This window comes from Chryseobacterium gambrini, from assembly GCF_027920505.1.
In the GTDB taxonomy this organism is placed as follows: domain Bacteria; phylum Bacteroidota; class Bacteroidia; order Flavobacteriales; family Weeksellaceae; genus Chryseobacterium; species Chryseobacterium gambrini.
In genome coordinates, this window is the sequence record NZ_CP115857.1 from 922,742 (window position 1) to 1,153,427 (window position 230,686).

A 230,686-nucleotide genomic window follows, 5' to 3' on the forward strand; every position below is an offset into this window, starting at 1 on the left:
CTTTATCTTTATCAATTTCTTTTCTTGCTAAAATTTCGGCATCTTCAATTATTTTTTTCGCTTGTTCATCATCAATTCTAACAATATTGGAAAGCACACCCGAAATATATTTACTGATATGACGTGTGTCATTGATTTGACGTTCAATCATTTTTTCAGGAATATCTTCTAATAAAAGCTTATTCCTTTTACTTCGATTATTAGCATAATGTTTTTTAACGAAATCTTCGTATTCTTCCATTTCAAAAACTTTTACGCTTTTACCAAAACCAAGTTCAATAATCGTCCCTCCGAACTGTTTAATAAATCCAAGCCCGATATAATTATCCTTTAATTTATTAACAGCCGATTCACAAATAATTTTATTACTAAAACTATCATCAAAATATCGGCTTTGCGGAATAATGTGTTCAATTTCATATTCCGGTGTAAACAGTTTATTTAATGGAATAATTTGCCCCGTATAAGGCGACTTATATTTCTGCTCCAGCCAAAGCTTGTATCTTTTCAAATCGGATGGAGAAGGCTGTGCGGTTTTGCTTATTTTTAAATATTCATCTTCGATCTCAATACCTGAATTTAAAACGCCGTCTTCATATATTTTCAGAATTTCCTGTTGCATCGGCGAAAACGGACGGACATTTTCTACCGAACTATCATTCATCATTTCAGCCAATAAAGCTTTAATACGAAGATTTGTATTTTCGTTTTCAGTAATTTGATTCGTGAGTTTTTTTCGATCATCAGCGGGAAGTTTCATTTCTCTTCCCAACTCAATATGAATTTCATTAAAGAAATCTTTTGCTCCGTTTCCATATTTCAGCCAAATATCTTTTACTACACGAAGCGTTTCTGTAATAACCTGTTCCACGATTGGGTTGCGAAGCGAATGTTGCTTAAATTCTTTTAAAAACTCTTCCAGATCATCAGCAGAATTCCATTTTCCAACCATAGATGCTTCTGAATGCCTTCCATACACAATATATTGAGCCAACCATAATTGTAAACCCTGAAAATCATTTTCAGTGGTAAGATGAACCGATTTTTCTCTTACCCTATCTTTTATATTTTCATCATACTCGCCGCTGATAATTTTCTGAATCCTTTCTTTTGAAGATTTATCAATATCGGCATAATTCCAATATTTTCCCAATCGCATTAAAGGCAACAGCTTCTTAACTGCTTTTTCCGAAAAAGAACCATATTCACTTTTAAATGGAGGAAATTTTCTGAAAGCTTCGAAAAAAGAACTCTCATCCAGATGATGCTTTCTCGCAAAAGATTTTAAGGCTTTTTCATACTCTATTTTATCATTGACAGAATAAATGATATGCCAAATTTTCTGCTCAATTTCCCTTGTTAGGAAATCATCAAAAATATTTTCGACTTTCTCCAAACGAGAAGAAATCATCGTTTTGGTTTCGTTGCAGGGATATTTTTTATCCTCTACAAAATTCCAGCGATGCGTTTTATCATTGAGCTTAAAATGTTTTAGTAATGCTTTTTGGTCAACTTCTTTTCTGGCATTTAAAAATTCAAACAGATTTTCAAAATCTTTAGTTATGTTTAAAAAATCTTTAGTAACATTTACTTCATCATCTTTTTTATAGATGTTTAAATTGTAGATCCATTGCCAAAGGCGGAATTCCTGATAATACGGATTGGATTTTGGAATGGCTTTTAAATATTGTGTATGCTCTGCCCCATTTTCATCTTTGTACTTTCTAAACTCCAAAGTACAGTTGGAAACAGATGATTTCTGGCTTCTCAAAGGTCTTTGATAAAAAATAAGATCATCCATCAAAAGATGAACAAAATCTTTTTTACTCAAAGTCAATTGATGCGCTTCGTTGTTTCGGTACAATTCACGAACGCAGTCATTGTATAAATCATCACTTTGTAATTCCTGATGAAACTCCTTTTGCCTTTCAAGGATTTGTTGAAGTTCTGTCTTATAAAACTTTCTTTCGATTGTACGAACCAACTTTCCCTTTATTTTTTGTTTGGGGTTATCAAGAAGTGCTTGGTAAATGTAGGTTCCAACGGTTTTGTGAGATTGCTCGATTTCCTGCTCGGTTTTAGTTTTTATTGCGATCCAATCTTTCTCAGAATCAACAGCCTTGAAAGTTCGTTTAGTTTCTCCACTTTTTAAAATGGATTCAGTTACAATAAATTCTTTTGTACGATCAACCCAATCTTCAGTTTTAACGACTTGCTTGTCATATTTCCAACCATTTTCAAAATAAACATCATATAAAATTTTTCCTTTAATATTTTCACCTGAATCAACAATCCTCTCAACTTTTAATCGAACAAATATTTTATCTTTTTCCTCTTCAAAATCCTCTCCACGTAATTGATAGTATCCACGTTTCTGATTAAAGTTTAAAAGAATCCAAGCCAATTCTTCCTTCTCAATTTTTTGGGAAAGTGCTTTCTTTCTGAGATAATAAATTGTCCAGTCGTAAGGAATTTTTACATCCTGTCCGTTTACCCTAAAATCTTCAAGCATTTCATTGAAAGAGGTCTGAAACAGAAATGAAAACTGTCCGTCAATTTTTTTCCAAGCCAATTTGGGTTCAGTTTCCACTTTAAACTTTCCAAACCTTTTTTCAAAATCAATTTGCGAAGCATAATGTTGTGGGAGAAAATTTAAAAGATTTAAAACCCTGTGTAGTCGTTCTCTTCTCAATAAGAAACGTTCACGTAATCTTCTTACGCTTCTGTATTTTGTACGTTCTGCAGTTTGCGAGACAGAATTTCCTTTTCCAAAATCGCCCAGAATATCCTGTGACATCGGAATAATCCTGCTTCCCATTCCAAGAATTTCACCTTGCTTGTTCTCAAAGTCTTGCTTGATTAAAGCCCATCCAATAGAATTGGTTCCTAAATCTAATCCTAAAATATTTTTCATTCTGATTATCAGCTGTTTAATTTGTATTTTAAAAAAATATTTCTTAACTCCGCACAAATATAAATATTTATTATTAGTTTTGTATCAATATTGAGAATAATTTAACTGACGAGTTAAATTTGATAAGGCTCCAATCTTATCTTGTAGATCTCCCGAGGATTTTCAATTATCAATATTACAATACTAACTAAACATGATCTAAAGACCTCAATTAGGTTTTATATTGTGCGGAGTTAGTTGTGAATTGCTTTTCACTGAGGCTACTTAATAAAAGTAGCCTTTTTTTATTTTGTAACTACTTATTCTTCTATAGCTATGTTAGTTTTTCATAATAGATAAAAATAGGAAGAAAAAATTTATTAAAAATGAGGTTTTCCGTAAACCATTCAAAGAATTTTTCTTTTATATTTGTATCAATAATTTTGAAAAGCAATTCACAATAAGGATTATTCCGTTGTGAAAACATTTAAGGCGGGGCAACTCGCCTTCTTCTGTTTCAGGAGGGAAATGCAAAATCCCAAACACAAAAAAAGCCGCCTCAAAAAAGGCAGCTTTACAAGTCTGAAATATCTAACAATATTATTTTTTAGCTTTTACGTCTACAGCGATTTCGATGTCTTTGCTGATCATCCATTCTGCAGGATCGGCTTCGGAAGTTCCGAATTTAATTCCCCAGTCTGCTCTGTTCACAGTGAATTTAGCCTGGATTGCCGCTGAATTTTCCGTTACATCCACTTTTGCAGGAAACGTTACATTCATTGTTTTTCCGGATAAAGTAAGGTTTCCGCTTACCGTTTTGTTAGCTCCTGCTACCGCATCTTTTGGAGCTTCTTTAAGATCTGCTACGCTTGTAATTTTGAAATCAGCCGTCGGATTTTTTGCTGTGTCGAAGAAATCAGGGTTTTTAAGGTGCGCTTCAAGATCTGCCGGTTTTTTATCTTTTTCCGTTACAGAAGCCGGATCTACTTTAATAGAGTTCATATCGATTACAAAGTTTCCTGCCGTTACGCCTCCGTTTTCAATGCTCAAATCTCCTGATTTTACCATTAAAGTTCCCCAACGCGGAGCCATTCCCCCTTTGTGGAATGCTTTCCAGTTTACCACAGAACCTACCGTATCTACAGGCAAAACTTCTCCTTTGCTTTCTGCTACTTTCTGCTCAGTAGAAGTCGCTGCATTTTCAGCCGATTTTTCTTTGTTACAAGACGCTGCAAGCAATCCTACTGCAACCAATGCAATAACACTTAGTTTTTTCATATTATTTAAATTGTTTAAAGTTTATTCTGAATTTCTAAATTCCGAAACCAAAAATAGAAAACATCCCACACTTTTATCTTATCATACATCAAGAAATCAAATTTCAGGGTTTCCATTATTGACCTTTCCGCTAAAATAAGAATTATTAAATACACATAGTACAATTAAAATCTTTGTATCAAATTTGTTTAAATTCATTTTAAATTTAACCGCAAAAGAGACAAAGACTTTATAGGATTTATGTAAAATATTTCAAAAGTCTGCAAAGAGAAAAAATCTTTGATTTTTTTTTAACTTACGTGCTCTTTTTTTCATTTAGGTATTAAACTTAAACAACTAAAGTGTTTAAATCTTTTGCATCTTTTGTGGTAAAAAAGTTTAAAGTTTATCTCCAAACAAAGCATATTTATCTTATTTTATATTATTACAATCAATTTTTCCTTTATTTGAATTTTAATCATCACAAACTTAAAATCTTAAACAGACAATGTCTTTCTTTGTCTTTATTAAATTTAAATAAGACAGTAAACCTTTTGTAAACAGTATGGTTAAATTTAAAATGTGTTTACAAAATACATTTTGATTATTTTAGCCGTTTAAAATTTACAATGAACACAACACAATACATACAGCAATCCCTCAACATATCCGAAAAAAGCATCAATGCCACTTTAGAACTATTGGCGGAAGACTGCACCATACCTTTCATTTCCCGTTACCGAAAAGATAAAACCGGAAATCTTGACGAAACACAGATTGAGCAGATTTCGAAACTCAGTAAACAGTTTGAAGAAATTGTAAAAAGAAAAGAATCGATCTTAAAATCGATCGAAGAACAAAATGCTTTAACGCCGGAGCTGAAACAGAGAATTGAAGAAAGTTTTGATATTCAGGAAATTGAAGATCTTTATCTGCCGTTTAAAAAAAGAAAGAAAACCAAAGCCGATGCCGCGAAAGAAAAAGGACTGGAACCTTTGGCAAAAATCATCATGAGCCAGAAAGTTCAGGATTTACAGTTTTTGGCTTCAAAATACCTAAACGATCAGGTTGCCTCCGAAGAAGAAGCTTTGCAGGGCGCAAGAGACATCATGGCAGAATGGATCAACGAAAATATGTATGTGAGAAAAAATCTGCGCCGATTATTTCAGCGAAAAGCGGTGGTTACTTCAAAAGTGATGAAAGCCAAAAAAGACGAAGAAGAAGCCCAGAAATTCTCGCAGTATTTCGAATGGGAAGAAAGCCTTAACAGAATACCTTCTCACCGTCTTTTAGCCATGTTAAGAGCCGAATCTGAAGGTTTTGTAAAAACCAATGTCGGGATCGATAAAGAGGAAGCCATCGAATTTATTGAAAAAGCCATCATCAAATCCAACAACGAAGCATCGGAACAGATTTCACTGGCGATTAAGGACAGCTACAAAAGATTACTGGAACCCGCAATTTCCAATGAAACCTTACAGGAAGCGAAAGAAAAAGCCGATAAAAAAGCCATCGAAATTTTCTCTGAAAACCTTACGCAGCTTCTTCTCGCACCGCCTTTGGGAGAAAAACGAATTCTGGCAATCGATCCGGGTTACAGAAGCGGCTGTAAAGTAGTCTGTCTGGACGAAAAAGGCGATCTGCTCCACAACGAGACCATTTATCCGCACGCTCCGCAAAATGAAAGCGGAATGGCAATGAAAAAAATCCGTTCTATGGTGAATGCCTATAACATTGAAGCCATTTCCATCGGAAACGGAACCGCAAGCCGCGAAACCGAGTTTTTCATCAAAAAAATTGCATTCGACAAACCTTTACAGGTTTTCGTTGTTTCGGAAGCCGGAGCTTCGGTGTATTCTGCGAGTAAAATTGCGCGTGAAGAATTTCCAAGCTATGATGTGACGGTTCGCGGATCGGTTTCTATCGGAAGAAGACTGGCGGATCCGTTGGCGGAACTGGTAAAAATAGATCCGAAATCCATCGGAGTCGGGCAATATCAGCATGACGTAGATCAGACCCAATTAAAAAACGAACTCGATTCTACAGTGATGAAATGTGTAAATTCTGTAGGAATCAATCTGAATACAGCGAGTAAATCTTTATTAAGCTATGTTTCGGGAATCGGAGAAAAAATGGCAGAAAACATTGTGAACTACCGTACTGAAAACGGAGCTTTTGAGGATAGGAAACAACTTAAAAAAGTTCCGAGACTGGGAGAAAAAGCGTTTCAGCAGGCAGCCGCATTTGTGAGAATTCATAATGCCAAAAATCCGCTGGATAATTCTGCCGTACATCCCGAAGCCTACGGAATTGTTGAAAAAATGGCAAAAGATTTAGGCATAAAAACAAATGAGCTGATCGCCAATAAAGAAAAGATCGCACTGGTAAAACCCGAAAACTACATCACCGGAGACATCGGAATTTTAGGAATCAAAGACATTTTAAAAGAGCTTGAAAAACCGGGACTGGATCCAAGAAAAGCGGCTAAAATTTTTGAATTTGATCCGAATGTAAAAAACATCAAAGATTTAAAAACAGGAATGATTCTGCCCGGAATCGTCAATAACATCACCGCTTTTGGCTGTTTTGTAGATCTGGGAATCAAGGAAAGCGGATTGGTTCATATTTCCCAGTTAAAAGACGGCTTCGTTTCTGATGTGAACGAAGTGGTAAAACTGCATCAGCACGTTCAGGTAAGAGTAACGGAGATTGATGAAGCGAGAAAAAGAATTCAGCTGAGTATGGTTTTGTAAATGTTTTTATCGGAAATTAAAGAAAGCCATTCCCATACATCCTAAAAATCGAAAGATAAAAAAGTAATGACAGACTCGAAGCAAAACAATTTAAAACGAAGCAAAGAAATTACTGCCGAATATTTCGCTTTTCTGGACCAGCATATTGAAGAAGTGATAAGCGGAAAGATTAGCGATTTCTTGGAGCTCAACCAAATTGCAAAATTACTGCATGTTTCTCACTCACATCTTTCTGACACTCTGCAACGGGAAACCGGACATCATCCCTGTCATTTTTACGATCTTAAAATTGTAGATAAAGCAAAATTTCTTTTGACAGATACCGAGTTATCGATTGCTGAAATTGCAAAGAAGCTAACCTACGATCCATCGAACTTCGGCAAGTTCTTTAAAAAATGGACAGGCGAAACACCCGGAAATTTCAGAAAAGAGAATAAACTTCCGAAAAGTTCACCATATTTTTAAAATTTATCTTCTCGAAATTTGTAAAAAATTAAAAATTTACAAATTATGTCAAGAAACGATTTAAAAGGAAAAGTAGCAATAGTAGGAGGCGGTGCCAAAAATTTAGGAAGATTAATTTCTTTGGATTTTGCAGATAAAGGAGCTAAAGTGGTGGTTCATTTCAATAGTGACAGTACCAGAGCAGATGCAGAGAAAACGGTAGCAGATATTATTGCAGCAGGCGGTGAAGCTTTTATGTTTCAGGGAGATTTAACAGTTGTGGAGAACAACACCAGACTGTTTGATGCAGCCATTGAAAAATACGGAAAAGCAGATATTGCAGTAAACACGACAGGAATGGTTATTAAAAAACCTATTGTACAGGTTACCGAGGAAGATTATGATAAAATTTTTGCTGTAAATGCTAAAGCGGCATTCTTTTTTATGCAGGAAGCCGGAAAAAAACTATCCGATAACGGTAAAATCTGTACCATTGTAAGTTCTCTTCTGGCAGCTTATACAAGCGATTACGCCATCTATCCGGGAAGCAAAGCGCCCATAGAACATTATACCCGTGCTGCTTCAAAAGAATTTGGTTCAAGAGGGATTTCTGTTACTGCCGTAGGTCCGGGTCCGATGGAAACACCGTTTTTTTATGGTCAGGAAACTGCAGATTCCGCGGCTTACAATAAATCTGCAGCGGCGTTAAGCAGTTTTAGCAAAACAGGATTAACCGATCCCGAAGATATTGTTCCTTTAGTTACTTTTCTGGTAACAGACGGATGGTGGATTACGGGACAAACTATTTTTGCCAACGGAGGATACACCACAAGATAAAATTAAGTAAATTCGTAAAATTAAAATGGATGATTGATTTCGATGATCCATTTTTTTAATTAAAAAAACACATTATGATTTTAAAACTAATAAACTCAGTCCTTATTCTCATTGCTGTATGTATGGGGGTGAAGCAAGGGTACGCCATGTTTTCCGGTAAGCCGGAAATGCTGGAAATGTTCGGCAAATGGAATTTCTCTAAAACTGCGGTGATGATAAACGGTGGTACTACAATACTGGCAGCCGTTCTTATTCTTTTTCCGAAAACCTTTGTCTGGGGAAATTTTCTAATGGCAGCCGGAATTTTAATGATTATCTGTCTGCAATTAGTAAGCAAAGATTTGAAAGGGGCATCCATAGAAATCCCTTTTCTGTTGCTGAATTTAGTGATTCTTTATTTCCAGCATCCCCTCAACAAAGCGTAAATGACCATCTTTAAACTCTTATGCATTACCCTTTCAGTAACCGGTCTTACTGCTTGTGGACAATCTGCTACACAAAAAACAGCCATTCAGACAACTCAAAAAAATACAATAATGGATACCCAAAAACTTACCAACGAAACGGTAAAAAATGCTTTTGAAGCATGGCAAAATGGTGACAGTAAAACATTTTTATCATTTTTTGCAACAGATGCACAACTTTTTGACGATGGCAATCCGAGAGACTTTCAAAAGTTTGTAAAAGATGCCTGCGGACACGAAAAATTTACAAGTATTGAAAAAGTGGAAAACGAAGGAAAAGACATTACGGGAAATTTCCACACCGAAAGCTGGGGCAATTTTAAAACCTATTTTAAATTTCACATCAATGCCGAAGGAAAAATAAATCGTCTGGATATCGGACAAGCCAATTAATTGAAAATGATTAAAAACATAAAGCCCTTTTTACAAAAGAAAAAATATGAATTATTGCTTTTTGCATTAATTCAACATCTTTTCATAGCCATTTTTTTAAGCGATCTGGCTTTTTACACAAAAGTAATCTGGCCTGTAAACATGCTGATTCTGGGCATGGCAAGTGTTGGCGTTTTTATAGAAAAAGGACGCTGGAAAAATATTTTACAAAAAGTACTTTTCCTTCTTGTTGTAGCATTGCCGATAGGTTTAACCTTTTTGGGAAACAATCATTACTATTTTATTTTTTTAAATATCGGTTATGTTGTTTTCTTTCTTTTTATTTTTTTGGAGGTGCTTAAATATTTAGTCAAACCCAGTTATATCAATACAGATATTATTTCAGCTTCGGGCTGCGGTTACTTTTTACTGATAGAAATCAGCACTTTTTTGTTCCAATTCTTCATTTATCAAGATCCTTCATGCTTTAAAGGAATTGATTTTTCAAGTCCGGCAAAAACGTATATTGATCTGGTTTATTTCAGTTCCATTATCCTTACCAGTATTGGCTTTGGCGATATAACTCCAAACGCCTACAACACAAAACTGATTACTTCTTTTTTTGGTATTGCAGGACAGTTTTACTCAGTGGTTTTGGTCGGTATTCTTATCAGTAAATTCAGCAGTAAAAATTGAAATCTTTTATGTATATCAATGCCGTGAAAAACAGATTGGCGACCTGCCTTACAACTAAAAAATAATATGATACTTTAAAATAACTAAAATGAAGAAAAGAGAAAAATTAGACATTATTCACAAATGGTATCCAAAAGCCATGACTACCATCGACAACGTCAACAAAATCATCGATTTTGTTGAAGGTGATTTGGATTTAGAACCCAGACAGGTAATGCTTGCCGACAGCATTTGCAGTGATGATGTAAACAGCATCCAATATCCTTCAAGAACACATGAATTTTTAGGACCTTTTAAAATGGGTGGTTTAGACGGATTTCCGTTTACAGGACTTACGGGTATGGGCGCGTTTGCAAGCCATGTTCCGGATGACGGGGCTGTTTTTATTTATTATGGTCCTCACATTGGCATCACCAAAGACGGAACAATTGGCGAAATCCACCGTTTGGGGCAAAGCAAAAACAGTGGCTGCTGCGGGGCTGCAAAGGGAGCATTAGGAAAACTTATTAATGACCAGATTATCGCAGGCAACATCACCGAGCTGGATTATCAGATGAATACAATTGAACAAATTCTTTTCAATAAAAAAGAAAGGGTTCTCCATGCTGAAACGCCTTTGTTTGAAGCAACGGAAGTAATTTACGAAGCCATTGACCAACGCATCAATGAATTGGTAGACAAAACAAATTATAACTGTAAATACGTGATTCTTGTTGGAGCAATCCTAATTAACAGCGACAGTGATATGGGTTCTTTTACAGAGGTCAGACGTTTTGATGTGATAGACCTGAGTACAAACACAAGACAAAACAAAATTGACTATCTGACGCCATAAAAACAGAAAGTTGCGATCAAAATCGAACGTCTTTTTCAATTGAAATGCAATAAAAATCGGTCTTTTTGATCTGAAAAGAAAACGGTATTCAACAAGATATGATGACCAAAAGCGGGGCTGAAGTTTTTACTTCAGCCCCGCTTCTATTGCTAATTTAAAATCCTCAAAATTATTTGTAATCCTTAAAATCCCTTACCGCTTTTCTCACTTCCGGCCATTTAGTAATCTGTCCTTTATCGTCCAGAGGCATTGCTCTTTTTTCCCGGTTCGAAAATTCGGGGTCTTCTGAAGCCATATACGCTAAAGTTGCCGTTAGAATCACATTGCTTTTCACCTCATCAAAAATGATTTTGTCGTACGTATCTTTTGTCGTATGCCATGTGTAGCCAAAATATCCCCAGTTTAAAGAACCCAATCCGAATGACGGAACTCCCGCTGCCACGAAAGAAGCATGATCGGAACCTCCTCCACCCGGAGTTCCCGGAAAATCTGTTTTAATCTGGCTTTTAATATTTTTAGGAACCGCATTCAGCCATTTCCCAAGATAATCGTAAGCATGTACAAAACCCTGTCCGCCGATGTTCACTACTCTACCCGTCCCGTTGTCCTGATTGAAAACCGCCTGAACTCCCTTTACAATCTCCGGATGATCTGCTACAAAACTTCTCGATCCGTTCAGTCCCTGCTCTTCACTTCCCCAAAGCCCGACAATAATCGTCCTTTTGTTATCAGGATAATATTTCTTAAGAATTCTCATCGCTTCAAGCATGGTTAAAACTCCCGTTCCGTTGTCTGTAGCGCCTTGCGCGCCGTCCCACGAATCCAGATGCGCAGAAAGAATAACGTATTCATCAGGTTTTTCTTTTCCTTTAATCATTCCGATGGTGTTGAACGATTTTGCTTCGGGAAGGATTTTTGATTTTACCTCGATCCTGATCTTAGGTTTTGCGCCGTTTTCCGCCATTCTGTACAACATTCCATAATCTTCAAGCTCAATATCGAACATGGGAATATTCTTCGTTTTTGCCTCAAAAATTCTGTTGGCTCCCATAATTCCTGTCCAGTTGGAAATCGCAATTCCTGCCGCTCCTGCTTTTTCAAGAGCTTCGGGAAGCGTTTCGTTATTATAGCCAATGCTTTTTATATAATTCTGATACTCTTTTGAAGCTTGTTCTTTCTCTTTTTTAAGCTTTTCATACAGTTCAGGCGTGGCAAATTCTTTAATCTGATCGTCGGAGCGTCCGATTTTCTGGTATTGTGCCATCAAAACAACTTTTCCCTTCACGGAAGACATCCATTGATCAAATTCAGTTTTGGAAGAGACTTTCGGGAGAATAACAACTTCTGCTTCCACCGCTTTTTTCGTTGCCGGACTCCATGCTAACTGGGTTGCCGATAAACTTTTCATACGAGGAAACGTCATATCCACATGGGTAATTCCTCTTTGCCATCCTTTCCATGTTCCAAACTGTTGCAGACTGGCTTCAATATCCCATGATTTCAATTTATTTGCCGTCCATTCATTGGCTGCAAGCATTTCCGGAGTTCCGATCAGTCGAGGACCGATTCCGTCCAAAAGTTCATACGCCATCGTTTCAAGCTGGGAATTATTGTTTACTTCATTCACGAAATTCTGAATTACGGGATTAAGTTTTTCCTGAGAAACGGCATTCTGAGCCAGAGAAAATTGTGTCATCACCATCATAACAGGCAATGCAAGAAATCTGTTTATCTTCATATTAATCATTGTAGCCCTAAAGATAAAGAGATTCGCGGAAATGGGAAAACGCGGAAAGGGTTTGGTGATGGTGAATTGTTGCTGGTGAATGGTGAAAAAGTCAAGGGTGAATGAGATTCGCTTTTGATTTACAGTTTACAATCCACAAGTCAAGACTACATAAGAGTGATGATTTAAAAAAGTAAATTTCTTTGTAAAAATTCAAATAAAAAAACCGACTGAAAAGCCGGTTTTGGGAACAACTATTTTTTTGATTCTTCAACAGAAACTTTTCTGAATTCCTTGAAAAGCTTGCTTAGTTCCAAAGCTGCTTTACGAGCTCTTGTTCCAGCTGCTTTGTTTCCTTTTTCTGCTTGTTGGTTTGCTTCAGTTGTGAAAGCTTCAAATTCTGCGTTGATTTTTTCAATTAGTTCTTTCATTATTTTTAAAATTTAGGCTGCAAATATAGCTTTTATGGTGATTCCAGCCTAATAGTGAAGAAAAAATTTCCAAGAATTCACAAATAATTTCAATTTTCCGGCAAAATGCTTCAGATTGCCGTAAAACAAGCCGATCCGGAGGAATCGAAAAACAATTCTGCTGCATTTAAAAATTCTTACTGAATGGCGCCTGAATATTCTTCATCTGTCACCGCTTTCAGCCACGTAACCTGCTCATCACCTTCATAATTGGTGATCGCAATATGCGTCATGGAAGTTTTGAAACCTGCTCCATGCCAGTGTTCTGTATTTTCAGGAATATTAATTACGTCTCCTTTCTTAATAACCTGAGCGGTTTTTCCTTTTTCCTGATAAAGACCTTCTCCGTCAATAACCAGTAAAACCTGTCCTTTGGGATGCGTATGCCAGTTTGTTCTGGCTTCAGGTTCGAAAGTAACACTTCCTGCGGAAAAATTATTGTTTTTATCTTTTGAAACCAAGGAAGTAAGAAAAGCTTTTCCGGTAAACCATTCTGCCGGAAGCGGCTCTCCTTTTTTAAATAGATCTGCTGTATTCATTGTTTCTTTTTTATGATATTGACATCCTGACAATATAAGAGCCAGAATGATAAATGATGCTTTTTTCATGGTAATAAAAACTTAAACGGAATCAATCGTTTTAATAATTTTTGCAGGAATTCCTCCAACAATTGTATTTTCCGGAACATCTTTGGAAACTACCGCTCCTGCAGCAACGACTGCATTTTCTCCAACGGTAACGCCGGGCAGAATTGTTACATTGGCTCCTATCCATGCATTCTTTTTAATGACGATAGATTTCCCCGTAAGACCTTTTCTGTGTTGAGGTTCCAGAGGATGATTTTCTGTGATCAGGCTGACTTTCGGACCGATCAGGACATCATCTTCTATTGTGATTCCTCCCAAAGAAAGAAATGTACAGTCGAAATTGATGAACACATTTTTGCCGATGGTAATCCCTTTTCCGTAATTGAGGTAAAGAGGCGTGAAAACCGTTACATTTTCAAGTTTCTTTTCTGTAATTTCACTTAACAGTTCTGATATCTCATGCGGATCGGAAGAATTGTTCAACTGATTGAGCTTATTTTTGATTTCGTAAAATGCTTCTATCAGATGAGGCATTTCAGGATCATCCGGCAAAACCGTTTCGCCATTCTGTAATCTGCTGAAAATATTTTCTTTATAATTCAAGTCTGATTGTTTTAAAGTTAAACATAAGATCCGCTTTTTCATCGGCGGATCACTCGATTATTTTAAATTTGTTCTGAAAAAACTTTCCAGTTTATCAAAAGGAATTACTTCCGTTCTGTCATACAAATCCACATGAACCGCATTAGGAATAATCATTAATTCTTTAGGCTCTGCAGCCATTTTATAAGTGTCTTCAGAAAAATATCTGGAGTGGGCATTTTCTCCGGCAATCAAAAGAACCGGTCTTGGAGAAATTTCTCTGATATAAGCTAAAATCGGAATATTCATCAGAGAAAAACCGTTTGTTTTCGTCCATGCCTGATTTGAATTAACAGAACGTTCGTGAAATCCTCTTGGTGTTCTATAATAATCAAAATAATCTTTTACAAACTGAGGTTCATCCCCTTTTAAGACGTTTGCATTAGGACCGTTTCCATAATCCGGAGTTCCTTTTTCAGCGTCTTTCCATCTTTGCAGGCTCATTGCTTTAAGAATCTGATCCCGCTCTTCCTGAGTCATTTTATCAAAATATCCTTTTGAAGAAACACGGGGCATATCATACATACTTGTCGTGGCAACTGCTTTTACCCTTTTGTCTATGGCGGTTGCATTCAATGCAAAGCCTGCGAAACCGCAGATTCCGATGATCCCGATTTTATCCCGGTCAACATTCTTCTGCAAACCCAGAAAATCTACTGCCGCACTGAAATCTTCCGTATTGATGTCCGAAGAAGCAATATTTCTCGGCTCTCCTCCGCTTTCGCCGGTATAGGAAGGATCGAAGGCAATCACTGCAAAGCCTTTTTCTGCCATCTGATTCGCGTATAAACCCGAAGACTGTTCTTTCACGGCTCCGAAAGGTCCGCTGATCGCCAAAGCAGGAAGTTTTTCGTTTTCTTTATTTTTAGGAAGATAATAATCTCCTGAAAGTACAATTCCGTAACGGTTTTTAAAGCTTACTTTCTTTCTTACCACTTTATCACTCAGGGTAAAAGTGTAATGTTCTTTCTGTTCTGTTGTATTCATTTTTTTCTGATTGGTCTGATTTTTTTGCGCAAATGCCTGTCCGATCAACATGGAGGACAAAACCACCGCAGCGGTAATTATTTTCATATCCGGATTTTTAATTAAAAATTGATGATACAAAATTAGAAACCGCAAGAGCGCAGCAGGTAATGATAATCAAACCAAAAATTAAGAAAATCAAACTTCAGCAGATCTGAAAGCTTTCGGATTGGTTCCTGTCTGTTTTTTAAAGAAATTGTTGAAATAAGTAGGATAATCAAACCCAAGTGCAAAGGCAATTTCAGAAATATTCCAGTCCGTATGCTGCAACAGAGCTTTTGCTTCGGTAAGAATTCTTTCGGTGATATGCGATGTGGTGGATTTCCCTGTGATTTCCTTTACAGAACGGTTAAGATAGTTCACATGAACATTAAGATTTTTCGCAAACTCCTGAGCGGATTTGAGTTGCAGCGGATGATCTGTTGTTTCAATCGGGAATTGTCTTTCCAGCAATTCAAGAAAGACGGAAGTTAATCTGGATGCCGCATTTTGATTCTGATCTATATTTTCCGCAGGTTCAAGCTTTAAAGACTCATGAATGATGAGACTGATGTAATTTCGGATGAGTTCATCTTTATAAAGGTAATCGCTTTCCTGCTCGGCAATCATTTTTTTAAACAGGGTATTGAGAAAGTCTCTCTGTTCTTCAGTGATTTTCAAAACAGGAGTTCCGCCGATCTTAAAAAATGACGATTGCTGAAGACTTTCTGAACGTTCGGAATTTTTAAAGAATTCTTCAGAAAAAAGGATGGTGTATCCTGCATAAGCTGAAGAAATCGTTTCCCAGGAGTACGGAATATGGGGATTTCCGAAAAACAGAATGGTTCCTTCCTGCTCAAAGGTTTTATCTGAATAATGAATTCTGCTTTTACCGGTAGTAAGACAAATCTTGTAGAATTCTTTGCGGCTGTAAGTGCGGGTTTCATTAGTATCCTGCTCTATCTGAAAAGCACGGAATCCTTTTAATTTCAATTCGCTGTTAAAATCCGAAACCGTTCTTTTTACTTTGTCTTTCATAGAACAAAGTTAAGAAATTCAAACAAATGAAAAATATGTATTTATCTTTCATTATTGATTTTTAAATTACGAAAAATTCTCTTTACACTGCACAATTAAGTAAAACTACTGACTTTTTTCTTTCCCAGACTGATTAATTTTGAAGAGTAAAACTGATGATTTCGGAAATCTTTAAACCTCTATTTTGAAGTTTAAAATAATTTTCAGAATCAAAAAAAAACTAATCATTATAAAAACGAAATTACCATGCTGAAAAGACAAAAAGAAAGTATTGAGCAGGAAAGCCTGTTTCTGAGAACATCCGCAGACAGTTCTCAGGGTTTTCTGGAAAACCTTATGAAAGGGTATTCCAAACTCACGATCGATGATCCGCTGATTCCTTTCAGAGAAAAAAATCTGAACCAGATTGTAGATAATGTAGACTATGGAATTTTAAAGGCTCTGGACGGAACCTGGGTGAGCTACAACGCCGATTACAATAAAAATATCGACAGAACAATGAACGGAAGCGGCGTTCATACCACGATTATGCCTTCACCGGGAACGAATTCGGGAACAATTCCGGGAAAGTTCAGCTTCGAATGTGAAGAATACATTGAAAAACTGGTTTTTTCTCTTGTTCCGGGAGGTGTGCGCAATCGTGGCGGGGCAAATGAGCTTTTCTGCGGGGCTATAAAGTATGAGCAAAGCATTAAAAGTGTAAATACCCAAAAAGATAATCCGGATTTGCTGTACACGCCTATTCATGAAGAAAACGGAATGTATCTCTGGCTGAGTGATGTCTACAATCACGCAGCCACAAAGGAATCTATAGAAAGAGACCGCGGAATTCATGCTTTTGATGAGGAGGATTACAAAAACTACGGGTACAAAGGCGAATACAGAAACGAACCTTTGGTACAGGTGAAAGATGAAAACGGCAATCCTCTGTATATTCTGATGAGTGAACTGAAGGAAGGACAGGAATATTATGAGATCATTCCGGCAAAAGAACTGAAACCGGGAGCGGGTAATCGCGGACCGTATTTTATTCCGGATTATTCTATTTCGCGAAGCGGAGTGATTCCTCACGGAAGCACGATCACTTTACTGGGCGACATTGTTCCTTCCCAATCCAATTATCTTGTTCAGGGAGCTCCGCAGTTTCCGGAAGGCGATAAAGCATGGAATTACGATTTCCTTTCTGTTTCGCCAACGATGGGAGGAGCAGGAGCGAGTGAAACGCATCCTATCAATCTGGATGAGCCCGCTCCGGCTTGGGTTCACGAAACGCTGAATGACCAAAATGATCCGGGAGAAAATAAAATTTATACGCAGAGAATTCTTGCACACGATCTTTATCCTTATTCGGTAAGACCGGATCTGAGATTAAGAGATACGCTCAGCGGACAGGAAGTTAAGAATTATGTTTTTCTTCAGATGTCTTCAAAAAACAAGACCGGCGCACAAGGCGGGATTTTAAATGTTCCTTTCGTAAACCGTTTTGTTCCGACGGTGGAGGTAAATTTCAGAATGTGGATCGAAACGGTTGTGGAAAACGGAAGAGAGATTCTTCAGCTTCAGTATGAGCAGATTATTCTTTTTGAATTCCATTTCGGAGATGACGGCGGAACGACAAGCTGGCCTCATATTCAGGTGAACACGCTTCGAAAACTGGAGGATATTCCTGAAGATCAGAGAAAAATTATAGAAGAGCAGTTTTTTGAAGGAACAAAAACTCCGGAAAATATATCCTCAAATGCTCCGGCTGCGACATCAGGCTGTCCGTATCACAAAGGGTAAGTAAATATTTATACTATGGTTTTAAAGAAAGCAGCGACGGCACAAGTGCCGTCGCTGCTTAATATATGCAATACCTATTTAAACAATTATTAATTTAACCAGAAAAGATTTTATCTACGATAAAATTAAACATCAATTCTTTATTGAAAATCTTTGATTTTCTTGCGCCTTAAAGATTTGAGACTAATAGAAATCTTGCCTCTTTGCATTTTCCAACAAGAATATTTTTGTTTTAAAAAACTTTAAAATCTTTATTAACTTTAGCTACAGCAGCTCAATCTGTGGTTCAAATAAAGAGTTTAAAAAAGTTTAAATTTAATGATTATCCTTTTGCTTTTTCGTCTGTGAACAATTCTACGCTTTCTCTTTTTTCAATAAGCTGCATCGGATACAGTTCCGGATTGTAAACCCCGTTCAAAACTTCATTCAGAGCGTGTTTTTTGCTTTCTCCAAAGGTGACGATCAAAATATTTTCTGCGTTATTGATGATGGGAGCTGTAAGGGTAATTCTGAACATTTCCTGAGGTTTCAGGTAATACGCATCGACCCACTTTTCCTTTTCCAAAAGCACTTTTTCTCCCGGAAAAAGTGATGCTGTATGTCCGTCGTCTCCCATTCCCAACAGAATAAAATCAAAACTTCCATCATTTCCCAGTACATTTCTGATCTGATTTTCATATTCCGCAGCAAATTCTTCCGCAGAAACTCCGTCTTTATACATTGGGAAAATGTGATCTTTAGTTACGGAAACATGATCGAGAAGTGTATCGAATGTCATTTTAGCATTGCTTTTCTCGTCATTCAACGGAACCCATCTTTCGTCTACCCAGAAAAAAAAGACTTTGCTCCACTCTATTTTATCTGCATATTCCCCGGAAGCCAACAGCTTAAAGATAGCTTTCGGAGAGGAACCTCCACTTAGCGCCACCACAAAACGGTCGTGATCCTGAATCGACTTTTCGGCCAAATCTACAAAACGGTCTGCAGCTTTTTTATATAATGTATCTAAATCGTTAAATACGGTAATCTTCATTTTTACTTTTTTCTTTATTATATTAAATCTGTTTAAACTTTTATTTAACCGCGAAAGTCACCAAAGATGAACTAAACTTTTATTTAAAGCTGACAATTATAAATGAAAAAGCTCACAGTTTTTAAAAATCTTTGATTTTTATTCTTTGAACGCTTTAATTATTATAGAAATTCACTTTAAAATTGTCTATCGTTTCTTTTGTGGTTAATTCTGAAATAGTTTAACACAAGTTTATTTTTAAACCCAGTGATGTCCCTGTCTTTCTACCAGAGCAGTACTTTCTTCAGGACCCCAACTTCCGGCTTCATAGTTCGGGAAAGAGGCATCTTTTTCATTTGCCCACGCTTCCTGAATGGTTTTTACCACATCCCATGCTTCTTCCACCTGATCGGAACGCATAAACAGGGTTAAATCTCCTAAAAGTGCATCCAGCAATAAGGTTTCGTAAGCTTCCGGCGTATCTTCCTGACAGGCAAAATTATCAAAAATCATTTCTACAGGTTTTAAAACCAAAGAAAGTCCCGGTTTTTTTGCCATAAACTGCAATCGGATGTCCATTAGCGGCTGAATATTGATAATCAATCGATTGGCAGACAATTGTTGCGAGCTTTCTGAAAACGTAGAATGCGGAAGCGGCTTAAACTGAATGGTGATGTAAGAATGTTTTTCTTTCATCTTTTTCCCTGTCCTTACATAAAACGGAACATCCTGCCATCTTTCATTATCGAGATAGAACTTTACGGCTGCAAAAGTTTCGGTGTTGGAATCCGGCGCAATCCCTTCTTCCTGTCTGTATCCTTTTGCTTTTTCGCCATTTACCGATCCTTTTCCGTACTGTCCTCTTACTGCGTAATGGTCTACTTTTTCCGCAGGAATTCTTCGGATAGACTTTAATACGTCCACTTTACGATCTCTGATCTCTCCGGATTCGAGCGAAGCAGGCGGTTCCATTGCCACCATGCAAAGGATCTGCAAGAGGTGATTCTGGATCATATCTCTCAATGCACCAGTCTGTTCATAGAAGCTGCCTCTGGTTTCCACTCCTACTTCCTCCGCTACCGTAATCTGTACAGATTCAATATGTTTACGATCCCACAAAGGTTCAAAAATAGCATTTCCGAATCTGAAGGCAAGAATATTCTGTACGGTTTCTTTTCCAAGATAATGATCGATTCTGTAGATCTGCTCTTCTTCAAAAGCATCAGCCAAAAGGCTGTTCAGTTCAATCGCAGACTGTTTATCGTGTCCGAAAGGTTTTTCGATGATAATACGGTCTTTTTTAGGATCTGAAGCCAGCAATGCATTTTTAATATGATTGGAAATGGTTGCCACAAAATTGGGTCCTATTGAAAGATAGAAAAGTCTGTTTCCTCTTGTTCCGTAGACTTTGTCAAAACTTTCCAGCTTCTGATTAAGATTTTTATAGGAACTCTCTTCATCAAGCTGATGCTGAACATACGTTATGTGCGCCTGAAAACCCGCCCAGTCTTCTGAAGTTACTTTTTTTCTTGAAAAACTGTTCAGGTTTTCTCTGATGTAATTTTTAAAATATTCGTCGGAATTATCTGCTCTTCCCAAAGCGATGATGTTAAAGCCTTTCGGCATTCTTCCATCTATATACAGGTTGTAAAATGCAGGAAAAAGTTTTCTTTTTGCTAAATCTCCTGTTGCGCCAAAAATGATAATTGTGGTGGGCTGCAAAACTTTATTTTCGCTCATTTCTGAATTTTAATGATTAAAACTTTCCCAGTTGGTGTGAAAAACGCCCTCTCTGTCGGTTCTCTGGTAGGTATGTGCTCCGAAATAGTCTCTCTGTGCCTGAATCAGATTCACCGGAAGAGATTCTGTGGTATAGGCATCAAAATATCCTAAAGCCGTCTGAAGTCCTAAGCTTGAAATACCGTTTGAAACTGCAAAAGCTGCTGTTTTTCTCAATGAAGAAACCTTTTCTTTAACGATAGCTGCGATATTTTCATCAAGCAGAATATTGGAAAGCTGAGGATTTTTTGTGTAGGCAGTATAGAATTTCTCCAATAAAACAGAACGGATAATGCATCCTCCTCTCCAGATCTTTACTACATCTTTCAGAGGAATTTCAAACTGATATTCTTCGGAAGCTTTTACCAGTAAAGCCAGACCTTGTGCATAGCTGATTAGTGTAGACAAATACAGAGCCTCTCCCACTTCTTTAATGAAAATTTCTTTGTTCTCTGGAGTTACAACTTCACTGTGAGAATACAGTTGAGAAGCTTTTATTCTTTCGTCTTTATAAGCTGATAAAATTCTGGAAGTTACCGCAATATCAATCGTCGGAATTGAAACGCCGATTTCCATTGCCTGTTCGGAAGTCCATTTTCCGGTTCCTTTAGCACCTGCTTTATCTAAAATCTGATCAACAAGATAACCATCGGTTAAAGAATCTTTCTGCTGGAAAATGTCTCTTGTGATTTCGATTAGGAAAGAATTCATATCTCCGTTATTCCATTCTTTAAACACTTCATAAAGCTCATCATTTGTAAGCTTTGCTCCTTTTCTCAGCAAATCATACGCTTCGCTGATGAGCTGCATAATGGCATATTCAATCCCGTTGTGAACCATTTTCACATAATTTCCTGCAGAACCTTTTCCCATGTAGGCTGTACACGCATCACCATCTACTTTGGCTGCAATGGCTTCCAGCATCGGCTGTAAAAGTCCGAATGCTTCCTGATCTCCGCCCGGCATAATGCTTGGTCCCGTTCTCGCTCCTTTTTCACCTCCGGAAACTCCCATTCCCATAAAATGAAGCTTTTGGGAAGCCAGATCTGCCACACGTCGGTCGGTATCTTTGAAATAAGAATTTCCGGCATCTATTACGATATCCCCTTCGCTCAAAATCGGTTTAAGATTTTCTAATACCGCATCTACCGGTTTTCCGGCAGGAACCATCAGAATAATTTTTCGCGGTGTTTCCAGCTGCGATACAAAATCTTCCAGAGAAGGTATTCCTTTGATATTCATATCAGAAGTTTTCTGTTCTTCCAAATCTTTTATTTTTTCATGATCAAGATCAAATCCTGCAATAGAAAATCCGTGATCGGCGATGTTGTACAGGAGATTTCTCCCCATAACTCCCAGTCCGATCATACCATAACTGTATTTTTCCATTATGATGATGTATTAGTAAATGTTTAAACGTTTAAAGCTTTAAAATTAAGCATTATGAAAGTGATATAGAAATAAGATTAATAAAAATTTTCTATCTGATGTTTAAGGCAATATTTAAAATTTAGTTAAAAATATAATCCTCAAATGTTTACCGCTGAGATATCACACAAAAAACTGGCAACACTTTTATGTGCTGCCAATTCTTAAAAAATAATCGGATATATTTGAAATCAAGAAATTTTTCCTGCCAGTCTTCTTACCATCCCTTTAAAAATAATTCCGTGAAACGGCAAAACAGAGTACCAATATAATCTTCCGGTTAATCCGTGAGGTCGAAAAACCGCTTTTTGCCAAAGTTTACCCTTGTAAACTTTAAACATTAACCATGCTTCTCCAGGAAGCTTCATTTCTGCGAAAAGAATAAGTTTCCCTTCTTCTTTGCTGGCATACAGAACACGCCAGAAATCCAGTGCATCGCCTTCATGAAGTTTATCGGGATGCGTTCTGCCGCGTCTCAGTCCCGGTCCGCCCACCAATAAATCCATAAAACCACGAACCTTCCAGAGACTTTGACCGTACCATCCGTTTGCGCCGCCCAAAGAAAAAACTCTGTGGAGACATTTTTCACGGTCATCATATTCTTCAGTTCTTAAATCTACAAAACAGCCGTACTTCGGAACATCGAGATAATCTTTCAGACTGGAATCGCTTCTGCTGCTGATAAAACTGTCTTTCCAGCTTGAGGCAATTTCGTTGTCCTGAATTTTAGCCAGCGTTCTTCTTAAAGCCGTATCATAAGAAAAAGGCTGAACTCCGGTAATCTGTTTAATCTCCGCAAGGCTTTCCGGTCTGCAGATGACTTCAATCTTCATGCTTCCGACCAATGCAGAAGCTAAATTATAGGATGTTGAAGTAATAAAATACAGCCAGTACGAAGACAATTTCGGAGTCATTACAGGAACGGTAAAAATCTTTCTTTTCAATCCTCTGATTTTGGCAAACTCCAAAAGCATTTCTTTGTAGGACAAAACATTATCACAGCCAATGTCAAAATTTCTGTGATACGCCTGTTCTTTAAATAAAGTAAAAATCAGAAAATCCAGAACATTGGCAATTCCAATCGGCTGACATTTTGTGTGAAGCCATTTCGGAGCCACCATCAATGGTAATTTTTCTACCAGATCTCTGATGATTTCGAACGATGCACTTCCTGAACCAATGATAATTCCAGCCCGTAAAACGGTTGCCGGAACTTTACATTTCATCAGGATTTTTTCAACTTCAAATCTTGAACTCAGATGTTGAGAAAGCTCTTTTTCATTCGCCAAACCCGAAAGATAAACGATGTGTTTACAGTCGGTAGTTTCAATATAATTTGAAAAATTAACGGCGCATTGTCTTTCAATTTCTGCATAATCGTTGCTGTTGCTCATCGAATGCATCAGATAATACGCTCCGGAAATATCTTTCGGAATATTTTCCAGTGTTTCGGGTTTCAGAAAATCCACTTCCACCACTTCAATCTGAGCATCATCAATATCCACACTTTTAGAAAAACGGTTTTTATCTCTGCAGCAGCAGATTACCTGATAACCTTGTGCAGCGATTACGTTAATCATTCGTTTCCCGATATATCCGGTAGCGCCGGTAAGCAGAATTTTTTTCATAAGATTGGTTTTGGTGACTGGAATTTGTTTCTCAGCGTAATGAGAAAATTATACCTTTTCTAAGAGATGTCCAAAATAATCTTTCTTTTTTGAAAGATAACTTTCATTCACCTCATTCGATTCTATTTCCAAAGAAACTCTGTGATTGAGAATGATTCCGCTGTTTTCCAGAGATTTAAGTTTATCCGGATTATTGGTCAGCAAATTAATTTCTTTCACATTCAGAATCTTAAGCATTTCCACCGCTACATCAAAATTTCTTCCGTCTGCAGGCAAACCCAACTTTAAATTGGCTTCCACCGTATCAAAACCTTTTTCCTGAAGCGCATATGCTCTTAACTTATTGATGATTCCTATATTACGCCCTTCCTGTCGAAGATAGATAATCATTCCGCCGTTTTCCGACATATATTTCATTGCCGCGTCTAATTGCTGTCCGCATTCACATTTTTTAGAATGAAAAATCTCGCCTGTGATACACTCCGAGTGAAAACGTACATTTACCGTTTTGCTGAAATCTGTGTTTTCTGCTACCCAAACCAAGTGCGGATTCCAGTCTTCTTCGTGTTCTGAGAATGCATAAACAGTAAACATTCCAAAATCTGTAGGTATATTCGATTGTGCCTGTATTGTCAACATAATTCAAAAATTAAATGGTTTATATAGTACAAATTTATACTTTATTTTAATTAAATGTAAATTTATTTACTAAATTTGTCAATAAATAAATTCTATTATGCAAGAACAAGCCAATATCACGCAGGAAAAAATATTTGAATTATACGGAGATTATCTTTTGAATCACGGAGAAAAACCGAAAAATGTTTACCTTTTTGCGAAAGAAAACAATTTTGAGGAGAAAGAATTTTACCACTATTTCTCAGGATTCGAGCAGATCGAAAGAGAAATATTGAATCATCTTTTCACGAAATCTCTGGAACTCGCTTCGGAAGTGAATTCTTCGAACGAAGTGACAACCAAAGAAAAACTCCTGAATGTGTATTACATTTTCTTTGAAAATCTTACGATGAACCGTTCATTAGTGTTATCTATTTTGGGAAGCAATAAAATCCAGAGCATCAAAACCCTTCAGAATCTTAGGGAAACGCACAAACAATTTGTTAATACTCTCGATTTCAACGAATGGGAAATGATTGAAAAAGCGAAGGAAGACATCCGAAAATTCAACGAAAAATCAAGACAGGAAGCACTTTGGCTCCATTTGGTTTCTGCCATTGATTTCTGGAAAAAAGACACTTCTCCGGATTTCGAAAAAACCGATATTTTTATCGAAAAAACCATTGACACAGGTTTTGAATTGATGGATAATGAACCGTTAAGAAAAGTTTTTGATCTTGGAAAGTTTCTGTGGAAAGAAAAGTTTAAAATGAGTTGATGAATAGCAATTGGCAACTGGCTTTTGGTTTCGAATAAGCTAATATTTATTTGGGCAGCTATTTCCGCCCTCCACTCCCGCTTTTTTGCAAACCAATGACTTCAATTCCTCAGCCATTGGTCTACAAAAAGAGCTCCGTTCAGGTCGGGCTGCGAGATTCGCAGATTCAAGAATTAAAGGTAAAAAAATGAGTATTCGGCTGCGAAAATGAATGAAAATAATCTAGAGAATAGTGCGCTCCGTAGGTGCGGAATCTGTGTAGAAATTACGAATAATTGCGTTGAAGAGAACTCCGTAGAAGCTCAATCTAAAATTCAGAGATAAATTAAAAATAGCACTCCTACGGAGTGCTCCAAAATGGGAAATATATCCTTTTTCTACACAGATAAAGCTCCTAAAGGAGCTTAAAACAACACCTGGCGAACTTAAAAACAGTTAGCAATTAAAAAAAATCATTGCGAACATTTCGTTAAAAACATTTGACAAACAAAATTTAAAAATGAAAACATTAAATAAAATTCCTACAGGAAAATTGGAACGGACAAGCAGCCTGCTCAAAGCAGGAGCAAAAGTCGGCGTCAATTACCTAAAATATTACGGAAATAAAATAACAAAAGATGAAGATGAAGCGCGCAAAATTCTGAATGAGGACAATGCAACAGATATTTACGATTCCTTAAAAGAATTGAAAGGTTCTGCGCTAAAAGTTGCTCAAATGCTGAGTATGGAAAAAAACATTCTTCCGGTGGAGTATGTGGAGAAGTTCTCTCTTTCGCAGTTTTCGGTTCCGCCTTTGTCGGGTGCTTTGGTGAAGAAAACATTCCGAAAATATTTCGGGAAAAATCCGGAAGATATTTTTGATGAATTTTCCGCCGAATCGGTTAATGCAGCGAGCATCGGACAGGTTCATACGGCAAAAAAAGACGGCAAAAAACTAGCTGTGAAAATTCAGTATCCCGGCGTAAGAGAAAGTATTTCGAGCGACCTGAAAATGGTTAAGCCGATTGCAATGAAGATGTTCAACATTAAAAAAGAAGGCTCGGAATCTTATTTTCAGGAAGTAGAAGACAAACTGTTTGAGGAGACTGATTACAATCTGGAGCTCAAACGCAGTCAGCATTTTGCAGAAGAATGCAGTCATCTTCCGAATGTGAAATTCCCCCATTATTATCAGGAATATTCGTGTGAGAAAATCATTACGATGGACTGGATGTCCGGAATTCATTTCTCTGAGTTTACCAAAAAGCAGAATTCGCAGGAGGATTTGAATAAAATCGGACAGACACTTTGGGATTTTTATATGTATCAGATGCATATTCTGAAAAAAGTTCACGCCGATCCGCATCCGGGAAATTTCCTGATTTCGGAAAACAATGAATTATTGGTTATCGATTTCGGCTGTATCAAAGAAATTCCGGAAGATTTTTACATTCCGTATTTCGAACTGGCGAAAGAAGAAAATTTAAAAAATCCTGAGATTTTCCGTGAGAAATTATTCACCTTGGAAATTCTTCGAGCAGAAGATTCAGAAAAAGAAAAAGAGTTTTTTGCCAAATTATTCTATGAATTGCTGGAACTGTTTACAAGGCCTTTTAATCAGGAAAAATTTGACTTTTCAGACGAATCATTCTTTCAGGAGATTGCCGATTTGGGTCAAAAATACGCGAAAGCAAGTGATATGAAAGGAATGAATACCAACCGCGGTTCCCGACATTTTATTTACCTGAACCGAACATTTTTCGGATTGTATAATATGATGCACGATCTGAAAGCGAAAGACGTGGCGATTAATAATTTCAAAAATTATTGTAAGTGATATTTAACCGTAAATCGAAGATTCGACGGAGTCAAAAGTCATAAAAGATTTTGATGAATTACAGGTTATTAAAAGAGCCGAAAGGTTTGAAAACGATTTTGTTGGAATAAATGAATCATTAACAGGTCGCTCCTATCGGAGCAATATAAAATTCCGTAGGAATGTACTGTTAAAAGAAAATAGAAAGCCGTAAAAAGGAAGCTCCGTAGGAGCGACCTGTTAACATTACAATTGTATCTGAATTAAAGTTTAATATAAAAAATATGCCTTCAGGATTACCCTCCAAAATCTGTGAAGTCTGCGGACTGCCTTTCAACTGGCGGAAAAAGTGGAAAAAAAACTGGGACGAAGTAAAATATTGCAGCGAAAGATGCCGAAAAAACAAAAAATCAACATCCTCTGGTTCACCAAAGATTTGAGAACGAGAGATTCAGAATCCTTATACAATGTGATGCAGGAAGACTTACCTTTTCTTGCGGTGTATGTTTTTGACGCTGAATTTTTTGCTCAAAAACAGTTCGGTTCAAGAAAAATCGGAAAATACCGTGCAAAATTTTTGTTGGAAAGTGTAGAAAATTTAAAGCAGAATTTAGCGAAACAGAAGATTCCTTTTTTAGTTAAATACGGCAAAACGGAAGATGTTTTCAAAGAAATTTCCGAGGAATTTGAAATCGTGAAGATTTTCTGTCAGGAAGAATGGACGAAAGAGGAAACGGAACTTCAGACGAAAATCCGAAGTCTGGTTCCGGCTGCCGTTTGGGAAAAATCGTATTCTCAGTTTCTGGTTCATCCGCTTTTTGTTTTTAAGACTTTGGATAAAATTCCGATGCTTTTTACCGCGTTCCGGCAGAAAATTGAAAAAAATATGCTGATCCGCCCTGAATTTGAATCGGAAGATTTGATGTCCGATAAATCGGAAATTCATTTTAAAAGTGATACCATTTCGTTAAAATCGCTCGGTTTTGAAGATTTTGAAACGGACGAAAGAACTGCTTTTCCTTTTTCGGGCGGAGAAAATGAAGCATTGAAAAGATTGCATCATTATTTCTCGGAAACACAGAATCTGAGTCAGTACAAGCAAACCCGAAACGGTTTGGTGGGAACAGATTACAGTTCGAAATTTTCGGCTTGGCTGTCGGATGGAAGCCTTTCTGCGGTAACTATTTACCACGAAATAAAAAAATATGAGGAAGAATTCGGAGCCAATGATTCAACGTATTGGTTGATTTTTGAGCTGCTTTGGAGGGATTTTTTCAGATATGTTTCTTTACAGTATAAAGATTTGATTTTCTGGAAAAGCGGAATTAATCATCAAAAATATTTCGCGGAAAACAATAAAACATTGATTCAAAAATGGAAGGATGGAGAAACGGATTCCGATTTCGTGAATGCGAATATGCTTGAACTGAAAAATACAGGATGGATGAGCAATCGCGGTCGTCAAAATGTAGCTTCCTATTTCTGCAAAATTCTGAAACATGATTGGAGAATCGGAGCGGCGTATTTTGAGGAAATGCTGATTGATTATGATGTTCACAGCAATTACGGCAACTGGATGTATCTTGCCGGAGTCGGAAATGACAATCGTGACCGGACTTTTAACCCTGAAAAACAGGCAGAAATGTATGATTCCAATCAAAAATTCAGACGTTTATGGCTAAAGCAGTAAAACATACCGCCCAATTGATTTTTCCGCATCAGCTTTTCGAGGATACGGATTATCTGGATAAAAGTCAGCCTGTATTTTTGATAGAGGAATTTCTGTTTTTTAAACAGTATTCATTTCATCAACAGAAGATTGCGTTTCACCGTTCGACAATGAAATTTTATGAAACTGAATTAAAAAAGGCAGGTTTTGAAGTTGAATATGTTGAAAGTTCATCGAAATTCAGCGACATCCGAAATTTAATTCCGAAACTTGAAAAAGAAAATTTTACAACGATAAAAACAACGGATGTTTGCGACAATTGGCTGGAAAAAAGATTAAAAAAAACAAAACTGGAACTCGAAATTTTGGATAGTCCGCTTTTCATCAATACCAAAGAAGACCTGAAAAATTATTTTGAGGGTAAAAAATCTTATCATCAGACTGATTTTTATAAGCAGCAAAGAATTACCCGAAATATCCTGATGAAAGCCGGAAAACCTTTGGGCGGAAAATGGACGTACGACACCGAAAACCGGAAAAAATATCCGAAAAATAAAAAAGCGCCCGCAATTCATTTTCCGAAAAACAATGAATTTTACGAGGAAGCAAAACAATATACCGAAAAGCATTTTGCAAAGAATTACGGAACGCTTACGGATGAACAGCTCTACCCGACTACTTTTAAGGAAGCTGAACATTGGCTGGAACAGTTTCTTGAAAACCGCTTTCTGGAATTTGGCGTTTACGAGGACAGCATCGTGGAAAAGGAATATTTTCTGCATCACAGTGTGATTTCTCCATTAATGAACGTCGGACTTTTAACACCTGAAAATGTGCTGGAAAAAGCGATTTCATTTGCAAAAGATCACGATATTCCGGTGAATTCTTTGGAAGGTTTTGTCCGCCAGATTCTGGGTTGGAGAGAATTTGTTCGCGGGGTTTATGTTTATCAGGGAACGTATCAGCGGAATAAAAATTACTGGAAACACAAGCAAAAACTTCCGGAGTCTTTTTACACCGCCAAAACAGGAATCCGCCCGATTGACAGTTCGCTCCAGAAAATCCTGAAAACAGGTTATGCCCATCACATCGAACGACTGATGATTTTTGCCAATTTTATGAATCTTGCTCAGTTCAATCCGGATGAAGTCTATCAATGGTTTATGGAAATGTTCATCGATTCTTTCGATTGGGTGATGGTTCCGAATGTGTATGGGATGAGCAGTTTTTCAGACGGCGGAAAGATGAGCACGAAACCGTACATCAGCGGAAGCAATTATATAAAAAAAATGAGTGATTATCCTGACGGAGAATGGGCGGAACAATGGGATGGGCTGTTTTGGAATTTTATCAACGACAATAAAGATTTTTTTGCCAAAAACCCAAGATTGGGAATGATGCTGAGAACACTGGAGAAAATGCCTGAAGAAAAACGAAAACAGCATTTTAAGACGGCGAAGGAATTTATTGGAAATCTGAAATGATTTTTTAAAAATAAAAGAATTTAATATCAATAGGAACGGGTTTTAACCCGTTTGCAAAAAGAAATAAAATGGTTGGCTTTAGCCAAAACTTAAAATATATTTCGGCTAAAGCCTTTTGTAAATTAAACTTCAACATCGGGCTAAAGCCCGATGCAATTGATAGAATATTTATCAAAATCCAAAAAATGAATACAAACCTCAACATAAAAGAAATCGACAGAATCATAGAAATGGCGTGGGAAGACCGAACGCCGTTTGAAGCGATACAATTCCAGTTCGGAATCAGCGAATCGGAAGTAATTGAACTGATGCGTTCGGAACTGAAGGAATCGAGTTTTAAACTTTGGAGAAAAAGAGTGAATTCGGGAGTGAGCCAAAAACACCTGAAGAAAAGAAGTGAAGAAATCGATCGCTTTAAATGCAGCAGACAGCGAATTATCAGCAATAATAAAATATCGAAAAGGTAGTTGATTTAACCGCAAAAGGCACAAAAGAATTGTTTGGAAATAAAGTTTTGCAAAAGAGCAAAAAAGCATTGTAAATAAAAACCTTAACAAGATTAGTCTCACAATGCAGATTATTAAATGAGCTGTATTAGAGATGTCACACTGAGCCTGTCGAAGTGTCTCGAAATAAAACCTTCATGTTCAAAAAATTAAAAATAAATCATTATGAAAAATATAATCATCATCGGTTGCGGAAAGGGAATCGGATTAGCAACGGCAAAAATTCTTGCAGAACAACACAAAATCATTGGAATTTCCAGAACGGAAAATCCTGAACTGAGTCATCCGAATATTGAATTTCACGCAATGGATATTCTTTCGGGAAATTTAGATGAAATTACTTTCCCTGAAGTGGTGGATGGATTGGTTTATGCACCGGGAAGCATTAATTTAAAACCTTTTAACCGACTTTCTGTGGATGATTTTAAGAATGATTTTGAAATCAATGTTTTGGGAGCGGTTAAAATTATTCAGAAACTGTTGCCGAATCTTAAAAAGTCGGAAAGTGCCTCTGTTGTGCTTTTCAGCTCAGTGGCAGCAAAATTGGGAATGCCTTTTCACGCTTCGATTGCGGCGAGTAAAAACGCTGTAGAAGGTCTTACGAAAAGTCTGGCGGCAGAATTTTCGGCTCAGAAAATCAGGGTCAATGCGATTGCACCATCTTTAACGGACACGAATTTAGCATCACAGCTTTTAGCAACACCCGAGAAAAGAGAAGCGTCTGCGAAAAGACATCCGTTGCAAAGAGTGGGAACGGCGGAAGAAATCGCGGAAATGACGGCTTTCCTTGTTTCGGATAAATCGTCGTGGATCACAGGACAGGTTTTCGGAATTGATGGCGGAATGGGAAGTGTGAAACTTTAACTTTATTGAGAGAGAGTTGGAGGGGTTTGAGCGTTGGAGAGTTGGAGCGTTGGAGGATTTAGATTCTTAAACCTCTTTATAAGATTATAAAAAAATATTTAAAATACTTAGATTAAATTTGCACTATGAATACTGATTTTTTCATTGATTTGCTGCATCAGGTTAAAGAATTTGAAAATTCCGAAGCTTATAAACCTCACTCTACGGTCGAGGATTTCCGTCTTTGGCTGAATGATAAAAAATACAGAAAAGAGAGTCCGACCAAGCTTTTTAAAAATGAACAGCATCAGGTTTCGTTCACAGAAAATGAAATCTGCAAACAGGTTCTGCTTTTGGGACGTTATTCTAAACAACTGATCCGAAAGGGACTGAATGATTTTCCTGAACTCGCCAATGAAGAATTTACCTATCTCTACCGACTGAAAGATGAACCGAATCTTACTAAAATTCAACTGATTGAAAGAAACGGGCACGAAAAACAGACGGGAACCCAAATCATCAAACGTCTTCTGGAATATGGCTTAATCGAAGAAAAGAACGACAGCGAAGATAAAAGAAGCAAGCGTCTCAACATCACCGAAAAAGGTGAAGATTATTTCCACCGTTCTGTTGAAAAGGTAAATATGACGTCGAGAATTCTTGCCGGAAAACTGGAAAATAAAGAAAAAACCGAACTTCTGGAATTGCTCAGAAAACTGAATGATTTTCATTCGCACGTATACTCGGAATACAGAAATGAAGATATTGGAAAAGTAATGGATTTGGTTGCCCACAAAAGGCATTCATAAATATATTTACCAACAAATTTTAAAATTCGTAAAAACTTTCAGACATTTTTGTTTTGTTTGAAAGTTTTATGCGTAATTATACATTCACATAGAAAAAATAAATGTCTGAATCTTAGCATAATTTCCCCAATCAGACAACAGAATATTGTGATATTCTTTATAATGGTATGATTTTTTTATTTTTAAATTTAATTAATCCGCTTCCGCCAATACCATCATTATCATCACAAAATCTTATATATGCTAATATCAGAAGAACTTTTACTCCACTATGGCGCAGAAGAAGAAACTTTCGATCGCCATCAAACCATTTTTAATGAAGGGGAAAAACCAAAATATTATTATCAGGTTGTAGAAGGCAGAATAAAACTGAACCATTACAATGATGAAGGCAGGGAACTTATTCTTGCCATTCTGGACAGAGGACTGAGTGTATGCGAACTTTTGCTGTTCATTGATCAGACCTATCCAGTAAATGCCGTTACTTTTGAAAAATGTACTGTATTAAGACTTTCGAAACAAAATTTCGTAAAGCTTCTAGACGAAAATCCTGAAATTTCAAGAGACATCAACAAATTCTTGTCCGAAAGACTTTATTACAAATATATTATGCTGGAAAACAATTCGTCTCTTCGTCCGGAAACAAGAATCGTAGGCGTTTTAGATTATCATAAAAGTTTTTATGAAGACCAGTCGAAATATTCATACGAAGTTCCGCTGACCCGACAGCAAATTGCCGCTATTACTGCTTTAAGAGTGGAAACAGTGGTGAGAGCAGTGAAAAGACTTGAAAAGGAAAATTATCTGAAAATTATCAACAGAAAAATCTTCGTCTGATCTTTTCATACCACAGTTGTGTGTTTTGAGCCAAAGTGGTCTTATAGTTGCAGATTCACCAGCAACCAAACACTAAAATAGTATATTATGGAAACGAAGACCGCAACAAAAAAAACACCTGCGAAAAAACCGACGTCAGCGAAAACAAATGTAAAATCAAACGCTAAAACCTCAACAAAGGCAGCCGCAAAAACGCCTGCAAAGAAAAATGCAGCAAAAGAGCTGAAAGACCTTTTTGAGGATTCTTTAAAAGATATTTACTGGGCAGAAAAAGCTTTACTAAAAGCTTTGCCTACCATGATGAAAAATGCAACGCATGAAAAGCTGAAAACTGCTATAGAAAACCACATCACAGAAACCGAAGGTCATGTGGAAAGACTGGAAGAATGTTTCAAAGCTCTGGGCAAGAAAGCGCAGGCTAAAAAATGTGATGCGATGCAGGGTTTACTGGATGAAGGAAAAAGCATTATCGAAGAAACAGAACCCGGAGCTGTAAGAGATGCCGGAATTATTGCCGCAGCACAGAAGGTTGAGCATTATGAAATTGCCACCTACGGAACTTTAGCGGCTTTCGCAAAAGTACTGGAAGAAAAAGACTGTCTTCAACATCTTTTAAGCACTTTGGAGGAAGAAAAAAAGTGTGATGAGCTGCTTACAAAGGTTGCAGACACCAATCTTAACAGCAAAGCATTGTAAAATATTTTACGGAAGGTAAAAGAACTTTTAAATCAAATAAATAGAGCTTGATCATTCAGGCTCTATTTTTTATTTGCTATGAAAACGATGTGGTTAATAAAAAAGCAGCCCTGAATGACTGCTTTCTGATAATCTATTGAATTTCATTAATTTTTACGAGATACTTTCCAGACGATTCCTCCTACATCATCTGCGACCAGTAAAGATCCATCTGCCATCTGCAAAACACCAACCGGTCTTCCGTAAACATCTCCTTTTGCTTCATTTGCTATAAAACCTGTAAGAAAAGGCTGATATGAACCGAAAGGTTTTCCGTTTTTAAAAGGGACAAAAGCAACCTGATACCCTACCAAAGATGAGCGGTTCCATGATCCATGCTGTCCTATGAAAGCTCCGTTTTTATATTTTTCCGGAAACTGAGAACCTGTATAAAATGTTAAACCTAAAGATGCGGTATGGCTTCCTAAAGGTACATCCGGAACTATTGTTTTCTGTACAAGATCGGGTCTTTCTCCTTTTCTTCGCGGATCTTCGTTTTTACCGAAGTAAGAATACGGCCAACCGTAAAAAGCATTCTGTTTTACACTGGTAAGATAATCCGGAACTAAATCGTCTCCTAATTCATCTCTTTCATTTACAACAGTCCAGAGTTCTCCGGTTAAAGGATTCCAGCTCATTCCGACAGGATTTCTGAGACCTGCTGCATAAATTTTCTCCCCGCTTCCATCGGGATTTACTTCTAAAATATTGGCTCTTCTCACCTCTTTATCCATTCCGTTTTCCCCTACATTGCTTCCCGATCCTACAGAAATATAAATTTTAGACTGATCTTTATTGGCAATGAGATTTCTTGTCCAGTGATTGTTGTATCCACCCGCAGGAAGACTTACGATTTTTTTCCCTGGCTTAGTGATCTTTACATCTCCCAGTTTGTAAGGATAAACCCATAATCCGTCTGTATTGGCAACATAAAACTGATCATTGATGATGAGCATTCCGTATGGCTGATTTAAATTGGCTAAAAATACGCTGGAAGATTCCGGAATACCATCTTTGTTGGTATCACGGTAAAGGATTATTCGGTTGGCAGATTTTCCGTCTACTTCAGCATCACTCTTACCACTGATGTCATTTTTAATTTTCTCCGAAACAGTACGTTCAGAATTAGACAACACCACAAATACGTCTCCATTCTCAGCCTGAATAATATTTCTGGGGCTTTTAATATTTTCCGCAAATCTTGTTACGGTAAATCCTTCAGGAGCAACAGGCGCTTTTCCTTTAGACCATCCCAATACGTTGCTGAATTTTGTCTTGCTGTTTTTTTCATCCGGTGCAGGAAGCTTCAGCGTATCGGTTTTGGTAACGGCGGTATTGCCCTCTGTTTTTTCTGTTTTATTTTCTTTGCAGCTCAACGTCAGCAAAGTTAACATGGGTAGAAAATAATGTTTCATATATTTTAAGTTGTGATTTTGTTTCTCAGAGATTACAAAAAGTATTCCTTTAAGAAAATAACTTATATGGATGAATATTATTAATCGATTTCTTCCGAATCAGATAAAATTGATCTTCAATTTTTCATTAATTTAAGATTTCGTTTAAGATTGGCTTTGTTTTTGCGATGCAACGAATATGAAAACAATTTTTATCGTTGAAGATGAGACAGGCATCAGAGATGCATTGCAGCTACTCCTGTCATTTGAGAATTATGACGTTCGTTCTTTCGCCAATGCTGAAGTATTTAACAACAGAGATCAATCCGTAGTTCCCGATATTTTTATCATGGATGTGAAATTACCGGATGGTTTGGGAACAGATTTATGCAACCAGATCAAAGAAAATCCCGCAACCTCTCATATTCCCGTAATGATTATCAGCGCTCATGCAAAAGCGGCAAACGTTGTAAACTCATGCAAAGCGGATGTTTTTATCCCAAAACCTTTTGATATTGATGATGTTATTTTGAAGATTGAAGATTTGATAAAACAGCCTAACCTTCAATAAATTAACATTGCCCTACTATAAATAGATCCTCCAAATTTAAATTTTGGAGGATTTTTTAATTGATATTGTTAAAGTTTCAAACAAATTTAGAACAACTTATATATGAAATTAATCTTTAAAAAATTTTCTAAATGACTCAAGTACATTGAAAAAACTGTCGTACTAATCGTGTTTTTGGTGAAAAATATAAATAGTAAGTTCCGAATACATTACCGGCATAGAGTTTCGATATAAATTTCATTGTTTCTCCATTTTCATCCTTCAGTTCAGGTGCATCAAGATCTGTAACATAATCGTTATCCTGAAAAGAATCTCTCATGTTCATATGATAAGCATCATTATCTGCCTGAACTTCTTCTTCCGTTTTCTCTCTCATATAGTCCTGTTGATCCCAAGAACATTCTGTACCAAAAGTTAGTATTAAATCACCTGAACTTTTTTCAGAATCACCTGTAAAGTAAACTGACTGTTCGGGAATTTCATTAAAATAATCATCAATCTCATTATTGCACCATTCTATAAATTCTGGCGTAAAATTTTCAGGTGATTTATCATCAAAACGCAGTAACTCGTATTTATTATCTTCTGTCAGTCTAAAATCCAAGACTGAATTAAAAACAGGCGCCATAACAAAATGAAATCTCAGACCTGAAAATTTCTTATCTACAACAGAACCCGGAAAACTGTACTTTGGTAACAAAATCTGCTGATCAAAATAAAAAGGATCTGCAAGAACTTTTGAAGGGTCTGACATTTCTTCTAAAACCCCCATAATTTTATCTTTAGTCTTTTTAAAATAAATCTTACGATTTCTTCTTTTTGGAAACTGCGAAAACTGGCGTACTAACTTTGTTTCTTCCGAATAAAATATATAATGCGTTCCCGGAAAATGCGGCGCGTAAATGCGGCAGACGAATTCCAGAGTATTCCCATTTTCATCTTTGAAGACAGGAAGACTATAATCTGTGGCATAGTTAAAATTTTCTTCAAAATTTTCGTATTCAAGCTCATCTTCCTCTTCGAGCTCATAAAGTATTTCATTTTCTTCCTCAGTTGTCTTCCTCAGATAATTACTGAAATGCCATTTTACTTTACCTGTAAGAAGTGTAATATTTTCTTTAGCATATTGATCCTCTTCATTTTCTACATAGGTTGCTGGTTCATTACTTTCCTCAAAATGAATTTCCATTGCTTCAGTATATTTCTCCAAAAGTTCAGGAGTGAATTCAGGAACCGATTCACCATTAAAACCCAGTAGTTCGTATTTATTTTTATCAATTAATCTGAAATCTGCATATTCAAAAATTGTAGGAAAAGCCATGAAATGAAAGGTTAATCCTTCTAGTTCAGGTTTTGCAAGAATTCCGGGTACAGAGAATTCGGGAATCAGAACTTTTTGTTCTGTATATATTTTGTCTTTTTCAATTAAAGCTTCTGAAGGATAACTTATTAATGTATTTCCGCATGAGCCTGTTATTGCTTTTTTGTAAGTTTTTATTACTCTTGATTTCATTATTTTGAGTTTAGTAAAAGATATTAAAATATCCTTTTGTATTATTAGTTTTATAAATATTGTAATTTTAAAATTCGCTGCAATATATGAAGTTTCAAATAATAAGCTAAAACCAGCGATGATTATCTTCAAAACACTCAATGTTAAAAGTTATTAATATTTATTTAAAAACATAATTTTTAACAGATTTTACATCTAAAAAGACAACAAAAAGGCTTTAATTTTAAATAAGTTAAAATACTTTATATTATTTATTTATGATTTTAATTTAGTTGTACAATTTTCTAAAAAATCGTAATTTTACGAATCTTTTTTACAAACAAAATCTAATAAATAAAAATGAATACAGAACAGTTTGTGAGCCGTCACATTTCCTTAAATGAAGCCGATAAACAGGCAATGCTGGAAAAAGTTGGCGTTTCAAGTATCGAGGAGCTTCTCTCTCAAACCATCCCTTCTTCTATCCGTTTAGAAAAAGATCTTGAAATCTCAGAACCGCTTTCAGAATATGAAATGCTGATCCATTCTAAGGAATTAGCATCGAAAAACACTGATTATACAAGCTACATCGGGTTCGGATATCACAACACGTTGTTGCCATCGGCTATTCAGAGAAACATCTTTGAAAATCCGAGTTGGTACACAGCATATACTCCTTATCAGGCGGAAATTGCACAGGGAAGACTGGAAGCGCTTCTTAATTTTCAGACTGTTGTATGTGATCTTACAGGTTTTGCCTTGGCAAATGCTTCATTATTAGACGAATCTACGGCTGCTGCAGAAGCAATGCATATGTTCTTCAACAACAGAACGAAAGATCAGAAAAAAGCAGGAGCCAATAAATTCTTTGTTTCCGATCTTGTGCTTCCTCAGACAGTATCTGTATTAAAAACAAAAGCGGAAGGTCTTGAAATCGAAATTGTAGAAGGAAATCATAAAACACATGAACTGGATGGTTCCTATTTCGGGGTTTTATTGCAGTATCCGGGTAAAAACGGAATTGTTTTAGATTATACAGATGACATCGCTGAATATAAAAAATTAGATCTTCAGGTGGTTGTAGCGTGTGATCCGATGGCTTTGGTGAAGTTAAAATCTCCGGCTTCAATGGGCGCTGACTGCGCAGTTGGAACAACGCAGAGATTCGGTATTCCATTGGGTTACGGTGGTCCTCACGCAGCATTCTTCTCTTGTAAGGAAGATTATAAGAGAGATATTCCGGGAAGAATTATCGGAGTTTCCCAGGATGTGTACGGAAGACGTGCTTTAAGAATGGCTTTACAGACGAGAGAACAGCACATCAAGAGAGAAAGAGCAACGTCAAACATCTGTACAGCTCAGGTTCTTTTAGCCGTTATGGCTGGAATGTACGCTGTTTATCACGGTCCGAAAGGATTAAATTATATCGCAGATCAGATTCATTTCAAAGCCAACGCTTTGAAGGGAGGTCTGAAAGCTTTAGGATATGAAATCGTGGAAGAACCGATCTTTGATACGGTAAAAATCACGATGAATGAAGATGAGAAAGGAAGACTGATGAGAATGATGCTTGATCACAAATTAAACTTAAACTACTTCACAGAAGGCGTTGTAAGTATTGCGATCAACGAAAGTACAACATTGGATAAGTTAAATTATCTGATGGCTTCTTTTGCCCAGTTCAAAGACAAGCAGACTTTCAAATTAGAAATTAAAGAAGGATACAGTATTCCGGAAGAGAATTTAAGAAAAGATGAAATTCTTACGGAAGAGGTATTCAACAAATACCATACAGAGACAGAATTGATGCGTTACATCAAGCGTCTGGAAAGAAAAGATCTATCGTTGACCCACTCAATGATTTCTTTAGGTTCCTGTACGATGAAACTGAACGCCGCAACGCAAATGTTACCGCTTTCATGGGACAATTGGGGTTCTGTTCATCCGTTTGTACCGGTTGACCAAGCAGGAGGTTATCAGGAAATGATCCGTGAACTGGAGAAAGATTTAGCTGAAATTACAGGTTTCGCAGGAACTTCTCTTCAGCCGAATTCCGGAGCTCAGGGAGAATACGCAGGATTAATGGTGATTAGAGAATATCACATTTCAAGAGGTGAAGGCCACAGAAACGTAGTATTGATTCCTCAGTCTGCACACGGAACCAACCCTGCTTCTGCGGCAATGGCAGGAATGAAAATTGTTGTGGTTAAAAACCTTGAGAACGGAGAAATCGATTTCGAAGATTTAAAAGCAAAAACAGAACAGCATTCTGAAAATCTTTCATGTGTAATGATCACCTATCCGTCTACTTACGGATTCTTCGATGCCAACATTAAAGAAATTACAGCTTTGATCCACGAACACGGAGGACAGGTTTATATGGACGGAGCCAACATGAACGCTCAGGTTGGATACACAAGTCCCGGAAACATCGGAGCAGATGTTTGCCACTTAAACTTACACAAAACGTTCGCAATTCCTCACGGAGGAGGTGGTCCCGGAGTTGGTCCGATTTGTGTGGCTAAACACTTAGTTCCTTTCTTACCTTCCAATGCAAATATCAGAATCGGATCGAAAGAAGCGATTGAAGGTATTTCTGCAGCACCTTACGGTTCTGGATTAATTCTGAATATTTCTTACGCCTACATCAAAATGCTAGGAAATTCAGGTCTGAAAAAATCAACGGAACACGCGATCCTGAATGCTAATTATTTAAAAGAAATTTTAGCAGAGCATTTCCCGATTTTATATTCAAACGAAAACGGAAGAGTTGCCCACGAATGTATCGTAGATTTCAGACAGTTCAAATCGTTAGGAATTGAAGTTGCCGATGTGGCGAAAAGATTAATGGACTATGGATTCCACGCTCCTACCGTTTCTTTCCCGGTTGCAGGAACTTTAATGATTGAGCCGACTGAGTCTGAAAGCAAAGCAGAAATCGACCGTTTTGCAGAAGCTTTAATCGCCATTAAACATGAAATTGATGAGATTGCAAATGGTGAAGCAGACGCAGCCAACAACGTATTGAAAAATGCGCCTCACACAGAGCAACTGGTAATCTCCGATTCTTGGGATAAACCATATAGCCGAGAAAAAGCAGCTTATCCTTTAGATTGGGTAAGAGACCACAAATTCTTCGCTACAGTTTCCAGAGTGGACGAAGCTTACGGAGACAGAAACTTAGTTTGTACCTGTGAGCCGATTGAAGCTTATATGTAATTAAAAGTTTTTAGCTATAGAAAAATCCCTTTCAGTGATGAGAGGGATTTTTTATGTCATTGCGAGGAGCGAAGCGACGAAGCAATCTCGTTTGGAAGGCTAAGACTTTCGATTTCTAATTAAAAAATTGATGTTCAAAATTAAAAAGTGAAGAAAAACACCTATTCCGATACAATAAATTATAAAATAATGAAAGGAATAAAATATATTGGCTATTGGTGTTATTGGAGACATGTTTCCTGTAAATATTGAAGATATACTATAAGGAAGTACTGTTGCAAATGTCCAAAAATTATTTCTATCAAGTTCTGCCTTTTTTACTTTATAATATTGAAGTTCATTTTTAAGATAGTTAATATTATTGTTTAAGACACTTTCAAATTTAGTTGAATCTATTTCTTCTCGACTTCCAAATGTATCCAATTTGTTTTTTAAAACACCTTCTTTATTAAATATATAAATAGTTCCCACGAAATCTCGTCGGATATTGAAATTAACGTCGCTGTGAATTACATAATCTCTTGTAAAAGTTAATCGCTTTAATTCCTTTATTTGCATTTTTAAAATACTATAATTCGAAAGTTCAATCTCCTCAAGATCTTTAATCTCATGTGGAAGAGACCGCGAATCATTAATCCACTCATTAAGAACTATCTTTTTTTGATTGGTGTGAATAGTAGTTTTAAACTCAAAACTGGCTGGGTTATTTTTGAGCATTAAGGTATATATAAAAGGAAAAATAATCAAATGTAAGGTTAATAGTAAAGAAAGAGAAACAAGTGTAAATTTATATTTTTCATTCTGCTTATTTTTCGAAACTCGATATATAAAAACACAAATAGATAGAAGAAATAATATTAGAAATATTGTTGAAAAAGATTCACCAATTCCGAATGATATTCTGTTTGTTAAAATTGTTTTCATACATATAAGGTTTAAAAATTATTTTTTGATAAATATTAAACTCCCTTTCAGGAATGAAAGGGAGTTTATCGTTTATATTGCAAATAGAGCAATCCGTAATTAATATAGAATTATAAATTCCTATCCATAATTTCACACAAAGCCGTCACCACTTCGCGGTGTTTTCCATCCGGATAGTTTTCCGAATAGTTTTGCTGCAATGCCGAAGAAGTATAATTATTCTTTTCCTGCAATTCCTTTGTCAAATTAAAAATGTAATTGAGTTCTTTAGATTCATCAGCATATTTTCCATTCGGGAAAAGATTTTCGTATTTTTTAATTAAATCATTGGCGGCAATAAATTCGTGCGTGTCTTTAATCATCAGTGAGCAGAAACCTTCTTCACTATCGATAAGAAATTTATAAGAATCTACCGCAGATTCCCAGATATTATCTTCACATACATCCGCATCAAAACCATATTCTAAAGCTTTGGTATAGTGCGATGTTGCGCCCCAGTAATCATTCTTGGAAAGATAGATCATTGCGCCGATCTGGTTATGGTAGATGGCTTTATTGTCGGGAAATTTTTCGAGTAAATTTTTAGAAAGGTTTAAAGCTTCTTCATAGTTTCCTGCCTGAATGGTATTGGAAAGTTCCCAGAAACCGTTTTTCTCTTCTTCTGATGCAAAATTGATTGCCATAGTGTATTAGTTTTAAATTAGAGCCCTAAAGTATTAAAAATGTTTAATTTCAGCGAATGTTTTTTTATAATCTTAAGATTTTCAATTTATCTTGAAGGTATTTCAGATGGTTTTTTAATCACATCCTCAAGCTTTACTTTGGGAAAGTTATCACTGGCAAAATAAACAAAATAGCCTCCTCTTTCTCTCAAACCGTGAAGATTTAACGCTAAATAAACATAATCGGTAAAGCTCATCGTAGAATGATCTGTAAAAGTATTACCATAATTATTTCCTTTGTACACAGTAGGGTTTTCACCTGAATCAAGATCTAAAGCGATCATATTGTATTCTGAATAAAAATCAAATATCTTTAGATCATTATCCACGTCGAAATGCGCATCCCATTTTTCAAATAAAACGGTTTTTAAAGGCAGTATCTGAAGGGAGCCGATGTGATTGTCATTGGCATCTAAATTCCATGCTTTACCTGCTCTTACTCTTCTGCTCACATAAGGTTCCCGATAATCCCATAAAATTTGAATATGACCGAATGCGCTGTACAATTCCTTAACAGCCGTGGGAATTTTTCTTTTTAATTTTTTCTCATATTTGTCGAAATCCTCATTGCTTAAAGGTTTTCCGATCGAAAAATAATGAATGTACAGATCTTCGCGCTGAAGCAGACCACGGATCATATTGTAGAAATCTCTTTTAAGATTTGGGAAAAAGCTGAGGTGTAAGTGATTTTCCAGCAGTTCATCTTCAAAAAGATATTTGCGGTTGATGTAACTGTAATTACCGGAAACAAAGAAATCGCGACCGATCAGCAAATAAACATCCTGTTCTTTATTAAATTTTTTCACTATGGCTCCAGAATTCTCAAGCCTATTTTTAACATCCCCTTTTTTACCGGCAAGGATAAATTTTTTCGATTCTGTATATACTTCAATCTGCCTTCCTTCGATTTCTTTTCTGATCAATTTTAATTCCATTTCGCTATTTTTTTTCAGTTATTGAGTTTAGAGTGAATTTTGCAAGCTCAATATTGGCTGTGGTAGCATCAGATGAAAAAATAAGATGTCCTAGAAGGTTTTTGGCTTCTTCCTTCTTTCCATTTTGGTCTAGTAAAATTGCTTTGTTTATTTCCAGAATTCCTTTGGTATCTGCATCAGGATTTTTTAACAGACCTTGTTCAATAGCGTTAAATTTTTCTGCTTTGTTATCCACAAGATTCGCAAGCTCTTTCCATGCAGGAGCAAAATCAGGAACTTTTTCGGTCAGCGTTTTGGTAATTTCTAATTTCTGTTCCTTATCATCCGTCCATTCTATTTGCAGATAAGCTAAATAGAGACCTTTAGGAAATTTTCCCGACTGTTCACCTTGAAGAGTGTATAAAGCTGTTTTTGTAGTGAAAAATCCTTTGGGTGAAAGATCATCAGTTTTTTTATAAAATTTTAAAGCATTATCGAAATCTCCTTTTAAAAGATATGTAAAAGCAAGATCATAGATAGGATATGACCAGTCGGGTTGAATTTTTATGGCTTCTTCAAGTTTCGCAATGGCAAGATCATACTTTCCTGACTGCCCGAGTTCTCTAGCTTCTGTATGCAGTTTTCTTGCTGTTGGATCAATATTTTTATTATCCATAATTTCATAATTTATTTTTCCTGTTGTATTTTTTAATTCGCTTTTCGTAATCATGTGACCTGCTTTATCTTTAAAAACAATATCATTTGTCGCAGATTTTGCTTCCTCTGATTTATTTTGGCAGGAATTGAAAATTAAAAGGATATACCCAAAAGTAAGGAGTGATTTTCTCAACATTTATATTATTTTTTACTGTAGAAGCTTTACAATTTCTGTGTTATTTTTCTCTTTTGCCATATCCAAAGCTGTTTTGCCGTCTTTATTTCTAATCGTTAAATCAGGTTTATATTGAAACAGAAATTTTACCGTTTCCAAATTTTCACCCTGAGCACAGTACATAATCGGGGTTTCATGATCAGCATCGATATTATTAATATCAGCGCCGTTTTTTATAAGATATTCCGCGATATTTAAATAGCCTTTACTGATTGCGCTTGCGAAAGGTGTTGCAAGATCTTTTGCTCTGGAGTCTACCATAGCTTTATTTTCGACTAGAAGTTTTACCACCTCAAATCTGTTATTTCTTGTGGCAAAACGTAATGCAGTCCACCCGTTAACATCCTGGAAATTTGGATTTGCTTTATTGCTGAGAAGTAATTCTACAATCTTTACAAATCCTTCCTGAGAAGCAAAATTCAGCGGAGTTGCGGTGCTTTCTAAAGGCGTATTAACATCGGCGCCTTTTTTTATTAAAAGTTCAACCAGTTTTATGTTTCCTGTTCCTACTGCAGAATATAAAGGCGTTAAACCATCTTCTTTTGATTTTTGGTTTATATTTTCTCCTTTCTCCAATAATTTCGTTACCTTTTCGATGTCCTGACCTTCAATAGCATTAAAGATTTTTTGAGAAAATACAGAGCTGAACGTAAATAGAGATAAAGCGACAAACAGTCTTTTGGTTTTCATAAGGTTAAAGTTTTTATTTGAAATTTAAATTTATAATTTCCAAATATAAAACAATATCTTATTAATCAATGATCATTGCCGGATCAAAAATTCTTTTCCTATTCATTAAAATAGAATCAAAATTTATTTTCTCAAAAGAATCATTTCTGTTATAATATTCGAATTTATACTTGTAGATTTCAATAATCTTATCTTTGATTTCCTTAGTAGGTTTCCGATCGTATTCATCACACAAACAAAGTGCTAATTCGCGCAAAGCAGACTCATACTCCCATTGATTTGTAACAGCTTCATCATTAATTTTTCTTTCTTTTTCCTCATCATGTAAAGGATAGTTGACTTTACAGTTTTTAAAAGTAATTTCTCCACTATATTTTTCAGAGCACGAAAGCAAAAACATCAGAAAAACTAAAAAAAATCCTGATTTCATTTAGCAAACTATACCTTTTCCGCTTTAGCTTCCAATGATTTAATCAAATTCCCTTTCACCACCGTAAAAGCATGATCTTTCGCCTCAGCAAAAGAAACATCATATTTCCTGTCTATACTTCTTAAATCTGCCGGAAACTTCATGAGTAAATCGTCATAAAAATCATCTAAAAATTGTTTTGAAGGGAGTGCATAATCTATTCTAAGCTGAAAACGTCTTAATAAAGCCGTGTCGATAATTTCAGGATGGTTTGTCGCACACAAAAGCAGGGCATTTTCCGGAAAATAATCAATCAACTGAATAAGAGTATTTACGAGACGTCTCATTTCGCCCACATCCTTATCGTCGCTCCCTCTTGCTTTCCCGATCTGGTCGAGCTCATCAAGAAAAAGAACGGATCTTTCTCTTGCCGCTTTATCAAAGATCATTTTAATATTCTGGGAAGTTTCCCCGATTCTGGAGGAAACAATATTGCTTAAATTGAGGATGATGATGCTTTTTCCCAAAGCATTGGCAATGGCTTTTGCGGTCATTGTTTTTCCGCAGCCGGAACTTCCCTGAAAAAGAATTTTGTTGTTTACCGGAAGTCCGTATTCCAGAAGTTCTTTGGAAAATGTATTTTCTTTAATAAGCTGTACAAGCTGTTCTTTATTTTGGGGATCAAGGAAAACATCATTAAGGCTAACTTCTTCTTTGTCTTGAATAATAAGATTGTACAGATTCATTTTGCTGAAATTATATACAAAGATAAAGGTTATCCAACAAAAAAGCCGAACAAATGAATGTTCGACTTTCTATCGGCTATTATAAAAATTAAAATTTGTCTTCCTTAGTGTAAAATCTTGCGCTATGTTTTTTGTGCCCTTTTACTCACGCTGAGTAAAAGAGCAGTCAATCTTTGCAGATTGAAAACATATAACAATATAATTTCGTCTTTTTGTTCAGGAACTGAATTTCTCCAGATCAGAACTTTCTAAATTAGTTTCTTTCTCTTCTTGCTGCTGCAAAATAAGAGGCGAATACTACTAAACATGTTGCAATTCCGATGTAAGTGATCATTTTGTTTAATTTTTAATTATTTGACTATTTATTATCAATTTTACATTTGCAATATTACGACTTTCAAACAAGGTTCCAAAATAAATAATCATGATGTATATCAGTGTTTTAAGCGGTTTTTGTTTAAGATTATGACAAAAATAGTTTACAAATAATTAATATAAAAATGAAAAAATAATACGGCTTTTTTTAATTTATGTGTAAAAATTTATTGATCTGTTAATTATTTCACAGCTTGTATTTAAAAGTTGATAATCCAAAAAAGAAAAAATGCAATACATAATAACATTTTCGGGGACAATAATATCTCACTTATTTTTGACATTTAACCTCCGCAATATTAAGAAATGTTAGCATAGAAACTCTAAAAGGCACATTTTCGAGTATTTTTTTTGAATAAAATTTTTTAGAATAAACAGAATAGCAGTTTTTTTCAGGACGAAAAATGATAGTGTTTTTCCTGATTTTCTATCAACATATTAGAAATTTTTGAAGAAGAATAATTATTTCCCAAAATTTTTTCCGGATGATATAGGAAAATGATAAAAGTGGAATATATAAACTCACTCAATTATAAAGAAGAATCAGATCCAGATCAAACTAAGATCGATAAATCAAATTACGATCGTCTGTGTCTTTTTTAATGTCCATTTACCGCTTTTGAAAACAGCTTCTATAAATCCGCGGTTCAATCCACTTCTGTAATTGATCAGAAACCGACACAAGAGGAATTAGAATATACGCGAATTTCATGGCTGATGAATTTTTCTAATACAATTTCTGATCTTTTTCACAGAAAAAACTCGTTCTCTTCCCTTTTCCTGTATCTTTTTTCACAATTTCCAGACCGCATTTCGGGCATTTTTCCTGATGATACACTTCAAAATGTTTTCTCAGGACATTCGCTTTTTTCCATTTCTTAAAATCGAAACTGTAATTTCTGGCTTCTGCAATCAGTTCCTTTAATTTTTTTGAAGGTAAATTTTTAATAAAAGTTTCAGGATGAACTCCAATTCTGAACAAAGCTTCATTTTTAATAATATTCCCCACTCCCGCAAAAATATCCTGATCCATCAAAGCATCACAAACCATCATTTCAGGATTTGCTTTTAACCTTTCTTCTGCCTTTTCGGGATTCCACAGATCGCTCATCACATCGGCTTCCCAATCGATATCTTTTAAGAATTTGTCTTTTACCGTTTTTACATTGCAGGTATAGAAATACATTCCACCGTTCTTAAACGTTAAGCCCAGACGAAGATTCTGCGCCTGATCTTTTCTTTCAAATAAGCTGTAAGAACCAAACATCAGCAAATGAATTCGGATATTCGCTTTATCAAAAATTAAAAACGTCTGCTTTCCGAAGGTTTTGATTTCGCGTAAAATATGATCTTTAATTCCTGTAGTTTCAGTAATCGAACTTCCTTTTACCTCCATTACTTTTTCGCCTGCAAATTTCTGCAGATCTTCTTTCATCAGAACAATCGGTGGACCTTCGGGCATAGCATATGAATTTGAAAATGTACACAACAATTATTTTGCCATGAATTTTTATTTATTCATAAACGTTTTGGATTTCGGGACAGATTCTTGTGAGGATTGCCGGCAATAATAAATTTAAAACTGGATAAGCCTAAACAAATGACCGGAATGAATCTTTTTATGATCATTCTGCTTCTCAATTAAATGAGGCCCTGAATTCTTTTGGGGTTAAATTGGTCTTGCTTTTAAATAATTTATTGAAAGATTGAGAATGCTCAAAACCAAGCTGATAAGCTATTTCACCAACGGATAAATTGGTAGAGGTTAATATCACTTTAGCCTGTTCAATAATTTTATGATGAATATGTTGCTGCGTACTCTGTCCCGTTAGCGACTTCAGCATATCACTCAGATAATTGGGCGAAACATGAAGCTGCTCTGAAAGATACTGAACAGACGGAAGTCCTGACTCGATGATCTTATTACTGTTGAAATATTCATCAAGCAAAGTTTCCATTTTAACGAGCAAATCATTGCTTGCTTTTTTGCGGGTAAGAAATTGCCTGTTGTAAAATCTGTTGCAATAGTTAAGCAATAATTCCAGTTGGGAAACCATGACATCCTGACTGAACTGGTCTATTGAAGTCTGATATTCCTGCTCTATACTTTTGAAAATTCCTTCTAACATTTTTTCTTCTTTATCCGATAAATGCAGGGCTTCATTTATAGAATACGAAAAAAAACCATAATCTTTAATGGTTTTGCCCAGCGGATAATTCAAAATAAAATCCTGATGAAAAACCAGCCACCAACCCGAAACTTCATAGTTATCTTCACTGTCAGCCGATAAGACTTGTTGAGGGGCGGTCATTCCCAATACACCTTCATCGAAATCGTAATAATTTTGACCATACTTTAGTTTTCCCTTCAGATTTTTCTTCAGAGATATTCCGTAAAAATTAAGACTAAAATTTACTTTTCCTTTGGTATCAGAACGTCCAATATCATCCATTTTTATTAGACTTATCAGAGGATGCAATGGCTTTGAAAGTCCCAACAGACTGTGCAGTTCAGAAACGGAATTTATTTTTATATTCGGTATTTTATTTCCCATCTTTCAAACTTATAAAAAATCATTAAAGCAAAACAAAATCCTGTCCCGCTTTAATGATTTCGATTCTTATTATTTGTCTTTTATAAACAGCCAAGCCCAGGCAATCAGCAAAAACTGAAAAGGCAGCCTTATTATGCTTGCTGTAAAATTCTCGTTACCGGTTCTGTAATAATCAACACTTTGAGGAATGTGGATGACAAAGAAAAAAACAAGTAACATTACAATAATTAATTGAGCCGACATTGCTCTTGTTTTTAACGGAATAAGCAAAACTGCCAATGCAATTTCGGCAACGCCGCTTAATAAAATCAGCAGTGAATGCGATGGAAGCCACGAAGGCATCATCGCATCATACTGTTCCGGTTTAATGAGATGCATCAAACCCATAAGAAAGTAAAAAGCGGCTAAAAGATAAAGCAATATAATTTTTACTTTTTTCATTTTTTACCTATTGAGCATTTTCTGAAACTTCTTTCCATTCTTTCCATGTTTCTAGCCTTTTGCTGTAAGCAGGTTCAATCATCATCAAAGGAAGCGATCCTAAAAACAGTCTCAATGGCGGATTTTCGGCATCTGTCAATTTTAAAATCGCATCGGCAGTTGCTTCCGGATTACCAAAAGACATATTTTTGCTGTTTTCAAGCATTGCGTTCCTTAGTGCGCTGTACGCCTCGATGGGTTTGCTGTGGCTTGCTGAAGTCGTAGCCCAGTCTGTTGCATAAGCAGCAGGTTCTATTAAGGTTGTTTTGATGCCGAACTGAGCAACTTCCTGATTTAGAGACTCACATATTCCTTCCACAGCCCATTTTGAAGCATGATAAATACTCAGACTTGGAAACGCCATTACTCCGCCAATACTTGATACCTGTAAAATATGTCCCGCTTTTTGGTCTCTCATAATAGGTAAAACCGCCTGAATCATCCACAGAGAACCAAATACATTGGTTTCAATTTGCTGCCTTGCCTCAGCTTCAGAAATTTCTTCTACATATCCGAAATGTCCATACCCTGCATTATTAATAAGGATATCTAATTTTCCAAAATGACTGACTACCTTTTCAACGGCTGAAAAACAATCTTCTCTATTATCTACATCTAATGTTACCGGTAATACGGCATCCCCATATTCAGATACCAGTTCTTTCAGCGTTTCAGTATTACGTGCCGTTGCTGCTACTTTATCTCCACGCTTCAATGCAGCTTCTGCCCATACTTTTCCAAAACCTTTTGATGCTCCTGTGATCAGCCAGATTTTTGATTCCATCTTTTTTTTATTTAAATTGTTAATGATGATACAAATTTCAGCCGATCTGTCCGGATATTTGTAGCCAAATCTCAGAATATTGTATCCAAAAACTAGCGATGAAGCTCTTTAAACATTTCAATATATTTCTCTTTGAACAGTTTTTCGGCGTTTTCAGGGAAACGGAAACCATCGGGTCCCACGTAAATTTGTCTGGTTGTGTGATCTTGATCTGAAATCCTGATCTGGTTGTATTTCGTTAACCACACATCGAAATGTTCGATCAGTTTTGTGGCTTCGTCCAATAATTCAGGAGGTAAAGCATGACCGTTATTGATGAGCAGATCTCTGATGTGCTGATTGGATTTTAAAATAATTTCATCTTCATAAAATCCGTCATATTTCTGTATTTTAGAATATTTGTTCTGAAAAGCAAGCTTTAAACGGTTCAGATGAATGTAAACCTGTCCTAACAATTCTACGGTATTTTTTCGCCATTCAAAATAAGCCGTATCTTTTTTTGATAACGCTTCAAATTCCCTTTTCAAAACGGAATTGTATTTTTCTGTTCTTTTGTGAAAGAAATAAGCAATTATTGCGGTGAAAAATCCTGTAACAATCGTGCTTCCAAGGATTTGTTTAAAAAATTCGGACATGATTTCAGTTTTTTGGAGTTAATGATCCTAAAATTACGATGAAAATCTGCAAAATGTCACAGGTATTTTACGGAAAAACAAAAGCGGGAAACACGATATTTTTCAGAAAAATTCTTCCGATTAGTTCGTAAAAAATAAAATTTGAAGTAATTTTGAAAAATGATGAACTTAAACCAGATTTTCACGAATCAGCGTACCGGAAACAATCCACAGACAAAGGCTTCAAGAACGGATTTTCAGAGGGATTTTGACAGAATTATTTTCTCTTCGGCTTTCCGCAGACTGCAGAATAAAACGCAGGTTTTTCCGCTTCCGGGAAGTGTTTTTGTACACAACCGTTTAACGCATTCGCTGGAAGTTTCGTCCGTTGGAAGAAGTCTGGGAAGCGTGATGGGGGAGTTTATTCATGACGAATTTAAAAATGATCTTACTGAAGATTCCAAAAACTTTTACCTTCACAATTTAGGCAACGTTATTGCGGCGGCTTGTCTCTGTCACGATGTCGGAAACCCCGCTTTTGGACATTCCGGAGAAGATGCAATTGCGAGTTATTTTGAAAGAAATGAATCTGATTTAAAGCCTAAATTCAATGAAAAAGAATGGGCGGATCTGGTGAATTTTGAAGGAAATGCCAATGCAATAAGAGTTCTGGCGCAGCAACAGCAGGGAAAAGATGCGGGAGGAATTCAGCTTACGTTTTCTACTTTGGCAAGTATCGCCAAATATCCGTGTGAAGCCATTGCTAAAAAGAAAGGGATCATTCACCGTAAAAAGTTCGGATTCTTTCAGAACGAAAAAGATATTTTCCTTGAAATTGCAAAAGGCACGAATTTAATTTCAGAAAGCGAAGAACCTTGTATTTTTAAGCGACATCCTTTTGTCTGGCTGGTTGAAGCTGCAGATGATATCTGTTACAATATTATCGACATGGAAGATGCTCACCGATTGGGAATCGTTTCCACAGCGGACTGCAAAAACCTATTCTTTGAACTGGTAAAATCTGAAACCGACGATATAAATCGAGTAAAAGTCAAGCTGGATTCCATTGGAAATGAAAACGAACAGATTTCTTATTTAAGAGCAAAAGTAATCAATGCATTAATCAACAAATCGATTGAGCTTTATAAAAATAACTTTAATACCATTCTGGAAGGAAATTTAGAAAAAGGTCTTCTGGATATTTATAAGTCTGAAAATAATGCTTTACAGGATATAGAATCTTTCTCGATAGAAAAAATCTACAATCATAAAGCGGTGGTGGAAATTGAAAATGCAGGTTATAATGTAATGTACGAATTGCTGGATCATTTTATTCCGTCTATTCTCAAATCACATGATGAAAGGAAATCTTACGACAAAAAAGCGTTAAAACTGCTTCCTAAACAGTTTGTATACGATGAAGGAACCGATTACCAGAAAGTTTTGGGCGTAATTGATTTTGTCTCCGGAATGACGGATAATTATGCAACCGATCTTTACCGTAAAATTAAAGGAATCGACATCGGAATGACGGTGTAATTGCTTTTTAGTTATACAAAAACGACTATTAGTATTTAAAAATAAGAAACTTCTTCAATTTAAAATTGTTGAAGTTTTTTTATGCCCTAAACTCACCGTAAATTTCTTTTTTCTCCGTGCATATCAACTGTTGATTGTCATAGCTGTAACGTTTAAATTATTTTTTATATATTTAAACAAACACAGACAAATGTTTTTCAGTTAATTAAAAATTTACACCCCATAAAAAAATCAAATTATGACATATTTAGGAATTATTGTTTTTATCGGATTGGTAACCTTATTTGCTTCTTTTTTCACAGTGAAACAGGAAACCGCAGCCATTGTAGAGCGACTCGGAAAATTTCACTCCGTCCGTCATGCAGGTTTGCAGCTTAAAATCCCTTATCTGGACAGAATCTCAAAAAGAATGAACCTCAGAATCCAGCAACTGGATGTAATGATTGATACGAAGACTCTGGATAATGTTTTTGTGAAAATGAAGATTTCCGTTCAGTTTCAGGTGATCAGAACTCAGGTTGCCGATGCTTTTTACAGGCTGGAAAGTCCGCACGACCAGATTACATCATATGTTTTTGATGTCGTAAGAGCCGAAGTTCCGAAATTAAAACTGGATGATGTTTTCTTAAAAAAAGATGATATTGCCATCGCTGTAAAAGCAGAACTTCAGGAAGCGATGCAGAGTTACGGATATGATATCATCAAAGCTCTGGTTACAGATATTGATCCGGATGAGCAAGTAAAACACGCCATGAACAGAATCAACGCTGCCGAAAGAGAAAAAACAGCCGCAGAATACGAATCTGAAGCCCAGAGAATAAGAATTGTAGCCGTGGCAAAAGCCGAAGCAGAATCTAAAAAACTGCAGGGACAAGGTATTGCAGACCAGAGAAGAGAAATTGCAAAAGGTCTGGAAGAGTCTGTAAGAATGCTGAACAACGTTAATATCAATTCTCACGAAGCATCTGCTCTTATTGTTGTAACGCAGCATTATGACACGCTTCATTCTGTGGGAGCAAGCAACAGAAGCAACCTTGTTTTACTGCCCAATTCGCCCACCGCAGCAAGCGGAATGCTGAATGATCTTGTGGCCGCCATGACCACTGCCAATACAGTAGGAGAAATGACCAAAGGAAATTATCCTAAACCGCCGAATGATCACGATCACAATACAAACAACAGCAGATAAAGCAAAACCTCCGGAAATTCCGGAGGTTTTATTGTTTATTTTTTAGTTTTAGATATTTGCTTTACCAAAGTGTATCTTATGGAAGATCCGTCTGCCGGAGGATTTTCTATTTTTTCTGTTTTTACTTTTAAAACATATTCATAACCCGGTTCATAAGTGAAGCCTTCGATATTGGTATAAAAATTCGTCCACGAATCTGAAGCATTTTCTTTTACCTGAAGACATTTCATGGGTGCAACTCCGGTGCAGTCTGCGGTTTCAGGACCTACAATAAATGTTTTTTCGTTCGCAGCAGCAACGTTGGAAGAAGTTGTACACTGCGTAAGAATCATAACAAAAATTGCCGAAAACGTTACTTTTAAAAATGTTGTGAAATTTTTCATAAATAAAATTTTAGGACAGGGTTGCAATTACTGTGCCGTGAAATGATCTTACAATTTACTTTTCAGCAGGTTTTTTATCTGAAACTCCCCAAAATTTCTGTCTCCCGATCAACAGTTCAAAAAAAAGTCTGAAATCTGAGATCAGCGACCAAAGCGGATATTTAAAGGTTGCAGGTTTATTTTTTTCAATTACAGCATGGCTGAACCACGCGAATCCGTACCCAAAGATCGGGACATACCAGAGAAACCGTTCTTTTCCGGAGCTGATAACATATCCAATGACGAAAAAGACAAGCAGGGTTCCCAGAAAATGAAAGACTCTTGTCCCTGTTTTACTGTGTTCCGTAAGATAAAACCGGTAAAATTCTTTGAAGGTTTTAATTCTTTCAGACATAATTATTAGTAATTTAAAGTTCCAATCATAAACGTCTTAGAAGCATTCAATGCCCGTGAATTTTTAGTCAGTTCCTTTATTACACCTTCATTCTTAATGTAATTGGAATGAATAAAATAAGTGTCTTTGTTTTCGCGGGTAATGTAACCCGTGTGAAAATCCAGTCCTACAATATATACCTGATTCTTATTTTTTCCTAAAATATAATGCTCCAGATCCTGTCTTTTGCTGAAATATTTTACCTCTGTACAAAGTTTTTTAATCATTACAGAAGAAGCCTGCTGTGCAAGATACGTTCTGTTGATATCAAAACCGTAATCCGATAAAGTATTCGTTACAAAATATCCGCAGGCAATACTGCCTTTTTGCGGTTCTCTGGAGGTTCCTGCAAAAGACCATGGCGTTTTTGCCCAGTATTGAGGAACATCATTATTGATAAATTTAAAAAAATACTGCTTTTTCTCTGCTTTTGTTTTTTGATGAATTGCTGTTAAATATTCTTTATAACTCTGTTTTATTTCTGCACGCTTATTAGCCGAATTGCTTTCCTGCTCAGATGTCTTTTTACATCCCGCTAATAACAGAAGCGAAAAAACAAGCAGGTATTTCATCATACAATTAAGCTTTACCCAATTTACTGTTTCGGTATCCGTAGCAGAAATAAATTACCAAACCTATAGCAAACCACAGTCCAAACCAGAACCAGTTGTCATGGCTCATTCCGGTAAGAAGATATAAACAAGAGCTTAAACCGATTAACGGGATCAGAGATAGATTTTTAACAAACGTCAATACACAAAGCAGTAAATTAACCAGAATAAAGAAGAAAATAGAAGCTCTGAATTCACCTTCTTTAGGATCTTTCCAGTCCATTAAATTATGGAAAAAATCAGGCTGCCAGAAATAGAAAACCACTAATCCACCAATAAAAATAAGAGAAAAGATAAGCTTCCCGTTGATGTAAGGCAAATGAAATCTTCCTTTGATCTTTTCTTTTGCCGGAAGCATTAAAACTCCTGCACAAACCAAAACAAACGCAAAAATGGTTCCGATACTTGTAAAATCGAGGATGAAAGATTTATCGGTAAATAAAATCGGAATTCCGACAACAATTCCTGTAACCAAGGTTGCAAACGAAGGGGTTTTATATTTCGGATGTACCGTCTGAAATTTTTGAGGCATCAGTCCGTCACGGCTCATGGCGTACCAGATTCTCGGCTGTCCCATTTGGAACACCAAAAGAACGGTTGTAATGGCTACAATCGCTACAAACGACACAACAAGTTCCATCCATGCAACATTGGCGTTTCCTTTTTCAAAAATAAAGGAAAGCGGATCTCCAACACCGTCAAATTTTCTGTAATCCACCATTCCGGTAAGAACCAGCGTTAAAGCAATATAAATAAATGTACACAATACCAGAGAAATGATCATTCCCTTCGGAAGTGTTTTCTGAGGATCTTTTGTTTCTTCCGAAAGCACACTTAAGGCATCAAACCCGATATAAGCGAAGAAAACCCCCGAAACCGCACTCATTACCCCCGCAAAACCATTCGGCATGAAAGAAGTAACCTGAGTTTCCGGATTTATAGGCGTCCAGTTATCAGTGTTGATGTAAGCAAATCCTACTAAAATCACTAAAACAATCACTGCTAATTTCAGGATTACCAAAGCGTTATTAAAGTTTTTACTTTCCTTAACTCCTACATAACACAGCCATGTAATCAATCCGTTGATGACCAAAGCCGGAATATCAACGATGAATTTTAAACTTCCGATTAACGGAGCATTCGTCCATGCATTAATCAGTTCTTTGTTTTCGGAACCGCTCATAAAAGCTTTCTTAGCTTCGGTATAACTGCACGTAAGATAGTCGGGAATATGCATTCCTAAACGGTGCAGGAAACTTGTAAAATAATCCGACCACGAAAAGGCAACGTAGATATTCCCGAAAGAATATTCCATAATCAGCGCCCAGCCGATGATCCAGGCAATTAATTCCCCGAAACTTGCGTAGGCATAAGTATACGCGGAACCCGCAGTCGGGATCCTGCTCGCAAATTCTGCGTAGCAAAGTGCTGTAAAACCGCACGCAAAACCACAAATCAAATATAATAAGATCACACCGGGGCCTCCTCTGAAGACGGCTTCGCCGAGACTGCTGAAACTTCCGGCTCCGATAATGGCGGCAATACCAAAAAATACGATGTCCCAAACACCCAAAACCCTCAATAAACTCGTAGATGTGTCTGTCTCTGAATAGATTTTTCTTCTAAAAAGTTGATTCATTCAATTTTATATTTGATTCGAAAAAAGCAAATGTAATTATTTCTCTGAAATAATTTTTATTTTCTTAAGGTTTCTTATTAAAAAGTTAAGAAGTCTTAAAAAAATATTCAGTTACTAACAATGTGTTAAAACGCTTGTTTATACAATATCTTTTCAATATTTTCGTTGATAAATTGTGGATAAAAATTCCCGTAATTTTAAATATCTGAACCTGATCTTCAGGCTTCTTCATGTTAAAATTTAAAATTAATGAAATCGAAAAAAATACTTTTAGCGGCTGCTGTAATGTATTTCGGGATCTCCGATGCGCAACAGTCTCAGTACTTTACCCAAAAAGAAAACTACAGATTCAATCTCGCTGAAAATCTTTATCAGACCAAAATATACAACGCTTCACAATACGAATACGCCAGACAATACTTCTACAATCAGCATTTGTCGCGTTCGAGAAAAGAAGCTGCGCAGTTTTTTGATAACGTGATCGGCGTCATTCTTCAGAAAAATCATGCGGAAGAAGGATTAACCGCTTTTATGAAAGAATATCCGAACTCTGCATATTTTGCACAGGCCAATTTACCGTTGGCTGATTATTATTTGGCTAAAAAAGACTTCGCCAAAGCTCTGGAAACGCTGAAAAAAGTAAACCAGTATCAGCTTTCCAAAGAAGAAAATACACAATACATTCTGAAATTAGGATATGCTAAATTCATGATGGGCGATTCCAAAGGCGCAACAGATGCACTGGAAGAAGCTTATAAAACAGCAGACCAGTCCCAAAAAGGTGATATTGCTTATATGTTGGGACATTTATATTATTCCAACAGACAGAATGACAAGGCGTTCCGTTATTTTGATTATATTAAAGAAGAGCCGAAATATTCTAGACTGATGCGTCCTTACTATGTTCAGATGTACTACAATGACAAAGATTACGATAAAGCGATTTCTGAAGGAACTGCTTTACTGAATGAAGACATTTCAGATTCCTATAAAGCGGAAGTTCATAAGATCATCGGTGAAAGTTATTTCATGAAAGACGATTACACTTCGGCGTACCCGCATTTGAAAGATTATCTGAGCGTTCAGCAAAATCCGTCTGAAAATGATCTTTACGAGATGGGATTTGTAGCGGCTCAGCTTAAAAAATATGACGAAGCAGTTTCTTATTACAATCAATTACTGAACAGCAATTCTGCATTGGCTCAGAATGCTTATTATCAGCTTGGAAATGCTTATCTGGCGGTTGGTAAAAAACAGGAAGCACTTTCTGCTTTCCGTTCTGCGTATCAGATGAATTATGATAAGAATGTGAAAAAGCTTGCGCATGAACAGTACGCTAAATTAAGCTACGACATCGGAAATCCGTTTGAAAGTGCTTCGACGGTAATCCAGAATTATATTAATGAAAACCAAAACGGTGCGAATGCTTCGGAAATGAGATCGCTTTTGGTGAAATCCTATTTATATTCCGGAAATTATAAGGAAACGCTGAACGCGATTGACCGTTTACAGAGCTCAACGCCGGAAATCAATAAAATCGATCAGGAAGTTTCTTATCTTTTGGGAACGGAAGAATTCAACAAAGGAAATTATGATGAAGCGGAAAATTATTTCTTAAGAAGTTTAGGATTTAACATCAATAAAGAATTCAACAACAGAGCTTTATATTGGTTAGGACAGGTGTATTATCAGAAAGGAAATTATCCTTCCGCAATCGCCCGTTATGAAAAATTATTAGGCAAAAATTTCCCTGAAAAACAGCAGCTTCCTTATGATTTAGGCTATGTTTATTTCAAATCTAAAAAATTCGATCAGGCGGAAACGTATTTCAAACAGTATTTAACGAATCCGAAACCTGAGTTTAAAAATGACGCAGAACTTCGTTTGGCAGATATTAACTACGCGAATAATAACCTGAACGAAGCGATTGCCATTTATGATAAAAATGAAGACGCCACAGATTATACGCTGTACCAGAAAGCAATGGCTTTAGGATTTAAAGGTGATACACAGGCGAAAATTACCAACCTGAAAAACCTTTTATCCAAATATCTGGGTTCTGATTATTATGATGATGCACAATACGAAATAGGTACAGCTTATGCAGCGCAGGACGATTTCAGTAACTCGAATGATTACTTTAATAAAGTGATTAAAACTTCGTCTGATAAAGATTTGGTTGCCAATGCATCGATTTACAGAGCCCAGAATTACATTGATCAGAATCAAAGCGATAAAGCTTTATCCGAACTGAGATCGCTTGGCGAACAGTACAAAAATACGGCGTATGCAGAAAAAATTGTACAAGCGGCAAAACCGATCTTCACGAAAAACGGGGATGTTTCCGGCTACGAAACTTTCGCAAGAAATTTAGGCGTTAATATTGATGCTTCAGAAATTGATGAAATTAACTTATCGACTGCAAAACAGTATTTCACGAAGAAAGATTATAAAAACGCGATTTCATATTACGAGAAATATTTAACGCAGAATCCTACCGGAGAAGGGCTTTATCAGGCAAAATATGAGCTTGGTGAAAGTTATTATCAGACCAAAGACACTACAAAAGCACTGTTGGTTTTACAGGAAGTTGCCAATGTTCAGAACGATTATCAGGATGATGCGCAAACCCGTTTAGCGCAAATCTTTGTCAATCAAGGAAATACGGCTGAAGCTAAAAAATATCTTGAAAATATTAAAAACTCATCAGACGTCAACATTAAAAATTACGCCAATGTTGAACTGATGAAAGTTTATGCCGATGAAAAGAACTTCTCTCAGGCTGAAAAATTAGCCGATGCGGTGATTTCCAACAATAAAAACTCTGTGGCGGTTATTGAGACGGCAAAAGTAATTAAGGCAAGAAGTCTGATGAATTCAGGAAAAGACAAAGACGCACAGTCGGCTTACGCTTCTCTTGAAAAATCATCAAACACCTCAGTTGCCGCAGAATCTCTCTACGCGAAAGCTTATTATCAAAACAAAGGAAAAGCGTTTAAATCCTCTAATGAAACGATCTTTAAATTAGCCAATAATTATGCTTCCGAAGAATATTGGGGAGCAAAAGCACTTGTTCTGATGGCGAAAAACTATGTTGGTCTGAAAGACAATTATCAGGCAAGTTATACCTGTGATCAGATCATTGAGAATTATAAAGATTTCCCTGAAATTGTAGCGGAAGCGAAGGAAGTTAAAAAGCAGATTAAAAAGTAAAAATATATTTAATGTATCAGTTTATCAATGTAACAGTTTACCAATCAAACTATACATTGCCAGATTGTTACATTGGTAAATTGGCACATTATTAATACAAAAAGTAATGAATAAAAGAATTCAATTATTATCCATCATATTTTTAGGGGTTTCGTCGATAGCGTTTTCCCAGATCAAAGAAGAAAAACTGATTCTCAATAAAAAAAGGGAACCGGAAGTAAAAAAGATCGAAAAAAAGAAAACTTCGATAGAAACCATTAAAAATTATCCACCGGAAGAAAAATCTCAGAATCCTGTACAGTACAACATTACGGATGTTCCTGCGGTTTCGGATTTTAAAACATCAACCATTCAGGGAGCAGACGTGACCCCGAAATTTGAAGGTTCGGCTCAGAATAACTATATCCAGTTCGGAATGGGAAATTTCGGTAAAATTCTAGGCGATGCAAACATTTCGAAAACGCTGGAAAATAAAATTGAGGTTGGAGTGGATGCTCATTTTCTTTCAACACAGGGTTTAAAAAAGGAATACGACTGGGATTCTAAGCAGAGTTCAACCACTTTAGGAGCTTTTCTGAATTCTTACGGAGATAAAGGAAAATTCAATCTGAATGCAGAATATGGTTTAAACAGCTATAATTACTACGGGATTTATGCCCTGACTCCGAGCAATGATGTTGATCTGGATCAGAGAGTCAATCAGTTTAAAGTAAACGGTTATTATGATTTTTATTCGAACGAAATTCTGAATGATGTAAGGGTGAAATCTTCATTTTTAAAAGACCATTTTGATGCTCAGGAAAATCAGGCTTCCGTTTTGGCGAATTTCTCGAAACATGGGGTTGAAATCGGCAAATCAGGCATCAGTCTGAATGCAGATTTAGGCGTTGGTCTGGAAACGGTAAAAACTGAATTTTCGATCAGAGATAAAAATTCGTCCAACTTTTTTAATACAAGTCTGAGCCCGAAAGTTACTTTCAGAAAAGGGGATTCTTACCTGAAATTAGGATCGCAGTTTGCGTTTCTGAATGGTAAAAACCAGAATGATCTGATGGCTGAGCAAATGAAAAACAACAAGACCTATTGGTTTCCGGAAGCTGAATTTCAGGTTGCTGCCGCACAGGAGTTTAAATTTTACGGAGGAGTTGACGGAGGTTTGAAGTTGAATACCTATTCAGATTTACTGCAGCAGAATCCTTTCATCGTTTCTGACCAGTATTTAAGACCAACTGAAACAAAATATCATTTTTATGTAGGTTTAAGAGGAGATATTGATGAAACTTTTAAATATGATGTTTCCGCAGGGTACGGAAAAATGAGAGATATTATGTTCTTTAAGGCGAATGATCTTTTTGACACGAATTTCACCCTGAACCGTTCTGCCTATAACTTCGCAAATACTTTTTCTGCAGTGTATGATGACGGAAATGTAGGAGATATCAAAGGTAGTTTACAGTATTTTCCTCTGGCAAATTTAGTGTTGGACGGAGAAGTGAAATTTACCAAGTTTGATCTTAAAAACTACGAAAATATCTACAATGTACCTTTGGTTACAGCAACAATCGGAGCAAAATATACGATGTTGGATCAAAAATTATTATTAGGTTTTAAAGGGATTTTTGCCAGCGACAGAACTACTAATTCATTTATGATTCAGGGAGTTGGAAGTCCTCTATTCTATCAGTCTACAGAGAATACCAACGATAAAGTGGGAGGTTATGCAGATTTAAATTTGTCTGCAGAGTATAAAATTCACAAAAATTTCAGTATTTTCGCGCTTGGAAACAATCTTCTGAGCTCAAAATATCAGACGTACCAAGGCTATAAAGTTCTGGGTGCACAGATTTTGGGAGGCGTGAAGATTACGTTTTAGAGTGAGAGAGTTTGAGAATTTAAGCGTCTTAGCGTTTAGTTTAACTCTAAAACTCTCAAACTTTGCGACTCAATACGGCTGCATAGTTTAATGGATAGAACTTCGGATTTCGGCTCCGACAGTGAGGGTTCGAATCCTTCTGCGGTCACTTTTAAGGACAGACATTTGATGTTTGTCCTTTTTTATTGATCATAATTGAAGTTGATTTTATTTCTTTGATATAAGTCATTAATTTTTTTTAAAATTTATTATCTGGATTTATTCTAAATTAATATATTTGCATCATGAATATGATCGTTCCTTTCAAAGTAGCTCCATTAGCTCCTGCTTTTTCAATGAATACCGAAGAAATGTATTGCGGCGACAAGAAATCATGCTGCAAAAAATTTAAAAAGGGAAAAAGATGTAAAAAGTGCCCGGGAAGAAAGAAAATGGCTTAATTAAAGCTTTTTAACAGGAAATAAACCGCCAGAATTAGTAAGACAATCCCGATAATAATTCTCGCGATTTTTGGCTGTCCATGAGGATTTGCAACAGTTCTTGGCTGTGACTTAAATAATTCCTCTGCCTTATCTTTAAATTTTTCCGAATTGTTTTCGAAAACTTCGGTAATCGTAATTCCCTGAACGGCTGTTTTGTGCAGTAGTGAATTCGTAGCGTGAAGCAAAATCTGGAATTTACCGTCTTTAAATTCCGTTATTTTAAAAACTCTTTCTCCATAAGATTTTTCCAGTCCGAAAGGTAAAACTTTCACCACATCGGCATTTTGAGTCTGCCAATTAATGATGATCTCCTCCCCTTTTTTCGCATGAATTTTGTTTGCCGTAAAAGTTTTAATAGAAGGCGGAATATTGTACCTGAAGCTTTTCTGATGACTTTCTAAATTCTGATCGTAAGAATGTCTTCTGCTTTTGTCGCTCAATGTTTCGTAAGCTTCCTGAATTTCACGGAACCGGTCTGCAAAAAAGTCATCGTTATCATTTTTATCAGGATGATATTTTAAAGATAATTTTCTATACGCTTTTTTGATGTCTTCTTCCGAAGCATCGTGAGAAATCCCGAGAAAATAGTAGTAATCTTTCATTAAACTATGCAAAAATAAGGATTTTATTTTCTTTTTTAAACGCAAATGGCACGAATAATTTCACAAAGATCTCGAATAATTTTGTGTTATGCTTTTCAATTCTTTTCTTTTAAAACAAAGTTTACAAAGATCTTTTTTAGAAACTATTGAGAATATTTTTCGTTCACAAAGGCATTTCACTAAGCAAAGGGTGAAGGTATTAATGCTTTTTAATGCTGAAAACATCTCAAGATTGTTTGTTTAAATCTTTTTAATGTTTCGGTTCAGGCGGCTTTGCCGCCTGAACCGAAACCCTATTTTCTGAGATCGCTTCTTTGCTCATCGCAATGACTGTAAAAAATTCCGGCTCGGGAAGCGAAGCTTCCCGAGCCGGAATTAAACAATTTCAATTTAGTTACGTTTTATTATGCTTCTGCGACGTTTTCTTTTCTTTCGAAACCTCTGTGGCGGCATCTTGAAGCGAATTCTTTTTTAAACTTTCCTTTCAGCTCCTGATATTGCTCGTCGTTCATTTCTCTGATTTTATCTGCCAATCCGAAAGGAGATTTTTCTTTGATTCCGTATTCCTCAAAAATACCCTTTACAAATCTTTTTCTCTGCGCTGCTTTTTTAACAACTGCTGCAACTCCTACTACGGCTAAAGCAGCTAAAGCGCCTTTTAATACTGAATTTTTCATTTTCTCAAAATTTTAAATTTTACTACTTCTTGTTTTTTATATAGACGAATAAATTCTCAATTTACTTTACTACTTCTAAATTTTTATTTATTCGTTTGTTCTGTTGTGCCTGTTGAAAAACCCTGTTGAACATCGGTCTCTCCAGACTTCTTTGAATTTTTCTCTTTCTTCGGGTGTAAGATGCATCATTTTTTCTCTCATTTTCTTTTCTTTAAAATCCCTCATCCCTTTTCCGAAATGGAAACCTCCGAAAAGAATTTTACTTAAAGTCAGAATTCCCATAGCCTGCCAGAACGTGATTGATTTTACCCCTAAAATTTCAGGAAGAAGGCAGTTCCAGAGCGCCATTACGATCCATGTAACGCCTAAAAAAATCAATGGTGGACAAAGAATCAGGAAAATCCAGCCTTTTTTATGTTTATGATTCATATCTTTTTATTTACTAACTGTTTAAATCTTCGTATAATTTTTTCAATCGGTTTCTTAAATGTTTTACGGCGTAATTTTTACGGCTGATAATCGTTTTAATGTTTTCGCCATGCTCATCCGCAATTTCCTGAAGGGTTTTGTCATTGAGTTCGTTTTCCACGTAGACGAGTCTTTGTTTTTCCGGCAGTTCATCCAGAGCTTCGAAAAGTTTTTTCCAGATCTCATCCTGAAACATTTTGATTTCAGGACCTGCGCTTTCATCCATGAGCAGAATATCTTTGATGGAAAAATCGCCGTCTTCATCTTCGTACACGAAATCTTCAAGATTCTCGGTTTTCTTCTTGCGGTATTTGTCCGTGATTTTATTTGCCGTTACTCTGTACAACCAACCGCCAACATTCACAATCTCAGAAAGATTGGTAAGACTACTGAACTGATACCACACTTCCTGCAGAATATCTTCCGCATCCTCCGTATTTTTCACTTTCGGACGAATGTACGACATCAGCTTTCCTCCGTACTTTGAAACGGTCTGTGAGATGATATTTTCCTTCTCCTTCTGTGGCATTGTTATTTTTTCGACAATCTCCATATTGCTATGACGATTGAAAATTTTGTTTTACTTTAATAAATTTAAAATAATTTTTAAGAAATTAAGATTTTCTTTTATTCATCAGAATTTTAAAACACGAATAACGCCAATATTTTTTTCGTTTGTAACACAAATTCTTTTATTATGTTCAATTTTTAATGATGAAATTTTTGAAAGATCTATATCCCATTTATATTTAAACAAAAAAACGGAAAGCTAAACCTTCCGTTTCTATTTTAAATGATATGTTTTAATTCAGATAAATTCCGAAGTACCAAGTCCAGAGAATTAAAATAATCTGCATCGGAATTCTTTCTTTATACAGATAAGTCATTCCGGGACCTGTGAAATCTGCTTTAAAAATATTGATCTTTTTTCGGGATGAATTGATATTGGCAATGAATACCAAAATGTAAAAAACAATCAATAAAATGGCAGTCAGTTCACGAATGGAAGGAATCATCAATCCGATTCCGGCTGCAACTTCAATAATACCTGTAAAATAAACCCAAAATAGTTTTGCAGGGATAAAATCCGGAATCATCATTGCCATTCCTTTCTGGAACTTAAAATGAGAAAATCCTGTAAATATGATGAAAACAGCCATTCCCAAATTTCCTGAAAACAAAAAATTCCAGTCGCCCTGAAAAATTTTGGTTGCTACTAAAGCCAAAATGAATGTTGTAAAAAGAATGGTAAGTAATTTCATAAGATTTCTTTTTGTTTTCCGCAGATACTAAGATTTGCACTATGACTAGATGTATTTTATCAACTATAAATATAGCTTAAAATAAGTGCAAAATCGTGGAAAATAATTATTTTTCAGCAAGTTCTTTTACAATTTGCAGACCTTTTGTAAAGCCTGTATTCATATGCTCTTCCCAATCTTTTTCAGTCTGAACTTCGGCATGAAGTTTTGTTTTGCCATCAAAATCGATTAAAAAATATTTTTCAAAGCAGCCGCTCCACTGTTTCACCTCCATGCTTTCTGTATCTTCGTTACCTGCTTCATCTCGCATTCCCAAATGTTTAAAAACAATCTGATCCGGCTTTTCCAGACTGTCTATTGTAGAAACCATTCCTGCTCCTTCTGCATTTGTAAAATAGGTTTTCCCGTTTACTTTCCAGTCAGATTTCATAAAAGAAGCAGAGTTGGGATTAAAAAATTTTGTCCATTCACTGTATGTATTTTCATTCCACAAAACGTTCCAGACTTTTTCTTTGGGAGCGTTGATGATGATTTCGTAAGATAAAGTTTCCATATTGTTTTTATTAAATGTTTAGAGTTGGTTTTCGGATAAATGCTTCACATTGGAAAGGGCATCCGGAAATTTTTCTTCGAAAAAACTTTTAAACTGTTCTAAAGTCTGAATTTCCACTTTCAGATGGGTTGTATTTTCATCTTCAGTCAAAATGTATCTTTCCGTGGTTTCACCCCAGTTTTGCGGTGCTTCTACTCCATTGTAAATTTCACCGAGATGGAGAAATTTAATTTCCTGATTGGGAATTAATTCAACAATTTTACTGAACATCCCGTGGTTTTGGGGATCCAGAAATTTAATGATCTCATTTTCTTTTAAGTTTCCCTGATAAAAAGAGCCTTCCGTAAATGCAGAAGTCCATTGCCTGAAAGAAAAATCGTCCCAGAGTACACTCCACACTTTTTCCGCTTCCGCATTGATCTGAATATCAAAATGTAATTTTTCCATAAAAAACTGTATAAACTAGCTGTTATTTTAATTAAGATTTTATCCTCCTACAAAGTCTCCGCCATTAATATGAATGATTTCTCCCGTTATAAAACTGGAATCTTCCGAAGCCAGAAAAACATAAGCGGGAGCAACTTCCGATGGCTGTCCTGCTCTTTTTAACGGATTGTCTTTTCCAAAAGTTGACAGATCGTCGAAAGTTTCCTTTACAAGAGGAGTCCAGATTGGACCCGGAGCAACACCGTTTACCAAAATTCCTTTTTCAGCAATATTTACCGCCAGAGAACGGATGAAAGTAGCAATCGCTCCTTTCGTAGCTGAATAATCAATTAAATGATCACTTCCCCGATATGCTGTAACAGATGTGGTACAGATAATTCTCCCCCCTTTTTTCATTAATGATAAAAAATCTCTGGTGAAAGCAATCATAGAAACAATATTGGTATCAAAGGTTTTCCGGATCTGATCGTCTGAAATCTTTTCAATATTATTTTTAGGGAACTGAATTCCCGCATTGTTTACAAGAATATCCAGTGTTTTCCAGTCTTTTTTGATCTTCTCCAGACATTTTGTTCTGAAAGCTTTTTTTGAAACATCCCCTTTCAGCAAAATACATTTTCGCTCTTCTTTTTCTACGAGTTTTTGCGTTTCTTTCGCATCCTTGTCACTTTCTTTATAAATAACTGCAACATCGGCTCCTTCTCTCGCAAAATGAACCGCAATTGCCTGTCCTATTCCACTGTCTCCTCCGGAAATTAACGCTTTTTTATTTTGAAGTTTTTTGCTTCCCAAATAGTTTTTACGTATAATTTCGGGATAAAGTCCGTCTTTAGGGACTTTAGATTTTGAACCTGACTTGTTCTGTGTCTTCATAAGCAAATCTTTTATGAATAACCATCAAACAGCAAGCCGAAAAGAAAAAGCAGGAAGTTCTGAAAGGTTAAAATTATTTCAGTCCTTATTTTCCTTCTTTTGGTCAAATTAAGAATGATAAGCGTCTTCGAGATCCTGAATGACAATTTTCTGCATTCCCATCATTGCCTGAAACACTTTCTGCCCTTTTAATGGATCTGATCCGTTCATCAGCTCAAGTAACTTTTTGGGAACAATCTGCCAACTGAAACCAAATTTATCTTTCAGCCAGCCGCACATACTTTCCCTTCCTCCGTCACTCGTTAAGGCATTCCAGTAATGATCGGTTTGTTCCTGATCATCAGTCATTACAACCATTGAAATCCCTTCATTGAAATCGAACTGATGATCGTAAGAATTGTCCATACAGAAGAAACTATAGCCATCAATTTCAAAATGGGCATGCTGAATATTTTCAGCAGGTTCGGGAGCAGGATGACCTTCGCTTCCATCACCGTATCTTAAAATATTTCCGATTTTAGAATTCGGGAAAACTTTAGTGTACAATTCCATCGCTTCTATTGCTTTACCATTATTTTCATTGATAAACATCAAAGTAGGAATAATCTTTTGGTCGCTTTGCTTTTCGCCTAAAAATATTTGCCAGGTTACGTCATATTTATCTTTCAGCCAGCCATATTTTTTGCTCCAGGAATAAGAATCCAAAGGCATTAAAGCGATTCCGCCTTCCAATAACTGATCCCAGTATCGTTGTACCTCATCTTCCGTTTCGCAAATGACCATAAAAGAAACCGAAGCATTTTTCCTGAAATGCGGACCGCCGTTCAGAAGCATCATTTTCTGACCAAAAAGTTCGATGTTCATCACCATCGGAGTATCTGTGGTAATTTTTCCGTCAAATATTTTGCAGTAAAAGTCTGCAGATTCTTTCGCGTCTCCGTCGTACCAAAGACACGGGAAAATATTTTTGTTCATAATTTTAAATTTATTTTTTTTGTCTTAAACACGAGTAGCTGCAGATATTTTTCACGAATAATCACGAATGCTTCGACAGGATCTGCATTGCCGATGAAGCATTTAACCAAATTTATAGTGAAAATTTATGCTGATATTGGTGCAGTTTGTGTCCAATATCAATTTTTAAAGGAAACATGGTTTTCTTTCATATAAGCTTTGAGTTTCTGCATCGCATTTTTTCCGAAACCATGAAGCTGCATAATTTCTTTTTCAGAATAATCTGAAAGTTTTTCCAGAGAATCGATTTTTTCTTTCGCCAAAGCTCTTCTCGCAGGTGCAGAAAGAATTCCCTGTAAAAAAGTTCCGCTCACAACATGACTCACCGCGCAAATGGAACTTAAACATTTTGCCATTATTACTAAATTGATCATGATTCTGAAAATTAATAATCTTTCTTAATTGTTTTCTACGTACTTATGAAAATTGTTCAGAATAGCGTACCACCCTTCTCTTTGCATTTCTACAGGATTTTGCGTTTCCGGATCGAAAGTGATGGTAACGCTGGTTGTATTTTCGTCGATCTTATCAAAAATGATCTCTGCTTTTCTTCCGTCTTCCATATGATATTTTATTCTTTCATTCGGAATAACTTCATCATACGTTCCCACAAAATCGAATCCGAAACTTTTATCTTTGGCTTCCATTCTGTTTTTAAATTGTCCGCCAACCCTTAAGTCGTTTTCAGAGCTCGGGCATTCCCAGGATTCGTGGGCAAAATTCCATTTTGTAATATGTTCCGGTCCGTTGTAATAATCCCAGACTTTCTGAACGGGAGCCAGAATGGTAATATCAATGTGAATAGGTTCCATCATAATATTTTTAAGTGTATAAAAGGCAACTGATTCTAAGTTGCCCTTTCAATATAATTTAGTTTAAAGATAAGTCTATTTTACGTATTCTTCATTATAATTGATCATCCAGTGAACACCATATTTGTCCTGAAAGCTTCCGAAATAGTCTCCCCAGAATTGGTCTTCAATCGGCATTTCTATATTTCCGCCTTCAGAAAGCCCTTTAAAAAGTCTGTCGGCTTCTTCTCTGGAATCCGGAAAAACAGAAACATAATTGTTATTTCCTACATTCAGTTGTTGTCCAAAACTTGGGACGATGTCTGAAGCCATTAGCAAATCTCCGCCTACAGGAAGTGCAATGTGCATTACTCTGTTTTTTTCTTCTTCCGATAAATGTTCAGTTCCGGGAGCATTGCCCATTCTGTAAATTTCACCAACGAATTCTCCGCCGAAAACGGATTTGTAAAAATTGAAAGCTTCTTCCGCTTTCCCATCAAAATTTAAGTAAGGATTTAATTTAGCCATGATTTTTTTTTAGATTTAAACACAAATAACTCTAATATTTTTCACGAATAACACTAATATTATTTTTTGGAATTTGTGTGATTAGTATTTTAATCAGTAAAGATTGAACAGATCGTTTGTCATTCTGACGAGGAAGAATCTATTTTATTATTTTTTTAATATCAGATAATTCAAAAAAAATTTCTTTAAAAAATGACAAAGAAATATCCGCACAAATTTTATTTCACAAAAATTTATGTAAGAGTTAAATGATATGGGTTAAGGTTTTACTCTTTAGGCATTTGGGAAGGATCTGCAAACATTACATTCCAGCCATGTCCGTTGATGTCCCAAAAAGAATTATGGTACATCCATCCGTAATCCTGCGGTTCTTCATGTTGAGTAGCTCCATTTGCTACGGCTGCATTTACCACCTGATCTACTTCTTCACGGGTGTCTAAACTGATTGCCACCAAAACCTGTGTGGTATCGCCATTGGGTAACGGTCTCTCGGAAAAAGTCTGGAACGATTCTTCCGTTAAGAACATCACATAGATATTCTCGTTCATTACTACACAAACGGACTTGTCATTTGACATTTCTTCGTTGGTGGCGAAGCCTAAATTTGTCCAGAATTCTTTGGTTTTCTGTACATCTTTCACCGGAAGATTCACATAAATTTGATTGATTTTCATTTTGCTATTTTTTTATTGTTGAACTTGTAATCAAAAGTACCAAGTTAAAATAAAAATCAACTTGCCATAAGACAAGATTTAAATTTTCTTCGGATGGGAAACCAGTTCTTTACGAATTCTGCTCAAAGAAGTGTCTGTAACGCCTAAAAATGAGGCTATCTGCTTCAGGGGAGCAAACTGCACAACGTGAGGTTTCTGTTCTAAAAGATTGAGATAACGTTTGGTTGCGGAAAGGGTAAACATCTCTACGGAACGCTGTTTCCCGATGAAAAGCTGCTGCGACATCCAGGCTCTTCCCCATTCTCTGAGATTCGGAATTTTATGAAACAATTCCTGAAAAGTCTCAAAATCAAATTTCCAGCACTCGCAGTCTGTAATGCAGACAATATTTTCCTGAGTGGGAATTCTCTGAAACAGTGAAGAAACTTCGATGATGATTTCATTTTCAACAAAAAAGTTGATCGTTACTTCATTTCCGTTAAAATCGTTGACAAATGAGCGAGCCAGACCTTTCTCCAGAATATAATATTCGTTGGCAGTTTTTCCTTCTTCCAGAATGAAATCTCCTTTGTGAAAAAGGACTTTTTCATGCGCCTGAAATATCTCCTGAAGCTCATCATCAAGGAAAAAAGGGAAATCGTAGCAGATTTCTAAGGCTTTATTGCTCATCATGTAAATGTTTTTGAAGTTTTAAAAATAGAATTTTTATTGGAACTGATGAAGTAATTCTTACATAAAGTGATGATTTGCGGGATCATAAACTAATCACGCTCTTACTTTGAGATGCTTCAATACACTTTGTTCTGTTAGGATAACAAATATATTTGATTATTAACAGATTTTAAAACAGAGAAAGCTGAATAGGTTTTGGATTCGAAGGTTTCGGAGCATCTCCGAAAACGGTTTTACCTCCAAAACGCCAGGAATTCTGTCTTTCTTCTTCAATTACTTCCTGAATATCAAAATCGGGAGTAAAATCCTTTTCAGTTGATTCAATAATCTGGTGAAGCTTGTTTAAGGTTTTTAACTTGTCTGAATTGCCAAGTTTAGATTTTTCAATTCCTGATTTTAAAATTTGTAAGCTTTCATCATAGACTTTGGTAGGAACCGGAAACGGATGACCGTCTTTTCCGCCATGCGCAAATGAAAATCTCGCCGGATCTTTAAATCTCGACGGCGCACCGTGAATGACTTCGCTTACCAAAGCCAAAGACTGCATGGTTCTCGGACCGACACCTTCCAACATCAGCAACTCTTCAAAATTTTGCGGTTGCTGCTCTCGGGTTACATATAAAAGCGCTCCGAGACGTTTCAAATCAACATCAGAAGCCTGAACATCGTGATGATTGGGAAGAATTAGCCTTGAAAAATCGCTCATAATTTCGGCAGAATCGGTATGGGAAATTTCTAAAATTCCTTTTCTGTTTCCGGAAGCTTCCGCATCTGTAAGATTTAAAATGGTTCCTCTTGAAATTCCGTTGATTCCGGTGTGAGGTTCTTCCACAAAGGATTTTATATTTTCTGAATGCCAATGATAGCGTCTTGCGGTTCCGTCCGATTCGTGCATTCCCTGCTGAACAACACTCCAGTTTCCGTTATCCGACAAAATAAAATTATGCAGATAGAGTTGATATCCATCCTGAATTGCGGTGTTATCTACTTTCGCCGAAAGTTTGCTGGCTTTTACAAGATCATTTCCGTTTAAACCCGTTTTATCGGCAATCTGAAGGAGTTCTGAAGGTGTTTCGCGGGAAAATTTTCCTTTTCCGCCACAAATATACAATCCCAACGACTGGAAATTCGGATTGATGGAACGCTTCAAAGCGCCCATTACGGAAGTTGTAATTCCTGAAGAATGCCAGTCCATTCCCATCACTGCGCCAAAACTCTGAAACCAGAAAGGATCTGCCAGTCGGCGGAGAACTTCGTCTTTACCATACTCCATTAGAATAACCTCAACGATAGAAAGACCGAGGATCGACATCCGTTCGTAAAGCCAAGGCGGTACTTTGCCATAGTGAAGGGGTAAATCTGCGGTTCCGGAACGTTTCATGATGTAAAGGTAAGCGGAAAGTTTTTAATTTTTAATGATTGTGATCAGGAATTTTATGGAAAACAGGAAAGAAAAAAGTCCTGCAGACTGTGCAGGACTCCGATTTTTTATGGATCGGTTTTTACTTCAATGCAGCTAATGCAGCCTCATAATCCGGTTCATCTGCAATTTCTGAAACCTGCTCTGTATAAACCACTTTATTGTTTTCATCTGCTACAATAACCGCACGGCTTAAAAGACCTTTCATCGGAGAGTCTGTAATCGTTACTTCATAATCGTCTCCAAAACTGCTTCTGAAATCCGAAAGGGTTTCTACATTGTTCAGACCTTCCGCAGCGCAGAATCTTCCCAAAGCAAAAGGCAAATCTTTAGATACATTAATAACGACTGTATTTTCTAAAGCTGAAGCTTCTTCATTAAACTTTCTTGCGGATGATGCGCAAGTCGGAGTATCAATACTTGGAAAAATATTAAATACTTTCTTTTTTCCTTCGAAAGTCTCCAGAGTTTTTACATTCAGTCCTGAATCTACCAAAGCAAAGTCTTTAATTGTGCTTCCTACTGATGGTAAACTTCCTATTGTATTTACTGCGTTTCCTTTTAATGTAATACTTGACATAATTTATTTTTTTATTGTTTTTCAAATTTAACTAAAAAAGAAAAGATGTCGATAAATAATTTGATTAAACTTAAAGGTAAAACCTACTTCCCTTACTCCACTCTTTACAATAAAAAATCCGACGTTAAAAATTAATTTTCAGTGAATTATTTAAGTATGATCATTACAATATTTTTTACAGGAATTGGAAATTTAACTATATTTGCTAATGCCAAAATCCGAATATTAAAAGTGAAGTAATGATTTTTAATCATTCATATTATACTTTTAAACTATAATGATGTATAAAATATTTTCGGAATTAAAAAAAGCTGAAAAAATATGTCTGGATTCGCAAAAACCTATTAAAGTAGCTTTGCTGGGTGATACTGCTACACAATTTTTAAATATTGCTTTAAAAGGAACCGCAAAAACAGAAGGTCTTAATCTTGAAATTTTTGAAGCTGATTTCGGACAGATATCTCGCCAAATTATGGATATCTCTTCGGAATATTATGAATTCAATGCAGATTACACGATCATTTTCGAATCGACTCATAAACTGCTTAATCAATACTATAAATCTTCTGACTCTGCTAAAGATTTTGCAGACAATAAAATTAAATACATAGAGGATCTTTATGATACGATACAAAGCAGGACAAAAAGCAGAATTATCTATTTTAATTTTCCAGTAATCGACCATAAGATTTTTGGAAGTTTTTCAAATAAAGTAGAATCGTCATTTAATTTTCAGATCAACAAGCTTAATTACCTGCTTTCCTTTGAGGTTGCAATGAATAAAAATAATTTCTTCATTGCAGATCTGATTTCTATTCAGAATAAGTGGGGAAGGAATTTTATGTTTGCGCCGAGTATTTATACAAATACAGAAATGGTACTTTCAATTGACGCCTTGCCTATTGTAGCGCATAGTGTTTTCAGTATTATATCCTCATTAGAAGGAAAGTTTAAAAAATGTCTCATTCTGGATCTGGATAATACAGTTTGGGGAGGAATTATAGGTGATGATGGTCTGGAAAAAATCCAGATCGGAAATTTGGGAATCGGAAAAGCTTTTACAGAGTTTCAATATTGGGTAAAAGCATTGCAAAAAAGGGGAATTATTTTAGCAGTCTGTAGTAAAAATGACGAAGAGAAAGCAAAAGAACCATTCGAAAAACATCCTGATATGGTTCTCAAACTGGATGATATTGCAGTTTTTATGGCTAATTGGGAAAACAAAGCCGATAACATCCGAAAAATCCAGAGCATCTTAAATATAGGATTTGACTCGATGGTTTTTCTTGATGATAATCCCTTCGAAAGAAACCTCGTCAGAGAAAATCTCCCTGAAGTATGTGTACCGGAATTACCGAAAGATCCGGCTGAATATCTCGAATATTTATATGGTTTAAATCTTTTTGAAACGGCAAATTTCTCCGAGAATGATACCGAAAGAACAAAACAATATCAGGTAGAAGCACAAAGAGTAGCTGATCTGGAAAGTTTTACCAATGTAGAAGCTTTTCTTAAAAGTATGAATATGATTTCTGATGTTCAAAGCTTCAATAATTTTTCAAAACCAAGGATTTCTCAGCTGACGCAACGGTCTAATCAGTTTAATCTGAGAACCGTAAGATATACAGAACAGGAAATTGACCTTCTTATAGCTTCCGATAAACACCATACAATTTCATTTACTTTGGAAGATAAATATGGAGATAATGGATTAATATGCGTGATAGTACTTGAAGAACAAGATAAAGAAACTCTCTTTATAGATACCTGGCTTATGAGCTGCAGAGTTCTGAAAAGGGGAATGGAATATTTCACCCTCAATACCATTTCAGATCTTGCTAAAAAACTAGGCTACACTTATTTGATAGGAGAATATATTCCTACTGCCAAAAATCAAATGGTAAAAAATCATTATGAAAATCTGGGATTCATGGGTAAAAATGATAAGTGGATCCTTAATGTAAATGATTATCAGCCAAAAGATGTATATATAAAAAATAAACTATGAACAGAAATGACATTTTAACAAGGCTTACACCTATTTTTCGTGAACAACTGGATAATGAAAAAATTGAACTAAATGATGAAACAACGGCAAGCGATATTGAAGAGTGGGATTCTCTTTCACATATTCAGCTTATTGTAGCTATAGAGAAATCTTTCGGAATACGATTTACCTCATCAGAAATTCAGAGCTGGAATAATGTTGGTGAAATGATAGATTCCATTATCAGCAAATAAAATCCCATGTTGCTCAACTCATATTATTTTATTTTTTTCTTTACTGTACTTTTTTTTGTTTATTACATTTTTGGAAAAACATCAAAAATTCAGAATATGCTTCTTTTAGTGGGAAGCTATATTTTCTACAGCAGCTGGAGCTGGAATTTTTTGCTTTTACTGATAATTTCTACATTAGTTACTTTTTTTATAGGAAACAAAATAAAGGTATCTGAAGGAAAAGCAAAAACGCACTGGCTTAGAACAGGCATCTTTTTAATTTTGATTCAGCTTTTATATTTTAAATATTTCAATTTTTTTATTGAAAATTTTAATGAAATATTAAAAATGTTTGGTCGTGCAGACAAGTTGGGTTTACTGAAAATTATATTTCCGATCGGAATTAGCTTTTATTCTTTCAGAATGATCGGCTACTTGCTGGATATTAAGAACAATAAACTTAAAGAACTACCTTCTATTTTGGATTACTCGGTTTTTATTGCTTTTTTTCCATGCATTATTGCAGGACCTATCGACAAAGCTTTACCCTTTCTGAATAATCTGAAAATCAAAAGAGAGTTTTCCGCTTCACAATTTACCGACGGATTGAGACAGATTTTATGGGGAGTTTTTAAAAAATTGGTTGTAGCAGACAATATTGCAACAATGACTTCTCCATTATTCGAATCTTATGATAAACTGAATGGTAGCACTTTATTTATAGGAGCGGTTTTGTATTTTATACAATTATATTCAGATTTTTCGGGTTATACAGATATGGCGATAGGACTTTCTAAACTGCTGGGAATCAAAATTCAGCCTAATTTTAATTATCCCCTGTTTGCACAAAATGTTGCCGACTACTGGCGAAGATGGCATATTTCTTTAACATCCTGGCTTACAGAATATGTTTTCACTCCATTATCTATTCAGTTCAGAGATTATGATAAGTACGGATTAATTATGGCAATTATCATTAATTTTCTGGTTGTTGGATTCTGGCATGGTGCAGAATGGCATTATATTTTTCATGGATTAGTAAGCGGCATCATGTTCATCCCTATTATCTGGAAGGGCAAAATGAACAAAAAAGTAAAAAGCCAGAACAATATTATTCCAACAAAAGAAGAATTAAAAAATATTCCTGTAACATTTATCATGTTTGCCTTACTGATGGTACTTTTCTTTTCTACAGATATGAAAATGGCAATAAGTTACTACAAAGAAATATTCTCTTTCTCTTTTTTCCAACTGCCCAATTATCAGTTTAAGAAAGAAATTGCTTTTCTTATTTTGTTTACATTAAGTATTGAGTGGATTGGAAGAAATAAAGAATATGGTATAAAAGAATTGTTTCTCCATAATAATGTCGTGATAAGATGGGGATTTTACTACATCCTGGTATTTTTGGTATTTTTATTTTATATTGCTCCGAAAGGGTTTATTTATGCACAGTTTTAAATTATGAAAAAATCAATATATAGATTAATTAAATTTTCTATACCTCCCCTGCTTTTCATCTGCTATGCAATATATCTAACCGGAAAAAACACAGATGATTTTTATAAAAGATTTTCTTCGCCCCAACAAAACTCCTTAATATTAGGAAGTTCCAGAGCAGCTTCTATGAATCCTGAAATTATTGATAAAATTATACATTCCAAGTATCCAGATGCAAAATTATACAATTATGCTTTTACCTGGGCACATTCTCCTTATGGTCCGAAATATCTGGAATCCATAAAAAAGAAACTGAAATCCGATACAAAAAATGGAGTATTTATTATAACTGTAGAGCCCACTGCATTAATGGTTAATAAAAATGAACCAGACGATCCGCAATATTATATCGAAAATGATAAATCGGTTGCAAAAACATCTCTGGTTGCTACAAATCCTAATCTGGAATATCTTTTGGAAAGCTATAACTTTTCTATTACTAATGAGGTAAATAAAAAAATAAGATCAGAAAAAAATCCTATGATTGAGGTTTCTGTGCGGGATAACGGACAGGTACATGGAAAAGTAATCAAGAGATTTTCTGCAGAAAAAAGAAAAGAAGTAAATGCAGAAAAAATGAAAGAATTAAAAAACAGATTTAACGATCTTAAAATTTCCAATATCCGATTAAATTATCTCTCAAAAACCATTGATTTTTTGAAGCAACATGGAAAAGTCATGGTTATTAGAATGCCGGTAAGTAAAATTCCATATGATATTGAAAATTCAGCAGTTCCTGATTTTGACAAAATCATATTACATATTACAACGTCTGAAAAAGTACCTTATATTAATTATAACAATTATCCGAATCATTACCAATGGATAGATGAGGTTCATCTCGAACCTTCATCAATGGATAAATTTTCCGGGGTAATTGCAAAAAATATTATCCGGTAGAAATATCAGCTCACTTTAAATAAAGGATTTATATTTGAATAATAACATCTGAAAAAGCTGTTTTTTCAGATGTCATTATTTTTAATTCTTCTGCAAATTTTTATCATGTCAGATTTCTACTAAAAGTTCCTGATAATATTAACGTAGAAATAAAACTACTTCAATATAAAAACCATCTTTATAATCAAAAATTTATTTATATTCGCAGTCCTTAAAATTATTGACCATGAGAAAAAAAATTACTCTATTCTTATTCGGAGTTCCTTTTTTTGGTTTTGCCCAGTCTGTGATCGGGAATATGAACTCGGGAGCGGTTTCTGCGGATAACTTTACGCATTCGGTGGGAGAAATTTATGTGATTCCTACGGATCCCGACAAAGCAAATTCCGGAACAATGGGAATGTTTTATCAGTCTGTTTTACAGGTTTTGGGTGTTTCAGAACTTGAAAAAGACCATGTGAAAATTTATCCGAACCCTACTGCTGATTTCATTTACGTTAAACTGAATTCAAAATCAAAAATCGAAGGTGCGGAAATTTATGATCTTTCCGGAAAGCTTGTTTTCAAAACTAAATTAGATTCTGAGCAACTGGATCTCAGACCGCTTCAACAGGGAGTTTATATGATCGTTTTCAAAAACTCCGACATCAAACCTATTAAAATTATCAAAAAACCTTAAAAAAACTATTTGAACATGAAAAAGCTTTACGCAACTATAGGATTATTTTTAGCAAGTTTAGTAAGCGCGCAGGTTCCGCAGGCTTTCAGCTATCAGACGATTGCTTTCAATGCGGCAGGAGCTCCGATTGCTAACGGAAACGTTTCTTTGAGAATCAGCATTCTGGATAATGCAGCCAACGGAACGGTTTTATATACAGAAACTCAAAACAAAACTACCAACGCCAAAGGTCTGGTAAACCTGAACATCGGACAGGGAACAGCTACTACAGGAAACTTCGGGGCGATCAACTGGGGAACCAACGCCAAATTTGTAAAGGTAGAAATGGATCCTGCAGGAGGTTCTAATTATACGAATGTCGGGGTAAATCAGTTGATGAGTGTGCCTTATGCACAAGTGAGCAAGACAGTTGTAACAGGAGCAGGACAGGGAATTACGCTAACTTCTCCTAATGGAACAAGTTATACTTTAGGAGTGAATGATTCCGGGACTTTAAGCTTACCTACAAATTCCAGCTCTGCAGGAAATACAGTACCTTCCAATTTGTATATGTATGGATCATATAATTCATTTAATCCATCAACTGCAGAACTTTTAAGAGGGAATGGACTTCCAAAAGTAGGATACAAATATCTGCAAGCTAACACCCAGATAAAATTTTTAGCTTCACCAGGAAACGGTGCTCAAACTTACGGTTCAAGTGCTATCGGTGCTATTGAAGCTAACGGAAGTAATTTTAATGTTACTTCTAATGGATTTTATGAGATTTATTTAGACCACGATACTGGTCCTGAAGTTATGGTTGGCTTTATCAACACAGTTCCTAAACTTAAGTTTACTTCAACAAACGGAAATCCGCCTACAACCAATGTAGCCTATAATACCTCAACGGGAAAGTTTACTATTAATGTATATGGTGTTACTACAGGCAATGGTTCATCTTTTTATGTACGTCTTGATGACGGACCAGAACCTGACGATTTGGGAGACAACCTAAATGATGGATCTTTTGATTTAAGTGGGGCTTCAATTAATTTTCCAAATGTTACTTCTACGCCGAAAAATTATAAGATTGAGTTTAATATTAATTTTAACGCAACAGGAACATACACAATCACACAAATATAAGCAAGAGATTATTAGCAATATACTTAACAGAAGCTCCTTTTCTAAAGGGGCTTTTTCTATTAAAAATATGAAATGTAAAAAACAAATCCTCCCGAAAATGAGAGGATTTATTATTGAAACTATGTCGTAGAAAATTTAATAAATATAAACTTCTAAGCATGAGCTTTTCTGAATTTAATCATGCTTAAAATAAACAGTCCTAAAAGTCCCAGAATAAAATAGCCTTCCGCAACCTGAAGCTGAATCTGAGGTTTTATGAATGCGGCAATTCCATAGCTTAATGCTGAAGTAATAATGAAGGCTACTCCACCCGTTAAACCTCCTGCAATTCCGGCAGAATTGGGAAACCTTCCGATACAGTAGGAAAAATAATTGTTGAAAATAAATCCTGCTGTTACGTGAATTAAAAAAGCAAAAGCAACCAGACTGTAAATATTATTGGAGAAAGAGGAAGCGGCAAACATAACAGCAATCAGAAGCAGTTGAATAAAGTTAGCGTTTCTTATTTTGGGTAAAAAAGCTTTGTTAATTAATGCCTTTCCTAAAAATCCTCCCGTCATCCACGCAAAACCGAGAATAAGAGAAACATATCCTGCCACAACTTCGGAATAGCCCATTTTATGCTCAATAATAAAGGAACCACAAAGATTAAAAAACATAATCATTGAGTAACTCAAGCCGCACATAATCATTCCGTAGAAAAAATCTTTAGCTTTGAACATGGAATTATATTCTTTAATCAGAAATTCCAAATGAAATGGATTTCTCTTTTTTAATGTTTCACCAGAGAATATAAATTCCAGAATCAGCAATAACAAACTGTACCCTGCCAAAACGTAGAAATTTGACTGCCATCCAAAGTTTTTCTGCAGATATCCTCCGATAAACGGTGCAACAATAGGTCCTACAGACCAAACAATTGTCATAATGCTGAGATAATGTTTCCGCTCTTCTCCTTCATAAACATCCACAAAAAAAGCTCTTTTGGCAACGACTGCAAAGCCAGACAAAACACCCTGCAAAACACGCATTGCATAGATCACAAAAATATTCTGCGTTGTAGCGGTAATTAAAAAAGAGGCGACAAAAAGTGCCAGAGAAATCATGGAAACTTTATATCTTCCGAAAGAATCTACAATACTTCCGGCAAAAAACTGGGTAAGACCGTAACTGATTAAAAATATGGATAAAGTAAGCTGGATATTGCTTTCCGTCTGGTGCAGTTCCGTTGCCATACTCGGCATAGAAGGCAGATAAATATCCGTTGCCAGTCCGGACATCGGAATAACGGCAAATGCTAAAACCGTAGCAATAAATTTGTTTTTTTCTTTAAGGGTAACCATTGCTGATGTTAAAAATTATCAATTGAAAATTCAGATTTCCGGAAAAAGATCCTGAAAATCTGAATTCATGCAATTTTAATTATTGACTAATTTCATTGATCCTTCGCTGTATCTTTCACCAACGTCGGGATATTTTTTTAATATAGAATCTATAGTTTTCAGGTCGGATTCTGAAAACTCAATTTTGGCTGCTTCAATATTTTCTTCGAGATATTGGATGCGTTTTGTTCCCGGAATCGGAATGATGTCATCTCCCTGATTCAGAACCCATGCTAAAGCAAGCTGAGTTCCTTTTACGCCTTTTGAAGCCGCAAAATCATTGATCTCCTGAGCTAAATTTCTGTTATTTTCAAGATATTTTTCCTGATAACGCGGTAAAGATTTTCTGAAATCTCCATCCGTAAAGCTCTGAGCTTCATTAATATTTGAAAAAAGTCCTCTTGCTAAAGGTGAATAAGGAACTAAAGTGATTCCCAGTTCACGGATTACAGGCAGAACTTCACGCTCCACATCTTTCGTAAGCAGGGAATATTCTGACTGCAGCGCGGTAATCGGATGAATTTTATGTGCTTTTCTGATCGATTCCGCAGAAGCTTCGGATAAACCTAAATATTTTACTTTTCCAGCCTTTACCAAATCTGCCATTGCTCCTACCGTTTCTTCCACAGGAATATTCGGATCCACTCTGTGCGCATAATACAAATCGATTTCATCAATTTTCAGGCGCTGAAGGCTTAAATCCACTGCCTTTTTAATCCATTCCGGTGAACCGTCGAAATACGTTCCCGGAGCACCGCTGTGACCGGCTTGTCCGTCTTTAAAACGGAATCCGAATTTGGTTGCGATAAAAATTTTGTCACGATTCGGAACCAAAACTTTTGAAATTAATTTTTCATTTTCTCCGTTGGCATACATATCGGCTGTATCCCAAAAGTTGATCCCCAGATCCAACGATTTATGAAGGGTTTTAATACTTTCCTGCTCATCTGTGGGTCCGTAAGCAAAGCTCATTCCCATACATCCCAAACCGATAGCAGATAATTCTTTTCCGGTGTTTCCTAATTTTCTAAATTTCATGATAGCTTGTGATTTAAAAGTTACAGTACAAAATTATAACAGCCTCTGAATGATTTCAATATAGAATTCAAACGAAGAATTATAAAATTCAAACAAGCGCAGTCCTTACTGCATTGGGCGTCATTCCGGTTTGTTTTTTAAAATAATTGGTAAAATAGGCAGGTTCTTCAAAGCCTAATCCATAGGCAATTTCAGAAACATTCCAGTCAGTATGTTTTAATAAGGCATGAGCTTCCTGAATAATTCTAGCTGCAATCTGCTGACTTGTCGTTTTTCCCGTAATTTCCTTTACGGAACGGTTTAAAGAATTAACGTGAATGGAAAGACTTTCTGCATAATCCACCGGACTTTTGAGTTTTAGAAATCTCTCGGGACTGTCAATCGGAAATTGTCTTTCCAGCAGTTCCATGAATAAGGAAGCGACTCTCTGCGAAGCATTTTGATAAGGTTCAAAATTTTCCGCAGGATGCATTTTCATCGTTTCGTGGATCAGAAGATGAAGGTAAGCACGCAGCATATCATATTTATGAAGATAATCAGACTGAATTTCGTTCATCATTTTAATAAAGATATCGGCAACGGTTTTCTGCTGTTCTTCATTGATAAAGAAGACGGGAGTTCCGCCAATTTTGAAGAGCTGGGAATCCTGAAGATTTCCCAGACGGTTTCCGTCATGCACAAAATGATCTGTAAAGAGGCAGAAAAAACCTTTCTGATCATTATCTTCTGCTTCCCAAGAATAAGGAATTACCGGATTCGAAAAGAGCAAAGCAGGCCGATCCACATAGATCCATTTGTCGGCATAATGCAGTTTTCCTTTCCCGATGATTAATGAAATTTTATAATAATCTCTTCTGCTGTACGGCGTAATGAGTGAGCAGTTTTCGCGTGAAAAAACATTAAAATGTCCTACTCCGGGAGTTTTGATGCACTCCAGACCGACGCGTTGATAAAATCCTTTTACAGTTTCATTAGATTCCATGCTTCAAAATTATAAAATTCAAACATAAATATGATCATGAAATAATCATCATAGATAAAATAAAAACGACTGATCTTTCGACCAGCCATTTAAGATTGAATATAATTGATTAATTGGTTTTAATGATGACCTTTTCCGTTTTTATGCCTGTAAACTTTGGCTTTTTTATCCATGTGTTTATAGCGTTTGTCATTATTTTTATTTCTATTGTAAACTGCTACAGGGTTTTGTCCTTTGTAATATCTGTTTTTAAATTTAGCATATTTATCTCTTCCTAAAATTCTTTCCAACTCTACATAACGGTCATTTCTCCATCGATCAGGATTATTATCATATACTCTGTTCCAGGAATCATAATCTCTGTAACGGTCGTTCAGTGCATAAATCTGGTTTGCCTGTGTTGTTGAAAGCACCAGATCTGAAATTACGCTCTGCCAGTTCACATCTGAGATGCTTCTTCTGTAATCGTTGTAATAATCTGTCTGTGCGTAGGATAAACCAAAAGTTCCTACCAACATCATTGTTATGATTAACTTTTTCATCTTTCATTCAATTTAAATTCTACTGTATAGAAATTTTCAATTTGAATGCCAAAATATTTTTAATCATTTTTAAAGATCATCAAACCAAGTATAAATCATTGATTTCCTAATATTTATAATCTATTCATAAATTTTTCTTAACGGTTTTAAAAATTCTTAAAATTTTCGCTGATTTCAGTTTTAATTTGTAATTTTAAAAGGAGAAAAGTTCTCCAATCTTTTTCAATCACCGAAAAATCTCAATCGTATGGAAAATATAAAATTTGAAGTATCTCCGTATCAGGATGAATTGCAGATACTTATTGACGGAAAAAAGTCGGGCTATATGTCCATTGAGATCGACGGCAGACTTTTAATTGTCTACTACACCAAACTTGAAGAGGAGCATGAAGGAAAAGGTTACGCCAAAATGCTTCTTGACGAACTTGTTTGCTATGCCGAAGAAAAAGATCTTCTGGTAGATCCTGAATGTGATTTTGTAAGACAGCAGTTTGAAAATCATCCTGCCCGTTACAAAGACATTTGGCACGCGTAAATTAGTCTTTCCACCAGACTCTGAACTTATTATCTGAAGCATTCAGATCAACAGGTTCGCCGATCATGGGTGTTAAAATATTAAGATTTTTATCTTTTCCGAGCTTCGTTACTTTTTCCAGCGGTTCGTTCCAAGCGTGGAGTGCCAATGCGAATTTGGACGAATGCACCGGAATGATATTTTTTGCCTTTACATCAATACTTGCATGAATAACATCTTCCGGCAACGCATGAATGTATTTCCATGCTTCATTATACTGCCCGTTTTCCATAAACGCATAATCGAAAGGTCCGTATTTTTCACCGATCATTTTGAAGTGGGTATCGTAGCCGCTGTCTCCGCCTAAAAACAGTTTCTTTGTTGGAGTTTCCAGAACATAGGAAGTCCAGAGTGTGACATTTCTTTTTACTTTTCTTCCTGAAAAATGTCTTGCAGGAGTATAAATTATTTTAAGATCATTCTTCAAAACAACTTCACTTCCCCACTCTTCTTCGATGAGCTGTTCCGGTTCATAACCCCATCTTTCCAGATGTGAACCGACTCCCAATGGCAAAATTACTTTTTTTACTTTATTTTTAATAGCTTTTACCGTAGGATAATCCAGATGGTCGTAATGATCGTGGGTAATCACCAGATAATCAAGCTCCGGAATATCTTCGGGCTTAAAAATATCAGCTCCGGAAAAGGCTTTGTTGAAAAACTTAAACGGCGAACCGTAAGAACTTAACACCGGATCTATAAGAAATGAAACGCCATCGGTCTGAATGTAATACGAAGAATGTCCCAACCACACAAAAATATCTTCATTTTTAGGAAGGTTTTTTAAATCTGTATGAATGGATGGAATATTTTTCAGTGGCTTTAAAAGTGGATTTTTTTTAGCAAAAAAGAAATCGAACATTACTTTAGGCATGGAATATCCTTCTGCAAGAGAGGGTGTTTCGCTGAGGTTCTGAAACTGACCATCTCTGTAATGAGCGGACTGCTGCATTCTTTTTAACCTCTCTCCTTTTGCTTCTGCGCCAAAGACTTCCTGTCTTGTAATTACAAAATATAATAAAACCACTAAAACTGCGACTGCAATAATTGTATAAACCATTTCTTAAAATAATTGTCAAATGTATGACTTTATAAGCTATGACGATTTAAAATTGAAATTCCTTTATTTTTTATCTGAATAATTTTTAGTAATTGTTGTAACGTCTGGTTTGCAGAGGATTTATTGATATTTTTGTGATATATTTCGTTCGCAATTGCGTTTGATTTATTAAACTTATCTAAACTTTTTTACCGCAAAAGATGCAAAAAATTGTAACACTTTAGTTGTTCAAGTTGAATACTTAAATGGAAAAAAAGAGGAAGAATTCAATATCAATTATGAAGAAAATAAAAATACAGACAGGGTTTCGCCTGTCTGAACGGGATAAACAATAGTTTTCCCAAAAAATAGTTTAAACAAATTTAAAAAATAATTTGCATACTAACATACCTTTTGAGGTTAAATTTAAACAACTTCATTTTAATAATACAAAGTGGCGAAATCCAAAATGCTTTATTTAATTTGAAATATGTTAAAATTTTAAGTATTTTGGTTGTTTATGGTAAACATCAACAATTCATTGGGGTAAAGTAATTATTTTAGCATTGGTAAAATTGAAAATGCGCCTCAGAAATTATTTCATATTAGTATTAATTGTCTCGCTATGCTCTTGTGTGTCTGTAAAAAAGCACAATGAGCAGCAGAAAGTATGTATTTCCCCCGAAAAACTGAAAGAAGATGTAGATTTTGCGTATTCCAAACTGAAAGAAACGCACCCAAATTTGTATTGGTACATCACCAAGGAAACGCTGGATTTTAAGTTTGACAGTCTTAAACAAACGATTCAGGAGCCGCTTACGCCGCTTCAGTTTTATTTTAAATTGCAGCCTGTGATTGCGGAAATCCGGGAAGGTCATCTTTCGCTGAGAATTCCGTCCAAGAGAATTAGCAAAAAGGAAATTAAAACGCTGGAAGGGAAAAAAGGAATGTTCAGCCGTTTTGAATATTATGTGAAAAACGACAGGCTTTACATTATCGAAAATAAAGATTCGATCCAAAATATAAAGCCGGGAACAGAAATTCTCTCGATCGATAAGGTTCCTGTTTCTGAATATATTAAACGGTATAAAAAACTGATCAGCAGTGATGGTTTCAACACGACTTTTCAGCCTTATTTCCTGAAGGATGTTTTCTTCAATTATTATGTTGCAGAAAAAGGCTACGAAGACCGTGCAACTCTGGAAACGGTTTATCATGGAGAAAAGAGGACTTATGAACTTAAGAGGGAATTAAAATCTGACGAGGATCTTAAAAAAGACAAGGAAAACAAAAAACGGACGCAGGAGAAAAAAGTGAATGATTATGTTGCTTTGAGCAATTCTTATAACCGGAATTTTAAATTTTTAGATCAAGACAGTACGGTTGCGTACATTCAGGTGAAAAGTTTTTCGGGTGTTTTTTCTTCGAAGTTTTATAAAGAAACGTTCAGAAAGATTAAAAAAGCGGATGCAAAATATTTAATTATTGATATTCGGAACAATTACGGCGGTTCGCTTGAAGAAATTAATAATCTGTATTCTTATCTGAGTTCTGAGCCGTACACGCTGATAAAACCGTCACAGGTAATCTCGAAATCGTCGCCTCTGAAAACCAATTATTTCAGAAAATCCGGTTTTTTGCAGTATGCTTTCAAAACATTGATGTATCCTGCATTTTTCTTCGGACAGACTTTCAGCACGTATAAAAAAGACGGCAAATTTTATTACAAAACGAGAGCCGACAAAGTATCTAAACCCAAAAATGATGTTTTTAAAGGGAAAGTTTTTGTGCTGATTAATGGCTCGAGTTTTTCAGCTTCTTCAATTTTAACCTCAAAGCTTAAAAATGATAAGAAAGCAGTTCTTGTAGGTGAGGAAACCGGAGGAGCCAATGACGGTACGGTTGCGGGATTTTATTCTTTTCAAACGCTGCCTAATTCCAAGATCGATCTGCCCATCGGTGTTCTTCTGGTACAGCCCAATATTACGTTTACTGATACTAAAAAGGGGGTTGTTCCGGATGTGAAAGTTTCTGAAACCATGGAGGATATTCTTGAGAAAAAAGATCCGCAACTGGATTGGATCATGACAGAAATTGAAAAAGAAAAACGTCCATAACTGATGTCAAAAAGTATTTTTAAAATTTCAAAAATCATCATTGCGGCTCTGTTTTTATGGTTCGTCATTCACTCCATTTATATTGTTACCGATGGTCTTTCTGATCAGGGAAAACGTGCCGATCTTGCCGTTATTCTGGGAAATAAAGTGAATGAAGACGGGACTTTATCAACAAGGCTTGAAAAACGTCTGGAAACCGGAATTGCGTTGTATCAGCAACACAGAATCCAAAAGATTCTGGTGAGTGGCGGATTGGGAAAGGAAGGATTTTACGAAGGGGATAAAATGAAAGAGTTTCTCCTTAGCAAAGGAATTCCTGATTCTGTAATTATTGTTGATAATAAAGGAGATAACACAAGATTAACCGTTGAAAATACGCTTAAACTTGAACCCAAATTACATTTTAAAAGCATTATCGTTGTTTCCCAATATTTCCATGTTACCCGAACCAAAAAACTATTTGAAGATCAAGGTTTTGAAAATGTAAGTTCAGCAAGTCCTGCTTATTTTGAATGGCGGGATCTGTATTCGATTTTGCGTGAATTTCCGGCTTATTATACGCAGTAAAGATTTCTTGGTTTTCGGCGGCTTCGCCGCCGAAAACCAAGAAAACCCAGAAACCTATTTTTTCAGTTCAGAGAAAAGCGTTTCAATCTGCTTGATATATTTTCCGTAGAACACATTAAACCAAAGTTTTCCCAGTAAAAGCAGCAAAGGCATCGTGATAATCATGGTAGAAATCAGCGTAATGGCAATCTGTGTATCCGATAAAGGAACCGGTCTCGGTATAAACTCCAGAACGATAATAAGTTCGCAGACTAAAAACGGGACAAAAGCAAGATAAAAAGACAGGTAGTATTGCTTATTCAGGTTAAACTGATGCAAAAGATCCTGCAGACTGTCATAGGTCTTCATCATCGTCTCGCTCATATTTTTATACAGCTTAAAAAACTGACTGTAAAAGAAAAACGTTACAAAAACCATAGATCCTATAAGAATTGTGATGTAAAATTTAAACTTAAAAGATCCTGCACATACTGCAATTAAGGCAAAAGCAAAAACGAAAATTGCCACGGTAGACCAAAATTCCATCCGCATATTTTTACGGATTTTTTCCAGCGGAAGATGGATTCTGTTTTTCTGCTCAATGCTTATTTCAGGAGTCCCGTCGAAAGAATGATCTTCATTCCATGTATTTTTAAGGTCGTCTATATTCATGATGTTTGATTTAAATGTTATTGTGTATTTGCGTTTAAGATATCTTTCAGCTTGTTTTTGGCGCGGTTCATTTTTACCCTTACATTTCCTTCGGAAATCCCCATCTGTTCGGCAATCTGCTTTCCGGAAAAATCTTCGAGATAATAGAAAATAAAAGCTTTGTCAATAGGATTCAACTGATGAATGGCTTTATACATAGCATTCAGTTTTTCTTCTTTTTCATGATCAAATTCTTCCTGAATAATTTTATATTCCGAAAAATCTTCATTTCCTATAAAACTCCTTCTTTTTTCGTTTTTAAGGAAAATAATGGCTGTATTCAGGGCAATTCTGTACAGCCAGGTCGAAAATTCGCTTTCTCCTTTAAATTTGGGATACGCTTTCCATACCTGAAAGGTGATCTCCTGAAAAAGATCATCGCGGTCTTCTTTTTCGTCCATGTACATTTTAGAAATCTTAAAAATGATTCCTTTATGTTTTTCTATTTCTCTTAAAAATTCGTGTTCTAATGAGGTCATAATTTTACGCTCTATAGAATTAGTTTGCCCTTCAGAAAAATGTTACAGTTTTTTTATTTAAATCTGTTTAAACATTTCGTAGAATTCTAGTTGCAGGGTAACACAGAACATTTAAAGATTTTTTTTAACAAAAAACCCGGCAGAAATATTCCGCCGGGCATTCATTGTGTTTTTTTTGATGCTGAAAACTTATTCTACTACTATCTTTTTAGAAACAGCAGTACCATTTACACTAATTTTAATGATGTAAATTCCTTTTTGGAACCCAGAAATATTAATTTTATTGGTTCCTTTATATAATTTTTCATCCTGTTTTACCAGTTTTCCTGAAACATCATAAATTTCGAAGGTTGCATCATTCTTAGTATTTTCAATGGTGAACACTCCGTTTTTAACAGGATTTGGATAAACATTAAATTGACTCTCTAAATTATTTTTAACTTCATTGGTCGAAAGAAGCCCATTGCCAATGCCTACTGCATACCATGCTTTCACGTTTTGCTGCTGCTCGTTACCTGTTGCTCCATAAAGATCTGTAACCGCCTGTTTACTGGCTGTATAAGCATCTATAAACTGGCTGTTTGCAGTAAGATAGTTCGCAAGTGTTCGGTACGCTATTTTTTCGGCTTTTTGGATCGTAATTCCTGTTACGTTAAATGCATTTCCAATATCATTTGTTCCGGAACCTCCTGCTGATAAAAGATAAAACCAATAGTTTCCTACCCCGCTGTTTGTATGAACTCCCCCATTATCCGTAGCACTTGTGGGATCTACCCAATAAGTTCCCTGATAAGTATCCGGTTGCTGCGACCCCAATGCTGCAGGACCCGAGTTCGGATTCGACATGCTTCTTAAAAATGTAAAGCCCAGAGCCGGGTTCGGAATCCCCTCACCAATCGTCCAGTTCGGACTGATATTAGAATAAAATTCTATTGATGCTCCAAATATATCTGCAAAAGATTCGTTTAAAGCTCCTGATTCGCCCTGATAAGCAAGATTTGCTGTTCGGCTCACCATTAAATGAGAGTATTCATGACCTGCAACATCTATTCCCACAAACGGGCTAAAATATCCTGATAAACCCTGATAAACGCCGTTTCCATAAACCATCGCTACAATCCCCTGTGTATCGATTGCGGCAGCATTTACTCCGTTCGCAGGTTGTCCTGCACTTGCAAAATTGATATTGTAATAATTTCTTACAATGGATCCGTTGCCATCATAAGAATTCCTGTTATGTCTGCTCACATAGTAATCATGAGCCTTTGCCATTGCCCAGTGAACTTCAACAGGAGGTTTTGTATCTGCTGTCGTGAAGTTAGGTGTTGTACTCGTATATTCAGTAATCGCACCTGTAAGCTCACCGGTTGCAGTATTTCCGTTTCCGTCCCAGTTGGTACCGTTCAAAGTATGGATATTTCTCGCATTATCTTTCAATCGGTAAGATCCGCTGTAAGAATCCACAGTTATCTGCTGATTTCCCTTATAGAAAGTGGCACTTGTAGAAGAAGTATCTGCAAAAGGTTTTGCGATGTTTATGATTTCATTATTGTGCTGATGAATCTTTTCTAACTTTTTAACAACCTGCTTGGTTGCATTATCTACATAGTACAAATAACTCTTCAGAGCCTTCAGGGAAAGTGCATTAATCTGAGATGCAAAATATAGCTTTACCCCTTTAGCAGAATTTACTTTTGTGATAACCTGCTCAAAATCGGTAAAGGAGAGATTCGGAGCCTTCATATCATTACTTACGATATTTTCTGTCTCGGATTTCGTAAGCGGCTGTGAGATCTGTAAATCTATATTATCTGTAAATTCTCCGTTTACAAAAGTAAGAATCCCGTTTTTCTCGTGAACCAGAATTAATTCATCTGCAACCTTTACATTTTTATAATAATGCTGAAAAGATGAATGTTTAATTCCCAATTCATCCGTAGCAGTTTTTACCAGTGAAAAAGAATGATCTCCATTACTTCCCAGCCACTCTCCTAAATGATTAATAAGATAATCCGAAGGAATATTCTGCCCGCTGAAATCAGCACTGAAATTTCCCATTGATGAAGTAGTAATACGCTTAGGAAAATTTTTCACAGAAAGCTCTGTACGTTCTTTTTTCTGAGCCTTTACCAAAGAAGGCGGTGCAATACCGATAGCAAATGAAAAAATCAATGCTTTAACAATTGTAACTGTCTTTTTCATATTATTCTTTTTTGATTAAATCTGACAGTTAGTAGGAAAAGATAAAGTTTGTTACAAAAAAGACAGCAATTCTATTAAATTAAGAATATTTATTTTTTAATTCCCTTTGTTTAAGGCTTTTTGAAGGATATGCAAGTCGATGAAATCAAGCTTTGCGCCGATTAGAATAACCGCCAATAAGACAATCGTTAAAAATAAAATAATGAAAACATAAGCGGAAGCAAACCACAATACTGTGTTCAGGATATTTCCTTTAATTCCGAATTTTTTGATGAAATATTTCTGGGAACGTTCAAACCACGTTTTATCTCTGTTCTTTCTTTGTTTGATTTCTACTTCAACGCCATTAAGTTCATCCACAAGACATACAACATCTTCAATGTATTTTCCGTACATATAATAGATCCAGTACTTTATTAAAATAAACAAAACAAAAATGGCGATCAAAAAACTGACGACAAAAACAGCAAAATGGTAATCTATATTAAACTGAAAATCAATCTGCTCAAGAGAAGAAACAAACGCTAAAGGAATATAAGAGATGTAGTATGAAATATAAATTTCCTTAGAAACCAAAAGTTGTGTTTTGAGGTTGAAAAGATCATAATTGGTATTAATACTTGTCTTTTTCAGCATTTTATACAGCTTAATGAATCTTGAATAAAAATAGATGATAATCCCTAACGTAAGAACAGCGACTAATATCGAAATTGTCTTTACATTAAAATCTTCCGTTGCAAAAGGAAATCCTATTAAAAGCATAGGAAGCGTGAGAATCATCAGCCAGAATTCAGTTTTCATGTTGATTCTGATCATTTCCAGTGGCGAATGTATTTCGTTCTGCTTTTCCAAAGAAATTTCCGGAAGCTCCTGATGATCTTTTTCCCAGAGTTCTTTAAAATTTTCTAATTTCATACCTTATAGTTTAGAGATCCGTTTGTTTTTCGATAATTTCTTTCAGTTTTGTTTTCGCCCGGTTCAGCTTTACTCTTGCATTTACCTCCGTTATTCCCAGTTGCTTTGCAATCTCCTTACCCGGAAAATCTTCCAGATAGAAAAAAATCAACGCTTTGTCAATAGGACTGAGCTGATGGATCGCTTCATACATCATTTTCATATTCCTATCCTCTGCATCATTATAAGAATCCTGCTGAACACGAAGATTTTCTATACTCTGATTCTGTATAAAACTACGTTTTTTTTCGCTTCGGAGAAAGACAATGGCGGTATTAAGGGCGGTTCTGTACAGCCATGTGGAAAATTCACTTTTTTTCTGAAAATCGCTGTAGGATTTCCACGCCTGATAGATGATCTCCTGATAGAGATCATTCTGATCGTCGGGATTATCCATGTACATCTTCGAGATCTTGAAAATCACGCCTTTATGCTTTTCAATTTTCTCTAAGAATTCCTTTTCCAGTAAAGACATTTTTTAGGCTATGCTTCAGTTAGTAGGAAATACTGCATTTTGTTACAATAATTATTTTAAATTTTTACATACCACATTATTATTTATGGCTTAATATTTGGAATTCCTGAATCACACCAAAAATATAAATATGCCTTACATTACAAAACAGGACGATCAGAACGTCCAGCTTTACTATGAAGATTTCGGATCCGGACAACCCATTATTTTAATCCACGGATGGCCGTTAAGCGGGAAATCGTGGGAAATGCAGATTCCGGTGCTTTTAAATTTAGGATATCGCGTGATCGCATACGACAGAAAAGGTTTCGGAAAATCTTCACCAACTTATGACGGATACGATTATGACGGACTGGCAAAAGATCTTCATGAAATCATCTCACAGTTAGACCTTAAAAATGTTATCCTCTTCGGATTCTCTATGGGAGGTGGAGAAGTCGTGCGTTATTTAACGAATTACGGTTCAGAAAATGTAGACAAAGTCGCTCTAATCTCATCCATCATTCCGATTGTAAAACAGAAAGAAGACAATCCTGACGGAGTTCCTCAGGAAAAACTGGACGAGATCATGAATGCGCTGAAAACAGACCGAATCACTTTCCTTGAATCTTTCCACAAAGATTTTTATAATTTCGGAATGCTTTCAAAGCCTGTGAGCCAGAAACAACTAGATTTCGACTGGGCAATTGCTTCTTTTGCCAATCCTATTGCCACCATAAAATGTGCTGAAAGCTGGGCAAACACAGATTTCCGTCCCGAGTTAGCCAACGTCAATGTAAGAACACTGATTGTTCATGGAGACTCGGATAATATTGTTCCAATCGATACTGCGGGAAAACAGGCTGCACAGGGAATTGCCGATAATGAATTTGTTATCATTGAAGGTGCGCCTCACGGCTTAAATGTAACCCACTCAGATGATTTAAACAGCATTATCAGCAGATTTTTAACGGAAAAATAACTTTTCTTCCAAATATATGTTTTTGATTTTTACTAATCAAATAATCCGCAGTCCTTTCAGATTGCGGATTTTATTTTATGGTCGTTATTTAACTAATTTCAAATTAAACCCCAAAAGGCACAAAAGATAATGACAAAGCTCAATTTTAGAGTAATGAAGACGCTCAAAAGAATAAAAATCAGAGATTTTTTAAAAACTATTGTGCTTTTTTCTTATTACTCTTGTTAACTTTAATAAAGCATCAAAATCATTTGTAACTGTTTGGTTAATTAAACTCTTATTAATCTGTAAAAGTTGTCGTCTTTGAGCACAACAAAATAAAGTCGAAAAAATCTAAAATCACTTCAAGTTAAAAGATTTCATTTCCACTATACACTTTAAAACTCTATTCAGAATGACAGATTTTTTTGATATTTTAAAGTTTAACACATTAGTCACATAAGATTATTTTAAATAAATGCCTAAAAGATCACATGAGAAGAAAATCAAAGATTTTCATAGACTAATGTGTTCTGATCTAAAGTTTAGAAATTATTATAAAATCTTATGTGGCTTATGTGTTTAAACAAAAACTTTTACGCTTGTTAACTTGTGACTTTGCAGTCAAAAAAAGTTTAATAAGTTTCAAAATCAGGTTAAAAGATCAGTGATTAAAAAATATAATCCGTACTCAGGAAATTAGAATCATGATCTCTTACAATCGTGTTCAGTAGATTTTTATTGGAATCTGTAACTTTTGCAGCAACCAGAGAGCGGATTGAAAACGAACGAAGCGCATCAAAAACAGAAAGCGTTCCTTCTGCACTGTCTTTTCTTCCGGTGAACGGGAAAACATCCGGTCCGCGCTGGGCCTGACAATTGATATTCACTCGGCTTACCAGATTCACAAAAGGATCGATTAATCTGGAAACTTCCATCGCATCTTCACTGAAAATACTCACCTGCATTCCGTGATCTGCATGAACCTGATAATCGATGGGTTCCTCGATATCATCAAAAGGAACCACCGGAATTACAGGACCGAACTGCTCTTCATGATACAGCTTCATTTCATGATTTACCGGAAAAACCACTGCCGGAAAAACAAAAGATTCTTCTGTAAAACCACCGTTTTCATTTAAAACTTTAGCACCTTTCGACAGCGCATCATCGATACACTCTTTCAGGTAAGAAGGCTTGTTCACTTCCGGAAGCGGAGTAATTTTCACATCCTTTTCCCATGGAAGTCCCGGTTTCATTGCCGAAACAGCTTCCGTTAATTTGCGGGTAAACTCTTCTGCCACCTCTTTCTGAACGAAAATTAATTTTAAAGCGGTGCATCTCTGTCCGTTGAAAGAAAGAGATCCCAAAATACATTCACTCACCGCAACATCCAGATTGGCGTGTTTTGTAACAATAGCCGCATTCTTAGCATCTAAACTTAAAATTGCTCTTAAACGATTAACTTTCGGATGCAGTTTTTTCAGTCCGTTCGCTACTTTACTCGATCCGATGAATGCAAGAACATTCACCTTTCCGCTTTCCATAATCGGCGTAATAATTTCAGAACCTTTTCCGTACAACGTATTTACCGTTCCTTTCGGGAAAGCTTCTTTAAAAGCATTTAATAAAGGGTAATGTGCTAAAACACCATGTTTTGGAAGTTTAAACAGAATGGTATTTCCCATAATCAACGCCGGAATAAGCGTCGTGAAGATTTCATTTAAAGGATAATTGAAAGGTCCCATGCTTAACACCACACCAAGCGGAGCTCTTCTGATTTGGGCAATTGTTCCTTCCGCCTGCTGAAAACGGGAAGATTCTCTGTCCAGATCTTTCAGTGCATCAATCGTCTGGTTGATGTAATCCACCGTTCTGTCGAATTCTTTCGTAGAATCTGCCAATGTTTTCCCAATCTCCCACATCAGCAATCTGATCACAAGATCTCTCTGCTGAATCATTAAGTATACAAATCTCTGCATACATTTTATTCTTCCTTCCACAGACATTGTTGGCCACTCTCCAAGTCCGTTGTCGTATGCTTTTACGCAGGCATCCAAAACTTTCATGGCTTCATCGGGACCGATATTCGGGATGCTTCCCAACAGTTTTCTCTCCAGACCATTTTCTGTAGGAATGCAGACCGGAGAATAAATATTCTGCACATCGCCATTCCATTTCACCAGTTCTCCGTTGAGAAGATATTCACGCTGATGAATTTCGGGAACTTTATATGCTTCGGGAATTTCGTTTTCGGATTTGAATATTTCATGAAATAACGGGCTGTTTGCTGAACTCATAAATCTTTTATTTTTTTAATAATGATAAGGTTAAAATTTGTCTATACTAAAGGTAGACCTAAAAATCGATTTTAAAAAGACCTTCGTAATAGATTTCCTCTATTTAAAACAAAAATTAACATTCCGCTTCTAGATTACGAAAATCTATCATTTTCTTCTTCTGTGATCTTCAAGTATTGAAAATAAAAACTCATGTGACTAATGTGTTATATTTAAAATAATAAAATTGCTCTGTCATTCAGAATGAAATTTCGCAAAGCATTATGCAATGAAGAATCTATTAAGATGCAGTTATTTTTAGATTTTTCGGCTCCACTTCGTTTCGCTCAAAATGACAGCCTTGCAGGTTGAAGAGTTTTTAACACTTAAGTCACATAAGATTTTAAATAAATTAAGCATTATATTAGAACACATTAGTTTATGAAAATCTTCGATTTTCTTCTTATGTGAACTTCTAATTATTTTATTAAACTAAACTTATGTGACTTAAGTGTTATATTTAAAAATCCTGTCATGCAGAATGAAATTTTGCGTAGCAATATGCAATGAAGAATCTCTTATAAATAGGATAATTTTAGATTTTTCGGCTCCACTTCGTTGCGCTTAAAATGACAGTGTCACACATTAAAAGTAAGAGTTTTTAAACACTTAAGTCACATAAGATTTTAAATAATATAAGCTTTATATTAGAGCACATTAGTTTATGAAAATCTTTGATTTTCTACTTATGTGATCTTTTAAATACTTCATTAAACTAAACTTATGTGACTAATGTGTTATATTTTAAAAAAGTAAAACTGTCATTCTGAAAGGAATTTTGCGAAGCATTATGCTATGTAGAATCTCTTAAAATGGAGTTATTTGAGATTTTTCGGCTCCACTTCGTTGCGCTCAAAATGACAGTGTTGCAGATTGAAATATAAAAGTTTTTAAACACATTAGTCACATAAGATTTTAAATAATTTAAGCTTTAGATCAGAGCACATTAGCTTGTGAAAATCTTAGATTTTCTTCTCATGTGATCTACTAAATATTTCATTAAACTAAACTTATGTGACTAATGTGTTATAATTTTAAAAAAGTAAAACTGTCATTCTGAATGGAATTTTGCGAAGCATTATGCAATGAAGAATCTATTAAAATGCAGTTGCTTTAGATTTTTCGGCTTCACTTCGTTGGGCTCAAAATGACAGCCATATCAATTAAAAATTTTTGATTAGTATAGTCCTTTTTGCTATTACATTAAAAAATTATTTACATTGAAAAAATCATTTCGTCTTTACCAGAATAACTCCGTTTTTTCCTTTCTCACCATAAATTGCAGTTGCTGAAGCTCCCTTTAAAACATTCATCGATTTTATGGATTTTGGGTTCAATTTATTGAACTTTTTTTCGCTGATAATTTTTCCGTTCAGAACGTACAAAGGTCTGTAATCATCAATTTTAACGGAATGAATTCCTCCGAGAATCAGCCTGTCCGAATGAATTGTATCACTTATCTTTACACCAGAAGTCATTCCTCTTAATTGAGCTGCAGATTTTTCAGCCGGATGTTCTTCAGAAGTTACTGTTGTAATACCTGTAACCATTTGTTTACATTCTTTCTTAGTAGTAAATCCTGTGAGAATAACCTCATCTATCATTTCCGCTTTTACAGAATCATTAACCATTTTCTTCTGCGCATTCAGTGCGACAAAGCCCGCTGTTGTAAAAACAAAGCCTACTGCGAATTTGGTAAGCAGTGAATTGAGGTAAGAATACTGCAGATCTCTGTCGAGTTGAGATTCGTTGAAATTTCCACAGATATTTTCTGATGTGTTAGAAAAAGCATTGATGATTTCTTCATCCGAAGCGTTCGTAAAATCTCTCACCGTCTTTGAACAGACAGCGCAAAATCGTCCTTTGTCTTCGGGTGTCATCATTTCCCAGTTTTCGTGACATGGTTTTGGTATCGTGATTTTCATACTGATCTTTTCTTATAAAGATGCATGGTTTGATGAAAAGGTTGGAAAAGGGAATGATTTTTTTTAAACCGGATCAAAATTTTCATTAATAGCAAACCGAAGGTTTAACGAAGTTATGAGTAACAAAAAGATGGGGATAATAATTTAAGTTTGAATGTAACATATCAATCTACTCAAAAAATTTTACGATATTTCGGAACTTAAAAACAGGACAATTATTTATTGATTTTTAATTACCATGAAGGAAGAAAATATAGAACGGCTCAATTCTCTGTTTTCCAATTTAAAAACGGAAGAACAAAAACTGCAGGAAAGTCTTGCCAAGAAGAAAAGTGAGGAAGATATGTTTATTGAAGAGTTCAGAACGCTGAGTAAAAACCTCATCGAACCCAAAATGCAGGAATTCAGAAGGATGCTGAGAGAAAACGGATTTGGCTGTAAAGTAACTTTTAATGAAGAAAATAAAAACGGTTTGGGCGTTAATTCACAAACCCATATGAAACTTCAGATTTCCAGAAATGTAGAATCTAATTTTTATGCGAATGATAAATTTCCGCACATCATGTTCGTTGCCGATAAAAATCTAAAACGCATCGGAATTCATCAGGACACCATCTTCCAGAACGGAACCGGAACCGCCGCTTTCAAAGAGCAGAAATATACTCTGGAAACAATTACCGAAGAAAATATTGAAAAAGAAATTTTAGAATCGATTGAAAACATATTGATGAACAGATAGAATAAATTGCCTGTCAATTATTTTATCATAAACCTTCTACAGGCTCAGTGTTACACCGTTGAAAATAACAGTCTGTACCGGAGAAGTCATACTGAGCTTGTAGAAGTATATTTTTACTTTAAAATTTAAAGCTCTAAAAATTCTTGGTATACCAGAAAACAAGTGCCGTAAACATAAAGGTGAGAATAAACCAGACAAAAGCCGTCACTACAATTCCTGCTGCACCATACAGAATAATACTGAAGGTTTTGTTCGCGGTTCCTGAATTTTTCAACAGGGTATAAGTTTCGCCTTTAAAGAAACGAACCGCTAAAAATATCAGAATTCCAATACAGCTAACCGTAGAAAACAGCGCCCCCATTAAAGGCTCAAAAATAGGTCCGCAAGATAAAACAGTCATCATTTTCATTAATTATTTACATTCAGGTGAAAATATCTCGGATCGGGATATTGAAATTCAAAATTCAGCTCTTCTATTAATTTTGCAGGGGAAATTATTCTTCCCATTGTTCTCCTCTCCCCTTCATAAGCCAGATTTTTCTGCGAGTTGATGACTTCTTCTTTGTTGGGATGAATCGGCGCAACAATATTATAAACTTTAGCCTGAGATTTCTGGTCTAACATTTTTTCAACAACCGAACAGATATCTGCGTAATGAATATGATTCACCAACTGATCCAGATGAGAGATATTATAGTTTTTCAGCAGTCTTTCACCACCCATTAAACCGCCCAGTCTCAGAATATTGGTCTGAGGGAATTTCTCCAGCATAAAGCTTTCGCTTTCCACTTCCGCTGCCGGAAGATCATCCTCTGTAAATTCTTTTTCAATATCCGGATAAACGCCTGTGGAACTTGTATAAAAAATCTGACGGTTAAAATCTCCTATAAAACGAAGCAGGTTTTCTCTTTTTCCCGTCATCGGAATTCTGGAGCCTCTAAGTCCCGAAAAAGGAACGGCAACAATAATGGCGCCCAGTTCAGAAGCTGTTTTCCACGGTTTCATGTAAGCATCAATTTCATCTGGAAATTTTACCAGATCCGCATGATATCCTTTAGATTTCAGAATATCCAGTTTTGATTCTGTTGTAGTGGTCGCAAAAATTTCATAGTTTTTAGACAGATGCTCCGCCAAATGATTTCCCAACCAGCCACAGCCAATGATCCCGAGTTTCTTCATATTTTTTATTTGCCGAAAATTACAATTTTATTATGGTTTTTCAGCGCTGAAAATTGTAAAAAGTAAGCTAAGTATAATCATCAAAATTTCAACTTTTTTATAGATAAAATATTCTTTTTGGAAAACGCAAGGATGCAATATTTTTATTCGTCTCAGATCTTATCTTAGGCGCAAGAAAATCAAAGATTTTCATAAACTAATGTGTTCTGATCTAAAGCTTAAATTATTTTAAAATCTTATGTGACTTAAGTGTTTAAAAACTTTTCAACCTGCAAAGCTGTCATTTTGAGCGGAACGAAGTGGAGTCGAAAAATCTCAAATTACTTCATAATAAGAGATTCTTCATTGCATATTGCTTCGCAAAATTCCTTTCTGAATGACAGTTTTACTGTTTTAAAATATAACACTTAAGTCACATAAGTTTAGTTTAATAAAATAATTAGAAGTTCACATAAGAAGAAAATCAAAGATTTTCATAGACTAATGTGTTCTGATCTAAAGCTTAATTTATTTAAAATCTTATGTGCCTTAAGTGTTTAAAAACTCTTACTTTTAATGTGTGACACTGTCATTTTGAGCGAAACAAAGTGAAGTCGAAAAATCTAAAATCACAGCGTTTTAAGAGATTCTTCATTTCATAATGCTTCGCAAAATTCCATTCTGAATGACAGAATGATTTAACCGCAAAAGGCACAAAAGACAATGACAAAGCCAAGTTTCAGAATAATTGAAGTCCTCAAAAGCATAAAAATCAGAGATTTTTAAAAACTGTTGTGTTCTTTTATTCTTACGCTTGTTAACTTTAATAAAACATCAAAATCTTTTGCGCCTTTTGTGGTTAAAAAATTACGTGTATTTAGTCTTTAAAGCTGTTATTTTCTAAGAGATTCTTCATTGCATATTGCTTCGCAAAATTTCATTCTGAATGACAGATTTCCTTTATGGCTTTCGTGGTTAAATTTAAAACGATTGTTATCTAAAAATTCATTTCAAAAAAAATTGCCATCAAATTAATCTTCAGATTCTCTGAGATTGTGATGAAAAAATACGGTTAAAAGCAATGGATTGTTGAAATCATCTGCTGTTTCGATCTTCGGCTTTTGTTTAAAAAAAGAATTTCTGAAGCTGAATATCATCATTAAAGCATCATCCTGAAAACGGTATAAAGAAACAGTTATGTTGATAAAACCCTTTGATCTGTAGAAATATATTTCGGTATATTGATCCTGATAATGAAATATTCTTTGGTTTACGCGATCAATCATTACGACAACGTTTCCCTTTTCATCAAAGTATTCAGTTTTCTCCCAAAAAAAACCTGAATATTTAATCCTGTATATTTGATCTTTGATTTTCAGCCTTTCATTAGTTGAGAAAACAAAATTAGCCAGCCTTTCCGCAACGATATTCCCTGCTTCATCTAAAATCTGACAAGAAGATAAAATTTGCTTTATCGTGAATAATTTCATCCTTCAAAAATATCATTTTCCTGATGAAAAACAATTTTTACTTTACAAATAAATCTTTGCAGGTATACCGAAGCTTTTTGTTATTGATGCTTACTCTTCCGTTATATTCGTAGAGAGAAACCGAGTCGAAATGCAATGCAATTTTATGAATATCAATTTCAAGATCTACATCATGGTTGTTCGAAAATCTTAAGATCTGTTTTTTCTGGTTGCCCAATGAATCTGTAATCTTTTTATTCTCGCTTAATTTTACGGTATCTTCATAGACTCTGTAATCTTTTTTCCATCCCTGAAATTCATCAAGCCTGATGTAGAACAATGAATCATTGATCCTTTTTACAGAAAACAGATCATACATACAGTGCATCGTAAGATCGCTCAGGTTTTCTTTGTTATTAAAACTGCTGTTTAGATAATCCCATTCGTCCTTTTTCACCTCATGATCTTTTTTACAGGAAACCAGAGCCAGAAATAGAAAAATGTAAAATATTTTATTCATAAAAAACAAGTTGAGATTAAAAAATTTTCTTTCTGAATACAAAAACAATCACTCCCGAAAAGAGCAGATACGCGATTGCTATACAGGAACTGATCAGTTCGGTTCTTCGTATGGGTTTGGTCTGAAATGTAATTTCCTTAATCGCTTTCTTTTGTACATGATCGATTACCGGCGGCGTATACAAAGCCAGTCTTTCTTCCAGAACAGGCTTATTAAAACCGTACTCTTTTGCCATTTTATAAGTTTCTGCGGCTTCTTCTTTTTCCTGCATCAGGTAAGAAATATTCCCGAGATCAAATAAAAGCTGTGCTACGATTTTATCCTTCGGTTTTACAAAAGAAACCCTCTCATTAAGTTGGTAATACAATTGCTTTCTTAAAACAAAAAGTTCCCCATTACCTCTTTCCGATTCAGGAAATTTTCCATTTCCAAAATCATTTCCGATTAAAAATCTGGAATTGATCAACTTTCCGCCTTTCATTTTGGCTTTCAGAATATTGATGTGAATCCATTCGGAACCGTAGTGAGAATTGGGGTTTATTTTTACTGCTTTTTCAATCCAGCGCAGCGCTTCGGCATTATTCCCGATCAGTTCATAAGCGGTACCGATATTGGAAGCGGTAGAATATCGGTTGGGTTCCGCTTTTTCAATCTTTTTGTAAAGTTCAATGGCTTCCTTATATTTTCCCTGAATAATCAGGATCAGTCCTTTATCTGAAAGGTAATTCAGTTTTCCTGTTTCCATGTAGCCCTTTTCCAACGATAACAGTATTTTATTAAGCTCTTCGGTATTGGTAAAAGAATGACCATAAGGAACATATCCTTCATAGTCTTCATAGAGAATGGTTCCGTCTTCGAGATGCAGTGTTTCTCCGTTCAGGCATCCGAATGCGGGAACAGAAAATAAAACCCCGAACAATACACTAAAAAAATATTTCCTCATATACGATTTCTATGGTTATTGGTTTAAAAAAGTTTTTATTCGCAAAAGATACAAAACCTGCAGCATAAAATTAATTTTAATAATCAAATAAGTCCAATTATTCCACCCAAATATTAAAAGATCACATAAGAAGAAAATCAAAGATTTTCATAGACTAATGTGTTCTGATATAAAGCTTAGAAATTATTTAAAATCTTATGTGACTGATGTGTTTAAAAACTTTTTCATTTAATCTGCAACACTGTCATTTTGAGCGCAACGAAGTGGAGTCGAAAAATCTCAAATTACTTCATACTAAGAGATTCTTCATTGCATATTGCTTCGCAAAATTTCATTCTGAATGACAGTTTTACTGCTTTAAAATATAACACATTAGTCACATAAGTTTAGTTTAATGAAGTATTTAAAAGATCACATAAGTAGAAAATCAAAGATTTTCATAAACTAATGTGCTCTAATATAAAGCTTATATTATTTAAAATCTTATGTGACTTAAGTGTTTAAAAACTCTTACTTTTAATGTGTGACACTGTCATTTTAAGCGCAACGAAGTGGAGCCGAAAAATCTAAAACAATTGCATTTTAAGAGATTCTTCATTCTATAATGCTGCGCAAAATTTCATTCTGAATGACAGTTTTACTGCTTTAAAATATAACACATTAGTCACATAAGTTTAGTTAAATATTTAGAAGATCACATAAGAAGAAAATCAAAGATTTTCATAGACTAATGTGATCTGATATAAAAGCATAGAAGTTATTTAAAATCTTATGTGACTGATGTGTTTAAAAACTCTTTCATTTAATCTGCAACACTGTCATTTTGAGCGCAACGAAGTGGAGCCGAAAAATCTAAAACAATTGCATTTTAAGAGATTCTTCATTGCATAATGCTTCGCAAAATTTTATTCTGAATGACAGGCGTTGGTCTTAAAGACTTTACGCTTTGGCTTAAGTTCATATTTCATAAATCCTAGTACAGAAATCAGTTTATTTTAGAAATAAATGATTATAATACACGTTATTTTACACATTATTCGTAAATTTAGGAAGGATAAATTCTAAACACTGCATTCATAATTTAATATTAAAAAAGCATTGTAAGTACTTATTTTTTAAATTTAAAAAACGAAAGCCTATGAAAACATCATGCAAAATTAAGATTGTACTGCTTCCTGTTTTATTTATACTGTTAGCAGGAATTTTTGAGCCGCTGTGTGCTCAGAAAAATATTGAATTCAATAAAAATGACATTGTCCCCATAGACTCTAATTATTTCTCCAAAGGCAGACTGAACGGACGTGTTTTGCTTGTAACCGGTGGTGCAAGAGGAATTGGACGTGCTGCCGCCATACGTGCAGCGCGTGAAGGAGCTGCGGTGGTAATTGGAGACTGGCTGGCACAACAGGGAGAAGCAACTGCCCAATACATCCGGAAAGAGGGAGGTAAGGCATTATTTATAAAAACAGATATAAGAAGTACAGACGATTGCAATAAGCTAGTTGCAGAAGGAGTAAAAAAATTCGGGAAGATTGATATTGCCCTGTTAAATGCGGGAGTAATGGATGGTACTTTTTCAGGAGATCCTTTCGACTATGACAAACAAAAAGAGCTGCTTCCCAATTCGGTAGATGCAGCCTCAGATAAATACTGGGACAATGTAATGGAAGTTAATGCTACAGGAACATTCAAATCGATGCGGGCTGTAGTCAGACAGCTCCTTTTACAGGGTAAAGGAGGTGCAATAGTAACAGTAGGATCTATTGCAGGATTAACCGGATTAGCGGGAAATCCTGCATATGTAGCGAGTAAACACGCAGTAAACGGGCTTACACGAAGTGCAGCTATTGATTATGCTCCTTACGGCATTCGTGTTAACTCTGTAAATATGGCAGCAACAGCAACACCCATGACCAACAAGGCATTTGACTTTGTAAAAGAAGTTAAAAAACGTGGAATAAAAGGTATGGGTGGCGCAAAGACAGAAAGCTTACTCATGATGAATGATTCTAAACACCGCATGGCTACAGTCTGGGAGCAGGCATCGGTTATCCTGTTTCTGCTTTCCGACGAAGCATCCAATCTTACAGGTGCTCTTTATCCTACTGACGGCGGCTGGACAGCTTACTAAGAGTTATTACCATGAAAACTATTAAAATTATTTTTCTGCTTCTGTTTTTTTTTTCTGCAAAAAGCACATATGCTCAGGTGGGCAGTGCTTTTTATGAAGAAGAGCCTATAACGAATGTAATCTTTGTTTTTCAAAATAAACTCGCAGATTCTCTGTTGGAAAAAAATCTGGAGCAGACTGTGAAACGGGCATTCCCTGTATTTCCCCAAACCACCGTACGTAACTTGCTTCTTGATGCTTATCTGAATAAAGTGAGAAAACTGGAACAAGTAGCAGATGCTCACTATGAAATTATTCCGTCACCAATCGGAGGTATCGATATTACACTCACCGTTGTGATTAGTGATAAAGTACAACAGCACAACGAAAAAAGCGGATTGCTGACCGGAGGAAAGGATTTTCCTGTAATGTATCAGGATAATAAATCTTTACTCACTTCTAAATTTGCACTGGCTGAAATGCTCTATACTAATAACAACGCATGGTACGGAAGAGATGATACGATGCTTAATGGAAATCCTCTGGCAAAAAATCCTTCGGGTAAAGGATTCAGCGGCTGGCTCGAAGGCTGGGCTTCCGCAGGATTATACGGTATTACAGCCTTATCCACGAAACATAACCTGTATCTTTATGGTGGTGCAAGCTATTTGATCAGCGGTTCGGCAGGAAGAGAGCTTTTTACTGATAAAACACGTGGATATGGCGCTTTTGATGATGCTTTTATTGGTCTTTTAGGAACCAAGGAATATTCCGGCGGAAACAGATTTGCTTACAATCTTTCTGTAGGGCGGCAAAAATTTTCTGTGGGAAATGGCTTCATCATTAAAAATACGGCATCTAATGGTGACAATCGTGCTGCTCTGCAGCTCAATCCAAGATGGGCAGCAGATTATCTGGGATTAGCCTCCGTAAAATATAACAACTGGCTCTTACAATTTTTTCGACTTAATCCTGATGAATTGCCTGCTGTTGATTCCAGAACGAAGATTCAGGGACTAAATCTTGAGTGGGGAGACGCATATGCGCACCAGATCGGATTCATGGCATTGGGAGTTCCTCAATCTTCTTTCAGTTACTATACACCTACGGGTAATGTTTTTGGAAGAAAAGGACTCCAGCTGTTCAACCTGAGATATTATTCTAACTCGCTTCCCAACATAGGAGGATTGTTTTACAAAGCAGAAGTTGCTTATGAAAGAAATACTAATTTCAAGATGTCTGCCTTTGCGGGGTATTCAGAAATTGGCTGGAATTTTAAAAACAGTAAAAAAGCATCAGCTTTAAAATACAGGTATGCATACTTTTCAGGAGACAATCCGAATACTGAGACTTATGAGCGTTGGGATCCTCTTCTTTCCGGAGGTACCGGAGAGGAATGGGTGATTGGTGCCAATCATTTCAAAATCGTTCAAAACAGCAATCTAATTGTTCATCAGCTGCAGGGAAATATTCGCCCCTTCCCTAAAATGGAACTTGTACCTCAGTTTTTATATATGTATGCCGCAAAAAACAATAATATAGGAGGAAATCCGGCGTTGAGTTATATGCCGCAAAAAGAATATGCTACTGAAATAAATATTACGGTGAAGTATTTTTCTTCCAGACATTGGTACTGGCACGGACATTTAGCCTATACAATACCGGGAGCGGGTACTAAGAATACCTTGGGAAATAATACCCGTCCATGGTTCAGCGCAATGCTTTTCTTCAGATATTCTCTTTAGATTGCAGTATGCAAAATCATATTATATAATAAAACCTGCTGTAACGCAGGTTTTATTATATTCTGTCAGTAACGTAAAAGCGAAACAATCTATAAGGGATCAATCCGTTGTTTCTTACCCCATTGTTATGATTCTTTAAAAAAGATTTTCATCCACAAAATTAGGAAGCGTTACTTTCAGATTCGGTTCCATTTCCATGGCTCTTTTGATGGCGAAAACAGCACCTTCATTTCTTGCCCAGCTTCTTCTTGAGATTCCGTTGTTCACGTCCCAGAACAACATGGATTTTAGTCTTCTGTCGGCGTCATCGCTTCCGTCCAGCAACATTCCGAAGCCGCCGTTGATGACCTCTCCCCATCCTACTCCGCCTCCGTTATGAATCGAAACCCAGGTTGCCCCACGGAAACTGTCACCAATCACGTTGTGGATTGCCATATCTGCGGTAAATCTGGAACCGTCATAAATATTGGACGTTTCTCTGTACGGCGAATCTGTTCCGGAAACATCGTGGTGATCTCTTCCCAAAACTACCGGTCCGATTTCTCCATTTTTAATGGCTTTGTTGAAGGCTTCTGCGATTTTCATTCTTCCTTCTGCATCAGCATATAAAATTCTCGCCTGCGAACCGACCACCAGATTATTTTCCTGTGCTCCTTTGATCCACTGGATATTGTCTTTCATCTGCTGCTGGATTTCTTCAGGGGAATTCTGCTGAATTTCTTCTAAAACCGCACACGCAATATCATCTGTTTTCTGTAAATCTTCCGGTTTTCCGCTCGTACAAACCCAACGGAATGGCCCGAAACCGTAATCAAAACACATCGGTCCCATAATATCCTGCACATAAGAAGGGAATTTAAATTCTCTTCCCAATGTAGGATTTTCCGCCATTACATCGGCTCCGGCTCTGGAAGATTCCAGTAAGAAGGCATTTCCGTAATCGAAGAAATAGGTTCCTTTTGCCGTATGTTTGTTGATGGCTTCTGCATGTCTCCTTAAGCTTTCCTGAACTTTATCTTTAAACAGTTCCGGATCTTCCGCCATCATTTTATTGGATTCTTCAAAGCTCTGTCCCGCAGGATAATATCCTCCCGCCCAAGGATTGTGAAGCGAAGTCTGGTCTGAACCGATGTCGATTCTTAAATCTTCATGATCGAATTTTTCCCAAACCTCAACAATATTTCCCAGATATGCCAGAGAAACAGATTCTTTATTTTCCTGCGCCTGTCGAACTCTTGCAACTAATTCGTCAAGATTTTCATGAATTTCGTTCACCCACTTCTGCTCGTGACGGATTTTGGTAATCTTTGGATTGACTTCGGCACAAACGGTAACACAGCCTGCAATATTTCCTGCTTTTGGCTGCGCGCCGGACATTCCGCCTAATCCTGAAGTCACGAACAGTCCGCCTTTCGGATCTTTATTGATTTTTCTGAACGCGTTCAGTACCGTAATGGTTGTTCCGTGAACAATTCCCTGCGGACCGATGTACATATAGCTTCCCGCAGTCATTTGTCCGTACTGTGTAACGCCCAATGCATTGAATTTTTCCCAGTCGTCTGGTTTTGAGTAATTCGGGATCATCATTCCGTTGGTTACCACTACTCTCGGCGCATCTTTATGGGAAGGAAACAATCCCATCGGATGTCCGGAATACATGACCAAAGTCTGTTCATCCGTCATTTCAGAAAGGTATTTCATCGTTAAAAGATACTGCGCCCAGTTGGAGAACACTCCCCCGTTTCCACCATACGTAATCAGTTCATGAGGATGCTGCGCTACGGCATAATCCAGATTGTTCTGAATCATCAGCATGATGGCTTTTGCCTGCTCGGATTTTCCTGGATATTCAGAGATTGGTCTCGCTTTCATCTCATAATCCGGACGGAAACGGTACATATAAATTCTTCCATATTTTTCCAGTTCTTCCCTGAATTCAGGTAATAACTCAGCATGAAACTGAGGCTCGAAATAACGCAAAGCATTCTTCAGTGCCAATTTTTTCTCTTCTTCTCCTAAAATTTCTTTACGCTTCGGCGCATGATTGATGTTGGCTTCGTAAGGTTTCGGCTGTGGCAAACGGTTGGGTATGCCCTGCTGTATCTGTTGTTGGAATGTCATGTATTTGTTGATCGTTGTTAGTTTAGTAGATTTATTTTTGTGGTTTTAAAGATATTCAAATTAGAAAATCCCTGCAACTAATGTGAGGAAATTTGAAACAGCATGAAAGATTCCCCTCCTCTGGAGGGGTGGCAAAAATTTATGAAAATTTTTGACGGGGTGGTTTTAATAATCACGAGTGATGTTTTTGTCTATGATTTTACCACCCCGTCTTCTCCCTTTGGTCGAATCCACCCCTCCGGAGGAGGGGAATTTTGTGATGGATATTTTACTTGTATTTATAATGTTCAACAATGAAATATTCTAAATCTTTCATCACAACAGACAAATTATGTCGTACATCAAAATCTGTTATCCTGAATATTTTCAGACCTAAAGACTCCAGATATTTCTGCCTTACCTCATCATAAATTTCTTTGGTTTCGTGGCTCCAGCCATCAATTTCTATAACTAATCCGAGAGTTTTCACATAAAAATCAACGATGTAATTGCCGATGATTCTCTGTCTGTCAAAATCAATGTTATGAAATATTCTTGCGCGAACCTGTTTCCAGAAAATGACTTCACTCAAAATTCCTGCTTTACGTTTTCTGTGCAACAGAGGTTTTAATTTTGGATTGTAGGGAAGATTTTCCACAAAATTCCTCCGAACAGGAACTCCATTGATTATGGTAAGAATTTCTTTCATTATTTGTTGTTTTTATTGTTTTGTGTTTTTCAATTAAACCACCCCGTCAAAAATTTTCATAAATTTTTGCCACTCCTCCAAAGGAGGGGAATTTCCATTATGGATAATTCTAAGGTTTAAGATTTTCAAAAATAAAAAACCTCACTGAAAATTTCAATGAGGTTTAGTATGAAAGGATTTTTTAGATTTAATTATGATTTTTCACCACAACCCATCCGGTAAATGTTCTGCCGTCCGGTATGGTAATTACGTACCAGTAACTTGCGGTTGGAAGCACTCTTCCTTTTATCATTCCGTCCCAATAGAACTGGGTATTTGAATTCTGTTCAAAAATGAGCATCTGATAACGGTCGAAGATTTTAAGGTTAGACATTTTTGTTCCGAATACCTGAAGATCTTTAATTACCCAATGGTCATTAAGTCCGTCACCGTTTGGTGTAATTGCATTGGTGATATCCAGTACCAGACCGTCTTTTTTCACAATACAGTCGCTGTCGGCAAATCTCACGTAGAATGTGGTAATTCCTGTGGGTAAATTATTGAAACTGTTGCTTGCCTGCCAGTTGATACCGTCTATAGAATACAATATTGTTTTTGAGCCTGTAGCATAAATCATCACATTATTACCGCTAAACTGAATGCTTGTAATAACAGGAACTTCATAATGTTTGATTTCGAAAGTCTTGGTGTAAGAACATCCGTTATCTGCTGTCACGGTTAATGAATAAGTTCCTACTGTGTTAATTCCTGTAATCGTATTCGTTGTAGAGATGGTCTGCCCTGCAGGATTTGTCCATACATAACTTACAATGGTGTAATTGGTAATGTTTACAGTATAATTGCTCAGTGAGCCTTCCGGACAGAAATACAATGTCGGAATATCAAAAATAGGCGTTTTCTTCAGTGAAAGCTGAATCTGTACAAGATTCGAGCAAAATCCCGGAACGCTTACTTTTACATAAATGGTACTGGAACCAGAAACCTGATTATAAAGATACGCTGACGGATTGGCAATGGCATTGGTTCCCGCATTAAGATCTGCTAATGAAGCATAATATATAAAGGTAACGTTTGCGCCATTGTAAATCTGTGTCTGGAATTGTGTTAAATTGACCGTCTCAGATCCGTCATTTCCGATATCACAGGTTGCTAAAGGGAAAGGTCCGTTGTTCAGCAGGGTTACTTTATTTCCGTAAGTAAAGGTTATGGTTGCAATATCGTTACAGCCCGGAATATTCTGCACATTCACCCACATCTGTGCAGGGAAAGGATTGGCTGTAAAGTTGGAAGGATTGGCAATAGGATTGGTTCCGTTCTGCGCATCCAGAAGTGTAAGATAGAAGGTAAATGTATTCGCAGGATTCGGTGCATCAACCATTAAATTGGTAAAATTCAAAAGGTTCACTTCATAACTTCCGTCGAGATTTTCATCACAAACTGAAATGGTAGAATTGATGGCTTTCGGAGGGAAATACGTATTCAGCTCAATTGACGCTACGGAGTAACATCCTGTTGTGTTCACCTGAAATCTTGCCCAGACCTGAACAGTCGAAATATTGGTTGTAACGGTATTTCCGATCTGGTTGGCAGGGTTTCCTGCATTGGCTTCAGCCTGTGTATTATAATAAGTAACGGTGATATTCGATAAAGGATAGGTGTTCTGAGCAGGAATAAACATCTGAGAAGTAGCATCACTCAACTGAAAGGTTTCACTTAAATTAAAATCTTCATCACATTTGTTTAATACCGCATTGTTCAGAACTACAGGAGGTAAGAATGACATCTGAATGGTTAATTTAACGGCTGAAAAACAATCGTTGTTATTAAATTTAACCTTTACATAAACTGTTGCAGTTCCTCCGGTAACCACAAACTGGGTAGGGTTTGTAATTTCATTGGTGAAAATGTGTGTCACCGGATCATAGTTCAGATAATACGTAAAATTCACATTGGAACTTGTTGTAATCTGACTTTGTGCCTGTGTAAGATCATAGATTTCCGTATTGTCATTATTGTTGTCACAAATATTGGTCAGGTTAACCGTTACCTGAGGATTTACAGCAGGTGTAGAAGTTAATCCTACGGTGAAAGGATAAATCTGCTCACAGTTATACGAGTTGATTTTCACAAAAAACTGCTGTGTTCCGGTGAAGGTAACGTTATTCACAGGATTGTTTCCGCTTGCAGCGTCCGCAGCAGTAAGGTAGAAAGTTACCGCAGCATTCTGGCTTCCGATCATCGCAGATGAAAATTGAGACAACTGTACATTTTCTGTATTATCATTATTAAAATCACAAACCGTAAAACTGGACTGTTCGATCACCGGATGAACCAAATTGATCGTGATAGGTCTTATGGTATAGCACGAATCTGAAATTTCGAAACGTACATAATACGTCTGCGTAACAAAGTTTCCGTTGGTCGTGATGATCTGATTCGGGCTTATAGGATTTATTCCGAAACTTGCATCGGGATAATTTGAATAAAACTCTACCACAGGAACTGTTGCCGGAGAAACCAGCATTCCGTTTGAAAGTGTATTTAAATTGATACTGACATCATCCGTTCCGTTAAAGCAGATGTATTCTGTCTTAGAATTCACCACAATTTTATTAAACGTAACATTCAGATTTACGGTAGCAACCGCAATACATCCGTTCGGAATCTGAACCCTAATAAAAATAGTGTAAGTTCCTTCATGCACAGTACTTAAAACTCCTCCTGAACCTGTAAGTGCCTCATTGTAGGTGGCGTATGCGGTAAAAACAGCTCCCGGTTGTGATGAAATCAGCGGTCCGAAAGTTAAAGGAAAATCAAAAGGCTCTGCATCATCATTGTTGATATCACACGTTGAGTAGTTATAGTTAATCGGAGAATTAAGATTAACTCCCGGTTTGAACTGGAAAGTGACCGGACCTAAAACATAGGTACAGTTTCCTTCCTGCAATCTTACCCAAACCGTTGTTCCTGCCGTTACATTGATGGTACTGAGTGCATTGGTGTTGTTCTGAGCATTTGCCTGTGTTGCAAAATAAGAAATACCTGTAGTTCCGGGTGGGAAAAGTTCAGGATCCAGAAACGATAAATTATAGTTCGCTTCTACTCCATCGTTATTGGTATCACAAATCTCAACTGTATTTTTGAGTAAGCTTTTCGTCTGTAAATTTAACGTTAAAACAGCAACTCTGTAACAGCCAGAAACATTGGGATTCTGAATTCTTACATATAAAACCGTACTGGCTGTTAAAGTATAATTATTCGGCAGCGGACTGACGTTATTTTGGGCATTCTGCAAGCTTGTATGAAAACTGAATACAAAATTCGCCGGATTCTGTGTAGTCACATTTCCCTGAAAGCTGCTTAAAGTAAGGTTTACGGGAGTATTTCCGCAATAATCCTGAGTGAAATTTTTAGCCGCCGGATACGTAGGATCAAATGTTAAAGGAAAATCATCTGTTAAAGTTAGGGTACTGGTTCCACAGGTATTAAATACCGCAGTTGCCGTATACACTTCATTTTGGGTAGGGCAAATTGTTGCCTGAATTCCTGTAGCAACCGTCTGTCCTGCGGAATTTGTCCACGTTACATCCGGTTGAATGGCATTTCCAAGCGGATTAAATCTATATCCTTCCTGCAAAGCCTGCCAAACGCCCGTATTTCTGTTGGGAGGAGAAACCCCGAGTGTTCCGTCTGCATTAATTACCCCGATTAAAGCATTTTCAAATTTTCTTGTCGGACACGGCGTTGGTTTTTTATCCACGAAAACCTCAATCACATTCGTGGTTTCATGCAGAACAATCTGTGAGGAAGCTCTTTCTGTACATCCTGCAATTCTTCCTTCATAAAAACTGATTACGAATTTTCTGTAAGGAGCCGTTCCGATGGTGGAATAATATATTTCGGAGGGATCATTTGCCGAAAAAACCATGTCGTTGTACACTCCGAAAATAGAGTTTTTGGGAAGACTGACATTGGGATTCTGCCACTGAACATTGGGATAGTTGATGTTTCCCAACTGGCTCAGATCAAAAGTAACCATTCCGTTCGAGCCGACAACCAAGGCATTGAAATTCTGATTGTAAAAACAGAACTGAAAAGGCAGATCCAGTTTGGTAGGAAAAGTATCATCGTAATTGGCATTAAGCGGAGTTCCCTGATTCAGAGCTATCGGAGGAGCAAAAGCCTGTGAAACGACTTCATAACTTGTGGTCTGCTTAATGACAGGATACTCCACATGAAGATCAATACAGCCGTTTGCATTAAGACCATTGGTACAGGTAACATTAAAGCTCTCGTTGCCGACTGCGTCTTTGATGATGATATTTCCGGGAGTTTGGGAAAGCCCGAAAACACTCATCCATACGAGGATAAATTGTAAAGGTTTTATCATAATCAAGTTTTCTTTTAATCACTATTTATTGATAAATTTACTACTTTTAGCAATACAATTATCAATAGTAAACAATTATTTACATGGTATTCATAACAAAATTATTCATAAGGTTAGAATACAATAATTTATAGTATAAATGTAAACAAAAAAAACCTTGCCTGAACAGCAAGGTTTACAATTATTTGATACTGAGTTGATATTACGTTAAAACATCGTCATTTTCCTCTTCATGATCGTCGTCATTATCACTTAGACTCCAGTAGTTATTTTCTTCGTCTTCACTCCCGATATCAAGTTTGTCATCATCATTTTTTTCATTAAAAATCGGTTTTCCGTTTCCGTCTAAGGAAATATGCTCTTCCTGATTAAAAATATCTTCACTGGATTTATACTCTCGCTGTTCCAGTCTTCTTTCCTGTTCCTGTTCGCTGTTTTCGGGTATCATAATACTATTTTTTTGGTGTTATATACAATTAAACAAAAATAGTTCCATAATCTTAACCGTAAATTTCCGGATTTACACAGGCAGGCATTTTTTCTCCTTTCGAAAATGCAATAAGATTTTCAGCGGCCAGTTTCGCCATACCGTTTCTTGCTTCTTCCGTTGCAGAGCCAATGTGAGGAAGCACACAAACGTTAGAAAGCTCTAAAATAGGATCATCTTTAAAAATAGGTTCAGGATTTGTGACATCAAGCCCTGCTCCCCAGATTTTGTGCCCTGAAAGTGCATCGTAAAGATCTTTCTGCTGATGAAAGCCTCCTCTTGCGGTATTGATGAAGATTGCATTTTTCTTCATTTTATCGAAAACAGAAGCATTAAAAAGATCTTTCTGCTCTGTTTTGAAATTGGCATGAATGCTCAGAACATCGGACTGCTCAATAAGCTCATCAAAAGAAACATATTGGGCTCCCAAATTCTTTTCCGCCTCTTCATTGCGGTGACGATTATGATAAATAATATCCATCTCAAAAGCGGCTTTGGATTTTTTTGCCATTTCGTACCCAATTCTTCCGAGACCAAAAATACCGAGCGTTTTTCCGTATAATTCCTGACCTAAAGCGTGCAGCGGATCAAAATCTCCCCAGTTCCCGGATTTTACTTTTTCAAAATTATAGCTCGCTCTTCGTGCAACCGACTGCATCAGTAAAAATGCAACATCTGAAGTAGCTCTGCTTAAAACATCGGGTGTATTTCCGACCGGAATTTTTCTTGCACCTGCCTCCTGAATATCCACATGATCAAAACCTACGGAATACAAAGCGATCGCCTTAATATTTGGGCATTCGTTGAAAAAGTCTTTATCGAATTTAAACTCTCCTCCCACGCTTAAAATAGCATCATTGCTTTTGCAGTAATTCAGCCATTCTTCATATGAGAGATTTTCATGTTCAGGAATGAATATTTCAAGATTGGCGTCTTTAAGAAGTTTGATACCAGCTTCAGGAATTCTTTTGTTGATGAATATTTTCATAAATCTTATTAGTTGAAAACTTTTATTAGTTAACAAAAAGCAAACCACTCAAGAAGAACAACTAATAAGAAGGATGAAATTTTATTCTTTAACTACAGCTTTTTGCATTAAATATCTTCCTTTTTGAATTAAGTAAATTGGAGTTCTTAAGTTTTCCTTAAAAAAATTAAATGTCTGTTGTGCTCTGTCGTTATAAAACAATGTAAGTTTACCGTTTTTAAGAGTGTAAGTTCCGTGAAGTTCTTCATATTGTTCTGTAGAGCTATTGAGATCAGTGAAAGAAAAACTACCATTCCTGTCAAAATACATAAAAATATTTTCATTTTCACTGTCTACCCAATATCCAAGTAAATTATTAATGTTAGAAACGGACGGATCAGAAATTTGCAGAGATTGTTGTTCTGCTGATACGGCGTCATTTTTAAGTCTTTTAACATCTGTAACAGAGACTGAATCTATTTTTTTTAGTTTTAAAATTTCAAGATTTAATTCTTTTTCTTTCAACTCAAGCTCTTTTTCTTTAAGTTCAAGTTCCTTTCTTTTAGAGTCGTTACAGGATAAAGTTGACAGAGCAAGTAAAGCTCCTAAAAATAATTTGTTCATAATTATCAGTTTTTAATTTTTAAATTTAAAAAATTTAATGGTTAAATTCGGGTATTGAACAAAATTATTTAAAACATTAGCAACTAAATAATTATTAAATACAAAACTCATTGCATAAATAAAAAACCTCACTTTTCACAAGCAAGGTTTTTCAACTTTAATATTAAAATGATTATACTTTAATTTATTCTTCTAAGATTCAGATATCAACTCTTCCATTTCTTCCCAGATTTCCAAGGCAGATCTTCTTACTTTTCTTTTCGGTTCCGACTTTTTAGCTTTGAAATCTTTTAGAGGAAGAGTATTCCCGGATTCTTTTTTATCCGGATTATCTTCTGCTCTGTTTCGGAAATTCATTTTAAAACTGTTTTGAATATTACTGAAATCTTGTAATATTTTAAATCTTTTGGTATTCATCATATTAAGATTTTAGTTAATTATACACTTATGACTATTCAATTTTCGTTCCGAATTTTGAAGAAATGTTATTTTTGAATTAAAATTAATTCACCTTTTCTCTTCACTATATTTTTATAATCCCACTGAATGGTTTCCGATTTTTTTAAAGCTCTTTTCAGATCTTCTTCATTAATTTCTGAGACACTATTATAAAAAACAGACGCATCCTGAAATTTTCCTCCATGGACGTTCAGAAATTCTTCATTGAAAGATTTGCCGCTCCAAAACATCAGTCTTATTCCTTTTTTTTGTTTACTGTATCCTGTAATCGGATTTCCGTCTAAAAACCAGACAGGATGAGAATGCCAGATTTTAGATTCAGCATCAATAAGATTCTCACAGATAATTTCAGAAAGTCTTTCGCAGATTTCCCGATCGGATTCCGCTTGAGAACTGTTATATTTTGAGATTTCAGAATTCATTTTTATTTTTTAACTCTTTAAAATTAAAAAATTTATTCTGTTTTATTTTATGTGTTGAAGCAAGTTTGGGCTAAAGCAAAATTGAATGAATTCTTACTGCCCGAAAAGATATTCTTCAATTTATTTTTGAAAACGGTCTTACCCTTCATCCATCCCAATTAAACAACCATCACTGATTGGTATTTCCCAACATCGGAACAAATTTGTAAGCCCCGAATTCCTCCTTTTCAAATTCGGTCTGCGAGATTTTTGTAAACCTGTATAAAACCTGCTCATCGGTCGGACCGAGAGGAATAACCATTTTTCCGCCGACTTTAAGCTGTTTCAGAAGTTCGGTTGGTAAAACGGAAGCGCCGCAGGTCACGATAATTTTATCAAACGGAGCAAAAGTAGGAAGTCCGGCAAAACCATCCCCAAAACTCTGAAATTTTGGATATAAATTCATTTCACGAAGTTTCTTTTTCGAAAAATCGAAAAGATCTTTTTGTCGTTCAACCGTATAAACATGAGCTTTCATTGCCAGTAAAACGGCGGTCTGATAACCACAACCGGTTCCTATTTCCAGTACTTTTTCCCCTTCTTTTACCTGAAGAAGTTCAGACTGTTCTGCAACAGTTGAAGGATGCGAAATCGTCTGATGCGCAAGAATAGGAAAAGCACGGTCTTCATAAGCAAAATCTTCGAAAATACTTTCAATAAAAAGATGTCTCGGAACTTCATTCATCGCTGAAAGTACGTTTTCATCCGAAATCCCGATTCTGTTTCGGAGATATTCCACTAAAATCTTTCTTTTTCCTTTATGTACAAATGAATCTTGCGCCATTACAGATAGTAGTTATTAGGTTGCAGGTATGAGTTCGCACAAAAATATGAAATTTTGTCGGGGGTTAAAAACTGTTGCATGCAGTTTTTAATTTTCTGATAGGGGTCTACGTACAACCAACAACAAATTGTTATATTTACAGAAATTTAATACAGCTATGTTGAAAGCAGGTTTGGTAGGAGCCGGACATTTAGGAAAAATACATTTACGACTTTTAAATCAGTCAGATAAATACGAGTTCATCGGTTTCCACGATAAAGACGCAGAAAACGGCAAGAAACTGGAAGCGGAATTCGGGTACAGATATTTTGAGAATTTTGAGGAATTGCTGGAGCAGATCGATATGCTGGATATTGTAACGCCCACCATTTATCATTACGATTATGCGCTAAAAGCAATTGAAAAAGGTCTGCACTTTTTCATTGAAAAACCTGTAACCCAAACTCTTGAACAGGCGGAAGAAATTCTTCAGAAATGTCAGGAAAAAGGTATCAAAGCTCAGGTAGGACATGTTGAAAGGTACAATCCTGCGTTTATTGCAACGAAAGAATATATCAAGAATCCAATGTTTATTGAGATTCACCGGTTAGCAGAATTCAATCCGCGCGGAACAGATGTTTCTGTGGTTCTGGATCTGATGATTCATGATCTGGATATTTTATTAAGCATTGCTAAATCTAAGGTTAAAAATATTCACGCAAGCGGCGTTTGTGTGGTTAGCAAAACACCGGATATTGCGAATGCGAGGATTGAATTTGAAAATGGCTGTGTTGCGAATTTAACGACTTCCAGAATTTCGATGAAAGCGATGAGAAAGAGCCGTTTCTTCCAGAAAGATGCTTATATTTCCGTTGATTTTCTTGAGAAAAAAGCGGAAGTGATCCGCATGAAAGATGCTCCTGAACACCCTACTCCATTCGACATGATTATTGAAAATGCAGATGGTGAGAAAAATCAGATTTTATTTGAATATCCGAATATTCAGCCGAATAATGCCATTCTGGATGAGCTTAATTCTTTTGCAGACTCCATTACGGAAGACAAACACGTAGAAGTTTCTATTGAGGACGGAACGGAAGCGCTGAAAGTTGCGTTGGAGATTATGAAGTTGATTTCTTAATTTTTTAACACAAACCGCACAAATATTTTCACGAATAACACGATAATTTATTGATAGAAACGGGCTAAAAACCCGTTTTTTTTTTATGCCCAATTGGCTTTAGCCAAACTTAAACAGCCTATTTCCATTTCATCGAAACAGTACTAATTTTCTCATTCATCCCGATCCGGATTTACACCATACAATATTCGTAATCATCATTATTTTTTTCAATTCAATTTCTGTTTTTAATATTATTCAACATATTTTAAATATATTTGCCATTATTCAACAATAATTTCTTTATAACAATCCCTTAACAATTCAATAATTAAAATCACTATGAAAAGAGCCATCCTATTATCCGCTTTTTTATTGTCTCAATTTGGGACATCACAATTTTTAAAAACACAAGGTGAAAAAATTATTAATGATAAAGGTGAAAACATTCAGTTGCGAGGTCTTGGCTTGGGAGGATGGATGCTTCAGGAAGGATATATGCTGAAAACGGCTGACTTTGCAGGTCCGCAATACAAAATCAAGGAGAAAATTGCTGAACTGATTGGTGAAGACGGAATGAATGAGTTTTACAAGGCTTATCTGAAAAACGGAATTACCAGACAGGACATTGATTTTCTGAAAAAAGCAGGATTTAATTCAATCAGACTTCCAATGCATTATAATCTGTACACTCTACCGATTGAAAAAGAATCTAAAAAAGGAGAAAATACATGGCTGGAAGATGGTTTTAAAATGACTGATGATCTTCTGAATTGGTGTGCTGATAATAAAATGTACCTGATTCTCGATCTTCACGCAGCACCGGGCGGACAGGGAAATGATGTAAATATTTCGGATCGTGATACATCCAAACCATCTCTTTGGGAGAGCGAAGAAAATCAGAAAAAAACCATCGCATTATGGAAGAAATTAGCCGAAAGATATAAAGATTCTCCATGGATTGGCGGTTATGATCTTATTAACGAACCGAATATCAATTTTACAGGAAAAAATATAAACGGAACGGATGAAATGTCGAATGCTCCGCTTTGGAAGCTTCAGAAAGAAATCACGGAAGCGATTCGTACTGTTGATAAAAAGCACATGATCATCATTGAAGGAAACGGATGGGGAAATAATTATAACGGTTTAACGCCGCTTTGGGACGATAATATGGTCTTCAGTTTTCATAAATACTGGAATAATAATGATGACGCTACGCTGAAATTTGCGCTGGATTTAAGAGAGAAACACAAAATCCCGATCTGGCTGGGCGAAACAGGCGAAAATTCAAATGTATGGTTTACAGAGCTTATTCAGCTTTTAGATAAAAATAACATCGGTTACGCATTCTGGCCGATGAAAAAGATAGACAATATCGCAGGAATTACCAACGTAAAAATTACTCCGGAATATCAGAAATTATTGGATTACTGGAAGAACGGAGGTGAAAAACCATCTAAAGAATTTGCCAAGAAAGCTTTGATGCAGATCGCCGAGAACTATAAATTCAGCAGTGTGGAAGTTAAAAACGATGTGATTGATGCGATGTTCAGGCAGACAAAAGACGGTTCCACAAAACCTTTCAAGAATCTTCAGGCTCCCGGAAAAATATTCGCAACAGATTATGATCTGGGAAGAATGGGTTCTGCTTATTCAGATAAAGATTTCATTAATCTTTGGGTAAGTGATCCTGCAAAAAGATCGGATTGGAATTCAGGAAATCAACTGAGAAATGACGGCGTTGATATTTACAGAACAAAAGACAATGAATATTACGTCGGAAAAACGGAAAGCGGAGAATGGCTTCAGTATACCATCAACTCAAAAGCAGATAAAACGTATACTTTCGTCATAAAATATGCAAGTGAAAACGATGCGAAAATCAGGATTGAAGATGCTTCAGGAAAACTATTAGCTTCAGTTTCCTTAGCTTTAACAGACGGAAATGAAATTTGGAAAACGGCTTCTGCAAAAGGAATTCATCTTAAAAAAGGTGAAAATAAAATCAGAATTAATTTCGAAAATGACGGGGTAAATATGAATTATTTTGAAGTGAGATAAAGAAAAAATCATAAATTGCAAATCCCTTTTAGTTTCTAAGAGGGATTTATTTTTAAAACTATTTTAACTTTTATTTTAACCGCAAAAGAAGGAAATGATTAACACTTTAGTTATTTTAAGTTCAATACTTAAATAAAAAAAGAACACATAAGTTTAAAAATCAAAGATTTTTATCCTTTACAAACTTTTGATCAACTAAAAAGTATTTAAACATTACAGAATTTCTTTTGCTTCTTTTGCGGTTAATAAAAATATGATTAAACAAATATTATGAAAAAAATCACCTTATTATTTCTTTTGATTTCGGCATTTGTTTTTGCCCAGAAATCCTCTTTAGAAACGCAAATCAACTCCATTATTAAAAATAAGAAAGCAACGGTCGGAATTTCCGTTCTGGGATTCGAAAACGGCTTTACGTACAATAAAAATGCTGATAAAAAACTTCCGATGCAGAGTGTTTTCAAGTTTCACATTGCCATTGCGGTTTTAGATTATGCAGATAAAGGAAAACTTTCTTTAGATCAAAAAGTTACCCTTAACCAATCGAATTTACATGAAAACACATGGTCGCCTCTTCGCGAAAAATATCCAAATGGTGGTATTGTTCCTTTAAGCGAAATTATTGAATACACCGTTGCCAAAAGTGACAATAACGGCTGCGATATTCTTTTAAAATTATTAGGCGGAACGCAGGTTGTTCAGAAATTTATGAATGCTAAAGGGGTGAAAAACTTTCAGATCAAATACAATGAAGAAGCGATGCATAAAGACTGGAATGCGCAGTATGAAAATTATAGTACAACGAATTCTGCGGTTGATGTTCTGAAAAAGTTTTATGACGGAAAATTATTATCAAAAAAATCAACAGATTATCTGATGAAAGTAATGCTTTCCACTTCCACAGGAACAAATAAATTAATTGAGCAGCTTCCGAAAGATACGCCTATCGCAAGAAAAACGGGATCTTCCGGCAAGAATGATGCAGGTTTAACGGGTGCTGAAAATGAAATTGCGATCATCACTTTACCGAATGGCAAGCATTATGCAATAGCTGTATTTGTCAGTAACTCAACGGAAACAGCCGAAGTGAACTGTAGAATGATTTCAGACATTTCAAAAACAGTCTGGGATTATTTTAATAAGTAAAAATTTAAGCTTAATTTTAAAACCATTAAAAATGAAAAAAATAGTATTAATAATCGGGTTATTCACTTCTGCAGTATTCTTTGCACAGAAAAGCGAAAATTATCTGCAGGTAGGGTATCACAGCATTTGCTGCGGTACACCTTCGGCTAAACCTGTGATGGATTTTATTAATCAGTTTCAGAAAAAAAACAAAATAAAAAATTTCGAAGTGTACAAACAAAGCGGTTTGGGAAGAGAAGGTGAATTTAACATTTATATCGGAACAGATACATTCTCCAGAACCCAGAAAACCAGATTTGTGGAAGGGCTGAAAGCTGCCATCAATACTCAGAATCAGATGAAAAAACCGAACAGAGACGGGAATGTGAGTTTTGATGAAACAACGATGGTAAAAAAAGCAGATCTTTCCAACGCACGAAATTTAACTTTAATCAACAGCAAATAATTAAAACTTAAATAAGGAAAAATGATCAAAAACATTGTAGTTATCGGAGCCGGAACCATGGGAAATGGTATTGCGCACACATTTGCACAAAGCGGTTTTAAAGTAAATCTTGTAGATGTATCTCAGGAAGCTTTAGACAAAGGTCTTAAAACCATTACCACCAATCTCGACAGAATAATTGCAAAGGGAAACCTTACCGAAGAACAAAAAGCAGAAACTTTAGGGAACATCACCACATTTACAGCACTTCAGGATGCGGTAGGTTCTGCCGACCTTATTGTGGAAGCGGCAACGGAAAATCAGGAATTAAAGCTGAAAATTTTCGGACAGATGGATGAGTTTGCTCCTGAAAACTGCATTTTGGCAACGAATACTTCTTCTATCTCAATCACTAAAATTGCGGCGGCTACAAAAAGAGCAGATAAAGTAATCGGAATGCACTTTATGAATCCGGTTCCCATTATGAAACTGGTTGAAATCATTAAAGGCTACTCCACTTCCAAAGAAACGTTCGACGCGATCTATGAAATGAGTAAAACGCTTGGAAAAGTTCCTGTAGAAGTAAATGATTATCCGGGATTTGTTGCCAACAGAATTTTAATGCCGATGATCAACGAATCTATCGAGACGTTGTACAACGGCGTTGCAGGTGTTGAGGAAATCGATACGGTAATGAAACTGGGAATGGCGCATCCGATGGGACCGCTTCAGCTTGCCGATTTTATTGGTCTTGATGTTTGTCTTGCGATCTTAAATGTAATGTACGACGGCTTCAAAAATCCTAAATATGCTCCGAATCCATTGTTGGTAAACATGGTAATGGCAGGAAAATTAGGCGTAAAATCAGGCGAAGGTTTCTATGATTACTCCGAAAGCAAAAAAGCGGAAAAAGTAGCGAAAATGTTTTCAAAATAAAAAAAGTGAATTGTGAACGGTAAATTGTGAGTTTTTTGAAATTCAATTTTAAATCTGATTAAGATTGACTGGCTTTGCAAAATTTACTAATTTCACAATCCATGAAATTTAAAGAAAAAAATATTCAGATATCAATGGTCATCATTACTTTAGTGATGACCATTTTGCGTTTTCTGCTTAATGAAAAAGGGCGTGTAAATCCGGATTCGATCCGTTATATGAGATTTGCGCACGCTTTCCCGACGATCGACAATACCACGACTCCTTTAGGATATCCTTTAGCAATAAAATTTTTTACGTTTTTCGGGTTTGATGAATTCTGGGGAAGTAAAATCGTAGGAATTTCCGCGTTTCTGTTCATCATTTATTTCACTTGGAAAAAGAAGTTTTTCTTCAGAGAATCCGTTGTTTTATGTGCTTTATTCAGCTTCCTCTCCATTTTCTCCTATACCATGAGCGAACCGCTGATTTTGCCGTTTGTTATGGTATCTTTATATGTTTCCACATTAATTATTGAAGGAAAACTAGAAAAAGGAAAAGCTGTTTTTTATCTTTCGTTAAGCCTTATTGCATTGTATAACATAAGATACAGCGCTCTTTTCATCATGGGCGGAACCGGACTTTTCGGATTGATTTTTTGGAAAAGAAAATATTCGGGAATATTTATTATTTCAGGAATTATCGGAGGAATTTTTGTGGTTTTGTACAAATTTCTTTTTATTGATTACTTTAACGAAAACTATGTCAGTCAATTTCTGGAAATCGGTCTGCATCCTACCTCTAAACTTCTTGCTGAATTGTTTCAGGGATTATGTACCACTTTCAACCCTTTTATTCACATTGCAGATCCGGGAGGCGGAATGATCAATTATGCGATCTACGGAATCGGCTTTTTAAATATTCTTCTGATTGTATTTTTGTTTATTAAATACAAACTCTCAGAAACGGAGGCATTTTATATTTTTGTAAGTGTTTTCGGGATGATCTGCTCGTATTTTATTCAGTATTTTTATTCTGTGAATGCGATTGATTACAGATTAATGGCTCCTTTCAGTCTTCCGGTCTGGCTGGTTTATTTCAGGAAATTATTCATGGTTTTTGAGGTTAAAACGTACGCTTTAGGCTTTTTAAGTCTGCTTTCCGGAATGTTATTTACATGGCTTTCCAAAGGCAATTATCTTGAAAACAGAAAGGAAATGAAGCAGTTTCTGCAATCTGAAAAAATGGAGAAGATTCCGCTGAAGTTTTATCTTGAAACAGCAGAAGATCTTGACAAAATACAGGTTGCCGAACTGATGAGTACCATCAATCCGAATATTACGTTAACTTTTAAACCGAAAGATACGCTTCAGAAAACAACGTTAACAAGGTATAAAGTTTTACAAAAAATAAAGATTGACAAGAACAAATACCAATAATTTTATTATCTTTGATTTAAAGTTAAAACATTAAAAAAATGAAATTACCAAAGTTTTTATTAGCAGATAATTCGGAATTTCCAGAAGATTTATTCGTGGTTCATACAGAATATCCAAGATTTATCTTAAACGTTGAGGAAGAAGAAGTTGAGTGGCTGGATGATCTGGAAGGTGACGACGAAGAAACAATGGCAGACGAGGCTACAAAAGTGGTAGAAGCTGCGTTTAAATGGTGTGATGAAGAGTTGGCTAAGTACGACGAAGAAGAGGAAGATTAATAACAATTTAAACATAGGTTTAATAGTCAAAAATAGTTGGTAAAATTCTTTGCATTGTCGACTGTTACTGATGATACATAAAGTTTATTGAACTTTGTTTCAATAAACTTTTTTATGGCTGGAAATTCAAAAAAATCGTTGTTGGAGTTGCAAAAGTCTGGATGTGATTTCTTGGGGAAAGCAAAACGGAAAGCGTCGTTTTAAATGTAAAAACTGTGGCATTCATTTTACTTCGGAGAATAAATCTGTGGGCCTAAAAAACAAAGAAATTTGGTTCAAAAAATGGATTGTTGGGAAACAGACTTATGAGCAGATTTCAGCAGAATCTGGATATTCGGTAAGTACTCTTCAACGGTATTTTAACGTGATGCTTAGTAAAGCTCCAAAACTCAGTTACAACCAGAACAAGGAGGTTTATTTACTGATTGACGGCACTTATTTCTCCAATGAAATCTGTTTGGTGGTTTACAGAGATAATGTTTTTAAGCAAACCCAGCTTTACAGAATTACTGACGGTGAGCATTATGAAGAACTCAAAGAGGATTTGGAAAACATCTTGAATTTAGGAATAAAAATTGGCGGGATAACCTGTGATGGCGATAAATCTCTACTGAAAGCCATCCGAAAAGTTTGTCCTAAAGTTCCTGTTCAGAGATGTCTGGTTCATATTCAAAGGATGTGCAAAATATGGCTTTCCGCCTATCCGAAATCTGTAGCAGGTTTTGAGTTGCGTGAAATTGTCTGTAAAATTCATTTTATTGACAACGAAGTTAAAAAGCAGTATTGGATCAAAGAGTTTTTGGATTGGTCTGAAAAGCATAAAGAATTTTTGAATGAAAAATCATACAGCCAGGAAACCGGAAGATATTGGTACACGCACAAAATGGTGAGAAGATGTTTTTCGGTTATCAAAAAAGCTTTGCCAAATATGTTTTCGTTCCTGCAGGATCCTAAAATCCCGAAAACAACCAATGGAATAGAATCTTTTTTTTGGTCATTTAAAAGGTCATCTAAATATTCATCGGGGGCTTACAAAAAGTCGGAGGAAAAAGTTTATCCAGTGGTATCTTTTTTATAGAAATCTAAAACCATAAAGGTTTTTTTAGCCATAGAGCTGTTCCAATAATTTACAAAAAAAGGATGGTAAAAACCATCCTCTAAACTATTGTTTACAGCGTTGATTGTATTGCTGGTAAGTTGCTCCTCAGCATTGCTCACTTCCTCTTCCAATCAACCGCAAAATATTACGAATTATTTCTGACAAAAACACCAACTATTTTTGACCACATTACCTAAACATAAAAAAGGAACTCGATTGAGTTCCTTTTTATTTTATTCAGCTTTATTGAATTTTAAAAGTAATAGATTGTCCTGATACAATTCCAGAACATTTCCGGTTACTACATATTTATTGGCTTTTCCTACCATATCCATAAAGTTTTTTTCTACGCTCATGTTATCGCACGCCATTCTTGTAGAACCTAAAGCTCCCGCAGAAAAATTTCCCATAGAAGGATCTACTTTTGCCGTTCCGAAGTAATTGTTGCATCCCGCATTACCACTGATTTTTTCTCCTTCAATATTCAGGGTAGGAATTTTCCCTTTCACATTATCAGCCAAAGCCCATTTTGTACCCGCAAGAGAAGGCTGTGCTTTTCCTACTTTGGAAGCAGAAGAGCTCGACATTGTTCCACATGAAACCAAAACTGCAGCAGTACATATACTTAAAAAAAGATTCTTCATTGTTTACTTTTTGATTTAAACCAAATTTACGGAATTATTATTATTTAAACGGGTTTCGGAAGATTTTATTATTCTTTAACACTTCAGATAAAATAGTAATTGAATATGATTTATCTGAATTTAATAAAACATTCAATCTTTAAATCGTTGTCAATTTTAATTTTATCCATAAAAAAAACGGACAAATGTCCGTTTATATTGTATTCGAAAGGTAATTTTTTTAACCTCTTAATTCTGCATTGAATTCTTTCTGGAAAGATTTGATTAATGAATCCATTACCGCAGTAATTTCTTTTTCTTCCAATGTTTTCTCTTCGTTTAAAAGTTCGAAGCTCATTGCATAAGATTTCTTGCCTTCCGGAAGATTTTTGCCCTCGTAAACGTCAAATAAATTAATATTTTTCAGGTACGGAGATTTATTTTTCTTTGCTGTCTGATAAAGATCTTCGTAATTCACGTTCTTATCGATCAGTAAAGCAAGGTCTCTTCTGATTTTATTGAATTTAGGAATATCTTTGAATTTCAATTGATTTTCAGAACGTAATTTCTGCGCAAATTCAAGTTCGATTTCAGCGTAGAAACATTCCTGCTCAATATCGAAATCTTTCAGCATCTGAGGAGCCACTTTCCCGATTTTTACCAAAGCTTTTCCGTCCGCTTCATACGCCAAAGCATCAGAAAATCTTTCATCAGACAAAGCCACTTCTTTATAATCAATGGATAATCTTTCCAGTAAAACTTTTACATAAGCTTTCAGGTTATAGAAACTTGTCGCAGATTTCGGCTGTAACCAGTTTTCTGCAACATCTCTTCCGGAAACAAGGATAGCCAGTTGCTTTCTTTCCTCGTATTGATCTCTCTTATGATAAATTTTCCCGAATTCGAAGAATTTAATATCCTGATTTTTTCTGTTGATGTTGTAGATTGCATTCTGTAAAAGACCTTCCAGCAAAGACTTTCTCATAAATGCCAAATCGTTGCTTAAAGGATTTAATAATTTTACAGCATCCGTTTCATCTTTTAAAGAAGTCAATGAGTTGTTCATTACTTCATTGAAACCTAATCCCTGTAACGTTCTTGCCCAGTTATTTTCAAGTTCATCCTGATCCTGTGCAGCCAGTTTTACCGGCGTAAACGAAATTTTCTGAGGAGCATCGATCTTATTGTATCCGTAGATTCTTAAAATCTCCTCGATTACGTCAATTTCTCTTGTAACATCTGCTCTGTACGCAGGAACAGAAATTTCATACCCATTCTGAATTTCATTTAGAACCTGAATTTCAAGGGCTTTTAAAATTTCTTTTACTTTTTCTCTGTGAATTTTGGTTCCTAAAATCTGCTCGATTTTTGAAAATCTGATGATGACATACTGATCTTCAATTTTCTTAGGATACTGTTCCAGCAATTCTCCCACCAGTTTTCCTTCAGTAAGTTCCTGAATTAATTTTATGGCGTGCGTAATAGCTGTTCTTGTAATATTAGGATCCACTCCTCTCTCGAATCTGAAAGAAGCATCGGTATTCAATCCGTGGAATTTTGCTCCTTTTCTCACCGCAACCGGATTGAAATAAGCACTTTCCAAAAAGATGGTAGTTGTTTCAGCAGAAACCCCTGAATTGGCACCTCCGAAAACTCCGGCAATACACATCGGTGTATCTTTTCCGTCTTTGATGATGATTTCAGAACCGTTCAAAGTTCTTTCAACACCGTCTAAAGTCGTGAATTTTGTTCCTTCTTTTACTGTCCCTACTTTTACTTTTTTATCTGCAATTTTATCTGCATCAAAGGCGTGAAGCGGCTGTCCGTAACCGTGAAGGATATAATTGGTAATATCTACAACGTTATTGATGGGGCTTAATCCGATGGCTTTCAGTCTGTCTTTCAGCCAAGCCGGAGAGTCTGCCACTTTTACGTTTTCAATCACCGCTCCGATGTATCTCGGGCATAATTCTGCATCTTCCACTTCTAATGTAAAATCGTGAGAGCCTTCGTTGTTCAGCGCAACGGAAGATACTTTTTCGAACTCAGATTTCTGTTTGTTTGTGGAAAGATAAGCGTGAAGATCTCTTGCAACACCGTAATGAGACATCGCATCGGTTCTGTTCGGCGTTAAACCGATTTCCAGAACTTCATCGTTTGTTATTTCAAAGTAATCTGCGAAATTTTTTCCGACTTCAAACTTTTCTTCATCCAAAACCATAATTCCGCCGTGATCGTCGCTAAGACCCAATTCGTCTTCTGCACAGATCATTCCCTGAGAAACCTCTCCCCGGATTTTTGCTTCTTTGATCTCGAAAAAGTTTCCGGTTTTATCATAGATTTTAGTTCCGACAACTGCTACGGGAACGGTTTGTCCGGCTTCCACATTGGGAGCTCCGCAAACGATGTTTAAAATCTTTCCGTTTCCTACTTCTACGGTTGTCTTTTTTAATTTGTCTGCATTCGGATGTTTCTCGCAGGTTAAAACTTTACCTACAACAATTCCTTCCAGGCTTCCTTTTATGCTTTCAAATTTTTCTATCCCTTCAACTTCAAGTCCTATATCTGTAAGGAACTCACCGATTCTTTCAGTTTTCAGGTCCGTTTTGATATAATCTTTAAGCCAGTTGTTTGATATTTTCATCTGATAATTTATTATTTTTCAAGGTTAAAAGAAACCTTGCTTATTTTGAAAATTTTACTTGAATTTTTCGCGTTACAAATATCGTGTTTTTTTAAGAAACAGAGAAATGTGAGAGAAACTTTAAGAGTTATTTAGCAGCTTTCTTTTTCTTGCCGGATTAACAAGGCATTGTCATTACGAAAAACGAAACACCGCTGCAATCTGAAAAACCTTATTTTTAACGCAAAAGATCGCTAAGAAAAGAATTGTTAAATTTCGAATGTTTTTGTTCGCTATGGCGTTCTACTCAACAAGTGACAGCAGAATTTAAATCTGTCATTACTATTTCTGAAACTAAGCCTAGATTCCTATGGAATGACCAACTTTGAAGATATATTCTTACTTCTTCTCTTTGTTCTTTACAAAACGGCGGACTGCAATTCTAGCCCCGATTGCAGCTTTGTTTGAGCTCATTTACTTAGGATTCGGCTGCGGCAGCTTCGCTGCCGCAGCCGAATCCTAAGTAAATAGCGAGTGCGGAAAGCGGGAAATAGCTCCTAAAAAATAAGAGGTTCTGAAAAAATCAAAACCTCTTATCCTATTTTATTTACGTTAAAATTACAATCCGATTACCGGCATTGATAACATTAAAATACTTTCGTTTTCTTCAAGACCATCAAGAGGTTCGATAATTCCCGGTCTGTTTGGCTGAGACATTTTCATCGTGATATCGTCTGAACCAAGAATCGTTAACATTTCCGTTAAGAATTTAGAGCTGAAACCGATGTTGATATCTTCTCCGTTGTAATCGCAAGGAATCTGCATATCTGCTTTGTTTGCATACTCCGTATCTTCTGCGTGAAGGTGAAGAATGTTTGCAGACAATTTAAATCTTACCTGATTGGTGGATTTATTAGACATGATGGAAGCTCTTTTAATCGCTCCTAACAAAAGATTTCTGTTGATGGTTAATACATTAGGGTTCTCTTTTGGAATTACCGCTGTATAATTAGGATATTTTCCGTCGATCAGTCTACAGATCCAAACGTGCTTTCCAAAAGTGAATTTTGCCATGTTCTCATTGAATTCGATCGTTACGTCTTCATTGGAACTTGCTAAAATATTTTTGAAAATGTTTAAAGGCTTTTTAGGCATGATGAATTCCATAGGTTCGGCATTCATCAGATCTTTTCTTTTGTATACTACCAGTCTGTGAGAATCTGTAGAAACGAAGTTGGTTTCATTTTCTCCAAACTGGAACAGTACTCCCGTCATTACCGGACGAAGAGAATCGTTACTTGTTGCGAAAAGTGTATTGGTAAGGGCTTCAGATAAAACTCCTGCAGGCATGGTAACACTTTGTGCGGCATCAAATTCCGGCAGTTCCGGATAATCGTCTGCATTATCCAATGCTACGGCGAAGTTATCTTTTTCATCTAAAATCTCAAGCTGACTTCCTGTTCCTTCCGCATTGTCCTTCACAACCAACGTAAGAGGCTGTTCTCCATAAGTCTTGATGAAGTCCTGAAAAATCTTTGCAGGAACGGCAAATTTACCCGTATCATCAGACTTTGCCTCAAGAGAAGTTACAAGAGTCGTTTCGCCGTCAGATGCGGTAATGGTAACCTGAGTTCCGTCTAATTCAAAAAGATAGTTTTCTAAAATCGGTCTCGACTGAGAGCTTGATATTACGCCACTTACAGTTTGCAAAGCCTTCTGTAGTTCACCACTTGAAATAATAAATTTCATAGATTTAAAAATAAATTTTTACAAATATAATAAATAGAAAACAGAATGAAAAGAATAATTCTGAGAGTTATTAACATCCATCAAAATAATTTTACAACTTCCCTACTCTGCTTTTTGATGCCCGAAAACATCCTAAAGCACTAAAGATAAGGATTTTCTTTTAGCAATTGACTATATTTGCAAATAAAGTTTCAATATGCGAAAACCTCCTGTACATAAGAGTTTAAGAAATGCTTTCCGGGGTGTTTTTCTCATGATGAAGTATGAAAGAAATTTCCAGCTTGAATTTGCTGCTTTCCTTGTTAATGTGTTTCTGATTTTTTACCTGAATCTTTCTTTTACAGATACTATTTTAATTTTAATGGTTTCCTTAGGGGTTTTAACGACTGAAATTCTGAATACTGCCATTGAGAAAATCTGCGATTTTGTTCAGCCTGATTTTGATAAAAGAATTGGTTTCATCAAAGATATTTCCGCCGGAGCCGTAGTTTTGATGGCTATTTTATCAGTTATTGTCGGAGTTATGGTCTACTGGAAATATGTTTCAGGATTTCTTCAGCAGTTCTGAAGGTTGTTTATAAATATTTTTCTATAATCGGAATGGCAATTTCAGCCATGATTCCATAACCTTTTTCGTTGGGATGAATGCCGTCTTCTGAAAGCAGGATTTCTTTATCCTGCAGAAAAGCAGAATGAAAATCTATATAATTCAGAGAATTTTCTTTGGCAATTTGTTTTAGAATCTGATTGTATACCAAAACCTCATCATTTGTTCTTAATTTTCCGGAGGCAGTGATAATTCCGTCTAATTTTTCAGCAATCGGAAGAATGCTTATTAAGTAAATTATTGGTGAATATTTTTCCGCTTCCTGAACCGCCTTTAATATATTTTCCCTGAACTTTTCCGGATTTACAAGGTGAGTATCTTCTTTTACAGCCAGATCATTTGCTCCGTATCCCAGAAAAATAATATTTCCTTCATCTGAATTTCTTGCTGCCATTTCGGAAGAAATTCTTTTAACTAAACCTTCGGTTGTTTCGCCGCCGATTCCAAGGTTGAAAATAATCAGTTCTTTGCTTCCTTCATTGTATTTTTGCAGAACATATCTTTTCAGAATATCGACCCAGCCGCCAAAAACGCCATCGTATTCTCCATAAGTGATGCTGTCGCCAAAAAATAATCCGTACATAGTTTAGGCAAATGTTAATTGTTCAATTAAAAATCAATCCAAAATTAGGGTAATATTTTTATGCGATTCTATAATTTCTATTAAAATTTCAAATAGCGTTTGTCCGTTTCCATTGATTAAATCATCCAGTTTTTGCTGAATCAATGTAACGTTGAAAGGTTTTCCCTGTCGGATTTTATTTTCGTAAAATTGTTTCGTCAGATCAAAGCCTAAATCTTGTTTTGATTTTCGGGCATTTTTCCAGATAATTTCACCTTCGTATCCATACAAAATATCATCAAAACCATCTAAAGTTCCGACTTTCCAATCCTCATCTTTCAAAAAAAGTAACGAAGCTTCTTCATAGAACGCTTCCAGATTTGAAAAATGACTGCCATTGATGACAGTCATTTTGTTTTTATGATGTTGCTTGTTCATATACTCAATATCAAAATTTTGCTTCCTTTTAAAAGCTATCCTTTTTAAAATTACAAAAAATTAATTATTTAAAGATGGGTATGAATTTTAAATCACCTATATATATTGTATCGGTCTCTGAAATTTTAAAACTTTCCTTATTGTTTTCGAAAAGCTGTTTGGAATAGTCTTTCTTTTGATATTTATAATATTTTTCTACGCTCTGCGGATTCGCCTTAAATACAAAACCTGTAACGGAATCAATTTTTAAGTCTGTCGTCAGCTTTCTGTTCATTTCATTTAGGATCAGAGGTTCTACTTCTGCATTAGGTTTTGGATTCAATGCAGAGACTGTAAACTCAGAAACCGGCTCTGTTTTTACTTCTGGCTCCTGTTCATTGTAAAAAATTTGTTTTTCAGGCTCTTTAAAAAACTGAAACCATGCTAAACCTGAAACTGCAGCGAGTAAAAAAACAGAAAGAATGATTGTTGCTGTTTTAAAAATATTGGACTGCTCTGTTTCCGCTTCTTTTCTACCGAAGTTGCTGTAATAAGAAGATGAATATACAGGAATTTCATGTTCCCGAACTGATCTTGGCTGCGAAACAGAATCCAATTCCGGTATTCCTAAGTTTCTGACGTTTTCTAAAAAAGTATTTTTATCTGCCTTGTAAGACTGCGTTATATTATTTAACATAAGACTGTCGGCGGTTTTCAACTGGTTAAGAAATTCATCAATTTTATGAGAGAATGCATAATAAACTTCGTTTAATTTCTCTAAATTTTTCTCAGATTCTTCTATCTTCCTGCCGTTAGAAAGTTGCAGTTCTTTGTTTCTTTCAATTTTAGATTTAAAATCTTCACCATTTTGTTTTCTGGAATTTTCCCATTTTATTTTTTCATTTTCAAATTCCGTAACGGTTTCCTGTATTTTACGTTTTCTTTCGTCGTTCAGTTTTTTGATTTCATTTTCAAACCCATCTTTCTGAACAAACTGAAAAATATTTTTCTGATGAACAAATTTTGCAATGTCCGAGCTTTCTGTGAAGTAAATTGTTTCATATACATTCAGCAGATCAACAGCTTTTTTCAGAATTATCTGTAATGCGGAAGGATTGGTTTCACAATATACCATCAGTTGACGGTTTGTACTCTGTACCGAATCGAAAATATCTATTTTTCTCAGATTAAAATTTATCTTATCAAAATCTGTAGGTTTACCAATTGAGAAATTTTCTGAGTGATTTACCGTAAGTGTATCGTTCTGAACGTTTCTGCTGATAAGATTGGAGTGGAATTCATTAAGACAACTAACGGTAATATTTTCTTCTGCAATTTCGTCTGTAAACATAATACTGGAGCCGATAAAAGATCCTTCCCGCGATGAAGTAGGTTCTTTGGCATAAGTATAAATGGTGTAGGTTATTATATAAGAACCATCTTTATATTCTTTCCGTAGAGAATACAGTTTACTGTTCGGATAAATAAGCACAGCTCCTCTTATGTCTAAAGTCTTTATTTCTACGGGTGTTCCTGCAAAAAAAGTCTGGGTAAAGCCATTGGGATTTCCAAAAGTTCCGAATGCAATTAAATTAACACTGCTCATTAATTTGTAAGACTAAATTTTATACGTTCCCAAAAAGTTCCTTCATAAGACAGCGGATAACCCACGATGCTTTCGTACAGCCATTCTGATAACTTCTGCGCTCTGTCTAAATTCAGAATGGTTATCTGATTGGTTTCTTCATTAAGCTCTCCCACGGTGTAGAATGTTTTTGCCAGACCATAGGTATCCATTGCAGTAGAAGTCATCGGAAGCCTTTCCTGAATAAAATCATCTAGCTCCACCGAGGCTTCCACATTGGCTCTTCCGGATTTATCCCATTTTGAGATGACCAGAATAATATTGACGGATTTTAATTTTTTCTCATACTTTTCAAGCTTATTTAAAAAAGTGTTGATTAAAATATCATCTTTATGTGCGCTTTCATAGCTTGTAACAATTATAAATGTAAGAGGAAGATTGGCAGAAAGATAGGTTTCTATGCTGCTGTGATAGCTCCCTCCCCTTTTTATTTCGTTGTGATTTTCTCCTGAAGTTTCTAAAAAAGTAAGGTTAATGGGATTTATTTTCTTAGATTTATTGTTAGGTTCGAAAACAAGATCCAGTCTTGTCACCTGATCTTTTACTGTTCCTGCAGGTAAAATTCCTTTACTGATATTTTCAAAAAAATCATACAGAAGGCTTTCTGCTTCAGCGGTATTTGGTGTCCCTATTTTGGGTCTTATAACCCCTGCTTTCGATCTGAGATAATAAAGCATTGTTGCCAAAATAACAGATTTTCCGGAAGAAGCAGTTCCGAAAAAAAACACGAAATTGCTATCTTTATTTTTAATTTCCGAGACATTGCCTTTTGCAATAGGAACAAAACGATCGTTCACAGCTTCTTTGTTATGGTCTAAAGACAAAGGCTTCAGTACATCTTCTTCATCAAAAGTCAAAGGTTTAAGAACTTCCTGATCTTTATCAAAAGACAATGGTTTCAAAGGTTCATTTTCCCATTCCATATTTTATACTTTGTATTAGATTATTGTTTTTCCGCTGCGTTTGCTGGTAAATATACTTTCGCTGCTGTTTCCTGTATTTCTGTTAGTTTCTGTTGGCATTAAAAGAATGATAAACATAATACCGAAATCCAGTAATATGCATCCTGCTAAAACAACCAACTGAAACATTCCGAAATTCTTGATGGCATGGCTGAAAGCATATCCTATTTTTCCTACTTCTTGCGTTTCAGAATGGGTAGGCTCAAATTTCAGTTTATCTTTTCCCAAAATAGATTCTGCTTTTGATCCGAGTCTGTTATACTCTGTTAAAGATTTATCAATCTGTCCCTGAGCCATTAGGTTTATTACATCAGGATTCATCTGTAAAAGATTCTGAATTTCTTTATTCCATCGTAATGAAGCATTATTAATATCACTCATCAGATTTTTTTCTTCCGGAGTAAGGTTATAAACCATCTGTACGATCTGTTCTTCCATTCTGTCGGCAAGATCTGCATATCCGTCAGGAGTTTCACTTACAGGTGTAAGAGGTGTTACTTTTTTGCCGATCATTTTTTCAATTCTTGCAATAATCTGCCTTGCTTCCGGTCCGATCCCGACATTTTTAGGGTCACTGATCTGAATTTTCAAAAGATTTAATTCACTTCGGATCGCCTGTCTTGTCTTAGCATCGGGGACGGAATAATTCAGCTTAGATTCTACATCCGTTTCTAGCGCACTGAATTTTTCGTTAACATTACGCAGTTCTGTTGTATAAATATCGGTTCTCATAAACCTTGTATACAATGCATTAAAATTGGCAACGAAACAAAATGAAGCAAAGAAAAAATAGATCCAGCTTAGTGAAGACGGAGACTGTCCGCTGGTTTTTGCCCTTCTTATCTGCCAAAGTAAAAAAAGCAGGATAAGAGAAAGCACCAAAGCAATAACAAAGGAGCTCCCTCCAAAAATCTGCTGTAAACCGAGCCAGGTCTGGTAAAAACTAACACCGATAAGCATTACAGCTAAAATACCTAGAAATAAATCGGTTGCAGTAATTTTTGTTTTCATAGTTAAAATTTTTGTTTAAATCTTTATTTACAGCGGCAATTTATTACGGTTTTCAGCATTTTCTTTACGGTTTTCCGTAAATCAGGAAAAATTACGGTAAAAAGAAAAATGCCTTCGTTACGTAACGAAGGCATTTTGTTATTTATTAATGGCCTTTTACTTGAAGTACTCCACTCCATTTTTAAAGATGTTGTGATAATTTGCAGTTGGAATATTTTTAAACAGACCCTCTGCAAAACGTTCCGGATGTCCCATTCTTCCGAAAATTTTTCCGCAAGGACTGGTGACACCCTCAATTCCGAATAATGAATTATTGGGATTAAAAGGCATTCCGTGGGCAATATTTCCGTCTAGATCCAAATATTGCGTGGCGATTTGTCCGTTTTCATATAGCTTCTGAATTTCTGCTTCCGAAGCCATGAAACGACCTTCGCCGTGAGAAATTGGAATAGTGAAAACCTGATCTTTCATTCCTTTTAACCAAGGCGATTCGTCATTGACGACTTTTACATTGACCATCTGGGAAATATGTCTTCTGATCGCGTTGTGAGCCAACGTCGGTGAATTTTTATCCAAATCTTTGATTCTTCCGTAAGGCAATAATCCGGATTTAACCAACGCCTGAAAACCGTTACAGATCCCGATAATCATTCCGTCTCTGTCGAGCAATTCGTGAACGGCATTTCTCATCTTCTCGTTTTTCAAAACGTTAACGATGAATTTTGCAGAACCATCCGGTTCGTCGCCCGCTGAGAACCCTCCTGAGAAAGCCAGAATCTGAGAAGTTTTGATTTCTTCAACCCAAGCATCAATACTTTCATCCAGCAATTGGTGATTGATGTTGATTAAAGGTAAACTGCTGATTACAGCGCCTTCTTTTGCGAAAGCATTCAGTGTATCGTATTCGCAGTTTGTTCCCGGGAAAACAGGCGCAAACACTTTTGGCTGAGCGATTCCGTGTTTTTTAATGATAATATTTCTTGGGCTGACTGAGTTTAATTTTTCATCCAATGCAACCGTTATTTTTTCTTTTTCAACTGTTGGGAAAAGGTTTTCGAAGGTGTTCGTGTTTGCGGCTAATAATTTGTCTATGGTTGTTGGTTGATTGTTGATCGTTAAAACTTCGTCTGAAACAACTTGACCTATCAATTGAAGATTTACAGAACTTAATTCTTCTTTAGATTCTATAATTAAGCTACCAATTCGCTTGCCGAGCAATGCCGAAGCATCATCTACTGTAATGTCTGCGCCTAATCTGTTTCCAAAGCTCATTTTTGCCAAAGCAACCGCTACTCCGCCTTCTTTTACGGTTTTTACAGAAACGATTTTTCCTGCTTTGATATTTTCGAAAATAAATTCATAAATATCTTTTAAAGCATCGTAATTCGGAAGTCCATTTTCCTGTGCAATATGATTGAAGAAATATACTTTATTTCCTTCGCTTTTAAATTCAGGAGAGATGATATTTTTCTTTTCTCCGTTTGCACAGGCGAAAGAAATTAATGTTGGCGGCACATTCAGATCCTGATACGTTCCGCTCATTGAATCTTTCCCACCGATGGCTGCCAAACCGAAATTAATTTGCGCATCATAAGCTCCCAACAAAGAAGCCAATGGTTTTCCCCACTTTTCAGGATTCTGACCTAATTTTTCAAAATATTCCTGAAAACTGAATCTGATATTTTTATAATCGCCCCCCATTGCAACGATTTTCGCCACACTTTCTACAACAGCGTAAGAGGCTCCCAGTAAGGAGTTCTGTTTAGAAATTTCTGCATCGAATCCCCAACTCGCCAGAGAAACGGTTTCAATATCTTTTGCTCCAATGATCGGCAATGTCTGAACACTTCCTTCCATTAAAGTCTGCTGATATTTTCCACCCAAAGGCATTGCAACCGTAGTCGCACCAATCGATGAATCGAACATTTCCAGCAATCCTTTTTGAGAAGCAACATTTTTATCGCTTAAAATCTTTAGGAAATTCTCTTCATTAAATGCAGGTGTTTCTTCTTTTACTTCATTCAGGTGGGTAATTTTAACTTCCTGACTTTTAGAACAGCCGTTCGTATCCAGAAACGCTCTTGAAAGGTCAACAATTTTATCGCCTTTCCAGAACATCTGCATTCTTCCTGAGTTTGTTACTTTTGCCACCTCAACAGCAACAATGTTTTCAGCTTCACAGAATTTGATGAACTGTTCTTTATCTTTTGGTTCAACCACAACCGCCATTCTTTCCTGAGATTCGGAAATAGCAAGCTCGGTTCCGTTTAACCCTTCATATTTTAGAGGTAAAACATCTAAATTAACTTCTAAAGAATCTGCGATTTCACCGATGGCTACGGAAACACCTCCCGCTCCGAAGTCATTTGATTTTTTAATCAGTCTCGTTATTTCAGGATTTCTAAACAATCTCTGAATTTTACGTTCTTCAACGGCATTTCCTTTCTGAACTTCAGAACTCATGGTGTGGATTGAAGTTTCGTCCTGTTCTTTCGAACTTCCGCTTGCACCCCCAACTCCGTCACGACCTGTTGCTCCTCCTAAAATAATGATTGAATCACCAGCTTCAGGTTTTTCACGTCTTACCCAATCTACAGGAACTGCTCCGGCAACGAAACCAACTTCCATTCTTTTGGCTTTGTAGCCTTCGTCATAAATTTCAGAAACCATTGTTGTCGCCAAACCGATTTGGTTACCGTAAGATGAATATCCGTTTGCCGCCTGTTTCGTGATTGTTTTTTGAGGCAATTTTCCCGGTAATGTTTTATCAACCGGTTCCAAAACATCCGCTGCACCCGTTAATCTCATCGCTTGGAAAACAAAAGAACGCCCAGACAAAGGATCTCTGATCGCACCACCTAAGCAAGTTGAAGCACCGCCAAAAGGTTCAATTTCTGTCGGGTGATTGTGGGTTTCGTTTTTGAATAATAAATACCACGGTTCTTTTTTACCATCGTATTCCGCTTCAATCTGGATTGTACATGCGTTGATCTCGTCAGAAACCACAAGATTTTCCAAATTGCCTGTTTTATGGAAATATCTTCCGCAAACAGTTGCCAAATCCATTAAGGAAATTGGCTTCAATTCGCGTCCTAAGAATTTTCTTTTCTCGATGTAATCATTGAAAATGGTCTCTAATGTATGTTTAAACTGTCCTTCGAATTCGATATTTGACAATTCTGTTTCAAATGTTGTGTGACGACAGTGGTCGCTCCAATAGGTGTCTAAAACTTTAAGTTCCGTTTCCGTAGGATTTCTCTGTTCCGATTTAAAATATTCCTGAATGAATTTTAAATCGTCTAAACCTAAAGCAAAACCGTGATTATTAAAGAATTCCTCAAGCTGAACATCATCAAAATTGATAAAACCTTCATGAACAATCACTTTTGAAGGGGATTCTTCCGCAGGAATATTTAAAGTCGATAAATCTTTTTCCTGAGATTCCACTTTATTAATCAAAAGGTCTTTGATTTTCACCAAATCAGATTCGGAAATACCTTCGAATTCGATCAGCTTTCCGCTTCTTACTTTAGATTTTTCATTTCCGGTCAGCAAAGCAATACATTGTTGCGCAGAATCTGCACGCTGATCGTACTGTCCCGGTAAAAATTCCAATGCGAAATAAATTCCCTGTGCAGGATTTTCTTCGATTAAAACATCAGTAACCGGATCTACGAAAGTGCTGTTGACTACCTTTTCGAATTCGCCGTCATTTAATCCGAAAATATCGTACACGTTGTATACTTTTACTTTTTGGATGGACGGAATAACCGCTTTTACTTCATCAAAAATTTTTGGACTTTCTACATCGAAAATTCCTCTTTTTTCTACGAAAATTCTTTTGTTTTGAGACATTAGATGTCAGTTTTATTTAGATTTATTTATTTTTTTAATTAATCAACGGAATGATTTTAAATCAGCATACATTGATTAGATAGCAATCCTACGGACTGCGGATTTCATATTTATTTGCATTCTTACTACACAGATAACATTCCTACGGAATGATATTCATTATAATTTTAAAGAGGATTCCGTTAGGAATCATATCTGTGTAGAAAATTATATTGTCAGAGATAGCGCAGTCCGTAGGACTGCTATTTTTCTTTATTAAAAAATCATTTTACAATAAAAAATTAACTCAATTCATCATAAAATTCAAATAAATATTCATTCTTAAATTCAATTTCAAATGCGTTCAGCATCTCCATATATTCTTCTCTGAAACTCTTCTTCGAATGATGTTTTTCCTGATTCAGAATATAATTTACAACTTTATCCTTTTGGCTTTTTGCATAGGAAAATGCACCATAACCTTCCTGCCAGAAAAACTTTCCTAAACACAATTTCCTGTCATTAATAAAATTTGAGGATTCAATTTTAACCGTTTTAATCAGTTCCGGAATTGTAACCTGCAAATTCTTATAACTGAAGAAGATATGAATATGGTCTGGATTTGCATAAATAGCTAATACTTTTTGATTTTTATTGCTAAATATGCCACAAATATATTTTTCAATTTCTTCTCGTACTTCTGATTTAATTTTAATATCACGTCCTTTTGTAGCAAAGACAACCTGAATATAAATTTGTGTATAGGTGTTGGGCATAAAATTTTATTTTCATCACTTCTTCAAAGGTAAATTATCTTTGTCAAATTCCCAATGAATACAGATTTAGTTTCTAAAGAAAACAAATTCATATACCAATCTTTTTGCTACACAGATAACAGTCCTATGGACTGCAAACGCCTCTTTATTTATTATCTACACAGATGACATTCCTCTGGAATGTTTATTAATATTACAATTCTTCAAGTTGATTCCGTTAGGAATCTTATCTGTGTAGAAAATTTATTGTAATAACGTGCAGTCCGTAGGACTGCTATCTCATCAAACCAAATCTTAAAAAATATGCAGCCCAAAAGGACTGCATACCATATTATACTTTAAGATCAGCTTCTAACCCAATCAAATCTTTATTTGCATCGATAATCGGCTGAACTTCATTGGCAATGAATTCTTCCGTTTGAATTGGTGCAAAACCGATGAAGTTTTTAGGATCAAGAACTTCTTTTAATTTTGATTTATCTAATTTTAATGAATCGTCGTTCAGGATTCTTTCGATAAGATCATTTTCCTTACCTTCTTCTTTCACCTTTTTAGACGCTTCCATGGAATGAACTCTGATCACTTCGTGGATTTCCTGACGGTCTCCTCCTGCTTTAACTTCTTCCATGATGATGTATTCTGTCGCCATGAAAGGAAGTTCTTCCATAATATGTTTGTTGATTCTGTTCGGATATACAACAATTCCGTTCATGATGTTGTTCCAAATTAACAGAATCGCATCAACTGCTAAAAAAGCCTGAGGAATAGTTAATCTTTTGTTTGCAGAATCATCCAAAGTTCTTTCAAACCATTGGGTCGAAGCTACCATTGCAGAACTTGTGGTTAAAGACATAACGTATTTTGCCAATGCCCCGATTCTTTCGCTTCTCATTGGATTACGTTTGTAAGCCATTGCAGATGAACCGATCTGGTTTTTCTCGAATGGTTCTTCAATTTCTTTCAGATTTTGAAGCAGACGTAAATCGTTGGTGAATTTGTGTGCAGATTGAGCGATATTTCCTAATAAAGCAACTACTTTAGCATCAATTTTTCTGTCATAAGTCTGTCCGGAAACGCCAAAAACTTTCTCAAAACCGAATCTTTTTGACAATTCTTTATCTAAATGTTTTACTTTGGAATAATCACCGTTGAAAAGTTCAAGGAAACTTGCAGCCGTTCCTGTTGTTCCTTTTACCCCTCTGAAACGTAATGTTTCTAAGAAGAAATCAAGTTCTTCGATGTCAAGGACTAAACTCTGAAGCCAAAGGGTTGCTCTTTTTCCTACCGTTGTTAACTGAGCTGGTTGGAAATGTGTAAATCCTAAGGTTGGTAAATCTTTATATTGAATTGCAAAGTCCGCTAAGTTTTTAATAACGTTAACCAACTTTTTCTTTAAGATTAAAAGTCCGTCACGGATCTGAATTAAATCTGTATTATCTCCTACAAATGCTGAAGTTGCTCCTAAATGAATAATTCCTTTTGCTGAAGGTGCTACATCACCATATGTATGAACGTGAGCCATTACATCGTGTCTGAACTTTTTCTCGTATTCAGCAGCCTTTTCGTAATCGATATTTTCAGCATTGGCTTTCAATTCGGCGATTTGCTCGTCTGTAATGTCAAGACCAAGATCTTTTTCGATTTCAGCAAGGGCAATCCAAAGCTTTCTCCAGTTCTGGAATTTATTGTTATGAGAAAAGTTAAACAACATTTCTTCGCTTGAATAGCGTTCTTCCAATGGATTTTTGTAGGAATTCATTCTTTTCTTTTACTTTTTTTAGATATGCAAAAATAAGGTTTTTCAGCGAGAGAGAAAAATGGTTTTTTCTTAGAAATGCTTATCTGTGTTTGAATGAAACCAGACAGCAATAATGAAGGAAAACTTTCATAAAAAAGCTGTAGAAAATATTTTTCAACATTAAATGAATTATTATCAGATTTATTTTTTTATTTTAGCTTCTACAAAAGAAATATTAAATCAAATTAATTATGAAAAATCTAAAAAAATTATCAAAGTCAGCTCTGAAAAATATTGCAGGAGGATGGGTACCTCCGCCTGGTGAAAGTTGTCCTGCAGGCAGTTGTCAATATAAAGAAAATGGACCTTGCAGACCGTATAATGCTAATCTTTGTATTTAGGTAATGTGGTCAAAAATAGTTGGTGTTTTTGTCAGAAATAATTCGTAATATTTTGCGGTTGATTGGAAGAGGAAGTGAGCAATGCTGAGGAGCAACTTACCAGCAATACAATCAACGCTGTAAACAATAGTTTAGAGGATGGTTTTTACCATCCTTTTTTTGTAAATTATTGGAACAGCTCTATGGCTAAAAAAACCTTTATGGTTTTAGATTTCTATAAAAAAGATACCACTGGATAAACTTTTTCCTCCGACTTTTTGTAAGCCCCCGATGAATATTTAGATGACCTTTTAAATGACCAAAAAAAAGATTCTATTCCATTGGTTGTTTTCGGGATTTTAGGATCCTGCAGGAACGAAAACATATTTGGCAAAGCTTTTTTGATAACCGAAAAACATCTTCTCACCATTTTGTGCGTGTACCAATATCTTCCGGTTTCCTGGCTGTATGATTTTTCATTCAAAAATTCTTTATGCTTTTCAGACCAATCCAAAAACTCTTTGATCCAATACTGCTTTTTAACTTCGTTGTCAATAAAATGAATTTTACAGACAATTTCACGCAACTCAAAACCTGCTACAGATTTCGGATAGGCGGAAAGCCATATTTTGCACATCCTTTGAATATGAACCAGACATCTCTGAACAGGAACTTTAGGACAAACTTTTCGGATGGCTTTCAGTAGAGATTTATCGCCATCACAGGTTATCCCGCCAATTTTTATTCCTAAATTCAAGATGTTTTCCAAATCCTCTTTGAGTTCTTCATAATGCTCACCGTCAGTAATTCTGTAAAGCTGGGTTTGCTTAAAAACATTATCTCTGTAAACCACCAAACAGATTTCATTGGAGAAATAAGTGCCGTCAATCAGTAAATAAACCTCCTTGTTCTGGTTGTAACTGAGTTTTGGAGCTTTACTAAGCATCACGTTAAAATACCGTTGAAGAGTACTTACCGAATATCCAGATTCTGCTGAAATCTGCTCATAAGTCTGTTTCCCAACAATCCATTTTTTGAACCAAATTTCTTTGTTTTTTAGGCCCACAGATTTATTCTCCGAAGTAAAATGAATGCCACAGTTTTTACATTTAAAACGACGCTTTCCGTTTTGCTTTCCCCAAGAAATCACATCCAGACTTTTGCAACTCCAACAACGATTTTTTTTGAATTTCCAGCCATAAAAAAGTTTATTGAAACAAAGTTCAATAAACTTTATGTATCATCAGTAACAGTCGACAATGCAAAGAATTTTACCAACTATTTTTGACTATTAAACCTGTATTTAAAAACTAAAAAACAGGAAACTAAAATTTCCTGTTTTTATTTATTGATAAATCACCACATCATTTTTTTTAATCTGATAACCTGTTTTTTTATAAGGAACTAAAACGTAGCTGTCTTTGATATGTTTTCCGCTTTTCCATATCTTACTTTTTCCCTGTCTGTCGAGAATAATGCTGTTTGCGCTTCCGTCCGGAATAAAAATTTCGGCTTTTTTCATGTTTTTACTGAAGATAACTGCCGTTGATGTAGTGTAGCTTTTATCTGAACTTACTTCCTTTAATTTGATTTTCTGTTCAAAAACTCTTACGCAATCATTTTTGATCTGAGAATAGGTATAACCTGCGGAAGCTTTGCAGCCATGAACATCTTTGTCTCCGCCTACAACATGCGTCTGCTGTGCAAAGACTAATGAACCAAGGAACATTGTACTGAATAAAATTGTTTTTCTCATGTTTTAAAATTTAAGTTTTCAATTGTCTAAAAATTATGCCAAAGCACTTTATAGTGAGTGTTTATTCAAAAATACAAAAAAAGCCACTCTAATTGAGTGGCTTATATGATTTATTTTGTCCAGTTGATTTTGGAATGTTTCACATCGGATGAGTTGGTTCCGATCATGATATCAAATTCACCCGGTTCCCAGTCGTATTTCAGATCTCCGTTGTAGAATTTCAGGTTTTCCGGAGTAATATTGAAGGTAACTTTTTTAGATTCCCCTTTTTTCAGCATTACTTTCTGGAAGCCTTTCAGTTCTTTTACGGGTCTTGTAATGCTTCCTACCATATCTCTGATGTAAAGCTGAACTACTTCTGCTCCATCATAACTTCCTGTATTCGTTACGGTAACGGATGCCTGAATGGTCTGATTTCCTTTTGGATTTGCATTGGAAACTGTAACATCAGAATAATTGAATTTTGTGTAGCTTAATCCATAACCGAAAGGATACAACGGCGTGTTACACTCATCCATATAATTGGAACGGAATCTCTGGTATTCACATTTATCAACCAGCTTCTGATCTAACGGGCGACCTGTATTTTTAGCATTGTAATAAATCGGAACCTGCCCTAAACTTCTTGGGAAAGTCATCGGCAGTTTTCCTGAAGGATTTACTTTTCCGAACAGCACATCAGAGATTGCATTTCCTGCTTCAGAACCTGCAAACCAGACATTAAGAATTGCATCCGGAGTATCTTTTATGTTTGTTAAAGCTAAAGGACGACCTGTGAAAAGAACGACTGCAATTGGTTTTCCAGTCTTTTTTAATTCATTTAAAAGATCTACCTGAGACTGTGGAATGGTAATCTCTGTTCTTGAAGATGATTCTCCGCTCATTTCAGCAGATTCTCCGATAGCCAGAACAATAACATCTGCTTTGTTCGCTACATCTACCGCTTCTTTTAATAAAGCTTCTTTTGAACGGTTATCTCTGTCGGTTTTCTTACCGTGCGCTGCATAGATGTCTTCCAGTTTTGCATCATAATCGATGTTGGCTCCTTTTGCAGAAATAAATTTCACTTCTTTGCCAAAATTTTCCTGTAATCCCTGCATCAGATTAACGGCTTTCTCATGTTTTGCTGCAACGCTCCATGTTCCTGCCATGTTCAGAGAGTTATTAACCAATGGTCCGATTACGGCAACGGTTCCTGATTTTTTCAAAGGCAAAACCTGATTGTCGTTTTTCATCAAAACCATGGATTGTGCAGCGACGTTTCTGGCAATGTTTCGGTTTTCCATATTGTACACCTCTTTTGCTGCCAGTTTTGCATCTCCGAATTTATACGGATCTGAAAATAGTCCTAAATCGTATTTCGCCTCAAGAATTCTTTTTGCTGCCATATCGATTTCACCCTGAGTTATTTTTCCTTCTGCTAAAGATTTTTTCAGGGTCGTTAAGAATCCTTCGCCTACCATATCCATATCAATACCTGCTTTTAAAGCCAATGCAGAAACTTCCTGAAGATTTCCCATCCCGTGATCTACCATTTCATTGATTCCGGTATAATCGGTGACTACAAAACCTTTGAAGTTCCATTTGTTTCTTAAAACTTCGGTTTGCAGCCATCTGTTTCCTGTTGCCGGAACTCCGTCTACTTCGTTGAAAGAAGCCATTACAGAAGCTACTCCTGCATCTACCGCCGCTTTGTAAGGCGGAAAATATTCGTTGAACATTCTTACGTGGCTCATATCCACTGTGTTGTAGTCTCTTCCTGCTTCACCTGCGCCGTACAGCGCGAAATGTTTAACGCAAGCCAGAATATTGGTTCCATTGGCAAGGTCTTTTCCCTGATAACCATAGACCATATTTTTTGCAATTTCGCTTCCTAAATATGGGTCTTCACCGGAACCTTCGGAAACTCTTCCCCATCTTGGTTCGCGGGAAATATCCACCATTGGCGAGAATGTCCAGTTGATTCCGTCGGAAGCTGCTTCTTTAGCGGCAACTCTTGCCGACTGCTGAACTAAATTCATGTCCCATGAAGCGGCTAATCCTAATGGAATCGGGAAAGTTGTTTCGTAACCGTGGATGACGTCCATTCCGAAAATCAATGGAATTTTAAGCCTGCTGTTTTCCACTGCCACTTTCTGAACGGCTCTGATTTTATCTGCTCCTTTTATATTGAAAAGCCCTCCGACTAAACCCTGTTCGATTTTTTTTCCGATGTCTGAGCTTTTAGCCAAACCAGTTGTAAAATCGCCTGAACTTGGTAAATTAAGCTGTCCGATTTTTTCATCTAAAGTCATTTTCGACAAAAGATTATCCACAAAAGCTTTCTTTTTAGCCTGATATTGAGCCGTCTGATAAGACTGAACGGGCTTCGTTACCATTTCCTGTGCCGAAAATACAGGAGCCAATGCTAAAGTGGCGATTACAATTAACTTTTTCATAACTCTATCTTCTTTTAATTATAGTTCTATTTTTAATTTTTTTATCTAAACGAAAAGTTGAAAAGTTTTTTTTAATTATCCTGTCCATTTTCTGTTCGCGTAGGTAATTTTATAAGCTAAGTATGAACTATTCATTTAGCAAACACTTTTCGTTTAACGATTTATACTAGATTATTTCTCTTTTCTTTTTGACAGCATCCATTCATATAATTTAGGATTGGAATAGGTTGAATCCCAAGAATTGTGATTGTCATTTGGGAAAATCGTCAATTCGGCAGAGGGATTTACAGGATGCAGTGCCTGATAAAAATTAAATGCATTTTCCGGTAAAACAACATCATCCATTCCGCCATGAAAGATTTTCATATTCAGATTTTTGTACTGATGGATGTTGGCGTACATTACTCTGTCTGTAGGCGCGCAAACCGGAACGACCGCCGCAAACATTTCGGGATGTTCCATTGCGAGTTTAAGTGTTCCCCAACCTCCCATTGAAAGTCCGGTAAGGTAAATTCTTGAGGCATCTATTTTGTATTTTGACTGAATTTCTTTGATCAAATTATATACGGTAACGGTATCCCACCACATATTTTCCGGACATTGAGGTGCTAAAATTGCCATCGGTTCTTTTATTAAATTTTTGTAGGTAAACGGACTGTGCGCTTTTACGATTTCCAAATTATTGCCTCTTTCTCCGGAACCGTGAAGAAAAACAATAAGCGGAACGTTTCCTTTTGCATTCTGAGGAAAATCCAGTATGTAAGAAATTTTTTCCTGTCTTTTTATTTCTTTATTGAGTTCTGCTTTTATTTCCTGCGCATTTGCTTTTAAAGAAAATAAAAACGGCAGCAATAAAGCGTATTTTAGTTTATATTTCATATCAGAATTTGTATGTTTTGGATATTCTAATTTAACATTCTTTTTTTAATAGCCCCGATTGCAGCATTTGTCTGAGCTCATTTTAGAGTTTCGGCGGCGGCGGCTTCGCCGCCGCCGAAACTCTAAAATAGCGAGTGCGGAAAGCGGGAAAAAGCTCCTGAAAAAATTATTTAATATGATATTTTTCGGATTTGAAGCTTAGTTTCTTTAATCCCTGCTGAATTTCAGGTGCATTCATGAATAGTTTCCACAAAAATCCGGTTCTGTAATTTTCTATCATTGGAGCGATCGTTCCCTGATCAATCGCGAGATACCTTGGCGTTGTCCAGTTATTGTAATGAATAGACGTTGCATCGTAAGGTCCGGCTGAGCCAATAAATTCAGGTTTTCGGGTATAAATAAATCTTAAAAAATCCATTGATTCTTTTGGAGAATACGGAAAACTGCTCAACGCTGCAGTAGGAGTAACTACCCCACGGTCATTTTGCGGAAAATGCGCATCATATCCTGCGCTTCCGTCCTCATTTCTTGAATAACTGGCTGTTAATCCCCAATAATTGGGTCCATATCCTTTCCAGTTTTTGGGATTTTCAACGCAATATTTGTAATCAATAAGAACATGATTTTTATTTAAATCAAAATAGTTTTTGATTAATTTATCTGATAAATTCGTCGGATCCAGACCGATATAGGAATAATGTGCCCAAAATAAAGGTCCTCCGTATTCTGCTGCGCCATTGTGCTTTACGTACATCGGCAAACCATATTTTTCTTTATCTGAAAGGTAGGTTCCGTTTCTTGTCCAGCCTTTGTAATAGGTTTCGGCATCGATCGGATAAGTAGGTGACGAAGCGGCTAAAATATAGGTAATTAAACATTCGTTGTAGCCTTCCAACGGGAAGTTCATTTCCCACTGATAATCGGGCGACCAATGCCAGTAAAGAACTTTCTGCCCTCCTTTTGTGTACCAGTTCCATTGGATGCCTTTCCAAAGTTCGTCACATTTTTTGGCTAAAGCTTTTTCTTCAGTGTTTCCGTTTTTAAAATATTCGCGAACCATTAAAATTCCTGAAGTTAAGAAAGCGGTTTCTACCAGATCTCCTCCATTATCTTTTTTGCCGAACGGCACTGTTTTTCCAGTTTCACCATTGATCCAGTGCGACCATGCTCCTTTATGACGATCTGCCTTTGCAAGAAAATCCATCATGGTAGTCAATCTTTTCACCGCATCTTTTCTTGGGATAAATCCTCTTTCTACGCCGACTAGAATGGTTGCCAATCCAAATCCTGATCCTCCTGTTGTCACAACATGTTTATCATTATCCGGATAGATATTATCTTCGTGATAGCGTTCTCTTCCCAACATTGAATTGGGTTCTGCATAATCCCAAAAATACTTTAAAGCATCTTTCTGAACTTGATCCATTAACTGCTCGTCTGTGATATTGCTTTTTACAATCTGAACTTTTGATGCTTCCTGCATGGAAGTTTGTGAGTTCTTACACGAAACCGAGAGTGATGATATAGCGATGACTGAAAGTATTATCCTTTTCATAATTTAATTTTGTTTAAAATCCATACTGTGTAGAATGGAATCCTAATTTTATTAATCCCTGCTTAACATCGGGCGCATTCATAAATAACTGCCATAAAAACTGGCTTTTATAATTTTCTACCATTGGTGCAATCGTTCCCTGATCTATTGCTAAATATCTTGGCGTAACCCAATTATAATGAACAGAATAAGCATCATAAGGTCCAGCTACACCTACATATTTATTATAATTTTCATTATACAGAAATCTTAGCATATTCATACTTTCTGCAGGTGTGTAAGGCATACTCGATAATGCTGCTGTAGGAGAAATAATTCCTAAATCGTTATTTGGCTGATGTGCAGCGTAATCATCTCCTCCCGTATTTGGATTTCTGGAATAACTTGCAGTAAGTCCCCAACTTTTTGAATTATAACCCTGCCATCCTTTCGGATTGGCAACGCAATACTGATACATTATTTTAGCATGATTGGTTGTGGCATCGCCATAATTTACATATTCATCGGACAAGCCTCTCGGATCCAGTCCTAAAAATGAATAATGTGACCAAAACATCGAACCTACCGTGCCATTTGCGCCGTTATGATTGACTACAAGAGGCAATCCGAACTGAGATCCTGTATTTTTTATACTTCCGCTTCTGGCCCATCCCTGCTGATAAACAGGTTTATCGATTGAGTAATTTGGAGATGCCGCAGCCATCACATAGGTAATTAATGTTTCATCAAAACCTCTTAACGGCATATTCATCTGCCAATCATAATTGGGAGACCAATGCCATGTAAGCATATTGGGAGCTGCGGGATTTTGTGTATACCAATTCCATTCAATTCCTTTCCATAGCGCATCAGCTTTCTGAGAAATCGCTAGTTCTGTAGTATCTGAAGAGTTTTTAAAATATTCTCTCACACAGATCAGTCCCTGCGCAAGAAATGAAGTTTCTACCAAATCTCCTCCGTTATCTTTCTGACTGAAAGGTACAACCTGACCGTTGGTTCCATTGATCCAATGCGGCCATGCTCCGTGAAAACGATTGGCATTCTGAAGGAAATTAAGTGATGTCGTCAATCTTGAAACCGCTTCTGCTCTGGAAATATATCCGTTTTTAATACCCACTAAAATAGTCATGAGTCCAAAACCTGAACCACCGGTGGTCACAATATTTGCATCCTGAGAAGGATTATCGGTATGATATCGTTCTCTTGCCAATTTTGATCCTGATTCGGCGTAATCCCAAAAATACTTTAAAGCATCTTTTTGTACCATTTCGATGAGTTGTGCATCGGTATAGTTGTTGTTGGGAGTTTCTGTATTGCCTCCAATAGGTGTTCCTGAACTCGGTGATGAATCTTCTGAAGAACATGAATTGATTAACAATCCTGTAAATAAAACTATTGTTAGAACTTTAGTCATAGTATAAATATAATAAAAGGAAGATTTCTCTTCCTCTTATTATAGTCTATTTATTTTTTATTAATATAAAGATCATTAACCTCCGCAGGTGTTAGAGCACTTACATACATTCTAAACTGGTCTAAGCTTCCGGACCAGGATTTCATCCAGCCCTCACTAGGGTTTCCAGAACCACCAATTCTAAATCCGTTAATTTTAGAAGTATTAAATTTAACTGCGCCGTGTCCTGCCCAAGTCTTGGTAGATTTTGCAACTCCATCTATATATAGTGTCATTCCTGAAGTCGTAGCATCATAAACAAAAGCTAAATGATGCCATTGATTATCATAAATACCTGTCAAACTACTGTCAGAAGGCCATTCAAACCATTTGTCACCCGGCTGCTCATCAACAAAAAATTTAATTGTTGGTATTGCTGCTGTTCCTTCAAATAGAGCAAACATACTTGCTTTTGCCCAATTATCACTTGTCATACTAAAAGCAAATTCCGTATTACTAGAATCACCATTCTTTTCCCAAAATGCTACTGTAAAACTTCCTGCTTTATTTGCAAAATCATTAGAATTAAGGTATTTCAAGAAGACTTGAGAGCCTCCACCTTTAAAAGCTTTACCAGCAATTCCATCCACTTGAGTAATTGTATTATCAGGAGCAAAACATGGATATCCTGATAACTCCTCAGCAAATTTGTTTTTTAAATCTGTACCGCTCTTATCAAATGGAACAAAAAACCTAAGATTTCCAGCAGGTAAATTAGCCTGATCTTTAGGATATTCTCCTAATTCCGGTCTTTCCATATCTTGGCAGTTTGTCAAAATTAAAGACAAACATGAAATACTTAAAATTTTTAAAATACTTTTCATGATTAAAAAATTAATAATTAGGATTTTGGATTAATACACCTTGAGCTTTATCTATAGCCGTTTGTGGAATAGGAAAATATTTATTTCTGTCTTGATATCCTAAAATACCTAATACATTAACAGCATCTCCCCAACGAACTAAATCGTAGAAACGTTCACCTTCCATTGCAAATTCAACTCTTCTCTCTTGTTTAATTGCATCTCTTATTTGAGCCTGAGTAGTAGCAGTAGTATTTGCCAGACCAGCTCTTGTTCTTATTAAATTCAAATAAGTTATTGCCTTTACCGTATTCCCCATTTCATTAGCACTTTCAGCAGCTATCAGAATAACATCCGCATATCTCATCAATTTTATATTAGTCCAATGATTTTTATTCTCCCCTTCCTGAGCTCTTCTCGCAGGATCGGTATATGCTTTCTTATTCCAATATGGTTGAATTGACGCTAACGTTGAAGGAACACCTTCAGCACCACCTGAAGCTAATATGGTTGCTCCCTTACGAATATCTCCTGGTTCGTAGGCGTTTATTAAATTCATTGTAGGCACATTAAATCCCCATCCTAAATCCCAAGTCCCAGATCCTCTTACACCTTGTGATTCCCAGTAGTTATTAGAATAGTTTACTTTATTAATTCTTGCAAACTGTACCTCCCAAATAGACTCAGACTTATTGTCTCCCTGATCAGTAAATAGTGTTGAATATGATGGGTATAGTGAGTAGATACCTGAATTAATAACAGTTTCGGCAAATCCTAATGCTTCACCCCAGCTTTTTTGGTAAAGAGCTAACTTTGCCAAATAAGAGTAAGCCATTCCTCTTGTAGCTCTACCTTTCTGACTTGGCCAATCCGCCGGTAAAACAGAAGCTGCAAATTGAAGATCATTTTTTATTTGTACATCAACTTCTGCTACACTTGATTTTGCTTTAATTTCATCTTGAGGATTGACAACCTTTTTTGTAATGATAGGAATTTCACCATAATCTCTCCTAAGATCAAAATATGCGAAAGCCCGCATTGCTTTTGCTTCTCCTAAATTTATTAATGTAGCAGCATCCGGATTTTGGATTGCTTCAATATCTGCAATTACACTATTACAAGCGAAAATTAATTTATAATGACCATTCCAGTTTGCTACAGCAGTACCTTCTGTTTTGGAATACTGAAAATTATCCATTATATTACCCATTGCAGAAGCATCGGCAGGAATACTCCCTTTCATTGCATCATCTGAGCGAATGCTTTGAAACCAGTGACGGGTCCAATCTGTTACTCCTCCTTCTGTTCTTAATTGGCTGTATAATCCAAAAATCTTAGCTTCCGCACCACCAATACCAGCTTCACCTTCTGTTGCGATTCCTAAAGGCTTTCTATCTAAAAAATCGTCACCACAAGAAGTTAAACTTAAAAAACTTATTGCCGTAAAAAAAGAATATTTAATTATTGTATTTATTTTCATAATTTAAATGTTAAAAAGTTACATTTACACCCATAGTCGTTATAATTGGTAAAGGATATCCTCCATTATCAACTCCAAATTGTGTTGGTGTGCCACCAGCTTCAGGAGTAAATCCTGAGTTATTTCTCCACGTAACAAGATTTTGAGCATTTAAGTATAGCTTAAGACTGCTTAAACCTATTGATTTTGCAACACTTGGATTAAAATTATAACCGAGTTGAATATTTCTTAGTCTAACATAACTTCCATCTTCAATCATATAATTTGAAACATTATTTGTATTATAATTGTTTCCATCATTAATAATTGGCTCCCAGTTAGATGTTCCCGGACCATTCCAAGCTGCTAACCTATCCTTTCTATAATTAAACTGAGCAAACGTACTTCCGTTACCCCAATTTCTTAATACTTCGTTTCCATATACTCCTTGTACATCAATACCTAATGACCAGTTTTTATAATTTAAATTTAGATTTAGTGCATAAGTAAAATCTGGAGTTGGATTACCAATAATAGTTCTGTCTTTATCATCAATCTTTCCATCTCCATTCAAATCTTTAAATTTCAAGTCTCCTGGACCATAAGTACCCAGTGTACTTGTTGGAGATAGCAAAACATCTGCATTTGTTTGATAAACTCCTTCCACTACATATCCATAAAAATATCCTATAGGATAGCCAGCTTCAGTTACTGAGTTTCCATCAAAAATTCTATATCCCGGCTCAAATACTGAAATTACTTTATTATTGTATGTTGTAATATTTCCACCAATTGAATAACTAAAATCTGAACCAATTTTATCTCTCCAAGATACAGACCCCTCAATACCTTTATTTTCTATTTCTCCTGAATTTCTAAAATAATTTTGCACTCCTGTAACATAGTTAAGAAGATCTTTTGTTCTCTTGTTATAATAAACTCCTTCAACACTTAATCTATTATTAAATGCTGATGCTTCAAATCCTGCCTCATAACTTGTGATAACTTCCCATTTTAAATCAGGAGAATTTTGCCAAGCCAATACATATCCCGGATAAAGATCTTTTTGAAATCCTACATTTGCAAATACAGCATTTGCTCCTGAAACATATCCAGGGTAATTAGGATATCTGTAAGGAGAGAATCTATTTCCTAATTGTCCATAAGATCCTTTTAACTTTAATGAACTGAAGAAACTATTATTCATAAATTCTTCTTTGCCTAAATCCCAAGCAGCACCTAAAGCCCAGAAATTCTGATATTGGTTAGGGTTATCTGCAGCAAAAGTAGCAGAACCATCACGTCTGAATGATGCGTTGAAAATATATTTCCCTTTGTAGTTATACAAAACTCTTGCAAGATATGAAATACTCGCGCCGTCGTCATATTCAGATGAATTTGCTGTTCTTGTGGCAGGATCTCCAAAAGGATAAGTATCTAAATACCAGAATCTTTTATTCCAAGGAATTGCATTTTGATCACCAGCTTTCTGTGTAACATTCCCAGTCATCTGTTCAAATTTTTCATCATAAACAGTATAACCTGCAGTTGCTGTGATACTATGCCCTCCAAAGTTTTTATTCCAAGTTAATAAATACTCCTGCTGAGTGATGATATTATCGGTAGAATTTTGATAAACAGATGTTAGCTGTCTTCCTCCAAATGCATTTGTTGTTCCGCCAGTTTCTCCAACATATAATTTTGTAACAGGATTATATCCTCTTGCACGTGTCATCCCAAAATCCACCATATAGTTTGTACGGAAAGTAAAATCGTTCCAAAATTTCACCTCTGCGAATGCATTGGCAAGTATTCTATAGGTTTTTGATAATTGAGTTCCATTAAGATAATCAACTGAAAGTAATGGATTGCCAACCTGAGCATCACCTAATCCTATTGGCAATTGATTATATAAACCTACCTGATTGTTAAAAGGTTGTACAATCGGAACAGCTACTAAGGAAGATGCATAGCTTTGAAGCCTGGGATTATTTGTATACGATCCATTGACTGAGAATCCGACTTTAAAGTTTTTACTAAAGCTAAATTCATTATTGAAATTAACATTAAATCTCTTTAAAAGCTCATTATTAATTATTCCTTGTTCTTCTAAATGCCCTATCCCAAAGTATGTCTTATTTTTTTCAGTTGAACTTGAAAAGCTAAGGTCATTTTTGATGATAGTAGCTCCATTATTAGTAATCGCATCTATCCAATCGGTATCTGCATTAAAAACATTATAATAACTGTACGGTGCAAGTCCTTGATTGGCTCTGTTACGATCGTACAATGACCTAAATTCTGCAGCGTTTGTTAATTCTGGCTTACCTGTCAAAAATTTTGTCCCTAATGAAGAACTGAAATTTATTGTCGGTTTACCTGTTTTTGCTCTTTTTGTAGTTACTATAATAACACCATTAGCTCCTCGAACACCAAAAATGGCAAGTGACGAAGCATCTTTTAAGACTTCAATGGATTCAATATCATTTGAATTTACAAAATCCATATTATCAGACCATATTCCATCTACTACGTAAAGAGGTCTAGAATTGTATCTGCTAACAGTTCCTCTAATCCTAATATCGGGAGTTGAACCTGGTTGACCGGAATTTACAACTGCCAAACCTGCAACTTTACCTTGTAATGACGCAGCTGCATTTGCATTAGGCTTATCAGCAACATCAGATCCACTTATTTTAGCTATAGATCCCGTTAGATCTCTTTTTTTAGCAGAACCATATCCAATCATCACTACCTCCTCAATCTTCTGCTCCTTCGGAACAGAATCTTTTGGAGTAGTTTGCGCATTGACATTCATACCGAAGTATAAAACCGCAATGAGACATGAATACTTTAAATCACTTTGTTTCATATAGTTTAATTTTATTCGTACAATCAATTCTTAGATCAAAAGCAGTAGCTTTTGAGTGCCTTTTCTGCTGAGAAATAACATATTCTCAATAAAAGACATTAGTCAAAATTATAAAAATATATTCAACAATGTTAATTATACTTAATATTTTTATTATTCTGTTAATTTTTAACATTTAAAGAAAAACAATTAATTATTATTTATATTTGCTAAATCATTTAAAATAACGGTTATTATTAAATATTTTTCAATTTCTTATTCATAGCATTAAATTAAAAAAAATTTAAATAAATTCTTATTACCCGTTTATAATAAGTACTTTAAGAATGATAACTCCACAAAATCTATTTCTTACATAAAGTAATAGTATGACAATAAATATGAATATAAAATTTGTTAAACTAATTCTACTGTTATAAATTTGGTTCAGTATTTGACAATCATTAACGTTTAATCAATATCAATGAAAAAATATATCATCGCAGCGGCTCTTATGACAGGAATCGGAGCAGTTATCAATACAACAGTGCAGTCTTGTACGACTCTCGCTACGTCTGATCTTGGATTATCGATTATTAAAAGACTTCTTTTAAACGGAATCGATAAAGGAGTTAATGTATACAGCAACAGAGATGCTTTTCTGCAGAACAATATGGTGGATAAAGCTCTTCCGAAGCAGCTTAGAGACATCAACTCAATGCTGGAAAAAATTGCTCCTTCTCTGGTTGCAAAAGAAAGAGCTTATATTGCAGATGCGGCAGTTTACACCGTAAACATTTCAAAACCCATCCTTGTGAATGCCGTTAACAGCCTTAATGCAAATGATGTTACAAGAATTATTCAGGGAGAAAAGGGAACGGCAACTTTAATTCTGAAAGAAAAAACCTCTCAGCAGCTTATTGCCGCAATTACTCCGAAAGTGGAAGAACAGCTTAATCAATACGGCATTGTGAAAAGCATCAACACCGCTTTATCAGGCAGCAATTTATTGGGCAGCCTTTTAGGAGGCAATAAAACTTCTGTAAATTCAGGAGGATTGAGCCAACTGGCTTCCGAGCAGCTTGTGAACGGAATCTTCAACATCATCGAAGATTATGAGATCCAAAACTCCAAGTCGCTTCTGGGACCGCTTGGAAAATAGAAAAATTTTAATTATATTTATGTAGATTTTTAAAAAGCAGATGGATATATTACAAGGAAATCAACACGCAAGTCCCGAAGATTTTTACAATTCTTTGAGGGAGAAACTGGAAGGTCACCACGATTTTCCGGAAGATTATTTATTTAAATTTATTATTCCGACAGATCAGGCAAAACTTACGGAGATTTATAAAGTTTTCGACGGGATCAAATTTACACTGGGAAACCGCGAAAGTAAAAACGGAAAATATACGGCCTGCAATATCAACGCATTCGTTTTGGATGCAGATCAGGTTGTCAATATTTATCAGGAGGTCGCAAAGATAGAAGGTGTCATCCTATTATAAAAACGAAAAAGTCAGCTTTACGGCTGACTTTTTTAGTTTAAATTATCAATGAATTTATTTATTTCTCAATAAAATACTTTACGTTTTCAATCGGTCTTCCGAGCATTGCTACCGAGCCTTTAATGATGATCGGTCTTTGGATCAGGGACGGATTTTCAGCCAGAACTTTGATCCATTCTTCTTCAGATAAATTTTTGTCTGCGAAATTTTCCAGATACAATTTATCGGTTTTTCTGATGATGTGAAAAACACTCTGATTCAGCTTTTTTAAAACAGTTTTAATTTCCATCTCACTCAACGGATCTTCAACGATGTTGATGATCTCAAACGGAACTCCGTTTTCGTCGAGGTATTCTAAAACCGCATTCGATTTTGAACAATTTCCATTATGTAAAACCTTCACCAACATGATTATTTATATTTAAAAATTAACTGTTTCTTTAGCAAATTTAGAAAGAAATAAAATGATTACTGCTTTAATGTATGATAAAACTTTGTTAAAACAAACCGTTTAGTTCCGCTTCGATCTTTTCTAAAATAAATCCGAAATCTTCAGGCTTTTCTACAAAATCAAGATCATCCACTTCAATAATCAAAAGTTTGCCTTCCGTATAATTGGAGATCCATTTTTCGTATTTCTGATTCAGTTTTGAAAGATATTCGATGCTGATGGATGCTTCATATTCTCTTCCTCTTTTGTAAATTTTCTTTACCAGATTCGGAACGTCAGATTTAAGGTAAATTAATAAATCCGGCGCAGAAACGAAAGATTTCATCAGATTGAAAACAGATTCGTAGTTTTTAAAATCACGGTCTGAAAGAAGATTCATATCGTTCAGGTTTTCTGCAAAAATGTGTGCATCTTCATATATCGTACGATCCTGAATAATATTTTTGCCACTTTCTCTGATCTCTTTCACCTGCCTGAATCTGCTTCCTAAAAAATAGATCTGAAGCGCGAAACTCCACTTGCTCATATCTGCGTAAAAATCCTCCAGATAAGGATTATGATCTACATCTTCAAACTGGGCATCCCAACCGTAATGCTTAGAAAGCATTGTGGTTAACGTGGTTTTTCCTGCTCCAATATTTCCTGTAACTGCAATGTGCATATTTTCCTTAGTATATTTTTTAAATTTTATAAAGATCTAAATTCCGGCAGCCTGAATTTCAGAAGTATCCTCAATAAGTCTCTGGAGAGAGCTTTCCGCGGGATTTTTACTTTCAATTTCCTGAGTTTTCTTTTCAAGTTTTCCTTCAGCACTGTTTGGTTCTGCTGTTTTCTCAGCCGATTTTTCTACATCCTGCTCTGTTGCTTTCTGCTTGGGATCAGGCTCCGTTTGTGGTTTGGCTTCTTTGTTATTTTCCAGGTTGTAAAGATAAAGTTTGTTGGCTTTTATTTCAAAATAAGACAGCGTATTTTTATCCACAATCTGCGCATCCGGATCTTCAAAGATCTTCACCATTTCTTTTTCCGGAATGTACTTTAAAATAGAATTATTGGTGATTACCAGTATAAATTCATTCTCCCGTCTGAAACGTTTTCCGTTTTCCAAAGGGGCTTCAAACAGCTTTTCAAACTTTAAAGAATAAACGCGGATGTATTTTCTTGTTAAAACATACACTTTATTTTCGTACACCAGAAGATCCATTAAATCGTCAATACTCGCATCGAAAGGATAAGAATTGATGGTCGTTTCATTTCTGAAATTGTACTGGATCAGACGTTTTGTACTGTCGTCCAAAAGCCAGAGCTGCTGCAGATCTTCCGCATATGCCATTTTGATAAAACCGAATTTCTGTTTAAAATCGACCTTTTGGATTTCGTTTAAATTTTGGTCTACAAATTTCATTTCCTGAGCATTCTCAGAAAACAAAGGCACACTTAGCGGGTTTTGTACCGTCTGTACTTTATAAGGAACCGTAAGCATCATTTTCCCGATCTGCCTACCTAAAGAATCGTACTTTGTAAAGCTGAAATCTTTGTTTTTATAGATGTACAGGTTTCCGTAATCGTCGGCAAGCATATCTTTTGCTTCCTTCAGTTTCAGCGTGTCTAAAGGAAGGGCTTTCTGCGCGGATAACGAACAGAAAACCAATGCAAATATGAAGGATAATAATTTCAAATTCTTTTACTAAGATAGCGCTCCGGAAAGGAACGCTACCAATTTACTGCTTTTATTTATTTCAACAGAAATTGCGGTTCATTTTAACTTATTTAATCGCAATTTCATAGATTTTCGACCAGTTTTTACCGGTTACCAACATATGATCTCCTTTGAAGGCGATTCCGTTAAGAACGTGTTCGCTGTTGTTCTGAGTATATTCTTCCGTGATCTTTGTAAAATCAAATTTCCCTACGGTTTCTCCGGTTTCAGGATTAATCTTTAAAATATAAGGCTGATGCCAGATATTGGCATAAATAAATCCGTTGTGATATTCCAGCTCGTTGATCTGATTGTAAATTTCTTTATTTCCACCCACAGAAACAGTTTTCACCACTTTGGAAGGATTATTTACATCCAGAAAATACAGTTTATTTGAACCGGTGTCTGCAATAAGATTTTTTCCGTCATACGTTAATCCCCAACCTTCTCCGAATTCATTTGGCAAAGGAAATTCTGAGATTTTCTTTAACGTATTTTTATCGTAAACAAATCCGATTTTATTTTGATAGGTCAACTGATAAATTTTATCTCCGGCAATGGCAATTCCTTCGGAGAAAATATCGGCGGGCTGTTTTTCAGTCTGCGCCGGAGTTGTACTTCCCAAAGTATATTTTATTAATTGTGAAGCTTTTTCCAGCCCGTCACTTTCATAAACCGTATTTCCTTCCATGAGAAAACCTTCCACAAAATTGTTCGGATCATGAGGATATTCTGCTACAATTTCAAAAGGAATATTGGCTTCAGGATTTTTGGTAAAAACGTTGATGGTGGCATCCTGATTTAAAATCTCTCCGCCCTTCGTTTTAATATTGAAGGTCACCTCATTATCGCCATACGCAAAAAACTTCGGATCAATGGTTAAATCTGAGGTTTCCTTATCTCCGAAACTTATGGAAATACTTTCTGCATTTTCCGTAACTTCCTGCGGAAGATTCAGCTTATCACCAAAATGATATCCCTTCTCCTCCATCGCATTGTTATAATCCGCTAAAGAATCAAGGATTTTTTTATCGTTTTTACAGGACAGCAGCAGCAAAGCTGCTGCAAAACCTGCGATCAGGCTTTTCTTCACTTTAAGTTTTTTATTTTCATTACCAAGACAGAAGACATCAAAATTTATTTGATCGCTACTTCATAAATTTTAGACCAGTTACCAACATATTATCTCCTTTAAAAGCAATTCCGTTCAGTACATCGTCGCTTCCTTTGGTATTTTGCTTGGCAATTTCTGTAAAATCAAAAGTTCCTACCACTTCTCCGTTCGCAGGATTAATTTTCAGAATGATCGGTTTCTGCCAAACATTGGCGTAAATAAATCCGTTATGGAATTCCAGCTCATTCAACTGATCGTAAGCCTGAGAACTTCCCGCAACGGCAATGTATTTTACCATTTTTGAAGGATTGTTCGGATCTAGGAAATATAATAATTTACTTCCATCTGAAGCAATTAGATTTTTTCCGTCGTACGTTAATCCCCAACCTTCACCCAAAACATTAGGATAAGCAAATTCCTTCAATAATTTTAAAGAGCTTTTATCGTAAATATATCCTTTTTTGCTCTGCCATGTTAACTGATAGACTTTATCGCCAACAATGGTGCTTCCTTCAGAAAAGTCTTCCTGTGGCTGTTTGGTTGAAGCCAAAGGCGTTGTAGTTCCTAACGTATATTTTAAAATCTGCGAAGAACCGTTCTGTCCGTCGCTTTCATAAATCGTGTTGCCTTCAATCTGGAAACCCTGCACGAAATTTTTCGGATCGTGAGGATATTCGGCGATGATTTCGTAATTGATTTTCTGCTCAGGATTTTTGGCAAAAACATTAATGGTTGCGTCCTGCGTTAATGTTTCGCCGTCTTTTGTTTTGATATTAAAAGTAACAGCATTGTCGCCTAATGTAAAGAATTTAGGATCTATCGTAAGACCGGATGTTTCTTTATCTCCGAAACTGATCGAAATGGTTTCTGCATCTTCGGTTACCTCTTTCGGCAAATCTAGTTTATCTCCGAAATGATATCCTTTTTCCATCATCGAGTTGTTGTAATCTGCCAAAGAATCCAATACTTTTTTGTCATCTTTACATGAAGCCAACAACAAAATCGCTGCAAAACCTGCTATTATATTTTTTTTCATTGATTTCTAAAATAATTTCCCCAAAATTAGCAAAATTTATTCCTCTGAACTAATTTCATGAAGATCTTGACCAAATTGTAATATGTAACCGTTGTTATCATAGATCGCAAATTCCCTCATTTCCCAATCGAACGTTTCTATTTCGTAGCAGATTTTTGTTTTGTCTTTCAGTTCGTCCCATAATTCATCTGCATTTTCTACGTTAAAATAAAACGAACCTGTAAACCCTATTCCGTTAAATTTCTCATGCTGATTCGGTTTAGTAAGCATGATCTCTACTTCATCTTTCTGCAAAGAAGCCCATTGCCAATCATCATTTCTTTCCTGTAAGGTAAAACCAAGAATCTGCGTATAAAAGGCGATTGTTTCATCGAATTGTTCTGTCCATAAAACAGGACGAAGGGAATTGAATTTTGCCATCATTTATATTTTGAATCTCCTATTTTATCAATTTTCGAGATAGGGTTTTAAACTTTCCTTCAAAATTCCGTTCCAGCCCTCAGTAAAAGATTCTCTTGAAAAATGTTCGCCCAGATCGTTAAAATGATCAATATCTTCATGAATAAGCTTTACTAAAGTTCCGTTTTCATCGGGTTTCAATTCCCAGGTTACGGTTGTTTTTTTATCGGAAAATTCGGGATAAGCCCAGGAATATTTCAGTTTTTCATTGGGAACAATTTCTAAAATTTCTCCCTGATGATGATACTTTTTCTCTTCCCCCGGTTCATAAAAGTTGAATATTTTGCCGGTTTGCAGTTCAAAATCAAAAATATCGAAATACCACGACTGCATTTCAGTTTTATCGGTTAATGCTCTCCAGACTTTATAAACCGGAGCATTTATTTTCTGCTCTACAATAATTGGATGACTCATATTTCTGTTTTTTTATTGATTGAATGCAAAAATGATGAAAGAAAGTAAGACTATTTTTTATTTATAAAACCTCAGAGGTTTATAGTATTTAAACTTTCTGAAATTATTTTTTTAACAAGCTTTCGATAAGCTTACTTTGATTTTCTATTATTTTTGCCATTTGCTCCTGATTTTCTAAAATCTTTTCAATAAGATCTTGAGATTGAAAGTTAAATATATTTGATTCTGTAGGATTTATAACAATTGGACTTACAATGTAAGAATTTCCTTCAAATTGTGAATTCGATAAATCTACATTTGGAATTTGTTCCTGAATCAAATCAAAGAAATCCACTTCAAAAATTTCTGCAATTTTCTGAAGGTTTTGCAAAGTGGGTTTAGCTTGTCCTGTTTCCCATTTATTATAAGCAGGCTGGGAAATATCAAGCTGATGTGCGATATCCATTTGCGACCAGCCTTTCTGTTCTCTTAGCTTTCGAAGCTTTGTTTCTAAACTCATACATTCAAGATTTAAATGCTAAAGTAATGTTTTTTAAAATTATAACCAACGGTTATCGATTTTATAACTGTCGGTTGTTGTACAGAAAGGGAAAAGATTATATCTTGGCAACGTGATTTAAAAACAATCACTTTTTTAAAAATATTTATTAACTTTAAAAAAAACATTTATGAAAAAGATGTTATTCGTTGCAGCTTTAGGAGTTGCGGGTTTATTATGTGCTAAAGGCACTGTTAAAAGTAAAAAATCAGTTATCAAGCCAATTGTAAAGAAAAGTCTTGTAATGAAGACTCCACAAATGCCGAGTCAATGGGTTGAATGCCATTCACCTTGTGGGAAAGTTTATTGGCTGCAAGCTTCAAACTATAATACTCCGGCTGAACTACTTGATGCTCAGCAAGAGTTTAACGACATTAAATGTGGTTAATGATCTTTAATTTTAATAATATCCGTACAGTTTTGGCTGTACGGATTTAATGTTTAAATATGAAATATTATATTAGTGCATTTGCCTGCATATTCTCAATCTTAATTAAATCTCAATTCTCAGGAAATTTTACGTTACCTGCTGAAAAATATAGTGCAGAAAATTACGATAAAAGTATTCAGAATGTATACTATCAATTATCTTTTGTATCAGACCCAAGAACCAATAATAAAAAGGAAGTTATTTGTGTTTTACAATTAGGTGAAAAGTTTTCTAAATTTGGAGAATTGAATGCTATAAAATTAGATTCACTAACCGAAAAATTTAGTAATCAGCAAAATATTGGTGCAAAAGAAATGAATCTGATGTCGCCTGTTAACACGAGATGGAAACCTATTTTACTGAGAGATATTAGTAAAAACATTGTAACAATACAGGATAAAGCAAAGGAGTCATTTCAATATTCTGAGAATCAGCCTACAATTAATTGGAAATTAGAAAAAGAAACAAAACAAATTCTTGGATACACTTGTAATAAAGCTACAACAGAGTTCCGAGGAAGAAAATTTACGGCGTGGTATACTAAAGATATCCCAATCAATAACGGTCCCTATATTTACAATGGTCTACCGGGTTTAATAATGGAACTTGAAGATAAAAAAGAGCACTATCATTTTACCGCAATAGCCTTGGATAAAAAGCCTATTAATATTTATTTAAGAAATGAAGACAAAATTTTTAAAATAAGCAGAGAAAAATATAGAGAGGTACAAAAGGCATATCATGATAATCCAAATTTTTATTTAGGTGATTCTTATGATTCAGGGGGAAATGTAATTAAAGAAAAAGCTAAAGCTAAACCTTATAATCCTATTGAATTAGAATAAAAAATAGGCTGACCTTTATTGGTTAGCCTATTTTATTTTTATCTATCCCAGTGTTTTGGCTGGCGGGGGTACCCTTTTAAAAAATCTCTGCTTCAAGAGCTAAATTTTTAATAAAAAAAGCTGAAATTTTTGCCAAAACATCTAAAAATTTCACTGAAATACTTAAAACTTTAGTAAAAAGAACTAAACAGAATGTAATAAGACTTAAACGGAGCGTAAAAAGACTTAATGAGATATTCAATTCACCTTAACGTTTAAGATTTTAGTAAATTAAGCTTTAAAAATGCTCTTACAACACAATATTATTCTTAGGAACAATGGCAGGAGGAAGATTGGTTTCGTCCAGCATATCTCTCATGTCAATTTCAATGGTTCGGCTGATCTGCGTGATCGGAACGTCATTTGCGCTTCCCTCAAAAGGATTTACGGAAGCCTCTCCCACATTATCCAGCGTATGAAAACACCACGTTACCAAAAGCGAGAAAGGAATATTAAACCATATTGTAAAACCTTCAAAAGAAGTTCCTTCTCCTAATTTATCAAATTCTTTCAGAAGTCCGAAAGGTACAAAGATGATAAAAAGTAACAAAAGATAGGTTGTAATCGACGAAAAATTTCTCGGATAGGGAAAGTTTTTAATTCTCTCTGCTTTTCCCTGACTGTCTGTAAATTTCACCATCTGCTGATTGATCTGCGTCCACTGAAAATCATTAATTTCGCCATTTGCATACGCTTCAGACAGTTCTTTACTTTGAAATGCCATTAGTTGTGTCGCTCTGTTCTTTTTGCTTAAAATATACTTCAGTTCATCATCCGAAAGATAGTTCTTCAGTTCATCATCCAGCTTTGAAATTCTTTCTGAAATCTCATAATTTTTGGCATATTCGTCAAACTGAGGGGTATTGACATTTTCCCAGACTCTCGGCTCACGAAGCTGAAAACGTAGAGCGGTAAGCCATGCATAATGACGCTCGAACATCATTTTTACTTTCTCAGGATTTTTCTCGCGTAAGGAATCTCTTAAAATATATCCGAAACTGCGGCTGTCGTTAATAATGGCTCCATAAATTTGTCTTGCTTCCCAAAGACGGCTGTAACTTGCATTGTTTTTGAATCCTACGATGAATGCCACTGCTGTTCCCATGATGGCAATCGGCTGCCAAGGAAAGGAAATAAACTTCCATCCTAAAAAATACATCGTGGTAGGAATTGCCGACAAAACGGCTAAAATAATGATGCTTCTTTTTGTCCAGAGTATAAATTCTATGGCTCCAAATCTTTTTCCTGCGTGCATAAGTGTTTTATTTTTAGTTTAAATGTTTAAAATGAATTTCTGAATTTAAATATACAATTCATTTTTAGTTTTTTGTAAACGGAATGTTGTTATAAAATCCGATCTGGATTTGTCCGCGGTTTCTGTTTTCCTGAATCTGGTTCATATATCCCGCTTCAATTCTCATATTTTTATTAATGACATATCCTAAAGCGCCGTAGACTCTGTTTCTGTCGAAAACAGGACTGTCGAAATGAAGAAAAATTTCATTGTAAGCCGATGCATAAATTGTTTTGGGCAGCATTTCCTTGTTATTGATCGGAATATTAAATCCTAAAAAATAACGAAACCTCATCCTGAAATCATCTTCCAGAAAACGCTCTTCCAGACGATAGCGATGCTGAATATTAAAACGTCCGAATTTCTGCTTTGTAATATACTGCTGAAAAATCCGGTGCTCTATATTTTCTGTTTTTTCTCCTTTCACGTAAGGCTGACTCAGAATGAAACCGTATCCCAACAAAACATTGTTATTGTTCTCGGTAAGATCGTAGCCGATTCCGGTACGGATTAACAGTTGTTCCAAGTCTCCTATTCCGTCGAAATTTCTGTACTGGATTTCGTTGTGGAAGTTCAGTTTTTTACTGATTTTATTGTTTCCGAAATACATATACCACGCTCCCAAATCACTTTTCTGAGCCTGTGAAAAAGTTGCTCCCAACGTAAAAATTCCCAAAACAGCCTTTTTTAAAATATTCCTCATACAGTTATATTACTATTATCTATCGTTTTCAACAAATTTAATATTTTAAATCAATAATAACAAACTGCATATTTTATGCTGCCTTAACTTTTTATTTAACCGCAAAAGTCACAAAAGATGACTAAACTTTTATTTAAAGTTGATCATTATGAATGATTATGTTGGTTTATGAATAGAAGATAAAAAAACTGACAAAAATTCGTCAGTTTTAAGGTTCTACTATCATTCTAAGAATGCTGCTGCATTTTTGCAGGATCGTCATAATTTACCATCCAGTTGATCCCGAATTGATCGGCAAACATTCCGAAGTAAGCTCCCCAGAAAGTATCAGACATGGGCATCGTTACATTTCCGCCTTCGGAAAGTCCCGCGAATAATTTGTCCGCTTCTTCTCTGGATTCTGCATTAATGGAAATTGAAAAGTTATTTCCCATCACCAGATGAGCAGCGTGATCGCAGCCTGCATCACTTCCCATTAAAATCGTTTCTTTAGAAATCGGAAGCGAAATGTGCATAATCTTGTCTCTGTCTTCTTCTTTTGTTTCCTGACCTTCCATTGGAGGCATCTCCCCGAATGTTCCGATGTAAGGATATTCTCCGCCGAAAACAGATTTGTAAAAATCGAATGCTTGTCTGCAATTTCCGTTAAATGTTAGATAAACGTTTACTGTTGCCATAGATGTGTCTTTTTTTATAGTTTAGTTTTAATTTTTAACTTGTCTAAGCTTTTTTACCACAAAAGATTTTGACACTTTAGTTTTTTAAGTTTAATGGAAAAAAGAGCACGTAAGTTAAAAAATCAAAGATTTTTTCTCTTTACAGACTTTTGAAATACTTTAAATCCAATAAAGTCTTTTGTCTCTTTTGCGGTTAAATTTAAAATGAGTTTAAACAAACTTTTTAAATAATAATTCCGTTTGAACTTTTTATCACATAAGAGTTTAAAATGATTTTTAAACCTGATAAAAAGAACAATTTAGTTATTAAAAAACCTTTGATTCTGCTCTTTCGTGATGGTATTAAAAAGAATAAACATTATCTGTGCTGATCGATCAGGATCATATTTCCGTCTGGATCTTTCAGGTAAATATGTTCAGGACCGGAAGTGTTTTCATCGGCTTCCTTCTGTAATTCCAGACCCTGTTCTTTTAATCTTTTCTGGATTTCCCGAACATCGTCGAAAGAATCAAGATTCTGTGCATTCTGATCCCATCCCGGATTGAAAGTAAGCATATTCCCGTCGAACATTGCCTGAAAAAGACCAATGATATGGTCGCCGTTTTTCATGATAAGATAGTTATGATCGATATTTCCCGCCATCTGGCTGAAACCTAATTTTTCGTAAAAATCTTTAGACTTCTGAAGATCTTTTACACTGAGACTGATTGAAAAAGCGCCTAAATTCATACTTGTTTATTGTTTAATGCCAATTTGTATCCTGCCAAAACCAATCCCCATACAGCAATTCCCAAAACCCAGAACCAGAAAGGAGTCGGAAGCATCACCATATTGTAAATGGTAAAAAAAGTGAAAATAACTCCACAGATGATTGCAGAAGTCGGTTTTCCGTTGTTGGCAACTTTAGTGGAAATAAATCCTGCAAGCAAAGCTCCCAAAGCGTAACCGAGAATCACGATAAATTTTCCCATGAACGGTAAATTTTCCACATACGCTCTGAAACCTTCCAGATCATCCGGTCTCAAACCCGCCGGAAAAGGATACAGCGCATGACCAAGTCTTTCCATCAGCCAGACTCCGATGGATCCGGCGATCATTCCTGCGATTACCGCTAAAATTCTTCTTAACATGATGATTACTGATTATTAATTCTTGTTTTAAAATCAAGCGTTCCGTCGTAGCTCTTCCAGTCGCCGATCAGTTCGATGTACTGGGATTCAACTTTTTCAGCATCTTTATTCCATTTAAAAGTATAGATGAATTTACCTTTCAGAATTCCGGAATGTTTTCCTTTGTTTTCTTCCGCCAGTTCGTATTCCCCGAAAACGGTTCCTCTTTTTTTGGCATCCTTATATTTGGTAATGATGAATTTGCCTTCGAATTTAGCATAGGTTTTATCAACCAAAGTGTAGCCTGAAACGAAATATTCCTGATCGTTTTTTTTATTCTGCTCGGAAATGTTGATTTTCAGCTTAATCTGCTGATTTTTGTTTCCGATGGTTCCTGTGTACGCTTTGCTGTTATTCAGCCAGACATTGGATATATCGGGCATCTGTGCAAAGATGAAATTGGAAAGAAGTACAAAAAGTAATAAAAGTTTTTTCATATTGTTTATGTTTTTTTAAACGCCGAATTGTGCAAGATGATGATTCAAATGTTTTGCAAACATATTGTTCCATTCCTGAGCTTTCAGCTTTCCGAAAGAAAAGGATTCTTTCCCGTCAAATGCAGAAGCTCCCAATTGCTGTGTTTTCTGGATAAAGCCAATCAGTCTTTTTTTCTCTTCTTCGAAATTTTTGTGATCTGCGATGATGAACTGAGGCGCAGTAGGTCCGTTTTGTGTATAGGCTTTTTCACCCACAACTTTAGGTTTTACAAAAGATTTTAGGATAAATTTTGCAATTGCACCCGGCTTTTTATGCTTTTCCGGTTCGTAAACCATTTCGTAAGACACGTTACAATGCGCCAACATCTGGTCTACAGACATTTTCCCCCACAGACCTTTGGTTTCCGGCGTAAGATTATTAATCCTATCAATGTAATTCTGAGCATCTTTTGCATCAAAAACGTTTTCCATAGCTTTTTTAATTGTTAAAAAACAAATATATCAGTTTTTTCCGATCCTTTTTTCATCATTTAACAAAAAGAATACAACCCATTATAAATCAAATTATTAATCGAATAAATTTAAGCTTAGGATAATGGGTTTTGATCAGATTTTTTTTATAATTTAAAAATTCAAAAACTGATATTCAGAATTTGTGATAATAAATGTTTAGAGAAACCGTTAACCAAAATAAAACTATAATCTTGAAAAATTCTGTTACCTTTTTATTACTTTTCATTTGTTCTTTTTACCATGCACAGGAAATGGAAATATGCAAATGTGATCTTTTAAAAAAATCCGAAGACAGTATTAACGCTTTTTACGCAAAACATAAGTTTAAGACGATTTCCAAAAAAGAAGCTTTGAAGCCCAAGTATGATTACATTTCAGTTAAATATTTAAAAAATTATTCAAAATCGCAGGATATTGTCGATTCTTTGGAGCTTAAAATCAGTAATGAGATAAGCAAAATCGTTCCTGATACGGCTTATGTTTCTTATAAAATTCGGGACTCTATTGAAAGACTTGAATATTCAAAAAAATTTGGAGATATTCCGAAACCCGTAATTATCAAGACAGGTAAACTCCATGGTGCTATAGCTGTCTTATATCAGACCCGTAATGTTTATCATCCAAAATATTATCTTAGAATTTCTTATGATGAAGGGAAAAGCTGGAAAAACTATTATACTGGCTTGGAGAAAAGTGCTAATTATTTATTCAAAACAAATTCTAAGTATCCTTTATGGAAAAATAAAAACAGTATACAGATTGAAGCAGATATTGTGAGAATGATTAAAGAACCTTTGTTTCCATCAAGTCCCCTTCCGACATATGAAGCAATTAAAAACAACGCTTTAATAACTTTAAATTTAAAGGAAATTATTAAAGATTCTGATGATGATGGCATTAACGATCTTGAAGAAAAATTTGTCTATTTTACGAATCCTTTATCAGCAGACACAGATAAAGACGGCATTATGGATTTTGACGACGAAAATCCCCGATATAAAAGCCTTAACAACGATTTTACAAAACTCGTAGAAATATTAAGATTCGGAGATTATCCATTACTGACAAATAATTCTACAGTACGAATGGATGAATTTATCACCGATTTAAAAACAGTTCACGATGATATACAAACTCAGATAGAAAAGCAGAAATCTGAATTTAAACCACGAGAAAAAAGTTTATTGGATTTATTAGAATTTAAAGTTATTGTTACAAATGATGAAAACATCAGGCGGATGGATACCTATGGAGAGAAAACCATATTTCTGACTTCTAAGGAGTATTCTAATTATTTAAAATATAATTATGGTATTAATTATTGCAATTACAGCAAAATTTTCAAATGTGATGATAAAAAAGATACATACATTTTAACTTTTGACAGCTTAATAATTGGAGAAACCTATATTTTTATCAAAATTCCTGAAGGTTGGATTGTGAGAATCGGAAATAGATGGCAAGCCTAAATAAAAATTCCCCGCCAACAGCAGAGAATTCATATTTAAATTAACTTAAATTATCTCTGAACAGCTTTCTTCATCGCATCAGGACGAAGAACTCTGTAGCGTACTTCCATATCTTTAGGAACGTAGAAAACCAATGGCAGTTTGCTGTTGTATCTTACGGTTTCCGGCTGTATGTAAACAAATTTTTTCGTCAGTTTCTGATCCGGGCAAGCCATTAAAGTTCCTCCGGTTTCTCCTTTGGATTCTACTTCGTAATAATTGTAGCCCCATCCTTGAAGATCCTGCGTATTGATCTTTCCGATTAAAAAGTGCTTGTTGCAGTCGAGCATTTTTTCTGTTCCTACAAAAAATTCCACTTTAAGGTCATTTTCATTTTTAGCAACCGGAAGCTGAATATAAACCTGCTTAAAACCTTCTTTCGCTTTTGGGAACATTTCGATCTGTAACTTTTCGAATTTTTCTGTTTTCTTTTGTGCAAATGCATTCACTGCTGCAAAGAGCATTAATCCTGAAATAATTGTCTTTGAAAATTTCATAAGTCTTGTATTTATTTTGTAAGTTCATTCAGGACAAAAACCGTTCCAAATTAAACAATTGTTTAACTTTAAATATTATGTTAAGTTTAAAACAATAGATTCATTTAGTCTAACGAAAACATTTACACTAAATTTACATTTTTTATTAAAATAATACATTTATCTTATTTTTATCACAAAATATTGAATAAACATTATTTAATTTTCATATCTTCATCGCAAATAAAAATTAATAACTGTAAAAACACGTTTCAGCATCATATTCTGATTGATGGTTGCGGCTTAAGCAAAAGAAAATTATTTTCATTATCCGTTTTCTTACGGGAAACAATGCTTAAGCGAAATCAGTTCTTCTATCAGAGGATGTATCTGCTTTATAAGAAAACGCCGTTTTGGCTAATAACAAAAAATATGAAAATCTACACTTTTTTACTTTTTACATTGTTTTCAGGTCATCTTTTTTCTCAGAATAATTTTGAGTATGAAAGAACATGGGGAACTTACTTCGGAGCAAACGGCGGTACGCCTGAAGGTATCTTTGCAAATAAAGGAATTCTTTTTGATTCTCAAAGAAATATGCATATGAGAGGACATGTATCAAATACGTTCAGTTACGGAGCTGCCTATTTTAATCAGTTTTTAATAGGTGGTGGCAACCCATATAATAGTCAGCAACAGGGATACAATTTATTTGAGGCTAAAATTTCGTCTATGGGAGTACTTTCGTATTATGGATATCACAATTCTCTCAACAATTTTCTTCTGGAAAATATCGACAGCCAGGATAACAAATATTATATTCTCCATTCTACAGCACCTGCTATTCTGCCAACAGCGGGAGTTTACCTTACTAATGATCCTCAACCATCTTCCACGATGAAAACTATTCTGGTAAAATATTCTCCTTCAGGAACACTTCTATGGGCAAGTTATTTACCAACCTCTAATCGCGCCATAAATATCGAATTTGATGAAGCCGATAACCTGTATATTTCCGGCAGGACAACCATAAACAACAATGTATCTACAGCTGGTGTACTGCAGGAAAACTTTGATCTGGTATTAAGCTCTTCCGGAGATCCGACTCCAAATGATTACTTGCTGAAACTCTCTCCCAGCGGACAAAGAATCTGGGGAACCTACACGCCTTTCGGTATAGGACCTGCCATGAAATATTACAATGGTTCTCTGTATATCATTTCCGGTAAAAACATCAACCCTGCACTGAATACGACCGCTACTCCCGGAGCATATCAAACTTCTGTTACAGCAAGCTCTATTACCAAAATGAATGCTACGAATGGAACAAGAGAATGGGGTACTTATTACGGTCCTTCAGAATCGGTGAACTATTTTTCTCTCGCGGACATTGCGGTAAACGAAACCGGGATCTATATCACCGGAACAGACTACAATTATGATAATGCAAGCTTCTTCGGAACACCTACAAGCTATAAACAGTATGTAACAGGAGGTTCGGATATTTTTCTTTCAAAATTCTCTTTATCCGGCGATCGGGAATGGAGTACCTACTTTGGATCTTCGGCGGAAGATATGAATGAATTTGATAAAGTAATTGCCGTAAACGGAAATGATATTTACATTACCGGTAATACAATTGGTTCAGGAAGCAATATTGCCACAACGGGAAGTTATCAGGCAGCACCGCAACAGAATAATTCAAATTCCGTTAACTTATATTTCGCAAAATTCAACTCTTCAGGAAACCTTGTATGGAGTTCTTATTATGGAGGCACTTCAGATTTTCCTACCTTCGTTGTACCGATTAATGTAGCTTTCAAGGATAATTCGCTGTACTTATTCGGAAGCACAAATTCCAATACCGGATACAGCACGGAAGGTTCATGGATGCCCGTACGAAATCCTGCCAATACCATTGGTTTAACATCATTTATCGCAAGATTTGACAATAAAAGTCTGGGTACTTCTGAAAATGCAGCGATGTCTGACCTCGTTCTGTTTGATAATCCTAATAATGGAAATTTCTCACTTCGCGGAAAAGCTCTTACCAAAGCAGAATGCAGTATAAAAATTTATGATATGGCGGGAAGAATGATTACGGCACAAAAACTCAGCAATGCATATTCCCAACATTTTAACATGCAGAATATCCTGAAAAAAGGAAATTATATTATTGAAATTTCTGCTTCACGCCAATCCTTAAAAACATTTAAAATGACTGTACGCTAAACCGTTGTTTTATCTAAGAGGTTTTAAAATAAGAACACCGCAAATCCACGGATTTGCGGTGTTTTTTCTATTTAATTGCTCTTAATCTCTACGACATCACCTTTCGTATGCGCATTCATCTGCGGAGCGTAATAATTCTGAATTGTGGTAATTCCGTTTGAAAATATTCCGGATGCATTGGCAACGTAATCGTACTCAAAAACATATTTCCCTTTCGGCATCTGTTCAATGTAGAAATTCGTGGAAGCATCTTTGGTCGACTGATAATATCCTAAATTATTCTTCCACTGATACCCCGAAAGTACATCCAAAGGTTCAAATCCTGATGCTCTCATGTCTTTAATATGGATGAATTCCATCGGTCGGTCGGTATTTAAAATCATTCGTACCGTCACTTTATCGCCTACTTTTAATGGAGTTTCCGGAGTGATTTTCTGCAATTCTTCCCCGTTCACGGTTTTTATTTTTCTGTACAATTCTTTGATGATGGACAGATAATTTTCAGAGGATTTGATCTTATCCAGATCTTCATAATATTGCCAGAACAGCCCTCCCTGAACAATTCCTGCGCCCGGTTTTGTGATGGTAACGGTGGCTAAATTTTTATCCAAAACATCCGATTTCACGGTAGATTTCACATAACCCGTCGCCTGAGTCTGTGGCTGAAGCTCTTTTCCGCCCCAAATAATGGTTGCTTTATCGCTTTCCGCATTCGTCCATGATTTTCCTGAATTTAAAATCGTAAAAATAACTTCTGAAGTTCCTCTTGAACTTCCCCATGAATTCACTTCTTTCTGCGTAACAAGCCAGATTTTCAAATCTTCAATGAATTTCTGATCGTTGGGTTTTAATTTGTTAAATGCTTCCAATGCTCCTGCATGATTCACCACTTTCGAGCTGAACCAACCCCAGTCATCAAGATTCTGTTTCCAGTAAACACCCTGCGTTTTTGAATCTACGGAAGTTTCTTTCAGGTAATTTAAAAGTTTATCTGAAACTTCTTTTAATCCATAATCATTCATCAGCAAAGCGGCACGATGCAGTCCGAAGAAGGTAAAATCTGTAATTTTCATCGTTTTTACTTTCTGTTTTACCAAGGATTTTAAAGTGGCTCCTTTTCCTTTTAACGGATATTGTTTTTCCCAGTAATTTCGCGTGTCGAGATAGTCTAAAGTCCAGTTATTGATTACATTTTCTTTTCCCGCACTGAGCGAAGTCGAAGTGTATTTTTCAATTTCATTATCTACGTATTTGATCAGATTTGAAACCATTTCATTCTGTTCGGAATTTTGATAATCTTTTACGTTATCTTTCAGCCAGACATTGATTTTTCCTAAATTTTTAAGAATGTACAATGATGTGGAATATGAACTCGGATAACCTTTATACCACGAAAATCCTCCATCCGGATTCTGGAGTTTCTCTAAATCTTCCCAATCCTGCTGAATGGAGTTTTTCATTGAATTGACATCGAACAGCAAAGCCAGTTTAGCCATCTGCTCTTCTTCATTTTTGCTTTCCAGAACCCACGGTGTTTCTTCCAAAAGCAGTTGTTTCAGTTCCTGATTTTTTTCAAGATTGGAATTCAATAATCCTTTATTCTGATATTCTTCGAAAACGGTTTTCAGCTTCGGATTGGCTTTAAAGATTTCTGATGCCAAAACATCGGCAAACCATTTGTTAAAGATCACATCCGCAGAATTGTTCTGGTCATTTTTCAGGCTCGGAAGCGCAAACATGATCTCCCAGATTGGGTTGGTCGTAAGTTCCAGTGTATTGGAGACATTGGAAATCGTGGTGGAAGTTGAATTTTTAAGGTTTTCCAGTTCAAATGTTTTGGTTTCGCCTTCTTTTACAAAAACCGGAACCGCGTCTGTTACGAGCATTCTGTTCGGTAGAACCGCAATGGCTTTCTGTTCTCCATCGGAATATTGTCCTGCTTTCGCCACCACTTTTAAAATAATGGATGAAACATTTTCCGGAACTTTTATTTTCCATGTCAAAGCTGAATTTCCGTTTTCATTTAATTCAAAGTTCTGAATGCTTGAATTTAAACCAAACAGAGACGAAATATCTTCATTGGTAAATGCATCCAGAATCTGTAAGCTTGCCGAACCGTTTAATTTTTTGTTCGTTAAGTTCGATAGTTTGGACTGGAGATTCAGTTCATCCCCTTCTCTCAAAAATCTTGGGTAGTTTGGCGTTACCGAAAATTCTTTCTGCGTTACGACTTCTTTTTCCAGTGTTCCTGCTTTTGCGTCTTTCGTATGCGCCAAAAACATCAGTTTCCATTTTGTCAGTGCTTCTGGAGAAGTAAATTCGAAGCTTACATTGCCTTCGGAATCGGTTCTTAGATCCGGGTAGAAAAACGCGGTTTCGTTTAGGTTTTGGCGGACGGAAACTTGGGGTAAATCGCTGTGGGTTTCTCCAACAGAAATTCCCCTTTCTTTTTCATCGCCTTTCGCAATTTTATAATGTAATTTTGGTCCTTCAAGTTCATTCAAAACCGCATCTCCGGAATAACCAGACGATCCGCCCACAAACGTTAAACTTTCAGGAATATCTCCCTCATACCAATTGAAACATGGCGGTTCTATTGAAAAAGATCTTACATAAGGAACCTCTTTTGAAGCAAATCTCGCACTAAGATTATATTTAACTTTGTAAGACATTATTGCATAATACGGAACATAATGCTTTTTCCATTTAAAAGTATTTACAGAAAACCGATCTAAAGATCTGTCATACATTGTTGCCAAGGTTTCTGCTGTCAAGCTGAGCGGAGTCGAAGCGTTTTTGTTATTTTCTGTAATTTTTACCGTCCATTTTTCTTTGGAACCCGGTTCAATCTTATCTCTGAAAGTAGTTGTTTCAATAATAAGAGGATTTTCGTTTTCTTCTATTTTAACTGTAACCTCACTATGCTGTACTTCATTGTAAGCAATGATCTGAAACTGAACATTAATTTCTGAAATATTTTTATTTTTAGGAATTTCTACAATATAGTCTAATATACCATTTTTTAATTGCTTTATTTCAGCTATGGTGTTTCCCAGACAATCCTGTAGAAAGATATATACCAAAGCATCAGGAATTGCAGAATATACGTAGATATTGGCTTTTTCACCCCTTAAAAATACCTTTCTTGGATCTACAACATTCAAAAATACCTTTTCTTCTTTCAATGAATTTTTATCCCAAACATTAAAGTACTGAGATGTTTCGATCAACTCTTTATTCTGACTATCATAAAGTTCCAACTCATATCTCCCGACTTCTAATTTTCCTAAATCTAAATTGGCTATCGGTTGTTGGTTATCTGTTTTTGGATCATAGATTTTATCGAGAATCACTTTTTCTATTTGTACCTCTTCTTCATATTCGTCCTCATCAAAATAGTCATGCGGGAACTTGGCTATAAACTCTTCTTTAGAAAATTGTGATAAATTCTGAATTTTATCTTCAAACATCTTTCTAAAAATCCTGTCTGGCGACTTCAGTTTGGAAAGTTTTATATGATATGGCTTTTCAACATCCTGATTATTATAATTTTTTGTTTCAACATTAATTTTTATATTTTCGTCTGTAAAAGCATCTTTAATTTCTTCGGCTTTGATGTAATAAGGAACTGAAGCCACATTTATTTCAACAGAAGCCGACTGTGTTTCTCCATTGATATCCGTAACAGACGCTTCAATTTTAAAGCAGTCTACCTGAAGATCTTTTAAATACATATTTTCTTCAAAAGTTACAGAAATAGTGAATTCTCCGTTCTCATCGGTTTTCACCTTTCCCAGTATAGAATTTCCATAGTAACCGTAACTTTTTTTATAATGGCTGAAGAATTTCCAGCGGATATCGTTCTCTGTAATTTCATAGTTTACAACTATATTACGGAGGGGAATACCTGAAAATGATATTGCTTTTCCATTGAGTTCTAGCGTCTGTCCATATTGATATTCTCCCTTTACGGGCTCAAAAGTAATCTCAAATTTCGGTCTTTTATATTCCTCTACAAGAAAAGTATGAAAACAGTCTGCTCCGTCCTCAATCATTAAAGCAAACGTTCCGTTTAGTTTTCCTTTTGGCAGAACAAAGCTTCCGTGATAAGACCCGAATTCATTGGTTGTAAATTCCTGTGTAGAAATTTCCTCTTCGTTTCCATTCGTTAAAGCTATTTTTTGTTTTAATCCTTCAACAGCCGATTCCTTTTCGTTTTCTATTTTAGTATTAATTACCTTAAAATAAACGGTCTGTCCCGGTCGGTAAATCGCCCGGTCGGTAAAAATCTGCGGTATCGTTTTATTAAGGATATCTCTTGTTTGCTCTTCTGAAAATTTTCTCCCCCATATATCCAGAATTTGAAAATCATTAGTTTTTGGATGATGGACAAGATATTTTCTATATGAATTATTTGCATCTGACGGAATTTTAAAAACACCTAAATCATCTGTTTTTGCATTCAGTTTTACCAAATCCTGATCTCGAAGATATTCGAAAAAAACAATTTCCTCGTTAGGAATCGGTGTTCCATTTTCACTGTTTACCAACCTGAATGATTCCGGAAAATCATTTGCATCTTTATGATGATAAATTATTTTATAATCGGATACTGTGAAAAAATAGTTTTTGACTGAATTGCTTTCAGCTAAATCTTTTGAAGAAAATTCTGCAACATATAATCCCGGTGGTAAAGGTTTAATCTCCAGAGAAGTTTTCATCTCTTCATAAATTTCACAGTGAGGAAGTGTATAATGTTCTTTTCTTATGAGTATTTTTTCAATTTCATGGTAAAATTTTTCTTCTGAACGATAATCTTCTGTATACTTAATAAAAGATTTAAACCCGCCTTTCACTTCATAAATATTCAGAATAAAATCAGAAGTATTACGATATTCTGCCACTATATGAATCGGCTTATTGCTTTGTATCTGTTTTTCGAAATTCAGTCCCAATTCAGGGCAGGTCATTAAATCTTCTTTATATTGAATTTCCTTTAAAAACGGGGAATTGGGAAACTGTTTTTTTGCCTGATCTGCAATTTCAAGAGCTTCTCTGGATTTATCATCATTCCTGTATATTGTCATGATGTCCCGCATCATTAAAACTTTGTAATCTCCGTCAATATTAGATTTCAGAATAGTTTGCAACTGTTGCAGTTTATTCAATTCTTTATCTAACGAACAGAGATAGAGCAATTTTTCGCGCATAAAATACAACTTCGAATTGCCCTCATTTTCATTAATCAATACATCGTAGATTGCAAGAATCTTATTTTCATTTTCTTTCAGTTCGTTCTTCGTAAAAAACCCACCATCTAAAAGAAAATTAATTTTTCTCATTAAATGCCAGTCCTGCAAAGTTCTATAATAAGCAATATCTTCCTCATAACCTCTGAAAAGCAGACTGTATTTTTCAATTGAAATCTTTTTAAGAGATTCTTTTCTCAGGTCGTTTTTTTTGAAACTTTCGGATATATAGTTTTTAAAGTCGAGTACAGTCCATGTTTCAATTTGAGACAGATCCTGAGAATTTAAATTGGTAAGATCTTCTCCTGAAAAAGCTGCATTGAAATAGTCAAGAGCAAAAGTACTGACGAGAATTTCGTACAGTGTTTTTTCCTCTCCTTGTAAGGACTTTCCCGAATCATGCACTTTCTGCAAAAAATGGGAAATTCTATTATTTTCGTTATCTTCAAAATAGCGAGCATAATGTATGCCTGCAAATTCATTTCTAAGAGAAATTATAAGCTGTACCACGTTGGCTTCCATCATATTATTTTTTTAATATTTTTATCGTTATTTAAGAAATTAAAATTAATCTGAATAATGAAAATGGAGAATCGTTTTCGTTTAAATCCCAAATTCATCTTTCTCCCAAATCCATAAATTTATAGTCGGTAATCCGCAGTAAATGGCAATTTCAGGACGATCCAATTGCTCTTCAAGATTTAATTCGTAATTCTTTACCAGCAAATTGACTTCCCTTAAATTAGGCAAAGTATTCAGCACCTTTACGTCTGTAACTTTTGTTTGGTATAAATCCAAGCGCTCTAATTTTTTTAATGCTTCTAATCCTGAAATATCATTTACCTCATAGCTTTCCAATAATGTTAACCATTTCAAATTGGGAAATTTCCAGATTTCTTTCAGATCAATTTTATTCTGAAGAGAAGATAAATCTAGTTTTTCAAGGGATGGCAAGGTTTCAAACGAAGAAAAATTTTTAATCTGACTGTTATCCAGATCCAAAACTTTCAGCTTTTTCAGGGTTTTTAATTGCAGCTTCTTTATGTGTTCAAGCTTCAGAAATTCCAAATTAGGAAACTGGCTCAGCCCTTTCACCGCACAATCTTCATGACTGTAAAAACTCAATCTTTTCAGGGATTTCATTTTTGGAAGCATATTAATATCACATTTCCCGTCACTGCTCATCTCCAAAGATTTTAAACGTTTTAAATGTTCAAATCCCGTACAATATAAATTTGATTCACTGTAGATATTTAAAAACTCCAAGTTTTTCAGATTTCCCAAATCGATAATCTTCTTTGTTTTTTCTATCCTTATTTCTAATTTTTTTAATTTTTTAAAAGTAAGAATAGATTCCACAGTCTGTAACGAAATATTGTAACCTATTTTTAAAGATTCCAATGCTGTAAATTTTTCGATGGGATAGTTTGTGGGTTTATCCTGAGATTCATAAAACTCCAGCTCTTTCAGCTGTTTTTTTAGAGGAAACAGTTTTGAAAAAATTCGGGTATCTTTACTATCTTTTCCAAAACCGTTTAATTCAAAACTTGTCAAATTAGGAAAATGCTTAAAATAACTATGTTTTTTAATCGCTGAATCTCTAACCTCTACGCTCTGGATTTGTTTTGCAATGGATAAAAATGCATCCACATAAAACTTAGATTTATCAAATGTGAGATGATGCAACCTTTCAAATTTTTCCAGATTATCAATTTTTTTTCCTTTAAAATTGGTAAAATGTATGTGATTAATATAATTTCTGATCCCTAATATGTTTTTTAGATCGAGCTGCTTTTTATCTTTCACGAAAACAACACAGGTAATTTTTTTATTAAAAGGATTTTCCAATTTCCTTATGTCTTCAACTATCGTATCATTATCGAATCCAATTTCTTCAAGCTCCTTAAGCTCAGAAATTCCTTCAAAATTTCCTATACGGCAGTTTACAAAATCAATATCCCCCACCGATTTTTTAAAGGGTATAAAAGAAATATCTTTAAACTGCGAGTCGGAAATGCTAATCCTGTAAATTGATTTCTCTTTTATTTTTCTTGGATGATAGGTGAAGGTTATTTTATCAAGATATAATGCAGAAATTCCTTCTATATTGCTTAGCTCCTGAATGTTTTCAATATGACAGTTTTCAATAGAAAAGCTATGGTGTCCTTTACTAACTGATGTAGGAAAGCAATTCAGCCCGCTTGCATCAAAATTCATATTAGAAAAATGAATTTCACTTGGAAAGTCTCTCGTTACCTCACAGTCATTGTTTGTGAACGTCACATTATCCAAATGAAAAGAATAACAATTCTCCAACTTCAATAATTCTGAAAAATTGGAAATGGAAGAATCGCTGACATACAATCTTCCTACATTCCTGATCCACGGCAAGATGATAGAAAAATCGTCAATTGTTAAATTTTTGAGCTCTATTCTTGATCTTGCATAATCTTCCCAAGGTTCTTCCCCTAAAATTTCTTTTAATCTTTTATAAGCTTCTGATGTTTTATCTGTTTGCTGATTTTCTTTCATTTTGAGTGGTTATTCTGTTTAAATATTAATTTTACTTTACTTCTTACGGATCATTTAAATTCCAAATTCATCTTTCTCCCAAATCCATAAATTTACGCTTGGCAATCCACAGTAAATGGCAATTTCCGGACGATCCAATTGTGATTCAAGATTAAGTTCTTTGGAATTATTCACTAATAAATTGACTTCCCTTAAATTAGGCAAAGTATTCAGCACCTTTACGTCTGTAACTTTTGTTTGGTATAAATCCAAGCGCTCTAATTTTTTTAATGCTTCTAATCCTGAAATATCATTTACCTCATAGCTTTCCAATAATGTTAACCATTTCAAATTGGGAAATTTCGATATTTCTTTTAAATTAATATTACCCTGAATACTTGATAAATCTAGTCTTTCCAGGGAAGGTAAGGTTTCAAACGAAGAAAAATCTTTAATTCTGCTATTGTCCAAATCCAACACTTTTAGCTTTTTCAAGTTTTTCAGTTGCAGTTTCTTAACTCCCTTTAGTCTCAGAAATTCTAAATTCGGAAAGTGACTCAAATCTTTAATGTGAGTATCATAAGCGGAAAAGCTCAATCTTTTTAAGGACTTCATAGTTGGAAGCGTTTTCAAATCAAATTTTCTATCATTGACTATTTGCAATGATTTTAGACGTTTCAGATTTTCAAATCCAGTAAATTTTACTCTTGAATTAAAAATTAAAAACTCCAGCTTTTTTAAATTTCCTAAGTCGAAGACCTGTTTTGATTTTTCGATACTTATATCTAATTTTTTCAGCTTTTTTAATTTCAGAATGGATTCAGCAGTCTTTACCGAAACCTCAGACCCAACATCCAAAGTTTCCAATACCGTAAATTGTCCCAACGGATAGGCTTCCCGTTTTTTCCGTTCATCAGAAGATTCATAAAAGTTTAGCTCTTTCAGCTGTTTTTTTAGTGGCAACAGTTTTGAAAAATTTTGTATGTTTTTACTATCTCTTGAAAAACATCTCGATTCAACGCTTATCAAGTTCGAAAAATGTTTGAAATAAGTATGCTTTTTGATCTCAGAATCTCTAAGATCTATACTTGTGATTTGTTTTGCAATAGATAAAAATGCATCTACATAAAATTCAGATTTATCAAATGAAAGAGCTTTCACCATTTCAAACTTTTCAAGATCCTTTATTTTTTTTACTTTAAAATTGGTAAAGCTTAATGTATTAATATAATTTCTGATCGATACTGCATTTTTTAAACGAAATGGTTTTTCCGCCTTAATGAAATGACAGGTAATTTCTTTATTGAAAGGGTTTTCAAATTGACTTTCATCTTTAACAAGTGTATTTGTATCAATTTGAATCTTTTTAAGCTTTTCAAATTCAGAAATTCCTTTAAAGTTTCCTATTTTACAATTTTTAAAATCAATTCTTCCTACAGATTTTTTAAATGGTATAAAAGAAATATCTTCAAACTTCGAGTTGAAAATATGGATCATGTAAATTGATTTTTCTTTTACTTTGGTGGGGTTACAAGTAAAAGTTATGCTGTCGAGATGTAATGAATAAAGTCCTTTTATATTATTGATTTCCTGAACATTATCAATATGGCAGTTAGTAATGAAAAGATGCTTATGCCCTTTACCGGATGACGATATATGAAAACTGTTAAAACAACCTGCGTCAAAGCTCATATTTGAAAATCGGATTTCGTAAGGAAATCCTTTGGTTACATTACATTCGTTGTTTCTGAAAGTCACATTATCCAGAGTGAAACTGGAGCAACGCTCTATTTTTAACAATTCGGAAAAATTGGCAATGGTACAGTTGGTAAGTTTTACTTTTGTTACTTTAACAAGATACGGTAAAAACTTAGAAAAATCCTCAATATCTACGTCTTGGAGGTGTAAATATTGAAGTAAATTATATTTTAGGTAGTCTTCCGGTTTTATTCCTAAGATTTCTTCGATTTTCTGCGTTTCTTCATCCAAAACCGTTGATCTATTTATTTGATTTTCTATATTTTCAGTACTCATCGTTTACATGTTTTTATGATTATTATTTAAATGAAAAATTCTTCTATTCAGCTATGAAAACGTTTTTAATAATCGTATGATATATCTGCTTCAGCAATTGCATTAATCTCAAATTTCAGTAAAAAGATCACAGGTGGATTTAATCTTTACAACTTTTTCAGCTCAATAGAATTCTGCAAATAAAGCACAAAAGAGAGTAACAACAAAGCGGAATAAAAAATCCTTAGATTAATTTTTAACCTAAGGATTTGTTTATTGATAAATCTATCTTTTTACTCCAGACTAAATTCATCCGAAATCACACTCTCCGAGTTTCCGCCTACCATTACTTTAAATGCTCCTTCTTCTACAATAAAGTTTCCGGAATTATCATAAAAACCGAGTTCTTTTTCAGTTAAATTAAAGGTGATCTTTTTACTTTCGCCGGATTTCAGTTCTACGATCTGGAAGCCTTTTAATTCTTTTACAGGTCTGGCTACGGAAGCAAATTCGTCCTGAATATACAACTGAGCCACTTCTCTTCCATCGTATTTTCCTGTATTTTTTAGGGTAAAAGTTACCTGAATATTTTCTCCTTTTGAAAACAATTTTTTATTGATTTTTAAATCGGAATATTCAAATTTTGTATAACTTAATCCAAATCCGAACGGATAAAGCGGTGTTTTTTCTACATCGGAATAATGGCTCCAGAACACATTTTTATCTTTGTCAAAAGGTCTTCCGGTATTAAGATGATTGTAATAAACAGGAATCTGACCTACGTTTCTCGGGAATGTCATGGGTAATTTTCCACTTGGATTGTAATCTCCGTAAAGAACCTGCGAAACGGCGTTTCCTGCCTGTGTTCCCAAATGCCACGCTTCTACAATGGCAGGTATATTTTCTGAAGCCCAGTTGATGGTTAAAGGTCTTCCGTTGTTTAAAACGAGCACGATATTGGGATTTACTTTAAAAATTTCTTTTAAAAATTCTTCCTGAAGTCCGGGTAAATCTATGTTTGTTCGGCTTCTTGCTTCTCCGGACGAAAATCCGTGTTCTCCCAAAACCATCACGATAACATCGGCATTTTTAGCGGCATTTTTTGCTTCTTCCAGACCTTTTCTGTCGGTGGTATTATAATTCACTTCGGTAAGGAAAGTAGGTTCGGAGGTTGTTAATTTTGGTCCTTCCACAAAATTAAGCTGATTACCTTTGTAGGCTTTCATACCTTCCAGAACAGAAACTGCGGTATTGTTGTCTGCTGCAATTCTCCAGCTTCCGAGAGGGGAATTTTTACTTTCTGCCAAAGAACCCAGAAGGAGAATTTTTTGTCCTGATTTTTTAAGCGGAAGAAGATTTTTTTCGTTTTTAAGAAGAACAATGGATTTTTTTGCCATATCCAGAACGGCTTCATGGTTTGCCGTGCTTCCAATTGTTTCCTTTTCACGCTTCTCATCGAGAAAACGATAAGGATCATCGAAGAGTCCCAGTTCAAATTTAACGCGAAGAATTCTTCTTACGGCATCATCTATATAGCTTTCTTTAACTTTTCCCTGTTTTACCAAATCAATAAGGTAAGGGAAATAGATTCCACTCTCCATATCCATGTCTGTTCCTGCCTCTACAGCAGATTTTGCCGCTGCTTTTTCATCTTTTGAAAATCCCCAAGAAATCATCTCACGGATAGAAGCCCAATCCGATACCACAAAACCGGAAAAATTCCATTTGTTTTTCAGCACATCTCTCAAAAGATATCTGTCGGCTGTTGCAGGAGTTCCGTTGATGGTATTGAATGAATTCATCACACTTCTTATTCCCGCGTCCACAGCGGATTTGAAAGGCGGCAACACCTGATTGAATAAAGTATTGTTTCCGATTTCCACGGCATTATATTCCAGTCCGGCTTCTACAAAACCGTACGCTGCAAAATGTTTTGCGGTGGCTGCAATTCTTAACGGAGATCTGAAGGTGTTATCTCCCTGAAAACCTTTTACGCGTGCTGCTGCAATTTTCCCTCCTAAAAAAGGATCTTCTCCGGCTCCTTCCATCACTCTTCCCCATCTTGCATCTCTGGAAATATCCATCATGGGACCGAATGTCCAGTTGATTCCAGATGCGGCAGCTTCTGAGGCAGCAACTTCCGCAGATTTTTCGATGGCTTTGAGATCCCAGCTTGCCGCTTCTGCCAAAGGAATTGGCGAAATCGTTTTGTATCCGTGAATAACATCAAAACCAATAATTAGTGGAATGCCGAGTCTTGTCTGTTCCACAGCGATCTTCTGAACTGCTTTTACTTCTTTTACTCCGCGAACGGTAAGCATAGAGCCTACCAGTCCTTTTTTTATATTTTCATATTTTTCTTCAGCACTTCCTCCGACGGGAGCAGGTCCCGTAACATCCCAGAAACCGTTGTACTGATTCATCTGCCCTACTTTTTCTTCCAGTGTCATTTTAGACATCAGAACATTGATCTTCTTTTCTGTTTCGGGGTTGAGTTTTTGCTGTGCGCTGACTGTGTTCACTGTAATGATGCTTATTATGGTGATGATTACTATTTTGGTTATTTTCATTTTATTTTTGATTATTCTTTGTTGATCATGATGCTTAATTTTAAAGTAAAGTCCTCAGCTAAGAACTCAGGTTTTTTTAACGGTAAAAAATTAATGACAACCCCAATTTATGAATAATAGTTTCTAAAATTCAACACAAAATAAATCTTTAGTGTGTTGAAAATTCTTTCAAATTAAAAGTTCTGATTGTTGAATTCTTCTACTTCATTTTCTCAGTTGAAAAGCTGGAAGCGGGCAATTCAGACTTATTAAATAAATCAGTAACTGCGGTGTTGCTCCAGTCATATCTTACATTGACAGGGTTTTTCACTTCTTTGGATTCTAAGATGATCTGATTTCCCTTTATAACTGCGGTTGCCGGAACAAATTGCCCCTCCGTTCCTGCGATTTCAAAAAGTTTTGATTCTTTATTTTTAAAATGCAGTCCGTCTGCAAAATCAAAAGATAAAATAGCTTTATTTCCTTTGTATTCTACGTTTTTAAGCTTCGGACTTTCTACAAGACCATTATTTTTGCCGTATACATTTTTCAGAATGAGGTTTGCCATTCTTATCCCGACCGGTTTTTTATTTTTTGGATGAATATCGTCTGTTCTGTCGAGATCTGAGGTAATGACAAGACCTGAATTTTTAACGGTTTCTGAAACTGTTCTCTGGGAATTCTGAATTTTAACGGTAGTATCGCCCCAACCTGTATATTTGGCAATCTGAATGATGTAAAACGGAAATTCTTCTCCTTTGGCTTGTCTCCAAGACTGTATCATGGAAGAAAGCAGGTCTGTATATCCTTCAGCATTTCCCGTATTAGTTTCACCCTGATACCAGAGTGCGCCTTTTATTTTATACAAATTCAGAGGGAAAATCATTGCATTGTACGCTCCGCTCATCTGTGACGGATAATATTCTGAACTTCCCAATTTTTTGTAATTGTCTGCCAATTGAGGATTTTGCCTGAATACATTCTCCGGAGTCCAAAGCTCTGCAGGACTTCCTCCCCAGGTGGAAGAAATAATTCCTACCGGAACACCGTTGAGATTTTCCTGTATTTTTTGGGCAAAGAAATAGCCTATTGCACTAAAGTTTTTCATGGTATCGGGATTGCAGGAAACCCAGCTTCCAAACAAATTATTCTGTGGATAGGATGATGAGAGTTTCGGAACGGTGAAAAATCTTATGTCCGAAAAATTGGCTTTGGTAATTTCTGCATCGGCATCTTTCATTCCCCAAGCCGGCGTGTATTCCATATTAGACTGTCCGGAAATCAGCCATACTTCACCCAGCATTACGTTTTTAAGCTTTACTTCATTGTAGCCTTTCAGGGTAACAGTGTAAGGTCCGCCTTCTTTTCCTGTTGGTATGATGAATTTAAAAACAGCGTCATTCCCTGTCACAACTTTATATTCTTTGTCAAGAAAATCTCCTTTCAGGATAATCTCTTCTTTCGGATTGGCATTTCCCCAAATAACGATTTCTGCATTACGCTGCAGCACCATATTGTCTGTAAAAATTGCCGGAAGATTAATGTTGGCAAAAAGCAAGTTTGTTAAAAATAATGAGAAAAGACTTATTATAAATTTCATGTGAGATAGATTAAAGCTTAATTAGGTAAGTATTTCTGTAAAAAAGGAATTAACTGGTTTGCCATTATCTGGTCGTCTTCTTTACTTGGATGATATCCGCATCCTTTCGGAATCATTGCCTTAAATTCAAATATTTCGATTGGCTGATGTTTTTTATCATTTCTGAAAGAATTTTTCACGGCATTTAAACATTCTACCAAAAGTTTATTATTCTCCCCTGAAACCATCGGACTGTTTAATAAAACAATTTTGGTGTCGGGATATTTTTTGTAGATATTCTGAACGAATTCCACATAATTTCCGATGAATTTTTCTTTATTAAAAGGTAAACGGTCTTTTTTGCCATCGCCATTCGACAGATCATTCGTTCCCAAACATATACTCACCAGATCAGGCTGATAATCGTTGCCGAAAAGTTCCGGCTCGGAAGTTCTCAGATAAAGATAAGGATAAACATCGGGCAGAATATTTTCTTCCAATTTTTCAGAATTCCAGTTTCTGTACATCCCATATCCTGAAACAGAACTTAAAAGATAATCTGCTCCCAAAATTCTGGCTGCTACAGGACCATAAGCAAAATACGCATTATGCTGATCAAACCACTGTCCTTTTCCGCATGGGAGTCCACTTTCATCATTTCCGAATCCGCAGGTAATAGAATCTCCTATGAATTCAATTTTTTTTCCAGGTTTCGGCTGAAAAGAGACAGCATCGATTCCGCTGCCGTCAAAATAGACTTCTCCCATTGCTGCTTCCGTTGCCTTAACGATTTTGATGGTGTGTACTTTCAGATTTTTGTCTGAAACATCGTAAGTAAATTTTTTAATCTCGTTATTGTCTATTTTAAATCTGCCGATGTATTTACCGTCCAGTTCAATGGAAACATAGTTGTAATAGCCTTGGAAAGGGATATTTTTCAATCCGAAACTTACGGAATTTCCGGTAAACTGAAATTCGGTATAAGATCCGGGACCAATAAGTTTACCTTCGTTAAAATAAGACTGAAGCACTCTTCCGTGCCAGTAAAATTTCTGAAGATAGTTTCCTCTGTCGTCAAACTGTTTAAGATATTCTCTTGTTCTTATTCCGGATTCGTTAAGATCGGATAAATTCCAGTTTCCTTCGGAAGAAGCGGTAGGAAGAAGCATGGAGCAGGTTTCTTTTTTGTCGGAAACCGACCATGTAATCCAGCTCAGCTTATTTTTATTCATCCAGCTAAAATAGCTCTGCCATTCAGGATAATTAAATTTTCCATCTCCGGTAGCTTCCATTCCTGCAGACTCTGAAATGAAAACAGGAATGCCCGATTTTATGGCTTCATCGGTTCTGTCGCGCAGCCATTTTCCATGAGTTCCTGCATAAAAATGCACGGTGTACATGATATTTTTTTTGTCTTTTAAGGGATTTTTCTGAACCAGATCTATTCTTTGATCCCATTCCGGACAGCCTACGAGAATAATGTTGTCGGCATCATTTTTTCTGATGGTCTTTACAATTTCTTCCGCGTAACTTTTAACTTCTTCCCAGGATTGTTTTTCAGGCTCGTTGAAAACTTCATAGATCACGTTCGGGTATTTACCGTATTTTTTGGATATTGTATTAAAGAATTCTTTCGCTTCTTTTGTATGAATTTTATGAGCATGCCAATCGATAATTACATAGATGCCTTCTTTAATGGCAGCATCAATCACCGTTTCTATACTTTTGAGATTTGCCTTAGGATTTTGCAGATAAGCACCTTCAGGATCAATTCCCATGGAAGCACGGACAACGTTTACGTTCCAGTCATCTTTCAGCCATTTTACGGTTTTCGGGGTATAAAATCGGGGATGAAAATTGCTCCAGCCGAAACTGGTGCCCACTAATCTCACAGGTTTGCCTTTTGCATCGGAAAGCTGGGTTCCCACCACCTGAAGATTTCCGATTTCCTTTACAGGATTTCCTGCAAATGTAAATATGGAAATTAAAATGAATAGAAGTGTAATGCGTGAAGATTTCATTTTTGCTTTTTTAATGTTATATCTGTTTGAACCAATTTCAAATTTAGTTACAAAAGACAATGATTAATCGTTTATTAAAATATTTAAACTACAAATAGTCCTGTTTAATTTTAATTGTTGTCTTACTAATGGACTATGCATCATTATTTGTACAGATTCATTTTTCCGGCTTCTTTTTCAAATAATGTTTTTTTATCCTTATAGAATTTTAAAAAATCTTTTTCCGAAGGATGTCCTTTGAAAGGCAGATAATATTCCACTTCATTATTTCCCGGTTTGAAGCCTGCATTTCTCCAGAATAGTACATAGGAAAATGTATGCTTATCGAAAACAGGTTTCAGAATTTTCGTAAACCATTCTGAATCCGGAATCTGGTTATATCCTATTTCGCCGATAGCTGAAATTTTATTATGTTTTTCTGCTGCCTGATTCATTGCGGAAATAAGAACATCCAGTTTTTCTGCAAACTTTTTTCCTTCATCTACCGAACCTCTCTGATAAGCATCAAAAGACATCATATCTACATAGCTGTCTCCCGGATAGCGTTTCAGGAATTCTTCAGGGGTAGAATATTCAACGCTGGTGTTATAAACTGAAATCAGGTGATGCAGTTTTTTTTCATTTTTTAAATAATCTAAAGAAAACCTGTACAATTCTTTATATTCTTCATCTGAAGCCGATTTCGCACCCCACCAGAACCATGTTCCGGTATGTTCATGAAAGGGCCTCCACAGAATAGGAATCGGGGTTCCGTTATCGTCTTTTAAATCCGCTAAAAAATCGGCTATTTTATCAAGATAAGAGAGAAAAACGGAATGTTTATCTCCGCCTTCCAAAATACTTTTTATGGAGGTATTGGAAAAATCCCATGCATTGCCCCCTGTTATGGGATTGTTGGAGTGCCAACTTATGGTAATGATTCCGCCACGGCGATAACCTTCTTTTATGAATTCTTTTATTTTACTGAACGGAACACCATCAAGATTCTCTGTTTTTCCCAATTCCAGATTTCCAAGTTCCCAGCCGTATACTGCGGGATGATCTTTTACCACTTCTTTAACATCACTTCTTCCCTGTTGGTATTTCCAGTAAACGCCATACGCCAAATCATCCTGATGTCCTATGAAATAGCCTTTTCGCTGTGCTTTTGCCAGATTTTGATACAGATTCTGTGTTTCCTGTGTCGCTTTCTCGTCAGACAGTCTGAACTGGGCATTTGCAAAATACAAAGCCGAAAGAAAAGCTAACGAGAAAAATTTTGTAGGAAAAATTTTCATAGTAAAGAAATGTAAATAAGGATTTTTAATTCTCCGTTATTATTTATAGTATTTAATTTTAATGCAAAGTCTGCAAGTTTTTAAATCCAAAACGTTTTTAAGTTTGCAGAGGCTTTATACTCTGTTGTAATCATCTTCGATTCTTACGATGTCATCTTCTCCAAAGTACGTTCCGTGCTGAACTTCAACAAAAATAACCGGCTCAGAAGTTTTATTTTCTATTCTGTGGTGTGCTCCAAGAGGAATCTGTGCAACCTGCCCGATTGTGTAATCTCTTATGTCTTCATCAATCGTAATGGTTCCGACTCCTGAAACAATTGTCCAGACTTCTGCTCTTTTATGATGATACTGCAAAGATAATCTTCCACCGGGATTCACCTGTATTCTTTTTACTTTATGAGTTTTTGAATCATCCAGTACCCAATATTCTCCCCAAGGTCTTACGTCATGTTCCATACTAATGTTTATTAAATTTTAAATTTTTATTTGTTGAATTTTACCTGAATATCGTCTACATACATAGTTCCTGTAGCTTCCGAAAGAGCCAGCATAATTCTGTATTTTCTAGAACCTGCGGGAACAGCAAGAATTTTTGAAAACTTTTGCCAGTCTTTAGCGCCCGAAACAAAAAATACTGGCTGATCGTCTCCTGTTTTTGCAGTTCCGTCTTTGGTGAATTCTACGATCATTACTCCTTTATTCCAGTCGTTTTTTCCGGGTTTCAGGTCTTTTGTTTTTGCAAATGCAGAAATATCCAGTGTTTTGCTTCCATCGGGGATATCTGCAATCTGATCTATTCCGAACCAAACAGGATTTGAAGAAGACAGCTTTAAGCTTTTCTGTCCTTTTACTTTTTCTTCGGAGGTGATTTCAGCGGTTCCTCTCCAGTTTTCCAGTCCGTTTTCAAAATCAGCATTTTTTAAAGTTGCAATTTCCAGCGGAGTAGAATCGGTAATCACTTTCACCTCATATTTTTTGGTTTCTTCCTCCTGAATTTTATTAAGATCTTCCTGTGTAAGCGGTGTGATTTTAATATCATCAAAATAGAAACTTCCCGTACATTCGGATAAGGCAATCATGAGTCTTCCGGAACGGTCTTTATTTAACGGAATAACTTTTTTATATTCCTTCCATGGAGTTGTTCCTTCCAAAGCGGCAATATCTTCTCCTTTACCATTAATTTCGGCAATTACCACCGCTTTGTTCCATTCGTTTTTTCCTTTTTCCACGCCGTCTGCTTTCAGCCATGCAGAAACTTCGATCGCCGCTGTATTTTTAGGAATACTGAAGGTCTGATCGATACCCTTCCACTGCGGAGCAGTATACTCTGTAATTCCCCCTCCTTTACTTCCTGTATGTTTCGTATACGGATTAATTGTCATTGCACTTTCATTATTCCAGCCTTGAGCATCCATTTCAAAACCTCCGTTACTGATGAGATTTTTCTGACCACAGAGTGCCAATGAAGCTAAAATAAAAATGCTTAAAATATTTTTTTTCATTCAGATTCTTTTTCTGTTAATTGTATAAAATTCCGGCTATGGTTGCCTGAAGAGCCATCTGCGGTTTAAGGGTTAAGTTTTTAAAATCTGTGGCATAAGGTGTTGCCGGCGTGGGAACATAATATGTATTTCCTGCATTGCTCCAAAAGCATACGTATGAAATTTTAACGTTATTCGATGTAATGGCTGGATGTACAAGCGATGTAAAGTGGTTAGACGTTCTGGCTGGACTGTTCTGGCTGGAGTATCCTGTTTCCGTTAACGCTGCTATTTTATTTTTCTGGATGGCAAGATCAGATATTACTTTTATTTTGCTGTTGGCTGTATTTGCCCCTGCTGTTGTCTGGGCTATAAAATCATAATAATTGTCCATTCCTAAAACGTCTACATACTGATCTCCCGGATATCTCGAAAGGTAGGCTGAAGAAGTTGTGTAGGAAGCATCCGGTGCAAAAGCGTATAGTACATTATGAACATTCATGGTATTTCTGAGATAGTTTACGGTAAACTGCCAAAGCTGTTTATATTCGTCTGCTGTACAGTAAGCTGCTCCCCACCAGAACCAGTCGCCGTCAAATTCATGAAAAGGTCTGAAGATCACGGGAATTTCCTCGCCGACGCTCCCTTTAAGATTTTTAAACACAGAAGCCACTTTCTGGAGTTTGGTAAGGTACCAGTTGTGGTTGGCTCCGCCGGGAAGAATACTTTTAAAAGCGTTCTGCTTTTGAGAAGCCGTCATTTCCGAGGTATAGAAAGTAGTTTCATTGTAAGGTTCTCTCAAATGCCAGCAAAATGTTACCGCCATCCCTTTCTGATAGGCTTCTTTTGCTGCTGCCACAATTTTCTGCTCCTGCTGATAATACCAATTGGAAGCATTCGCCTGATAATTTTTGTCGGTAATGAACATGAGATCCAATCCGATAAGCGCAGGATCGGATCCTGTTGCTTTTTTTACATCAGACATGGAAGTATTATCCTGATAATACGTGTAAAACGCATCTTGGTGACCTACGAGAATTTTAGTTCCGGCATTATTTTTTAAATTATAAAATAACAATTGAGTCTTTTGGGTAGCATTTGCATCTGAGGTATTATTCACGAGTTTATTTATGGATTCTGAAGGCTGAGAGGTGCTATTCTCAACGGGATCGTTTTCTGAAGACTGACAGGAAAGAATTCCTACGAAGAAAGATATCAGAAAAAATTTACTTTGAATTTTCATTTTAAAATGTTTTTGAAAGTTAATATTATTGTGATTTGAATGTTTCTTTTTATTACTTCCAGTGATTTTTCAAATTATTTTCTTTTCCTGTCGTGTCTATAAATAATAGCTGCAAAATGCAAAGTGTATTACTTTATTCTTTTAATGATCTCTAAACAGGCTCTCCCGTTGTGATAAGGGCATTTCCAGAATCCTGCTTTGTCTTTTTCGATGGGACGATACTTTTCATCGATTCCCCAGATCCATTCTCCGTTTTTTTTATCAATGATGTATCTTTCTGTGAATTCCACATTTTTTTTAAAAGCATTAAAGTATTTTTCGTCATTGGTAATCTGGTAAGCGTTCAGAAAACCAATCCACAATTCCGCCTGCGGCCACCAGTGTTTTTCTGAAATAAGCTGACCGGATTCCGGCTCGTATTCATACCATAATCCTCCGTCTTCATCCAGGCCTTCGAATATTGCATCCGCCATTTTCACAGCATAATTTTTGTACAGGACAATCAGGTTTTCGTCTTCTATAGCTTCTGCACACCATTGCAGCAACCATGCTGCTTCAATACCGTGTCCGTAAGAAATCACATCTTTCTTTTCGTTCCAATTTTCATCAAAAAACAGTCTGAGATGCCATGAATCTTTATTGATGAAATATTGATCTATTGTTTCCAGCAACTGAATAATATTCTGTTTCAAATCTTCATCTTTCCATACGAGATAAAGGTTGGCAAATGCTTCTACGATATGAAGATGCGTATTCATGGTCTTTTTTTCGTTAGCATCTTTTTCGCTGAGGCGCATGTCTTCAATCTCTTTCCAGTCTTCGGTATATGCTTCAAAGTAGCCTTTATTCACTTTATCAAAAGAATGATTCTGAATGCTGTGATAGAGGGTTATCGCCAAATCCAGTGCCTCTTTATCATTTGAAACCTTATAAAATTCGCTCAAACCATAAATAACAAATGAAATGGCATAGATCTGATTTTTGGAATCTTTTACCGTTCCATCTGCATTAATGCTCCAATAGATTCCTTTGTGTTCCGGATTGTAAAATTTGCTTTTAATCTCTTCAAAAGCTCTTTTCGCCATATTGAGATCTTCCGGATTCTGAGTAGCAGAAAATGCTGCGGAAAAAGTCCAGAGAATTCTCCCATACATTACAGAACCTTTTTCTGCTGCCGGATTTTTCTGTTCGCTAAAGTCAATCTCACCTATAAAACCTCCGTTTTTTTCGTCAATTGTATTCTTTCTCCAGTAATTCAGGATATTACGGAGCTCATTTTGCATCGTATTTAAGAGAAATTCTGTCTGCATTTTGAGATTAAATCTGATTATCTTTAAAATTGAAAATGTTTCTGCAGTACTACAGTTATTTGGAAACCATGTTATTATCTACAATTTCAATGATTGTTTTCACCGATTCGGATGAGGTAAGTCTGTCTTCTGCCGTGTTGATGCAATAATCCGTTAATTGTTCAATTGAAGAAACCGCTACGTGCATTCTGGTGTCTGATGATGCGTAATAGATAAAAACTTTACCATCTTCATCGGCGATCCATCCGTTTGAAAACAACACGTTGGAAACATCTCCTACTCTTTCCTCATTTTCCGGAGCCATAAAATATCCGGCAGGTTTGTAGATTACTTTTCCCAGTTCGTTTAGATCTGTCATGAATAAATATAAAACGTAGCGCAATCCGGCAGCCGTGTTACGCACTCCGTGCGCCAGATGCAGCCAGCCTTTTTCTGTTTTAATAGGAGCCGGACCCAGACCGTTTTTCAGCTCATAAACTGTATGATAGGTTTTTCCGTAGATAATTTCTTCATTTTCCACCACAGGATTCGTCATATCTGCAACATAGCCAAGTCCGATTCCTCCTCCTGCTCCAACATCGATAAATCCGTCTTGAGGACGCGTATAAAGAGCATATTTTCCGTTTACAAATTCAGGATGCAGAACAACGTTTCTCTGTTGTCCTGTATTGGAAATCAAATCCGGAAGCCTTTCCCAGTCCACTAAATTTTTTGTTCTTACGATACCCGCATTTGCAATTGCCATAGAAGTGTCTCCTTTCGGCGCATTGGGATCTTTTCTTTCTGTACAGAAAATTCCGTAAATATATCCGTCTTCATGCTGAATTAAACGCATATCGTAAACGTTTGTATCGGGATTTCCTTCAATCTGAGGAATAACGACAGGTTTTTCCCAAAAACGGAAATGATCTGTTCCGTTCGGAGATTCTGCAATTGCAAAAAATGATTTTCTGTCGTAGCCTTCTACTCTTACAGAAAGAATATATTTATCGTTCCACTTCATTGCACCGGCATTAAAAGCAGCATTGATCCCGAAACGTTCCATAAAAAAAGGATTTCTTTCGGCATCCATATCAAAACGCCATTCTAAAGGAATATGAGCCGCCGTAACGACAGGGTTTTTATATCTTGTAAAAATTCCGTTTCCGGCATGATCTTCCGGAGAATTTTTTTGAGCAATCAGCTTTTCAAATTCTTCTGATACTTCATTAAATCTTGTATTGAATAAATCACTCATTTTACTATATTATTTTATATTTTGTTTGTAATAGAATTATATTGTATCCGGTATTCAAATGTTTTCGATTTGAATATTTTTTAGTTTTCTTTTCTTCTCTGTTCCAATTCTTCAGTAATTGATGAAAGTTTTTCTTCCGTTAAAGGATAAACAAAAATGAAAAGCATAGAAATGATGGCTCCTGCCGCTGGAAGAATACTCAGCATCAATCTGATTCCGGTCTGTGCATTTTCTGTCTGTACAACATTCGCCTGAAACCCAAAGTAAGCCAAAAGCCATCCTGTTGCAGCTCCACCGAATGCCCAACCCAATTTCTGGGACATTGATGATGCCGAGAATACAAGTCCTGTTGCTCTTCTTCCCTGTTTCCATTCCGAATAGTCTGCGGTATCAGCATACATCGACCATAAAAGAGGGAAAATGCATCCTGCACAAATGCTTATGAAAAATTGCAGCAGCAAAATCATCATGATGTTATCTTTCGTAAGGAAATAGAATATGATACTGAGAACTGCCGCTGATAACATGGCTGCAAAGAATGTTTTTTTCTTACCGAATTTATTGGCTAAAGGTGTAGCCAAAACCACTCCCACAATGTTAGCTGCCTGTCCTAAAACCAGATAAATGGTAAGATAGGACATCCCTGTTCCCATACCGAAAAGGGAAAAGGTTTCCTGATCTGTTTTTGCCAGATAATATTTAAAATAATAAATCGCTCCACCGTCTCGAATGGTATTGAAAAGCAATGTGGCAACTCCGGCTCCCAAAAGAATCCACCATGGTTTGTTTTTCCAAAGATCATTGAGATCTTCTTTTAAGGTAGACTGGTCTTTTTTTATAGGTTTGATGCGTTCTCTCGTCCCCGCAAAACATCCCCAAAACAGCAGCGTCGTCATGACTCCGAATACAACAATGGTATAAAACCAGCCTTGTGAAGAGGTTAAAGTTCCGTCTCCAAAATATTTTACAAGAGGTTCTATCATCCAAAGCGCAATAAGGCTGCCTGCGAAAGCAAAAACCATTCTGTAAGAAGCCAGTGTAGTTCTTTCTTTACCGTCGGAAGACATCACGCCAAGTAATGATGCATAAGGAACGTTGATGAGTGAATACACCATCATCATTAAGGAATATGTGATGTATGCATAGATCAATTTTCCGTTGTTTGCAAAATCAGGGGTATAAAAGGTTAATACACCAATGATGGCAAAAGGAACGGCAACCCATAATAAAAAAGGACGGAATTTTCCCCATTTTGTATCGATCCTGTCTGAGTAAATTCCCACAAACGGATCGAAGAAGGAATCCCATACTTTGGTTACCAAAAACATGGTTCCTACCGCCGCCGCCGCAAGACCAAACACATCGGTATAGAAAAAAAGCAGATACATGCTGAAGATTTTCCAGAACATAGAGGATGCGGCATCTCCAAATCCGTAAGCCACTTTTTCTTTTATATTTATCTTTTCGTTATTCATTAATTTTCTTTTAATGATTAAATTTTAAAATTGTTTTTAAAATAATTTACGATGGGTATCGTTTATTATTTATACACATTTGTTTTCTGTATATCTTTCAGGAACAATGTGTTGCCGAGATTGTAAAAATCTCTGAAATCCTGTTCATTCGGATGTCCTTTGTAAGGTACATAATAATGCATTTTTTTCTCTTCCGTCAATCCGTGATTTCTCCATGTCAGAACGTAAGAAATTTTGTAGTTTCCGATGGCTTCCGTTAAAGTTTTTGTCCAGAAACGGTTGTACGGAATCTGCTCATATCCTGTTTCAGCAAGAGCCGGAATTTTGTGATGTTCTTTCGCAATTTCATCCATGATGGCAAACTGCTTTTGAGAACGTTCTACAAAACCTGTATTGTGTACCGGATTATCAAGCTCATAGATATCAAAGCTTATCATATCCACATATTCATCACCCGGATAAAATTCCAGAAATTCTTCTTTTGTATTAAAGTCTGAAGTATTGTAGATCCAGATGAGATTATTCAGACCTTTTGTTTTGGTAAGATAATCATAGGTCATTTTCCACAACTGTTTAAATTCCTCAGAGCTGCAATTATTTTTTCCCCACCAGAACCAGTTTCCTGTAAGTTCATGATAAGGCCTCCAAAGTACAGGAACCTGTTTTTTATCTTTACCTTTTACCGAAGCGAGATACTCTGAGATCAGATCCAGCCAGTTGAGAAACATCTGATGTTTTTCTCCTCCCGGCAAAATGGTTTTTACGCTTCCTTTCGTATTATCCCATGCGGTTTTTCCTGTGAGCGGATTATTGGCGTGCCAACTGACGGTATTTATTCCGCCCATGTTGTAAACGTCTTCCATCATTTTTTTCATCTGCCCAAAGTTGAAAATATCAATCGGTCCTTTTCCTCCGGATTCTATATTCATGACGTCCCAGCCAAAAACGGAGGGATAATCTCCCGCAGTTTCTTTCACATCGCTTCTCCCATCCTGCATCCTCCAGTTTACACCATATCCCAAATCATCCTGATGTCCGAACATGATTCCTTTATCCATAAGCTGCCAAAGATTTCTGTACAAGTTTTGGGTTTCCGCTGTGGCATTTTTGTTTGATAGTGAAGAAGTATCCTGCGCCGCAAAAAGACCGGCACAGAATACGTTAGAAACTATAATAAAATTTTTTAAAGAATTCATTTATTTTATGTAACGGGACTTTATCCTGCTTTTTTAATTACTTTTTGAGTCCGTATTGTATTTTCTTATGATTTCCCATGTTGACTGGTCTGAGATGAAAACACCGTTTAACCCCTGTTCTTCCATCGGTGGATCTCCCATGTAATCATCACCTTTTTTCCAGAAAACCTGTCCGGGAATCGGTTCTGCAACTCCGTTGAAAGCCCAGAAAGAGCATCCTGCAAAACTTCCTTTCAGATTTCTGTTCTCATTCCACAATTTCAGAGTACTTTCGTAATACTTGTCTCTTAATTTTGTGCTGCTATTGATATCAAAAGAATGTCCGTCTCTCGGAAACCCGAATTCTTCAAGAACCAGCGGTTTGTGAACTTCGTCTGCAATTTTGAGATGAGATTTTATATAGTCTGAGGTTCTGCGGTTCACTTCTTCGAAATCTTTTTCCATCGTCTCATTTGCAAACCAGCCCCAGTTTTTCGGCCAGATATGAATGGTGAGATAATCGATGTTTTTATCTGCATGATTTTCTTTATACAGATCCATATCTTCCGTTCCCTGTACTCCTTCACTTCCTGTAGTTACCAGATGATTTTTATCAAGCGATTTAATGAACGAAGCACTTTCTGTGATGAATTTTTTATACTCTCCGTTAGCTACGGGTCTCATCGGGCGGGGTTCATTGGCAATTTCCCAAGCCATTAGTGTTTTATCTTTTGTATATTTTTTTCCATTCACAGAGTTTCTTCTTGTAACTATTTTTTTGACCTGTTCAAAATACTGATTTTTGCATTCTTCGCAGCTATAAAACTTTGCGGTAAAGTCTCTCTGATCATCCCAATTCAGTTTTTCGGCAGTTTTGTCTTTATCAATTTTATTGTTCCAAAGTAAATATTGCAACCATCCGCCGCTCCATTCCCAGTTATTGGAAAGAAAAAGGATTACTTTCATGTTTCTTTTTCCTGCTTCATCCATAAGAATGTCGAGTCCTTTTAATTTGTCTTCATCAAATTTTCCGGGTTCATATTGATAAGCGGGTTCTACTCTATTCGCTCCGTTCAATTTTCCGGAACCTTCCACTGCGGCAAGAACACGAATATTTTGAATATTTTGAGATTTTAAAAAATCCAGTTCTTTCTTTAATCTGCCGATACCCTTTTCTTCATTTTTTTCCAGCCCGAGATAAGAAGCATACCAAAAGTTGGTTCCTACAAAGTAATACTGCTTTTTTTTAAGTATAAAATGACCATCTTTTACGGTTACAAATTTTTGTGCATTCAGTTTTGCCAATATGCAAAAAAGTAAGATCAATAGTATTTTGAATGGTAATTTCATCGTAAGGAAAATGCTTGAGTATGTTAACATTTGCTTAATGCCAAATTTATTTATGTATCTTGGCGGAATGTAATATTATTTTGTCATTTTTACATATAAATTACACAAATAAACGATAAAAAACTGAAAATCAACACTCATACAAAAGATACAAAATGAGCAAACACTCCGAAATTCTTAGAGAAATAGCTACTATTTCACCCGACGAGACCTTTTTGGTGTTCGACCGCATAAAAAATACGTTCGATTTTCCTCTTCATTATCATCCGGAAATTGAGATCAACTTTATTCTTAAGGGAAAAGGCAATAAAAGAATTGTAGGCGATCATATCGGAGAAATAGATCATATCGAACTGGTGATGATTGGTCCTTACCTTCCTCACTACTGGGATAATTACAGATGCAAATCGAAAAAAATTCATGAAATAACAGTACAGTTTAATCAGGATTTTTTTGAACAGTCTTTAATGAAAAGACGAATCATGAAGCCCATTGACGATCTTATTAAAAATTCTATCCGGGGAATTCTTTTTTCAAAGGAAACCGCAGAAAAACTTAAAGACAACTTCCTGAATTTATCGAAACTCAAAGGTTTTGAAGCTTTTATGGAAATGATGCACATCCTGCATGAGCTCGCTATTGCAGAAAACACTACCATCCTCTCTTCTTACAGCATAGAACTGGAAACTTTTACCGATGACGACAGCATGAAACTTGTATACGATTACGTTCATAAAAATTTCGACAAGAAAATAACACTTGAGGAAGTGGCTGCAGTTTCTAACATGAGCATCGTTACATTCAACAGATTTATAAAGAAGAGAACAGGAAAAACATTCATCAATTACCTGAACGAGATAAGGGTGGGCTACGCTGCAAGATGGCTCATTGAAAAAAAACTGACGGTGTCGGAAGTTGCTTTCGAGTCGGGGTTTAACAATATTGCCAACTTCAATAAAATTTTCAAATCTGTAAAGAAATGTACTCCTTCGGAATTCAAAAATCAATTTACCGGTATTAAAAGGGTTCAATAATTCAACAAAATAATTCTTCTGCTCTTTTTTTGAGATGTTGGTGATGTTTTTTGTTAATATTTTATTAATTCTAAAATACGTAAAAGCGGCTTTTTAGCTATAAAAAGCTATTTTATTTTTCAAATAATTTAAAAAAAAGACACAAATATGACGATAAACAACCACAACAAACTCCTCATTAAAAACAAAATAAATAACTGAAAATCATTTAATTAAAACAAATAAAGCGGAATAAAAATTTAGTAACAGGTAAAATAATACTGAATTATGACAAAATAACATTAATCGCAATTAGCTTCAAAATTTAGCTTTGTCATCAATGTGAACAAAATGTTAATTCAACCTAAACATTAATTTCTTTTCCGTAGCAATTATGAGAAAAATAAACACCCCCTTACTAAGCCCGGTTCTACAGAATAAAGCCGCCTTATTTTTTGCTTTGGCCTTTCTTCCTGTAAGTTGGGTACATGCTCAAAAGACAAAGCGCGATACTTTAAAAGAGACAAAAATTGACGAAGTTGTAATGATAGGTTATGGCGCTCAGAAAAAAACGGATATAAATTCTGCCGTATCTTCTATAAAATCGAAAGACATTCAGGATCTGAAACAGGTTTCCGTAGACCAGATGCTTCAGGGAAAAGTTGCGGGAGTTTCCGTAACGAACGGTAACGGACAGCCGGGAGCAGCTGCTTCTGTACGAGTGCGCGGAACGACTTCCATCAGTTCCAGTAACGAACCATTGTATATTATTGATGGTGTCCCAATTTCCGGAGATGCAACCAACAGTTCCACTACGGGAAGACCGATTGCAGGTAACGATACTTCTGCAACGGGAGGTTCGGGAAACGCCGCAGTTTCTCCGCTTACCTTTCTTAACCCTAATGATATAGAATCAATAGATGTACTTAAAGATGCTTCTGCAACGGCAATCTATGGTTCTAGAGGAGCAAACGGTGTTATTATCATTACTACGAAATCGGGCAAAAAAGGAGCGGGAAAGATAAGCTATGAAGGTTATACATCGGTTTCCAGTATTTATAAATATCTGGATGTGATGAATCTTCAGCAGTATGCAAGATATCAGAATCAATTGTCTGATCTTTTTAATCTTCAGCCAAGACCTGAGTTTGCCCATCCTGAATTGCTGGGTAACGGGACAAACTGGCAAAAAGCGATTTACAAGACTGCTTTTTCTCAAAGCCATCAGCTTTCATTTTCCGGCGGTAAAGATAATACCACATTCTACATTTCGGCGAACTATCTTAATCAGGAAGGTAATATTATCAATACCGGACTCAAAAGATATACGTTCCGGACGAATGTAGATTCTCAGGTAAATAACTGGCTGAAAGTAGGTACGAATATTACAGGCGGGGTAAGTAATGAAAACTTTACGGTAAACCAAAGTTATAACGGGCTTATTTCCAATACGCTTTTACAGGCTCCGGATATGCCGATTTATAATTTTGACGGAAGTTATGCTTCTCCTCCTGCAGGACAAAATGTTAATTATTTCAATCCTGTTGCCGAAGCTCTTACCAATACGAATAAATTAATCCGTAAAAATTTCCTTGGAAATCTGTATGCTGAAGCTAAAATTACGAAAGGACTGAAATACAGAATGGAACTTTCTGCGAATACGGAGTTTTCTGAAAACACAGAATTTCATCCTTCTTATGACAGGGGTTCTCAATTTAATCTGATCGCAGATCTGTATGTGAGAAATCAGGACTGGTATTCTGTAAACTTTAAAAATTTATTAACGTATGATTTTTCTTTAGGAAAGAATAAATTTACGATACTTGCCGGACAGGAAGCACAGGATGTTCATTATAAAGGGTTCAGCTCTATAGGACAGGGGTTTAAATCGAACGATGTTTACGGATTAAATCTTGCGGATGATGTTACAACAACTTCATTCCAAGGAAGCAATTCTCTTTCTTCACTTTTCGGAAGAATTATTTATGATTTCGACGGCAGATACAGCCTTACCGCTTCCATAAGAGCAGACCGTTCTTCGAAATTTGATCCTGAAGCGGATAACGGCAAAAAGCAGTTGGGATATTTTCCGGCAGTTTCTGCTTCGTGGAGAGTAACAAAAGAAAAATTCATGGAATGGATTCCTTCAAACATTATCAGTAACATCCGGTTCCGTGGAGGTTACGGAGAGACAGGAAACCAGAATATTCCAAACAACAGATATACTTCCCTGCTTACTATTTATAATCTTGTAGGGAATCTTTCTAATAAAAATCTGAAGTGGGAATCTATGCAGCAGACGAACATCGGGGTAGATCTTACTTTACTGAAAAGACTTAACGTAGCGATAGACTGGTACAATAAAAAATCGAAGGATTTTCTTTTTCAGGCGCCCCTTCCCAGTTATGTAACCGGAGGAGCGAATTATTACGGAGGTATTGATGCCATGTACTCGAATATCGGTTCTATGGTGAACAGAGGTATTGATCTTAATATTTCTTATGAAACAAAAGGAGAAAATTTCAACTGGACATCAAATCTTGTTGTTTCCAGATACAGAAACAAATTATTGAGTCTTGCGGACGGTTTGTCTGATATTAATACTCAGGTAAACCTGAATGGTTATCTGCCAATGGTGGCAACCAATACTTTAATCGGCGAACCTGTGGGCGTTTTCTGGGGATATAAAACCAATGATCTTTATCGTACGGCAGACCAGCTTAATAATGCACCGACTCAGTTCGGAAGTACACCGAAACTGGGAGACATTCGTTACGTGGATGTAAATGGAGATGGTAAAATCAATGAGTCTGATATGACGATCATCGGAAATCCGCACCCGGATTTTACATTCGGATTTACCAATACTTTCAGATATAAAAATGTAGATCTTTCTGTTTTTGTACAGGGTTCTGTGGGTAATGACATCCTGAATCTTACGAGAAGAAACGGTACAATGAATTCTCAGCTATATCAAAATCAACTGGTGGGTGCGCTTGATTACTGGACGCCCGATAATCCGAATGCAAGTTTACCAAGACCTGTTGCAGACAATAACAGCACCAATCTTCTTATTTCTGACCGTTTTGTGGAAAAAGGAGATTATCTGAGAATACAGAATGTAACTTTAGGATATACCGTTTCCCCTGCTTTTGCTTCTCAGCTTAAACTTACAAGATTCAGAATCTACGTAAGCGCACAGAACCTGTTTACCATTACAAAATACAGCGGATACGATCCTGAAATAGGATCTTTCAATCAAAATGTCTTACTGACAGGAGTTGACAACGGAAGATATCCTTCTCCCCGAACATTTAATTTTGGAGTTAATTTAGATTTTTAATTAATTATTTATGAAAGCTTTACAATATTTTAAACATACAGGTTTAGCCGTTTCATTTTTGGGGCTTGGCCTTCTGTCTTCTTGTAGCAGAGAATTTACAGACCGTCCTTCCGAGGATTCCATCAGTCTGGAGAATTATTATCAGAACAACGAACAGGTACAGGGAGCTACAGACGGAATGTACTACAAAACATGGTTTCAGTTCAATAATAAGTTTTTCTACGCCATTTCGGAAGTAGGTTCGGGAAATATGTACACGAATTCCTCGGATGTGAATGCCATGCGTAATTTTTCCATCAACTCTTCCGATGCGGAAATGTTCAATGGATGGCAGTCGTTGTGGGCGAATGTAGCACAGGCTAATAATCTCATCAATAATTTACAGAAAAGAGCCGGTGCGGGAGTTTCTCAGGCGGTGATCAATCAGGCTTTGGGAGAAGCTTATTTTATCCGCGCCACAGCTTACTTTTATTTAGTGAGATTATGGGGACCTGTTCCTATAATTATTGATAATGAAGCCGTTGCAGCCAATCCTAAAGTAAACACTAATTTTACAGATGATGTATATGAGCTGATCCGGAGAGACTATTCCAAAGCGATAGAATTACTGCCTGCAAAAATAAGAGGCGGAGACTATTCTTCGAACGCGAAGGTTTCTAAAGGTTCTGCTAAAGCTTTTCTTGCAAAAGTTTATTTGTACAATAAAAATTATATAATGGCAAGACAGCTTGCTGAAGAGGTTATCAACAGCGGAGAATTTAAATTATTAGGAGGAACATCGCAATATTCTCTTACCAGTAAATCTTTCGGAGATCTGTTCACTTATCCCAACAACAATAATGAAGAATCTATATTCGCATTGCAGTGGAAAGGGGATATTAACTATGGATCTGCGAATAACTGCAACACGCAATTTGGGATCAGCAACGGAACGTATTCTACCTCCAATGCGTCTTACGGCGGTGTTTTTGCGCCTTCTCAGGATATTTTAACGTTATATGATACGAATGATGTAAGAAAAGCCAATACCATCATGTTTCCCGGATATACGTATACGGATATAAAAGTTAAAAACGGACAGAATTTTCAGACAGGCTTTACTGTACCGGCAGCAGACCAGATCGGAGGTCAAGGTGCAGGTGCAGCCATTAAAAAATATTGCATCGGAATTGTAAATGGTAATTCTACAGGTCCTGTAGACAGTTGGGCAATGATGAACAACAATACGTACATTATGAGATTTGCAGAACTTCTGCTGATTGATGCCGAAGCGATTCTGGCAGGTGGAAATTCTACTTCCGACAGCAATGCCTTAAAGGTTTATAATGCTGTAAGAAACAGAGCAGGTCTGTCGAATGTTACTTCCTTTACTTTTGATGATTTGTTTAAAGAACGAAGAAGAGAGCTTGCTTTCGAAGGCGATTATTGGTTTGATCTCGGAAGAATCGATCGCAGTAAAGCCATCGCCATCATGTCTGCTCAGAACCGTGGAAATATGTATACTGCTGAATATTTTACACCTTCTTCCAGCAGCTTCACCCTGCCTTATCCTGCAAATGATGTAGCTAAAAATCCGAAGCTTTTGGATAGCCCGGTACATTATCAATTTTAAAATTTACAGAAAATGAAAAATAAAATATTTTATACGAAATTATTGGCATGGCTCATTCCTATCATCGGTTTGCTTTCTGTACAGTCCTGTAACAACGAGGATGATGATATGAAGGGGACGACTCCTGTTATCGAACTGGTTTCTGCATCGGTAGATGCCAACAACAAGCCTGTAGATCCTTTGGTAAGCACCCATATCGGTTATCCGTCTAATACTTATGTCATTAAAGGTTATGGTTTTGCCAGTCTCAGACATATCTATTTTAATGATTATGAGTCTACCTTTAATCCTAATCTGGTTACAGATAACGCGATCATTATTACCATCAATATCAAAACACCTTATGTTAACGGAAGTAATAAACTAAAATTAGTGACCGCAACCGGAACCGTTGAGTATGATTTTGTCATTGCTCCTCCATCTCCGATTTTTAACGGATTCCAAAGCATCAACGCTGCCGACGGAACCAATATTACTCTTAAAGGGAACTATTTCGTTAACCCGACAGTAAAAGTAGGCAATACGGATGCTGCTATTGTTTCTTACGATCTTACCCATATTGTTGCCACGCTTCCCGCAGGATCTCAGGGTAAAAAAGTGTCTGTAACTACTTTATCGGGAACTGTTACGTACTCGTCTCAAATAGGCACTTCAATTTATGATGATACCTTCTCTGGCGGTATTTCTAATGCTACATGGGCAGGAGATACTTATGATACGGCATACAGCACAGATCCTGCAAACATTAAACAGGGAGAAAAAGCAATAAAATGGGATGTAAAAGCATGGTCTGCTTTCCAGATCGATAACAGTCCTTCTATTCCTTCCGCTGCAAAAGGAATTCGGTTTTATATAAAATCTACCTCTGCAATAAACAATGGATTACGTCTTATCTTAAATTACAGTTGGGGAACTACTCCGTCTATAAGTGTAGGAACAGAATATCAATATGTTGAAATACCTTGGTCGTCTTTCGGATTAGCTTCCGCACCTTCTACAATGAATGTTGTATTCAATAATAACACAGGCAATACCAATACAATATATATGGATGATATTGGTTATTACTATTAAAAAGAGCATTCAGTCATCCCATATATAAATACAGCACAGAATACTAAAGATATTTTTTTTATATAGTTTTATTCTCTTAGACGTACATGGTAAATCATGTACGTCTTTTTTTCAGCCAAATCTATTTTTACACCGACTTTCTTTCTGCCATCCAGCCCCACCATATGTGTCTACAAAGCATATTTTAACTTGTGCCATTCCTACAGAAACGAAAGAAATAACACAAGTAGCATCCTGTTTATTACGCGTGATATACCAAAGTACATCACCATGAGCCACCCCCATGAGGAAACCCTGTGAACTAATAAATCTGCCTCATCTCTGCTGTTTACGACTGCAACCCTTACCTGGGCTTCTCCTGATGATGCAGTCTGATATATTCTTGCCATTTTAAACGTTTTTTATATTATGTACGAAATAATCTCACTAAGGTTTCGCGTATTTCATTCTTTTAAGTAATTGAGTAGTGTGATAGCCGTCGAGAGAGGAACCGGCAACTGTTCCTGCCTTTTCAATATCCAAGATGCCTGTTTCATCCCAGATTTCTTCAGGGAAATATAAGTCTGTAATTTCGCCGACAATTAAGTGCGTACCGTTGCTTTTTACAGAAACAATTTCTTTCAGGATTAACCCGATCTGTATACTCGACTCCTGAACAAAAGGTGCTGAAAAATTATTTTTGTATTCAGCAGTTAGTCCGGAAGCTTCAAATTCTGACTGTTCACGCTTGTATCGTGCCGATGTCTGGTGTGCTTTTTCAAAAATCTCTTTATTCACATGGTTAATGGTATAATAACCTGTCTGTTGTATATTTTCCAGCGTATGTCTTTCAACGGAATCCGGTCGGGAAATAAATCCCATTAAAGGAGGATTCGCGCCGATGTGCATTACAGAATTAAAGACAGCAAGATTGGCTTGCCCATCTTTATTTACGGTTCCAATTAAATTAAGACTTTTAAAGCCACTCAAAGAATTAACAAGTGCCGTTCTTTTCCTTTCTTCTGTTTCGGCTATCTGCTGATTGGTAAAATGAATTAACATTAAGTATTGGGATTTAAATTTTTAATTAAAATATATTTAAAAACAGAATTTAATTCTGCTGATGTTGAATGATTTTTGGAGAAAATGTTATTACGCTTACAAAACTGTATGAGAAAGCCTGTCAATTACATTGTCAATTTTAAAGCATAAATTTTACAGACAATGATTCATTGTCACAGTGCAGTTCTCTTTTTAAACATCTGAAAAAAGACATTCACAAAAATAACGATCGCTGTGATGATTGCCGCAATATAAACGGTCTGGTTGGAATGCTGATTGGCTACCGCAATTGCAATTAATGCCCAGACTGCCACCAAAGCAAAAGCTCCCATCTTCTGTTTCCAAACCATATACAAATGAATAATGGCTGCAACGGCAAACATGATCACCGTCCACACAGTTTCTGAAATTCCAAAGCCTGACCACTGTATTTTTTTAAGATAAGCTGCTATATCGGCAATTAAAGCTACAGAAATCCAGCCCGAATAGATATAAAAAGGCAGACGAAGGAAAATTGCTGTTTTAAGATCTTTAGATTCTAAAATACTACGGTTATTTCCTATAATTTTAAGCAGAGATATGAATAAAACCACCATAATTGGAATGGTAAGAAAAGTATATTCGTACAACCACGTAAATATCCAAAGGCTGTTTGCCACGCAGGAAACGGTAAACCACCAACCGACATTTAAAATAGTTTTTTCTTTGGTATCGGTATTTTTCGTAAACGGGCCGTAATATATAACAAAACCTAAAAGCCCGAGGTAAATCAGTCCCCAAATGGAAAAAGCATATCCTGCAGGAGTGAACAGGTTCTGATATCTGGCTGAAATGGTAGCCATTGTTTCATTATTAAAAATTCCGGTGTTGGAAAGATAGTTTACCACAATGGTTGCCACCAAAACAACTGCATTTAAAATCTGAAATAGCTTTGCCATAATTTATTTTCAGTTAAATTAATCAAATTTACATCAAGCGGAGAAATTCTGCCAACAAAAAAAGTATGAATTTTGAACTCTGTGAAGATTTGAGCTGAATCTGTTTTAGCCTAGCTGAACTTTTACGAAAAAAAAAAGAAAAATAATACTCCCACTTTGAAGTTATACATTTTGTTTTATTTTGGGCTTAATTTTTGACATTAGTTCAAAAAGTGTAGTTGCAGTAGACTTTTTATGGTAGATTTAATTAAAATTTAGTTTGAACGTTCTTCGATCAGATTGACATCGTAAGCATCCTATTCATGTATTCAGTTCTTGAAAAATTTATCCGGAGTAAAGGCGAGATCTCTTCTGAAAAAATAGAGATCATTACTTCTTGTTTTCAGCCGGCGAACACAAAACGAAACGAAATACTTCTCCAATATGATGAGGTATGCAAATGGTATTACTTCATCAATAAAGGATGTATCCGTCTGTTTACCACCACCAAAGACGGAACAGACAGTTCAAGATATTTTGCTTTTGAAGGAAATTTTGCGACTGCTTTGCCCAGTTTTATCGATCAGAAACCGGCACAGGAATATCTTCAGACCATTGAAAAATCGGAGCTGCTCCGCATTTCGAGGAAAGATTTTTATCTTCTCGTAGAAAATGTACCCGAATTTGCCAAAATCTATACCGAAATTCTGGAACTCGGATTCATCATTGCCCAAAAGAGGATTTATGGATTTCAGGGTTTTGATGCTTTGGAAAGAGTAAAATGGCTGATCGAATATCAGCCGCAGCTTTTGCTTCGGGTATCGAACAGAATGGTTGCTTCTTATCTGGGAATATCGCCTTCCACATTAAGCAGAATAAAATCGAAACTGTAAAAACGTTGACATAGAGCAACGTTTTTAATTTTTGGGCTGTCTAACTTTGCAAGACATCGAAGTAATTTAAAATATAGAAAAATGAAATCATTAATTTTTAGCATTCTTTTCGCTCTTTTGTCGATAGGAACTTCTGCACAGAAAAATAATTTTCAGCTATCCACTCATATTCTGGATGTTTCAAAAGGAATTCCTGCTCCGGGAGTTAAAATTAAGCTGGAAAAATACAATGAGCAATCGAAAACATGGTCTTTTGTGGATGAGAAAAGTACAGATACAAATGGCAGAATTCCGGATTTTCTTCCGGCAGAAAAAGAAAATCTCGGCATTTTCAAATTAACCTACTACACGAAAGATTATTTCAAAAAAGACAATACCGAAAGCTTTTATCCTTTTGTTGAGGTCGTGTTTGAAATTAAGGATAAAAATCATTATCATGTTCCCATCACGCTTTCTCCTTATGGATATTCCACGTACAGAGGCAGTTAAAAGTAAAACAGTATTTTGAAAACAGGCTTTAGCATTAATTTGGCTAAAGCTTTGTTTCTTATATTGATTAAAATTGACTAATGCCCATTCCTGTTTATAATCCTACACTGAACTCACGTTAAGTTGCATTCGTAATTTGGGCTGCCTGTACAAATATTCATTTGCCAGTTGTACGCTGTCATCTTTCAAACCAATGAACTGATTTTCTTCTGCGTTATATTCTTTTCCGAAATGAGCGTTTTCATGCTTAAGACAGAGATCAATATCAGAAAATTTCCGGTCGGTTATATACAGACGCAAAGTATCATTAATTGTTGTTATGTAATGAAAATCGCTGCTTTTATTCAGTTCGATCACTAAATGCGGCCAGTTTTTAATGGTCTGTGAATGCATCAGAATTCCGTAATACGATGCATCATAATCAAATACATTTTCCAGAACGTTATTCTGCATAATGTAATCTTCAAAATCTGTCAGGCGCAATTGAGGACCCGCACTGAAAATTCCGAATAAAAAAGCGGTAATCCACGAATTGTCAATTTTAAAATATTTAATGCTTTCCTCCGTACTCAGATCCGGATGAGGAAGAAGGTAATAAACAGGAAAATTTCTGAACTGCATTAATCCTGTAATATAATTCAGCAGCAAATCCGGAACAGCGGGAGGCTGCGTTACTAAAGCAGGCAGATAACTGTATTGGTTTTGTTCCTTTAGCAGATGATGTATTTCCAGATCGTTCTTCCATTTTTTCAATTCCTGAAGAACCTTATTGTCATTCATAATCATTAATCTGCCGAGTTGCCATGCCGCAGAATAGGTCATGTCGTACATCTTCGTATCTTCATTCAAAAGATTAAGATAATCCTGATGATCCGGAACATCCGTCCATCCTCTTTCCTGTATCCAACCATAAAGATCGAATGAATAATTCCAGTTGGTAAAAGGTCCCTGATACCAAGAAACGATTTTTCCTCCTGCTTTCAACTGGTGTTCCAGCGGTATTTTTGCAAGGTCAATTAATTTTCTTACCGCTTCATGATCCACTTTCATGGTCATTTTAAAAGGCTGAAGCTGTAATTCATACAGATAACCTTTTAGGTTTTTACCGTTGTATCTTAAATATTCAAGGATGTAATTATTCTGCTCTTTTTTCCTGTTTTGAGTTTCTTCAAAATCGCGGACGGATTTTGGTTCCGGCAGTTTTTCCCATTCTTGTTTACGTGCTTTTAAATAGGCTTCATTCTCGGATATTAACCGGGCAAGTTCAGGATTGGCTGCTTTTTTCAATTCTTCCAAAGTTAAAACTTCCGAGTCGGCTAAGCCTTTCTGAAACGTATTGAAATCAGGATGTTCTTTCAGCTTATTGATATTAATCTGATAAAGATCTGCACTGATGCTTTCAAAAGACCATTCTGCTAAAACAACGCAGGAATCTGTCTTTTTATATTCATTTGCTCCGCTGAAATTATTTAACTGATATTTCTCTTTTTCCTGATTGTTTACTTCAGCAGAATAATAACAGACGAATACTTTATATTTTGTATTCGGTTCCACCCTTCTGTGAGAGATCACAATGGAAGTTTCTTCGGGAAGATTCAGCTTTTTCAGTTCTTTATGTTCCTGAACTCTTACGTGCGCCAACTGCGAAACGAAATCCCCAGACGGAAAAATTTCGCTGTTTCCTTTTAAAAGATTAAGAATTTTTAGTGGTTTAGGTTCCGCAATGTCTTCCAGTGAATCATTAAGATGGTTGGTATCGCTTTCCAGTATTTCAAAATCTCCGGAAGCCAGTTCTTCTTCTTTCAGCAAAACCAAAAAAATGTAGGGAATTCTGTTTCCTTTATATTTACAGTCAAATTCCCACGGCAAAGTACTTCTCCTGAACTGTATATGCGGAAAAGCTCCTGCAAAATCGCCCGTATGTTCATTGGGAGGATACATTGCCAGTATTTCATTCTGAGGAATAGCGGCGTTGTAACCTTCTACATAGAAAACAATCTCCTGTTGCTGAACTGTCGTGAGATTATTCTGCAGATCAGTCTTAATCTGGTATTTTCCTGATCCTACTGTGGGGATATGCGACGGAGCAATGCCTGTTTTTTCTTCTGCCATTTTAAGCGATTTGATAGGTTCCTAAAGATTTTTTTTTGTATTTGTAAACTTCTGTGGTATTTTCCAGATCGGAATAGTCGATTTCGTCTTCATTTAAAATTCCTAAAACAGTCATCATGCTTTTATCCGGCTGCGCTGAATTTTGTTTATATTTTGCTTCCGGTGCTGTAAAATTATCCTGATAGATTTTAGAACAGGTATCATATAAAGATGTGGTAACAGGATTAATTCCGGATTCTGTTTCAGAAAATTCCAAACGGATGCCTTTGCATATCTCTTTCAACAATTTTGAGCCGGATAATATTTCTTCCAGATCCGGAATTGTATTTGTGTGATTCCAAATGGACTTGGGAAGCGATTTCAGCACCGGAGAAACCTGAAAGGAGGAAAAGTGCGAAACTGCTCCTGTAACCGATAATCCGAGTTTGCTGTCTAACGGAGCAGAATCTTTATAAACCGGATAGATATTCTCCTTTTTTATACTTTCGGCAGTCAGTTGATCTCCATTGATTTCTGTAACCGGAATTTCGGAAAAAATTTCTAACGCAAATGTTTTCGGATTAACCACAATAGATTCTGTTCCGTTCTTTCTCTTTATTTTTTTTATGATTCCTGATGCAATATTACAGACCAGAATTTTTGCAGGTTCGGGTAAAAAGCCAGCAATGAATTCTTCTTTGGTTAATGCAGTATTAATAGACTTCTTATGGTTCCCGAATTTAACTTCCAGTTCATAACCCGCCACTTTAAAAGTCGCCAATCCTCTGAAATCCGGCCCTTCCAGTTGTAATTTGGCACTTAGATTAAATGTCAGATTGATGCTAAAAAGCCATACATCCACCACTATTTTAGCATAGATCTGAACATATACTTCTGCTTTGTAATAAAACGGCTTCCATGAAATAATGAAATCTGCACTGAAGAGAATTCCTATTTCTGCATAAACCACGCGTCCGTTCAGGATAAGATTCAAACCTCCTGCAAGACCTGCCATAATGCAGCTTGGCGTTAAAGCAAAATAGGCTTTACCGTAAAAATTAACAGGCCCCAAATTAAAGCTGAATCCTAAACGCGGCGTATTATTGGGATAGTGAACCGGAACTTTAAAATTGGGATGATACCCCCCCAGAGTAAATACGAAGTCTCCTGCAGCTTCTCCTTTCAGCCACATTCCTAAAGCAAAACCGCCTGTTAATTTCAGTTGAGGCAACAATATATAGTTGTTCTCCGTGAGTTGTCCCTGTGCGAGAAAGGTTCCTTCTTCCAGATCTGCACGCATGGAAAATGCGAATTCAAAATAATAAACTCCTTCCAGCTTCATGGTAGATAAGCCCAAAAGATGTAAAGAAGTTTTATTCCCGAAAGCTACTGCAAGTATTCCTGTAGTAAAAATCATTTTGTAGGAATCAAATTTAATTCCTGCAATAATTACATAACTGTTTTCGCGAACAGGCAAATAACGGTTTAAATCTCCAAAAATCTTTTTAATGGAATCTCCCTGTTTTAAACCTCCCTGGTGAACGATTTTAATGAGGGGAAAATCTGGAATCTCAGTAATCTGAGGCATTATAAAATCTCGGTTTAATCCAAATCCCAAAGCAAATCCGTGGATGTAAAAAGCAGGATCTAAAGGTATGGGAATGCCCAAATATCCGAATGCGAATAATGAAGAATAGTTTGGCGTTTTGATGTAAGATCCAATGGCTATTATTTCAATTTTACCCAATCTGAAGGTTAATAAACCATTGTATTCTTCCGTTCCGTTGTGTATTTCTCTGAAAAATGCTCCTGCTATTGAAAGTGAAGGCGTATCATAGATTATGGCAAGTCCCTGCAAAGTAAACTGAAGATCCTTCCATAATTTTTCCAGACTGAAGTCCTGAAAAACCGTAAAAGGAACTTTAATTCCCAAGCCTACCAACTGCAAACCAAATGGCCCGACATTGAAATCTGCCGATACCGCAATCTGTATGAGATTTTTTTCGATGGAGGGTTTTATCTCATTAATTTTTACCAACGGATGCTGTTTCTCTTTTTCCTGCTGAATATTTCCTGAAGTCCCGGAATTTTGTTTTTTTGCGGGACCTGAAGCTGGGAGCGCAGGAACTTTTATGCCTTTAAGATCAAAACCGGGAAAAGTAATTTTCTGTTCTTTGTTTCCTGTTTTTAAAATCAATCCTGCATTGAATCCCGCGTTGAGAAACAACTTATCATTGTTTATCCAGATTTTCTGACTGATGAAATTTTTCTTCGAAAGGCTGATTAATTTCTCCCGATCAGGCGTTAATGAATTTTCCTTCTGCAAAAGATATACCAGTTCAAGATCTGAAATTGCATATTCTTTAAGATACTCTCCCACCAAAGGCATTTTTGAAAAACTGATGGCTTGGTTAATGGCTACTGAAAACAGTTTGAACTCTTTAGAAAATACACCTTTGAGCTTTATGTGCGGGTATTTTGCTTCCAGTTGAAAAGCGGTAAGGCTTTCTATATCGTCTGAGATTTTATAGATCCCGAAATTAATTTTTTCCGGTACAAAAGGAATGATAATGTCTTTTACATCACCTTCGTCTTCCAGAAGTCCGGAAATATTTTTTGAAACATCCGGCAACTGACCAACCAAAGAAGTTACGGAAACGTCATCATCAATTTTCGTTCTGTTTCCCGTAATTTTAAAGTCAATTTTTTTTATTGAGACATCAAGTTCAAGCTGAATATCAGCTTTTGATAATGATGGTTTTTCCATGATGTAAAGCTGTTTGATGGTTTTCGCGGATCATATTATAAAGATTCAGTTTTTTCTTAAAATCATTATCTTATTTTCATGATATAAGCTAATTTTACGTGCTGTGGATTCGGGACTTCCACCGGAGTTGGGGTTTCATGACCGATCGCAAATTCTGTGGCTATATTTTCGTCTGTACACCAACTGTTTTCTCTGTAAATAGTCTGATTTCTGGAAGTTGCTTTCGTTCCTAAAAAATCAAAATTATTTCCGCCTGTTCCGGCTTCTACTTTATAATATTTTGTGGTAACGGTACTCCAAACCCGCGGAATATTTTTTTCGCTTAGTGTAATGGTATTAGACCTGTTGTAAACCTGACTGTTTTTCTGGCCGATTCCGGAGTTCCCGAGAATAAAGCTTCCTCTAAGATCCGGAGTGTTATTAAAGCCGTCGCAAAAAGCCCAGCCTTCGGGAAGCGTGGTTCCGTAAAATGCAACGATGGCTCCTACCGGTAAAGAAACCAGTTCGTTATTGGTATATAAAGAGTTGTTGACATCGGTTCTGCCGGAAGTGATCTTCACCAGTTCTTTTGATCCTTTCATAATTTTAAGCTCCTCATTAAGTAATTCTATCTGGTTTTTCAGCTTAATGAGATCTGCTGTTAAAGTACTGATGACTGTATTCTGAGAATCCAAAGCATTAATGGTTGCTTTTCCGGAAGTAAGCTTTTCAATGTCTGCTTCATTCGCTTTAAAGTCTTTGATGTTTAAATTTTCTGCCATGATTTTAATGCTTTAGAGTGAGTAAAAGATTTTGCCTGTTTTGATGTGGAATTTCATCTTTCCGTTTCTGTAGCCGGGAATATTTTTGTATTCGAGATAGAAAGGATATGCACCGGACGGATTCACAGGGGCAGATTGTTTTGCTTTTAATCCCGATATTTCCATAATAATGGATGTTCCTTTTTTCAACAGGTATTCTTTCTGAAAACACAGGAAGTCGTTGTCTGTAGATTTGGGTTTTGCAGGTATGGTCGTGAAGGACTGGTGTTCCAGCAATTTGATATTGTTGGTTTGTTTTGCATCATTTTCGAGGATGGTAAAAAAGTTGCCTGTAATCCTGAAACCGCTGTTTTCCGACAGCTTAAGATCCAGCTCGGTGGTGTTGCTTATTGCCAGTCTTATGGTCTGTGCTTCGTTTGCTGTGCCATTGTACAACGTATCGTTGCCTAGAATAAATACTTCGAACGGGCTTTCGTTTTCTCCTCTTATATCCATTATTTCAAAAACTTTATCGATGATGAGAGGCTGAGATTTTGTATAGGTTTTAGAGAATTCATCTTTCGTAAGTGTTATATTATACATTTCAAGCTGCACTAAAATTCTTTCCTGATCTAAGCGGTTCACGATGGAGAGATCATTCAATACTGCGGTTAAATTTATATTTTCAGTGTTCTGATTTTTAAAGCTAAAGGAAATGTGCAGATCGTCTGATTCTTCGGTCTTGTTTGTTTGTACAGCAGAATATTGAAAAAAACCTTTTTTCACTTTAAGTTTTGCCGCACTGTTGTCCTGTCTTTCTATGGTCATCTCTCCCGGAAGAAGTTCGAAGGATAAAGGTTTCGGATCATTTTCTATGACCAGTTTATCAAAAGCGGAATTGTTGCTGAGAGCAAAGCTTACAGTATCAATTAAAGTAGATTTTGAGAGTAAGGTAAGGTGTTTTCCGATAGATGTATTGACGAGGTTTTCTATTTCATCTTTGGAAACATCATGATATACCGACAGATCTGCAATGCGAAGCTGATCTCCGTCTTTATTCCCTCCGACAATGATGTTCTGATCTTCAGCAGCGTCGTTAAATGAAATTACGGCTTTTTTCAGAACTAAGAAATTATCATCCGTAATATAAAGCTCTATATTTCCTGAAGAATTATAATAAACGGAGGCATTAAACCAGTGGTTTTCCCGGATTCTGAAGTCTTCATCGTTTATTCTGACGTTACTTTTAAAAGAGACAGCGTTTCTGTTATTAGATTTGATGACGCTCAGTATTTTATCCCCGATGGTGATGAGATTAAGAGCCTCGCTGCTGTTTTTTTTATGATAGTTAAAAAAGAAATTAATTAAAGTTCCTTCTTTACCGATGCTTTTTTTAAAGGTTAATTCTAACTGGGTTTTATCTTTAAAATTGAGATAAGAACCTTTATACTCATCAAAATCAACATTTAAAGCATTATTTTGTAACCCGGACTGAACCTGGTTTTTGTAATTATTAACAATGTCATTATTCACTAAATTATCCAGTGGAAAGTAATATAACAGTTTTGCCATGATGTTTAGAATTTAGTAGATTTTATAGACAGCCATCCTTCTTTTAAAACAAGATCGGGAATGTTTCCGGAGTTGGTATTAAAGTCCCCGATCTCCAGAATGGCTTTGGAGGTATTCTCAATCAGCTTCAGCAATAATTTTTCATCGTCATCGGGATCTTCTTTTATTTTAATCTTTTCCCATTCTTCGCGGTTAACAAAATAGATCTGATCTTCTGGATAAAAGGGATATTCCTGAATGATTTTTTTATTGATGAGGCTTTGCTTAAAGCGTTCTCTGATGATTACTGAAGCGTTTTCTGTGGTGAAAATGTACATTCTACCCAACAATTCTCTGAGTGTGATGATTTTATTGGAGGTTTTCATTAATAGAAGTTCAACCAATTCTTTTTCAGGATCGTTTAATTCAGAATTGTCTTTTTCTTTAAGTGTTTTTGTTTTTTCAGTGTCTAAATAATAAATTTCTTCGCCCAGCAGATTGTTTTCCTGCTTCATCACATATTTTTCCCGAATGATAAATTCTTTGAGGGCTGTATATTTTTTATTTTTAAACTGATTAAAATCTAAAGCGATCTGCATAGATTTAACGTTTTCGCTTCTGCCGATTTTACCGGTTATCACATCGTTAATAAATTCATTTCTTATGCTGTATTTTTCCGTGTTATTTCTTATCTGAAATTCATTTTTATCGATGAAATAGATGTCTTCCTCCGGAAAAAATGCCTTCAATTCATTAATTAAAATATGTTCTTCTTTTAAGTCTGAAAGCAGCGTCTGTAAGTAGGCTTCGGATTCAAAATTCTGAGAAAAATCGATGGCTAAATTTTGGGTCATCCGTTTTTTTAAGGGCGGATTTGCAGGAGATAAAGGTTCTTTTTTATTCTTTTTTTCCAGTTCGATCCACGACCACTGATAGCGATTATCTTTCGCAATGGATAGCTGAAGGTTTTCTTTGGGCGTTAAAACAGGCGCTGTTAATAACGTAAGTTCAATTCTTTTCAAAGCATCTTTAATGGCATTGTACGGCAGTCTTATGCGCTTTTCAGGTAAAATTCCTGTTTTAATGTTCAGGTTTCCTTTAGGATGAATCAGAAGATATCTTTGGCAGGCATTTAGCGTATCATTCAGAGCCAGAAAGCTTTCTTTGTCCTGATTTTTATAGCTTATTGAAGAGCTGTACATTGTTTTACCTTCAATTTCGTTCCATTTTTCTCTTCCGTCGATTGGGTTTTCTTTCAGAAAATCTTTCAGAGAATAGTAAAAACGGCTTATTTTCTTTTCTGCATCATTATTAAAATAAATTTTGCTTTCCAAAGCTTTCAAACCTAGTTTTTCGTTCTGTTCTTTATTTTCCAGATGGTAGTGCCAGTAAGCCAGAACACCGTCGTTATACTGATTTAAATCTCCAATGGACATCGGGATTTTCACTTTATCATATTTTCTCTGGCTGTTGTAGGTATTGATCGTGATGTTTTCGGAATAACTGATGTCATGCAATGCTTCTCCTCTGGTGAATAAATTGATGTTCACTAAAGTAATCGCAACAGGTACGGAAGAGATGGTTTCCAACAGAGACGGATTGGCATAATCTTCGGGTGAAATATGCTCCATTGTTCTCTGCAGTTCTTTTATAAACTGATCTTTTTTGTTGGTTTTGCCAATTCTTTCGATAATCCAGTGAATAATTCTTCTGAGATGAGGATTTCTAACAACTGTTGTATAGTTTGTATTCTCCTGAGCTAAACCGGCATCAAAAGGGGAAGATTCCCACGCTCCTTCTGTGTCTATTGCCCCTAAATGTTTTCCGTGTGCATCAAAAAATTCTATCCGCTGATTAAGATACACCGGAACCATCCATCCGAGTACAGGAGATTTTTTTCCTTCTGTTGCTGTTCTGGTAAATCTTGTGCTTACGGCAGAAGGCTGAAGATATCTTGGCGGCAGTGCAACCCAGTTATCTTTATTTTCGATTTTCTGCACATGGGTGGTAATTATTTTTTCCGGCTCGATGATTTTGTTTCTTCCAAAAGAATCTACAATTCTCAGTCTGCTCATTTTAAAGGCTCCGTTTCTGAACGGATTGAATATGGATAATCTGTTTGGCGTTAAAAGATCGAGACTGTTTCCATATTCTTTACATAAATCTTCTATGCTTTTTGCCATCTCTTTATGATCTGTAAATCCGTTGGGAATGAGGGGTAAGACGGACAAGCCATTGCTTCTCTGAAGCATTAAATTATTGAAATCTGAAAGGGTAAGTTCAAACAAAGAAGTTTCTTCCAGTTTCTGAAGAAATATTTTTATTTTTTCTATTAATTCCGCGTTGTCTTTTTCATCAATACGAAGAAGGTTTTTGCCTAATTTTTCTTTTACATATTCTTTAACCTCATCGCTTACAAAAGAATGCCCGTAGTAGATATTAGGATTCGGCATATACGCAATATCATGTAAAGGATAGGCTTTTATTAAGTCTGCATTAAGCTCATCCAAAATGTAGGAGTCCTGTAAAAAATTTTCTGTAAAATTAGTATCGGAAGCCAGATAATGGCCTTCTTTTTTAGGCAGAAATAAACTTTCCCATTCTACTTTATAGGTATGCCACTGATTGGTCTTGATTTCCTGAGAATTGACCACATTCAGCACATTTTGACGGTTTTCTTTCTTTTCCGGCTTGAATAAAGGTACCGACTGTATTTCTTCCGGAGCAGACGGATTGCTGAAAAGATTGAAAATGCTGTTTTTTTTCGGAGACGAAATAATAACGCTTGGCGGCAGCGGTTCGTAATAATCGGTTCTGCTTTTTTTGGACAGAATCATTCTTGTTTTATACCGCTGATGCAGGAGGTTCTGAAGTTCTTTTTCATTTATAATCTCTCCGGTCTGTTTTGCTTTCAGTAGAAATTTAATGAGGGCATAATCGCGGTATCTTGTGTAATGTTCTGATATTTTTTCGGAAAATAAATCTTTTGCATTAAGAGCTTTGTCTTTTGTATTTCTCAGCTTATCTTTTAAGATGCTTATCTGTGAAATTAACAGTTTCAGATCTTCTTTAAGCTTATTGATGTTTTTATCTTTGCTTAAAAATAAAGCGTTTAAATACGTAGACCAGTGAAGATACAGACTTTCAATTTTAGCCTGTAATCTGAAGGTATCCAGCTCATAGCTGTTTTGTATTTTGTTGAGATTTTCCAGCTCATCTTCCAAAGCTTCGGTATAAGAAATCTTGAGGAAATCCGGTAAAGAAACGCCTTCCCAAACCGCAAGAATTTTATCGGATTTTGCAGACTCATCAAAGATTTTAAGCTTATCTTTTATCTTTTCATACTGTAAAGCCACATTTCCGCTGAACTCAAAATCCAAAAGACTGCTGTCTACATCATATTCCTGAACAGCATCCTCCTGATCAGAAATAACAATATTCAGAACATATTTTGTTGTTCCGGATGTTTTATTAAACTGTTGCTCGTGCTGTTTATTCCTCAGTCTGGAAATCCAGTCCAGATTCAGCTCCTTCAGTTCATCAAAATTAATGATTGAAGCAATCTGTTCTTCCTGTTTCTGAAGATCCTGCCTGGAAAGATCAGGGTTATTGGTATTGATGATTAATGCAGAAAGTGTCTCGGGCAAAGTATTGGCAATAGCAACATCAAAGGATTCTTCATTTTCTGTGGCTTCTCCGGATTTTAACTGAAAATTACCTGCAACGATATATTCATCGGCTGCGTTTTGTCCGTAATGATCTACCCATCCGATAACCTGATATATTTCGTTTTCTGTTCCGTCTTCATCATAAAATCCAAATACACTTCTACAATTGGGATAATGAATATCGAATGAAAAGCTTCCCCATCCCAAAGCACTGAGATTTTTTAAATAATTCGTCTGAGCGTTGGTCTGATAGATCCAGTCGTTCAGTTTATATTTTCTTCCCACATATGCAAACTGAAAAGTATCTGTTGCTTCTTCCGCGTAGGTACAGGTATTGTTTTTATTCAGTTTAGGATCGTTAACGTTCCATATATAATCGCTTTCCACAATCCATTCCTCACCATCACGCTGTCTTTTTATATACCAACGATTGGGAGCTTTTGGCAGATTTCCTTTATCATTAAATTTTTTAAAGAATGAAGGAAGAATAAAATGAAGATGAACTCCCTTATCCAGATAAATGGAATTATCCCATGAAAAAGGTCTTGGAATAATCGAGTTTGTTTCGAGGGGAACATTGGGATTTTCAAAGACATGACGCTCTGTATTCATCCAAGGAACATTTTCAAAACGGATATCCTGACCAATTACCTGTTCAGGCGAATTGAGATACAAAGCATTTATCCGGAAAGGAAGTATATTGGACATAATTACTTAGCAGAGTCTTCTAACTGTTTAAAGATATCATCCGTAGATCCCAAAGTCATCATTTTCTTCACGACGTTGCGGTCTGTATTCCAGATAGAAAAATTAACTGAATTGATGGACATAGTTTCAAATTCTGCAAAGAACGCCTTACTATCTATACTTATGGACAGTGCATATTCCCATTTTGCTTTTTTGTCACCATTTAGCTTGGTTCCGCTTTCATCGCATTCTTCCATTACAGGTGGTTTGCTTGAATCTGCTTCTGTATTAATATAATATGCCTTTTTATATAAATAGGCAGTTTTCAGATAAAAATGAATTTTATTGATGTCGAATTTATTATCCGAACTATTCTGTTTTAGCTGATCTGTAACCTGTTGTGTAGCGGCGTTAGAATCACTTCCAAATATTTTATCAAAATCATTTTTTAAATCCTTGAAAGTTACAAAATCATCCGATGAAACTTTTGTAGGAACAAGCAGATATTCTTTCGTTGTAATTTTTTTTGTATCAACATCTTGTTCCGTACTTTGAACAACTAAGGCTAAATCTCTTTTTAAAAAAGTCAGGGATATTCCCAATTGAAATTGACTCATGATATAATTTTTTAAAATTCCTACTCGTGTGGCTTTTCAGAATACGCCCCGTTTTGTGATGGTTTCTGGTCTCCATGATTATTGTTTTATTTTTACGCCTGATTCAGAATCGGGTTATGTAAATTTAATAAAAGATTACACTCGGCATCATTTTCTCTATCATAAATTTCTGATTTTTAAATCATTAATAAATAGTGAAAGTTTTTTATTCATCATCTTCGTCATTTGCCGCGTTTAGTAACCAAAATTATAGGAAAATAATCCTATTCATTTCAGTATAAATACTGGTTTTACTTCTAAAATAATATTGCTTTAAAGGAAATATTGGTACATAAAAAAATCACGTCACTTTATGAAGCGACGTGATGGTATAAAATTGATAAATTTCTGAATACTGTTCTATTTGGAAAAGAATTACATCAATCTGTCAAAATGAATCGGAAGATCATAAATTCTCTTTCCGGTTGCATGGAAAATGGCATTGGTGATGGCAGGAGGCATTCCTACTCCACCGATTTCGCCTACTCCTTTTACGCCTAAATCATTTACAAATGAATCATTTTCTTCCACAAATACCACTTCCAGATCGTGAATATCTGCATGGACAGGAATATGATATTCACCCAGATTGGCATTCATATATTTTCCTAACTCATGATCAAGTATGGTTTCTTCGTGCAAAGCTTTGCTGATTCCCCAGATCATGCCTCCCAAAACCTGGCTTTCTGCTGTTTTAGGATTGATAATTTTCCCTGCTGCAACGGCTGTAACAGCTCTTTTCACTTCAATAATTCCCAACTCTTCATCCACTTCTACCTCAACAAAAACCGCACTGTGAACGGCTCTTGCTTTTTTTCCGTATGTTAGAGGATTGGGCATTGCAGAATTCGTGGTTCGGATCGCTTCTCCGCTATTTTTTTTGAAAATTTCTTTGACATCCAACCGTATTTCAGGCTGATCTTTTACGGTGATAAAACCATTTTTGAATATAACATCTTTAAAATTTACATTTTTTAAAACGGAATCTTTCAAATCTTTAGCTCTTTCGAAAAGTTTCTTATTTAAAGCCTGACAGGCATTCTGTACCGCAGGTCCCACTGTTGCCGTAGTAAACGACCCTCCCTGAATCGGAGCAAACGGCATCTTACTGTCTGCATACGAAAACGTAATATCTTCCATGGAAAGTCCCAGTTCATCTGCCGCAATCTGCGTCATGATCGTCTTCGTTCCGGTTCCGATGTCGGTAACGGCACTTTTTATTTCAACTTTTCTATCCGGTGTCATAATCGCTTCTGCGCGTCCCAAAATCCGATTGGCATCCCAAATTCCGGTAGCCATTCCGTAGCCGACCAGCTTATTTCCGCGCTTCATGCTTCGGGGTTCAGGATTTCTCTTATTCCAGCCAAATTTTTCTGCTCCTTCCAGATAACATTTTCTGAGTTCTTTGCTCGAATATTCTTTATCACTGCTTTTATCAATTTTTGAATAATTGATAAGCCTTAATTCCAGCGGGTCTATATTTAATTGATAAGCGATTTCATCCATTGTTACTTCCACAGCGTGCATTCCGGTACTTCCGCCGGGTGCTCTCATATCAAGCGGACTGTAAACGTCTAACGGAACAATTTCATGTTCCAGCAAGGTATTTTCTGCGGGGTACAGCATATTGGCCCAGTTCACCACAATTTCCACATAATCTTCAAACCGCGAAGTTTCCCCGATTGCTTTGTGATAAATTGCATTGACTTTACCTTCTTTATCCGCACCGAATTTTGTATGCTGCAACGTCGGAGGTCTGTGTCCAATCATGTACATCTGTGCGCGATCCAAAGTGACACGAACATTACGTTTTAAAGCCAGCGAAGCCATTACCGCCATAAAAAGCTGCTGCTGCGGACGAAGCCCCGAACCAAAACCACCGCCTACAAACGGTGAGATGACCTGTACATTTTTCATTTTAAGTCCGAAAACATTCGCAACATACATTTGGGAATTAATCGTTCCCTGTGTTTTATCGTAAATAGTGAGTTTACCTTTTCCTTCGTAGATCACGGTGGAAGCATACATTTCCATAGGATTGTGATGCTCGGTTCCATGACTGAAATGACTATCGGTTTTTACCAACGAATTTTCATATTCTTTTTTGAAATCACCGGTAGGCTTTGGCGGAGGCGGTTTCAGCAGCGAAGCCAGTCCTTTTTTAGGATCTCTGGCTTTTTCAAGATTTTTCTTCAGATCCGTTTCAAAATTTTCTTCTTCTTCATAAACCACTTTTATTTTTGCAGCTGCATACCGTGCCATTTCAAAGGTTTCTGCAACCACCAAAGCAATCGGTTGTCCGTTATATCGGATTATATTATCTTTAAGAGGTTTAAAAACAGTTCCGGGAGGCGCATCCATATCGGCATACTGAAAATCAAACCAGGCAGTTGAAGGTTTATTTTCATGGGTGAACACCTCAATAACTCCTTCTAATTTTTTTATTTCTGATGTATCGATGGTCTTGATTTTACCTTTTGTAATCGAACTGTTCACAATGTACCCATACAATAAGTCCGGAGCATCATATTCTGCTGCATATTTTGCTTGACCTGTTACTTTCAGATGACCTTCAAGACGATTTATTGATTGTCCGACAGACGGTTTATTTTCCATAAAATTTTCTTTAGCATTCATAATAATTTATAAAGAAGGTTTAGCACCCGGTCTCTGAGACGCCGGATCAAGAGCCACCATACAGTTTCTGACGATTGCTTTTTTAGCGAGATTAATTTTAAAACGGTTATGCTCAAAACCTACGGCTCCTTCCAAAATAATGTCAGCCGCAGCCTCAAAGTTTTCCGGATTTGCTGCTTTATCTGTTAAAAAATCTTCAGCTTCTTTTACACGCCACGGTTTGTGCGAAACACCTCCCAAAGCAATTTTTGCTTCTTTAATTATTCCGTTTTCCAGTTCCAGACCAGTAGCAACGGAAACTAATGCAAACGAATAAGAACTTCGGTCTCTTAATTTCAGGTAAGAATAATTTTTTGAAAATCCTTTTTCGGGCAGTTCAATTCCTGTGATGACCTCTCCTGTTTTCAGGTTATTATCGATCTCCGGAGTATCTCCCGGAAGTCTGTGAAAATCTGAAAATTTCAATGTCCGATCTCCATCCGTTCCCGATATATGAACAACTGCCTCCAAAGCTGCAAGAGCAACACACATATCCGAAGGAAAAACAGCAATACAGTTTTCGCTGTGTCCTAAAATTGCGTGAATTCGGTTGTACCCTTTCATCGCAGAACATCCGGAACCCGGAACTCTTTTATTGCAGGGAGTATGAATATCATAAAAATAATAACATCGGGTTCGCTGTAATAAATTTCCGCCATTGGTCGCCATATTTCTGATCTGCGCTGATGCTCCCGCCAAAATAGCTTTAGAAAGAATCGGATATTTTTCTTCAATAATTGGATGATACGCTGTATCTGCATTCGTCATTAAAGCACCAATACGAATTCCTCCGTTATCAGATTCAGTAATATCAGCTATTCCGTCAATGGGATTAATATCGATTAAAGTATCTGCCTCGGTAACAAAATATTTCATCAGATCGATGATATTGGTACCTCCGGCAATGATTTTATTTTCTTCATTTGCATAAGTCAATGAAACTGCTTCATCAACACTATTGGCTTTTGTGTAGGAAAAATTATTCATAAAGACCTTGTTTTACTGCCATTACAGCGTTAATAATTCCTTTGTTGGCTCCGCATCGGCAAAGATTTCCGCTCATCAGTTCCTGAACTTCTTCACGGGTATTTGCTTTGTTTTCATTCAGTAATCCTATGGCGCTGCAGATCTGTCCCGGAGTGCAGTATCCACATTGAAAAGCATCGTGATCGATAAAAGCTTTCTGAACGGGATGCAGGTTTTCACCGTCGGCAATCCCTTCTATGGTTGTAATTTCAGCATCAGCTTTCATAACGCAGAGACTGAGGCAGCTCAAAACTCTTTTGCCGTCAATCAGAACCGTACATGCGCCGCACTGCCCATGATCGCAGCCTTTTTTTGTTCCGGTAAAATGCAGATTTTCTCGAAGAGCATCAAGAAGTGATACCCAGGGAAGTACATCCAGATGATGTTCCTTTCCATTTATTTTTAATGTAACAGATTGTTTTCCAGTGTTCGCCATAAATCGGTAGTTTGGTTATGGGTAGTGATACAAAAAAAGAACCGTTATTATTGAAAATATCCTTTCCGTGGTACATTAAAGTCTGAAATTGATTTAAATATATTCAATCTAAATAAGGAAAACAGATCATAAAAGGATAAAAAAATATTCTGTACCGTTCAGATACAGAATATTGATATGATTCTAAAATAGAAAACAGCAGTCTATTTGTGTGACAATGCCATTAAAATTTTATCGGGAGTAATCGGCAAATCTCTCATTCGTATACCAATAGCATTATAAATTGCATTGGCTATCGCAGGTGCTGTACCAATAATTCCTACTTCTCCGAGACCTTTCGCGCCGGAAGGATTAATATTCGGATCGGGTTTATGAATAAAGTCGACTTCAATAATCGGAGCATCCGCATTAACGGCAAAATGATATCCCGCAAGATCATTACCGATTAACGTTCCTAATTTTGCATCGATCTGGTTTTCTTCCATCAGCGTCATTCCGATCCCGCCAACTGCGGCTCCCGACATCTGATTGGCTGCTGCCTGACTGTTGATGATTTTTCCGCCGTCTGCCACGACAGCCAGTTTTTCAATTTTCACTTTTCCGGTTCGCTTATTAACGCGGACTTTGCAAAAATGTGCCGCTGATGAACAGAAGGCAAATTTCTCACGCTCGCTTCCCGGTTTTGAAGCTACTTCAAGACGAATTTCAGTCAGATTATTCTTTTCAAACAATTCTTCATAAGAAACAGAAACAGTTGAATTATTTTTTAAACTGATGCTTTTATCTAAAAGAAGAATATTTTCCAGAGCAGCTCCTTTAAAGCTTCCATTAACTAAGGATGCATATTCCGCCAGTTTTTGCTTCAACTGATTGCTCGCATCGTACACCGCACCACTTACCGATGAAAGCCCTGTACTTCCACCCTGACTTGGCGCAGGAGGAAGCGCCGAATTTCCCAATTCTATATTGATTTTATTTTTTGAAATTCCGGTAATTTCGTGGGCAATGTTCTGCATTCCGGTTCCTGTTCCCGTCCCGATATCAGTCATCGCGGTCTGTACAACGAGACTTCCGTCTTTGCTCATGATAATTGCTGCTTTGGCTTCTGCTCTTCCGGCATTCCACATTCCGACAGCCATTCCGTAGCCGATGTACCAGTCTCCTTCAATTACCGTTGCGGGCGTTGCTTTTCTGGCGTTCCATCCGATCATTTTAGCGCCTTTATTTATACATTCATCAAGAAAATGGGTAGACCACGGCAAATTTGAATCAGGATGTTTTTCCAGTGAAATATTCTTTAACCTCAACGCAACAGGATCCATTTTCAGCTGGTAGGACAGTTCATCAATGGCAGATTCCAGAGCGAATACTCCGGTACAGTCTCCCGGACCGCGCATCCAAGTTGGTGTGCTTAAATTTAACGGAACATTTGCCGCTTCCGTTTTCAAATTGGGAAACTTGTAAATTAATCTTGTCACGCGGGTAATACCGTCGTTAAAATTTTCATAGACTGAAGTTTCGTTCTTTGCCTGATGTAAAATTCCTGAAAGATTTCCCAACGGATCTGATGCCAATTTTATTCTCTGCCATGAAGCCGGTCTGTAACCTGTTGCCGCAAACATCTGTGGTCTGGTAAGCATCAGTTTTACAGGACGTCCAACCTGTTTTGCTCCCATTACCGAAGCTAAAACGTGTGGCCAGATTCTGAGTCCGGAGCCGAAGCCGCCTCCTACAAATTCACTGAATACCTGTATATTTTTTTCAGGAATGGAAAATAACCTTGCAAATGTTCTCTGAACATTATTTACCCCTTGGTTTTTATCGTAAAGCTTCAACGTATCATTGCCTGTCCAATGAGCAATCGTGGCATGCATTTCCATGGGATTATGTACATCTGCCTTAATATTATATTGCTGATCTACGGTGAATGGTAAATTTTGCCAACTGTCAAAATTTCCTCTTTCTTTTCCTTCAGCTTTTAAAACAACTTTTTCTTTCGCAGAATTAAAATCGACTTCAAAACTGTCTTTCTGATATTCTGTTTCTACCAATGATGCGGCAAAAGTTGCGTCTTCCAGTGTTTCTGCAATCACCATCGCAACAGGCTGTCCTTTGAAAAATATTTTATCTGTATGAAAAATCGGCAAACCGAATCTCGACTGTTTAATTTTTTCTTCAGTATCCATACCCGGAACCGAAGGTTTGTGAAGATGGGTAATGATATCAATAACGCCTTCCACTTCTTTGGCTTTATCAACCGAGATCGACTGTATTTTTCCGGAAGGAACCGTACTGTTTACCAATACGGCGTAGCAGATATTTTTAACTTCGTATTCGGCAGCGTATTTACCGCTTCCGGTAACTTTTTCCACTCCTTCAACACGTCCTTCGGGTCTTTTGGATCTGATGTTCAGTAATTCGAGTAATCCCATAATTGTTACTTTTTAATATATCCCAACCTTATTGATTCACACAATTTTGTAATGCTGTAACGATAGCTCCCTGAAGCATCGGTATTTTGTAACCGTTCTCAGACAAGGGTTTCAGATCTTTGGTTGCCAGTTTCGCAGCTTCCTCAAAGATTTCTACCGTAGCTTTTTTTCCGTTCAGAAATTTTTCTGCCTCCAACCATCTCCAGGGTTTATGTGCCACACCTCCTGAAGCTAAGCGGGCATCTTTTATTCTTTTCCCGTCCAGATCCAGTGCTGCTGCAACCGAAACCAATGCAAAAGCGTATGAAGTCCTGTCTCTCACTTTTACATAAGCAGAATGTTTCCCGAAAGCATTATCAGGAATTTCTATATTGGTTATTATCGCATCCTGCGGCAGATTGTTATCGAGCCACGGAGTATTTTCCGGCAGTTTATGAAAGTCTTTAAATGGTATTTTAATTTCTTTCTGATCTTTTGTCTGAGCGGTTACGGTTGCATCCAATGCAGCCAGAGCCACACAAAAATCTGAAGGATGAACCGCAACACACTGATTACTATATCCAGCAACGGCACTCATCCGGTTTGTGCCATCAATGGCACTGCAACCGCTGTTGGGTTTTCTTTTATTGCATGGCGTTGTAACATCGTAAAAATAAGGACATCTGGTTCGCTGCAACAGATTTCCCGCCGAACTTGCCATATTTCTGATCTGTGGTGAAGCACCCGCCAAAATAGCTTTTGAAATGAGAGGAAATTTTTCCGTCACATCTTTACTATTTGCAACTTTGGTATTACTTGCCATTGCACCAATCTGCAATTTGTTATTCTGATGATTTACCGCATCGGATAATGCCGTGGTAACATCAATCAGTTTTTCTGGCTGGGCAATGTTTTTTTTCATCAGATCTACCAGATTCGTTCCGCCTGCAATATACTGACTGACTGCTGATTTCATGGCAGAAGCTTCAGCAGCAGATTTTACTTTTTCAAAATTAAATGGTCTCATTGGGCTGCAACTTTTTGGATGGACTGAACAATACCGTTATACGCTCCGCAACGGCAAAGATTACCGCTCATATATTCTTTAATCTCTTCTACAGAACCTGCATGACCTTCATTAACGCAGGCAACAGCAGACATAATCTGTCCCGGGGTACAATATCCGCACTGGAAACCGTCACATTCTATAAAGGCTTTCTGCATCGGATGAAGCTCATCTCCGTTTGCCAGACCTTCGATGGTTGTAATCTCTTTTCCCTGAGCCATTGCCGCCAAAGTAAGGCAACTCAGGGCTCTTTCCCCATTGATATGGATGGTACAGGCGCCACATTGTCCGTGGTCACAGCCTTTTTTAGATCCGGTAAGATTTAACTGTTCTCTGAACAGATCCAATAAGGTAGTTCTTGTATCAACATAAAGGGTATGACTTTTTTTATTGATGGAAAGCGTAAGTCTGGATACGTTTTTCTTGGGAACAAGATACTGTTTCACATCCTGATAAAATGCTTTTACCGAAGACGGAATAGCCATAAAACCAGCCAGTAATCCTGAAACTTTGAGGAAGCTCCTCCTGCTGTATTGTCCTTTTAATTCCATAAGTTATTTTTTAATCAATATAATTGTATACGGATAGGTTTTAACAAATATCATCAATTAAAATAAGAAATTGATGATATACATTACAGTTTTATATACCAATATTACAGTTTTGGTTGAGGCTGCGAAAAAAACAGATAATATTTATGTAAATTTGAATATATAATAACTTTTTAATGATTTTATCTCAACAAAAATCATACATAAGTTGAAAAAACAAGAAGTAATCCATAAAAATGTTTTCGGATGAAAGAGATCAATGATATTGTAAAAGCATATAAAAAGGCACATTTAAATGGGTTAAAGGCTGCTTTGGCAACGGTGGTAAAGGTAGAAGGTTCTTCATACAGACAAGCAGGGGCGAGAATGTTGGTTACAGAAGACGGACAGCTTACAGGCGCCATCAGTGGAGGATGTTTAGAGGGTGATGCTTTGAGAAAAGCATTACTCGCCATTCATCAGAAAAACAATAAGCTCATTACGTATGATACCAGTAATCCGGATGATCTGGAATTTGGCGTTCAGTTGGGATGTAACGGAATTGTGCATATTCTTTTTGAATATATTGATGAAAATTACCCTAAAAATCCAATCTCCCTTTTAGAGAAAACAACGGAAAA

199 protein-coding genes and 1 tRNA gene (2 of these 200 cut by a window edge) are annotated in these 230,686 nt (G+C 36.0%); 61 read left to right on the forward strand and 139 right to left on the reverse strand.

Going from position 1 to position 230,686, the window contains the following annotated elements; genetic code table 11:
* Positions 1–2,914, reverse strand: the 5' portion of a protein-coding gene (gene cas9 / locus PFY09_RS04070; protein WP_271161495.1) for a type II CRISPR RNA-guided endonuclease Cas9. 1,436 nt of this gene lie to the left of the window's left edge; only the first 2,914 of its 4,350 coding nucleotides appear in the window; it begins with the start codon at positions 2,912–2,914; the stop codon falls past the left edge of the window.
* 579 nt (positions 2,915–3,493) lie between these two features.
* Positions 3,494–4,171 (reverse strand): YceI family protein, encoded by a 678-nt coding sequence (locus PFY09_RS04075; RefSeq protein ID WP_185204795.1) that lies wholly within the window; start codon positions 4,169–4,171, stop codon positions 3,494–3,496.
* Positions 4,172–4,779: 608 nt separating this feature from the next.
* On the opposite strand from PFY09_RS04075, the gene PFY09_RS04080 reads away from it, so the two are divergent.
* The 7 genes from PFY09_RS04080 to PFY09_RS04110 all read left to right on the forward strand — a co-directional run bounded on the left by PFY09_RS04080 (position 4,780) and on the right by PFY09_RS04110 (position 10,551).
* Positions 4,780–6,903 carry a Tex family protein gene (locus PFY09_RS04080; protein ID WP_271161496.1) on the forward strand — a complete coding sequence of 708 codons (2,124 nt, stop codon included), beginning with the start codon at positions 4,780–4,782 and terminating at the stop codon, positions 6,901–6,903.
* Between the two features lie 66 nt (positions 6,904–6,969).
* The gene (locus PFY09_RS04085; protein WP_271161497.1) at positions 6,970–7,368 is read left to right on the forward strand and encodes a helix-turn-helix domain-containing protein; all 399 of its coding nucleotides are present in this window, start codon (positions 6,970–6,972) and stop codon (positions 7,366–7,368) included.
* Positions 7,369–7,413: 45 nt separating this feature from the next.
* Positions 7,414–8,184, forward strand: a complete 771-nt coding sequence (locus tag PFY09_RS04090; protein WP_271161498.1) for an SDR family oxidoreductase — start codon at positions 7,414–7,416, stop codon at positions 8,182–8,184.
* Between the two features lie 74 nt (positions 8,185–8,258).
* Positions 8,259–8,609, forward strand: a complete 351-nt coding sequence (locus PFY09_RS04095; protein ID WP_271161499.1) for a DoxX family protein — start codon at positions 8,259–8,261, stop codon at positions 8,607–8,609.
* Entirely contained in the window at positions 8,610–9,041 is a 432-nt protein-coding gene (locus PFY09_RS04100) for a nuclear transport factor 2-like protein (protein ID WP_256038696.1), read from the forward strand.
* Between the two features lie 6 nt (positions 9,042–9,047).
* On the forward strand, positions 9,048–9,716 hold the full coding sequence (locus PFY09_RS04105; protein ID WP_271161500.1) for an ion channel: 669 nt from the start codon (positions 9,048–9,050) through the stop codon (positions 9,714–9,716).
* Positions 9,717–9,804: 88 nt separating this feature from the next.
* A complete protein-coding gene (locus tag PFY09_RS04110; protein ID WP_271161501.1) occupies positions 9,805–10,551 on the forward strand; it encodes a hypothetical protein in 747 nt (248 codons plus the stop codon).
* Between the two features lie 169 nt (positions 10,552–10,720).
* Here the strand turns inward: PFY09_RS04110 and PFY09_RS04115 are convergent, their stop codons facing one another.
* The 6 genes from PFY09_RS04115 to PFY09_RS04140 all read right to left on the reverse strand — a co-directional run bounded on the left by PFY09_RS04115 (position 10,721) and on the right by PFY09_RS04140 (position 16,019).
* A complete protein-coding gene (locus tag PFY09_RS04115; RefSeq protein WP_271161502.1) occupies positions 10,721–12,289 on the reverse strand; it encodes a M20/M25/M40 family metallo-hydrolase in 1,569 nt (522 codons plus the stop codon).
* Between the two features lie 242 nt (positions 12,290–12,531).
* Positions 12,532–12,708, reverse strand: a complete 177-nt coding sequence (locus PFY09_RS04120; RefSeq protein ID WP_076394683.1) for a histone H1 — start codon at positions 12,706–12,708, stop codon at positions 12,532–12,534.
* Between the two features lie 176 nt (positions 12,709–12,884).
* The gene (locus PFY09_RS04125) at positions 12,885–13,286 is read right to left on the reverse strand and encodes a (R)-mandelonitrile lyase (protein WP_271161503.1); all 402 of its coding nucleotides are present in this window, start codon (positions 13,284–13,286) and stop codon (positions 12,885–12,887) included.
* 81 nt (positions 13,287–13,367) lie between these two features.
* A complete protein-coding gene (locus tag PFY09_RS04130; protein ID WP_271161504.1) occupies positions 13,368–13,979 on the reverse strand; it encodes a DapH/DapD/GlmU-related protein in 612 nt (203 codons plus the stop codon).
* A gap of 15 nt (positions 13,980–13,994) precedes the next feature.
* Positions 13,995–15,050 carry an alpha/beta hydrolase gene (locus PFY09_RS04135; RefSeq protein ID WP_271161505.1) on the reverse strand — a complete coding sequence of 352 codons (1,056 nt, stop codon included), beginning with the start codon at positions 15,048–15,050 and terminating at the stop codon, positions 13,995–13,997.
* Between the two features lie 90 nt (positions 15,051–15,140).
* Positions 15,141–16,019 carry a helix-turn-helix domain-containing protein gene (locus PFY09_RS04140; protein ID WP_256038688.1) on the reverse strand — a complete coding sequence of 293 codons (879 nt, stop codon included), beginning with the start codon at positions 16,017–16,019 and terminating at the stop codon, positions 15,141–15,143.
* 246 nt (positions 16,020–16,265) lie between these two features.
* On the opposite strand from PFY09_RS04140, the gene PFY09_RS04145 reads away from it, so the two are divergent.
* Positions 16,266–17,801, forward strand: coding sequence for a peroxidase, FMP-type (locus PFY09_RS04145; RefSeq protein ID WP_271161506.1), 1,536 nt, complete (start codon positions 16,266–16,268; stop codon positions 17,799–17,801).
* 322 nt (positions 17,802–18,123) lie between these two features.
* On the opposite strand, the gene pgl is transcribed toward PFY09_RS04145, so the two are convergent.
* From pgl to ribA, 5 genes are all read right to left on the reverse strand, one after another.
* The gene (pgl, locus tag PFY09_RS04150) at positions 18,124–18,834 is read right to left on the reverse strand and encodes a 6-phosphogluconolactonase (RefSeq protein ID WP_271161507.1); all 711 of its coding nucleotides are present in this window, start codon (positions 18,832–18,834) and stop codon (positions 18,124–18,126) included.
* A gap of 237 nt (positions 18,835–19,071) precedes the next feature.
* On the reverse strand, positions 19,072–20,553 hold the full coding sequence (gene zwf / locus PFY09_RS04155; protein ID WP_271161508.1) for a glucose-6-phosphate dehydrogenase: 1,482 nt from the start codon (positions 20,551–20,553) through the stop codon (positions 19,072–19,074).
* A 9-nt stretch (positions 20,554–20,562) separates the two neighbouring features.
* Positions 20,563–21,981: an NADP-dependent phosphogluconate dehydrogenase gene (gndA, locus tag PFY09_RS04160; RefSeq protein WP_271161509.1), complete on the reverse strand. Its 1,419-nt coding sequence runs from the start codon at positions 21,979–21,981 to the stop codon at positions 20,563–20,565.
* 230 nt (positions 21,982–22,211) lie between these two features.
* Positions 22,212–23,648 (reverse strand): SDR family oxidoreductase, encoded by a 1,437-nt coding sequence (locus PFY09_RS04165; protein WP_271161510.1) that lies wholly within the window; start codon positions 23,646–23,648, stop codon positions 22,212–22,214.
* 48 nt (positions 23,649–23,696) lie between these two features.
* On the reverse strand, positions 23,697–24,287 hold the full coding sequence (gene ribA, locus PFY09_RS04170) for a GTP cyclohydrolase II (RefSeq protein ID WP_271161511.1): 591 nt from the start codon (positions 24,285–24,287) through the stop codon (positions 23,697–23,699).
* Between the two features lie 97 nt (positions 24,288–24,384).
* On the opposite strand from ribA, the gene PFY09_RS04175 reads away from it, so the two are divergent.
* The 10 genes from PFY09_RS04175 (at position 24,385) to PFY09_RS04220 (ending at position 33,683) form a co-directional block, all read left to right on the forward strand.
* Complete coding sequence (locus PFY09_RS04175; protein ID WP_271161512.1) at positions 24,385–25,044, forward strand: TetR family transcriptional regulator C-terminal domain-containing protein; 660 nt, start codon at positions 24,385–24,387, stop codon at positions 25,042–25,044.
* Positions 25,045–25,543: 499 nt separating this feature from the next.
* Complete coding sequence (locus PFY09_RS04180; protein ID WP_271161513.1) at positions 25,544–26,860, forward strand: ABC1 kinase family protein; 1,317 nt, start codon at positions 25,544–25,546, stop codon at positions 26,858–26,860.
* A 263-nt stretch (positions 26,861–27,123) separates the two neighbouring features.
* Positions 27,124–27,279 carry a DUF2256 domain-containing protein gene (locus PFY09_RS04185; RefSeq protein WP_082423549.1) on the forward strand — a complete coding sequence of 52 codons (156 nt, stop codon included), beginning with the start codon at positions 27,124–27,126 and terminating at the stop codon, positions 27,277–27,279.
* Positions 27,231–28,529 (forward strand): DASH family cryptochrome, encoded by a 1,299-nt coding sequence (locus tag PFY09_RS04190; protein WP_271161514.1) that lies wholly within the window; start codon positions 27,231–27,233, stop codon positions 28,527–28,529. The genes PFY09_RS04185 and PFY09_RS04190 overlap by 49 nt, the downstream gene beginning before the upstream one ends.
* On the forward strand, positions 28,514–29,992 hold the full coding sequence (locus PFY09_RS04195) for a cryptochrome/photolyase family protein (protein WP_271161515.1): 1,479 nt from the start codon (positions 28,514–28,516) through the stop codon (positions 29,990–29,992). The genes PFY09_RS04190 and PFY09_RS04195 overlap by 16 nt, the downstream gene beginning before the upstream one ends.
* A gap of 185 nt (positions 29,993–30,177) precedes the next feature.
* On the forward strand, positions 30,178–30,459 hold the full coding sequence (locus tag PFY09_RS04200; RefSeq protein WP_271161516.1) for a TIGR03643 family protein: 282 nt from the start codon (positions 30,178–30,180) through the stop codon (positions 30,457–30,459).
* A 204-nt stretch (positions 30,460–30,663) separates the two neighbouring features.
* Positions 30,664–31,362 carry an SDR family NAD(P)-dependent oxidoreductase gene (locus tag PFY09_RS04205; protein ID WP_271161517.1) on the forward strand — a complete coding sequence of 233 codons (699 nt, stop codon included), beginning with the start codon at positions 30,664–30,666 and terminating at the stop codon, positions 31,360–31,362.
* Between the two features lie 125 nt (positions 31,363–31,487).
* A complete protein-coding gene (locus tag PFY09_RS04210) occupies positions 31,488–32,150 on the forward strand; it encodes a MarR family winged helix-turn-helix transcriptional regulator (protein WP_108411707.1) in 663 nt (220 codons plus the stop codon).
* Between the two features lie 240 nt (positions 32,151–32,390).
* Positions 32,391–32,987 carry a Crp/Fnr family transcriptional regulator gene (locus PFY09_RS04215; RefSeq protein WP_076394653.1) on the forward strand — a complete coding sequence of 199 codons (597 nt, stop codon included), beginning with the start codon at positions 32,391–32,393 and terminating at the stop codon, positions 32,985–32,987.
* An 87-nt stretch (positions 32,988–33,074) separates the two neighbouring features.
* Positions 33,075–33,683, forward strand: a complete 609-nt coding sequence (locus PFY09_RS04220; protein WP_271161518.1) for a YciE/YciF ferroxidase family protein — start codon at positions 33,075–33,077, stop codon at positions 33,681–33,683.
* Positions 33,684–33,829: 146 nt separating this feature from the next.
* Here PFY09_RS04220 and PFY09_RS04225 read toward each other — a convergent pair whose 3' ends face one another.
* Positions 33,830–35,137, reverse strand: coding sequence for a PQQ-dependent sugar dehydrogenase (locus PFY09_RS04225; RefSeq protein WP_271161519.1), 1,308 nt, complete (start codon positions 35,135–35,137; stop codon positions 33,830–33,832).
* A 178-nt stretch (positions 35,138–35,315) separates the two neighbouring features.
* Between PFY09_RS04225 and PFY09_RS04230 the strand changes: the two genes are divergently transcribed.
* Entirely contained in the window at positions 35,316–35,687 is a 372-nt protein-coding gene (locus tag PFY09_RS04230; protein WP_271161520.1) for a response regulator, read from the forward strand.
* Between the two features lie 136 nt (positions 35,688–35,823).
* Here the strand turns inward: PFY09_RS04230 and PFY09_RS04235 are convergent, their stop codons facing one another.
* Positions 35,824–37,200, reverse strand: coding sequence for a hypothetical protein (locus PFY09_RS04235; RefSeq protein WP_271161521.1), 1,377 nt, complete (start codon positions 37,198–37,200; stop codon positions 35,824–35,826).
* Between the two features lie 339 nt (positions 37,201–37,539).
* Between PFY09_RS04235 and gcvP the strand changes: the two genes are divergently transcribed.
* Positions 37,540–40,398, forward strand: a complete 2,859-nt coding sequence (gene gcvP, locus PFY09_RS04240; protein WP_076394646.1) for an aminomethyl-transferring glycine dehydrogenase — start codon at positions 37,540–37,542, stop codon at positions 40,396–40,398.
* Between the two features lie 99 nt (positions 40,399–40,497).
* Here the strand turns inward: gcvP and PFY09_RS04245 are convergent, their stop codons facing one another.
* The 12 genes from PFY09_RS04245 to PFY09_RS04300 form a co-directional block, all read right to left on the reverse strand.
* Entirely contained in the window at positions 40,498–41,322 is an 825-nt protein-coding gene (locus tag PFY09_RS04245; RefSeq protein WP_271161522.1) for a hypothetical protein, read from the reverse strand.
* A 110-nt stretch (positions 41,323–41,432) separates the two neighbouring features.
* The gene (locus PFY09_RS04250; RefSeq protein ID WP_271161523.1) at positions 41,433–42,005 is read right to left on the reverse strand and encodes a hypothetical protein; all 573 of its coding nucleotides are present in this window, start codon (positions 42,003–42,005) and stop codon (positions 41,433–41,435) included.
* A gap of 86 nt (positions 42,006–42,091) precedes the next feature.
* Complete coding sequence (locus tag PFY09_RS04255) at positions 42,092–42,979, reverse strand: hypothetical protein (RefSeq protein ID WP_271161524.1); 888 nt, start codon at positions 42,977–42,979, stop codon at positions 42,092–42,094.
* 4 nt (positions 42,980–42,983) lie between these two features.
* Complete coding sequence (locus PFY09_RS04260; protein WP_271161525.1) at positions 42,984–43,811, reverse strand: tetratricopeptide repeat protein; 828 nt, start codon at positions 43,809–43,811, stop codon at positions 42,984–42,986.
* 12 nt (positions 43,812–43,823) lie between these two features.
* The gene (locus PFY09_RS04265) at positions 43,824–44,540 is read right to left on the reverse strand and encodes an ankyrin repeat domain-containing protein (RefSeq protein WP_271161526.1); all 717 of its coding nucleotides are present in this window, start codon (positions 44,538–44,540) and stop codon (positions 43,824–43,826) included.
* Positions 44,541–44,601: 61 nt separating this feature from the next.
* Complete coding sequence (locus PFY09_RS04270) at positions 44,602–44,970, reverse strand: hypothetical protein (protein ID WP_271161527.1); 369 nt, start codon at positions 44,968–44,970, stop codon at positions 44,602–44,604.
* 8 nt (positions 44,971–44,978) lie between these two features.
* Positions 44,979–45,695: an AAA family ATPase gene (locus tag PFY09_RS04275; protein WP_271161528.1), complete on the reverse strand. Its 717-nt coding sequence runs from the start codon at positions 45,693–45,695 to the stop codon at positions 44,979–44,981.
* A 1,102-nt stretch (positions 45,696–46,797) separates the two neighbouring features.
* On the reverse strand, positions 46,798–47,532 hold the full coding sequence (locus PFY09_RS04280) for an endonuclease (RefSeq protein ID WP_271161529.1): 735 nt from the start codon (positions 47,530–47,532) through the stop codon (positions 46,798–46,800).
* Between the two features lie 175 nt (positions 47,533–47,707).
* Positions 47,708–48,625: a helix-turn-helix domain-containing protein gene (locus PFY09_RS04285; RefSeq protein WP_108409420.1), complete on the reverse strand. Its 918-nt coding sequence runs from the start codon at positions 48,623–48,625 to the stop codon at positions 47,708–47,710.
* Between the two features lie 69 nt (positions 48,626–48,694).
* A complete protein-coding gene (locus PFY09_RS04290; protein WP_271161530.1) occupies positions 48,695–49,066 on the reverse strand; it encodes a DoxX family protein in 372 nt (123 codons plus the stop codon).
* Between the two features lie 7 nt (positions 49,067–49,073).
* Entirely contained in the window at positions 49,074–49,889 is an 816-nt protein-coding gene (locus PFY09_RS04295; protein WP_271161531.1) for an SDR family oxidoreductase, read from the reverse strand.
* A 92-nt stretch (positions 49,890–49,981) separates the two neighbouring features.
* Positions 49,982–50,524 (reverse strand): hypothetical protein, encoded by a 543-nt coding sequence (locus PFY09_RS04300; RefSeq protein ID WP_271161532.1) that lies wholly within the window; start codon positions 50,522–50,524, stop codon positions 49,982–49,984.
* A 162-nt stretch (positions 50,525–50,686) separates the two neighbouring features.
* Between PFY09_RS04300 and PFY09_RS04305 the strand changes: the two genes are divergently transcribed.
* Both PFY09_RS04305 and PFY09_RS04310 read left to right on the forward strand, forming a co-directional pair.
* Positions 50,687–52,042, forward strand: a complete 1,356-nt coding sequence (locus PFY09_RS04305; RefSeq protein ID WP_271162329.1) for a deoxyguanosinetriphosphate triphosphohydrolase — start codon at positions 50,687–50,689, stop codon at positions 52,040–52,042.
* Positions 52,043–52,280: 238 nt separating this feature from the next.
* A complete protein-coding gene (locus tag PFY09_RS04310; RefSeq protein WP_076394624.1) occupies positions 52,281–53,231 on the forward strand; it encodes an SPFH domain-containing protein in 951 nt (316 codons plus the stop codon).
* Between the two features lie 35 nt (positions 53,232–53,266).
* On the opposite strand, the gene PFY09_RS04315 is transcribed toward PFY09_RS04310, so the two are convergent.
* The 4 genes from PFY09_RS04315 to PFY09_RS04330 are packed head-to-tail and all read right to left on the reverse strand — an operon-like array spanning position 53,267 to position 56,297.
* Positions 53,267–53,614, reverse strand: coding sequence for a DUF4377 domain-containing protein (locus tag PFY09_RS04315; protein ID WP_076394622.1), 348 nt, complete (start codon positions 53,612–53,614; stop codon positions 53,267–53,269).
* Positions 53,615–53,669: 55 nt separating this feature from the next.
* Positions 53,670–54,008 (reverse strand): DUF962 domain-containing protein, encoded by a 339-nt coding sequence (locus PFY09_RS04320; protein ID WP_076394620.1) that lies wholly within the window; start codon positions 54,006–54,008, stop codon positions 53,670–53,672.
* 5 nt (positions 54,009–54,013) lie between these two features.
* The gene (locus PFY09_RS04325) at positions 54,014–54,622 is read right to left on the reverse strand and encodes a hypothetical protein (protein ID WP_271161533.1); all 609 of its coding nucleotides are present in this window, start codon (positions 54,620–54,622) and stop codon (positions 54,014–54,016) included.
* 4 nt (positions 54,623–54,626) lie between these two features.
* The gene (locus tag PFY09_RS04330; RefSeq protein WP_271161534.1) at positions 54,627–56,297 is read right to left on the reverse strand and encodes an APC family permease; all 1,671 of its coding nucleotides are present in this window, start codon (positions 56,295–56,297) and stop codon (positions 54,627–54,629) included.
* A gap of 249 nt (positions 56,298–56,546) precedes the next feature.
* Between PFY09_RS04330 and PFY09_RS04335 the strand changes: the two genes are divergently transcribed.
* From PFY09_RS04335 to PFY09_RS04345, 3 genes are all read left to right on the forward strand, one after another.
* On the forward strand, positions 56,547–59,510 hold the full coding sequence (locus PFY09_RS04335; RefSeq protein WP_271161535.1) for a tetratricopeptide repeat protein: 2,964 nt from the start codon (positions 56,547–56,549) through the stop codon (positions 59,508–59,510).
* A 106-nt stretch (positions 59,511–59,616) separates the two neighbouring features.
* Entirely contained in the window at positions 59,617–61,383 is a 1,767-nt protein-coding gene (locus tag PFY09_RS04340; RefSeq protein ID WP_271161536.1) for a TonB-dependent receptor, read from the forward strand.
* A gap of 76 nt (positions 61,384–61,459) precedes the next feature.
* Positions 61,460–61,531, forward strand: a tRNA-Arg gene (locus tag PFY09_RS04345).
* Positions 61,532–61,819: 288 nt separating this feature from the next.
* Here PFY09_RS04345 and PFY09_RS04350 read toward each other — a convergent pair.
* The 16 genes from PFY09_RS04350 to tpx form a co-directional block, all read right to left on the reverse strand.
* Positions 61,820–62,467: a J domain-containing protein gene (locus tag PFY09_RS04350; RefSeq protein ID WP_271161537.1), complete on the reverse strand. Its 648-nt coding sequence runs from the start codon at positions 62,465–62,467 to the stop codon at positions 61,820–61,822.
* A 404-nt stretch (positions 62,468–62,871) separates the two neighbouring features.
* Positions 62,872–63,144, reverse strand: coding sequence for a hypothetical protein (locus PFY09_RS04355; RefSeq protein ID WP_214590121.1), 273 nt, complete (start codon positions 63,142–63,144; stop codon positions 62,872–62,874).
* Positions 63,145–63,231: 87 nt separating this feature from the next.
* On the reverse strand, positions 63,232–63,573 hold the full coding sequence (locus PFY09_RS04360) for a hypothetical protein (protein ID WP_271161538.1): 342 nt from the start codon (positions 63,571–63,573) through the stop codon (positions 63,232–63,234).
* A gap of 13 nt (positions 63,574–63,586) precedes the next feature.
* Positions 63,587–64,141 (reverse strand): RNA polymerase sigma factor, encoded by a 555-nt coding sequence (locus PFY09_RS04365; protein WP_228408211.1) that lies wholly within the window; start codon positions 64,139–64,141, stop codon positions 63,587–63,589.
* 274 nt (positions 64,142–64,415) lie between these two features.
* The gene (locus tag PFY09_RS04370) at positions 64,416–64,874 is read right to left on the reverse strand and encodes a DoxX family protein (protein WP_271161539.1); all 459 of its coding nucleotides are present in this window, start codon (positions 64,872–64,874) and stop codon (positions 64,416–64,418) included.
* Between the two features lie 106 nt (positions 64,875–64,980).
* Positions 64,981–65,427, reverse strand: a complete 447-nt coding sequence (locus PFY09_RS04375) for an SRPBCC family protein (protein WP_271161540.1) — start codon at positions 65,425–65,427, stop codon at positions 64,981–64,983.
* 18 nt (positions 65,428–65,445) lie between these two features.
* A complete protein-coding gene (locus PFY09_RS04380; RefSeq protein WP_271161541.1) occupies positions 65,446–65,874 on the reverse strand; it encodes an SRPBCC family protein in 429 nt (142 codons plus the stop codon).
* Positions 65,875–65,913: 39 nt separating this feature from the next.
* Complete coding sequence (locus PFY09_RS04385; RefSeq protein WP_271161542.1) at positions 65,914–66,747, reverse strand: SDR family oxidoreductase; 834 nt, start codon at positions 66,745–66,747, stop codon at positions 65,914–65,916.
* Between the two features lie 108 nt (positions 66,748–66,855).
* Positions 66,856–67,722 (reverse strand): VOC family protein, encoded by an 867-nt coding sequence (locus tag PFY09_RS04390; protein WP_271161543.1) that lies wholly within the window; start codon positions 67,720–67,722, stop codon positions 66,856–66,858.
* A gap of 158 nt (positions 67,723–67,880) precedes the next feature.
* Positions 67,881–68,117, reverse strand: coding sequence for a helix-hairpin-helix domain-containing protein (locus tag PFY09_RS04395; RefSeq protein ID WP_271161544.1), 237 nt, complete (start codon positions 68,115–68,117; stop codon positions 67,881–67,883).
* A gap of 42 nt (positions 68,118–68,159) precedes the next feature.
* Positions 68,160–68,573, reverse strand: coding sequence for an SRPBCC family protein (locus PFY09_RS04400; protein ID WP_271162330.1), 414 nt, complete (start codon positions 68,571–68,573; stop codon positions 68,160–68,162).
* A 75-nt stretch (positions 68,574–68,648) separates the two neighbouring features.
* The gene (locus tag PFY09_RS04405) at positions 68,649–69,080 is read right to left on the reverse strand and encodes a VOC family protein (protein WP_076394588.1); all 432 of its coding nucleotides are present in this window, start codon (positions 69,078–69,080) and stop codon (positions 68,649–68,651) included.
* Between the two features lie 266 nt (positions 69,081–69,346).
* Positions 69,347–69,754, reverse strand: a complete 408-nt coding sequence (locus PFY09_RS04410) for a VOC family protein (RefSeq protein ID WP_256038828.1) — start codon at positions 69,752–69,754, stop codon at positions 69,347–69,349.
* A 78-nt stretch (positions 69,755–69,832) separates the two neighbouring features.
* The gene (locus tag PFY09_RS04415; RefSeq protein ID WP_076394584.1) at positions 69,833–70,423 is read right to left on the reverse strand and encodes a Crp/Fnr family transcriptional regulator; all 591 of its coding nucleotides are present in this window, start codon (positions 70,421–70,423) and stop codon (positions 69,833–69,835) included.
* 172 nt (positions 70,424–70,595) lie between these two features.
* The gene (locus tag PFY09_RS04420) at positions 70,596–71,807 is read right to left on the reverse strand and encodes a DUF763 domain-containing protein (protein WP_271161545.1); all 1,212 of its coding nucleotides are present in this window, start codon (positions 71,805–71,807) and stop codon (positions 70,596–70,598) included.
* A gap of 121 nt (positions 71,808–71,928) precedes the next feature.
* On the reverse strand, positions 71,929–72,426 hold the full coding sequence (tpx, locus tag PFY09_RS04425) for a thiol peroxidase (RefSeq protein WP_116547874.1): 498 nt from the start codon (positions 72,424–72,426) through the stop codon (positions 71,929–71,931).
* Between the two features lie 280 nt (positions 72,427–72,706).
* Here tpx and PFY09_RS04430 point away from each other — a divergent pair, with 280 nt between their 5' ends.
* The 6 genes from PFY09_RS04430 to PFY09_RS04455 all read left to right on the forward strand — a co-directional run bounded on the left by PFY09_RS04430 (position 72,707) and on the right by PFY09_RS04455 (position 78,853).
* A complete protein-coding gene (locus tag PFY09_RS04430) occupies positions 72,707–74,434 on the forward strand; it encodes an HAD-IIIC family phosphatase (RefSeq protein WP_271161546.1) in 1,728 nt (575 codons plus the stop codon).
* On the forward strand, positions 74,431–74,667 hold the full coding sequence (locus tag PFY09_RS04435) for an acyl carrier protein (RefSeq protein ID WP_271161547.1): 237 nt from the start codon (positions 74,431–74,433) through the stop codon (positions 74,665–74,667). The genes PFY09_RS04430 and PFY09_RS04435 overlap by 4 nt, the downstream gene beginning before the upstream one ends.
* A 96-nt stretch (positions 74,668–74,763) precedes the next feature.
* A complete protein-coding gene (locus PFY09_RS04440) occupies positions 74,764–76,107 on the forward strand; it encodes an MBOAT family O-acyltransferase (RefSeq protein WP_271161548.1) in 1,344 nt (447 codons plus the stop codon).
* A gap of 3 nt (positions 76,108–76,110) precedes the next feature.
* Positions 76,111–77,046: a hypothetical protein gene (locus PFY09_RS04445; protein ID WP_271161549.1), complete on the forward strand. Its 936-nt coding sequence runs from the start codon at positions 76,111–76,113 to the stop codon at positions 77,044–77,046.
* A 226-nt stretch (positions 77,047–77,272) separates the two neighbouring features.
* The gene (locus tag PFY09_RS04450) at positions 77,273–77,725 is read left to right on the forward strand and encodes a T9SS type A sorting domain-containing protein (protein WP_268054231.1); all 453 of its coding nucleotides are present in this window, start codon (positions 77,273–77,275) and stop codon (positions 77,723–77,725) included.
* Between the two features lie 15 nt (positions 77,726–77,740).
* Positions 77,741–78,853, forward strand: a complete 1,113-nt coding sequence (locus PFY09_RS04455; protein ID WP_271161550.1) for a cadherin repeat domain-containing protein — start codon at positions 77,741–77,743, stop codon at positions 78,851–78,853.
* 152 nt (positions 78,854–79,005) lie between these two features.
* On the opposite strand, the gene PFY09_RS04460 is transcribed toward PFY09_RS04455, so the two are convergent.
* The 4 genes from PFY09_RS04460 to PFY09_RS04475 all read right to left on the reverse strand — a co-directional run bounded on the left by PFY09_RS04460 (position 79,006) and on the right by PFY09_RS04475 (position 82,797).
* Positions 79,006–80,196, reverse strand: a complete 1,191-nt coding sequence (locus PFY09_RS04460) for an MFS transporter (RefSeq protein ID WP_271161551.1) — start codon at positions 80,194–80,196, stop codon at positions 79,006–79,008.
* Between the two features lie 75 nt (positions 80,197–80,271).
* Positions 80,272–81,273: an aldo/keto reductase gene (locus PFY09_RS04465; protein WP_271161552.1), complete on the reverse strand. Its 1,002-nt coding sequence runs from the start codon at positions 81,271–81,273 to the stop codon at positions 80,272–80,274.
* 88 nt (positions 81,274–81,361) lie between these two features.
* Complete coding sequence (locus tag PFY09_RS04470) at positions 81,362–82,255, reverse strand: helix-turn-helix domain-containing protein (protein ID WP_116098087.1); 894 nt, start codon at positions 82,253–82,255, stop codon at positions 81,362–81,364.
* A gap of 119 nt (positions 82,256–82,374) precedes the next feature.
* The gene (locus PFY09_RS04475; RefSeq protein ID WP_271161553.1) at positions 82,375–82,797 is read right to left on the reverse strand and encodes a hypothetical protein; all 423 of its coding nucleotides are present in this window, start codon (positions 82,795–82,797) and stop codon (positions 82,375–82,377) included.
* Between the two features lie 247 nt (positions 82,798–83,044).
* Here PFY09_RS04475 and PFY09_RS04480 point away from each other — a divergent pair, with 247 nt between their 5' ends.
* Positions 83,045–83,332: a GNAT family N-acetyltransferase gene (locus PFY09_RS04480; protein WP_271161554.1), complete on the forward strand. Its 288-nt coding sequence runs from the start codon at positions 83,045–83,047 to the stop codon at positions 83,330–83,332.
* Between the two features lies 1 nt (position 83,333).
* On the opposite strand, the gene PFY09_RS04485 is transcribed toward PFY09_RS04480, so the two are convergent.
* On the reverse strand, positions 83,334–84,431 hold the full coding sequence (locus tag PFY09_RS04485) for an MBL fold metallo-hydrolase (RefSeq protein ID WP_271161555.1): 1,098 nt from the start codon (positions 84,429–84,431) through the stop codon (positions 83,334–83,336).
* Between the two features lie 614 nt (positions 84,432–85,045).
* On the opposite strand from PFY09_RS04485, the gene PFY09_RS04490 reads away from it, so the two are divergent.
* Positions 85,046–86,527: a S41 family peptidase gene (locus PFY09_RS04490; RefSeq protein ID WP_271161556.1), complete on the forward strand. Its 1,482-nt coding sequence runs from the start codon at positions 85,046–85,048 to the stop codon at positions 86,525–86,527.
* Positions 86,528–86,530: 3 nt separating this feature from the next.
* The gene (locus PFY09_RS04495; RefSeq protein ID WP_271161557.1) at positions 86,531–87,094 is read left to right on the forward strand and encodes a YdcF family protein; all 564 of its coding nucleotides are present in this window, start codon (positions 86,531–86,533) and stop codon (positions 87,092–87,094) included.
* A gap of 54 nt (positions 87,095–87,148) precedes the next feature.
* Here the strand turns inward: PFY09_RS04495 and PFY09_RS04500 are convergent, their stop codons facing one another.
* The 5 genes from PFY09_RS04500 to PFY09_RS04520 all read right to left on the reverse strand — a co-directional run bounded on the left by PFY09_RS04500 (position 87,149) and on the right by PFY09_RS04520 (position 91,894).
* Entirely contained in the window at positions 87,149–87,745 is a 597-nt protein-coding gene (locus PFY09_RS04500; RefSeq protein WP_271161558.1) for a hypothetical protein, read from the reverse strand.
* Positions 87,746–87,762: 17 nt separating this feature from the next.
* Positions 87,763–88,263 carry an RNA polymerase sigma factor gene (locus PFY09_RS04505; protein WP_271161559.1) on the reverse strand — a complete coding sequence of 167 codons (501 nt, stop codon included), beginning with the start codon at positions 88,261–88,263 and terminating at the stop codon, positions 87,763–87,765.
* A 189-nt stretch (positions 88,264–88,452) separates the two neighbouring features.
* Positions 88,453–90,465: a M4 family metallopeptidase gene (locus PFY09_RS04510; protein ID WP_271161560.1), complete on the reverse strand. Its 2,013-nt coding sequence runs from the start codon at positions 90,463–90,465 to the stop codon at positions 88,453–88,455.
* Positions 90,466–90,561: 96 nt separating this feature from the next.
* The gene (locus PFY09_RS04515; RefSeq protein WP_271161561.1) at positions 90,562–91,380 is read right to left on the reverse strand and encodes a hypothetical protein; all 819 of its coding nucleotides are present in this window, start codon (positions 91,378–91,380) and stop codon (positions 90,562–90,564) included.
* A 10-nt stretch (positions 91,381–91,390) separates the two neighbouring features.
* Positions 91,391–91,894 carry an RNA polymerase sigma factor gene (locus PFY09_RS04520; RefSeq protein WP_271161562.1) on the reverse strand — a complete coding sequence of 168 codons (504 nt, stop codon included), beginning with the start codon at positions 91,892–91,894 and terminating at the stop codon, positions 91,391–91,393.
* Positions 91,895–92,024: 130 nt separating this feature from the next.
* Between PFY09_RS04520 and PFY09_RS04525 the strand changes: the two genes are divergently transcribed.
* Positions 92,025–92,855 carry an alpha/beta fold hydrolase gene (locus PFY09_RS04525; RefSeq protein WP_271161563.1) on the forward strand — a complete coding sequence of 277 codons (831 nt, stop codon included), beginning with the start codon at positions 92,025–92,027 and terminating at the stop codon, positions 92,853–92,855.
* 650 nt (positions 92,856–93,505) lie between these two features.
* Here the strand turns inward: PFY09_RS04525 and PFY09_RS04530 are convergent.
* Together PFY09_RS04530 and PFY09_RS04535 are read right to left on the reverse strand one after the other, a co-directional pair.
* A complete protein-coding gene (locus tag PFY09_RS04530) occupies positions 93,506–95,134 on the reverse strand; it encodes an NADP-dependent glyceraldehyde-3-phosphate dehydrogenase (protein WP_271161564.1) in 1,629 nt (542 codons plus the stop codon).
* A 1,268-nt stretch (positions 95,135–96,402) separates the two neighbouring features.
* On the reverse strand, positions 96,403–97,098 hold the full coding sequence (locus PFY09_RS04535; protein WP_271161565.1) for a TonB-dependent receptor plug domain-containing protein: 696 nt from the start codon (positions 97,096–97,098) through the stop codon (positions 96,403–96,405).
* A gap of 238 nt (positions 97,099–97,336) precedes the next feature.
* Here PFY09_RS04535 and PFY09_RS04540 point away from each other — a divergent pair, with 238 nt between their 5' ends.
* Positions 97,337–97,837, forward strand: coding sequence for a hypothetical protein (locus PFY09_RS04540; RefSeq protein ID WP_271161566.1), 501 nt, complete (start codon positions 97,337–97,339; stop codon positions 97,835–97,837).
* Positions 97,838–97,970: 133 nt separating this feature from the next.
* Here PFY09_RS04540 and PFY09_RS04545 read toward each other — a convergent pair whose 3' ends face one another.
* The 5 genes from PFY09_RS04545 to PFY09_RS04565 all read right to left on the reverse strand — a co-directional run bounded on the left by PFY09_RS04545 (position 97,971) and on the right by PFY09_RS04565 (position 101,927).
* A complete protein-coding gene (locus tag PFY09_RS04545) occupies positions 97,971–98,240 on the reverse strand; it encodes a hypothetical protein (RefSeq protein WP_271161567.1) in 270 nt (89 codons plus the stop codon).
* A 5-nt stretch (positions 98,241–98,245) separates the two neighbouring features.
* Positions 98,246–99,016, reverse strand: a complete 771-nt coding sequence (locus PFY09_RS04550; protein ID WP_271161568.1) for a Rossmann-fold NAD(P)-binding domain-containing protein — start codon at positions 99,014–99,016, stop codon at positions 98,246–98,248.
* 1,010 nt (positions 99,017–100,026) lie between these two features.
* Positions 100,027–100,485 carry a hypothetical protein gene (locus PFY09_RS04555; protein WP_271161569.1) on the reverse strand — a complete coding sequence of 153 codons (459 nt, stop codon included), beginning with the start codon at positions 100,483–100,485 and terminating at the stop codon, positions 100,027–100,029.
* A 37-nt stretch (positions 100,486–100,522) separates the two neighbouring features.
* Positions 100,523–100,984: a hypothetical protein gene (locus PFY09_RS04560; protein ID WP_271161570.1), complete on the reverse strand. Its 462-nt coding sequence runs from the start codon at positions 100,982–100,984 to the stop codon at positions 100,523–100,525.
* Between the two features lie 16 nt (positions 100,985–101,000).
* The gene (locus PFY09_RS04565) at positions 101,001–101,927 is read right to left on the reverse strand and encodes a tetratricopeptide repeat protein (protein ID WP_271161571.1); all 927 of its coding nucleotides are present in this window, start codon (positions 101,925–101,927) and stop codon (positions 101,001–101,003) included.
* A 1,138-nt stretch (positions 101,928–103,065) separates the two neighbouring features.
* Here PFY09_RS04565 and PFY09_RS04570 point away from each other — a divergent pair.
* Together PFY09_RS04570 and PFY09_RS04575 are read left to right on the forward strand one after the other, a co-directional pair.
* The gene (locus PFY09_RS04570) at positions 103,066–104,058 is read left to right on the forward strand and encodes an SDR family NAD(P)-dependent oxidoreductase (RefSeq protein ID WP_271161572.1); all 993 of its coding nucleotides are present in this window, start codon (positions 103,066–103,068) and stop codon (positions 104,056–104,058) included.
* An 11-nt stretch (positions 104,059–104,069) separates the two neighbouring features.
* Positions 104,070–105,782, forward strand: a complete 1,713-nt coding sequence (locus tag PFY09_RS04575; protein WP_271161573.1) for an alginate export family protein — start codon at positions 104,070–104,072, stop codon at positions 105,780–105,782.
* Positions 105,783–105,917: 135 nt separating this feature from the next.
* Here PFY09_RS04575 and PFY09_RS04580 read toward each other — a convergent pair whose 3' ends face one another.
* From PFY09_RS04580 to PFY09_RS04620, 9 genes are all read right to left on the reverse strand, one after another.
* Positions 105,918–107,903 (reverse strand): urocanate hydratase, encoded by a 1,986-nt coding sequence (locus PFY09_RS04580; protein WP_271161574.1) that lies wholly within the window; start codon positions 107,901–107,903, stop codon positions 105,918–105,920.
* Between the two features lie 268 nt (positions 107,904–108,171).
* Positions 108,172–108,591: an endonuclease domain-containing protein gene (locus tag PFY09_RS04585; RefSeq protein ID WP_271161575.1), complete on the reverse strand. Its 420-nt coding sequence runs from the start codon at positions 108,589–108,591 to the stop codon at positions 108,172–108,174.
* Between the two features lie 187 nt (positions 108,592–108,778).
* The gene (locus PFY09_RS04590; RefSeq protein WP_271161576.1) at positions 108,779–112,981 is read right to left on the reverse strand and encodes a T9SS type B sorting domain-containing protein; all 4,203 of its coding nucleotides are present in this window, start codon (positions 112,979–112,981) and stop codon (positions 108,779–108,781) included.
* A 202-nt stretch (positions 112,982–113,183) separates the two neighbouring features.
* Positions 113,184–113,429, reverse strand: a complete 246-nt coding sequence (locus PFY09_RS04595; RefSeq protein ID WP_271161577.1) for a hypothetical protein — start codon at positions 113,427–113,429, stop codon at positions 113,184–113,186.
* A gap of 52 nt (positions 113,430–113,481) precedes the next feature.
* Positions 113,482–114,456: a 2-hydroxyacid dehydrogenase gene (locus tag PFY09_RS04600; RefSeq protein ID WP_271161578.1), complete on the reverse strand. Its 975-nt coding sequence runs from the start codon at positions 114,454–114,456 to the stop codon at positions 113,482–113,484.
* A gap of 81 nt (positions 114,457–114,537) precedes the next feature.
* Positions 114,538–115,059 carry a hypothetical protein gene (locus PFY09_RS04605; protein ID WP_271161579.1) on the reverse strand — a complete coding sequence of 174 codons (522 nt, stop codon included), beginning with the start codon at positions 115,057–115,059 and terminating at the stop codon, positions 114,538–114,540.
* 192 nt (positions 115,060–115,251) lie between these two features.
* A complete protein-coding gene (locus tag PFY09_RS04610; protein WP_271161580.1) occupies positions 115,252–115,416 on the reverse strand; it encodes a hypothetical protein in 165 nt (54 codons plus the stop codon).
* A 128-nt stretch (positions 115,417–115,544) separates the two neighbouring features.
* Complete coding sequence (locus PFY09_RS04615) at positions 115,545–115,940, reverse strand: DUF1801 domain-containing protein (protein WP_116547518.1); 396 nt, start codon at positions 115,938–115,940, stop codon at positions 115,545–115,547.
* A 169-nt stretch (positions 115,941–116,109) separates the two neighbouring features.
* Positions 116,110–116,763: a protein-L-isoaspartate(D-aspartate) O-methyltransferase gene (locus tag PFY09_RS04620; protein WP_271161581.1), complete on the reverse strand. Its 654-nt coding sequence runs from the start codon at positions 116,761–116,763 to the stop codon at positions 116,110–116,112.
* Positions 116,764–116,920: 157 nt separating this feature from the next.
* Between PFY09_RS04620 and PFY09_RS04625 the strand changes: the two genes are divergently transcribed.
* The 8 genes from PFY09_RS04625 to PFY09_RS04660 all read left to right on the forward strand — a co-directional run bounded on the left by PFY09_RS04625 (position 116,921) and on the right by PFY09_RS04660 (position 125,206).
* On the forward strand, positions 116,921–117,883 hold the full coding sequence (locus PFY09_RS04625; protein ID WP_271161582.1) for a Gfo/Idh/MocA family protein: 963 nt from the start codon (positions 116,921–116,923) through the stop codon (positions 117,881–117,883).
* Positions 117,884–118,204: 321 nt separating this feature from the next.
* Positions 118,205–119,926: a cellulase family glycosylhydrolase gene (locus PFY09_RS04630; RefSeq protein WP_271161583.1), complete on the forward strand. Its 1,722-nt coding sequence runs from the start codon at positions 118,205–118,207 to the stop codon at positions 119,924–119,926.
* Positions 119,927–120,196: 270 nt separating this feature from the next.
* Positions 120,197–121,072, forward strand: coding sequence for a CGA/CIA family class A beta-lactamase (gene bla-A, locus PFY09_RS04635; RefSeq protein WP_271161584.1), 876 nt, complete (start codon positions 120,197–120,199; stop codon positions 121,070–121,072).
* A 31-nt stretch (positions 121,073–121,103) separates the two neighbouring features.
* Positions 121,104–121,517: a hypothetical protein gene (locus PFY09_RS04640; protein ID WP_271161585.1), complete on the forward strand. Its 414-nt coding sequence runs from the start codon at positions 121,104–121,106 to the stop codon at positions 121,515–121,517.
* Positions 121,518–121,541: 24 nt separating this feature from the next.
* Positions 121,542–122,432, forward strand: coding sequence for a 3-hydroxybutyryl-CoA dehydrogenase (locus PFY09_RS04645; RefSeq protein ID WP_271162331.1), 891 nt, complete (start codon positions 121,542–121,544; stop codon positions 122,430–122,432).
* Between the two features lie 101 nt (positions 122,433–122,533).
* Complete coding sequence (locus tag PFY09_RS04650) at positions 122,534–123,850, forward strand: hypothetical protein (protein WP_271161586.1); 1,317 nt, start codon at positions 122,534–122,536, stop codon at positions 123,848–123,850.
* 38 nt (positions 123,851–123,888) lie between these two features.
* A complete protein-coding gene (locus PFY09_RS04655; protein WP_002977986.1) occupies positions 123,889–124,128 on the forward strand; it encodes a hypothetical protein in 240 nt (79 codons plus the stop codon).
* 163 nt (positions 124,129–124,291) lie between these two features.
* Positions 124,292–125,206, forward strand: coding sequence for an IS256 family transposase, variant Zn-binding type (locus tag PFY09_RS04660; protein WP_271160071.1), 915 nt, complete (start codon positions 124,292–124,294; stop codon positions 125,204–125,206).
* A gap of 254 nt (positions 125,207–125,460) precedes the next feature.
* Here PFY09_RS04660 and PFY09_RS04665 read toward each other — a convergent pair whose 3' ends face one another.
* The 3 genes from PFY09_RS04665 to dnaN all read right to left on the reverse strand — a co-directional run bounded on the left by PFY09_RS04665 (position 125,461) and on the right by dnaN (position 130,222).
* Positions 125,461–125,871 carry an META domain-containing protein gene (locus PFY09_RS04665; RefSeq protein ID WP_087706307.1) on the reverse strand — a complete coding sequence of 137 codons (411 nt, stop codon included), beginning with the start codon at positions 125,869–125,871 and terminating at the stop codon, positions 125,461–125,463.
* Between the two features lie 220 nt (positions 125,872–126,091).
* Positions 126,092–128,494, reverse strand: a complete 2,403-nt coding sequence (pheT, locus tag PFY09_RS04670) for a phenylalanine--tRNA ligase subunit beta (RefSeq protein ID WP_271161587.1) — start codon at positions 128,492–128,494, stop codon at positions 126,092–126,094.
* A gap of 597 nt (positions 128,495–129,091) precedes the next feature.
* A complete protein-coding gene (dnaN, locus tag PFY09_RS04675; RefSeq protein WP_076394496.1) occupies positions 129,092–130,222 on the reverse strand; it encodes a DNA polymerase III subunit beta in 1,131 nt (376 codons plus the stop codon).
* Between the two features lie 196 nt (positions 130,223–130,418).
* Here dnaN and PFY09_RS04680 point away from each other — a divergent pair, with 196 nt between their 5' ends.
* Positions 130,419–130,790 carry a diacylglycerol kinase family protein gene (locus PFY09_RS04680; RefSeq protein WP_271161588.1) on the forward strand — a complete coding sequence of 124 codons (372 nt, stop codon included), beginning with the start codon at positions 130,419–130,421 and terminating at the stop codon, positions 130,788–130,790.
* Between the two features lie 7 nt (positions 130,791–130,797).
* On the opposite strand, the gene PFY09_RS04685 is transcribed toward PFY09_RS04680, so the two are convergent.
* From PFY09_RS04685 to purB, 8 genes are all read right to left on the reverse strand, one after another.
* Positions 130,798–131,412, reverse strand: coding sequence for an SGNH/GDSL hydrolase family protein (locus PFY09_RS04685; RefSeq protein ID WP_271161589.1), 615 nt, complete (start codon positions 131,410–131,412; stop codon positions 130,798–130,800).
* 33 nt (positions 131,413–131,445) lie between these two features.
* On the reverse strand, positions 131,446–131,829 hold the full coding sequence (locus PFY09_RS04690; protein ID WP_271161590.1) for a ribonuclease inhibitor: 384 nt from the start codon (positions 131,827–131,829) through the stop codon (positions 131,446–131,448).
* Positions 131,830–131,893: 64 nt separating this feature from the next.
* Entirely contained in the window at positions 131,894–133,414 is a 1,521-nt protein-coding gene (locus PFY09_RS04695) for a hypothetical protein (RefSeq protein ID WP_271161591.1), read from the reverse strand.
* A complete protein-coding gene (locus tag PFY09_RS04700) occupies positions 133,414–134,376 on the reverse strand; it encodes a hypothetical protein (RefSeq protein ID WP_271161592.1) in 963 nt (320 codons plus the stop codon). Before PFY09_RS04700 ends, PFY09_RS04695 begins: the two co-directional genes overlap by 1 nt.
* 15 nt (positions 134,377–134,391) lie before the next feature.
* Positions 134,392–135,426, reverse strand: a complete 1,035-nt coding sequence (locus tag PFY09_RS04705) for a hypothetical protein (protein WP_271161593.1) — start codon at positions 135,424–135,426, stop codon at positions 134,392–134,394.
* Positions 135,427–135,582: 156 nt separating this feature from the next.
* On the reverse strand, positions 135,583–139,281 hold the full coding sequence (locus PFY09_RS04710; RefSeq protein ID WP_271161594.1) for a phosphoribosylformylglycinamidine synthase: 3,699 nt from the start codon (positions 139,279–139,281) through the stop codon (positions 135,583–135,585).
* A gap of 281 nt (positions 139,282–139,562) precedes the next feature.
* A complete protein-coding gene (gene tnpA / locus PFY09_RS04715; RefSeq protein WP_108411511.1) occupies positions 139,563–140,036 on the reverse strand; it encodes an IS200/IS605 family transposase in 474 nt (157 codons plus the stop codon).
* A 331-nt stretch (positions 140,037–140,367) separates the two neighbouring features.
* The gene (gene purB / locus PFY09_RS04720; RefSeq protein ID WP_116098618.1) at positions 140,368–141,795 is read right to left on the reverse strand and encodes an adenylosuccinate lyase; all 1,428 of its coding nucleotides are present in this window, start codon (positions 141,793–141,795) and stop codon (positions 140,368–140,370) included.
* A 230-nt stretch (positions 141,796–142,025) separates the two neighbouring features.
* Between purB and PFY09_RS20830 the strand changes: the two genes are divergently transcribed.
* Positions 142,026–142,175, forward strand: coding sequence for a bacteriocin-like protein (locus PFY09_RS20830; RefSeq protein WP_273077771.1), 150 nt, complete (start codon positions 142,026–142,028; stop codon positions 142,173–142,175).
* 214 nt (positions 142,176–142,389) lie between these two features.
* On the opposite strand, the gene PFY09_RS04725 is transcribed toward PFY09_RS20830, so the two are convergent.
* From PFY09_RS04725 to PFY09_RS04765, 9 genes are all read right to left on the reverse strand, one after another.
* Entirely contained in the window at positions 142,390–143,304 is a 915-nt protein-coding gene (locus tag PFY09_RS04725) for an IS256 family transposase, variant Zn-binding type (RefSeq protein WP_271160071.1), read from the reverse strand.
* Between the two features lie 195 nt (positions 143,305–143,499).
* Positions 143,500–143,910, reverse strand: coding sequence for a hypothetical protein (locus PFY09_RS04730; RefSeq protein ID WP_271161595.1), 411 nt, complete (start codon positions 143,908–143,910; stop codon positions 143,500–143,502).
* A 110-nt stretch (positions 143,911–144,020) separates the two neighbouring features.
* Positions 144,021–146,348, reverse strand: coding sequence for a beta-glucosidase BglX (gene bglX, locus PFY09_RS04735; protein ID WP_271161596.1), 2,328 nt, complete (start codon positions 146,346–146,348; stop codon positions 144,021–144,023).
* A gap of 171 nt (positions 146,349–146,519) precedes the next feature.
* Complete coding sequence (locus PFY09_RS04740) at positions 146,520–147,227, reverse strand: carboxylesterase family protein (protein ID WP_271161597.1); 708 nt, start codon at positions 147,225–147,227, stop codon at positions 146,520–146,522.
* A gap of 166 nt (positions 147,228–147,393) precedes the next feature.
* Positions 147,394–148,782 (reverse strand): glucoamylase family protein, encoded by a 1,389-nt coding sequence (locus PFY09_RS04745; RefSeq protein ID WP_271161598.1) that lies wholly within the window; start codon positions 148,780–148,782, stop codon positions 147,394–147,396.
* Between the two features lie 13 nt (positions 148,783–148,795).
* Positions 148,796–150,196, reverse strand: coding sequence for a glucoamylase family protein (locus PFY09_RS04750; protein ID WP_271161599.1), 1,401 nt, complete (start codon positions 150,194–150,196; stop codon positions 148,796–148,798).
* 50 nt (positions 150,197–150,246) lie between these two features.
* Positions 150,247–151,059 carry a LamG domain-containing protein gene (locus PFY09_RS04755; protein ID WP_084196457.1) on the reverse strand — a complete coding sequence of 271 codons (813 nt, stop codon included), beginning with the start codon at positions 151,057–151,059 and terminating at the stop codon, positions 150,247–150,249.
* 10 nt (positions 151,060–151,069) lie between these two features.
* A complete protein-coding gene (locus PFY09_RS04760; RefSeq protein ID WP_271161600.1) occupies positions 151,070–152,518 on the reverse strand; it encodes a RagB/SusD family nutrient uptake outer membrane protein in 1,449 nt (482 codons plus the stop codon).
* A 10-nt stretch (positions 152,519–152,528) separates the two neighbouring features.
* The gene (locus tag PFY09_RS04765) at positions 152,529–155,369 is read right to left on the reverse strand and encodes a SusC/RagA family TonB-linked outer membrane protein (protein WP_271161601.1); all 2,841 of its coding nucleotides are present in this window, start codon (positions 155,367–155,369) and stop codon (positions 152,529–152,531) included.
* 463 nt (positions 155,370–155,832) lie between these two features.
* On the opposite strand from PFY09_RS04765, the gene PFY09_RS04770 reads away from it, so the two are divergent.
* Both PFY09_RS04770 and PFY09_RS04775 read left to right on the forward strand, forming a co-directional pair.
* Complete coding sequence (locus PFY09_RS04770; protein ID WP_271161602.1) at positions 155,833–156,510, forward strand: DUF4197 family protein; 678 nt, start codon at positions 155,833–155,835, stop codon at positions 156,508–156,510.
* A 40-nt stretch (positions 156,511–156,550) separates the two neighbouring features.
* A complete protein-coding gene (locus PFY09_RS04775) occupies positions 156,551–156,856 on the forward strand; it encodes a DUF493 family protein (protein ID WP_076394467.1) in 306 nt (101 codons plus the stop codon).
* A 58-nt stretch (positions 156,857–156,914) separates the two neighbouring features.
* Here PFY09_RS04775 and PFY09_RS04780 read toward each other — a convergent pair whose 3' ends face one another.
* From PFY09_RS04780 to PFY09_RS04815, 8 genes are all read right to left on the reverse strand, one after another.
* Entirely contained in the window at positions 156,915–157,265 is a 351-nt protein-coding gene (locus PFY09_RS04780) for an ArsC/Spx/MgsR family protein (RefSeq protein ID WP_271161603.1), read from the reverse strand.
* Positions 157,266–157,353: 88 nt separating this feature from the next.
* Positions 157,354–157,968, reverse strand: coding sequence for a deoxynucleoside kinase (locus tag PFY09_RS04785; RefSeq protein ID WP_076394463.1), 615 nt, complete (start codon positions 157,966–157,968; stop codon positions 157,354–157,356).
* A 36-nt stretch (positions 157,969–158,004) separates the two neighbouring features.
* The gene (locus tag PFY09_RS04790) at positions 158,005–158,982 is read right to left on the reverse strand and encodes a hypothetical protein (RefSeq protein WP_271161604.1); all 978 of its coding nucleotides are present in this window, start codon (positions 158,980–158,982) and stop codon (positions 158,005–158,007) included.
* Between the two features lie 88 nt (positions 158,983–159,070).
* Positions 159,071–160,096: a glutaminyl-peptide cyclotransferase gene (locus PFY09_RS04795; RefSeq protein ID WP_271161605.1), complete on the reverse strand. Its 1,026-nt coding sequence runs from the start codon at positions 160,094–160,096 to the stop codon at positions 159,071–159,073.
* Positions 160,097–160,151: 55 nt separating this feature from the next.
* Complete coding sequence (locus PFY09_RS04800; protein WP_408640181.1) at positions 160,152–161,153, reverse strand: glutaminyl-peptide cyclotransferase; 1,002 nt, start codon at positions 161,151–161,153, stop codon at positions 160,152–160,154.
* 36 nt (positions 161,154–161,189) lie between these two features.
* A complete protein-coding gene (locus PFY09_RS04805; protein WP_333781137.1) occupies positions 161,190–161,573 on the reverse strand; it encodes a VOC family protein in 384 nt (127 codons plus the stop codon).
* 27 nt (positions 161,574–161,600) lie between these two features.
* On the reverse strand, positions 161,601–162,026 hold the full coding sequence (locus PFY09_RS04810; RefSeq protein ID WP_271161607.1) for an SRPBCC family protein: 426 nt from the start codon (positions 162,024–162,026) through the stop codon (positions 161,601–161,603).
* A gap of 103 nt (positions 162,027–162,129) precedes the next feature.
* A complete protein-coding gene (locus tag PFY09_RS04815) occupies positions 162,130–162,525 on the reverse strand; it encodes a helix-turn-helix domain-containing protein (RefSeq protein WP_271161608.1) in 396 nt (131 codons plus the stop codon).
* A 169-nt stretch (positions 162,526–162,694) separates the two neighbouring features.
* Here PFY09_RS04815 and PFY09_RS04820 point away from each other — a divergent pair, with 169 nt between their 5' ends.
* Both PFY09_RS04820 and PFY09_RS04825 read left to right on the forward strand, forming a co-directional pair.
* Positions 162,695–162,952 carry a hypothetical protein gene (locus PFY09_RS04820; protein ID WP_271161609.1) on the forward strand — a complete coding sequence of 86 codons (258 nt, stop codon included), beginning with the start codon at positions 162,695–162,697 and terminating at the stop codon, positions 162,950–162,952.
* 59 nt (positions 162,953–163,011) lie between these two features.
* A complete protein-coding gene (locus tag PFY09_RS04825) occupies positions 163,012–163,839 on the forward strand; it encodes a GLPGLI family protein (protein WP_271161610.1) in 828 nt (275 codons plus the stop codon).
* A 289-nt stretch (positions 163,840–164,128) separates the two neighbouring features.
* Here PFY09_RS04825 and PFY09_RS04830 read toward each other — a convergent pair whose 3' ends face one another.
* From PFY09_RS04830 to PFY09_RS04860, 7 genes are all read right to left on the reverse strand, one after another.
* Positions 164,129–165,133, reverse strand: coding sequence for a bestrophin family protein (locus PFY09_RS04830; RefSeq protein ID WP_271161611.1), 1,005 nt, complete (start codon positions 165,131–165,133; stop codon positions 164,129–164,131).
* A 64-nt stretch (positions 165,134–165,197) separates the two neighbouring features.
* Positions 165,198–165,875, reverse strand: coding sequence for a DUF2490 domain-containing protein (locus PFY09_RS04835; RefSeq protein ID WP_271161612.1), 678 nt, complete (start codon positions 165,873–165,875; stop codon positions 165,198–165,200).
* A gap of 227 nt (positions 165,876–166,102) precedes the next feature.
* Positions 166,103–166,552, reverse strand: coding sequence for a VOC family protein (locus PFY09_RS04840; protein ID WP_271161613.1), 450 nt, complete (start codon positions 166,550–166,552; stop codon positions 166,103–166,105).
* 358 nt (positions 166,553–166,910) lie between these two features.
* Positions 166,911–167,282 carry a VOC family protein gene (locus PFY09_RS04845; protein ID WP_076394433.1) on the reverse strand — a complete coding sequence of 124 codons (372 nt, stop codon included), beginning with the start codon at positions 167,280–167,282 and terminating at the stop codon, positions 166,911–166,913.
* Entirely contained in the window at positions 167,279–167,683 is a 405-nt protein-coding gene (locus PFY09_RS04850; protein ID WP_108411201.1) for a hypothetical protein, read from the reverse strand. The genes PFY09_RS04845 and PFY09_RS04850 overlap by 4 nt, the downstream gene beginning before the upstream one ends.
* A gap of 5 nt (positions 167,684–167,688) precedes the next feature.
* Complete coding sequence (locus PFY09_RS04855; RefSeq protein ID WP_076394429.1) at positions 167,689–168,159, reverse strand: hypothetical protein; 471 nt, start codon at positions 168,157–168,159, stop codon at positions 167,689–167,691.
* A gap of 15 nt (positions 168,160–168,174) precedes the next feature.
* On the reverse strand, positions 168,175–168,630 hold the full coding sequence (locus tag PFY09_RS04860) for a DUF1569 domain-containing protein (RefSeq protein WP_076394427.1): 456 nt from the start codon (positions 168,628–168,630) through the stop codon (positions 168,175–168,177).
* A 233-nt stretch (positions 168,631–168,863) separates the two neighbouring features.
* Here PFY09_RS04860 and PFY09_RS04865 point away from each other — a divergent pair, with 233 nt between their 5' ends.
* Positions 168,864–170,141, forward strand: a complete 1,278-nt coding sequence (locus PFY09_RS04865; protein WP_271161614.1) for a hypothetical protein — start codon at positions 168,864–168,866, stop codon at positions 170,139–170,141.
* 50 nt (positions 170,142–170,191) lie between these two features.
* Here PFY09_RS04865 and eco read toward each other — a convergent pair whose 3' ends face one another.
* Positions 170,192–170,677 carry a serine protease inhibitor ecotin gene (gene eco / locus PFY09_RS04870; protein WP_271161615.1) on the reverse strand — a complete coding sequence of 162 codons (486 nt, stop codon included), beginning with the start codon at positions 170,675–170,677 and terminating at the stop codon, positions 170,192–170,194.
* 411 nt (positions 170,678–171,088) lie between these two features.
* Between eco and PFY09_RS04875 the strand changes: the two genes are divergently transcribed.
* Complete coding sequence (locus PFY09_RS04875; RefSeq protein WP_271161616.1) at positions 171,089–172,888, forward strand: T9SS type A sorting domain-containing protein; 1,800 nt, start codon at positions 171,089–171,091, stop codon at positions 172,886–172,888.
* Between the two features lie 71 nt (positions 172,889–172,959).
* Here PFY09_RS04875 and PFY09_RS04880 read toward each other — a convergent pair whose 3' ends face one another.
* The 15 genes from PFY09_RS04880 to PFY09_RS04950 form a co-directional block, all read right to left on the reverse strand.
* Positions 172,960–178,662 (reverse strand): alpha-2-macroglobulin family protein, encoded by a 5,703-nt coding sequence (locus PFY09_RS04880; RefSeq protein WP_271161617.1) that lies wholly within the window; start codon positions 178,660–178,662, stop codon positions 172,960–172,962.
* Between the two features lie 78 nt (positions 178,663–178,740).
* A complete protein-coding gene (locus PFY09_RS04885) occupies positions 178,741–180,669 on the reverse strand; it encodes a leucine-rich repeat domain-containing protein (protein ID WP_271161618.1) in 1,929 nt (642 codons plus the stop codon).
* 54 nt (positions 180,670–180,723) lie between these two features.
* Positions 180,724–182,145, reverse strand: a complete 1,422-nt coding sequence (locus tag PFY09_RS04890; RefSeq protein ID WP_271161619.1) for a leucine-rich repeat domain-containing protein — start codon at positions 182,143–182,145, stop codon at positions 180,724–180,726.
* Positions 182,146–182,954: 809 nt separating this feature from the next.
* On the reverse strand, positions 182,955–185,231 hold the full coding sequence (gene bglX, locus PFY09_RS04895) for a beta-glucosidase BglX (protein ID WP_271161620.1): 2,277 nt from the start codon (positions 185,229–185,231) through the stop codon (positions 182,955–182,957).
* A gap of 199 nt (positions 185,232–185,430) precedes the next feature.
* Complete coding sequence (locus PFY09_RS04900) at positions 185,431–186,810, reverse strand: sialate O-acetylesterase (protein WP_271161621.1); 1,380 nt, start codon at positions 186,808–186,810, stop codon at positions 185,431–185,433.
* Between the two features lie 17 nt (positions 186,811–186,827).
* On the reverse strand, positions 186,828–188,810 hold the full coding sequence (locus PFY09_RS04905) for a cellulase family glycosylhydrolase (protein WP_271161622.1): 1,983 nt from the start codon (positions 188,808–188,810) through the stop codon (positions 186,828–186,830).
* Positions 188,811–188,953: 143 nt separating this feature from the next.
* The gene (locus tag PFY09_RS04910; protein WP_271161623.1) at positions 188,954–190,087 is read right to left on the reverse strand and encodes a glycoside hydrolase family 26 protein; all 1,134 of its coding nucleotides are present in this window, start codon (positions 190,085–190,087) and stop codon (positions 188,954–188,956) included.
* 114 nt (positions 190,088–190,201) lie between these two features.
* Positions 190,202–190,543, reverse strand: a complete 342-nt coding sequence (locus PFY09_RS04915) for a phosphomannose isomerase type II C-terminal cupin domain (RefSeq protein WP_271161624.1) — start codon at positions 190,541–190,543, stop codon at positions 190,202–190,204.
* Positions 190,544–190,569: 26 nt separating this feature from the next.
* Positions 190,570–191,589 (reverse strand): hypothetical protein, encoded by a 1,020-nt coding sequence (locus PFY09_RS04920; protein ID WP_271161625.1) that lies wholly within the window; start codon positions 191,587–191,589, stop codon positions 190,570–190,572.
* A gap of 16 nt (positions 191,590–191,605) precedes the next feature.
* On the reverse strand, positions 191,606–192,811 hold the full coding sequence (locus PFY09_RS04925) for a glycoside hydrolase family 26 protein (RefSeq protein WP_271161626.1): 1,206 nt from the start codon (positions 192,809–192,811) through the stop codon (positions 191,606–191,608).
* A 128-nt stretch (positions 192,812–192,939) separates the two neighbouring features.
* Positions 192,940–194,121, reverse strand: coding sequence for an AGE family epimerase/isomerase (locus tag PFY09_RS04930; RefSeq protein WP_271161627.1), 1,182 nt, complete (start codon positions 194,119–194,121; stop codon positions 192,940–192,942).
* 55 nt (positions 194,122–194,176) lie between these two features.
* Positions 194,177–195,358, reverse strand: coding sequence for a glycoside hydrolase family 130 protein (locus PFY09_RS04935; protein WP_271161628.1), 1,182 nt, complete (start codon positions 195,356–195,358; stop codon positions 194,177–194,179).
* 80 nt (positions 195,359–195,438) lie between these two features.
* Entirely contained in the window at positions 195,439–196,833 is a 1,395-nt protein-coding gene (locus PFY09_RS04940) for an MFS transporter (protein WP_271161629.1), read from the reverse strand.
* 65 nt (positions 196,834–196,898) lie between these two features.
* Positions 196,899–198,029 carry a glycoside hydrolase family 26 protein gene (locus PFY09_RS04945; protein ID WP_271161630.1) on the reverse strand — a complete coding sequence of 377 codons (1,131 nt, stop codon included), beginning with the start codon at positions 198,027–198,029 and terminating at the stop codon, positions 196,899–196,901.
* A 33-nt stretch (positions 198,030–198,062) separates the two neighbouring features.
* The gene (locus PFY09_RS04950; RefSeq protein ID WP_271161631.1) at positions 198,063–199,388 is read right to left on the reverse strand and encodes a glycoside hydrolase 5 family protein; all 1,326 of its coding nucleotides are present in this window, start codon (positions 199,386–199,388) and stop codon (positions 198,063–198,065) included.
* Between the two features lie 125 nt (positions 199,389–199,513).
* Here PFY09_RS04950 and PFY09_RS04955 point away from each other — a divergent pair, with 125 nt between their 5' ends.
* From PFY09_RS04955 to PFY09_RS04970, 4 genes are all read left to right on the forward strand, one after another.
* Positions 199,514–200,392 (forward strand): helix-turn-helix domain-containing protein, encoded by an 879-nt coding sequence (locus PFY09_RS04955; RefSeq protein WP_271161632.1) that lies wholly within the window; start codon positions 199,514–199,516, stop codon positions 200,390–200,392.
* Between the two features lie 373 nt (positions 200,393–200,765).
* Entirely contained in the window at positions 200,766–203,714 is a 2,949-nt protein-coding gene (locus tag PFY09_RS04960; RefSeq protein ID WP_271161633.1) for a SusC/RagA family TonB-linked outer membrane protein, read from the forward strand.
* Positions 203,715–203,724: 10 nt separating this feature from the next.
* Positions 203,725–205,326 carry a RagB/SusD family nutrient uptake outer membrane protein gene (locus PFY09_RS04965; protein ID WP_271161634.1) on the forward strand — a complete coding sequence of 534 codons (1,602 nt, stop codon included), beginning with the start codon at positions 203,725–203,727 and terminating at the stop codon, positions 205,324–205,326.
* A gap of 12 nt (positions 205,327–205,338) precedes the next feature.
* Complete coding sequence (locus PFY09_RS04970) at positions 205,339–206,400, forward strand: IPT/TIG domain-containing protein (protein ID WP_271161635.1); 1,062 nt, start codon at positions 205,339–205,341, stop codon at positions 206,398–206,400.
* Between the two features lie 200 nt (positions 206,401–206,600).
* On the opposite strand, the gene PFY09_RS04975 is transcribed toward PFY09_RS04970, so the two are convergent.
* The 3 genes from PFY09_RS04975 to PFY09_RS04985 form a co-directional block, all read right to left on the reverse strand.
* Positions 206,601–206,789 (reverse strand): hypothetical protein, encoded by a 189-nt coding sequence (locus PFY09_RS04975; protein WP_271161636.1) that lies wholly within the window; start codon positions 206,787–206,789, stop codon positions 206,601–206,603.
* Positions 206,790–206,826: 37 nt separating this feature from the next.
* Positions 206,827–207,441, reverse strand: a complete 615-nt coding sequence (locus PFY09_RS04980) for a flavin reductase family protein (RefSeq protein WP_271161637.1) — start codon at positions 207,439–207,441, stop codon at positions 206,827–206,829.
* Positions 207,442–207,614: 173 nt separating this feature from the next.
* On the reverse strand, positions 207,615–208,379 hold the full coding sequence (locus PFY09_RS04985; RefSeq protein ID WP_256038610.1) for a tryptophan-rich sensory protein: 765 nt from the start codon (positions 208,377–208,379) through the stop codon (positions 207,615–207,617).
* Between the two features lie 302 nt (positions 208,380–208,681).
* Here PFY09_RS04985 and PFY09_RS04990 point away from each other — a divergent pair, with 302 nt between their 5' ends.
* Both PFY09_RS04990 and uraH read left to right on the forward strand, forming a co-directional pair.
* Positions 208,682–209,251, forward strand: a complete 570-nt coding sequence (locus tag PFY09_RS04990) for a Crp/Fnr family transcriptional regulator (protein WP_271161638.1) — start codon at positions 208,682–208,684, stop codon at positions 209,249–209,251.
* Positions 209,252–209,332: 81 nt separating this feature from the next.
* Positions 209,333–209,740, forward strand: coding sequence for a hydroxyisourate hydrolase (gene uraH, locus PFY09_RS04995; RefSeq protein ID WP_271161639.1), 408 nt, complete (start codon positions 209,333–209,335; stop codon positions 209,738–209,740).
* A gap of 102 nt (positions 209,741–209,842) precedes the next feature.
* On the opposite strand, the gene PFY09_RS05000 is transcribed toward uraH, so the two are convergent.
* The 12 genes from PFY09_RS05000 to PFY09_RS05055 all read right to left on the reverse strand — a co-directional run bounded on the left by PFY09_RS05000 (position 209,843) and on the right by PFY09_RS05055 (position 230,066).
* Complete coding sequence (locus PFY09_RS05000) at positions 209,843–211,852, reverse strand: hypothetical protein (protein ID WP_271161640.1); 2,010 nt, start codon at positions 211,850–211,852, stop codon at positions 209,843–209,845.
* 1 nt (position 211,853) lies between these two features.
* Positions 211,854–214,598, reverse strand: a complete 2,745-nt coding sequence (locus PFY09_RS05005; RefSeq protein ID WP_271161641.1) for a DUF6603 domain-containing protein — start codon at positions 214,596–214,598, stop codon at positions 211,854–211,856.
* Positions 214,599–214,663: 65 nt separating this feature from the next.
* Positions 214,664–215,359, reverse strand: a complete 696-nt coding sequence (locus PFY09_RS05010; RefSeq protein ID WP_076395908.1) for a phage tail protein — start codon at positions 215,357–215,359, stop codon at positions 214,664–214,666.
* A 12-nt stretch (positions 215,360–215,371) separates the two neighbouring features.
* Positions 215,372–216,910 carry a hypothetical protein gene (locus PFY09_RS05015; RefSeq protein WP_271161642.1) on the reverse strand — a complete coding sequence of 513 codons (1,539 nt, stop codon included), beginning with the start codon at positions 216,908–216,910 and terminating at the stop codon, positions 215,372–215,374.
* A 5-nt stretch (positions 216,911–216,915) separates the two neighbouring features.
* Positions 216,916–221,265 (reverse strand): hypothetical protein, encoded by a 4,350-nt coding sequence (locus tag PFY09_RS05020; protein WP_271161643.1) that lies wholly within the window; start codon positions 221,263–221,265, stop codon positions 216,916–216,918.
* A gap of 2 nt (positions 221,266–221,267) precedes the next feature.
* On the reverse strand, positions 221,268–221,861 hold the full coding sequence (locus PFY09_RS05025; RefSeq protein WP_256038617.1) for a hypothetical protein: 594 nt from the start codon (positions 221,859–221,861) through the stop codon (positions 221,268–221,270).
* Between the two features lie 414 nt (positions 221,862–222,275).
* The gene (locus PFY09_RS05030; protein ID WP_271161644.1) at positions 222,276–224,516 is read right to left on the reverse strand and encodes a xanthine dehydrogenase family protein molybdopterin-binding subunit; all 2,241 of its coding nucleotides are present in this window, start codon (positions 224,514–224,516) and stop codon (positions 222,276–222,278) included.
* Positions 224,517–224,543: 27 nt separating this feature from the next.
* Complete coding sequence (locus PFY09_RS05035; protein WP_271161645.1) at positions 224,544–225,563, reverse strand: FAD binding domain-containing protein; 1,020 nt, start codon at positions 225,561–225,563, stop codon at positions 224,544–224,546.
* Positions 225,556–226,038 carry a (2Fe-2S)-binding protein gene (locus PFY09_RS05040; protein ID WP_271161646.1) on the reverse strand — a complete coding sequence of 161 codons (483 nt, stop codon included), beginning with the start codon at positions 226,036–226,038 and terminating at the stop codon, positions 225,556–225,558. The genes PFY09_RS05035 and PFY09_RS05040 overlap by 8 nt, the downstream gene beginning before the upstream one ends.
* A 203-nt stretch (positions 226,039–226,241) precedes the next feature.
* Positions 226,242–228,470 (reverse strand): xanthine dehydrogenase family protein molybdopterin-binding subunit, encoded by a 2,229-nt coding sequence (locus PFY09_RS05045; protein ID WP_271161647.1) that lies wholly within the window; start codon positions 228,468–228,470, stop codon positions 226,242–226,244.
* Between the two features lie 28 nt (positions 228,471–228,498).
* The gene (locus tag PFY09_RS05050; protein WP_271161648.1) at positions 228,499–229,476 is read right to left on the reverse strand and encodes an FAD binding domain-containing protein; all 978 of its coding nucleotides are present in this window, start codon (positions 229,474–229,476) and stop codon (positions 228,499–228,501) included.
* A complete protein-coding gene (locus tag PFY09_RS05055) occupies positions 229,473–230,066 on the reverse strand; it encodes a (2Fe-2S)-binding protein (RefSeq protein WP_108410492.1) in 594 nt (197 codons plus the stop codon). Before PFY09_RS05055 ends, PFY09_RS05050 begins: the two co-directional genes overlap by 4 nt.
* A 246-nt stretch (positions 230,067–230,312) precedes the next feature.
* On the opposite strand from PFY09_RS05055, the gene PFY09_RS05060 reads away from it, so the two are divergent.
* Positions 230,313–230,686, forward strand: the beginning of a protein-coding gene (locus tag PFY09_RS05060) for an XdhC family protein (RefSeq protein WP_271161649.1). It continues 745 nt past the right edge of the window; the window shows 374 of its 1,119 coding nt (coding positions 1–374); its start codon is at positions 230,313–230,315; its stop codon lies beyond the right edge, outside the window.

What these genes read in the sequence shown, in the direction of transcription:
- PFY09_RS04075 (WP_185204795.1), bottom strand. Translation starts at nt 4,171, where the DNA reads ATGAAAAAACTAAGTGTTATTGCATTGGTTGCAGTAGGATTGCTTGCA.
- PFY09_RS04080 (WP_271161496.1), top strand. Translation starts at nt 4,780, where the DNA reads ATGAACACAACACAATACATACAGCAATCCCTCAACATATCCGAAAAA.
- PFY09_RS04085 (WP_271161497.1), top strand. Translation starts at nt 6,970, where the DNA reads ATGACAGACTCGAAGCAAAACAATTTAAAACGAAGCAAAGAAATTACT.
- PFY09_RS04090 (WP_271161498.1), top strand. Translation starts at nt 7,414, where the DNA reads ATGTCAAGAAACGATTTAAAAGGAAAAGTAGCAATAGTAGGAGGCGGT.
- PFY09_RS04095 (WP_271161499.1), top strand. Translation starts at nt 8,259, where the DNA reads ATGATTTTAAAACTAATAAACTCAGTCCTTATTCTCATTGCTGTATGT.
- PFY09_RS04100 (WP_256038696.1), top strand. Translation starts at nt 8,610, where the DNA reads ATGACCATCTTTAAACTCTTATGCATTACCCTTTCAGTAACCGGTCTT.
- PFY09_RS04105 (WP_271161500.1), top strand. Translation starts at nt 9,048, where the DNA reads ATGATTAAAAACATAAAGCCCTTTTTACAAAAGAAAAAATATGAATTA.
- PFY09_RS04110 (WP_271161501.1), top strand. Translation starts at nt 9,805, where the DNA reads ATGAAGAAAAGAGAAAAATTAGACATTATTCACAAATGGTATCCAAAA.
- PFY09_RS04115 (WP_271161502.1), bottom strand. Translation starts at nt 12,289, where the DNA reads ATGAAGATAAACAGATTTCTTGCATTGCCTGTTATGATGGTGATGACA.
- PFY09_RS04120 (WP_076394683.1), bottom strand. Translation starts at nt 12,708, where the DNA reads ATGAAAGAACTAATTGAAAAAATCAACGCAGAATTTGAAGCTTTCACA.
- PFY09_RS04125 (WP_271161503.1), bottom strand. Translation starts at nt 13,286, where the DNA reads ATGAATACAGCAGATCTATTTAAAAAAGGAGAGCCGCTTCCGGCAGAA.
- PFY09_RS04130 (WP_271161504.1), bottom strand. Translation starts at nt 13,979, where the DNA reads ATGAAAAAGCGGATCTTATGTTTAACTTTAAAACAATCAGACTTGAAT.
- PFY09_RS04135 (WP_271161505.1), bottom strand. Translation starts at nt 15,050, where the DNA reads ATGAAAATAATTACCGCTGCGGTGGTTTTGTCCTCCATGTTGATCGGA.
- PFY09_RS04140 (WP_256038688.1), bottom strand. Translation starts at nt 16,019, where the DNA reads ATGAAAGACAAAGTAAAAAGAACGGTTTCGGATTTTAACAGCGAATTG.
- PFY09_RS04145 (WP_271161506.1), top strand. Translation starts at nt 16,266, where the DNA reads ATGCTGAAAAGACAAAAAGAAAGTATTGAGCAGGAAAGCCTGTTTCTG.
- pgl (WP_271161507.1), bottom strand. Translation starts at nt 18,834, where the DNA reads ATGAAGATTACCGTATTTAACGATTTAGATACATTATATAAAAAAGCT.
- zwf (WP_271161508.1), bottom strand. Translation starts at nt 20,553, where the DNA reads ATGAGCGAAAATAAAGTTTTGCAGCCCACCACAATTATCATTTTTGGC.
- gndA (WP_271161509.1), bottom strand. Translation starts at nt 21,981, where the DNA reads ATGGAAAAATACAGTTATGGTATGATCGGACTGGGAGTTATGGGGAGA.
- PFY09_RS04165 (WP_271161510.1), bottom strand. Translation starts at nt 23,648, where the DNA reads ATGAAAAAAATTCTGCTTACCGGCGCTACCGGATATATCGGGAAACGA.
- ribA (WP_271161511.1), bottom strand. Translation starts at nt 24,287, where the DNA reads ATGTTGACAATACAGGCACAATCGAATATACCTACAGATTTTGGAATG.
- PFY09_RS04175 (WP_271161512.1), top strand. Translation starts at nt 24,385, where the DNA reads ATGCAAGAACAAGCCAATATCACGCAGGAAAAAATATTTGAATTATAC.
- PFY09_RS04180 (WP_271161513.1), top strand. Translation starts at nt 25,544, where the DNA reads ATGAAAACATTAAATAAAATTCCTACAGGAAAATTGGAACGGACAAGC.
- PFY09_RS04185 (WP_082423549.1), top strand. Translation starts at nt 27,124, where the DNA reads ATGCCTTCAGGATTACCCTCCAAAATCTGTGAAGTCTGCGGACTGCCT.
- PFY09_RS04190 (WP_271161514.1), top strand. Translation starts at nt 27,231, where the DNA reads ATGCCGAAAAAACAAAAAATCAACATCCTCTGGTTCACCAAAGATTTG.
- PFY09_RS04195 (WP_271161515.1), top strand. Translation starts at nt 28,514, where the DNA reads ATGGCTAAAGCAGTAAAACATACCGCCCAATTGATTTTTCCGCATCAG.
- PFY09_RS04200 (WP_271161516.1), top strand. Translation starts at nt 30,178, where the DNA reads ATGAATACAAACCTCAACATAAAAGAAATCGACAGAATCATAGAAATG.
- PFY09_RS04205 (WP_271161517.1), top strand. Translation starts at nt 30,664, where the DNA reads ATGAAAAATATAATCATCATCGGTTGCGGAAAGGGAATCGGATTAGCA.
- PFY09_RS04210 (WP_108411707.1), top strand. Translation starts at nt 31,488, where the DNA reads ATGAATACTGATTTTTTCATTGATTTGCTGCATCAGGTTAAAGAATTT.
- PFY09_RS04215 (WP_076394653.1), top strand. Translation starts at nt 32,391, where the DNA reads ATGCTAATATCAGAAGAACTTTTACTCCACTATGGCGCAGAAGAAGAA.
- PFY09_RS04220 (WP_271161518.1), top strand. Translation starts at nt 33,075, where the DNA reads ATGGAAACGAAGACCGCAACAAAAAAAACACCTGCGAAAAAACCGACG.
- PFY09_RS04225 (WP_271161519.1), bottom strand. Translation starts at nt 35,137, where the DNA reads ATGAAACATTATTTTCTACCCATGTTAACTTTGCTGACGTTGAGCTGC.
- PFY09_RS04230 (WP_271161520.1), top strand. Translation starts at nt 35,316, where the DNA reads ATGAAAACAATTTTTATCGTTGAAGATGAGACAGGCATCAGAGATGCA.
- PFY09_RS04235 (WP_271161521.1), bottom strand. Translation starts at nt 37,200, where the DNA reads ATGAAATCAAGAGTAATAAAAACTTACAAAAAAGCAATAACAGGCTCA.
- gcvP (WP_076394646.1), top strand. Translation starts at nt 37,540, where the DNA reads ATGAATACAGAACAGTTTGTGAGCCGTCACATTTCCTTAAATGAAGCC.
- PFY09_RS04245 (WP_271161522.1), bottom strand. Translation starts at nt 41,322, where the DNA reads ATGAAAACAATTTTAACAAACAGAATATCATTCGGAATTGGTGAATCT.
- PFY09_RS04250 (WP_271161523.1), bottom strand. Translation starts at nt 42,005, where the DNA reads ATGGCAATCAATTTTGCATCAGAAGAAGAGAAAAACGGTTTCTGGGAA.
- PFY09_RS04255 (WP_271161524.1), bottom strand. Translation starts at nt 42,979, where the DNA reads ATGGAATTAAAATTGATCAGAAAAGAAATCGAAGGAAGGCAGATTGAA.
- PFY09_RS04260 (WP_271161525.1), bottom strand. Translation starts at nt 43,811, where the DNA reads ATGTTGAGAAAATCACTCCTTACTTTTGGGTATATCCTTTTAATTTTC.
- PFY09_RS04265 (WP_271161526.1), bottom strand. Translation starts at nt 44,540, where the DNA reads ATGAAAACCAAAAGACTGTTTGTCGCTTTATCTCTATTTACGTTCAGC.
- PFY09_RS04270 (WP_271161527.1), bottom strand. Translation starts at nt 44,970, where the DNA reads ATGAAATCAGGATTTTTTTTAGTTTTTCTGATGTTTTTGCTTTCGTGC.
- PFY09_RS04275 (WP_271161528.1), bottom strand. Translation starts at nt 45,695, where the DNA reads ATGAATCTGTACAATCTTATTATTCAAGACAAAGAAGAAGTTAGCCTT.
- PFY09_RS04280 (WP_271161529.1), bottom strand. Translation starts at nt 47,532, where the DNA reads ATGCCCGAAGGTCCACCGATTGTTCTGATGAAAGAAGATCTGCAGAAA.
- PFY09_RS04285 (WP_108409420.1), bottom strand. Translation starts at nt 48,625, where the DNA reads ATGGGAAATAAAATACCGAATATAAAAATAAATTCCGTTTCTGAACTG.
- PFY09_RS04290 (WP_271161530.1), bottom strand. Translation starts at nt 49,066, where the DNA reads ATGAAAAAAGTAAAAATTATATTGCTTTATCTTTTAGCCGCTTTTTAC.
- PFY09_RS04295 (WP_271161531.1), bottom strand. Translation starts at nt 49,889, where the DNA reads ATGGAATCAAAAATCTGGCTGATCACAGGAGCATCAAAAGGTTTTGGA.
- PFY09_RS04300 (WP_271161532.1), bottom strand. Translation starts at nt 50,524, where the DNA reads ATGTCCGAATTTTTTAAACAAATCCTTGGAAGCACGATTGTTACAGGA.
- PFY09_RS04305 (WP_271162329.1), top strand. Translation starts at nt 50,687, where the DNA reads ATGAACTTAAACCAGATTTTCACGAATCAGCGTACCGGAAACAATCCA.
- PFY09_RS04310 (WP_076394624.1), top strand. Translation starts at nt 52,281, where the DNA reads ATGACATATTTAGGAATTATTGTTTTTATCGGATTGGTAACCTTATTT.
- PFY09_RS04315 (WP_076394622.1), bottom strand. Translation starts at nt 53,614, where the DNA reads ATGAAAAATTTCACAACATTTTTAAAAGTAACGTTTTCGGCAATTTTT.
- PFY09_RS04320 (WP_076394620.1), bottom strand. Translation starts at nt 54,008, where the DNA reads ATGTCTGAAAGAATTAAAACCTTCAAAGAATTTTACCGGTTTTATCTT.
- PFY09_RS04325 (WP_271161533.1), bottom strand. Translation starts at nt 54,622, where the DNA reads ATGATGAAATACCTGCTTGTTTTTTCGCTTCTGTTATTAGCGGGATGT.
- PFY09_RS04330 (WP_271161534.1), bottom strand. Translation starts at nt 56,297, where the DNA reads ATGAATCAACTTTTTAGAAGAAAAATCTATTCAGAGACAGACACATCT.
- PFY09_RS04335 (WP_271161535.1), top strand. Translation starts at nt 56,547, where the DNA reads ATGAAATCGAAAAAAATACTTTTAGCGGCTGCTGTAATGTATTTCGGG.
- PFY09_RS04340 (WP_271161536.1), top strand. Translation starts at nt 59,617, where the DNA reads ATGAATAAAAGAATTCAATTATTATCCATCATATTTTTAGGGGTTTCG.
- PFY09_RS04350 (WP_271161537.1), bottom strand. Translation starts at nt 62,467, where the DNA reads ATGAAAGATTACTACTATTTTCTCGGGATTTCTCACGATGCTTCGGAA.
- PFY09_RS04355 (WP_214590121.1), bottom strand. Translation starts at nt 63,144, where the DNA reads ATGAAAAATTCAGTATTAAAAGGCGCTTTAGCTGCTTTAGCCGTAGTA.
- PFY09_RS04360 (WP_271161538.1), bottom strand. Translation starts at nt 63,573, where the DNA reads ATGAATCATAAACATAAAAAAGGCTGGATTTTCCTGATTCTTTGTCCA.
- PFY09_RS04365 (WP_228408211.1), bottom strand. Translation starts at nt 64,141, where the DNA reads ATGCCACAGAAGGAGAAGGAAAATATCATCTCACAGACCGTTTCAAAG.
- PFY09_RS04370 (WP_271161539.1), bottom strand. Translation starts at nt 64,874, where the DNA reads ATGAAATTACTTACCATTCTTTTTACAACATTCATTTTGGCTTTAGTA.
- PFY09_RS04375 (WP_271161540.1), bottom strand. Translation starts at nt 65,427, where the DNA reads ATGGAAACTTTATCTTACGAAATCATCATCAACGCTCCCAAAGAAAAA.
- PFY09_RS04380 (WP_271161541.1), bottom strand. Translation starts at nt 65,874, where the DNA reads ATGGAAAAATTACATTTTGATATTCAGATCAATGCGGAAGCGGAAAAA.
- PFY09_RS04385 (WP_271161542.1), bottom strand. Translation starts at nt 66,747, where the DNA reads ATGAAGACACAGAACAAGTCAGGTTCAAAATCTAAAGTCCCTAAAGAC.
- PFY09_RS04390 (WP_271161543.1), bottom strand. Translation starts at nt 67,722, where the DNA reads ATGAACAAAAATATTTTCCCGTGTCTTTGGTACGACGGAGACGCGAAA.
- PFY09_RS04395 (WP_271161544.1), bottom strand. Translation starts at nt 68,117, where the DNA reads ATGGCAAAATGTTTAAGTTCCATTTGCGCGGTGAGTCATGTTGTGAGC.
- PFY09_RS04400 (WP_271162330.1), bottom strand. Translation starts at nt 68,573, where the DNA reads ATGGAACCTATTCACATTGATATTACCATTCTGGCTCCCGTTCAGAAA.
- PFY09_RS04405 (WP_076394588.1), bottom strand. Translation starts at nt 69,080, where the DNA reads ATGGCTAAATTAAATCCTTACTTAAATTTTGATGGGAAAGCGGAAGAA.
- PFY09_RS04410 (WP_256038828.1), bottom strand. Translation starts at nt 69,754, where the DNA reads ATGAAAATCAATCAAATTTATGTGAATCTTCCGGTGAAAGATGTACAG.
- PFY09_RS04415 (WP_076394584.1), bottom strand. Translation starts at nt 70,423, where the DNA reads ATGAGCAATAAAGCCTTAGAAATCTGCTACGATTTCCCTTTTTTCCTT.
- PFY09_RS04420 (WP_271161545.1), bottom strand. Translation starts at nt 71,807, where the DNA reads ATGAAACGTTCCGGAACCGCAGATTTACCCCTTCACTATGGCAAAGTA.
- tpx (WP_116547874.1), bottom strand. Translation starts at nt 72,426, where the DNA reads ATGTCAAGTATTACATTAAAAGGAAACGCAGTAAATACAATAGGAAGT.
- PFY09_RS04430 (WP_271161546.1), top strand. Translation starts at nt 72,707, where the DNA reads ATGTATAAAATATTTTCGGAATTAAAAAAAGCTGAAAAAATATGTCTG.
- PFY09_RS04435 (WP_271161547.1), top strand. Translation starts at nt 74,431, where the DNA reads ATGAACAGAAATGACATTTTAACAAGGCTTACACCTATTTTTCGTGAA.
- PFY09_RS04440 (WP_271161548.1), top strand. Translation starts at nt 74,764, where the DNA reads ATGCTTCTTTTAGTGGGAAGCTATATTTTCTACAGCAGCTGGAGCTGG.
- PFY09_RS04445 (WP_271161549.1), top strand. Translation starts at nt 76,111, where the DNA reads ATGAAAAAATCAATATATAGATTAATTAAATTTTCTATACCTCCCCTG.
- PFY09_RS04450 (WP_268054231.1), top strand. Translation starts at nt 77,273, where the DNA reads ATGAGAAAAAAAATTACTCTATTCTTATTCGGAGTTCCTTTTTTTGGT.
- PFY09_RS04455 (WP_271161550.1), top strand. Translation starts at nt 77,741, where the DNA reads ATGAAAAAGCTTTACGCAACTATAGGATTATTTTTAGCAAGTTTAGTA.
- PFY09_RS04460 (WP_271161551.1), bottom strand. Translation starts at nt 80,196, where the DNA reads ATGGTTACCCTTAAAGAAAAAAACAAATTTATTGCTACGGTTTTAGCA.
- PFY09_RS04465 (WP_271161552.1), bottom strand. Translation starts at nt 81,273, where the DNA reads ATGAAATTTAGAAAATTAGGAAACACCGGAAAAGAATTATCTGCTATC.
- PFY09_RS04470 (WP_116098087.1), bottom strand. Translation starts at nt 82,255, where the DNA reads ATGGAATCTAATGAAACTGTAAAAGGATTTTATCAACGCGTCGGTCTG.
- PFY09_RS04475 (WP_271161553.1), bottom strand. Translation starts at nt 82,797, where the DNA reads ATGAAAAAGTTAATCATAACAATGATGTTGGTAGGAACTTTTGGTTTA.
- PFY09_RS04480 (WP_271161554.1), top strand. Translation starts at nt 83,045, where the DNA reads ATGGAAAATATAAAATTTGAAGTATCTCCGTATCAGGATGAATTGCAG.
- PFY09_RS04485 (WP_271161555.1), bottom strand. Translation starts at nt 84,431, where the DNA reads ATGGTTTATACAATTATTGCAGTCGCAGTTTTAGTGGTTTTATTATAT.
- PFY09_RS04495 (WP_271161557.1), top strand. Translation starts at nt 86,531, where the DNA reads ATGTCAAAAAGTATTTTTAAAATTTCAAAAATCATCATTGCGGCTCTG.
- PFY09_RS04500 (WP_271161558.1), bottom strand. Translation starts at nt 87,745, where the DNA reads ATGAATATAGACGACCTTAAAAATACATGGAATGAAGATCATTCTTTC.
- PFY09_RS04505 (WP_271161559.1), bottom strand. Translation starts at nt 88,263, where the DNA reads ATGACCTCATTAGAACACGAATTTTTAAGAGAAATAGAAAAACATAAA.
- PFY09_RS04510 (WP_271161560.1), bottom strand. Translation starts at nt 90,465, where the DNA reads ATGAAAAAGACAGTTACAATTGTTAAAGCATTGATTTTTTCATTTGCT.
- PFY09_RS04515 (WP_271161561.1), bottom strand. Translation starts at nt 91,380, where the DNA reads ATGAAATTAGAAAATTTTAAAGAACTCTGGGAAAAAGATCATCAGGAG.
- PFY09_RS04520 (WP_271161562.1), bottom strand. Translation starts at nt 91,894, where the DNA reads ATGTCTTTACTGGAAAAGGAATTCTTAGAGAAAATTGAAAAGCATAAA.
- PFY09_RS04525 (WP_271161563.1), top strand. Translation starts at nt 92,025, where the DNA reads ATGCCTTACATTACAAAACAGGACGATCAGAACGTCCAGCTTTACTAT.
- PFY09_RS04530 (WP_271161564.1), bottom strand. Translation starts at nt 95,134, where the DNA reads ATGAGTTCAGCAAACAGCCCGTTATTTCATGAAATATTCAAATCCGAA.
- PFY09_RS04535 (WP_271161565.1), bottom strand. Translation starts at nt 97,098, where the DNA reads ATGAAAATCACGATACCAAAACCATGTCACGAAAACTGGGAAATGATG.
- PFY09_RS04540 (WP_271161566.1), top strand. Translation starts at nt 97,337, where the DNA reads ATGAAGGAAGAAAATATAGAACGGCTCAATTCTCTGTTTTCCAATTTA.
- PFY09_RS04545 (WP_271161567.1), bottom strand. Translation starts at nt 98,240, where the DNA reads ATGATGACTGTTTTATCTTGCGGACCTATTTTTGAGCCTTTAATGGGG.
- PFY09_RS04550 (WP_271161568.1), bottom strand. Translation starts at nt 99,016, where the DNA reads ATGAAGAAACTCGGGATCATTGGCTGTGGCTGGTTGGGAAATCATTTG.
- PFY09_RS04555 (WP_271161569.1), bottom strand. Translation starts at nt 100,485, where the DNA reads ATGAAATTATTCACGATAAAGCAAATTTTATCTTCTTGTCAGATTTTA.
- PFY09_RS04560 (WP_271161570.1), bottom strand. Translation starts at nt 100,984, where the DNA reads ATGAATAAAATATTTTACATTTTTCTATTTCTGGCTCTGGTTTCCTGT.
- PFY09_RS04565 (WP_271161571.1), bottom strand. Translation starts at nt 101,927, where the DNA reads ATGAGGAAATATTTTTTTAGTGTATTGTTCGGGGTTTTATTTTCTGTT.
- PFY09_RS04570 (WP_271161572.1), top strand. Translation starts at nt 103,066, where the DNA reads ATGAAAACATCATGCAAAATTAAGATTGTACTGCTTCCTGTTTTATTT.
- PFY09_RS04575 (WP_271161573.1), top strand. Translation starts at nt 104,070, where the DNA reads ATGAAAACTATTAAAATTATTTTTCTGCTTCTGTTTTTTTTTTCTGCA.
- PFY09_RS04580 (WP_271161574.1), bottom strand. Translation starts at nt 107,903, where the DNA reads ATGACATTCCAACAACAGATACAGCAGGGCATACCCAACCGTTTGCCA.
- PFY09_RS04585 (WP_271161575.1), bottom strand. Translation starts at nt 108,591, where the DNA reads ATGAAAGAAATTCTTACCATAATCAATGGAGTTCCTGTTCGGAGGAAT.
- PFY09_RS04590 (WP_271161576.1), bottom strand. Translation starts at nt 112,981, where the DNA reads ATGATAAAACCTTTACAATTTATCCTCGTATGGATGAGTGTTTTCGGG.
- PFY09_RS04595 (WP_271161577.1), bottom strand. Translation starts at nt 113,429, where the DNA reads ATGATACCCGAAAACAGCGAACAGGAACAGGAAAGAAGACTGGAACAG.
- PFY09_RS04600 (WP_271161578.1), bottom strand. Translation starts at nt 114,456, where the DNA reads ATGAAAATATTCATCAACAAAAGAATTCCTGAAGCTGGTATCAAACTT.
- PFY09_RS04605 (WP_271161579.1), bottom strand. Translation starts at nt 115,059, where the DNA reads ATGAACAAATTATTTTTAGGAGCTTTACTTGCTCTGTCAACTTTATCC.
- PFY09_RS04610 (WP_271161580.1), bottom strand. Translation starts at nt 115,416, where the DNA reads ATGAATTTCCGAAACAGAGCAGAAGATAATCCGGATAAAAAAGAATCC.
- PFY09_RS04615 (WP_116547518.1), bottom strand. Translation starts at nt 115,940, where the DNA reads ATGAATTCTGAAATCTCAAAATATAACAGTTCTCAAGCGGAATCCGAT.
- PFY09_RS04620 (WP_271161581.1), bottom strand. Translation starts at nt 116,763, where the DNA reads ATGGCGCAAGATTCATTTGTACATAAAGGAAAAAGAAAGATTTTAGTG.
- PFY09_RS04625 (WP_271161582.1), top strand. Translation starts at nt 116,921, where the DNA reads ATGTTGAAAGCAGGTTTGGTAGGAGCCGGACATTTAGGAAAAATACAT.
- PFY09_RS04630 (WP_271161583.1), top strand. Translation starts at nt 118,205, where the DNA reads ATGAAAAGAGCCATCCTATTATCCGCTTTTTTATTGTCTCAATTTGGG.
- bla-A (WP_271161584.1), top strand. Translation starts at nt 120,197, where the DNA reads ATGAAAAAAATCACCTTATTATTTCTTTTGATTTCGGCATTTGTTTTT.
- PFY09_RS04640 (WP_271161585.1), top strand. Translation starts at nt 121,104, where the DNA reads ATGAAAAAAATAGTATTAATAATCGGGTTATTCACTTCTGCAGTATTC.
- PFY09_RS04650 (WP_271161586.1), top strand. Translation starts at nt 122,534, where the DNA reads ATGAAATTTAAAGAAAAAAATATTCAGATATCAATGGTCATCATTACT.
- PFY09_RS04655 (WP_002977986.1), top strand. Translation starts at nt 123,889, where the DNA reads ATGAAATTACCAAAGTTTTTATTAGCAGATAATTCGGAATTTCCAGAA.
- PFY09_RS04665 (WP_087706307.1), bottom strand. Translation starts at nt 125,871, where the DNA reads ATGAAGAATCTTTTTTTAAGTATATGTACTGCTGCAGTTTTGGTTTCA.
- pheT (WP_271161587.1), bottom strand. Translation starts at nt 128,494, where the DNA reads ATGAAAATATCAAACAACTGGCTTAAAGATTATATCAAAACGGACCTG.
- dnaN (WP_076394496.1), bottom strand. Translation starts at nt 130,222, where the DNA reads ATGAAATTTATTATTTCAAGTGGTGAACTACAGAAGGCTTTGCAAACT.
- PFY09_RS04680 (WP_271161588.1), top strand. Translation starts at nt 130,419, where the DNA reads ATGCGAAAACCTCCTGTACATAAGAGTTTAAGAAATGCTTTCCGGGGT.
- PFY09_RS04685 (WP_271161589.1), bottom strand. Translation starts at nt 131,412, where the DNA reads ATGTACGGATTATTTTTTGGCGACAGCATCACTTATGGAGAATACGAT.
- PFY09_RS04690 (WP_271161590.1), bottom strand. Translation starts at nt 131,829, where the DNA reads ATGAACAAGCAACATCATAAAAACAAAATGACTGTCATCAATGGCAGT.
- PFY09_RS04695 (WP_271161591.1), bottom strand. Translation starts at nt 133,414, where the DNA reads ATGAGCAGTGTTAATTTAATTGCATTCGGAACTTTTGGAAATCCCAAT.
- PFY09_RS04700 (WP_271161592.1), bottom strand. Translation starts at nt 134,376, where the DNA reads ATGGAATGGGAAAATGAACCTTTGAAACCATTGTCTTTTGATAAAGAT.
- PFY09_RS04705 (WP_271161593.1), bottom strand. Translation starts at nt 135,426, where the DNA reads ATGAAAACAAAAATTACTGCAACCGATTTATTTCTAGGTATTTTAGCT.
- PFY09_RS04710 (WP_271161594.1), bottom strand. Translation starts at nt 139,281, where the DNA reads ATGTCTCAAAACAAAAGAATTTTCGTAGAAAAAAGAGGAATTTTCGAT.
- tnpA (WP_108411511.1), bottom strand. Translation starts at nt 140,036, where the DNA reads ATGCCCAACACCTATACACAAATTTATATTCAGGTTGTCTTTGCTACA.
- purB (WP_116098618.1), bottom strand. Translation starts at nt 141,795, where the DNA reads ATGAATTCCTACAAAAATCCATTGGAAGAACGCTATTCAAGCGAAGAA.
- PFY09_RS20830 (WP_273077771.1), top strand. Translation starts at nt 142,026, where the DNA reads ATGAAAAATCTAAAAAAATTATCAAAGTCAGCTCTGAAAAATATTGCA.
- PFY09_RS04730 (WP_271161595.1), bottom strand. Translation starts at nt 143,910, where the DNA reads ATGAGAAAAACAATTTTATTCAGTACAATGTTCCTTGGTTCATTAGTC.
- bglX (WP_271161596.1), bottom strand. Translation starts at nt 146,348, where the DNA reads ATGAAAAAGTTAATTGTAATCGCCACTTTAGCATTGGCTCCTGTATTT.
- PFY09_RS04740 (WP_271161597.1), bottom strand. Translation starts at nt 147,227, where the DNA reads ATGAAATATAAACTAAAATACGCTTTATTGCTGCCGTTTTTATTTTCT.
- PFY09_RS04745 (WP_271161598.1), bottom strand. Translation starts at nt 148,782, where the DNA reads ATGAAAAGGATAATACTTTCAGTCATCGCTATATCATCACTCTCGGTT.
- PFY09_RS04750 (WP_271161599.1), bottom strand. Translation starts at nt 150,196, where the DNA reads ATGACTAAAGTTCTAACAATAGTTTTATTTACAGGATTGTTAATCAAT.
- PFY09_RS04755 (WP_084196457.1), bottom strand. Translation starts at nt 151,059, where the DNA reads ATGAAAAGTATTTTAAAAATTTTAAGTATTTCATGTTTGTCTTTAATT.
- PFY09_RS04760 (WP_271161600.1), bottom strand. Translation starts at nt 152,518, where the DNA reads ATGAAAATAAATACAATAATTAAATATTCTTTTTTTACGGCAATAAGT.
- PFY09_RS04765 (WP_271161601.1), bottom strand. Translation starts at nt 155,369, where the DNA reads ATGAAACAAAGTGATTTAAAGTATTCATGTCTCATTGCGGTTTTATAC.
- PFY09_RS04770 (WP_271161602.1), top strand. Translation starts at nt 155,833, where the DNA reads ATGAAAAAATATATCATCGCAGCGGCTCTTATGACAGGAATCGGAGCA.
- PFY09_RS04775 (WP_076394467.1), top strand. Translation starts at nt 156,551, where the DNA reads ATGGATATATTACAAGGAAATCAACACGCAAGTCCCGAAGATTTTTAC.
- PFY09_RS04780 (WP_271161603.1), bottom strand. Translation starts at nt 157,265, where the DNA reads ATGTTGGTGAAGGTTTTACATAATGGAAATTGTTCAAAATCGAATGCG.
- PFY09_RS04785 (WP_076394463.1), bottom strand. Translation starts at nt 157,968, where the DNA reads ATGCACATTGCAGTTACAGGAAATATTGGAGCAGGAAAAACCACGTTA.
- PFY09_RS04800 (WP_408640181.1), bottom strand. Translation starts at nt 161,153, where the DNA reads ATGAAAAAAAATATAATAGCAGGTTTTGCAGCGATTTTGTTGTTGGCT.
- PFY09_RS04805 (WP_333781137.1), bottom strand. Translation starts at nt 161,573, where the DNA reads ATGGCAAAATTCAATTCCCTTCGTCCTGTTTTATGGACAGAACAATTC.
- PFY09_RS04810 (WP_271161607.1), bottom strand. Translation starts at nt 162,026, where the DNA reads ATGAGTCATCCAATTATTGTAGAGCAGAAAATAAATGCTCCGGTTTAT.
- PFY09_RS04815 (WP_271161608.1), bottom strand. Translation starts at nt 162,525, where the DNA reads ATGAGTTTAGAAACAAAGCTTCGAAAGCTAAGAGAACAGAAAGGCTGG.
- PFY09_RS04820 (WP_271161609.1), top strand. Translation starts at nt 162,695, where the DNA reads ATGAAAAAGATGTTATTCGTTGCAGCTTTAGGAGTTGCGGGTTTATTA.
- PFY09_RS04825 (WP_271161610.1), top strand. Translation starts at nt 163,012, where the DNA reads ATGAAATATTATATTAGTGCATTTGCCTGCATATTCTCAATCTTAATT.
- PFY09_RS04830 (WP_271161611.1), bottom strand. Translation starts at nt 165,133, where the DNA reads ATGCACGCAGGAAAAAGATTTGGAGCCATAGAATTTATACTCTGGACA.
- PFY09_RS04835 (WP_271161612.1), bottom strand. Translation starts at nt 165,875, where the DNA reads ATGAGGAATATTTTAAAAAAGGCTGTTTTGGGAATTTTTACGTTGGGA.
- PFY09_RS04840 (WP_271161613.1), bottom strand. Translation starts at nt 166,552, where the DNA reads ATGGCAACAGTAAACGTTTATCTAACATTTAACGGAAATTGCAGACAA.
- PFY09_RS04845 (WP_076394433.1), bottom strand. Translation starts at nt 167,282, where the DNA reads ATGAATTTAGGCGCTTTTTCAATCAGTCTCAGTGTAAAAGATCTTCAG.
- PFY09_RS04850 (WP_108411201.1), bottom strand. Translation starts at nt 167,683, where the DNA reads ATGTTAAGAAGAATTTTAGCGGTAATCGCAGGAATGATCGCCGGATCC.
- PFY09_RS04855 (WP_076394429.1), bottom strand. Translation starts at nt 168,159, where the DNA reads ATGAAAAAACTTTTATTACTTTTTGTACTTCTTTCCAATTTCATCTTT.
- PFY09_RS04860 (WP_076394427.1), bottom strand. Translation starts at nt 168,630, where the DNA reads ATGGAAAACGTTTTTGATGCAAAAGATGCTCAGAATTACATTGATAGG.
- eco (WP_271161615.1), bottom strand. Translation starts at nt 170,677, where the DNA reads ATGAAATTTTCAAAGACAATTATTTCAGGATTAATGCTCTTTGCAGCA.
- PFY09_RS04875 (WP_271161616.1), top strand. Translation starts at nt 171,089, where the DNA reads ATGAAAATCTACACTTTTTTACTTTTTACATTGTTTTCAGGTCATCTT.
- PFY09_RS04880 (WP_271161617.1), bottom strand. Translation starts at nt 178,662, where the DNA reads ATGATGGAAGCCAACGTGGTACAGCTTATAATTTCTCTTAGAAATGAA.
- PFY09_RS04885 (WP_271161618.1), bottom strand. Translation starts at nt 180,669, where the DNA reads ATGAAAGAAAATCAGCAAACAGATAAAACATCAGAAGCTTATAAAAGA.
- PFY09_RS04890 (WP_271161619.1), bottom strand. Translation starts at nt 182,145, where the DNA reads ATGATCCATATTTTCAACTCGAAGTTTGAAGATATTTCTTTTATACCA.
- bglX (WP_271161620.1), bottom strand. Translation starts at nt 185,231, where the DNA reads ATGAAAATAACCAAAATAGTAATCATCACCATAATAAGCATCATTACA.
- PFY09_RS04900 (WP_271161621.1), bottom strand. Translation starts at nt 186,810, where the DNA reads ATGAAATTTATAATAAGTCTTTTCTCATTATTTTTAACAAACTTGCTT.
- PFY09_RS04905 (WP_271161622.1), bottom strand. Translation starts at nt 188,810, where the DNA reads ATGAAATCTTCACGCATTACACTTCTATTCATTTTAATTTCCATATTT.
- PFY09_RS04910 (WP_271161623.1), bottom strand. Translation starts at nt 190,087, where the DNA reads ATGAAAATTTTTCCTACAAAATTTTTCTCGTTAGCTTTTCTTTCGGCT.
- PFY09_RS04915 (WP_271161624.1), bottom strand. Translation starts at nt 190,543, where the DNA reads ATGGAACATGACGTAAGACCTTGGGGAGAATATTGGGTACTGGATGAT.
- PFY09_RS04920 (WP_271161625.1), bottom strand. Translation starts at nt 191,589, where the DNA reads ATGAAAAAAAATATTTTAAGCATTTTTATTTTAGCTTCATTGGCACTC.
- PFY09_RS04925 (WP_271161626.1), bottom strand. Translation starts at nt 192,811, where the DNA reads ATGAAAATTCAAAGTAAATTTTTTCTGATATCTTTCTTCGTAGGAATT.
- PFY09_RS04930 (WP_271161627.1), bottom strand. Translation starts at nt 194,121, where the DNA reads ATGCAGACAGAATTTCTCTTAAATACGATGCAAAATGAGCTCCGTAAT.
- PFY09_RS04935 (WP_271161628.1), bottom strand. Translation starts at nt 195,358, where the DNA reads ATGAGTGATTTATTCAATACAAGATTTAATGAAGTATCAGAAGAATTT.
- PFY09_RS04940 (WP_271161629.1), bottom strand. Translation starts at nt 196,833, where the DNA reads ATGAATAACGAAAAGATAAATATAAAAGAAAAAGTGGCTTACGGATTT.
- PFY09_RS04945 (WP_271161630.1), bottom strand. Translation starts at nt 198,029, where the DNA reads ATGAATTCTTTAAAAAATTTTATTATAGTTTCTAACGTATTCTGTGCC.
- PFY09_RS04950 (WP_271161631.1), bottom strand. Translation starts at nt 199,388, where the DNA reads ATGTTAACATACTCAAGCATTTTCCTTACGATGAAATTACCATTCAAA.
- PFY09_RS04955 (WP_271161632.1), top strand. Translation starts at nt 199,514, where the DNA reads ATGAGCAAACACTCCGAAATTCTTAGAGAAATAGCTACTATTTCACCC.
- PFY09_RS04960 (WP_271161633.1), top strand. Translation starts at nt 200,766, where the DNA reads ATGAGAAAAATAAACACCCCCTTACTAAGCCCGGTTCTACAGAATAAA.
- PFY09_RS04965 (WP_271161634.1), top strand. Translation starts at nt 203,725, where the DNA reads ATGAAAGCTTTACAATATTTTAAACATACAGGTTTAGCCGTTTCATTT.
- PFY09_RS04970 (WP_271161635.1), top strand. Translation starts at nt 205,339, where the DNA reads ATGAAAAATAAAATATTTTATACGAAATTATTGGCATGGCTCATTCCT.
- PFY09_RS04975 (WP_271161636.1), bottom strand. Translation starts at nt 206,789, where the DNA reads ATGGCAAGAATATATCAGACTGCATCATCAGGAGAAGCCCAGGTAAGG.
- PFY09_RS04980 (WP_271161637.1), bottom strand. Translation starts at nt 207,441, where the DNA reads ATGTTAATTCATTTTACCAATCAGCAGATAGCCGAAACAGAAGAAAGG.
- PFY09_RS04985 (WP_256038610.1), bottom strand. Translation starts at nt 208,379, where the DNA reads ATGGCAAAGCTATTTCAGATTTTAAATGCAGTTGTTTTGGTGGCAACC.
- PFY09_RS04990 (WP_271161638.1), top strand. Translation starts at nt 208,682, where the DNA reads ATGTATTCAGTTCTTGAAAAATTTATCCGGAGTAAAGGCGAGATCTCT.
- uraH (WP_271161639.1), top strand. Translation starts at nt 209,333, where the DNA reads ATGAAATCATTAATTTTTAGCATTCTTTTCGCTCTTTTGTCGATAGGA.
- PFY09_RS05000 (WP_271161640.1), bottom strand. Translation starts at nt 211,852, where the DNA reads ATGGCAGAAGAAAAAACAGGCATTGCTCCGTCGCATATCCCCACAGTA.
- PFY09_RS05005 (WP_271161641.1), bottom strand. Translation starts at nt 214,598, where the DNA reads ATGGAAAAACCATCATTATCAAAAGCTGATATTCAGCTTGAACTTGAT.
- PFY09_RS05010 (WP_076395908.1), bottom strand. Translation starts at nt 215,359, where the DNA reads ATGGCAGAAAATTTAAACATCAAAGACTTTAAAGCGAATGAAGCAGAC.
- PFY09_RS05015 (WP_271161642.1), bottom strand. Translation starts at nt 216,910, where the DNA reads ATGGCAAAACTGTTATATTACTTTCCACTGGATAATTTAGTGAATAAT.
- PFY09_RS05020 (WP_271161643.1), bottom strand. Translation starts at nt 221,265, where the DNA reads ATGTCCAATATACTTCCTTTCCGGATAAATGCTTTGTATCTCAATTCG.
- PFY09_RS05025 (WP_256038617.1), bottom strand. Translation starts at nt 221,861, where the DNA reads ATGAGTCAATTTCAATTGGGAATATCCCTGACTTTTTTAAAAAGAGAT.
- PFY09_RS05030 (WP_271161644.1), bottom strand. Translation starts at nt 224,516, where the DNA reads ATGGAAAATAAACCGTCTGTCGGACAATCAATAAATCGTCTTGAAGGT.
- PFY09_RS05035 (WP_271161645.1), bottom strand. Translation starts at nt 225,563, where the DNA reads ATGAATAATTTTTCCTACACAAAAGCCAATAGTGTTGATGAAGCAGTT.
- PFY09_RS05040 (WP_271161646.1), bottom strand. Translation starts at nt 226,038, where the DNA reads ATGGCGAACACTGGAAAACAATCTGTTACATTAAAAATAAATGGAAAG.
- PFY09_RS05045 (WP_271161647.1), bottom strand. Translation starts at nt 228,470, where the DNA reads ATGGGATTACTCGAATTACTGAACATCAGATCCAAAAGACCCGAAGGA.
- PFY09_RS05050 (WP_271161648.1), bottom strand. Translation starts at nt 229,476, where the DNA reads ATGAGACCATTTAATTTTGAAAAAGTAAAATCTGCTGCTGAAGCTTCT.
- PFY09_RS05055 (WP_108410492.1), bottom strand. Translation starts at nt 230,066, where the DNA reads ATGGAATTAAAAGGACAATACAGCAGGAGGAGCTTCCTCAAAGTTTCA.